The 185,141-nt window shown below is 35.6% G+C and carries 163 protein-coding genes and 1 pseudogene; 89 read left to right on the forward strand and 75 right to left on the reverse strand.

The annotated features are described in order from the left end of the window. Positions 1-307 precede the first annotated feature (307 nt). On the reverse strand, positions 308-1,039 hold the full coding sequence (locus QWY86_RS13340; RefSeq protein ID WP_290242827.1) for a class I SAM-dependent methyltransferase: 732 nt from the start codon (positions 1,037-1,039) through the stop codon (positions 308-310). Positions 1,040-1,179: 140 nt separating this feature from the next. On the opposite strand from QWY86_RS13340, the gene QWY86_RS13345 reads away from it, so the two are divergent. From QWY86_RS13345 to QWY86_RS13365, 5 genes are all read left to right on the forward strand, one after another. Further along, positions 1,180-2,487: an MFS transporter gene (locus QWY86_RS13345; RefSeq protein ID WP_290242828.1), complete on the forward strand. Its 1,308-nt coding sequence runs from the start codon at positions 1,180-1,182 to the stop codon at positions 2,485-2,487. Between the two features lie 103 nt (positions 2,488-2,590). Then, the gene (locus QWY86_RS13350) at positions 2,591-3,871 is read left to right on the forward strand and encodes a replication-associated recombination protein A (RefSeq protein ID WP_290242829.1); all 1,281 of its coding nucleotides are present in this window, start codon (positions 2,591-2,593) and stop codon (positions 3,869-3,871) included. A 65-nt stretch (positions 3,872-3,936) separates the two neighbouring features. Then, entirely contained in the window at positions 3,937-5,409 is a 1,473-nt protein-coding gene (locus QWY86_RS13355) for a DUF5687 family protein (RefSeq protein WP_290242830.1), read from the forward strand. 2 nt (positions 5,410-5,411) lie between these two features. Further along, positions 5,412-6,104 (forward strand): ABC transporter ATP-binding protein, encoded by a 693-nt coding sequence (locus QWY86_RS13360; protein ID WP_290242831.1) that lies wholly within the window; start codon positions 5,412-5,414, stop codon positions 6,102-6,104. Positions 6,105-6,278: 174 nt separating this feature from the next. After that, positions 6,279-6,956: a YiaD family glycine zipper/OmpA-like lipoprotein gene (locus QWY86_RS13365; protein ID WP_290242832.1), complete on the forward strand. Its 678-nt coding sequence runs from the start codon at positions 6,279-6,281 to the stop codon at positions 6,954-6,956. A 794-nt stretch (positions 6,957-7,750) separates the two neighbouring features. On the opposite strand, the gene QWY86_RS13370 is transcribed toward QWY86_RS13365, so the two are convergent. From QWY86_RS13370 to hutU, 3 genes are read right to left on the reverse strand one after another with little or no spacing between them, the layout of a single operon-like run. Then, complete coding sequence (locus QWY86_RS13370) at positions 7,751-8,326, reverse strand: TlpA family protein disulfide reductase (RefSeq protein ID WP_290242833.1); 576 nt, start codon at positions 8,324-8,326, stop codon at positions 7,751-7,753. Then, positions 8,323-8,769: a hypothetical protein gene (locus QWY86_RS13375; protein ID WP_290242834.1), complete on the reverse strand. Its 447-nt coding sequence runs from the start codon at positions 8,767-8,769 to the stop codon at positions 8,323-8,325. Before QWY86_RS13375 ends, QWY86_RS13370 begins: the two co-directional genes overlap by 4 nt. Positions 8,770-8,773: 4 nt before the next feature. Continuing rightward, positions 8,774-10,474, reverse strand: coding sequence for a urocanate hydratase (gene hutU, locus QWY86_RS13380; RefSeq protein ID WP_290242835.1), 1,701 nt, complete (start codon positions 10,472-10,474; stop codon positions 8,774-8,776). 491 nt (positions 10,475-10,965) lie between these two features. Between hutU and QWY86_RS13385 the strand changes: the two genes are divergently transcribed. Beyond that, positions 10,966-13,281, forward strand: coding sequence for a TonB-dependent receptor (locus tag QWY86_RS13385; RefSeq protein WP_290242836.1), 2,316 nt, complete (start codon positions 10,966-10,968; stop codon positions 13,279-13,281). Positions 13,282-13,442: 161 nt separating this feature from the next. Here QWY86_RS13385 and namA read toward each other — a convergent pair whose 3' ends face one another. The 3 genes from namA to QWY86_RS13400 all read right to left on the reverse strand — a co-directional run bounded on the left by namA (position 13,443) and on the right by QWY86_RS13400 (position 16,016). Then, complete coding sequence (gene namA / locus QWY86_RS13390; protein ID WP_290242837.1) at positions 13,443-14,522, reverse strand: NADPH dehydrogenase NamA; 1,080 nt, start codon at positions 14,520-14,522, stop codon at positions 13,443-13,445. A 107-nt stretch (positions 14,523-14,629) separates the two neighbouring features. After that, on the reverse strand, positions 14,630-15,619 hold the full coding sequence (locus tag QWY86_RS13395) for an aldo/keto reductase (protein ID WP_290242838.1): 990 nt from the start codon (positions 15,617-15,619) through the stop codon (positions 14,630-14,632). Position 15,620: 1 nt separating this feature from the next. Beyond that, positions 15,621-16,016, reverse strand: coding sequence for a DoxX family protein (locus QWY86_RS13400; protein ID WP_290242839.1), 396 nt, complete (start codon positions 16,014-16,016; stop codon positions 15,621-15,623). 179 nt (positions 16,017-16,195) lie between these two features. Between QWY86_RS13400 and QWY86_RS13405 the strand changes: the two genes are divergently transcribed. The 4 genes from QWY86_RS13405 to QWY86_RS13420 are packed head-to-tail and all read left to right on the forward strand — an operon-like array spanning position 16,196 to position 19,086. Further along, the gene (locus tag QWY86_RS13405; protein WP_290242840.1) at positions 16,196-17,023 is read left to right on the forward strand and encodes an ABC transporter ATP-binding protein; all 828 of its coding nucleotides are present in this window, start codon (positions 16,196-16,198) and stop codon (positions 17,021-17,023) included. Between the two features lie 57 nt (positions 17,024-17,080). Then, positions 17,081-17,845, forward strand: a complete 765-nt coding sequence (locus QWY86_RS13410) for a hypothetical protein (protein ID WP_290242841.1) — start codon at positions 17,081-17,083, stop codon at positions 17,843-17,845. Between the two features lie 17 nt (positions 17,846-17,862). Further along, a complete protein-coding gene (locus QWY86_RS13415; protein WP_290242842.1) occupies positions 17,863-18,237 on the forward strand; it encodes a GntR family transcriptional regulator in 375 nt (124 codons plus the stop codon). Positions 18,238-18,240: 3 nt separating this feature from the next. Then, positions 18,241-19,086 (forward strand): hypothetical protein, encoded by an 846-nt coding sequence (locus tag QWY86_RS13420; RefSeq protein ID WP_290242843.1) that lies wholly within the window; start codon positions 18,241-18,243, stop codon positions 19,084-19,086. A gap of 21 nt (positions 19,087-19,107) precedes the next feature. Here the strand turns inward: QWY86_RS13420 and hutH are convergent, their stop codons facing one another. Continuing rightward, entirely contained in the window at positions 19,108-20,595 is a 1,488-nt protein-coding gene (gene hutH, locus QWY86_RS13425) for a histidine ammonia-lyase (RefSeq protein WP_290242844.1), read from the reverse strand. Between the two features lie 79 nt (positions 20,596-20,674). On the opposite strand from hutH, the gene QWY86_RS13430 reads away from it, so the two are divergent. Further along, positions 20,675-21,661, forward strand: coding sequence for an alpha/beta fold hydrolase (locus tag QWY86_RS13430; RefSeq protein WP_290242845.1), 987 nt, complete (start codon positions 20,675-20,677; stop codon positions 21,659-21,661). Positions 21,662-21,664: 3 nt separating this feature from the next. Here QWY86_RS13430 and QWY86_RS13435 read toward each other — a convergent pair whose 3' ends face one another. From QWY86_RS13435 to QWY86_RS13445, 3 genes are read right to left on the reverse strand one after another with little or no spacing between them, the layout of a single operon-like run. Then, positions 21,665-22,555, reverse strand: coding sequence for a DUF6263 family protein (locus QWY86_RS13435; protein ID WP_290242846.1), 891 nt, complete (start codon positions 22,553-22,555; stop codon positions 21,665-21,667). Between the two features lie 13 nt (positions 22,556-22,568). Then, complete coding sequence (locus tag QWY86_RS13440; protein WP_290242847.1) at positions 22,569-23,342, reverse strand: M90 family metallopeptidase; 774 nt, start codon at positions 23,340-23,342, stop codon at positions 22,569-22,571. Positions 23,343-23,360: 18 nt separating this feature from the next. Beyond that, positions 23,361-24,386, reverse strand: coding sequence for a Gfo/Idh/MocA family oxidoreductase (locus QWY86_RS13445; protein ID WP_290242848.1), 1,026 nt, complete (start codon positions 24,384-24,386; stop codon positions 23,361-23,363). 140 nt (positions 24,387-24,526) lie between these two features. Here QWY86_RS13445 and QWY86_RS13450 point away from each other — a divergent pair, with 140 nt between their 5' ends. Next, on the forward strand, positions 24,527-24,871 hold the full coding sequence (locus tag QWY86_RS13450; protein WP_290242849.1) for a hypothetical protein: 345 nt from the start codon (positions 24,527-24,529) through the stop codon (positions 24,869-24,871). 66 nt (positions 24,872-24,937) lie between these two features. On the opposite strand, the gene QWY86_RS13455 is transcribed toward QWY86_RS13450, so the two are convergent. Then, positions 24,938-25,681 (reverse strand): LytR/AlgR family response regulator transcription factor, encoded by a 744-nt coding sequence (locus QWY86_RS13455; protein WP_290242850.1) that lies wholly within the window; start codon positions 25,679-25,681, stop codon positions 24,938-24,940. A gap of 1 nt (position 25,682) precedes the next feature. Continuing rightward, positions 25,683-27,290 carry a sensor histidine kinase gene (locus QWY86_RS13460; RefSeq protein ID WP_290242851.1) on the reverse strand — a complete coding sequence of 536 codons (1,608 nt, stop codon included), beginning with the start codon at positions 27,288-27,290 and terminating at the stop codon, positions 25,683-25,685. 620 nt (positions 27,291-27,910) lie between these two features. On the opposite strand from QWY86_RS13460, the gene fumC reads away from it, so the two are divergent. From fumC to QWY86_RS13495, 7 genes are all read left to right on the forward strand, one after another. Beyond that, positions 27,911-29,308, forward strand: coding sequence for a class II fumarate hydratase (gene fumC / locus QWY86_RS13465; protein WP_290242852.1), 1,398 nt, complete (start codon positions 27,911-27,913; stop codon positions 29,306-29,308). A gap of 199 nt (positions 29,309-29,507) precedes the next feature. After that, complete coding sequence (locus QWY86_RS13470) at positions 29,508-29,861, forward strand: hypothetical protein (RefSeq protein ID WP_290242853.1); 354 nt, start codon at positions 29,508-29,510, stop codon at positions 29,859-29,861. Positions 29,862-29,886: 25 nt separating this feature from the next. Then, complete coding sequence (locus QWY86_RS13475) at positions 29,887-30,399, forward strand: fumarate hydratase (protein WP_290242854.1); 513 nt, start codon at positions 29,887-29,889, stop codon at positions 30,397-30,399. Position 30,400: 1 nt separating this feature from the next. Then, on the forward strand, positions 30,401-31,207 hold the full coding sequence (locus QWY86_RS13480) for a S1/P1 nuclease (RefSeq protein WP_290242855.1): 807 nt from the start codon (positions 30,401-30,403) through the stop codon (positions 31,205-31,207). A 96-nt stretch (positions 31,208-31,303) separates the two neighbouring features. After that, entirely contained in the window at positions 31,304-31,726 is a 423-nt protein-coding gene (locus tag QWY86_RS13485) for a hypothetical protein (RefSeq protein WP_290242856.1), read from the forward strand. 2 nt (positions 31,727-31,728) lie between these two features. Further along, positions 31,729-32,163 carry a low molecular weight protein-tyrosine-phosphatase gene (locus tag QWY86_RS13490; RefSeq protein ID WP_290242857.1) on the forward strand — a complete coding sequence of 145 codons (435 nt, stop codon included), beginning with the start codon at positions 31,729-31,731 and terminating at the stop codon, positions 32,161-32,163. A 32-nt stretch (positions 32,164-32,195) separates the two neighbouring features. Further along, on the forward strand, positions 32,196-32,927 hold the full coding sequence (locus tag QWY86_RS13495) for a ThuA domain-containing protein (RefSeq protein ID WP_290242858.1): 732 nt from the start codon (positions 32,196-32,198) through the stop codon (positions 32,925-32,927). 94 nt (positions 32,928-33,021) lie between these two features. On the opposite strand, the gene QWY86_RS13500 is transcribed toward QWY86_RS13495, so the two are convergent. The 5 genes from QWY86_RS13500 to QWY86_RS13520 all read right to left on the reverse strand — a co-directional run bounded on the left by QWY86_RS13500 (position 33,022) and on the right by QWY86_RS13520 (position 38,386). Continuing rightward, on the reverse strand, positions 33,022-33,486 hold the full coding sequence (locus QWY86_RS13500) for a DUF4920 domain-containing protein (RefSeq protein ID WP_290242859.1): 465 nt from the start codon (positions 33,484-33,486) through the stop codon (positions 33,022-33,024). A gap of 352 nt (positions 33,487-33,838) precedes the next feature. Continuing rightward, on the reverse strand, positions 33,839-35,215 hold the full coding sequence (gene radA / locus QWY86_RS13505) for a DNA repair protein RadA (protein ID WP_290242860.1): 1,377 nt from the start codon (positions 35,213-35,215) through the stop codon (positions 33,839-33,841). Between the two features lie 148 nt (positions 35,216-35,363). Continuing rightward, positions 35,364-36,914 (reverse strand): Rne/Rng family ribonuclease, encoded by a 1,551-nt coding sequence (locus tag QWY86_RS13510; RefSeq protein WP_290242861.1) that lies wholly within the window; start codon positions 36,912-36,914, stop codon positions 35,364-35,366. 282 nt (positions 36,915-37,196) lie between these two features. Next, positions 37,197-38,072, reverse strand: a complete 876-nt coding sequence (locus QWY86_RS13515) for a tetratricopeptide repeat protein (protein WP_290242862.1) — start codon at positions 38,070-38,072, stop codon at positions 37,197-37,199. Positions 38,073-38,083: 11 nt separating this feature from the next. Then, the gene (locus QWY86_RS13520; RefSeq protein ID WP_055909222.1) at positions 38,084-38,386 is read right to left on the reverse strand and encodes an HU family DNA-binding protein; all 303 of its coding nucleotides are present in this window, start codon (positions 38,384-38,386) and stop codon (positions 38,084-38,086) included. Between the two features lie 171 nt (positions 38,387-38,557). Here QWY86_RS13520 and mutY point away from each other — a divergent pair, with 171 nt between their 5' ends. Both mutY and QWY86_RS13530 read left to right on the forward strand, forming a co-directional pair. Continuing rightward, positions 38,558-39,619 (forward strand): A/G-specific adenine glycosylase, encoded by a 1,062-nt coding sequence (gene mutY, locus QWY86_RS13525; protein ID WP_290242863.1) that lies wholly within the window; start codon positions 38,558-38,560, stop codon positions 39,617-39,619. Between the two features lie 62 nt (positions 39,620-39,681). Beyond that, positions 39,682-40,119 (forward strand): single-stranded DNA-binding protein, encoded by a 438-nt coding sequence (locus tag QWY86_RS13530; RefSeq protein ID WP_290242864.1) that lies wholly within the window; start codon positions 39,682-39,684, stop codon positions 40,117-40,119. Positions 40,120-40,180: 61 nt separating this feature from the next. On the opposite strand, the gene glmS is transcribed toward QWY86_RS13530, so the two are convergent. The 3 genes from glmS to QWY86_RS13545 form a co-directional block, all read right to left on the reverse strand. Then, the gene (gene glmS, locus QWY86_RS13535) at positions 40,181-42,019 is read right to left on the reverse strand and encodes a glutamine--fructose-6-phosphate transaminase (isomerizing) (protein ID WP_290242865.1); all 1,839 of its coding nucleotides are present in this window, start codon (positions 42,017-42,019) and stop codon (positions 40,181-40,183) included. Between the two features lie 122 nt (positions 42,020-42,141). Then, positions 42,142-43,569, reverse strand: coding sequence for a DUF4270 family protein (locus tag QWY86_RS13540; RefSeq protein ID WP_290242866.1), 1,428 nt, complete (start codon positions 43,567-43,569; stop codon positions 42,142-42,144). A 22-nt stretch (positions 43,570-43,591) separates the two neighbouring features. Beyond that, entirely contained in the window at positions 43,592-44,416 is an 825-nt protein-coding gene (locus QWY86_RS13545; protein ID WP_290242867.1) for a glycogen/starch synthase, read from the reverse strand. A gap of 149 nt (positions 44,417-44,565) precedes the next feature. On the opposite strand from QWY86_RS13545, the gene panC reads away from it, so the two are divergent. The 4 genes from panC (at position 44,566) to QWY86_RS13565 (ending at position 48,143) form a co-directional block, all read left to right on the forward strand. Continuing rightward, on the forward strand, positions 44,566-45,411 hold the full coding sequence (gene panC, locus QWY86_RS13550) for a pantoate--beta-alanine ligase (protein WP_290242869.1): 846 nt from the start codon (positions 44,566-44,568) through the stop codon (positions 45,409-45,411). Positions 45,412-45,580: 169 nt separating this feature from the next. Continuing rightward, complete coding sequence (panD, locus tag QWY86_RS13555; protein ID WP_047800032.1) at positions 45,581-45,931, forward strand: aspartate 1-decarboxylase; 351 nt, start codon at positions 45,581-45,583, stop codon at positions 45,929-45,931. Between the two features lie 5 nt (positions 45,932-45,936). Continuing rightward, positions 45,937-46,932 (forward strand): lysylphosphatidylglycerol synthase transmembrane domain-containing protein, encoded by a 996-nt coding sequence (locus QWY86_RS13560; protein WP_290242870.1) that lies wholly within the window; start codon positions 45,937-45,939, stop codon positions 46,930-46,932. 71 nt (positions 46,933-47,003) lie between these two features. Further along, positions 47,004-48,143 (forward strand): acyl-CoA dehydrogenase, encoded by a 1,140-nt coding sequence (locus QWY86_RS13565; protein WP_290242871.1) that lies wholly within the window; start codon positions 47,004-47,006, stop codon positions 48,141-48,143. A 90-nt stretch (positions 48,144-48,233) separates the two neighbouring features. On the opposite strand, the gene QWY86_RS13570 is transcribed toward QWY86_RS13565, so the two are convergent. After that, a complete protein-coding gene (locus tag QWY86_RS13570) occupies positions 48,234-48,578 on the reverse strand; it encodes a phage holin family protein (RefSeq protein WP_290242872.1) in 345 nt (114 codons plus the stop codon). Between the two features lie 240 nt (positions 48,579-48,818). On the opposite strand from QWY86_RS13570, the gene QWY86_RS13575 reads away from it, so the two are divergent. The 4 genes from QWY86_RS13575 (at position 48,819) to infB (ending at position 53,964) form a co-directional block, all read left to right on the forward strand. After that, positions 48,819-49,019 carry a hypothetical protein gene (locus QWY86_RS13575; protein WP_290242874.1) on the forward strand — a complete coding sequence of 67 codons (201 nt, stop codon included), beginning with the start codon at positions 48,819-48,821 and terminating at the stop codon, positions 49,017-49,019. 121 nt (positions 49,020-49,140) lie between these two features. Beyond that, complete coding sequence (gene rimP, locus QWY86_RS13580) at positions 49,141-49,605, forward strand: ribosome assembly cofactor RimP (protein ID WP_290242875.1); 465 nt, start codon at positions 49,141-49,143, stop codon at positions 49,603-49,605. A 1-nt stretch (position 49,606) separates the two neighbouring features. Beyond that, positions 49,607-50,851: a transcription termination factor NusA gene (gene nusA / locus QWY86_RS13585; RefSeq protein WP_290242877.1), complete on the forward strand. Its 1,245-nt coding sequence runs from the start codon at positions 49,607-49,609 to the stop codon at positions 50,849-50,851. A gap of 59 nt (positions 50,852-50,910) precedes the next feature. Next, positions 50,911-53,964: a translation initiation factor IF-2 gene (gene infB, locus QWY86_RS13590; protein WP_290242878.1), complete on the forward strand. Its 3,054-nt coding sequence runs from the start codon at positions 50,911-50,913 to the stop codon at positions 53,962-53,964. Between the two features lie 69 nt (positions 53,965-54,033). On the opposite strand, the gene cphA is transcribed toward infB, so the two are convergent. Further along, a complete protein-coding gene (gene cphA / locus QWY86_RS13595; RefSeq protein WP_290242879.1) occupies positions 54,034-56,649 on the reverse strand; it encodes a cyanophycin synthetase in 2,616 nt (871 codons plus the stop codon). 250 nt (positions 56,650-56,899) lie between these two features. On the opposite strand from cphA, the gene QWY86_RS13600 reads away from it, so the two are divergent. The 4 genes from QWY86_RS13600 to QWY86_RS13615 all read left to right on the forward strand — a co-directional run bounded on the left by QWY86_RS13600 (position 56,900) and on the right by QWY86_RS13615 (position 61,850). Beyond that, on the forward strand, positions 56,900-57,808 hold the full coding sequence (locus QWY86_RS13600; RefSeq protein WP_290242880.1) for a cyanophycinase: 909 nt from the start codon (positions 56,900-56,902) through the stop codon (positions 57,806-57,808). Positions 57,809-57,851: 43 nt separating this feature from the next. Continuing rightward, the gene (locus QWY86_RS13605; protein WP_290242881.1) at positions 57,852-58,694 is read left to right on the forward strand and encodes an isoaspartyl peptidase/L-asparaginase; all 843 of its coding nucleotides are present in this window, start codon (positions 57,852-57,854) and stop codon (positions 58,692-58,694) included. A 29-nt stretch (positions 58,695-58,723) separates the two neighbouring features. After that, a complete protein-coding gene (locus QWY86_RS13610) occupies positions 58,724-59,407 on the forward strand; it encodes a tetratricopeptide repeat protein (RefSeq protein WP_290242882.1) in 684 nt (227 codons plus the stop codon). 250 nt (positions 59,408-59,657) lie between these two features. Continuing rightward, positions 59,658-61,850 carry a carboxy terminal-processing peptidase gene (locus tag QWY86_RS13615; RefSeq protein ID WP_290242883.1) on the forward strand — a complete coding sequence of 731 codons (2,193 nt, stop codon included), beginning with the start codon at positions 59,658-59,660 and terminating at the stop codon, positions 61,848-61,850. Between the two features lie 217 nt (positions 61,851-62,067). On the opposite strand, the gene QWY86_RS13620 is transcribed toward QWY86_RS13615, so the two are convergent. After that, a complete protein-coding gene (locus QWY86_RS13620; protein WP_290242884.1) occupies positions 62,068-63,000 on the reverse strand; it encodes an SPFH domain-containing protein in 933 nt (310 codons plus the stop codon). Positions 63,001-63,088: 88 nt separating this feature from the next. Between QWY86_RS13620 and QWY86_RS13625 the strand changes: the two genes are divergently transcribed. The 3 genes from QWY86_RS13625 (at position 63,089) to QWY86_RS13635 (ending at position 65,776) form a co-directional block, all read left to right on the forward strand. After that, entirely contained in the window at positions 63,089-65,131 is a 2,043-nt protein-coding gene (locus QWY86_RS13625; RefSeq protein WP_290242885.1) for a M13 family metallopeptidase, read from the forward strand. 155 nt (positions 65,132-65,286) lie between these two features. Further along, positions 65,287-65,472, forward strand: coding sequence for a hypothetical protein (locus tag QWY86_RS13630; RefSeq protein ID WP_290242886.1), 186 nt, complete (start codon positions 65,287-65,289; stop codon positions 65,470-65,472). A gap of 88 nt (positions 65,473-65,560) precedes the next feature. After that, positions 65,561-65,776 carry a helix-turn-helix domain-containing protein gene (locus QWY86_RS13635; RefSeq protein WP_290242887.1) on the forward strand — a complete coding sequence of 72 codons (216 nt, stop codon included), beginning with the start codon at positions 65,561-65,563 and terminating at the stop codon, positions 65,774-65,776. Between the two features lie 231 nt (positions 65,777-66,007). On the opposite strand, the gene QWY86_RS13640 is transcribed toward QWY86_RS13635, so the two are convergent. After that, positions 66,008-67,102, reverse strand: coding sequence for a CapA family protein (locus tag QWY86_RS13640; protein ID WP_290242888.1), 1,095 nt, complete (start codon positions 67,100-67,102; stop codon positions 66,008-66,010). A 154-nt stretch (positions 67,103-67,256) separates the two neighbouring features. Next, positions 67,257-67,814: a C40 family peptidase gene (locus tag QWY86_RS13645; protein ID WP_290242889.1), complete on the reverse strand. Its 558-nt coding sequence runs from the start codon at positions 67,812-67,814 to the stop codon at positions 67,257-67,259. 730 nt (positions 67,815-68,544) lie between these two features. Between QWY86_RS13645 and pdhA the strand changes: the two genes are divergently transcribed. The 6 genes from pdhA (at position 68,545) to QWY86_RS13675 (ending at position 74,940) form a co-directional block, all read left to right on the forward strand. After that, complete coding sequence (gene pdhA, locus QWY86_RS13650; RefSeq protein ID WP_290242890.1) at positions 68,545-69,540, forward strand: pyruvate dehydrogenase (acetyl-transferring) E1 component subunit alpha; 996 nt, start codon at positions 68,545-68,547, stop codon at positions 69,538-69,540. A gap of 33 nt (positions 69,541-69,573) precedes the next feature. Further along, complete coding sequence (locus QWY86_RS13655; RefSeq protein WP_290242891.1) at positions 69,574-71,241, forward strand: dihydrolipoamide acetyltransferase family protein; 1,668 nt, start codon at positions 69,574-69,576, stop codon at positions 71,239-71,241. A 250-nt stretch (positions 71,242-71,491) separates the two neighbouring features. Further along, positions 71,492-72,043, forward strand: coding sequence for a cupin domain-containing protein (locus tag QWY86_RS13660; protein ID WP_290242892.1), 552 nt, complete (start codon positions 71,492-71,494; stop codon positions 72,041-72,043). 68 nt (positions 72,044-72,111) lie between these two features. Beyond that, positions 72,112-73,341: a serine hydrolase domain-containing protein gene (locus tag QWY86_RS13665; RefSeq protein WP_290242893.1), complete on the forward strand. Its 1,230-nt coding sequence runs from the start codon at positions 72,112-72,114 to the stop codon at positions 73,339-73,341. 584 nt (positions 73,342-73,925) lie between these two features. Next, positions 73,926-74,231, forward strand: coding sequence for a YbaB/EbfC family nucleoid-associated protein (locus tag QWY86_RS13670; RefSeq protein ID WP_290242894.1), 306 nt, complete (start codon positions 73,926-73,928; stop codon positions 74,229-74,231). 31 nt (positions 74,232-74,262) lie between these two features. Then, on the forward strand, positions 74,263-74,940 hold the full coding sequence (locus tag QWY86_RS13675; RefSeq protein WP_290242895.1) for a metal-dependent hydrolase: 678 nt from the start codon (positions 74,263-74,265) through the stop codon (positions 74,938-74,940). 55 nt (positions 74,941-74,995) lie between these two features. On the opposite strand, the gene QWY86_RS13680 is transcribed toward QWY86_RS13675, so the two are convergent. The 3 genes from QWY86_RS13680 to polA form a co-directional block, all read right to left on the reverse strand. After that, positions 74,996-75,307, reverse strand: coding sequence for a hypothetical protein (locus QWY86_RS13680; protein ID WP_290242896.1), 312 nt, complete (start codon positions 75,305-75,307; stop codon positions 74,996-74,998). Positions 75,308-75,455: 148 nt separating this feature from the next. Beyond that, complete coding sequence (locus QWY86_RS13685; RefSeq protein WP_290242897.1) at positions 75,456-76,313, reverse strand: energy transducer TonB; 858 nt, start codon at positions 76,311-76,313, stop codon at positions 75,456-75,458. A 2-nt stretch (positions 76,314-76,315) separates the two neighbouring features. Continuing rightward, positions 76,316-79,123, reverse strand: coding sequence for a DNA polymerase I (polA, locus tag QWY86_RS13690; RefSeq protein ID WP_290242899.1), 2,808 nt, complete (start codon positions 79,121-79,123; stop codon positions 76,316-76,318). Between the two features lie 140 nt (positions 79,124-79,263). On the opposite strand from polA, the gene QWY86_RS13695 reads away from it, so the two are divergent. Beyond that, entirely contained in the window at positions 79,264-79,944 is a 681-nt protein-coding gene (locus tag QWY86_RS13695) for a hypothetical protein (protein ID WP_290242900.1), read from the forward strand. Positions 79,945-79,962: 18 nt separating this feature from the next. Here QWY86_RS13695 and QWY86_RS13700 read toward each other — a convergent pair whose 3' ends face one another. The 5 genes from QWY86_RS13700 to trmB form a co-directional block, all read right to left on the reverse strand. Next, positions 79,963-80,511 carry a GNAT family N-acetyltransferase gene (locus tag QWY86_RS13700; RefSeq protein ID WP_290242901.1) on the reverse strand — a complete coding sequence of 183 codons (549 nt, stop codon included), beginning with the start codon at positions 80,509-80,511 and terminating at the stop codon, positions 79,963-79,965. Next, complete coding sequence (locus QWY86_RS13705) at positions 80,508-81,074, reverse strand: DNA-3-methyladenine glycosylase I (RefSeq protein WP_290242902.1); 567 nt, start codon at positions 81,072-81,074, stop codon at positions 80,508-80,510. The genes QWY86_RS13700 and QWY86_RS13705 overlap by 4 nt, the downstream gene beginning before the upstream one ends. An 84-nt stretch (positions 81,075-81,158) precedes the next feature. Beyond that, complete coding sequence (locus QWY86_RS13710; protein WP_290242903.1) at positions 81,159-81,503, reverse strand: carboxymuconolactone decarboxylase family protein; 345 nt, start codon at positions 81,501-81,503, stop codon at positions 81,159-81,161. A 202-nt stretch (positions 81,504-81,705) separates the two neighbouring features. Further along, positions 81,706-81,891 carry an MGMT family protein gene (locus tag QWY86_RS20140; protein WP_353958921.1) on the reverse strand — a complete coding sequence of 62 codons (186 nt, stop codon included), beginning with the start codon at positions 81,889-81,891 and terminating at the stop codon, positions 81,706-81,708. After that, positions 81,891-82,541, reverse strand: coding sequence for a tRNA (guanosine(46)-N7)-methyltransferase TrmB (trmB, locus tag QWY86_RS13720; protein ID WP_290242904.1), 651 nt, complete (start codon positions 82,539-82,541; stop codon positions 81,891-81,893). The genes QWY86_RS20140 and trmB overlap by 1 nt, the downstream gene beginning before the upstream one ends. A 116-nt stretch (positions 82,542-82,657) precedes the next feature. On the opposite strand from trmB, the gene fcl reads away from it, so the two are divergent. After that, complete coding sequence (fcl, locus tag QWY86_RS13725; RefSeq protein WP_290242905.1) at positions 82,658-83,584, forward strand: GDP-L-fucose synthase; 927 nt, start codon at positions 82,658-82,660, stop codon at positions 83,582-83,584. On the opposite strand, the gene QWY86_RS13730 is transcribed toward fcl, so the two are convergent. Genes QWY86_RS13730 through QWY86_RS13740 form a run of 3 tightly spaced genes read right to left on the reverse strand, consistent with a single transcriptional unit; the run spans position 83,585 to position 87,786 of the window. After that, entirely contained in the window at positions 83,585-84,154 is a 570-nt protein-coding gene (locus QWY86_RS13730; protein ID WP_290242906.1) for a Crp/Fnr family transcriptional regulator, read from the reverse strand. It abuts the gene before it with no gap. A 45-nt stretch (positions 84,155-84,199) separates the two neighbouring features. Next, positions 84,200-84,982, reverse strand: coding sequence for a GLPGLI family protein (locus QWY86_RS13735; RefSeq protein ID WP_290242907.1), 783 nt, complete (start codon positions 84,980-84,982; stop codon positions 84,200-84,202). 5 nt (positions 84,983-84,987) lie between these two features. Next, on the reverse strand, positions 84,988-87,786 hold the full coding sequence (locus QWY86_RS13740; RefSeq protein ID WP_290242908.1) for an outer membrane beta-barrel family protein: 2,799 nt from the start codon (positions 87,784-87,786) through the stop codon (positions 84,988-84,990). 302 nt (positions 87,787-88,088) lie between these two features. Between QWY86_RS13740 and QWY86_RS13745 the strand changes: the two genes are divergently transcribed. Then, complete coding sequence (locus QWY86_RS13745) at positions 88,089-88,727, forward strand: GIN domain-containing protein (protein WP_290242909.1); 639 nt, start codon at positions 88,089-88,091, stop codon at positions 88,725-88,727. A gap of 87 nt (positions 88,728-88,814) precedes the next feature. On the opposite strand, the gene amaB is transcribed toward QWY86_RS13745, so the two are convergent. Together amaB and QWY86_RS13755 are read right to left on the reverse strand one after the other, a co-directional pair. Next, the gene (amaB, locus tag QWY86_RS13750) at positions 88,815-90,356 is read right to left on the reverse strand and encodes an L-piperidine-6-carboxylate dehydrogenase (RefSeq protein ID WP_290242910.1); all 1,542 of its coding nucleotides are present in this window, start codon (positions 90,354-90,356) and stop codon (positions 88,815-88,817) included. 29 nt (positions 90,357-90,385) lie between these two features. Next, a complete protein-coding gene (locus tag QWY86_RS13755; RefSeq protein ID WP_290242911.1) occupies positions 90,386-90,931 on the reverse strand; it encodes a hypothetical protein in 546 nt (181 codons plus the stop codon). Between the two features lie 249 nt (positions 90,932-91,180). On the opposite strand from QWY86_RS13755, the gene QWY86_RS13760 reads away from it, so the two are divergent. From QWY86_RS13760 to QWY86_RS13815, 12 genes are all read left to right on the forward strand, one after another. Then, on the forward strand, positions 91,181-92,584 hold the full coding sequence (locus QWY86_RS13760) for a tetratricopeptide repeat protein (RefSeq protein ID WP_290242912.1): 1,404 nt from the start codon (positions 91,181-91,183) through the stop codon (positions 92,582-92,584). A 60-nt stretch (positions 92,585-92,644) separates the two neighbouring features. After that, on the forward strand, positions 92,645-93,412 hold the full coding sequence (locus QWY86_RS13765; RefSeq protein WP_290242913.1) for a phosphosulfolactate synthase: 768 nt from the start codon (positions 92,645-92,647) through the stop codon (positions 93,410-93,412). 126 nt (positions 93,413-93,538) lie between these two features. Continuing rightward, positions 93,539-94,288, forward strand: coding sequence for a shikimate dehydrogenase family protein (locus QWY86_RS13770; RefSeq protein WP_290242914.1), 750 nt, complete (start codon positions 93,539-93,541; stop codon positions 94,286-94,288). A gap of 29 nt (positions 94,289-94,317) precedes the next feature. Continuing rightward, positions 94,318-94,902 (forward strand): gliding motility lipoprotein GldD, encoded by a 585-nt coding sequence (gene gldD, locus QWY86_RS13775; protein ID WP_290242915.1) that lies wholly within the window; start codon positions 94,318-94,320, stop codon positions 94,900-94,902. An 11-nt stretch (positions 94,903-94,913) separates the two neighbouring features. Continuing rightward, positions 94,914-95,552, forward strand: a complete 639-nt coding sequence (locus tag QWY86_RS13780; protein ID WP_290242916.1) for an MBL fold metallo-hydrolase — start codon at positions 94,914-94,916, stop codon at positions 95,550-95,552. Positions 95,553-95,600: 48 nt separating this feature from the next. After that, positions 95,601-96,833, forward strand: coding sequence for an ABC transporter permease (locus QWY86_RS13785; RefSeq protein ID WP_290242917.1), 1,233 nt, complete (start codon positions 95,601-95,603; stop codon positions 96,831-96,833). 2 nt (positions 96,834-96,835) lie between these two features. After that, on the forward strand, positions 96,836-97,213 hold the full coding sequence (locus QWY86_RS13790; RefSeq protein ID WP_290242918.1) for a hypothetical protein: 378 nt from the start codon (positions 96,836-96,838) through the stop codon (positions 97,211-97,213). A 77-nt stretch (positions 97,214-97,290) separates the two neighbouring features. After that, on the forward strand, positions 97,291-97,626 hold the full coding sequence (locus QWY86_RS13795; RefSeq protein ID WP_290242919.1) for a tRNA-binding protein: 336 nt from the start codon (positions 97,291-97,293) through the stop codon (positions 97,624-97,626). 106 nt (positions 97,627-97,732) lie between these two features. Then, positions 97,733-98,200, forward strand: coding sequence for a nucleoside deaminase (locus tag QWY86_RS13800; RefSeq protein ID WP_290242920.1), 468 nt, complete (start codon positions 97,733-97,735; stop codon positions 98,198-98,200). 150 nt (positions 98,201-98,350) lie between these two features. Further along, positions 98,351-98,959 (forward strand): superoxide dismutase, encoded by a 609-nt coding sequence (locus QWY86_RS13805; RefSeq protein ID WP_290242921.1) that lies wholly within the window; start codon positions 98,351-98,353, stop codon positions 98,957-98,959. Positions 98,960-99,051: 92 nt separating this feature from the next. Next, entirely contained in the window at positions 99,052-99,492 is a 441-nt protein-coding gene (locus QWY86_RS13810) for a hypothetical protein (protein WP_290242922.1), read from the forward strand. Positions 99,493-99,503: 11 nt separating this feature from the next. After that, positions 99,504-99,731: a hypothetical protein gene (locus QWY86_RS13815; RefSeq protein WP_290242923.1), complete on the forward strand. Its 228-nt coding sequence runs from the start codon at positions 99,504-99,506 to the stop codon at positions 99,729-99,731. Between the two features lie 9 nt (positions 99,732-99,740). Here QWY86_RS13815 and QWY86_RS13820 read toward each other — a convergent pair whose 3' ends face one another. Further along, on the reverse strand, positions 99,741-100,673 hold the full coding sequence (locus tag QWY86_RS13820; protein WP_290242924.1) for a hydrogen peroxide-inducible genes activator: 933 nt from the start codon (positions 100,671-100,673) through the stop codon (positions 99,741-99,743). Positions 100,674-100,825: 152 nt separating this feature from the next. Here QWY86_RS13820 and QWY86_RS13825 point away from each other — a divergent pair, with 152 nt between their 5' ends. After that, positions 100,826-101,260: a carboxymuconolactone decarboxylase family protein gene (locus QWY86_RS13825; RefSeq protein ID WP_290242925.1), complete on the forward strand. Its 435-nt coding sequence runs from the start codon at positions 100,826-100,828 to the stop codon at positions 101,258-101,260. A 40-nt stretch (positions 101,261-101,300) separates the two neighbouring features. Here the strand turns inward: QWY86_RS13825 and QWY86_RS13830 are convergent, their stop codons facing one another. After that, entirely contained in the window at positions 101,301-102,122 is an 822-nt protein-coding gene (locus QWY86_RS13830; protein ID WP_290242926.1) for a rhamnogalacturonan acetylesterase, read from the reverse strand. After that, the gene (locus tag QWY86_RS13835; RefSeq protein ID WP_290242927.1) at positions 102,094-103,722 is read right to left on the reverse strand and encodes a glycoside hydrolase family 43 protein; all 1,629 of its coding nucleotides are present in this window, start codon (positions 103,720-103,722) and stop codon (positions 102,094-102,096) included. The genes QWY86_RS13830 and QWY86_RS13835 overlap by 29 nt, the downstream gene beginning before the upstream one ends. 240 nt (positions 103,723-103,962) lie before the next feature. Here QWY86_RS13835 and QWY86_RS13840 point away from each other — a divergent pair, with 240 nt between their 5' ends. From QWY86_RS13840 to QWY86_RS13890, 11 genes are all read left to right on the forward strand, one after another. Then, positions 103,963-104,919, forward strand: coding sequence for a pectinesterase family protein (locus QWY86_RS13840; protein WP_290242928.1), 957 nt, complete (start codon positions 103,963-103,965; stop codon positions 104,917-104,919). Positions 104,920-105,075: 156 nt separating this feature from the next. After that, positions 105,076-106,746 (forward strand): glycoside hydrolase family 28 protein, encoded by a 1,671-nt coding sequence (locus QWY86_RS13845; RefSeq protein WP_290242929.1) that lies wholly within the window; start codon positions 105,076-105,078, stop codon positions 106,744-106,746. Positions 106,747-106,753: 7 nt separating this feature from the next. Continuing rightward, positions 106,754-108,682 carry a glycoside hydrolase family 88/105 protein gene (locus QWY86_RS13850; protein WP_290242930.1) on the forward strand — a complete coding sequence of 643 codons (1,929 nt, stop codon included), beginning with the start codon at positions 106,754-106,756 and terminating at the stop codon, positions 108,680-108,682. Next, positions 108,682-109,713, forward strand: a complete 1,032-nt coding sequence (gene pelA / locus QWY86_RS13855; protein WP_290242931.1) for a pectate lyase — start codon at positions 108,682-108,684, stop codon at positions 109,711-109,713. The genes QWY86_RS13850 and pelA overlap by 1 nt, the downstream gene beginning before the upstream one ends. Before the next feature lie 33 nt (positions 109,714-109,746). Continuing rightward, a complete protein-coding gene (locus QWY86_RS13860; protein WP_290242932.1) occupies positions 109,747-111,258 on the forward strand; it encodes a tagaturonate reductase in 1,512 nt (503 codons plus the stop codon). 2 nt (positions 111,259-111,260) lie between these two features. After that, on the forward strand, positions 111,261-112,907 hold the full coding sequence (locus QWY86_RS13865) for a UxaA family hydrolase (RefSeq protein ID WP_290242933.1): 1,647 nt from the start codon (positions 111,261-111,263) through the stop codon (positions 112,905-112,907). A gap of 87 nt (positions 112,908-112,994) precedes the next feature. Further along, positions 112,995-114,395, forward strand: a complete 1,401-nt coding sequence (gene uxaC / locus QWY86_RS13870; RefSeq protein ID WP_290242934.1) for a glucuronate isomerase — start codon at positions 112,995-112,997, stop codon at positions 114,393-114,395. A gap of 114 nt (positions 114,396-114,509) precedes the next feature. Continuing rightward, on the forward strand, positions 114,510-115,577 hold the full coding sequence (locus QWY86_RS13875; RefSeq protein WP_290242935.1) for a sugar kinase: 1,068 nt from the start codon (positions 114,510-114,512) through the stop codon (positions 115,575-115,577). Continuing rightward, complete coding sequence (locus tag QWY86_RS13880; protein ID WP_290242936.1) at positions 115,558-116,220, forward strand: bifunctional 4-hydroxy-2-oxoglutarate aldolase/2-dehydro-3-deoxy-phosphogluconate aldolase; 663 nt, start codon at positions 115,558-115,560, stop codon at positions 116,218-116,220. Before QWY86_RS13875 ends, QWY86_RS13880 begins: the two co-directional genes overlap by 20 nt. A 22-nt stretch (positions 116,221-116,242) precedes the next feature. Next, on the forward strand, positions 116,243-117,685 hold the full coding sequence (locus QWY86_RS13885; protein WP_290242937.1) for an MFS transporter: 1,443 nt from the start codon (positions 116,243-116,245) through the stop codon (positions 117,683-117,685). Positions 117,686-117,808: 123 nt separating this feature from the next. Beyond that, complete coding sequence (locus tag QWY86_RS13890; protein WP_290242938.1) at positions 117,809-119,434, forward strand: NADP-dependent glyceraldehyde-3-phosphate dehydrogenase; 1,626 nt, start codon at positions 117,809-117,811, stop codon at positions 119,432-119,434. An 85-nt stretch (positions 119,435-119,519) separates the two neighbouring features. On the opposite strand, the gene QWY86_RS13895 is transcribed toward QWY86_RS13890, so the two are convergent. From QWY86_RS13895 to QWY86_RS13910, 4 genes are all read right to left on the reverse strand, one after another. Further along, positions 119,520-120,251: a rhamnogalacturonan acetylesterase gene (locus QWY86_RS13895; RefSeq protein ID WP_290242939.1), complete on the reverse strand. Its 732-nt coding sequence runs from the start codon at positions 120,249-120,251 to the stop codon at positions 119,520-119,522. 1 nt (position 120,252) lies between these two features. Next, the gene (locus tag QWY86_RS13900; RefSeq protein ID WP_290242940.1) at positions 120,253-121,263 is read right to left on the reverse strand and encodes a pectinesterase family protein; all 1,011 of its coding nucleotides are present in this window, start codon (positions 121,261-121,263) and stop codon (positions 120,253-120,255) included. Between the two features lie 103 nt (positions 121,264-121,366). Further along, positions 121,367-123,160 carry a RagB/SusD family nutrient uptake outer membrane protein gene (locus tag QWY86_RS13905; protein WP_290242941.1) on the reverse strand — a complete coding sequence of 598 codons (1,794 nt, stop codon included), beginning with the start codon at positions 123,158-123,160 and terminating at the stop codon, positions 121,367-121,369. Between the two features lie 10 nt (positions 123,161-123,170). Further along, the gene (locus QWY86_RS13910; RefSeq protein ID WP_290242942.1) at positions 123,171-126,377 is read right to left on the reverse strand and encodes a SusC/RagA family TonB-linked outer membrane protein; all 3,207 of its coding nucleotides are present in this window, start codon (positions 126,375-126,377) and stop codon (positions 123,171-123,173) included. 258 nt (positions 126,378-126,635) lie between these two features. On the opposite strand from QWY86_RS13910, the gene QWY86_RS13915 reads away from it, so the two are divergent. Both QWY86_RS13915 and QWY86_RS13920 read left to right on the forward strand, forming a co-directional pair. Then, complete coding sequence (locus QWY86_RS13915; protein ID WP_290242943.1) at positions 126,636-127,670, forward strand: LacI family DNA-binding transcriptional regulator; 1,035 nt, start codon at positions 126,636-126,638, stop codon at positions 127,668-127,670. A gap of 46 nt (positions 127,671-127,716) precedes the next feature. Then, the gene (locus QWY86_RS13920) at positions 127,717-128,901 is read left to right on the forward strand and encodes a class I SAM-dependent rRNA methyltransferase (RefSeq protein WP_290242944.1); all 1,185 of its coding nucleotides are present in this window, start codon (positions 127,717-127,719) and stop codon (positions 128,899-128,901) included. Between the two features lie 114 nt (positions 128,902-129,015). On the opposite strand, the gene QWY86_RS13925 is transcribed toward QWY86_RS13920, so the two are convergent. Next, positions 129,016-129,267 (reverse strand): DUF6814 family protein, encoded by a 252-nt coding sequence (locus QWY86_RS13925; protein ID WP_290242945.1) that lies wholly within the window; start codon positions 129,265-129,267, stop codon positions 129,016-129,018. Between the two features lie 11 nt (positions 129,268-129,278). Then, positions 129,279-130,802, reverse strand: coding sequence for an MFS transporter (locus QWY86_RS13930; RefSeq protein WP_290242946.1), 1,524 nt, complete (start codon positions 130,800-130,802; stop codon positions 129,279-129,281). Between the two features lie 132 nt (positions 130,803-130,934). Here QWY86_RS13930 and QWY86_RS13935 point away from each other — a divergent pair, with 132 nt between their 5' ends. After that, positions 130,935-131,825, forward strand: a complete 891-nt coding sequence (locus QWY86_RS13935; RefSeq protein WP_290242948.1) for a bestrophin family protein — start codon at positions 130,935-130,937, stop codon at positions 131,823-131,825. Here QWY86_RS13935 and QWY86_RS13940 read toward each other — a convergent pair. From QWY86_RS13940 to QWY86_RS13965, 6 genes are all read right to left on the reverse strand, one after another. Further along, positions 131,822-132,454, reverse strand: coding sequence for a Pr6Pr family membrane protein (locus tag QWY86_RS13940; protein ID WP_290242949.1), 633 nt, complete (start codon positions 132,452-132,454; stop codon positions 131,822-131,824). The two genes, QWY86_RS13935 and QWY86_RS13940, sit on opposite strands and share 4 nt — an antisense overlap. An 85-nt stretch (positions 132,455-132,539) precedes the next feature. Then, a complete protein-coding gene (locus QWY86_RS13945) occupies positions 132,540-133,319 on the reverse strand; it encodes a TerC family protein (RefSeq protein WP_290242950.1) in 780 nt (259 codons plus the stop codon). An 87-nt stretch (positions 133,320-133,406) separates the two neighbouring features. Then, positions 133,407-134,717, reverse strand: a complete 1,311-nt coding sequence (locus tag QWY86_RS13950; protein WP_290242951.1) for a gliding motility protein GldB-related protein — start codon at positions 134,715-134,717, stop codon at positions 133,407-133,409. Between the two features lie 103 nt (positions 134,718-134,820). Continuing rightward, on the reverse strand, positions 134,821-136,119 hold the full coding sequence (locus QWY86_RS13955; RefSeq protein WP_290242952.1) for a hypothetical protein: 1,299 nt from the start codon (positions 136,117-136,119) through the stop codon (positions 134,821-134,823). An 87-nt stretch (positions 136,120-136,206) separates the two neighbouring features. Further along, positions 136,207-136,743, reverse strand: a complete 537-nt coding sequence (locus tag QWY86_RS13960; RefSeq protein WP_290242953.1) for a hypothetical protein — start codon at positions 136,741-136,743, stop codon at positions 136,207-136,209. Then, the gene (locus QWY86_RS13965; RefSeq protein ID WP_410478163.1) at positions 136,736-137,245 is read right to left on the reverse strand and encodes an RNA polymerase sigma factor; all 510 of its coding nucleotides are present in this window, start codon (positions 137,243-137,245) and stop codon (positions 136,736-136,738) included. Before QWY86_RS13965 ends, QWY86_RS13960 begins: the two co-directional genes overlap by 8 nt. Before the next feature lie 631 nt (positions 137,246-137,876). On the opposite strand from QWY86_RS13965, the gene QWY86_RS13970 reads away from it, so the two are divergent. Then, complete coding sequence (locus QWY86_RS13970; RefSeq protein WP_290242955.1) at positions 137,877-138,281, forward strand: hypothetical protein; 405 nt, start codon at positions 137,877-137,879, stop codon at positions 138,279-138,281. A gap of 136 nt (positions 138,282-138,417) precedes the next feature. Next, a complete protein-coding gene (gene aspS / locus QWY86_RS13975; protein WP_290242956.1) occupies positions 138,418-140,163 on the forward strand; it encodes an aspartate--tRNA ligase in 1,746 nt (581 codons plus the stop codon). Between the two features lie 149 nt (positions 140,164-140,312). On the opposite strand, the gene QWY86_RS13980 is transcribed toward aspS, so the two are convergent. The 7 genes and pseudogenes from QWY86_RS13980 to QWY86_RS14010 all read right to left on the reverse strand — a co-directional run bounded on the left by QWY86_RS13980 (position 140,313) and on the right by QWY86_RS14010 (position 145,341). Continuing rightward, positions 140,313-140,750: a hypothetical protein gene (locus tag QWY86_RS13980; RefSeq protein ID WP_290242957.1), complete on the reverse strand. Its 438-nt coding sequence runs from the start codon at positions 140,748-140,750 to the stop codon at positions 140,313-140,315. Continuing rightward, positions 140,737-141,117, reverse strand: coding sequence for a phage holin family protein (locus QWY86_RS13985; RefSeq protein ID WP_290242958.1), 381 nt, complete (start codon positions 141,115-141,117; stop codon positions 140,737-140,739). Before QWY86_RS13985 ends, QWY86_RS13980 begins: the two co-directional genes overlap by 14 nt. 54 nt (positions 141,118-141,171) lie before the next feature. Next, positions 141,172-141,438: a YtxH domain-containing protein gene (locus QWY86_RS13990; RefSeq protein ID WP_290242959.1), complete on the reverse strand. Its 267-nt coding sequence runs from the start codon at positions 141,436-141,438 to the stop codon at positions 141,172-141,174. Between the two features lie 68 nt (positions 141,439-141,506). After that, positions 141,507-142,556, reverse strand: coding sequence for an AI-2E family transporter (locus QWY86_RS13995; RefSeq protein ID WP_290242960.1), 1,050 nt, complete (start codon positions 142,554-142,556; stop codon positions 141,507-141,509). Between the two features lie 67 nt (positions 142,557-142,623). Next, a pseudogene (locus QWY86_RS14000) lies at positions 142,624-144,044 on the reverse strand (sigma-54-dependent transcriptional regulator). A gap of 97 nt (positions 144,045-144,141) precedes the next feature. After that, complete coding sequence (locus QWY86_RS14005) at positions 144,142-144,918, reverse strand: enoyl-CoA hydratase/isomerase family protein (RefSeq protein WP_290242961.1); 777 nt, start codon at positions 144,916-144,918, stop codon at positions 144,142-144,144. A 3-nt stretch (positions 144,919-144,921) separates the two neighbouring features. Further along, complete coding sequence (locus QWY86_RS14010; RefSeq protein WP_290242962.1) at positions 144,922-145,341, reverse strand: cobalamin B12-binding domain-containing protein; 420 nt, start codon at positions 145,339-145,341, stop codon at positions 144,922-144,924. Between the two features lie 251 nt (positions 145,342-145,592). On the opposite strand from QWY86_RS14010, the gene QWY86_RS14015 reads away from it, so the two are divergent. Further along, positions 145,593-147,248, forward strand: coding sequence for a glutamine--tRNA ligase/YqeY domain fusion protein (locus tag QWY86_RS14015; protein ID WP_290242963.1), 1,656 nt, complete (start codon positions 145,593-145,595; stop codon positions 147,246-147,248). 186 nt (positions 147,249-147,434) lie between these two features. On the opposite strand, the gene QWY86_RS14020 is transcribed toward QWY86_RS14015, so the two are convergent. Next, entirely contained in the window at positions 147,435-148,271 is an 837-nt protein-coding gene (locus QWY86_RS14020; RefSeq protein ID WP_290242964.1) for an N-acetylmuramoyl-L-alanine amidase, read from the reverse strand. 114 nt (positions 148,272-148,385) lie between these two features. Between QWY86_RS14020 and QWY86_RS14025 the strand changes: the two genes are divergently transcribed. Continuing rightward, positions 148,386-150,059 (forward strand): DUF8614 domain-containing protein, encoded by a 1,674-nt coding sequence (locus QWY86_RS14025; protein WP_290242965.1) that lies wholly within the window; start codon positions 148,386-148,388, stop codon positions 150,057-150,059. A 362-nt stretch (positions 150,060-150,421) separates the two neighbouring features. Further along, positions 150,422-152,863: an outer membrane beta-barrel protein gene (locus tag QWY86_RS14030; RefSeq protein WP_290242966.1), complete on the forward strand. Its 2,442-nt coding sequence runs from the start codon at positions 150,422-150,424 to the stop codon at positions 152,861-152,863. A gap of 293 nt (positions 152,864-153,156) precedes the next feature. On the opposite strand, the gene carB is transcribed toward QWY86_RS14030, so the two are convergent. Together carB and QWY86_RS14040 are read right to left on the reverse strand one after the other, a co-directional pair. Further along, positions 153,157-155,994: a carbamoyl-phosphate synthase large subunit gene (gene carB, locus QWY86_RS14035; protein ID WP_290242968.1), complete on the reverse strand. Its 2,838-nt coding sequence runs from the start codon at positions 155,992-155,994 to the stop codon at positions 153,157-153,159. 211 nt (positions 155,995-156,205) lie between these two features. Further along, the gene (locus tag QWY86_RS14040; RefSeq protein ID WP_290242969.1) at positions 156,206-156,523 is read right to left on the reverse strand and encodes a carboxypeptidase regulatory-like domain-containing protein; all 318 of its coding nucleotides are present in this window, start codon (positions 156,521-156,523) and stop codon (positions 156,206-156,208) included. Between the two features lie 610 nt (positions 156,524-157,133). On the opposite strand from QWY86_RS14040, the gene QWY86_RS14045 reads away from it, so the two are divergent. The 5 genes from QWY86_RS14045 (at position 157,134) to QWY86_RS14065 (ending at position 162,534) form a co-directional block, all read left to right on the forward strand. After that, the gene (locus QWY86_RS14045) at positions 157,134-157,664 is read left to right on the forward strand and encodes an AAA family ATPase (protein ID WP_290242970.1); all 531 of its coding nucleotides are present in this window, start codon (positions 157,134-157,136) and stop codon (positions 157,662-157,664) included. A 562-nt stretch (positions 157,665-158,226) separates the two neighbouring features. Further along, entirely contained in the window at positions 158,227-160,668 is a 2,442-nt protein-coding gene (locus QWY86_RS14050; RefSeq protein ID WP_353958922.1) for a TonB-dependent receptor, read from the forward strand. Positions 160,669-160,737: 69 nt separating this feature from the next. Continuing rightward, entirely contained in the window at positions 160,738-161,370 is a 633-nt protein-coding gene (locus QWY86_RS14055) for a thiamine phosphate synthase (RefSeq protein WP_290242972.1), read from the forward strand. A gap of 112 nt (positions 161,371-161,482) precedes the next feature. Next, on the forward strand, positions 161,483-162,043 hold the full coding sequence (locus tag QWY86_RS14060; RefSeq protein ID WP_290242973.1) for a thiamine pyrophosphokinase: 561 nt from the start codon (positions 161,483-161,485) through the stop codon (positions 162,041-162,043). Next, the gene (locus tag QWY86_RS14065) at positions 162,040-162,534 is read left to right on the forward strand and encodes a GNAT family N-acetyltransferase (protein WP_290242974.1); all 495 of its coding nucleotides are present in this window, start codon (positions 162,040-162,042) and stop codon (positions 162,532-162,534) included. The genes QWY86_RS14060 and QWY86_RS14065 overlap by 4 nt, the downstream gene beginning before the upstream one ends. A gap of 86 nt (positions 162,535-162,620) precedes the next feature. Here the strand turns inward: QWY86_RS14065 and QWY86_RS14070 are convergent, their stop codons facing one another. The 3 genes from QWY86_RS14070 to QWY86_RS14080 all read right to left on the reverse strand — a co-directional run bounded on the left by QWY86_RS14070 (position 162,621) and on the right by QWY86_RS14080 (position 167,104). Beyond that, positions 162,621-163,925, reverse strand: coding sequence for a M20/M25/M40 family metallo-hydrolase (locus QWY86_RS14070; RefSeq protein ID WP_290242975.1), 1,305 nt, complete (start codon positions 163,923-163,925; stop codon positions 162,621-162,623). Positions 163,926-163,946: 21 nt separating this feature from the next. Then, positions 163,947-165,779: a M61 family metallopeptidase gene (locus tag QWY86_RS14075; RefSeq protein WP_290242976.1), complete on the reverse strand. Its 1,833-nt coding sequence runs from the start codon at positions 165,777-165,779 to the stop codon at positions 163,947-163,949. Positions 165,780-165,979: 200 nt separating this feature from the next. Next, positions 165,980-167,104 carry a DUF4407 domain-containing protein gene (locus tag QWY86_RS14080; RefSeq protein ID WP_290242977.1) on the reverse strand — a complete coding sequence of 375 codons (1,125 nt, stop codon included), beginning with the start codon at positions 167,102-167,104 and terminating at the stop codon, positions 165,980-165,982. Positions 167,105-167,254: 150 nt separating this feature from the next. Here QWY86_RS14080 and QWY86_RS14085 point away from each other — a divergent pair, with 150 nt between their 5' ends. Together QWY86_RS14085 and QWY86_RS14090 are read left to right on the forward strand one after the other, a co-directional pair. Continuing rightward, positions 167,255-167,572 (forward strand): rhodanese-like domain-containing protein, encoded by a 318-nt coding sequence (locus QWY86_RS14085; RefSeq protein ID WP_290242978.1) that lies wholly within the window; start codon positions 167,255-167,257, stop codon positions 167,570-167,572. Positions 167,573-167,691: 119 nt separating this feature from the next. Next, entirely contained in the window at positions 167,692-167,889 is a 198-nt protein-coding gene (locus QWY86_RS14090; protein WP_290242979.1) for a DUF6358 family protein, read from the forward strand. On the opposite strand, the gene QWY86_RS14095 is transcribed toward QWY86_RS14090, so the two are convergent. Next, a complete protein-coding gene (locus tag QWY86_RS14095; RefSeq protein WP_290242993.1) occupies positions 167,855-168,898 on the reverse strand; it encodes a dipeptide epimerase in 1,044 nt (347 codons plus the stop codon). The genes QWY86_RS14090 and QWY86_RS14095 overlap by 35 nt on opposite strands. A gap of 79 nt (positions 168,899-168,977) precedes the next feature. Between QWY86_RS14095 and QWY86_RS14100 the strand changes: the two genes are divergently transcribed. Then, positions 168,978-170,114 (forward strand): hypothetical protein, encoded by a 1,137-nt coding sequence (locus tag QWY86_RS14100; protein ID WP_290242980.1) that lies wholly within the window; start codon positions 168,978-168,980, stop codon positions 170,112-170,114. A 272-nt stretch (positions 170,115-170,386) separates the two neighbouring features. Beyond that, positions 170,387-171,370, forward strand: a complete 984-nt coding sequence (locus QWY86_RS14105) for a hypothetical protein (RefSeq protein WP_290242981.1) — start codon at positions 170,387-170,389, stop codon at positions 171,368-171,370. On the opposite strand, the gene QWY86_RS14110 is transcribed toward QWY86_RS14105, so the two are convergent. The 3 genes from QWY86_RS14110 to QWY86_RS14120 are packed head-to-tail and all read right to left on the reverse strand — an operon-like array spanning position 171,353 to position 174,467. Then, positions 171,353-171,952 carry a rhomboid family intramembrane serine protease gene (locus QWY86_RS14110; protein ID WP_290242982.1) on the reverse strand — a complete coding sequence of 200 codons (600 nt, stop codon included), beginning with the start codon at positions 171,950-171,952 and terminating at the stop codon, positions 171,353-171,355. The genes QWY86_RS14105 and QWY86_RS14110 overlap by 18 nt on opposite strands. Before the next feature lie 19 nt (positions 171,953-171,971). Continuing rightward, positions 171,972-173,711 (reverse strand): M14 family zinc carboxypeptidase, encoded by a 1,740-nt coding sequence (locus tag QWY86_RS14115; RefSeq protein ID WP_290242983.1) that lies wholly within the window; start codon positions 173,709-173,711, stop codon positions 171,972-171,974. A 24-nt stretch (positions 173,712-173,735) separates the two neighbouring features. Further along, positions 173,736-174,467, reverse strand: a complete 732-nt coding sequence (locus tag QWY86_RS14120) for a hypothetical protein (RefSeq protein WP_290242984.1) — start codon at positions 174,465-174,467, stop codon at positions 173,736-173,738. 59 nt (positions 174,468-174,526) lie between these two features. On the opposite strand from QWY86_RS14120, the gene pepT reads away from it, so the two are divergent. Both pepT and QWY86_RS14130 read left to right on the forward strand, forming a co-directional pair. Further along, the gene (gene pepT, locus QWY86_RS14125) at positions 174,527-175,780 is read left to right on the forward strand and encodes a peptidase T (protein ID WP_290242985.1); all 1,254 of its coding nucleotides are present in this window, start codon (positions 174,527-174,529) and stop codon (positions 175,778-175,780) included. A 54-nt stretch (positions 175,781-175,834) separates the two neighbouring features. Next, entirely contained in the window at positions 175,835-176,701 is an 867-nt protein-coding gene (locus tag QWY86_RS14130) for an aldose 1-epimerase family protein (RefSeq protein ID WP_290242986.1), read from the forward strand. A 276-nt stretch (positions 176,702-176,977) separates the two neighbouring features. Here QWY86_RS14130 and QWY86_RS14135 read toward each other — a convergent pair whose 3' ends face one another. From QWY86_RS14135 to QWY86_RS14150, 4 genes are read right to left on the reverse strand one after another with little or no spacing between them, the layout of a single operon-like run. Beyond that, entirely contained in the window at positions 176,978-179,350 is a 2,373-nt protein-coding gene (locus QWY86_RS14135; RefSeq protein ID WP_290242987.1) for a hypothetical protein, read from the reverse strand. 10 nt (positions 179,351-179,360) lie between these two features. Beyond that, on the reverse strand, positions 179,361-180,524 hold the full coding sequence (locus tag QWY86_RS14140) for a DUF4249 domain-containing protein (protein WP_290242988.1): 1,164 nt from the start codon (positions 180,522-180,524) through the stop codon (positions 179,361-179,363). 4 nt (positions 180,525-180,528) lie between these two features. Continuing rightward, positions 180,529-183,297, reverse strand: a complete 2,769-nt coding sequence (locus tag QWY86_RS14145) for a TonB-dependent receptor (RefSeq protein WP_290242989.1) — start codon at positions 183,295-183,297, stop codon at positions 180,529-180,531. Between the two features lie 2 nt (positions 183,298-183,299). Continuing rightward, entirely contained in the window at positions 183,300-184,043 is a 744-nt protein-coding gene (locus QWY86_RS14150; RefSeq protein ID WP_290242990.1) for a hypothetical protein, read from the reverse strand. A 179-nt stretch (positions 184,044-184,222) separates the two neighbouring features. Between QWY86_RS14150 and QWY86_RS14155 the strand changes: the two genes are divergently transcribed. After that, positions 184,223-184,645, forward strand: a complete 423-nt coding sequence (locus QWY86_RS14155) for a VOC family protein (RefSeq protein ID WP_290242991.1) — start codon at positions 184,223-184,225, stop codon at positions 184,643-184,645. Positions 184,646-185,141: the final 496 nt, after the last annotated feature.

Consider the following 185,141-nt stretch of genomic DNA (forward strand, 5'->3'; position numbering starts at 1 on the left):
AAAGCAGGGGTCTGTTACAGGGCTTAGACCTTTATAAGTCTGGATTGCAGTATAGTTCACCCCTGCTTTTAAGGTTTCCGAATCAAAATTATCTCTTTTAAATAATATTGAACAAACCTAAGGGATTGCAGTGAAAAGCCCGTAGGCGAGGTACGAGTGCGGACTTGCAACGTAAAGCGGTACTGAACTAATCGAAGAATTACTACACTAACGTTTTCTAAAAATTTTTGAATGGTTAGTGAGGACATAGGCCAAAACTAAAATTTTTAATTTAGATTGCTTCGTACCTCGCAATGACGGTGTAAAATTACTTCCCAACCCTTAACAAAATCGGAAACCGAACTTCTTTTTCTGCATCGCTGCCCCAAGCCTCCTTAAGTTCGGTAAACATATACTCTAAGGGATTCCTTTCGTTGGCTTTTTTATAATGCTGCAATGCAGACCAGGTATTTAAATATCCTATCAATTGGTTAAAATTCCAGCGGGTTTTAATTTGAAAATGCGGCGCAATAATTTCTTCGAAGGGGAAAGGAATGGTTTTATAACTTTCTTCAATATATCTTCTTTCGGGGTCCCAATATTTGCCTAAAAAATCTTCATAAAGTTTATGTACGGCCTTATCTACCTTTTTATCGATATTCATAATTCCATAGCCAATTACCGCTAAAATGCCGTCGGGCTTTAAAGTGCGTTTTACTTCATGGTAAAAAGCATCAAAATTAAACCAATGTATTGCCTGTGCAACGGTTATCAAATCGAAACTTTCATCATCAACATTTGCCTTATCTGATGATTCTACCTGATAAACAATATTTGGCAGTTTTAAGGCTTGCTCAATTTGCTTTTTGCTGATATCTGTTGCGTAAACACCATCAAAATGCAAAGCCAATTCTCTGGCAACCTGTCCGTTTCCAGTTGCACAATCCCATGCCGCTTTTTTGTTTTTTACTAAAGATAAAATATAATCGTACAATTCTTTTGGGTAAGTTGGGCGATAAATTGCATATTCTGCAGCTTGGGTGGAGAAATTATCTTTCATAACAAAATGATTAATTTTGAATAACAGAATTGGTGATGTTGACGGCAGTATTTGCAAATATATTATTCTACTACTATCTTACCATAAACACGTAATTAATGTATTTGTGTTTAAGACTTACAATTCTAAACCCAAACGAGATGAGCAAAACTTTAAACGATTTTAGCATGGGAGAAATGGATGAAGTGAAATTTAGACTGAAATCTATTTTTGGTGGCTCGGTTGGTAATTTGGTAGAATGGTACGATTGGTATACTTATTCTGCTTTTGCGCTCTATTTTTCGCCTGCGTTTTTTCCAAATAGCAACCCAACCGCACAACTTTTAAATAGCGCAGGCATTTTTGCCGTAGGCTTTTTAATGCGCCCCATTGGTGGTTGGCTTTTTGGAAGCATTGCCGATAAATATGGCAGGAAGAAATCGATGGCAATTTCCGTTTTAATTATGGCTATTGGCTCGCTGATTATCGGATTAACGCCAGGCTATAAACAAATCGGAATTGCGGCACCGTTATTATTAGTCTTTGCCCGGCTGATTCAAGGACTGAGTACAGGTGGAGAATACGGAACATCTGCAACTTATCTAAGCGAAATGGCAGCGAAGAAACATCGTGGGTTTTACTCTAGCTTTCAGTATGTAACTTTAATTGGCGGACAATTACTGGCTTTGGGTATTCAGTTGATTTTACAAAACTGGTTGCTTAGTCCGGCAGAATTACAAGCCTGGGGTTGGCGCATTCCATTCTTTATTGGCGCTATACTTTCTTTCATCGCACTATATTTAAGGCGACACATTGCCGAAACATCAGCTTTTAAAAGTAAATCTGCCGAGGATAAAAAGGGCGGATTAGCGGTTCTAATGAAATATCCGAAAGAAGTTTTAACTGTTGTTGGTTTAACTTTAGGTGGTACAATTGCATTTTACACCTTTAGTACATACATGCAAAAATTTCTCGTGAATACGGTTCACTTAAGTAAAGAAACCTCAACATCATTATCATTTTTATCGTTATTGGTTTTTGCTATAATTCAACCGTTGTTCGGATTATTGTCTGATAAAATCGGGCGAAAACCATTATTAATTAGCTTCGGGATTTTGGGTACTTTGTTAACCTATCCAATTTTAACAGCAATAACAAAAGAGAACAACACAACAGTTATTTTTCTATTAATGATTGCGGCTTTAATCATCGTTAGTGGCTATACAAGCATCAATGCCGTGGTTAAGGCAGAATTGTTTCCAGCAGAAATCCGAGCCTTAGGAGTTGGTTTACCTTACGCTTTAACCGTTGCAATTTTTGGTGGAACGGCGGAGTATTTTGCCCTTTGGTTTAAAAACATCGGACACGAAAATTATTTTTTTGGGTACGTAACGGGCTGCATTTTAATCTCTTTAATTCTGTACACGACGATGAAAGATACCAAGCATCACTCAAAAATTGAAGATTAACAAGTTTTATAAATCAATCAAATTATAGGATTGTTACAGTTTTTTAGCTAAAATTTATAGCAAAATATCCGCAAGCAAAAATCATTTTCATATATTTACCAATATGCAAAATTTGCCACCTTTAGCCGAACGTATGCGCCCTCAAAACCTTAACGAATATGTTGGGCAGCAACATCTGGTTGGAGAAAATGCAGTTTTACGCAAAGCGATAGAAAGCAATCAGCTCCCCTCAATGATTTTCTGGGGACCTCCAGGCGTAGGTAAAACCACACTTGCATACATTATCTCTCAAGCTTTAGACAGGCCATTTTTTAACCTTAGTGCCATAAATAGTGGCGTTAAAGATATCCGAGAAGTTATTGATAGGGCAGCTCAACTAAAGGATAGCTTTTTAGGTCTACCAATTTTATTTATTGACGAGATTCATCGTTTCAGTAAGTCACAACAAGATAGTTTGCTTGGCGCAGTTGAACGAGGTTTAGTTACGCTTATTGGCGCTACTACCGAAAATCCGTCATTCGAAGTAATTTCAGCTTTACTTTCGCGATGCCAGGTTTACATCTTAAAGTCATTAACAGAGGAAGAATTAGCCGGTTTATTACAAACAGCCATTGAAAAAGATACTCTTCTCGCTCAAAAAAAAATAACGATAAAAGAGCATGAAGCCTTAATTCGCTTATCCGGTGGTGATGCCAGAAAACTTCTAAACGTTTTAGAAATTGCCATAAACGGGATTGGCGGTGATGAAATTACCCTAACAAACGAAAATGTACTTGCCCACGCCCAACAAAATTTAGCTTTATACGATAAGGCAGGCGAACAGCATTACGATATTATTTCAGCTTTTATAAAATCAATCCGCGGCAGCGACCCGAATGCAGCCGTTTATTGGTTAGCCAGGATGATTGAAGGCGGCGAAGACCCATTATTTATTGCAAGGCGATTACTTATTTTATCTTCTGAAGATATAGGCAATGCAAACCCGAATGCTTTATTGCTCGCTAATAATTGTTTTACTGCTGTAAATGTGATTGGCTATCCAGAAGCTCGGATAATTTTATCACAATGTGTAACCTATCTTGCAAGTTCTGTGAAAAGTAATGCATCGTATATGGCTATAAACCATGCACAAACATTAGTTAAGCAAACCGGAAATCTCCCGGTTCCATTACACATTCGTAACGCACCAACCAAGTTGATGAAAAACATCGGGTACGGAAAGGATTACAAATATTCGCACAGCTATGATGGAAATTTCGAAACACAGGAATATTTCCCCGATGAATTAAGTGGCACTAAACTTTATGACCCGGGTAAAAATCCGGCAGAAGAAAAACTTAGAGAAAAATTAAAGCAAAACTGGAAAGATAAATACAATTATTAGCTGTAACATTTAACGGTTATTGCGTACTAATATATAGAACTATTGCAAACTAATATCTAAACTATATGCTGAATACTTTTTTAAGCCATCAATGGAAATCATTTTGGCGTTCGCGGAACCGAGGCAGCAGTATTGCAGGTCAAATTGTTTTGGGCTTTTTTATGCTGTATTTTTTAGCTGTCGCAGTTGGCGTTGGCTTTGGAATGACTATTTTTTTACCAAAAATTTTTAAGGGTGTAAATGTTTTTACCAGCTTCAACGGCTTAATTCTTTATTATTTTGCTTTTGATTTTATAATGCGTTTGCAGTTACAAGAATTGCCAACATTAAGTATAATCCCCTATTTACATTTAAGAATTTCCAGAAGCAAAATCATCAGTTTTCTAAACTTAAAGGCGCTGTTTTCTGCTTTTAATTTGTGGCCGCTTTTTATATTTCTTCCGTTCGTATTTTTAAAGGTTGGCACAACTTACGGTGTTTTCGTTACTTTAATGTATGTGATTAGCATCTTTTCAATAACAGTATTTAATAACTACCTGGCACTTTACATTAAACGCAAATCGATAAGCAATGTGCTATATACACTTGTTGGCCTAGTTATTTTTGCCACTTTTGCCGCCTTGGAATACTACAAAGTGATTTCTGTGATGGCTGCATCTGATTATGTTTTTAAAGCAGTTGCAGCAAAACCATTTATCGGCTTTGCCTTTACCTTAGCTGCTGTTGCTATATTCTACATCAATTCAAATTTTCTTCGCAAAAACTTGTACACTGAAGAATTAAGCAGTAAACAAGAGAAAAAAGCAAGTACAGATTATGCTTTCTTAAACAGGTTTGGTCGTGTTGGTGAATTGGCCGCTTTAGAATTGAAATTAATTCTCCGACATAAAAGACCTCGTTCATCGGTTATTATGGGCTTCTTTTTTCTTTTTTACGGATTTATCTTTTACAAAGAAAAAGCCATTGATAGAGATGCTTTCGGTCAGATGATGTTTGGTGCCATTTTTATGACGGGCATATCCATCATCATTTACGGCCAATTCATGTTTGCATGGCAAAGTGCCCATTTTGATGGAATATTGGCTAATAAAATTAATTTTAAAGATTACATCAGAGCAAAGTTTTTACTTTTCACCATTGGCTGTACAATTATTACTTTATTGGCAAGCTTTTATGGTTTCTTAAGTCCGAAGCTATTGTTGCTACACGTAGCAGCCTATTTATACAATATTGGATTTGGCACCGTGGTAGTTTTATATTTGGCAACTTTAAACTATAAACGCCTGGATATTACAAAAGCAGCAAGCTTTAATTATCAAGGTACAGGCGCAACGCAATGGCTACTGATGTTTCCTTACGCATTAACTCCAATTTTAATTTATGTTCCTTTCGGGATGTTGGATAAACCTTATTGGGGTTTAATTGCAGTTTCTGTTTTCGGACTTGCCATGTTATTAATGCGTGGTTTTTGGGTAAACTACATTGCTAAAAGATTAGAATTACAACGTTATAAAATAGCCGAAGGCTTTAGAGAATAATTATGATACTAGAAGTTAAGAATTTACAAAAAGTTTATGGCGATAAAACCGTTGTAAACATTCAGGATTTAAATATCGAAGCCGGCGAAACCGTAGGTTTAGTAGGAAATAACGGTGCCGGTAAAACAACCTTTTTCCGTATGCTTTTAGATTTAATTCGACCAACTAGCGGCGAAGTATTATCTAAAGGAGCAAACGTAATGCAAAATGATAATTGGAAAAATTATACCGCTTCATTTTTAGATGAAGGTTTTCTAATAGATTACCTCACGCCTGAAGAATATTTCATTTTTATTGGCAGTCTACACAATTTAAGCGTTGCTGATGTTTCTGCATACCTTACACAATACGGGGAATTTTTTAATGGTGAGATTTTAAATAGTGGCAAATATATCCGCGATTTTAGTAAAGGAAACCAGGTTAAAGTTGGCATTGCAGCAGCATTGATGCAAAAACCAGAAATATTAATTTTGGATGAGCCTTTTGCAAACCTCGACCCAACAACTCAAATCCGTTTAAAAAATTTGCTTAAACTACAAGCTGGAAGCATGACGACATTTATTTCAAGTCACGATTTAAATCACGTAACAGATGTCTGCAATCGCATAATTCTTGTGGAAAAAGGCATTGTTATCAAAGATTTTAAAACAGATGAAAACACTTTGAAAGAGCTAGAAAGTTATTTCTCTGCTTAAATTTGTACTAATAATGATACATAAGGGAGTGTTCAACAGTTGAACACTCCTTTTTTTGCATAGTTAATTATTCTTAAAAGCTCTATAACGGTAAAAACGAAATAAATATCTGCTTAGATTTTTTTTGGCATTGTGTTTGAATAATGCAATTCAGAATTATAAATCAACATTATTATGAATATTTCAAAAGTAAGAATAGCAACATTAAGTATAGGGTTAGCAGTGGGTTCAATGGCATTGCAAAGTTGTGATAGTTTAACTAAAACACAAAAAGGTGCAGGTATTGGTGCAGCAGCTGGTGGCGTAGTTGGGGCTTTAATTGGTAAAAAAGCTGGTAATACTGCTGTGGGTGCTTTAATTGGTGGTGCTATTGGTGGTACAGCAGGTGCCTTTATCGGTCGTCGAATGGATAGACAAGCAGCTGAAATTCAAAAGGCAATTCCTAATGCAGAAGTTATTCGTGAGGGAGAAGGTATTATTGTAAAATTTGATAGTGGTATTTTATTCGATTTTGATAAAACTGCTTTAAAAGATGCAGCAAAAACAAACGTTCAAAGTTTAGCCGCTTCATTAAATCAATATCCTGATACAGATATTAAAGTAATCGGCCATACAGATAGTCGTGGAACGGAGCAGTATAACCAAGGTTTATCTGAGAGAAGAGCAGCAGCTGTAAAAGCTTATGCAGTTTCTCAAGGTGTGCCTTCATCAAGATTGGTAACTATTGGTAAAGGTTTTGCAGAGCCAATTGCAGATAACGAAACTGATGCTGGCCGTGCGGCTAACCGTCGTGTAGAGATTGTTATTGTTGCAAATGATGCATTAAAAAGCACAGCACAAAAACAAGGATAATAAAAAATTCCCTCTACCTATGAGGTCATTATATATCCAATCCCGATGCTAAAACATCGGGATTTTTTTTTGTTTACTAATTTAGTAGTAGACACTTACCCTTGAAAGGCGGCACACTACGTGTAACTATTTTGGTATGAAATCCGTTATTACGAGGCACAAAGAAATCTCTTAACAATTCTAAAAGGATCTTGCAAAGATTGCTTGATATTTAGCAATGACGAAAAGTGATATTTGTAGCGCAGAAATTGTAATGCTTAGCTTAGATTCTCACCCGCCAATGCTACAATCTTTTGGCTCGGTAAACTTACGAAGTCTATTAATCATCAATATACAGAAACTTCGTAAGTTTCCGCACGAAAGATTTGCCAAAAGTATTTCCGCGAATGTCGGGGCTATTTAACTCATTGCATTCATTATCGGTGGGTTTTCCTTGCACAAACCCCGTTAATTAAATAAAAACAACCCCCAACCTCCCGAATGATTGGGGCAAAGACTCCTTGAAAATAAAGAGGGAAGCTATACAATTGCAAATATAAAGTAGCCAATAAATTTGAAATGGGTTGAAGGCATAACTTTAAAACATCAAATACAGTATATACTAACAAGCACAACTCCCCCCTAATTTAGGAGGAGCAAGGGTGGGTATCTTCCCTTACTAAGAATTACGAAAGAAGTTGTTTAAACCCGATAGAAGCAAATAGCCCGGAGTTGAGGAACGAAACGAGGACTATAGGTGATAGCGGGACTGAAAGCCGAGAGACGCAGAAACGCTGCTTTTCGAAAAAATAAAACTATTTAGATTGCTGTTTTAATTCATTCAAAAATGAGACAAACTTTTTATCACCGTAATTTGCAATACCTTCATGCCTAAAAGATAACCGACCTTGTTTATCAAAAATTACAGTGGTTGGCAACGAACCTGAAAAAATTTGCTGTGGTATTTCACTTTCCGATTTGTAAAGTGGCAATTCATATTTTCTATCAGTCATAAATTTCTGCGATTTGGGCAAATCACTATCTGCATCTACAAATAGAAAAACCAATTCTTTATCATTTTTAAACTGATTGTATAGTTTATTAATTGAAGGCATTTCTGCCCGACAAGGAGGACACCAGGTTGCCCAAAAGTTTATAAAAATCACTTTGCCTTTTAAATCATTTAAATCAACTTTTTCACCTTTGACATTACTGAAATTTATTCCGGAAAGATCCATTTCTACAGGAGCAGTATTTTCAATTTTTGGCGAATAAAGTCCAATTTCCATCAAGCCTTTTATCAAAAAAGCTTTAGCATCAGGCACAAAAATTACAAGTAAAAGGAAAGCAATTAGTAAGATGTTTACTATATTTTTCTTAATGAATATCATGAGTTTCGATCTATATTATTTTTCTCATTTTTAAAAGCAATAAATACAAACCAAAGATTTACAATTGGTATGGCTAAAATTTTTCCCGGCAATAAAAGAACTTGACTATATATTAAAAATCGGTTAATATCATCGGTATAGCGAAACGGATTATCTATAAAACCTAAAAAACCCATATTATCTAAGTTGGGTTTTGGATAAATGTAATATGATAAGGATAAATAAATAATTATTAAGCCTGTAATGAGCATTGCATTAGATAATTCATAATCGTGAAACCGATTAAACGGGCCAAGGTAAATAACAAACCCAACGAAAAGAAGTGAAGTTAAACCAGCAACGAGAATCCAAATTCGTGGCCAGTTTAACCTGTGATGACCAGTTTCAAAATCGCCGGTTGGTCCAGGATTATTTACTTCGAATAACCATTCAAATACCGACATATAACTATTTTTTTAATCCTAACCTAAAGTTTCTGGCGGTGTCTTTTGCAATATCATAACCTGCATCTGCATGGCGAATAACGCCCATTGCGGGGTCGTTATGTAAAACACGTTTAAGTCTTTTTTCGGCCTCCTGAGTACCATCAGCAACAATTACCATACCGGCATGTATCGAATAACCGATGCCGACACCTCCACCATGATGTAAGGAAACCCAACTTGCACCGCCTGCTGTATTGATTAATGCATTCAAAATTGGCCAATCTGCAACTGCATCAGAGCCATCTAGCATGGCTTCAGTTTCTCTATTCGGTGAAGCAACCGAACCGGTATCTAAATGGTCTCTTCCAATAACAATGGGTGCTTTAACTTTCCCATCGGCTACAAGTTTGTTAAAAGCCAAACCTGCTTTTTCTCTTTCGCCCTGACCCAGCCAGCAAATGCGTGCTGGTAAGCCTTGAAAAGCAATGCGTTCTTGTGCCATTTTTATCCATCTGTACAAACTTTCGTTTTCAGGGAAAAGCTCCAATATTAATTTATCAGTTTCATAAATATCTTGTGGGTCGCCACTTAATGCCGCCCACCGAAATGGTCCCTTTCCCTCGCAAAAAAGCGGACGAATATAAGCCGGTACAAAACCTGGAAAGTCAAAGGCATTTTCTATACCAACTTCTAAAGCACGACCGCGTAAATTGTTTCCATAATCGAAAGTTATAGCGCCTCTTTTTTGCAACTCCAGCATTTGCTTTACATGCTTTGCCATTGTTGCGTAAGATTTTTTTACATATTCATCAGGATTGGTTTTACGTAATTCAGCTGCTTCGCTAACTGTTAAACCATCAGGGAAATAACCAATTAAAGGATCATGAGCAGAAGTTTGATCCGTTAGCGTATCTGGAGTAATGTTTCTATCAATTAGCCTTTGCAAAAGTTCAACTGCGTTACAAACCACACCAATTGAAATCGCTTTTCCGTCTTCCTTATATTTGATTGCTTTATCAATCGCTTCATCAATATCAAAAATAATTTCATCTATGTACCGTGTTTCTAAACGTTTTCTGATTCTCCATTCTTCTACTTCTGCAGCTAAACAAACGCCTTCATTCATTGTAATTGCTAAAGGTTGTGCACCCCCCATTCCGCCCAAACCTGCAGTAACATTTAATTTTCCTTTTAAGCTAGAGTTAAAATGTTTTTTAGCCAGAGCGGCATAGGTTTCATAAGTTCCTTGTACAATACCTTGCGAACCAATGTAAATCCATGAACCGGCCGTCATTTGCCCATACATCATTAAACCTTTATCCTCCAATTCATCAAAATGTTTTTGGGTTGCCCATTTAGGAACCAATTGCGAATTTGAGATTAAAACTCTTGGTGCATCACTATGTGTAGGTAATATGGCTACAGGTTTACCAGATTGGATAAGCAGGGTTTCATCATTCTCCAAATCTTTTAATGCTTTTACAATAAGGCTTAGCGATTCTTTATTTCTGGCCGCCTTACCTCTACCCCCATAAACAATTAAATCTTCTGGGCGTTCGGCAACATCTGGGTCTAAATTATTTAAGAGCATGCGCAATGCAGCTTCTTGTATCCAACCTTTGCAGGTTAATTCTGAACCGTTAGGAGTTTGTTTTTGGCTTAAATTTAAACCGTTGGTTAGGTTAGCAGTCATAATTACTATAAAGGCAATGTTACTTTCCAAAGATATATATTTGCATATGAATTGCTAATTTTGGGGCGTTGAAAAAGCACAGGCAAAATATTAACCATTCGCTATCAGTAATTATGCTGGTGGTTTTTGCTATTGCTTTAACACCGTGGAATATTATTCACCATCACCAACAAATTCCAATTACGGTTAAAGAAGTTAACTGTAAACATGTTAGCCACGTACAGGCACATGCAGATAACTGCTTAATATGTAATGCCAGCTTTGAAAAGAATTATGTGCACACTGCCCATCTTTATAAAATTTATCTTTCAGTTAAAATATTCGGACAAACAGAGCGAACTCTAAAAAGCTTTTATACCGAAATAAAACGGAGTTCTTTACGCGGGCCTCCCACGGCTTAATTTTTTCTGCTGAGGCATTTTTATGCCACCATATTATTTATTTTTTTATTCGGAGATAGAAAGGCACGTCTGTTTTGGTGCTTTATATTTTTCTATCTCTATCATTTTAAAACAACAGACATGAAAAAATTACAGCTTCTTGGCTTCGTAATTCTATATACATTATTTAGCATTAATGCCTTTGCAAATACGCTTGCAGAAATTAAGGGAAAGGTTTCCGATGCAGAAACCAATCAAACATTACCGGGCGCAACTATTTTTATTCCTGATTTAAAAGTTACTGCAGTTACCAATGCAAATGGAGAATTTACTTTAAAAAATCTTCCATCAAGAGGAATTTATCTGGTTGAAGTACATTATTTAGGATACAAAGAACAGGCAAAAACCGTAAATTTTAGCACAACAACTTCTTTAGAATTTGCTTTAAAACCTACAGCAATTGAAACCAGAGAAGTGGTGATTACCGGAACATTGATTAGCAGTACAAGTAAGAGAAATAGTGCTTCATCTGCCGTTGTTGGTAAAGATCAGCTTTTAGCACCTTCAACAAATTTAATTGATGCGTTGGCAAAAGTTCCGGGTGTTTCGCAAATTACTACAGGTCCATCAATCTCTAAACCCGTTATCAGAGGTTTGGGTTACAATAGAATTGTAACCTTAGATGATGGAATTAAACAACAAGGGCAGCAATGGGGCGATGAACACGGAATTGAAATTGACCAGTTTAAGTCGGATAGGGTAGAAATTTTACGTGGTGCAGCATCTTTAATGTATGGTTCTGATGCACTTGGTGGTGTCATCAACTTATTAGAGCCAAGTGCCGCTCCACAAGGACAGGTAAAGGGAGAGTTTGTAACCAATTACTCCACCAATAATGGTTTAACGGCTAATTCATTAATGTTAAACGGCAACCAGAATGGTTTTGTATGGAGAGCAAGGGGAACCTATAAAAATGCGCATTCTTTTAATACGCCAACAGGTTATTTTCCAAATTCTGGTTTTAACGAAACGGATTTAAGCGGAATGATTGGCTTAAATAAAAGCTGGGGTTATACACATTTAAATGTTTCGAGTTTCCGAAATAATATTGGTTTTTTTGAAGGAGAAACAGATGGGAACGGAAATTTTGTAAAGGAAGGTGGTGCTCCATTTTTAGATAGTGATTTTAAAAACAGAACGCTGGATTTCCCCCGACAAGACATCAGACATTTTAAAATTGCGTTGAATAACAACTTCGTTTTAGGCAATGGTAATTTAAAGGCTGATTTCGGTTATCAGCAAAATCAGCGTAGAGAATTGGAAGACGGCCCTGATCCATCCTTATTCTTCGACTTAAAAACTTATAATGCAGATTTAAAATACTATATCCACGAAACAAATGGATGGCAGCCTGTTTTCGGTTTAAGTGCCGATGCCGGTAAAAGTTTAAATAAAGGTGAAGAGTTTTTAGTGCCAGATTATAATACTTACGGAATCGGTGCTTTTGCTTATGCTAAAAGGAACTGGGAAAATAACACATTCAGTATCGGCGCACGTTACGATTTCCGTAAAAATAACGGCAAACAATTAATTGCCGATGGGGAGGAAGTTTTTGCACCTTTTGAAAATAAATTTTCGAATGTTAGCGGTGCCTTAGGTTTTACACACCAGTTTAATGATGAATTAAACTTCAAAGCGAATGCTGGTTCTGCATTTAGAGCGCCAAACCCTGCAGAGCTAGGTTCAAACGGTGTGCATGAAGGAACTTTCAGATATGAAATTGGAAATGCAAACTTAAGGCCGGAGCGTAGTTACCAAGTCGATGCAGCTTTAGAATATGAAGGCAAGATTGTAAGCGCAAGTGCAAGTATTTACAATAATTACGTCCACAATTTTATTTATGCCTCAAATAATGGCGAAACCATTATTGCTGAAGGCGATAATTATCCGGTTTACCGTTACGGACAAGTAAATGCAAATCTTTATGGTGCGGAGGCAACTGTAACCATTCATCCGGTATCTTTCATCCACTTCGAAAATACCGTTGGTTACGTACATGCTCAAAACATATCGCTTAATCGTCCATTAGCATTTATCCCTGCCGGAACACTGAGAAATGAGTTGCGTTTTGAACCAAAAATTAAAGGTACAAATGATGCTTATTTATCGGTGGGCATTAATTCTGCTTTCAGACAAAATCGTGTTGACGAAGTTTTTGAAACCCCAACAAGTGGATACACGTTATTAAATGCCGGAATTGGTGCAACCTTTAACTTAGGTAAACAGCCGCTACGTTTTTCAGTTTCTGCAAACAATTTGCTAAATCAAAGGTATTATGATGCGTTAAGCAGATACAAACCTGGCCGTTTTGATTACGAAAACCCAAATCTTGGTGTTTATAATCCTGGTAGAAATATCACTTTTGGATTGTATGTGCCGTTTACATTGGCAAAATAACGAGGAAGATCATCCCGATTTAACTCAATGAAAACGCTCCCCGACTATTCGGGGAGCGTTTTTGCTTTAAGATTTTAACAATTATTTGCCACGGAAGACACGGAATAAGGAGAATAGCTTGTTCTGTTTCCATTTTTTTGTAGCAATATTTACTTTTAGGTCTACTTCTTAAACGTTTCCCTTTTAGCACGTACATATTGGTTTGGCCACTCAACATCATCGCCCAAAATCTGCGCTGCATGTGTTGGGAAATAGGCATCTCTTAAAGATTCACGGGCGATAAAGATTAAATCTGCCTTTTCTTCTTGCAATATTTCTTCTGCCTGATGCGCATCTACAATAACACCAACTGCACCCGTATAAATACCAATCTCGTTACGGATTTTATCAGCAAAAGGCACCTGATAATTTGGTCCTGCCGGGATAAAGGCATCTGGCACATTGCCGCCCGATGATGTATCAATTAAATCGACACCCCTATCTTTTAAAACCGCAGCAAGTTGCAAGGAATCATTTTCATTCCAGCCGCCCTCTGTCCAGTCTGTAGCAGAAATACGCACAAATATTGGCAAGTCTTCTGGCCACACGGATTGTACCGCTTCTACAACATCAATTACCAAACGGATTCTGTTTTCAAAACTACCGCCATAAACATCGGTACGTTTATTACTTATCGGACTAAAAAATTCGTGCAGCAGATAACCATGCGCCGCATGAACTTCTACAACTTTATAGCCTGCTTCTAATGCTCGTTTTGCTGCAGCTCTAAATGCAAGAACAATATCCTGAATTTCCTTAATATTCAATTCGTGTGGTGGCAATTGACCTGCTTTAAAAGGAATCGGAGATGGGCCAACCGTTTGCCAAGTATTTTCGCCTTCGGCGATTTGTTCTCCCCCATTCCAAGGTAAATCGCAACTTGCTTTTCTTCCGGCATGAGCCAATTGAATACCAGCGATTGCTCCATTTTCGTGTATAAATGAAACAATTTGTTTTAATTTATTGATGTGTTCATCTTTCCAAATGCCTAAATCGGCATGGGTAATTCTACCTTCGGGTACAACAGCCGTAGCTTCCTGGATAATTAATCCAGCACCGCCCACGGCCCTGCTTCCAAGATGTACCAGATGCCAATCATTGGCAAAACCATCAATTGCCGAATATTGGCACATCGGTGAGATTACAATTCTATTTTTTAAGGTGATATCCTTTAACTTTAAAGGAGAAAATAATTTAGACATAATTGTTTAAAGTTTACCGCAAAGAACGCAAAGTTTTACGCAAAGCAAAAGAAGCATTTTGCTTCTGTCTTTTTTCTGTTCGCTTCAATTCTTTGTGATTAATTATTTTAAAATCCTGCGTTTTTAAGTTCTGTATTAATAAACTGAATTTCTTCAGCACTTAATTTTACATTTATTGCTTCTGCATTTTGCTTTGATTGTTGAGCATTTCTTGCACCGGCCAATGCAATGGTTATGCCTGGGCGCTCAACTGTCCAACGTAAAACCAACTGAGACAAAGTAGCATTTTTTTCATCAGCCAAAGGCTTAATTTTTGCAAGAAATGCATTTGTTTTTTCGATACTTTCTGGAGTAAAAAACGGATTCCCCTGGCGATGGTCGCCTGCTTCAAATTTATGGTTTGCAGATAATTTTCCGGTTAGCAAACCTCGTTCCATCGGGCTATAGGCTAAAACGGCCTTATTATTCTCGATACAAAATGGAACGGTTTCATCTTCGACCCCACGATTTACCATGCTGAACGGAATCTGATTTGAGACAATTTCTAAAGTTTTATCAGCCTCTTTTAATTGCTCCACGTTGTAATTACAAACCCCTGCATAACGTACTTTTCCTTGTTCGATTAATCGGCTAACGGCCTCGAAAGTTTCGTTAATTGGAGTTGTTTTATCCGGCCAATGGATTTGATACAAATCGATATAATCAGTTCCTAATCTTTTTAGAGATTGCTCACATTCATAAATGATGCTTTCCTTGCCTGCATATTTATAAATATCGATTTCTTGACCAGAATTATCTTTACTCTTGAAACCAAAATCGCCCTTGGCTAAATCCCAACGCATACCAAATTTGGTCACAATTTGCAATTTATCTCTTGAAATTCCCTTGATCGCATCACCAACAATTTCTTCACTGTCTCCCTGACCGTAAATCGGAGCGGTATCAATTGAGGTTACACCTAAATCATATGAAGCTTTAATGGCTTCAATTGCATCATTTCTGTCTGTACTTCCCCACATCCAACCACCGGCTGCCCAAGCACCGAATGTAATTACCGAAAGTTCTAAATCCGAATTTCCAATTCTTCTGTATTCCATATTATTTCTTTAAAATTTTATCAACCGCATAGCTATTATGCGGAAGGTATGTTAGTAACACTGATAAAAATGCGACATGAATAAGTTGAGATGGCAAAGCATCCCAGTTTTCTATCATAGTTGTACCAAATATTAGAGCCAGAGAAATAGCTCCAGCAAGTAATAATCCCTGACGCGTCCACAATCCAACTAAAATCATTAAGCCCGCAGCAAATTCTAAAATTGGTAGCGCATAACTAAAAGGGAGAACTATGGTATCTGGTAGAAATGACTTTGAGAACTGCTCCATCATCCACTTGCTAAATACTTCGAGCTTTGGTAAGCGAATTAAACCGTGTCCGAAAAAACTTAAACCAATTGCCAATCTGCTAATCAGATATGCCCATTTTGTATCCATAGAAACATATTATCATATAAACATACAATTGGCAATCCCTAGATGTTTGATTGAAACAAAGATTAAACCCATATTTTACACAAACTTTATAAAGCTCAATTTTAAAAAAGATTAAAAATAATTTGGTGATTTAAAACTAACACCATACATTAGTGTATTATTTAACTAATACAGTAGATATGATTAAAATTAACAATCTAAATTTTGGTTACAGCAAGCATAAACCATTATTTAAAAATATGAGCATGCAATTAAGTAATGGCCATATTTACGGTTTGCTTGGAAAAAATGGTGCAGGTAAATCAACTTTGTTAAAAAACCTGGCTGGTTTGGTTTATGCACAAAGTGGAACACTAGATGTTATGGGATTTAACCCGGCAAAGCGTGAGCCACAACTTTTGGAGCAAATATGTTTTATTCCAGAAGAACTATACTTACCAGGTGTTAAAATTGATGCCTATTTAAAGGCTAATGCGCCCTTTTACAAAAACTTCAATTACAATTATTTCGATTCGCTGATTAAAGAGTTTGATATCCCGGCAGGAAACAAGCTGATTAACATGAGTTACGGGCAAAAAAAGAAATTCATTATTGCATTTGGTTTGGCAACACAAGCAAAGCTGATTATAATGGATGAACCCACAAACGGACTAGATATTCCATCGAAAGCACAATTCAGGAAAATAATGGCTTCCGCTTTAACAGATGACAAATGCATCATCATTTCAACACATCAGGTAAGGGATTTGGATAATCTTATTGATACGGTAATTATGTTAGACGACAACGATGTAGCATTAATGGCATCTGTAGAAGAAATTACCGAGAAATTAACCTTTAAAAAAGTTAAGGAAGTTGATGATAGCATTTTTTATGCAGAACCATCATTATCAGGCTTTAATGCCGTAATGCCAAATTATCATAATGAGGACAGCAGACTAGATATGGAGCTGCTGTTTAATGCAATCCTTGCAGAAAAAACAAAATTTAAACCATTATTTAACTAAGCGATGAACAATACATTTAACATAACCCGATTCGGGCTTTTACTGAAAAGACAATGGTTGGATTTTGGTAAAATATATTTGATAGGTCTGGTGGTAATTGTTGGAGTAATTATAGGCTTTTACGCATGGTATGCTCCTTCACCTTTAAGATTTAATAATTATGATAATGATGGTAATCTTGATATGAGATTTAGATATGGCTTATTCTTAATATTAGGCTTTCTTTTTATAAGTGTAGTTGCGAGCAGCTATTTTGCTTTGTTTGGACAAAAAGCGAGAGCAATTCTGGAGCTCATGAATCCAGCATCTTTATTTGAAAAATTTTTAGGGGGTGTTTTTTACACGGCAATCCTTAGTCTTGCAACTTATTTAATTTTATTTTTCTTAGTTGACTTATCTTTTGTAAAATATATTAATGCAAATCTTAGTGATTTTAAAATTGACCAAGGAAAAATCTCGTCACTAAAACCTGTCGAAAGCATTGCTACACAATTATTTACTGATGCAAACTACAGAAAGTTTTTATTTAGTTTTATATCTGTTCCGTTTCTTGTTACCAGTGTGTTTTTACTTGGTTCAATCTATTTTAACAGATTTCATTACATAAAAACAGCCATCTCAGTTATGATTTTTATTGGCGCAGCAAGTTATGTTATCTCCGAATCAGCACACTTTCTAAAACGTAATATGATAAGTATAAATCATAGTGTTCATCAGAATAAAGAAGACTCAGCATTTTTGTTAATTTTCTTGATAACAACAGCCTTAACATTAATCATTTGGGCAATTGTTTATATCCGCCTTAAAGAAAAAGAAGTTTAATTTTTAATTGCTACAACATGGAATTTAGAGATAATAAGGCAATATACCTTCAAATAGCAGATTATGTTTGCGAACACATTTTGCTAGAGAAATGGAAAGCCGATGAAAAAGTACCTTCGGTAAGGGAGTTGGCTGTAGAAATGGAAGTAAACCCAAATACAGTTATGAGAACTTACGAACTACTTCAAAATAAAGGCATAATTAACAATAAAAGAGGCATTGGTTTTTTTATTGATGAACATGCAATTGATAATGTAAAAAGTTACAGAAAAATACAGTTTATAGATGATGAACTACCAGTAGTTTTTAGAAATATCTATTTACTAAATATTGGTTTTGATGAATTGCAAGCCAAATATGAATCATTTGTTAAGGAAAATTTTAACGCTTAAAACATGAAAACAAGTAATAAATTATTAATCGCTTTAGCCGTATCGCTTATTATAATACCAATTATTGTAATTGCAGTAAATGTTAAAATAAATTATAGAGATACTAAGGCTTTTTACAGGAATTTAAAAGAAAATACAGACTTTAAATCGGAACTGGATGGGTACACAATTAAGGAATTACCGCAATTTTCAGCAGTAAATTTAAATGATGGAAATGATAGCTACATTAATTTTGTAGTAGTCAAAAGCGATAAATCTGGCATCAAAATTCCAAGTGATTTAATTGAAATATACAACATAAAAGTTGATGAGAACAATACGCTGCAAATTACTTTAAAAAATGCGGAGAAGAAACTTAGATATTCTTTAACCGCTTATATTTACTCAAATAAGGTAAAAGCATTTAACATTTCAAAAGCTGGAGGTTTTACTTTAGATATAAAATCTGACTCAGTACAACTAAATGCGATAGATGTAAATAGAATATCTTTTCAAGATTTAACGGAAATAGGTTTCCTAAACATCAAGGCAAATAAAGTTGGAGATTTAAGATTTGATAACGCAAAAAACAGCAATGTTAATATCGAGTTGAATAATTCAAATTTTAGCACTTTGAAATCGCCATTTCAATCTTTAAGTATTAATTCTTTTGGCAATTCTAACATCGAAATATATGGAGACACAGGCGATAAAACAAAATATAAAATTGAAAGCCTTAGCATTAAAACAGCGGGTAAAACCGAGTTAAATATTGATGATATCAAAGTACTTAAATCTTCTGGCAGTTTATCTGATTCGACAAAAGTGAATGCATCTGCGTCTATTATAAAATCTATGCTTAACAAATAATCAAAATGCTCTCAGTAAGTTTTATGCACTAAAATTCCGCATAAAACTTACTGAGTTTTTTATATCATCAGCCAAAATTCTATCCGCATCGTTAAAAGTAACTGTCTTTCTGTAAGCACTTAAAATTTCTTCAATTTTCGGCGAGGATTTTAAAGGTCTTCTTAAATCTAAAGCCTGACAAGCAGTTAAAAGTTCAATAGCTAAAATATTTTCTAAATTATTAACTACGCGAAGGCATTTTGTTGCACCATTTGCACCCATGCTTACATGATCTTCTTGCCCGTTGCTACTTACAATACTATCAACCGATGATGGTGTACAAAGCTGCTTATTTTCGCTAACGATTGAAGCTGCCGTATATTGAGCTATCATTAAACCAGAATTCAACCCTGCATTTTTAACCAAAAAAGGTGGTAATCCCCGCTGACCAGAAATTAACTGAAAAACCCGCCTTTCTGAAATTGAGCCAAGCTCTGCCAATGCGATGCATAAAAAATCAAGAGTTAAAGCCAGTGGTTGTCCGTGGAAATTTCCTGCAGAAATAATTTTATCATCATCAGGAAAAACATTTGGATTATCCGTAACAGAATTAATTTCGGTTTCAAAAACAGAATTGATGTAATTGATACTGTCTTTACTTGCGCCATGCACTTGTGGTACACATCTAAAAGAATATGGATCTTGAGTTTGCTTAACAGCTTGCTTGATAATCTCACTTCCACTTAAATAATTATTAATGCATTCTGCTGTTTGCATCTGCCCTTTGTGTGGTCTAATTTGATGACTTAATGCATCAAAAGGATCAATTCTACAATCAAAAGCATCGATAGAAATAGCAGCAATTCTATCTGCCCACCGCACCAGCTTATTGGTATTGACTAAAATATGAATTCCATAAGCGCTCATAAACTGAGTACCATTTATTAAAGCTAAACCTTCTTTAGATTGCAGAGCCAATGGTTGCCAGTTTAGTATTTTGTAAAGTTCAGCCGTTTTAACTTTTTCCCCTTGGTAAATAACCTCGCCTTCGCCAATAAGCGGTAAAGCCAAGTGTGCAAGAGGCGCTAAATCTCCGGATGCACCTAACGAGCCTTGTGTGTAAACAACCGGGAATATATTATGTGTATAAAAATCTACTAAGCGTTGTACAGTTTCTATCGAAATAGCCGAAAAGCCATAACTAAGCGACTGAATTTTTAAAAGCAACATTAACTTTACAATTTCCTGTGGCACTTCTACACCCGTACCACATGCGTGAGAAAGCAGTAAATTATGTTGCAAACTGGTTAAATGTTCTTGCTCTATTTTAACATTTTGCAAATAACCAAAGCCTGTGTTAATGCCATAAACCGGCTCATTATTAAGCTGTAATTTGTTATCCAGGTAACTTCTGCATTTATTAATTCTATCCTTGGCAGCATCACCTAATGCTATAGAATAGTAACCAGTAATTATCTCTGAAATGGATTTTATGCTTAATGGTTGCTCACCTATGTGGAAAACGGGCATGGTTTTTAGTCTATTTGGTTGGCTCAAAAGTATAAATTAAGTCGCTTTGCAAATTACATTGCACCAAAATATTTTACACATGAAAAAACTTTTCCTTTTAATATCAATTTCTATTCTTTCATTATCAATAACTTACGCTCAAAAGATAGATACATTATCCATTAATCTTGAAAATGTAAAATATCCTTATGCATTAAAATATTTGCCATTAAGTATTGATGGACAAGATGTTAAAATGGCATACATGGATGTTGCACCAACCATTACCCCAAATGGCAGAACAATAATGCTTTTCCACGGGAAGAACTTTGGTGGGTATTATTGGGGAAATGTAATTAGAGCACTTACAGGTGTAGGTTTTAGGGTTATCGCTCCAGATCAAATTGGTTTCGGGAGATCATCTAAACCGATAATAAATTACACATTTGAACAACTTGTAAACTGGAACAAGAAATTATTAGATACGCTGAGCATTCAAAAAACATCAATATTAGGGCATAGTATGGGCGGAATGCTTGCTACAAGATTTGCGTTAATGTATCCTGATAGAATGGATAAATTGCTTTTGGAAAACCCTATAGGGCTGGAAGATTATAAGACTTTTGTTCCGGCATCAACAGTAGAAGAGCAATATCAGCGAGAATTAAAGAACACAGCAGAAAGCATTCGACAGTATTACAGAAGCTCTTATTTTACAGTGTGGAAACCAGATTACGAATACCTGGTAAATATTGGCGCTGGCGTAACATTTAGTGCCGATTTTCCGAAATATGCAAAAGTTGCTGCACTTACTTATAACATGATATATAACCAACCTGTTGCTGATGAATTTCGAAACCTGAAAGTCCCGACAATTTTATTTATTGGTAAAGATGATAAAACCATTGTTGGTAAAGGCTTACTCAGTGCAGATCAACAAGCAATACATGGTTTATACAGATTTTTGGGTAAAAACACAGCTCTGAAAATTCCAGGTTCAAAAATTGTTGAATTTGATGCTTGCGGACATATTCCGCACATCGAAATTACAACAGAATTTTTGATTGCCTTAACCGGAAGTTTATAAAATTTAGTTTATTTCTTTCCCTGTAATTTTAGTGATGCCTTCGAGCTCAAAATCAGATACAGAACCTGCGGCATTCATTTTACCGTAAAGTTCTAATCTGGTGTGGCTGTTTAAAATCATTCCGGTGGTTAAATCAACTTGTGCATCTCCCATATTTAAACCTTTTAAATCTGTTTGCATTTTTGTGCCTAAGCTTTCAAAACCACCTTTGGAAAGCAGATTTCCTTTAATGCTTAAAACCGCAACATTGCCTTTAACTTCTTTCAAAGTATAAGTAACAATAGATTCAATTGGCATTGTAATGTTTACTTTTGATGAAATTGTCCAGCTATCGCCGATTTTAACTGATTTTTGAGGAAAAATTTTTAATGCAGACTCCATCGTTTGTTTAATAACATCTGCATTAAATTGTTTAGCAAGCGATGCTTTTACAGCTCTAATTTGGGCGGTATCTGTCGTGATTTTAGTTACCATATCGTTAACCATTTTATCTACTCCAGAAACAGATTTTATACTTCCATCCGAACTAATTAACATATTAAAACTGGCATTTTTTAAACCCGCAAATGGATTTGGTTTGCCGGCTTCTTCCGTATCTGAATCTAAAATCAACTCATTACCCATACCTGCAGATTTTATCTTAACACGGTTATAAACAACCTTTATGTTTTTATCTAAGGCTTTAACTTCTGCAATTTCAAAAGTGTAATCTGTACCAATATTTTGAATGTAGTTAGACTCCTTTCCATCAGCCTTCTGACTAATAATCTGATCTGAATTTATACTGTAAGCATATTTTTTCCCTACCGGAAAAGCTTGTTTTAGCAAATATGTTTTTTGAGCAAATGTACTTGCAGTAATTAGAAAACAGGTTATTGTTGTTATGAGTTTCATAGATGATTTAATGTTATTTTGCCGGATGTTGAGCAAAAATTTTACTCAGTTGAAGATACAATTCTGGGTGTTTATCCTTAAACAAATCCGGTTTTTCGAAGAAATATTCAGACACTACAGCAAAAAATTCTGCTTCGTTAGTAATTGCATAAGGATTAATGTCTGATTTATTGTCCTCAATTTTTTCGATTTCTTCACGCATCATTTTTACCCAAGGTAAAGTATATTCATGAGCCATCAAATTTTCAGGTACGCCATCAGTAGCACCGTCTGATTTATCTAACAAATGTACAAATTCGTGTATAGCTGTATTTTCCTTACCCGCACTTTTAGAAAACCCATGTCTGAGCGCTGAGCGAGACAGAATCATTTGCCCGTTCATATAGCCACTTCCAACCATTCCCATTATATTTCTTTCGCCACCTTCAAACTGAAAATCCTTGTTAAAAGTATCAGGATATAACAAAACGCTGCTCAGGTTTTTATATTGCCAATCTTCAAAACCAAAAATTGGGATAACCGCACTTGAAGCAATGAGTAATTCATCAAGAGTAGTTAATTCCAGCTCAATACCTTCAATTCTAATTGAGGCAAAAAACTCTGCCACCTTTTGCTCAAACCGAAGTTTTTTTGTCTTGTCTAACTTTCGATAATAAGAAACGTAGTCATTCAAAATTTGCCTATCAACTTCCGTTAACGGCTCAATTTTTTGTTTTTTCTTCCGGAGGATAAAATAAAGAGCTAATAAAAAAATTGGTATTAAGTATGCGTATGGTAACGAATTCATATAATCTTTAATAAAAACTTAGCTTTCTAAAATTTCTAATTGGATTAAAACATCTTCACGTTTAACAGGATAAGCCTTATCCGAAGTTATAGATTGGTAAACGGCTTCAAAAAGTGGTAAATAACTTCCAATCTCAGAAGGGATAATTTCTTCAGTTTTATTTCCTTCACTATCTATCGTAGTTAATAAGCCATCTTTACCTTTCGCTTCAATTCCATAACCTTCATCGGTTAATTTCATACCTGAAAGCAACTGTTCTTCTTGAATATCTGTACGGTCTTTTATAAAACTACCATTTACACCATGCAAAACAAATGCAGCTTGCGGGTTTACCACCAACATACTGGAAGTTACAAAAACATTAATGCTATCTGCGTAATTTAACTGAATAGTGAAATAATCATCAACCAAGGTATCTTTTCTGTTTTTACCTAAGGTTTTATGGAAAGAAAGCGGCTTACCGAAAAGACTAATTACCTGGTCTAAAAGGTGTGGGCCTAAATCATACAATAAACCACTGGCTTCAATTGCTTGTTCTTTAAAAGCCTTCGGGCCGATAACATTTCTATATCTATCGTAACGCAAATGGAATTCGTTTAGCTTACCCAATTTACCACTTGCCAAAACTTTTTTTACAGATGCAAAGTCACTATCCCAGCGGCGGTTTTGGTAAAAGAAAATTTGTTTCCCAACCGAATCTGCCAAGTCAAATAATATTTTAGCTTGGGCAGATGTTGCCGTAAAAGGTTTCTCTACCAGAATATGCTTGCCGCTTTTTAATGCCGCTTCAGCATGTTCATAATGCAGATTATTAGGCGTGTTGATAACAACCAATTCAATTTCCGAATCATTTAATAGCTCATCAACACTATTATAACTTAAAATTTCAGGATAATCTACAGCTGCTTTTTTGGTATTACGCTCTACAACAGCTTTTAATTTAAAGCCATTATGGGCATTTAAAAAAGGGGCATGAAATACTTTACCAGACATGCCGTAAGCTAATAAACCAGCTGTAATTGTTTTATTTGAATTTGTACTCATAGGCTATAAATGTAACTAAAATTAGTTTTTGGGTGATGCTGAAATGCTTCCATATTAAAAGTTTTACCTTTTAAAGTCAAACTTTCAGCTTTCCGTATTCAGCTTATAGCTTATTTAGGTTAAACACTATCTTTGCCGTCATGAAGCCATCAGAGATTAATGCCAAGTGGAAAGTTTTGCAAGAAAGAATTTCAAAGGAATTTGATTCGGACTTCCCAGACTTGAAAGTAATGCTTTTTTTAATTGGCGTTCAGGAGCTAGGAAAGGGACCAAAAAAATATAGCAAACGCCAAAAGGAAGAATTAATGCATATTGCAACCTGCAGATTGTTGAGTGAGATGGATTTCTACGAGCTGGAAGGTGTAGATCAGGATGGTTGGCCACATTGGAAATTGATAAAGCCTATTCCTCCTTATACAATGTTGGAGCAAGAACTCTTGATGAAATCCTTAGTCGTACGCTATTTCGAAGATATTTATTCTTAAATGTTTTACTTGCCGTTGGCTAAAGCCGAACGGCAAGTAAGTTTATAATGAAAGGAATTTAAACTACTATTTTTCCAAAACTGCTTTAACCATTTCCCGGTTTGGCTTCGATACTGGAATTTTATCACCATTGTTCATTAATAAAGTTCCGCCATCTTCTTTAAGCCAGCTCTTCACAAATTTTGGATTAACCAAATGACTTTGGTGTACCCGAACAAATCCATGTGGTTTTAACAAATCAGAATATTCTTTTAAAGGTTTTGAGATTAAAATTTTCTCATCTGTTGATAAATAGATAAAAGTGTAGGTATTATCTGCAACGCAACGTACAATATCATCAACCGAAACATAACGGATTTCGTGTTGTTGTGGCAGTGCAATTTTTGGAACGGCAGGTTCGGTGCGTTTAATTTGATTGAGCAAAAAGTTCAACTGTTCGCCATTAGTTTTACTTGCGATTCTACTGTGAGCTTTTGAAACCGCCGAAATTAATTCATCAGGATCGACCGGCTTAAGCAGGTAATCCAGAGCAGCAAATTTTATCGCTTGGATTCCATAATTATCGTACGCCGTTACAAAAATCACTTCAAAAGGTTTTTCAGCAAGTTTGTTAAGCAAATCAAAACCTGTGGTTTTTCCCATTTGGATATCAAGAAAAAGTAAATCGGGGCGATGCAGAATTACTTTCTCAAAGGCATCATCAATATCCCTGGCAGTGGCAACAACCTTAATTTCGGGGCAATTCTTAGCAAGCAAAGCCTGTAGGTTTTCTAAGTTTGCCTGCTCGTCATCTACTAAAACCGTCCTCATTTTATAGCCATTGTGTTAAGGTAATTCTTACTTTTGTTCCATTTATATCTGATTGAATTTCCAGAATAAAAGGTGTTTCCTTATAAATCGAGTTTAGTAAAGATATTCGATTTTTACTGAGTGCCAAGCCTAAACCTTCATATGTTTCGGTGGCATTGAAACCTTTGCCATTGTCGGTTATTTTTAGTACTAAGTTAGAAACTTGCTTTTCAAAATTCACTGTAATTTCACCATCTTTTCCTTTTTCTGCAATGCCATGCTTAACAGCGTTTTCTACAAATGGCTGTAGAAGCATTGCTGGTATTTCAATATTTTCGGTGTCTAAATCTGCTGATGCATTGATGGTATATTGAAAGCCAAATCGCAACGCTTCCATTTGAAAGTAATCATCTAATAAAGTCTTTTCTTCAGTTAAACTGATGAGTTCTTTACTATCTAAAACATTTCGTGTTAAGCGAGCGAACTTGCTTAGGTAACGATTGGCTTTATCAATTTCGTTTTTATTCATTAAGTTTTGGATGCCCGCCAATGCGTTAAATAAAAAGTGCGGGTTAAGTTGTGAACGAACGGAGTTAAGTTGAAGTTGAGCGATTTCTTTTTGTTTGGATTGAGCAGCGAGTTTTTTGGCTGCTTTCTTTTTTATGTATGCTAGCGTTGCGCCTAAGATTGCACCAAACACAATGGAAATTACAACACCAAATATTAGCATTTGCCTTTGAGTATAGCTTTCTTGATCTAAAATTATAGAAAGTGTGTATCTGCTTGTATATTTTTCCATCTCTTTAGCTGGCATTTTAAAACGCCTAAATGCTGATGGCTGGATAATAATTTCATAGTCACCCGATTTTTTAAAAATGCTTTTATCAAATTTTAAATAAGGTGAAAACTGATGTGTTTCATCAACATATCCACCATATTGCCAGGCGGTTGATTCATAAATAATTTTATTTGTTTGCTTGTCTTTAATCAATACCTGATAGATATAATCAATTTCTGTTCTATCTTTTACAATTGTTAGTTCATCATCTTTTTTATTAAGATTAAGGCTTGTTTTTTCTTTTGGATTAGCAATGTAACTATAGTCAACTCCCTTTTCAACTGCAAACCTTTTTCCAAAGGCGGCAATTTTGGCTTTAGGGATAGACTTCCCGTAAAAAACAGATTTATCAATATCTTGAGGTTTTTCGATGCTGTAACTTAATATCGTAATTACTTTATCTTTTATAGCAAAGGTTCCAAGTGTTGTAGAGCTAAATACTTCTTCATCTCCACCTGCATGAGTATCTATCAGTTGCGCTTTGTTGATAGACTTGTTTACCACTATCGGTTTATCATTCACTAAAATGCTGTATCGATAATGTTCAACATTAATATTCTTTCTGAAGTTAATTTGAAAACTTATATATTTTACTTCGGGTAAATAACTAAAAGATGTATTAGGTTGGTTTGGGAATACATTCGAATAATAGACTTTTTTGGCTGAACTATCTACAGCCATGAGCAGTTTTCCTCCACCAGGGTACTTTTTATTAAAGTTGATTTCGTTTTGGGCTTTTACATCCGAAAAGACAATAATTAAATTAAACAGGACGAAGACTATATTTTTCATAATTTGAGTTTTACATTTTTCATAAACATCTGCTTAAAACCCGGCCTGTAAAATACCAAAATAGTAATTGAAACCATTGACTTAGTATTTGAATGGTTTTGGACAGGATTTAGATTCCGTTGCCTAAAGCCGAACGGCCATGAATAGCAACAGAATGCTTGTTATTTCGAGGTACGGAGCAATCTTAATACTATACATATATCGCTTTGAGATTGCTTCCGTGCCTCGATGACGGAACTTTCCATAAAATGATAGCAAAATTTACAATATATTCCTTGCCGTTGGTTTCAACCAACGGAAAATAGGATAAATATTATCGGCTTTAGCCAAAATTAGCTACATACAAACTTTGTTTACAGCACTAAATTGATTTCCTAAACCCGATGGCAGCGTAAATACTTTTTGTTTGCACAAACTCCGAAAATCCTGTCATGTTCAACAAAAAGATTTAAGCGAATGAGCGGGACCGGAGCCAGCCCAAAAACCACTTCAGCACCTTTCCAAAATAAAAATCTGTGCAATCCTAAAATCTGTGTAATCAACCCGAAGGAAATAACGAAGATAATACCTTGCTTTATAGGCAAAAAACTTAAATTTGCCACAACAAAAATCAAATTATAATGAGTTTCAGAATAGAACACGATACCATGGGCGAGGTTCAAGTGCCTGCTGATAAATACTGGGGTGCACAAACCGAACGCTCACGCAATAACTTTAAAATTGGGCCAGAAGGTTCAATGCCGAAAGAAATTATTCATGCTTTTGGTTACTTAAAAAAAGCAGCTGCTTTAGCAAATACCGAACTTGGCGTTCTTGCAGTAGATAAAGCAGAATTAATTGCCAAAGCTTGCGATGAGATTATTGCTGGTCAGTTAGATGACCAATTTCCTTTGGTAATTTGGCAAACTGGTTCTGGTACGCAAAGTAACATGAACGGAAACGAAGTGATTGCAAACCGTGCTCACGTAATTAACGGTGGCGCATTGGCTGATGATAAAAAAGTGCTTCACCCGAATGATGATGTGAATAAATCGCAATCATCAAACGATACCTATCCAACTGCAATGCACATTGCAGCCTATAAATTAACGGTAGAAAACACTATTCCAGGTTTAGAAACTTTGCGTAACGCACTGGCTAAAAAAGTTGAAGAATTTTCTGGAATCACCAAAACTGGTCGTACTCACTTTATGGATGCTACGCCTTTAACGCTTGGACAAGAATTTTCAGGTTATGTACAGCAAATTGATAACAGCATCAGAGCAATTAAGAACGCTTTGGTTATGGTTGCTGAACTAGCTTTAGGTGGTACAGCTGTTGGTACTGGCTTAAATACACCAAAAGGTTACGATGTTTTGGTTGCTAAAAAAATCGCCGATTTAACCGGTTTACCTTTTGTAACTGCTCCGAATAAATTTGAGGCTTTAGCGGCTCACGATGCAATGGTTGAGCTTTCTGGCGCTTTAAAACGTACAGCTGTAGCGCTTATGAAAGTTGCAAACGATGTTCGTATGTTAAGCTCTGGTCCTCGTTGCGGTATTGGCGAAATCGTAATTCCTGATAACGAACCAGGTTCTTCGATTATGCCGGGTAAGGTAAATCCTACTCAACCAGAGGCTTTAACTATGGTTTGCGCACAGGTTATCGGTAACGATGTTGCGGTTTCAGTTGGCGGTATGTCTGGTCATTTCGAGCTAAACGTTTTCAAACCTTTAATCGCGGCAAACGTATTGCAATCAGCTCGCTTAATTGGCGATGCTTGCGTTTCTTTCACGGTAAAATGTGCTGAAGGCATTACAGCAAACTTGCCAGAAATTGAGAAACATTTACAAAACTCGTTAATGTTGGTTACAGCTTTAAACCCACATGTAGGTTACGAAAACGCAGCTAAAATTGCTAAAAAAGCACATAAAGAAAATAAAACATTAAAAGCAGCAGCTGTAGAATTAGGCTTATTAACCAACGAACAATTCGATGAGTGGGTTCGTCCGGAAGATATGGTTGGTAGTTTAAAATAAAGCTTGCTTAAGCTTTTGAAAAGCAGGGCTATTCGTGCTTCGGTTCCGATAGTCCCGCTTTTCGCTATATTTTAAAACTGTTCTTCGACTACGCTCAGAATGACAGTTTTAAAATGCCGCTTCAATCGGGTTTAATTAACTAAGGCCTCAAAGTAGAATTTAAGTTGCAAATCGTAGAATTAAAATTAAAACTAAGAAAATGGATAGCTCAATAACTTCAATATTTTTCAGTTTAGTTTCTTTAATCTCACCACTTTTTGTGTTTATAGCTTCTTGCTATTACATTTCCAAAAACACTAAGGTTGACGCCATTCTACTTTTTATAGGCTCAGGTGTTGCCTTAATCTTAAATATTTTTTACAGTGTTGTCATGCCTTATCTGGTGCAAAACAGTGGCATGCCTGTTTCAGAAGTAACTCAATACTATACAGCTTTAGGCGTAGTAAGCTTCATCGCCGGACTTTGTTTTGCAACAGGACTGTTCTTGCTAATTTATAACACGGTTAAAAGCAATAAAACTGCCGACAACCAATTTCCCACTAATCAGCATTAAGAGCTGTTTATCAATAAAATCTGCAATGCAAAAAAAAGTAGGCTTAAGGTTTATCTATATTATGTTTTTTACTTTTTCCACCATCCTGATTGCCTGTTCCCCACGCCCTAACATACAAGGTAAAGGAGAAGAATTTATGCAAGGTGTTTGGAATGAAGATTCTGTTGCCTTTAGCGATAAGTTAAACAATTACACACAGCACCATTTTAAAATTACCTGCGATTCTATTTACATCGATTTCGTTACCAAAAGCAAATTAAATTTATACGAAGATTCTTGCTTTAATAATGGTATTTGGAAAGAATATGCAAAGGGCGTTTATGCCATTAAAGGTGATACTTTATTTGTTGGCGCTACTTTTACCCATGCCAACTACAAGCAAAAAATATCGGGCTGTTATCGCATCGGCCGTTATGATAAAAACTTTTTAATCAAGAAAAAAACTACAGATAGCTTAATTTTAGAAAACCTAAGCGACCAGCGTGAGGTAGTGCTTTCGCTAAAACAAAAATTAACCTGCGTACAAAAAGAATTATAAAATGATATTCAAATCAATCAAAACTAAAATTGCAGCAATTGCAGTTATTGGCTCATTAACCTATTTGCCGATGCAGGCAAGTGCTTGGGGAATGACTGGCCACCGTGTTGTGGGGGAAATTGCCGATAGTTATCTAAAGGCAAAAACACGTAAAGCCATTCAGGCAATATTAGGTTCTGAAAGCCTGGCAATGTCTGCAAACTGGGGCGATTTTATAAAATCAGACTCCGCTTACAATTATCTTTACAACTGGCATTTTGTTAATCTCCCTGCTAATTTGGATAAACAGAGTATATATAATTATCTGGAAACTGAAAAAGACCCAAATCTTTACAACAAAATAATTGATTTAACTGCAGTTTTAAAAAAGCCAGGCAGCACCTTAACAGAGAAAAAATTAGCTTTAAGAATGCTGATTCACATGGCTGGCGATTTATGTCAACCCATGCACGTTGGCCACAAAGAAGATTTAGGTGGCAACAGAGTTTCCGTTTTATGGTTTAACGAAAAATCCAACCTTCATAGAGTTTGGGATGAACAATTAATCGAATACCAACAATTAAGCTATACGGAATATACCAAGGCGATTAATCATCCTTCAGCAGTTCAGCTTTACAATTGGCAAAACACCACTTTAAAAGATTGTATTTACGAATCTTATTTGGTTGCCGCTAAAATTTATGATAAAACTAAGCCAGATTCTAAATTAAGTTACCGCTATAATTTCGACTGGGTTGATACTTTAAACGAACAACTGCTTAAAGGTGGTGTTCGCTTGGCAAAAATGCTTAACGATATTTACAGTTAATTGTAGCCATAATAAAGCCTCACATTTGAGGCTTTTATTATTTCCAGCTGTAGCAAAACTTAATGTATTTTCGTTTGAACTACAAAACCAACCATCATGAAAAAACTTCTCTTATTATTATTTGTATGCACTGCATTTGCATGTAAAAAAGATGCTGATAAAACGCTTACCAGCAACACATGGGTTATAGAATCTATAAGTGTTAGCCCAGCTATGACAATTGGCACAAAAACCAGTAGTAATTACATCGAATTAATGGGTCAAGCAAGTTGCGCCGCAACTATGATGATTTCATTCTCGAATGATGGAACATACACTATGGGCTCAAATGGAGCGCTCTGCGACATGGCTACTGTTACTGGTATCAGAACCTGGGAAAGATCCGGAAATCAGATAATTTTATCCGCAACCAAAAAATTTCCAATGACATTAAGTGGAAAAACATTGAGCCAAACCGTTACAACAGATGCAACAGGTGGAACTGTTTATACTTTTAACTACGTTTATAAAGCAAAATAAATTTGAAAATTTTAATGGTTTGCCTGGGCAATATTTGTCGTTCGCCATTGGCTGAAGGCATTATGCGTCATTTATCGAATGATGAAAACTTAAACTGGGAAATTGCTTCAGCAGGAACGGGCAATTGGCACATTGGCAAAGCTCCGGATCATAGAAGTGTAGCGGCAGCCAAATCCTTTGGTTATGACATTAGCGCACAGAGGGCACAACAATTTCATCATGCCATGTTTGCTGCATACGATTTGATTTTTGTAATGGATAGAAATAATTTGAAGGATGTACAAAATCTGGCCAGAACAGATGAAGAGTATAACAAGGTTAAATTATTTTTGGATGATGATGAAGTTACTGATCCATATTGGGACAATAACTTATTTACTCCGGTTTGTAAACAAGTTGAAGAAAGATGTAAACAAATTATCAAACAACTTTCTTAAATTTAACAATCTTCTATCTAACCAATTTCATTATGAAAAAAATTCTGGCTTTGAGCATTGTTATCTGTTCAATTATTTTATTGCAAAGTTTTACGAGGCAAACTAAAAAATCAAGAATTTTGGTTTTCTCTAAAACAAAGGGTTTTAGACATAACTCAATAGAAACGGGAAAATTGGCCATTATGCAACTTGGTTTAAAAAACAATTTTGATGTTGATACAACGGAAAATGCAGATGCTTTTTCAGAAGAAAATTTAAAGAGGTATGCATCGGTAATTTTCTTAAGCACAACAGGCGATGTTTTAAACGATAATCAACAGACAGCATTTGAGAAATATATTGAAGCAGGTGGAGGTTATGTTGGCGTACATGCTGCTACAGATACTGAATATGACTGGCCTTGGTATGGCAAACTTGTTGGGGCATACTTCATCAGCCATCCAGAAGTACAGATAGCTCGTTTTGTAATAAAAGATAAGAAACATAAATCCACCAAATTCTTTACAGATTCTGTTTGGATGCACAAAGATGAGCTTTATAATTTTAAAGATATTAATCCAGATATAAAAGTTTTAATCACAATTGATGAAGCTTCATACAAAGGCGGGAAAAATGGTAATTTCCATCCATTTAGCTGGTATCATAGTTATGATGGAGGTAGAGCATTCTACACTTCGATGGGGCACACCAAAGAAAGTTGGGGCGAAGAGAAATTCCTTAATCATCTGCTTGGCGGAATAAAATATGCTATTGGTAAGTTGTGATAATTTAAATTACTAAATGCAGTTAAAAAATCTTAAAAGCAAAAGGGCTAACTTGTAAAAAGTTAGCCCTTTTGCTTTTATTTAATATATATGCTTATTTGTCTAAAATAACAACTCCCTTAGCTTCAAAAGCAAGTTCTTTTTTAGGATCTGTAATTTTTGCAATTTCCTCTGGAGATTTCTTAGCATCTTCAGCATAATGTTTCAAGGTCTCAACCGATATTGTTTGTTTTTTTGCAATACCATCTAAAACAACTTCTTTACCTACAATATCCATTGGCATAAAAAAAGCATAATCTTTAAACGTTACACGCATTGGTTCTCCGTTTGGTGTTTCCAATGTCATCCAGCATCCTTTCTTTTTACAAACCTCTACAACTTTGCCCTTAATTTTCATATCAGCAACATTCTTTTCGCCCATTGATCCCTCAATTTTAGCTACAGATTTAATATCGCCTGGCGTTACAGCAGTTCCAAATTTCTGACCTTTGAAATCAGCTTGGGAGAAGGCTACTGCAGCAAATAGGCAAAAACTTAAACTTAGGATAATCTTTCTCATAATAATATTTTTTCAATAGTTAGTTTTATAATTTGTTCAGTTAATTATCTGCAACAAAGTTATTTAATTTTTTTCTAAATAATATAAAGCAAAAAAAATCCTCGCTAGCTCTCACTAACGAGGAAAATCATCCCTATTGTTATAGATCACATCCCATGATGTACAACACTATCTATTAGACAAATGTTAATCCAAACTCTAAAATGAGTAGCATTTATTCGTAACGTATTAAAAATGAGCTTTTTGTATTAAAAACAATATTGTGCCAAAAAAATTCAAACTGTGGAAGTGAGGAAAACATTCTCTTTTATGTGGAATTATGTAGAAAGAGTTCCTCTTTAAGCGCAAGCAATTAGCCAAAAATTAAGGTAAAAACTTCCTCAATCTTGCTAACCGCTTTAATTTCTAAATTATATTTTTTGGCATCGATACCTTTAAGGTTATACTTTGAGATATAAATGATTTCAAAACCGAGTTTATCTGCTTCTGCTATCCTTTGTTCAATTCTGTTAACAGCTCTAATTTCCCCAGACAAACCAACTTCTGCTGCAAAGCAATTTTTTGTAGATACAGGGATATCCTGATGAGATGAAATAATGGCAATTAGAACGGCAAGATCTATAGCTGGATCTTCTACTCTAATTCCACCAGCAATATTCAAAAATACATCCTGAGCACTTAATCTAAAACCACAACGTTTTTCTAATACAGCCAATAACATGTTCATTCTCTTCGTATCAAAACCAGTAGCAGAACGTTGTGGCGTTCCGTACGCAGCCTGACTCACCAAAGCCTGTGTTTCTATTAACATTGGTCTGGCGCCTTCTAACATTGCAGCTATTGCAATCCCACTTAATTCTTCATCGCGTTGCGAGAGCAAAATTTCTGAAGGATTTGAAACCTCTCTTAACCCGCTACCTTGCATTTCATAAATACCAAGCTCTGCAGCTGCACCAAAACGATTTTTAATCGACCGTAAAATTCGATAAACATGATGTCTATCGCCTTCAAACTGCAAAACGGTATCAACCATATGTTCGAGGATTTTAGGCCCTGCAATTGCCCCATCTTTTGTAATGTGCCCAATTAAAAAAACTGGCGTTCCGGTTTCTTTGGCAAAGCGCAGTAACTCTGCAGTACACTCCCTCACCTGCGAAACACTTCCAGGCGTAGAATCTATATGAGCAGAATGTAAAGTTTGAATAGAATCAACAACAACTATTTCCGGTTGAAGAATTTCTATTTGCTTAAAAATATTTTGGGTTGAGGTTTCAGTTAGGATATAACAATTAGATGATGGGCTTTCTGTTATTCTCTCTGCCCGCATTTTGATTTGTTGTTCGCTTTCTTCGCCAGAAACATACAATAGTTTTTTCCCATTAAGATTTAAAGCGAGCTGCAGCATTAATGTCGATTTTCCAATTCCTGGTTCGCCACCAATTAAGATTAACGATCCTTCTACCAATCCGCCACCTAAAACTCTATCAAGTTCTTTATCATTTGTAGAAATTCTACGTTCTGCCGATTGCTCTATTTCATCTACCTTACTTGGTTTATTAACCTTTCTACCAGTCGCTTCGTTTTTCCAGGTTGGTACAGAGGCAGGCGTTTTTTCAACAATTTCCTCAACAAAAGTATTCCATTGATTACAAGATGGGCATTTGCCCAGCCATTTTGCCGATTCATAGCCACAGCTTTGACAGAAATAAGCAGTTTTCGATTTTGCCAATTGATTTAAGATTTTAGATTTACGAATTTAGATGTTAACTACTTAAAATGCTTTAATTTTTTTAAACAAGTTGAGGAATTACCTAAATCTATAAAAAGCAAAAAGCCTGATTTTGATAAACCAGGCTTTTTGTAAAATGTATTTTGTGTTAAAGTTTTATCTCTTCATCCTTCGAAGAAATAAAATGAAATTCTGTTAAGTAATAGGCAGATTGTGCCTTAACTTTAATCCATTGACCATATTTAAAGAACCAACGGCGTTGAAGATTGAAAATTCCTTTAGTTATGTATGCCTCGATGTAAGGATGAACACAAAGTGTTATACCTTTTTCGTTTTGCTCACGTAAAATATAATTAAGGTTGTTTTCAATATCATCCATTAAAACAATGCTTGCTTTAATTTCTCCAGTCCCATCGCAGGCCGGACATTTTTCTACCGTAACAATATTCATTTCCGGACGAACACGTTGTCTGGTAATTTGAACCAAACCAAATTTACTCGGTGGCAAAATGGTGTGTTTCGCTCTATCCAATAACATCAGCTCACGCAAATAATCGAATAGTATTTTACGGTTTGTTGGTTTGTGCATATCGATAAAATCGATTACCACAATACCACCCATATCACGCAAGCGCAATTGTCGGGCAATTTCTTTAGCCGCTTCTTTGTTAACCTGTAAAGCATTTTCCTCTTGGTTTTCTTTACTGGCTGTGCGGTTGCCACTATTCACATCTATAACGTGAAGTGCTTCGGTGTGTTCTACAACTAAGTAGGCGCCACCTGGTAAGTTTACAGTTTTTCCAAAAGCATTTTTTATCTGCTTTTCTACTCCAAAATGGTCGTAAATTGGTTCTTTCTGTTTGTACAACTTTACAATTTTTTCCATTTCTGGAGAAATATCGTGTACGTAAGACCGAATATCATCGTACAATTCTGGTGTACTAACGTAAACGTTTGTAAAATCAGGGTTCAGAATATCACGAATTAACGTAGATGATCTGTCCATTTCACCCCAAACCCGTTTAGCAGGCTCGGCTGTGGGAAGTTTTTTAATAAATGTTTCCCATTTTGCAATTAGATCTAATAGGTCCTTTTGCATTTCAGTAACACCTCTTCCTTCGGAAACGGTTCTGATAATTACCCCAAAATTTTGAGGCTTAATACTTTCAATAATCTTTTTTAGTCGATTACGTTCGGTATTACTTTTTATTTTTTTTGATATGGAAATGGTATTGGAGAATGGCACCAGTACCACATATCTGCCGGCAATTGATAAATCGGAACTTAATCGCGGTCCTTTAGTAGAAATAGGTTCTTTTGCAATTTGTACAGGCAAAAGCATATTTTTACTAAGCACATCAGATATCTTACCCGCCTTATTAATATCGGCCTCGAGTTTTAAATTATCTAATAATGTGCCTGTAACCGAGCCATTTCGCTTGATCTTAGTTAGCTTAATTAAAGATTGTACCTGTGGGCCTAAATCAAAATAATGCAAAAATGCATCTTTTTCATAACCAACATCCACGAAAGCAGCATTCAGGCCGGGCATTATTTTTTTAATGCGACCTAAATAAATATCGCCTACGGCGTAGTTATTATTGATTTGTTCTTTATGAAGCTCAACAAGTTGTTTGTCTTCAATCAAAGCTATGGTAACTCCGGCAGGAGTCGAATTGATAATTAATTCTTTTACCAACAGCTATAGATTTAAGGCTTACGCCTATTAACAAATGGATAGTAAATAAGAACACAGAGATATAGCCCTAGCGTTATACGAAAGAAAAAATCATATACAAGTGTTTAAACCTCACAGTAGAACTATGAGGTTTAATCAGGCTAAATCAATAAGAAATTATTTTTTCTTATGTCTGTTTTTTCTTAAACGTTTTTTACGTTTGTGAGTAGCCATTTTATGTCTTTTTCTTTTTTTACCGCTTGGCATAATTTTAAGTTTTAAATGTTTTTATTAATCCGTTAATTAATTTTTATTCTTTAGTTCAGCAACCTTTTTATCAATAAAAGATGATAAAGTTGGGTTAGCCGCTAATTTTTTGCTTTTTAAATAAGCTTCAACAGCTTCTTTGTTTTTATTTAAATTTTCTAAAGCCGTACCTAAATAAAAATAGGCCTCAGGGGTTGGTGCAGTTGCAATCACCGTATTAAAACGAGGAATTGCTTTATCAAACTGACCAGATTTAATCGAGAATAAACCAAGATTCATATTTGCTTTGACATTTTTAGGCTCCTTAGCAACAACCTCAAGCAACATTGCAATACCTTGCATTGGCGCTCCTAAACCGTTTACTATTGTTACACCCAAACCTGTTTTAGCATCAATATTCTCTTTATCTAATTCTAGTGCTTTTGTAAATGATACATTAGCTTTTTGCAATAAAGCAGGCTGAGCTAAGCTATCTTGTGTACTTTCAAAAGCCTTTAAAAATTTATTACCAGATGCTAACCAACTTGATGCGGATGGTTTTGCCTCGGCAACAACTTCCAAATAAAGTGCCGATGGTGTAATTTGTTCAACATCATCCCATTTCTGGGCAAGTTGTTGCGCAAGTTCTACCTTTTCTGCACCTGTAGCACCTTTGTAACTGTTTTCCAAATTTGTAATATCCTTAGCAAGGCTTTGGTTTATTACATTTTTAGCAGCAACAGATGTTTGTTCGATTGTTAAGCCAGAAGTAGATGGTGCACCTTGTGCTGCCATTTCACCAGCAGCAGGCATTTTTCCATTTTCTTCTGTTGGTTTAACTAAACCTTTAATATCTCGTGTAAATAAGAAAGCAACAAGCAATAAAATCGCTCCGATAATGATGGTTTGTTTTAATCTGATGCTACTATTCACAATAATATGGTTTAGGCTTCTACTTTAATTTTTTTAGAGTTACTTTTTACTTTATCAACAAATACTTTTGCTGGTTTAAAGCTTGGAACGAAATGTTCAGGGATAATTATTGCAGTGTTTTTAGAGATGTTTCTAGCAGTTTTTTGTGCTCTCTTTTTAACAACAAAGCTTCCGAAGCCTCTAACATAAACATTTTCACCGCCAATCATGCTGGTTTTGATAACCTTGAAGAATGCCTCAACTGTTTCCTGCACATCAACCTTCTCAATTCCGGTTTTTGTTGATATTTCTGAAATAATATCTGCCTTAGTCATATTTTATTATTTATTATGTATTGTGTATTTTAATATTATCACTGATTTGGGGTTGCAAAAGTATTGCTTTTTAATGAGATAGGGAAATAAAAGATGATTTTTTTGTCTGCCTTATCATCAGACTAATGCAACTTTTTCTTAAAACCGATTTTTAGACCGTAATTTGCAGTAATGACATTCCAAAATGAAATCATAAACTGGTATTCAGCCAACAAGAGAGATTTGCCGTGGAGACACACGAATGATGCTTATACCATCTGGCTATCTGAAATCATTTTACAGCAAACCCGTGTTGAGCAAGGTTTGCCATATTTCAATAAATTCTTATCGAATTTCCCCACAGTTAATGATTTTGCGAATGCTACCGAAGCGAAAGTTTTACAACTTTGGCAAGGTTTAGGCTATTATTCTCGGGGGAGAAATATGCATGCTACCGCTAGAATCATAGTAAATGATTACCACGCAATCTTCCCGACAAATTATAATGAACTTATCACACTTAAGGGAATTGGAGAATATACCGCAGCTGCGATTTCTTCCTTTTCATCTGGCGAAGCCAAAGCCGTAGTTGATGGAAATGTATTTAGAGTTTTAGCAAGATATTATGGTAATGATACACCAATAAATTCTCCCAAAGGCAAAAAAGACTTTTTTAAGCTTGCAAATAATTTGCTCTACACAGCTGACCCTGCTTTGTATAATCAGGCAATCATGGAGTTTGGCGCCATTCAATGCAAACCTAAATCGCCAAATTGCGCCATTTGCCCTTTAAATTTAAGTTGTTATGCCCTAAATAAAAACTTGGTCAATCAATTACCGGTTAAATTGCAAAAGGCCGAAAAAAAAAATCGGTTTTTAAATTATTTCATTTGTATTGAGGAAGGAAAAATTTTGGTTCGAGAACGGCAAAAAGGAGATGTTTGGCAACATTTGTATGATTTTCCATCAATAGAAACTTCGTTTATTTCAAGGGTTGATGAGGACAATTTCACATCAATAGTTAAAGAAACATTTGGTAAGGCTGCCACTTTAGACTTTTTAAGTTACCAAAAACATGTTTTAACACATCAAATAATCCATGTGCAATTTTTTGCATTAAATAATTATATATTTAACTTTAGTAAACAAAAGGAACTTAATTGGGTTTCTTTTAATACGTTAGATGAATTACCTAAACCCAATGTTATCAGAAATTTTATTCACGAATTTTCTGACAGCATTTTTAAGGAGTAACTAACCTTTTTTAAGTGGCTAAAAATTTATCTAAATTGAAAAACTAACCAAAAAAATATTTTATGTCTGGGATTAACAAAGTTATTTTAGTGGGACATTTAGGCAAAGATCCTGAAGTTCGCCACTTAGACGGAGGTGTTACGGTAGCAAGCTTTCCGTTAGCCACATCTGAAACGTACAACAAAGATGGTAAACGAGTAGAGCAAACAGAATGGCATAATATTGTTTTGTGGAGAGGTTTAGCCGAAGTTGCATCTAAATATCTTCAAAAAGGGAAGTTGGTTTACATCGAAGGCAAGTTAAGAACCCGATCTTTCGAGGATAAGGAAAAAGTAAAAAAATATGTTACCGAAATAGTTGCCGAGAATTTTACAATGTTAGGCAGAAAAAGCGATTTTGAACCCGGACAAACTGTAAACCACACGCAACCTACAGAATCAAAAATAGAGGATGAATTTACGATAAGGCCAGGTGATGAAAATGGTGATTTGCCTTTTTAACTCAATCTTAAAAGCAAAAAAGCTTCTTGATGATTTCAAGAAGCTTTTTTTTATAACATAATTACTCTACAGTAACAGATTTTGCAAGGTTTCTTGGTTGATCTACGTTGCAACCCCGCATTACAGCAATGTGATAAGACAGCAACTGAAGCGGAATAGTAGCCAACAAAGGCAAGAACGCTTCATCTGTATCAGGAATTTCTATACAATAATCTGCCATTTTCTTAACCTCTGTATCGCCTTGCGTTACAATCGCAATTACTTTTCCTTTACGTGCTTTTACTTCCTGAATGTTACTGATAACTTTTTCGTAAGATGAATTTTGAGTTGCAATAAATACAACTGGCATTTCTTCATCAATTAAAGCGATAGGCCCGTGTTTCATCTCTGCGGCAGGATAACCTTCGGCATGAATATAAGAAATCTCCTTAAGCTTTAAAGCACCCTCTAAAGCAACAGGGAAACCACTTCCTCTACCTAAAAACAAGCAGTTTCTCGAATCCTTAATTTTCTCTGCAACTTCTTTAATCAGTTCGTTAGATTCCAAAGCAACCTGAATTTTCTCCGGAACAGTATCTAATTCAGTTAATAAACTGATCATTTTAGATTGTGTAATGGTACCTTTTTGCTGAGCCATATAGAAAGCCATCAGTGTAAGCGCAGTAACTTGTGCTGTAAATGCTTTAGTAGAAGCCACACCGATTTCAGGCCCCGCATGTGTGTAAACACCAGCGTGAGATAACCTCGGAATTGAAGCTCCGGCTACGTTACAAATGCCGAAAATTGTTGCTCCTTTTTCTTTAGCCATTTCAATCGCAGCCATGGTATCAGCTGTTTCACCTGATTGCGAAATTGCAATTACCACATCTTTTTCTGAAATAATTGGATTTCTATATCTAAATTCCGAAGCATATTCAACCTCAACAGGGATACGAGCATATTCCTCAATTAAATATTCACCAACTAAGCCAGCATGCCAAGATGTTCCGCAGGCTACAATAACAATCCTATCAACATTTTTTAGCTTCTCAACAAACTCTTTAATGCCGCCCAGTTGTACTTTTCCTTCTTCGGGATAAATACGACCACGCATACAATCTTTAATAGAACGAGGTTGTTCGTAAATTTCTTTTAACATAAAATGATCAAAACCCCCTTTTTCAAGCATTTCAAGCTTCAACTCAAGCTCTTGTATTAAAGGTGTTTGAACAACATTATCCAAGTGTTTTACCAATAAATCATCTTTAGTAACTAAAGCGATTTCATTATCGTTTAAGTAAATAACGTTTTTAGTATATTCAATAATAGGTGTTGCATCTGAAGCGATGAAATATTCACCTTTCCCAACCCCAATTACCATTGGACTACCTTTTCTCGCTGCAATTAAGCGATCTGGGTTTTCCTTATCCATGATAACGATAGCATAAGCTCCGCTTACTTCATGTAAAGCTAATCTAACTGCTTCAAATAAATCTATCTGCTCGATCTTTTGAATTTCTTCAATAAGGTGAATTAAAACCTCAGTATCTGTATCACTGTTAAATTCGTGACCGCGACCGATAAGTTCTTCTTTTATAGTTGCATAATTCTCAATAATACCATTGTGAATGATCGATAACTGACCGTTGTTTGATGTGTGGGGATGTGAATTACGGTCAGATGGTACACCGTGTGTGGCCCACCTAGTGTGGCCCATAGCAATATTACCAGATCTGTCTTTATTTTCGGCAAATTCTTCTAAAGCGGCAACTTTACCAACTTTTTTATAAATATGCTCGCCACTGTTATTCATTAACGCAATACCAGCACTATCATAACCTCTGTATTCTAATCTTTTCAGACCTTTTAAAACGATTGGCCAAGCATCTCTATAACCAATGTAACCTACTATTCCACACATGTTTTTATAAATATATGCGGCAAATATAATAAACAAACGTTTGTTTTAATACCTGGTTATTTTTTTGATAAAAAAAAGCCCCGTATGTATTCATACGAGGCTTAAAATATGTTTCAGTTTGCTTAATTTATCTTTGTATAATAAATATTAAGCTTCAAACGATTTGTAGTATTGCCGAACGAACCTATTACAGCTCTTGATGCAGTCGATAAAGTCCTACTCGTTCCTACATTGAAAGAAGTCCCAGCCAAAGCTTCCGGAGCGATAAATGTACCATAATCAATCTTTGTACCATCAATTAAATCTTGTACATAAGCTGTAACGTTAAATATGTATCGATTTTTTAAAGAGTCATAATATCCTCCAAAAATAGCATCCGGTTTTGCTCTCGGGTCTCCAGAGTAAGTTGCTCCATTTGCTGAAGTTCCAGACTGATCATGATCAGGAACATTCACTTCTTGCTCTGCAATATCCCAACGATATAGTGATAACCTTTGAGACGGCACAAAAGGAAGGGCAAAGGTTCCTGCACTTAAATCTATCACAAGTTCGGCCTTATTAACTACAGCCTTACCATAAACGCTAGTAAAGTTTTTAAGTGTTGGAAATGAAATTTTGGTTCTAACACCAGCTAATCCCTGCAGATAGGTTACGCCATATTGAACTGTAGGATTATCCAACTGTGTTTTTATTGCAGTTCCGGTGTAATCATGCTTAATATTTGCCGTAACAATACTTGAAAGTTTAGTAGGACTAATTGCAAAATTCTTAGATAATGTATCAACACCATTAGTGGTATTCGGCTTTCTGTAAACCAGCTGTAAATATGAATTAGTACCTGCAAAATCTAAAAATGCAATACCACCAGTTCCAGTAGAAGATGATTTATTAATTTCTGCGTATAAACCCTTAAAGTAATCAACAAATTTAGCATTAGTTGAAGTACCTGTTGTTGGCAAACTCAGAATTGTACTCTGAATAAAGGCTTTATTCAATGGAATCCTGATTTGAGGAGTCATTGTTCTAATAGTATCTTTTCCTGCTGCAACTACCTCTGTAACCTTAATTTTAGTATTTGGGAATATTCTATTATTAAAATTCCCAAGCAAAGTACTGTTATGCGCTATCGCATCAGATGATTTGTATTTTGTTATCGCAGTACTTAACTGATATACATCTATACTATATTTAGATGTTGCAGTATCGCCATAAAATTGAGTACCTAAATTGAGAACAAGTACAGCAGAATCTAATGTTGCAGATGTAAAATCTAAACTATTTTCTGAAGGTACTACTACCATTCCAACACTCGATTCCGTTTTTCCAAAGATTGGATCAACCATGTACCCAAGCGGGTGAGAAGATAGCTGAGATGTTGTTAAATCTGGCTCTCTAACCGTTTGAGAAGTAACTAATTGATCGTTAACCAATGTGCCTTGCAGCGCCGAATTTGGATCAACATCTAAACCAACTCCGTTAGGATTTTTACACGATGCAAAAAGAAAAAGACCTATCAACAGGGTTAATAAGTCTTGTTTTGTAAATTTCATATTTAAAAATAATAATGCCTAATTAAGCTACAGAAACCAATTCTTCATTTGAAACTTCTTCGTAAAAAGTGTAGAAGTTTTCAAAATTTTCGGTTAAGTTATAAGCTAAAGTTGGCTTATTTGAATCTTTAACAAATTTTAACAAAGAAGCGTCAAGATTTTCATCAGCTAAAACTACAGCATCAGAGTGTGTTATTGCTCCAACATGCAAGCTGTTAACATCAGCACCTTCATAAGCTTTAGTATCATCTTCAGTCATGTTTGCCATTACAGCTTTTTTAGAAAAATTAGCATGTAATTTTTCAGTAAAGCCATCTTCATAAACAGAATAAACAACTCTAGAATTTTTGAAAGTCGGGTCGTTTTTATAAGTTGTTTTGATATAAGCCGGCACCAAAGCGCTCATCCACCCATGGCAGTGAACAATATCCGGAGCCCATCCTAATTTTTTAACCGTTTCTAATGCACCTTTGCAGAAGAAAATTGTTCGCTCATCGTTATCATCAAAGAATTTACCGCTAGCATCTCTAAATACTTGCTTGCGCTGAAAATACTCTTCATTATCTAAGAAGTAAACCTGCATACGGGCCGCAGGAATAGAAGCTACCTTAATAATTAAAGGGTTATCATTGTCATCAATAATGATGTTCATTCCTGATAAGCGTATTACTTCGTGTAAACGATTTCTTCTTTCATTGATGTTACCAAATTTTGGCATTAGAATACGGATTTCGAATCCTTTTTCTTGCATTGCCTGTGGTAATTGACGGGTGATTTCAGAAATTTTAGTAAGCTCGAGGAAAGGCGACATCTCGTGTGTAACAATCAGCAGCTTCGTTTTTGCCATCTCCATATTTTAAGAAAATATTAAGTTAAATAAAAGATAATGAGCTGCAAAGATAAGAATAATAATACTATTTATCAATATAGCAAGTATTTGTTTGCTTAGGTTTAGATTAATTTACACCTTTACGCCTTTAATTTAGATTGTCCGAATTGGAAATATTTAAAACAAAAGACGCACTTAAAGCATACTTAAAACCTTTAAAGGCAGCAGGTAAAAAAATTGCACTCGTACCTACCATGGGTGCGTTGCATAATGGCCATATTTCGTTAATCGAACTTGCACAAAGAAATGCGGATATTATTGTATGCAGCATTTTTGTAAACCCAACTCAATTTACCGACCCGAAGGATTTAGAAAAATACCCGAGGCCAATTGAACACGATTTAGCGATGTTAGATAATGCTGGCTGCAATGGTGTTTTTATGCCTGATGTAACTGAAATGTACCCATCTTCTGAAAATGAAAACTGGCACATCGATTTAGGAAAAGCTGAGTTTTTGTTAGAAGGCGAGTTTAGAAAAGGGCATTATCAAGGCGTAACTCAAATTGTAAAAAAACTTTTTGATGCTGTAGAGCCTAATGTTGCCATGTTTGGGCAAAAAGATTTTCAGCAGGTGCTGATGATAAAAAACATGCTGGCTCATTTTAACTTACCAATTACAATTATTACCTGCCCCATTATTCGGGAAGATGATGGCTTAGCGATGAGTAGTAGAAATATACATTTATCATCCGCTGATAGAATCCATGCTTTAGTGCTTAATAAATCACTTCAATTTGTTGTTGTTAATTATGATAACTACCCACTAACTGAACTACAGGAGAAAGCAAAAGATTTTTATAAAGGAATTGATGGTGTGGAGTTAGATTACTTTGTAATTGCCAATGGTGATACTCTGGAACCTGTCGCATCAAAAGATGAAAAAAATCAAGTTGCATTGGTTGCTGCAAAAGTTGGCAATACCAGGTTAATCGACAATATGATTATCAGATAATGAATGAGTTTTGATTGATTGAATTATTGAATGGTATATTGCAATTGGCTAATTAAATCATCCAAATATTTAATCATTTTCGTTCGACATACCATTTACTAATTCAATCAGTTTCTCATTCATAATTCTATCCTTCTTAAATTCAATCCAACTTTACTAACTTTGCCAAATGGTAATCACAATATTAAAATCAAAAATACACCGTGTTAGAGTTACACAGGCCGAATTAAATTATGTAGGCAGTATTACGATTGATGAGGATTTAATGGATGCAGCTAACATTATTGCGAATGAAAAGGTGCAAATTGTTAATAATAATAATGGTGCTCGTTTCGAAACCTATGTAATTAAAGGCGAACGTGGAACTGGAACTATTTGCTTAAATGGTGCAACAGCCAGATTGGCGCAACTTGGAGATGTACTAATTATCATGTCTTACGGTTCATTACCTATAGATGAAGCCAAAAAATATAATCCGATTCTTGTTTTCCCTGATGATAATAACCATTTATTAAAATAAAGCCTTTGAATTTCAGCTTTAAGTTGGCTACAAAATACCTAATCCTTCTAGCTATTGGATTTGGCATTCTGTATTTAGCTTTTAAGGATCAAGATTTAGAAAAAATCTGGGCTGAAATTATACAAGCAAATCTTTACTGGGTCTGTTTATCTGCCAGCTGTGTTCTTATTGCCAATGTTTTGAGAGCACTTAGGTGGCGCATGCTCTATAAATCAATAAATTATAATATTGGTTTTGAGGCAACATTCCATGCATTAATTATAGGCTACCTTGCAAATCTGGCATTACCACGTTTTGGGGAAATCGGGCGATGTTCTGTCTTATTAAGAACGGAGAAAATCCCACTTAGTTCTTCAATTGGAACCGTTGTAACCGAAAGATTAATCGATGTAGCTATTTTATTTTTTATGGGGCTGCTCATTTTGATATTTCAATACCATTTAATATTCGATTTTCTATATCAAACCATATATCTGAATTTGATTAATAAATTTCAAAACATTAATTATTACGTTCTTATAGTTATAGTTCTTGTATTGATAATTGGTGGATTTTTCATTATCCGCTTGCTCAAAAGCAAAATAAATAAGAAATTTTTAAGAATTTTCGTCGGATTAAAACAAGGGTTCAACTCAGTTACCCAAGTTAAAAGCAAAACTCTTTTTACAATTTACACAATCGGGATTTGGGTTTTCTACTTCCTATCTATGTATACCTGTTTCTTCTCAATACATTCAACTCAAAATCTAGGTTTTTCAGCCGCATTTACTGCACTTGTTTTCTCCAGTTTTGCTATGGTTGCACCGGTTCAAGGTGGTATAGGTATTTTTCATTGGATGGTTGCAAAAGCACTCGTTTTATACTCCATTCCTTTTTATGAAGGTTTAACTTACGCAACAATCATTCATTCTGCTCAGGTATTAATTACACTTATACTCGGTACTGTAAGTTTAATAATTGTGCTAACTAAAAGAAATGATAATGTAAATATTTCAAAATAATACTATGCAGCCATAGTATTATAATCTAATAATGTTACATTTGATACACTAACCTTTTATACATAAATGTTATGCATTTCGAATTAAGTGAAGAACAATTAATGATACAACAGGCTGCCCGCGATTTTGCGCAGCAAGAATTAAAGCCTGACGTTATTGAACGAGATGAACACCAGAAATTTCCTACAGCGCAAGTTAAGCAACTTGGAGAATTGGGCTTTTTAGGAATGATGGTTGACCCAAAATATAATGGAAGCGGACTTGATGCGATTTCATATGTACTCGTTATGGAAGAGCTTTCTAAAATTGACGCTTCTGCATCTGTTGTGGTTTCAGTGAACAATTCTTTAGTTTGTTACGGATTGGAAGCTTACGGCAGCGAAGCACAGAAGGAAAAATACCTTAAACCTTTGGCATCTGGTGAGAAAATAGGCGCCTTTTGTTTATCAGAACCTGAAGCTGGCTCGGATGCAACTTCGCAAAGAACTACAGCCGAAGATAAAGGCGATTACTATTTGCTAAATGGCACTAAAAACTGGATAACCAATGGAAGCACGGCATCAACTTATTTAGTAATTGCACAAACACATCCAGAACTTAAACATAAGGGCATTAATGCTTTTATCGTAGAAAAAGGCACGGAAGGTTTTACAATTGGTCCGAAAGAGAATAAATTAGGCATCCGTGGCTCTGATACGCACTCATTAATGTTTAATGACGTTAAAGTACCAAAAGAAAACAGAATCGGTGAAGATGGATTTGGTTTTAAGTTTGCCATGAAAACGCTTGAAGGTGGTAGAATTGGAATTGCGGCTCAAGCTTTAGGAATTGCTCAAGGCGCTTTTGAGTTGGCAACAAAATACGCTAAAGAGCGAAAATCTTTTGGTAAACCAATTTCAGAACATCAGTCGATTGCCTTTAAATTAGCTGATATGGCGACCCAAATTGAGGCGGCAAGATTATTAGTTTACAAAGCCGCATGGTTAAAAGACCAGGGATTACCTTACACGCAAGCAGGTTCGATGGCTAAACTTTATGCTTCAAAAGTTGCAATGGATGTTACGGTAGAAGCCGTTCAAGTACATGGCGGGTATGGTTTTGTTAAAGAATACCATGTAGAACGCTTAATGCGTGATGCCAAAATCACACAGATTTACGAAGGAACTTCAGAAATTCAAAAAATGGTGATTTCTAGAGAAGTGATAAGATAATTTAAATGATTGAGAAATCATGAAGATGTAAGATGGAGAATGGAATCCATCTTATATCTTCTCTTAAACATTTTCTAGCTTGCATCCCAGCTATTCCTTCTCTCCGGCAATTGCGCCAAATATTGCTTTAATTAAAGCAACAACAATTGCTAAAAATGCTGCGGCTAAAAAACCACTTGTATTAAAGGTTGTCATCATATTATCTACCAGTAAAATCATCAATACTGTAATAATAAACGACATTAATCCCAATGTTATAAAATTTACAGGAAAAGTTAAAAGCCTTAAAATAAAACCAATAGTTGCGTTGGCTAGGGCAATTAAAATTGCGGCAATAATTGCGTTTCCGAAGCCATCGATAGTAACACCGGGCACCAATTTTGCACCAATAAAAAAGGCAAGCCCCATTAAAAGTACTTCGATAATTAATCTCATAATGTTTAATTTAGTAAAATGTTTAAACCTGTTAATTTTTTGTTTTTATTGTTTTTGCTAATAAATATAGCTTCTTGCTCTAACACAAACAATAATCCTATTATTAAGTTTTCGGCTGACAGCAATTTAATTATCATTAAAAATATTGATAAAACAAGCTTATATCAGACAAAAAATAATTTCAACTTAAACTCATCTAATCTTATTTCAGTTATTTCAATTCCCAATATAACGGATAGCTTGCAAGATGAAGAAAAGGTTGCTGGAAAATTAAACCTGGCTGGCGATTCCATTATTTTTACACCTGAAAAGAATTTCACGAAGGGCAAAATATACATCGTTGAAACTTATTTAGGTACATCTTTTGCCGATAAAGAAAAAATATTTAAAGGCACGATTAAACATAACTTGAAACCTTTTACACGACCATTAAAAAGATAATACTGAATGTAAATAACTGTCTAAGAGTTTGATTATTTACAAAATATTTGTACATTTGCATCGTAATCGAAGAAAAGAGAAGGGGACAATGTCCCCTTTTTCTATGAAATCAGGTTAAAATATGCAGGTAGAAAAGAGAGTTACAACACTCGTAGAGGAAAAAATTGCAGACAGGCCAGAGTTATTCTTGGTTGAAGTGAAAATGTTGCCAAACAACAAATTAATTATCCATGTTGATGGCGATGAAGGTATAAGCATTCAAGATTGTGTGGCAATCAGCAGGCATGTTGGTTTTCATCTAGAAGAGGAAAATACAATAGAGCAGGCTTATAATTTAGAAGTTTCTTCTCCTGGCGTTGGCGAACCTTTAAAACTTATCCGCCAGTACAATAAAAACATTGGCCGTACGGTTAGTATAAAACTAAAAGACGGGCAAAAGAAAGAAGGTAAACTTTTATCGGTTACCGAAAATGATTTGCTGATTGAAGAATCAGTTAAACAAAAAGGAAAAAAAGCGGTTTCAGTAGAAACAACTGTTCCGTTTAATGATATAATAGAAACAAGTGTGTTAATTTCATTTAAGTAAAATGAGTACTACAACAATTAATTTAATTGACTCTTTTCAGGAGTTTAAAGATTTCAAAAATATAGATCGCCCTACGGTGATTAGTGTGTTGGAAGAAGTTTTTCGTAGCATGTTGCGTAAAAAATACGGAACAGACGAAAACTGTGATGTAATTGTGAATCCTGATAATGGAGATTTGGAAATCTGGAGAACGAGAAAAGTGATGGAGGATGGATTTTCTGAAGATGATGATTTAGAAATTGAGCTTGCTGAGGTTTCTAAATTAGATAGTACTTTAGAAGTTGGCGATGATTACATCGAGCAAATTACTTTAGAAAGTTTTGGCCGTAGAGCAATTTTAGCTGCACGCCAAACATTAGTTTCTAAAGTTTTAGAATTAGAGAAAGATGAAATTTTCAAAAAGTATAAGGACCGCGTAGGCGAAATCGTAACTGGTGAAGTTTATCAGGTCTGGAAGAAAGAAACTTTGGTTTTAGATGATGAAGGCAATGAGCTTTTAATGCCTAAAACAGAGCAAATTCCTGCTGATTATTTCAAAAAAGGAGATTCTGTTAGAGCAGTAATTTCTAAAGTTGAAATGATTAATGCAAACCCAAAAATTATTATTTCGAGAACAGCGCCAGAATTTTTGCAACGTTTATTTGAGCAAGAAGTTCCGGAAATTTTTGATGGTTTAATTACCATTAAGAAAATTGTTCGTGAGCCAGGAGAACGTGCTAAAGTTGCAGTAGAATCTTACGATGATCGTATCGATCCGGTAGGTGCATGTGTGGGTATGAAAGGTTCTCGTATTCATGGTATTGTTCGCGAATTGAAAAACGAAAATATTGATGTGATTAACTTCACAAATAATGTTTCATTATACATTACACGTGCTTTAAGCCCGGCAAAAATTACCTCTATTAAATTAGATGATGAAACTAAACATGCATCGGTTTATTTAAAACCAGATCAGGTTTCATTGGCAATTGGCCGTGGTGGACATAACATCAAATTAGCCGGAAAATTAAGCGGTTACGAAATTGATGTTTATCGCGAGGCAGGTGAAGAAAATGATGAAGACGTTGATTTAGAAGAATTCTCAGACGAGATTGATAGCTGGATCATCGATGAATTAAAGGCTATCGGTTGCGATACTGCTAAGAGTGTATTAGCACTTACAGTAGAAGATTTGGTAAAACGCACCGACTTAGAAGAAGAAACCATTAAGGAAGTGGTTCAGATTTTACAGTCAGAATTTGAATAAGTGGTGTAATTACCAAATAAACACTACTTTTGTATTAAATAAAAAATAACAGGAGCTAAATGTCAGACGACAAACCAATCATTTTAATTAAAGCTATTAAAGAACTTAATATAGGCATGGGTACGGCCGTTGAGTTTTTAAACAAAAAGGGATTCTCGGCAGAGAAAAGCCCTATGTTTAAACTTACGGGCGATATGTATAATGCCTTATTAAAAGAGTATCAGGGAGATAAGATCGTAAGAGAAGAAGCCAAACAAATAGTGATTGGTAAAATACGTCGTGACGAGCCTGAGACTGAAAAGCCAGCTGAAGCACCTAAAAAGAATACCGATTTCGAGAAAAATGAGGAGATTTTGATAAAAAATGCTCAATCATTTGTACCTCCGGTAGAAAAGCCAAAAGCTGAACCTGAGAAGGTTGAAACACCGAAAGTAGAGCAACCAGCTGCCACTGCGAAAGAACCTATAAAGGTAACTAAACAGGAAGAAAAAGTAGAAGAAGGAAACTTACCAGGTGTAAAAATTGTAGGAAAAATCAATTTAAATGATTTAAACTCAAAAACTCGTCCTGCTAAAAAGGATGAGGCGCCAGTTGAAACGCCTAAAGCAGAAACAGCTTCAAAACCTGTTGTAGAAACACCAAAGGTTGATGAAAAACCAGTTGAGGTAAAGAAAGAAGAAGCACCAACTCCTGTTGCTGCTAAAGCTGAAGAAAAACCTGCACCTGTTGTTGAACAACCAAAGGTAGAGCAAAAACCAACTGAGCAAAAGCCTGCACCTGCTGCTACAAATGCCGAGCCTGAAGTTATAAAGGCACGTACTGTTAAACTTTCTGGACCGAATATTATTGGTAAAATTGAATTACCGACAACACCAGACAGAAGAAACGGTCCTGTGGCATCATCTAGCGATAGTGAAGCCGCTAAACGTAAGCGTAAACGTAAAAAAACTCCGGGAGCACCAGGACAGCAGGGTCAACACGGTGGTAACCAAGGACAGCAGGGTCAGAACCCAGCAGGTCAAGGTGGTGCACCAGGTCAACCTCGTCAACCTTATCAAGGTAATAGACCGGGCGGTACTCCATACCAAGGTAACAGACCAGCCGGACAAGGCGGAACTCCTTATCAAGGAAATAGAAACAACAACAGACCAGGTTTCCAAAATAGAAATGCTACACCAAGCGGACCTAAAGAAGAACCTACTGAGAAAGAAATTCAAGATCAAATCAAGGCAACTCTTGCTCGTTTAAGTGGAGCAGGTAAGTCTGGTAAATTTGCTCAACGTGCTAAATTACGTCGTCAGAAACGTGATGATGTTGCTACATCTGCAGAAGAAGCAGCAAATGAACTTGAATCTCAATCGAAAATATTAAAAGTAACAGAATTTGTTACAGCCAATGAATTGGCAAGTATGATGGATGTACAGGTTACCAAAATTATTGGTACATGTATGAGTCTGGGCATGTTTGTTTCAATTAACCAGCGTTTAGATGCTGAAACCTTAACTATTGTTGCAGATGAATTTGGTTACGAAATTCAATTCGTTAAACCAGATGAGGATGAAGAAAATGTAATTGAGGAAGAAGATAACGAGGCAGATTTAATCGAAAGAGCTCCGGTTGTTACGATTATGGGTCACGTAGATCATGGTAAAACATCATTGCTGGATTATATCCGTAAAGCCAATGTTGTTGCTGGTGAGGCGGGTGGTATTACACAGCACATTGGTGCTTACATGGTAACTACTCCAAATGGTAAAAAGGTAACGTTTTTAGATACACCTGGTCACGAAGCCTTTACTGCGATGCGTGCCCGTGGTGCTAAAGCTGCCGATATTGCAATTATTGTTATTGCAGCAGATGATGCGGTAATGCCTCAAACTAAAGAAGCGATAAACCATGCGCAAGCTGCCGGTGTACCATTGGTATTTGCATTTACAAAAGTAGATAAGCCTGGTGCTAACGCGGATAAAGTACGCGAGCAATTGTCAGTAATGAACATTTTAGTTGAGGATTGGGGTGGTAAATACCAGTCTCAGGAAATATCAAGCAAAAGTGGTTTAAATGTTGATTTACTTTTAGATAAGGTATTATTAGAAGCTGAATTATTAGAACTTAAAGCTAACCCAAGCAAAAGAGCAACTGGTACGGTAATCGAATCAGCCTTAGATAAAGGACGTGGTATTGTAACTACAGTATTGGTTCAGGCTGGTACTTTAAAAGTTGGAGACCCGATTTTAGCAGGTAGCTATAGTGGACGTGTTAAAGCGTTAACGAATGAGCGTGGTGCTAAAGTAGATTCTGCAGGTCCATCGCAACCGGTTCAAGTATTGGGTATGCAAGGAGCACCAACAGCTGGAGATAGATTTAATGCATTAGAAAGTGAAAGTGAAGCTCGTGATATTGCAAACAAACGTATGCAGTTACAACGTGAGCAAGGTTTACGTACACAGAAACACATTACACTCGATGAGATTGGACGTCGTTTAGCGATTGGTAACTTCAAAGAACTTAACATCATTGTTAAAGGTGATGTGGATGGTTCAATTGAGGCATTAGCCGATTCATTATTGAAACTTTCTACTGAACAGATTCAAATCAATATCATCAGTAAAGGTGTTGGACAGATTTCTGAATCTGATGTATTATTAGCTTCAGCTTCTGATGCGATTATTATAGGTTTCCAGGTTCGTCCATCAACAGGTGCACGTAAATTAGCAGAAGCTGAACAAATCGATATCCGTTTATATTCTATCATTTACGATGCAATCAACGAGATTAAATCAGCAATGGAAGGTATGTTAGACCCAGAATTTGAAGAGAAAATTGTGGCTAACGTTGAGATACGTGAAACGTTCAAAATTACTAAAGTTGGTACCATTGCAGGTTGTATGGTCTTGGATGGTAAGATTACCCGTAACAGCAAAATCAGAATTGTTAGAGATGGTGTTGTAATTTACACTGGTGAACTTGCATCATTAAAACGCTTCAAAGATGATGTTAAAGAAGTTTCTAAAGGTTATGAGTGTGGTTTAAACATTCAAAACTTTAACAATATCGAAGTTGGTGATATTGTAGAAGCTTACGAACAAGTTGAAGTAGCAAGAAAATTATAATTAGAGTTTCTTATATAACAAGAAAGCCCCGAAAATTTCGGGGCTTTCTTGTTATATAGCTTTTGACGATTAGCCTTCCAATTCTTTATCCAGGTGTTCTGTAACTCTTTGAATCGTATTATCAATCGTGTTACTTAAAATTGTAATGTAAGAGCCTTTTTCAGCGGTATCAATTGCATTTTGAAGGCAGGCTGTGCTTTTATTATTAATTACAATTTCTTTGTTAGGATCAACTTCCTTAATGCCTTTCACTAATAAATCAACCAATTCCTGCTGGTCGCGGCCACGTAGGTATTTCTCTTGACAAACATAAATCTTATCAAACATCTGAGCGGAAATTCTAGCCGTTTCGATAATATCTTCATCTCTTCTATCACCGGTTCCAGAAATTATACCAACATGCTTAGTAGCTTCAACAGATTGTAAGAAAGCTTTCACACCATTAAAGCCATCGGGATTGTGAGCGAAATCAACCAAAACTTTAAAATCTTTAAAGTTGAAAACATTCATTCGACCTGGCGTGTGCGCAGCTGACGGAATAAAGGTTTCTAGCGATAAACGGATATCCTCTGGCTTATAACCCCATAAATATGCAGCAAGTGTTGCTGCAAGTACGTTTTGAATCATGAAATTCACAGAACCCCCAAAAGTTAATGGAATATGAGTTGCTTTATCAACTCTTAACTTCCAATCTCCTGTTTTAATGGTAATAAAACCATTCTCGTAAATTGCTGCAACACCACCCTTACGGCAATGTTCTTTAATAACCGGATTGTTCTCATCCATACTAAAATAAGCTACATTACAACGGGCATCCTTGGCAATACGAACACAATAGCCATTATCCGCATTTAAAACCGCCCAACCTTTTCTTCTTACTGCACCAATAACCACAGCCTTAACTCTGGTTAAATCGTCGAGTGTATGAATATCAGAAAGGCCCAAATGATCTTCCTGGATATTTGTAACAACACCAATATCGCATGCATTAAAGCCTAAACCAGCACGCAAAATTCCACCACGAGCTGTTTCAAGCACTGCAAATTCTACAGTTGGATCTTTTAAAATAAACTCCGCACTAACCGGACCAGTAGTATCGCCTTTCATGAGCATGGTGTTGTGAACATAAACACCATCCGAAGTTGTGAAACCTACACGCTTACCATTGCTTCTTACAATGTGCGCAATAAGTCTGGTTGTAGTTGTTTTACCATTTGTTCCGGTAACTGCTATGATTGGAATTTGAGATAATCTGCCTTGCGGATAAAGCATATCTACAACAGAAGCTGCTACGTTTCGTGGTAAGCCTTCGCTTGGCGCAAGATGCATTCTAAAACCTGGCGCAGCATTAACTTCTAAAACAACACCGCCATTTTCAGTAAGTGGCTGTGTTAAGTTTTGCGCCATAATATCAATTCCGCAAATATCCAATCCAATTACTCTTGATATCCTTTCACAAATAAAAATATTCTGCGGATGCACAATATCGGTTACATCGATAGATGTACCACCCGTGCTTAAATTTGCTGTAGATTTCAGGTAAACGATTTCGCCCTTTTCAGGAATCGTTTCTAAGGTATATTCCTTTTTGGCTAACAAATCTAAGGTATCTCTATCAACAGAAATTTCTGTTAACACATTTTCATGGCCATAGCCACGGCGTGGGTCTTCATTTTCTTTATCAATTAATTCCTGAATAGTATGAATTCCGTTTCCTTTAACATGGGCTGGATCTCTTTGAGCAGCAGCAACAACCTTATTATCTATAACAAGTACTCTAAAATCATAACCTGTAATAAACTTTTCGATGATAACCCTTCTTGAATATGATTTAGCATATTCAAAGGCAGCTTTTGCATCCTCAAGGGTTTTAACATTTATAGTAGCGCCTTTACCATGGTTACCATCCAAAGGTTTAAAAACTAATGGAAAACCCACTTTTTCTACTGATGCTTCTACATCATCTGGATTTGAAATGGTAACACCTTTAGCCACAGGAATTGCAGCTTCTGTTAATAATCTTTTGGTTTCTTCCTTATTACTGGCAATATCGACGGCAATGCTGCTCGTTTTTTCAGTCATTGTTGCACGAAAGCGTACCTGATTTTTACCATAACCTAATTGTACAAGAGAACTTTTGTTTAATCGAATCCAAGGAATACTTCTGCTTACCGCTTCCTGTACAATCGAACCTGTACTCGGACCTAAAGCTTCTAGTTCTCGAATCTCCTTCATCCGGCGGATGTCGTGTTCTAAATCGTATTCTTGATCATCTATTAAAGCTTGTGCAATATTGACAGCTGCTTCGGCAGCATAAACGCCTACTTTTTCTTCTAAATATGTAAAAACAACATTGTAAATGCCTTCAGTTTTGGTTTGACGCGTGCGACCAAAACCTGTTTCCATACCTGCAATGGTTTGAATTTCGAGCGCAATGTGTTCTATAACATGCCCCATCCATGTTCCCTCCTTCACACGGGTAAAGAAACCACCTTCCACACCTTTAGAACAGCGGTGCGTGAACATACTTGGCAAAAGTTTTTCAATTCGCTCACTAAATCCTTCAATCGTGTTGGTTGGTCTCTGTTCCAAATCTTCCAAATCCAAACGCATCTGAATTAGTTTTTTGCGGCTTATCGACCATATATTTGGCCCTCTTAGTACTTGTATATTTAATATCTTCATTTAATGTTTTGTAGTTCGTTTAAAAAAGTAGAGATAGCCTTTTTAATTATTATTTGAGCAAATTTGGTGATTGTAAATTATGCATTTATTTTTAATTAGTTGCGATCAATTACCTAAATCAATTTAAACTGTATTTGTTTTATTTTCAACATAAAAAAGGTGTTCAACGAATAAAATTCTATCAACCTATGTTAATAAAGTAAATATTATTGACAAAAAATGTCGTGTTTTTTATCATAAGCTGATATATTTGAGTTTTTCGTTTAATAATAATACACAAAGAATGGTTCCGAAAGGTAAACTCATCATAATAGGTGGTGCTATAAACACAGGAAGCTTTGCAGAAACGCAATTTGGACTACCTGAAAATATGAATTTTTTTGAGCGTGGGATTTTGAAAAGAATCACTACAGAATCTGTAAAAGATGCAGAATCTCGCTTTGAAATTATCACTACAGCATCCTTAATGCCTGAAAAAGTTGGTGAAGAGTACATAAAAGCTTACGCACAGTTAGACGTTCACAATCTTGGTGTACTAAATATTGCAAACCGTGAAGATGCAAATGCAGAAGAAAATTGCGAAAGAATCAAAGCTGCTGATGTTATCATTTTTACAGGTGGAGACCAATTAAGATTGTCTTCGATTTTTGGTGGCACCAAAATTCATCAAATCCTTTTAGAAAAATACAAGAACGAGGCTGTAGTAATTGCAGGTACTTCTGCGGGTGCTGCGGCAAGCTCAAAAAATATGATTTATCAGGGAAGCAGTAAAGATGCTTTACTAAAAGGTGAAGTAAAAATTACTGGCGGCTTAGGTTTTATTGATGATGTTATTGTTGATACCCATTTTGTTCAACGTGGTAGAATCGGTCGTTTATTATATGCAGCTGCAAGTAATCCAGGCATTTTAGGCATTGGTTTAGGAGAAGATACGGGCTTATTCATATCAGACGGGCATACTATGGAGGCAATCGGCTCTGGAATGGTAATTTTGGTTGACGGAAGAAACATGGCAGATACCAACTTAACTGATGTTGAAATGGGACAACCGGTTTCAATTAAGAACATGGTTGTACACGTAATGTGCGATGGCGATGTTTATGATTTAAATGATCACAGTCTTATTATTCACCATCCAAAAGTTATTCCGGTAGGGTAAATTGAGCAACCCTTATTGCCACTTATATTTTGAAACTAACAAAATGAAGCTAATTATTCATGGTGGCTTTTTTAGCGAGTCATCTACCAATCAAGAAACGAAAAAAGCCAAACAAGATGCTTTAGCTGAAATCGTAACACTTGGGCATCAATATCTGGAAAATCATAGTGCCCTAGAAACAGTCGTTTACACCGTTTCACTTCTCGAAAACAATGAACTATTTAATGCGGGGATTGGTTCGCAAATACAAAGTGATGGAAAAGTTCGTTTAAGTTCGGCTTTAATGGATGGTAAAACTGAAAAATTTAGTGGTGTTATTAATGTAGAAGATATCAAAAATCCTATCGAGGTCTCCTTAAAATTAATGGATTATGATGACAGGGTTTTAAGTGGTGAAGGCGCTCAGAATTTTGCCAGAAAGAATGGATTTGAGTTCTTCAATCCAATCATCCCTCAAAGACAAACAGAATACGAAGCAAAATTAAATCAACAAAATAATAAGGGAACAGTTGGCTGTGTTGCTTTGGATAAGGATGGAAATTTAGCAGCTGCAACTTCAACTGGCGGCAAAGGCTTTGAAATTCCCTGTCGTGTAAGCGATTCTGCTACCGTTGCCGGCAACTATGCTAACCAATTTGCAGGCATTTCTTGTACAGGCGTTGGCGAAGATATTGTAAGTGGCGCATTAGCAGCCAAAATTGTAACCCGCGTAACCGACGGATTTTCTTTGAAAAATGCTGCCGATAAAAGTTTTAATGAACTTAAGGCTTTTGACGGATTTGCCGGTATTATAGGCATAACCTCAGAGGGAGAAATTTACCATTGCGATTCACATCCATACATGGTTTGGGCATCTTTCGATGTTAATTTAGAGGTATTTAGCTAAAATATCATTTAAAGTATTATTTTTGTTGCATGACTAAAATAGTTGTGGCTTTTTTAAGCCTTTTTGCCTCCTTACAACTTAATGCTCAAAACATTGATAAATCTGATTTCCAGGAACCTGGTGTTGGTGGTAGCGCAATAAATATTGCGGTTTCCAAATATGATTTAGCTGAAGGCAACAACTATTTTGAAGATGCGCAAGACCTAGAGCGAAAAGGCGATTTTAACGAAGCTTTAACCTTATTTGGTAAGGCTGCATTTGAATTTAATGCTGTAAGAAATCTAAATCTTTATGTACAGGCGTTAACAAAAATGAGCAATATGCATTATCAGCTTGGCCGTTTCGGTGATGCTGAACAAATCCTTTTAAACGTTGTTTTAAAAAACTATTCAAAAATGGGTAGCCGAAGTGGACAGATGAGCACCTATAACTTATTAGGTAAAGTTTATTTGGCAAGCAACAAATACACTCAATCGATGTGGTTTTACACACAACAGGGTATTTTGGCTAAACAATTAGGCAATAACAATTCTTATATAGAATCGGTACTTGGATTGGCACAGGTAAAAATTAAGAAAAAAGACTTCACATTGGCCAGCCGCGATTTAAATCAGGCAGAACTCCTTTCACGTTCGCTAAAAAGCACGGTATACAAGTCGCAAATAAAAGATGCCAGAGAAGTTATTGCAAGCAAAATATCTCCCAAAAAATAATCTTCCCTTTTACTTGAAAACATTTTAACACTATTTAACATAGTGTTAATCTTGATGTAAATTTCATTCCTCAAAACAGCCTAAGACATTCATTTCAAAACAAAAGGCGTACATTATCGTTCTTTTAGAAGATTGACAAATAAAAAGCTTTTAGTTAGATTTGATACGTTTTGAATAGAGACGGAAATAATACTGTCTCTTTTTTGTTTATTTGATAAAATGGTATCATATTGGCTATATAATATTTGAAATGGATTTTAAATTATTTAAAGAGATGTTGAAGAGAATATTTTTTGTACTTTTTACCGCAGCTGTTCTTGCCTGTCAGGCAGCTCCGAAATCACAGCCTATTGTCGATGGGGTAACTAATGTTAAGCCAGATGAGCAACAGCAGCTCGTAATTCGGGAAGTTGTTAACTTAATTGAAAGCTACAATTATAAAAAGTTAGAGATTAATGATTCGATATCATCAATCATTTTAGATAAATATATCAAAGCTTTAGACCAGGGTAAAAACTACTTCATCGCTTCTGATATTAAAGAATTTGAAAAATACAGATATACGCTAGATGATGATTTCAAAAACGGCGATTTAAGCGGCCCTTTCTACATTTACAATGTTTATGCAAAACGTTTAAACGAATATTTTGCGTACTCATTGGGTCAAATCAAGAATAAATTCGACTTTAATCAAACTGATTCATACGTGTATGATAGAGAAAAAATGCCATGGGCAACCTCAATCACTGCGTTGAATGATACCTGGAAAAAGCGTGTTAAATATGAACTCATCAATCTAAATCTGGCTGGCACGACTGGCCCGAAAGGGATTGAAACTTTAACAAAGCGTTACCAAAATCTTCAATCTCAAACGTCAAAAACCAATAATCAGGATGTGTTTCAAATATTGATGGATGCTTTTACAGAATCAATTGATCCACATACTAATTATTTCAATCCGGTGAATGCAATAGCCTTTAACGAAGACATGTCTCGTTCATTTGAAGGTATTGGCGCTCGTTTACAATTAGAAAACGAAGTTGTAAAAATTTCTGAAATTATTGCCGGCGGACCAGCTTTTAAAGATAAGCAGTTAAGTCCTGGCGATAAAATTATTGCAGTTGCTCAAGGCGATGGTGAATTTGTTGATGTTGTGGGATGGAGATTAGATGCTACAGTTGCCAAAATCAAAGGTGCTAAAGGAACAAAAGTTCGTTTAAAAGTGATTCCATCTGGTAAAGAAATGTCTTCGAAACCGGTTATTATATCTTTAGTTCGCGATAAAATTGTTTTAGAGGAAACATCTGCTAAGAAAAAGGTTAAAACCATTAATCAAAATGGCAAAGAATACAAAATGGGTATTATCACTCTACCCGCCTTCTATGCCGATTTTAAAGCTGCAAATGCAGGCGATAAAAACTACAAAAGCACAACTCGGGATGTTAAGAAACTGATTGATTCTTTAAAAAATGTCGATAAAGTTGATGCAATTGTGATGGATTTACGCGGAAATGGTGGTGGTTCCTTAGTTGAAGCCATTTCATTAACCGGATTATTCATTGATAAAGGCCCAGTTGTACAGGTTAAAGATCTACGTGGTAAAATTGAGGTTGATGAAGACGATACTATGGGTGTAGCGTGGGATGGTCCGTTGGGTGTAATGGTTGACCGCTTAAGTGCTTCTGCATCTGAAATTTTTGCAGGTGCAATTCAGGATTATGGTCGTGGAATTATAATGGGAAGCCAAACTTATGGTAAAGGAACAGTGCAATCCTCAATTGATTTAAATAAATTGGTTAACCCAAGTATGTTGCAGCGAATTGCAGGCATCATAACTAAAAACAAAACTACTGGTACAGCGCCTTCGAGCACTACTGCTGCAGATGTTAATTTAGGACAAATCAACCTTACAATGGCAAAGTTCTATCGTGTGGCTGGTAGCAGTACACAGCATAAAGGTGTTGTTCCCGATGTTGTTTTCCCTTCTCTTTACCCAATGGATAAAATTGGAGAAGATACAGAACCATCAGCTTTGCCGTGGGATGTTATTCCTAGTTCAAACTTTAAATCGGTTGCAAATTTAACTGCAGTTAAACCTAATTTGATTAAAAATAGCGAGCAACGCGTTGCAAACTCCTTAGATTTTAAATACTTGAAAGAAGATATTGCTGAAATGAAAAAACGCGATGCAGAGACTTCTGTAACTTTAAATGAAGCGAAACTTAAATCAGAACGTGACGCTCAAGAAGTTAAAACATTATCTCGAGCTAATGAGTTAAGAACGGCAAGAGGTTTACCAGCATTAAAGAAAGGCGAAAAAGTTACCAAGCAAGATGCTTATGATTTTATTGAGGATGAATCTTTGCATGTAATGGGAGATTTTATGCAACAAGCTGGAAGTTATGTTATGAATTTAGGCTTAGGTTCTACACCAAAGTTTTAAGAATTAATCGCTATAAAAAAAACCGATAGCAAAATATGCTATCGGTTTTATGCAATTTGGCTTTGGTGCAGCAATTTTTGTTAATAAACAGGATGGTAGTGGGATCCTTTTGTTAGACTTCCTTTACCTCACGCCTCCATCGTTAACAAAAGATTTAGCGAACAGCCTGACGAATTTCTCAGAAGGATTACTGTCTCATTACCTTTTCAAAATATTATTATTTCTTTGCGTTATTTGCCTGGCTCTGCTGCATCGCCATCATTTGTTTCATCGTGTTATTCATTCCTTCTGTGCTTCCATCAAGGAAAATTACATTGCCCTCGCTGTATTCTGCAAATTGTTTAATGGCTTCGGTCCACATCGTGAATAAGATTACCGATGTATCTAAATTAGCTTGTTGCATCTCGTGTGCGGCATTTGTCATCCCTTTTGCTACCTCTTCTCTAAACAAAGCAATACCCTGACCGCGAAGTTGTGCTGCTTCACGCTCAGCAGTGGCTGCAATTTTAATAGCATTACCATCCGCTTCAGCTCCTTTGGTTTTAGTAATTAGCAAAGCCTGACCTTCGTTTTCTGCCGCGGCCTTTAAATTGTTTGAAGCAACTACACGGCTCATTGAACGCATAATTTCTTCGTCGAATGTGATATCGTTCAGTTGTAAATCTTGCAAGTGATAACCCCAACCATCTAAAACCTGATCGATTTGCTCTTTAACATGTAAAACAATTTCATTCCTTTGCGCTAATACGTTGGCTTGTTTTTGGGTAGCAACATAAGCACGAATTGAACCTTCAATCGTTCTAATTAAAGCTTGCATTAAATTGGTGGCGTCTACAAATTTAAAGGCTACGTTTTTTATGGTTTCTTCATCTTGGTTAATAACCGAATAAAGCAGCATTGCCTTAAAATATACATTTGCCTGATCTTGAGTTACCGCCTGGAAAGAAAGTTCTACCGAACGGTTTTGAATAGATATACGAGAATAAATTTGCTCGATTAATGGAATTTTAAAATTTAACCCAGGTCTGAGCAAGCGCTGATATTTACCAAAAACGGTAACAACAGCTATTGTACCTTGCTTCACCGTTACAAAAGAGCTTAACAAAATAATGACTCCGAGAAAGATAAGAATGTAGATTGTATATTGCATAATTAGATTTTTTTATGAAGTTAGAAAAAAATTCATATAAACTACCTGCTGCATTTTGTAGCTTTACTTTACTAACTTTTAAAACCGTATGAAAAAAAAATTAATTTTACCTGCGGCCGCTTTGTTAATTTTAGCAGCTTGCCAAAATGATAAAAGCCACCAGGCTAACGAAGGCGACCAAAGAACGGTATTTTTTGATACCGCTGGCATGGATACAACAGTAAAACCAGGCGATAATTTCTTCCTATACGCAAACGGTAAATGGATTAAAGATACTGAAATTCCGAAAACAGAAACTGGTTGGGGTTCCTTTTATACCTTATATAATGATAACATAAAAAATTTAAAAGGAATTTTAGAGCAAGCTGCAAAAGGAAATGCAGCAAAAGGTACAGCCGAACAAAAAGTTGGCGATTTTTATGCCAGTGGCATGGATTCGGTAACTATCGAAAAACTAGGTGTTGAACCAATAAAGCCACTACTTTCAAAAATTGATGGTATTAAAAATGCTAAAGATTTAATCAATTTTATTGCTGATGGTTATAAAAATGCAGAGGGCGATTTGTTAGGTTTTGGTGTTGAACCTGATGATAAGAATAGCACCAAAAATGCTTTGGTTTTTTCTCAAACCGGCTTAAATCTACCTGAAAGAAGTTACTATTTAGATCAGGATGAAAAAGCTAAAAAAATAAGAACTCAGTATTTAGCTTACATTTCTAAAGTTTTTGCGCTTGCAGGAGATTCTGTAAACAGTAAAAAATATGCTGACGATATTCTGAAACTGGAAACTGCCATTGCTCAATCTCATTCTACGCCAGTTGAATTAAGAGATCCTGTTAAAAATTACAATAAGTTTGCAGTTGCTGATTTTCAAAAACAAGTACCCGATATTGATTTTAAAACAGTTTTGAGCAAATTGGGTACAAATACAGATACCATAATTGTTCGCCAGCCAAAATATTATAAAGCACTGGCTTCGTTAATCAAAACTCAACCAATAGAGGTTTGGAAAGAAAAGCTAAAATTTGATGCATTAAATAACAAAGCTTATGCGTTAACCCAAAAATTTAGGGATGCAAGATTTGAGTTTTTTGATAAAACTTTAGCCGGCCGTCAATCGCAAAAAGAGCGTTGGAAATCGATGGTTAATAATACTGACAATAATTTAGGCGATTTATTAGGTCAATTATATGCAGAGCAATATTTTAAACCAGAAGCTAAAAAAAGAATGCTAGAACTGGTTAATAATTTGCAAAAAGTTTACGAGGATAGAATTAAAAAACTTGACTGGATGAGCGCTGAAACTAAGAAAAAAGCACTCGAAAAACTAAACGCATTCGTTAAGAAAATTGGTTATACCGATAAATGGAAGAAATATGATGATGTAGAAATTTCTAAAAATACATTCTTTGCAAATCTTCAATCGGCTGAGAAAAATCAGTACAAAGAAATGATAGATAAGCTCGGAAAACCTGTAGACAAAAGCGAGTGGTTTATGACACCACCAACCGTAAATGCTTATTATAATCCTGCATACAACGAAATTGTTTTTCCTGCCGGAATTTTACAATTTCCGTTTTTTGCCTTCAATGCGGATGATGCAATTAATTATGGTGCGATTGGTGCTGTAATTGGCCATGAAATGACGCATGGATTTGATGATCAAGGTCGCCAGTACGATGCGACAGGTAATTTAAAAGAATGGTGGACCAAAGAAGATGCTGCCAAATTTAAAACCAAAGCGGATAAAGTTGGTGCATTCTACAGCAATTTTGCTTTGTTAGATAATCAACATGTTAATGGCTCATTAACTATGGGCGAAAATCTTGCAGATTTAGGTGGTTTAAATATTGCCTATGATGCCTTTAAATTAACTAAACAAGGAAAAGAAAACGATAAAATTGATGGCTTTACACCAGACCAACGTTTCTTTTTAAGTTTTGCGCAGGTTTGGAGAATCAAAAACAGAGACGAAACCATGCGTGTACGTTTAAAAACAGATCCGCATAGCCCTGAAATGTTTCGCGTAAATGGTCCTGTTTACAATATGGAAGCGTTTTACAAAGCCTTTAATGTGCCTGCGACTGCTAAGATGTACATTGCTCCAGAAAATAGATTGGGTGTTTGGTAATAGAGTTGTAATATAACTAGACCTTACATCCCAAGCCACAGATTAACAGATTCAAAATCTGCGAATCTGTGGCTTTTGATTTAAATAACTAATTTTAATTAAAGTAAAAACAAAATTAGAATATGTTTGTCTTCATTCATATTAAATTCTAAAATATGAATGTAAAACGCACTTTCGGAACTGTCCTAACCATCTTAGGCATTATTGGACTAGTATATGCAGGATATGGCTTTGTAAACCATAATCAAGATACCAGAGGACTTATGGTTTACGGTGTGATAGGATTAATCTTTTTTGTTTCTGGTATTGGATTGGTTAAAAATACCAAAGATGAAAGCTAATTGCTCACATAAATAATTTTTATAGTGCAATCATATTCGTATTATTGCACTATAAAATCATCCCAAAATTTATTTTATACCTTAAATTATGGGACAAGATATGCGCTATCAAATCATTGGCGATAAAATTCGATCAAGAAGAATTGAATTACACATTACTCAAAATAAAATGGCAGCTATGTTAAACATCGCTACCGGGACTTATTCTAAGAATGAAAAGCAGGTAAAAGATATTCCACTAGAAAGACTTTTTCATATCGCTTTAATCCTAAACATGACAGCCGAAGAAATAATTGTTCCTTAAACTACTTACTTTTTTTCTTGCTTTTGATAATCAGGTATTGGCTGTAAGCCACTAGAGAACCGGCAAGAATTATTATTCCAGCAGATAAAAGATTTTTAGGATTTTGGTTAATATAGAATGCTGCCGCAAAAACTAAAATTACTGCACTTATGCAAATAATATAGTGTACGTAAATCAAATTTTTCATTAAGCAAATATTCTTATTTTCAATGATATTGATGTAAGCGCAATTTAATCTTTTAAGCTAATCCTATTATTTTCAAATTTTAACTGGTGCCCAACAAAGTCGATATCTGTTAAGGTTTTAATTTTCTTAAAAGCAGTAACGTTATCATCAATTGTTAAACCGTTAATTTTATCTTGCTTAACAGAAATCAAATCTGCAAATAAGAAATCGCCTTTGCTATTAATTTTTAATTGCAAAAGCGGTGCATAACCATTTGAACCCTTTAGGCTAAACATTCCATAAGTGCAGAAGTTACCTAAGCTGTAGGCAATAAATTTATTTTTGTAAACTTCAACAGCACGACTAACGTGCGGTCCGTGGCCAAGAACAACATCCGCACCGGCATCAATTACAGCATGTGCAAAGGCATAAACATTACCACGATTTTCATTGTAAAATATTTCATTTCTGCGTGTTACATGCTCAAATCTTGCGCCCTCTCCTCCACCATGAAATGAAACAATGACGATATCAGCCATCGTTTTTAGCCTTGCAACCAGCGCTTTTGCACTATCAATCTTATTAATTGAAACTGTATTTTCATTCGGGGCAAAAGCACAAAATGCATATTTAACACTATCCTTTTCAAAAATTTCAAAGGGTTTGTTTAACTGGCCAGCGTAATGAATTTGTAATGAATCTAAAATTCTAGCGGTATTTTTACGCCCTTTGGAATCGAAATCTCCAACATGGTTATTGGCGATGCTTAAAACATTGAAGCCAGCCTTTTTGTAAATATCTGCATAACGTTCGGGCATTCTAAATGCATAGCAATTATTTGGGTTTATACCGTTGCATTTGGTAGAATTTCCTGAGTTTAAAAAACAACCTTCCAAATTGCCGAAAACAATATCACCCTTTAGAAGGCTATCAACAGCTTTAAAACTGCCAACTGCATCATCTGGTGGTAGGTTTGATTTTGAAGGAAAAGCAGAACCCAGCATAATATCGCCAACTGCTGTAATAGAAATTGTATCCTTTATTTTTCTAACAATGGAATCCCTTTTTTCAGTAGATGTAACCTGAGCGCTGTTACTGGTACAACTGATGATTACTATTAAAAGGAGGAATGATAGAATTATGCTAGCAGTTAATTTCATTAAGTAGTTAATTAAGGTTATGTGCATCCAATAAATACCTTTCGCATTAAGATTCTGAAATAAATTCAGAATGACGATAGTTGAGATGCATATGTATAAAAAAATCCTCCAAAATTACTTCTGGAGGATTATATATTTTCAAATTATAATTATCTTATTCTACTGTAAAATCTTTCTTAAACGATTCTAAAATACGACCGCCCTTGTAAAAATAACGGCTGTAATACGGCTCATTTAAATTACTGATAACTACACCACGAGAACTAGATGCGTGAGCAAATCTATTATCGCCTAAGTAAATACCAATGTGAGAAATGCTTCTGCTTTTTATTTTGAAGAAAACCAAATCGCCTTCTCTTAAATCCTCCTTTGATAAAGGATCTACCATGCTGAAAATGTCCCTGGAATTTCTTCTGATGGTTGTGTTGAAAACTTTATCGTAAATCGCCTTAGTAAAAGCAGAACAATCGATGCCTTTTTTTGTATTTCCACCAAAACTGTAGGGAGTTCCAATCCACTCGTAAACAAATTTGTATAGTTTTAAGTTAGATGTTGCATCAACCGCTACACCCATAACCTGAGAAAAATACTGTGAAGCAAGGTTGTCTGGGTCAGTTAATTCTTTGCCGGTTTCTTTTGTTTTTGTTTGCGCAAATGCGGCGGAGAGCGTGCAGATAGCGATTAAGGATGAAAACAAAAATTTTTTAATCATGTTATACAGTTATGTTTGGGTACTTCACTTACACATTAACGTACACCACCTTGGGCTTATTGTTTGAGCTTCAAAATTATTAATTATACAAATGTTATCCAAATGTTTATTGTTAAAAACCCAAAGTTATTAACATTTCCCAAATTATTACAGGTTTTTTGTGGGTTTATTGATTAAAAATTTGGAAATCAATGTCAGAGCTTCTTCGGTTCCGAAAGCCCCGCCATCCGCTTTATCCCGAGAAAATCGGGATGCCCGCTTCTGTCTGGTTTAAATTACTTAGGTTATTTGTTCTTGGTTATGGTTTAAACCACTAATACATTTACAAGCTTAATTTAACTAAGCCCGACAGCAGCAATTATACTTTTTTGATGCTATTCATAAAATTTAGCAAAAACTTTAACAAAAAAGATAATTCAAATGGCGGGACTGTTTTAACCCAAGCACTTCGACAATTGCCTTTCTAAAAATATTTATAATTAGGAGTATTTTGTCTTTTACAGAATTAAATTTTACTATGATTTAGAATGTATATTATGAAAAATTGCGAAGTTTAACTTATATAAAATCGGCTATTTATTGAGAATGCATTAGATTTAACTTATTTAATTGTAAAACAACTGTTAAGTGATATTTTAGCACTATTATTATGATGTTTTTACAATAGAAAGTGACAAAAATTACAATAAAAAAATTAGATTTGCTGTCGCAAAAAACAAATAACCTTAAAATGAGTGCAGTAGAAATAAATAAAGATACCTGGTTGAAGTGGTTCGAGTCGATGTTGCTTATGCGCAAATTCGAAGAAAAAACTGGCCAGTTATACGGACAACAAAAAATTCGTGGCTTTTGTCATTTATACATTGGACAAGAAGCTGTAGTTGCAGGCGCAATATCTGCAATGCAAAAAGGCGATTCAATGATTACTACTTACCGTGATCATGCACATGCTTTAGCTTTAGGTGTAACTGCCGACAGCATTATGGCAGAAATGTATGGTAAAGCTACTGGTTGCTCTAAAGGTAAAGGTGGCTCTATGCACATGTTTAGTAAAGAACATAACTTTTATGGTGGTCATGCAATTGTTGGAGGTCAAATTCCATTAGGTGCTGGCGTTGCTTTTGCAGAAAAATACAAAGGAACAGATAATGTTAATATTTGTTACATGGGCGATGGTGCGGTGCGCCAAGGTGCATTAAACGAAACTTTTAACATGGCTATGCTTTGGAAATTGCCTGTTGTTTTTGTTTGCGAAAACAATGGTTATGCAATGGGTACTTCGGTACAACGTACTACAAACATGACTGATATTTATAAAATTGGTTTAGGATTTGATATGCCTTGTGCGCCTGTTGATGGTATGGACCCTGTTGCAGTTCACAATGCAATGGATGAAGCTATTCAGCGTGCTCGTAAAGGTGAAGGACCAACTTTCTTAGAAATGAGAACTTACCGTTACCGTGGTCATTCAATGTCTGACCCTGCTAAGTACCGTTCGAAAGAAGAGTTAGAAGATTATAAAGCAAAAGATCCGGTTGAGTTAGCAAGAGAAACTATTCTTAAAGAAAAGTATGCTGATGAGAAATGGATTGAAGAGGTAGAAGCTAAAGTTAAAGCTACGGTAGACCAGGCTGTGAAATTTGCAGAAGAATCTCCTTGGCCAGATGCATCTGAATTGTACAAAGATGTATATATGACTGAGAACTACCCTTACGTAATGGACTAATATTTTTTAAAAGATTTCAATTAATTAGATACAATGGCTGATGTAATTAAAATGCCCAAAATGAGCGACACCATGACCGAAGGGGTTTTGGCTAAGTGGCACAAAAAAGTAGGCGATAAAGTGAAAAGCGGCGATGTTTTGGCAGAAGTAGAAACTGACAAAGCAACAATGGATATGGAATCTTATTGGGATGGCGTTCTTTTATACGTAGGTGTAGAAGAAGGAACTGCTGTACCAGTTGATGCTATTATGGCCGTTATTGGTAAAGAAGGCGAAGATTACAAGGCAGCATTAGAGGCTGAAAAAGGTGGTGATGCTCCAAAAGCAGCAAGCGCTGATGCTCCTAAAGCTGAAGATAAGAAAGAAGAAGCTGCTCCTGCACAAGGTGGTGGTTTAAGCGAAGAAGAATTAGCAGAAAAAGGTGTTACAGTAATTCGTATGCCTTTGTTAAGCGATACCATGACTGAAGGCGTTATTGCTGAATGGCATAAAAAAGTTGGCGATAAAGTTAAGGATGATGATGTTTTGGCTGATGTAGAAACCGATAAGGCAACTATGGAAGTTATGGGTTACGCAACTGGTACTCTATTACATATTGGTGTAGAAAAAGGTTCTGCTGCAAAAGTAAATGGCATTATTGCTATCGTTGGTCCGGAAGGAACTGATGTTAGTGGTATTTTGGCTGGAGGAGCGTCGGGAAGTCCGAAGTCCGAAAGTCCGAAGTCTGAAGCGCCTAGTGAAGAAAAACAAATCGAAAGTAAAGATGCAAGTTCATCTGCTCCTGTATCAGAAAGTTCTTCATCAGATAGCCGTGTTAAAGCATCGCCTTTAGCTAAGAAAATTGCTAAAGATAAAGGAATCGATTTATCGCAAGTTGCAGGTAGTGCAGAAGGTGGTCGTATTATTAAAAAAGATATCGAAAACTTTAAACCAGCTGCTGCACAACAGTCTGAAAGTCAGAAGTCCGAAAGTCCGAAATCTACTGCTGCTGCTCCAGTTATCCCAACCTTTGTTGGTGAAGTTAAATACACGGAACAACCAGTTTCGCAAATGCGTAAAGTAATTGCAAAACGTTTGGCAGAAAGTTTATTTACAGCGCCACATTTCTACTTAACCGTAAGTATCGATATGGATAACGCAATGGCTGCTCGTACAGCAATTAATGCTGTTGCGCCTGTTAAGGTTTCTTTCAACGATTTAGTAATTAAAGCAGTTGCTGTTGCATTGAAAAAACACCCGGCTGTTAACTCATCATGGGGTGGCGATAAAATCCGTTTCAATGAGCATACTAACATTGGTGTTGCTATGGCTGTTGAAGATGGCTTATTAGTACCAGTAGTTCGTTTTGCTGATGGTAAATCTTTATCTCACATTTCTGCTGAGGTTAAAGATTTTGGCGGTAAGGCAAAAGCTAAAAAATTACAACCTGCAGATTGGGAAGGTTCTACTTTCACGGTTTCTAACTTAGGTATGTTTGGTATTGATGAGTTTACATCAATTATTAATTCTCCTGATGGTGCAATTTTATCAGTTGGTGCTATACAAGCTGTACCAGTTGTTAAAAATGGTGCTGTTGTTCCTGGTAACGTAATGAAGTTGACTTTAGGTTGCGATCACCGTGTGGTTGATGGTGCAACAGGAGCACAATTCTTACAAACATTAAAAGGTTTATTAGAAGAGCCGATTAGATTATTAGCGTAAGTTTTTAATTGGATAATAAAGTATAAAGCCATTCCTGAAAAGGGGTGGCTTTTTTGGTTTTTAGTGCCGGTATGACGTTATGGATATATCTTTAATTATAAGCCATGACTCTAAAATTCTACAGCCACAGATTATCAGATTATCTCTAATTACATATTGAAGTCTTCGAAAACTGTTTCGCTATAATCAGTTAATCTGTGGCAAACCTAAAGTGCTTTACTTTGTTAATAACATAAAACAACCCTAAATCATGGATAAAGAAAAGTTGATACAAGAAGCCTATTTAGTTTCGCACAAGATAGAAGAAAATGGAAACTTCCCTAATAACCCTTTGTATCCTTTAATGATTTACAAAGGCGCATTTCTTATTCATCCTGATGATGAAATTGATGTAATTAAAACGGTTTTTGCAAAAAACGGATATACGAATGCCTGGGTTGATGGAATCTTTGATTATCATCATTACCATAGCAATACACATGAAGTTATGGGTGTTTACTGTGGCAAAGCCGATGTACAGTTTGGCGGTGAACATGGTGTTTGCATCGAGCTTGACAAAGGTGATGTTGTACTTATTCCTGCAGGTGTTGCCCATAAAAAATTAAAATCGAGCGATGATTTTAAAGTTGTAGGTGCATACCCAAAAGGTGCTGACTATAATATAAAATATGGCGAAGCAGATGAACGTTTACAAGCAGATGAAGATATTTCCAAAGTAGAAAAACCAGACAGCGACCCGGTTTATGGTAGCAAAGGACATTTATTTGAATGCTGGTATAACCAAAATTGCGAAAATGTGTAAAACTCTTTGCCTTTAACCACTCAAAATTCTTTAATTTTCGGGTTTTAAATAACACACTACCTGAATAAATGAATTTTAAGCATATAATCTCTGCAATTGCAATCTCTGTTACTATATTTACCGCTTGTAATCCAAAAAAAGCCGAAGAAAAAAAAGCTGCTGAAAAGAAAATCAGGGTTAAAGAAGATGATAAGGCAGACAGTCTTTTACTAGCCTACAACCCTGAAAAAGGCGACAAGTGGATTGCTGACTTTGTAACCAATTTACACAAAAAATACGGTTTTAATGGAAATATGCTCGTTGCGAAAGACGGTAAGATTCTTTACGAGAAAGCAATTGGTTGGGCAGATTATTTACATCGCGATAGCCTGAAAATAAACTCAGAATTTGAACTCGCATCTATCACCAAAACCTTTACCGGTGTTGCCATAATGCAATTGGTAGAAGCCGGTAAACTTTCGTTAAATGATGATGTGAAGAAATTCTATCCAAACTTTCCTTATGATGGCATTACCGTTAAACTGCTTTTGAGTCATCGCAGCGGGATGATGAACTACGTTTATTTTATTGATGACATTTGGCGCAAAGAAAAACGACCAATGAAAAAAGGCGTTACCAATCAAGATGTGATGAACGTAATTGCTGAGCGCAAACCTAACCCTTACACAAAACCAGATAACCGCTTTCATTACAACAACTCTAACTTTATGGTGTTGGGTGCTATAATAGAAAAAGTAACCGGACAACGCTATTCGCAATATATGATGGAACATGTTTTTAAACCGGCAGGATTGAAAAACACGCATGTTTACAGCACATCTGAATACGAAAAAATTCCTGTTGATGTTGTTGGTCATGATAGAACATGGCGTTATTCTGTTGCACAAAATTTTCTGGATGGACCAGTTGGCGACAAAGGCATTTACAGTACCGTACACGATTTGGTTTTGTTCGATAAGTACCTTAAAAATGAGCGTTTACTCACCAAGAAAAGTTTAGATTCATCTTATGTTGGTAGAAATAAGCCTGTAAATGGACATTTTAACTACGGCTACGGCTGGAGAATGTTTGATGGCGAAAAAATGGACAAAGTTGTTTACCATACAGGTTGGTGGCACGGTTTCCGCCATATTTACGTCCGCGATTTAGATAAAAACATTGTAATTATCTTCTTGGGCAATTTAACAAATGGCAGTTTAATGCATCTTGATGATTTATATAAACACTTCAACATGCCCGTAATTCGAAAAGGGGCTTATCATGGTAATGGAAGTTTGCCTGGTAGTGACGAGGATTAAATCAGTTAAATTTATTTTTTGAAAATGAATGCTTGGCGTTGATGGCGGCCGGTAGTCCTGCTATCACTTCAAGTCCGCTCCCGATGAAGAATCTGGATTGCGGGTTTTCCGTTTTATCAGGTTTATTTAACAATGTCAGGGGATTTTGGCAAAGAACTTATCGGCAAAACATTCGGTGTTACCTAAACGTGAGTTCGTAATTAGGGCGCTTTAAAATTACCGCCTACGCGGGAATGACGTACTTTTAAATAAATATTTCCGTGTATTCTGTGTTTCCGTGGCAAAAATAATATTTAGCCCTGAAATCAACTTCAAAAGATTTTCCGCTAAGGTTGAAATGACGGTGCAAATTATGAAGCCATGAGCATAGTTTTAAGTTAATTAGCCCCGACAAACGCGGAAATACTTTTGGTTTACAGAAACCAAAAGATTGCAGCATTGGCGGGACTGTATTTGCCATGAAAAGCAGAAACATGCGCTTCTAAAAAATATAATTCTAAACTGGAGGATTTTAATTACCGCGATAAAATTAAATACTTAAAACAATTTACCGATTTTAGCTTTTTAATTAAAACGATAAAATTATGTTCGATAAATTATTCGCAGCACAGCAAAAAGCCGAAGAAATAAAGAAACGTTTAGATACAATTTCGGTATTTGGCGAAGTAGAAAACGGTGCAATTAAAGTTACTGCAACGGCTAATAAAGCCATTACCGGCATTGCAATTGATGAAGAATTTTTCAAAAATGCAGATAAAGAAGAGCTGGAAGAGCTTTTGCAAATTGCCGTAAATAAAGCCCTTGCAAATGCAGAAGAAGTTAGCAACACGGAAATGCAGGCTTCGGCAAAAGATATGCTTGGTGGTTTGGGCGGCATGTTCGGTGGATAGTATTTGCACATTAATCTCAAAAGAAAAAACTATGAAATTTACATATTACGGTCAATCTTGTTTTGCAATAGAGGCAGACGGAAAAAAGTTTCTATTTGATCCTTTTATAAAACATAATCCTTTAGCTAAGGATATAGATACTACAAAAATCGAAGCGGATTATATTTTGATAAGTCATGGACATGGCGATCATGTTGCCGATTTGGTTGAACTGGCTAAACAAACCAATGCACAAGTAATTGCAATGGTAGAAGTTGCAAACTGGATTAAGGAACAGGGTGTAGAAAATGTTATCGACATTAACTTTGGCACACAAAAATTACCTTTTGGTAGTTTAAGAACAGTTTGGGCGGTTCATAGCAGTTCAAATCCTGACGGCAGTTATGGTGGCAATCCGGCAGGTTTTGTATTAACCCTAGAAGGTAAACAAATTTATTTTGCTGGGGATACTGCTTTAACACTAGAAATGAAACTGCTTGCGGAATTACACAATTTAGAATATGCTATTTTGCCAATTGGCGGCCATTACACAATGGGTGTTGATGATGCGGTAATTGCGGCCAAATACATAGATTGTGATGATATTATTGGTGTTCATTACAATACTTTTCCACCTATTAGCATAGATATGGAAGATGCTGTAGCTAAATTCAAGAGAGAAAATAAAAATCTTTTGCTACCTGCTATTGGCGAAACAATAACCTTATAAAAAGCAGAAAGCTCCGATTTCACAATCGGAGCCTTCTAAAATTAAAAATCTAAACCTAATTCTTTTTAGCGGCAGCTTTATTTGCTTTATAGCGCATATCTGCTGTACCATCTTTTTTTACAGGCCCTGCAACTTTAGTTACAACCTTTGTTTTATTTTCTTTAAAACGCATATCTGGCGTTCCATCTGCCTTTAATTTTGCCGCTGTTGTAGTTGTTTTTGTTTCAACTTTTTTAGCACCGGCTTTACCTGCTGCCGCAGTAGTTTTAACAGTTTTTTTTGTTTGTGTTGCAGTAGCTGGTGTTTGTGCAAATGCTGTAGATAAACCAAATGCTGCGATTGCGATTAAACTTAATAACTTTTTCATGCCTTTAATTTTTTTAGTTAAGATAAAACTCCTTGTTCTGATTGGAGTTTAATACCTTTCGATTTTTTTAACTCGTTAATTTGTTGATATAAAATTGATAAATCGGGATGAAGTTTTTATGAAGATAAGAAAAATTAGAATTAGGATGTCAATTTAGTGAAAAGCTGATATTAAGATTTTGTTTCATATCGACAGGTTTGCCATTTTCAGTTGCAGGAATCCATTTTGGGGACATCATAACAACTCTTTTTGCTTCTGCAGTAAGGATATCTCCAGGAGAAGAAATAACTTTGAAATCTTTTGGATATCCTTCCTTATCAATAGTTAAAAGAAAATAAACTTTCCCTGTTAATCTTGCGCTTAGCGCTTCTGCCGGGTATCTTATGTTTCTTGAGAGGTATTGATAAAACATTTTAATGCCGCCAGGAAACTGCGGAGGTGTCAAATCCAATAATTTAACATTGACAATATCTGGATGCGATAAAATTCCATCTCTAAAAACTTTTACTGAAACTAATTGCCCTTCTTCGCTAAATAATTTCCAATCACCAGTCATTTTTCCATCGGCATAATTTCCCTGTTCCATTATTTTTCCACTGGGAAAGTACGAAGTAAATGGACCATTTAGAATATTTTTACTATAAGTTTCAGATTCCATTATTTGTCCTTCGGGATAATTCCTAACCCACAATCCCGTTTTATTGCCCAAAATATATGAACCTGCAAGCATAATCTTTTCCTGTTGATATTCTATATAAGAACCGTTTAAAATGCTCAATTTGGAGTCTGAAAAGGTTTCCTTTTTAAGTACTTTGAGGTCCTTATCAGATGTTACCTTAATCCAGGCAGCGCTGTCACCTTTATATATTTTATAAATATTACTAGCTTTTTCCAGCTTCTTTACCCCTTTCCCATTGATATTTGTATAGCTATATAATGTATCGCTTTGCTGTGCAAAGGCTGATAATGAAATAAAACTGAATAATAAGAGTAAAATCCTTTTCATAATTAATGAGCGGCAAGCCAGTTATCTCCTTCTCCTATTTCTACAACAATTGGCACTGATAATTTGATGGCATTTGCCATTTTGTCCTGAATGATTGCTTTCATCACATTCTTTTCAGATTTTAGCACATCAAAAACCAACTCATCATGTACTTGCATAGTCATTGTAGATTTTAAGTTTTGTAGCTTCATTTCTTTATGGATGTTTATCATAGCAATCTTAATCATATCTGCTGCAGAGCCTTGAATTGGCGCATTTATTGCATTTCGCTCGGCAAAGCCTCTTACCGTTTGGTTAGCGGAATTGATGTCTCTCAGATAGCGTCTTCTGCCCATTATTGTTTCCACAAAACCATTTTCTCTTGCGAAATTCATGGTATCACTCATGTAACGTTTTATACCCGGATATTGAGCGAAATACTGTTCGATAATTTCAGCAGCTTCTTTGCGTGGAATACCCAAATTTTGAGATAAACCAAAGGCAGACTGTCCGTAAATGATACCAAAGTTTACCGCCTTGGCGTTTCTTCTTTGAGTACCATCAACCTCCTCAATAGTTATTCCGTAAACTTTTGCAGCCGTTGCTGTATGGATATCGATGCCTTTTGTAAAAGCATCGAGCATATTTTCTTCTTTGCTGATTTCTGCAATAATCCTTAATTCAATTTGCGAATAATCGGCCGATAATAAAATGTGATTTTCATCTCTGGCGATAAAAGCTTTTCTAACCTCTCGCCCACGCTCAGTTCTTATCGGAATATTTTGAAGATTAGGATTGTTAGAACTCAATCGCCCTGTTGCGGCTACAGCTTGATTATATGAAGTATGTACACGGCCGGTTTTTGGATTTACCATAAGCGGCAAAGCATCAACATACGTTGATTTTAATTTTTGCAGCTGGCGGAAATCCAAAATATCCTGAACAATATCGCTTTTACTCGCTAATGCCAAAAGCACATCTTCACCAGTTTGGTACTGACCGGTTTTTGTTTTCTTTGCTTTTGGATCTAGCTGTAGTTTATCAAATAAAACCTCGCCAAGTTGTTTTGGCGAAGCCAGATTAAATTTAACCCCAGCTTTATCATAAACATTTTGTTCAAACTTAACAATCTCAGTTTCCAGCTCTTTTGAATAAGCTTTAAGAGTTTGAATATCTATTCTAACGCCTTCCTTCTCTATATCTGCTAGTACATAAACCAAAGGATTTTCTACTTCTTCGGCAAGTTTTGCAGCATTTAATTCTTTTAGTTTTGGTTCAAAAACATGCGCCAACTGAAGGGTAATGTCTGCATCTTCGGCGGCGTAATCTACAACCTGTTCCACAGGGACATCACGCATATTACCTTGGCTTTTACCTTTGGGGCCGATCAATTTTGTAATTGAAATTGGCGAATAGCCAAGGTAATTTTCTGATAACACATCCATACCATGACGGGTATCTGGATCGATTAAATAATGCGCAAGCATTGTATCAAAAAGTTTTCCTTTAACTTCAATACCATACCATTTTAGCACTAAAATATCGTACTTTGTATTTTGCCCAATTTTTTCTATCTGCTCATTCTCAAGTACAACTTTAAATTCATCAAGAATTACGATTACTTCATCGCGGTTTGCAGAAAGCGGAATGTAATAACCTTCGCCTGGTTTTGTTGAAAAAGAAAGCCCTACTAACTCTGCCATATTTGCATCTGTTCCAGTAGTTTCGGTATCAAAAGAAATTCTTTTTTGCTGAAGCAAAATGGCAATCAATTCTGCTCTTTCTTCAGCGGTGGCAATTAATTTATAATTATGTTCGGTATTTTCAATATTTTTAGCCGGAAGTTTCTCAGTTGGTTCCTCTTCTATGGTGTTTGTGTACTGAATCGTTTCACCCGTTTGATTACCAAATAAATCTGTTTGTGTTCCCTCACCAAATTTTGCCGTGGTAACTGAAAACTCATCACCAAAAACTCTTCTACCCAAGGTTCTAAATTCAAGTTCTGTAAACAAGGGCTCTAATAAATCCTTGCTTGGGTCGCAAAGTTCCAAATTAGCCTCATCTAATTCGACAGGTACATCTAACAAAATGGTTGCAAGTTTTTTAGATAGCAAACCCTGTTCTGCAAAATTTTCTACATTTTCACGTTGCTTTCCTTTTAACTCGTGTGAATTTGCAATAATATTTTCCATCGAGCCATAGGTTTTAATCAAAGCTTTTGCTGTTTTTTCGCCAATGCCTGGAATGCCCGGAATATTATCTACTGCATCTCCCCATAAGCCTAAAATATCGATAACCTGTAATACATTGTCGATTTCCCATTTGGCTAAAACTTCTTTCACGCCCAAAATCTCCATCTCATTGCCCATTCTGGCTGGTTTGTAAATAAAAATATTTTCAGAAACGAGTTGAGCAAAATCCTTATCGGGCGTCATACAATAAACCTGATAGCCTTTTAATTCTGCTTTTTTGGCCAAGGTTCCAATAATATCATCGGCTTCATAACCATCAGATGTAATCACTGGAATATTAAAACCTGTAATTAGTTTAATAACATAAGGCATTGCCGCAGCCAAATCTTCTGGCATTGCCTGGCGTTGTGCTTTATAAGCTTCAAAAGTAGTATGTCGCTCTGTTGGCGCTTCTGTATCAAAAACAACTGCAATGTGTGTCGGCTTTTCTTTCTTTAAAACATCAAGCAAAGTATTCGTAAAGCCCATTACTGCCGATGTATTAATTCCTGTTGATGTAAAACGTGGATTTTTGCTAAGGGCAAAATGTGCTCTGTACATTAGCGCCATGCCATCTAAAAGAAAGAGTTTTTTATTCATGTGATTCCACTTATTTAAAGATTCTGCTGATTTAGCATCAGCATATAAAAGTAACCAAAGTTAATGATATCAATAAAATTTAAGTATAATGGATAAGATTATAAATTTAGTTGCGTTATTTTGAGCAAGCAATCTTTATTATGAAATTTTTCCTTTTTTCGATTCTACTTTCAGTATTTGTATACAGTGCCAATGCTCAGGATTTCGTTATTAAAAATAATGATGATGTAATTCGTGGTACGATTAAAGGCACAGATTATTTCTCTGTTTTTATAAGTGCAAATGATGAGGCTGATGTTATTTTACTAGCAAAGGATGTAAAGAACTTCTTTTGGAATGGTAACAGCTACATTAGCAAAGGTTTTGCCAACAAGAAAAACTTTGAGTATCGATTTGTAAAAGTTATAGAAACCGGAACGGTAAATTTATATTCTTTTGGAGGCGGAACTTTAGTTCCCGCTAAAAAGGAAAAGAATGTTAGGTTCAGACCATCAGTGGGTATTGGCACCGGAACTGGTGGCTTTGGCGGAATGGGCATGGGTGGCGGCATTAGCATTGGCGGTGGTAGAAACAGCGCACCCGAACCTCCAATTGGTGCTCCGGTTGTACGTTATTTTATTGAAAAACCAGGAACAGGGCCACTTCAGGAAATTCCGATTAAAGCCATAACAGAAGATGAAAGAAAAATTGAGGTGCGAAGTATATTACTCCAAAAATTGGGCGACCAAACAGCATTAAGGGCTAAAATTGAGACAAATACTTCTTTAAATAGCAAAGATGTTGTTGAGTTTATTAAGGAATATAATGAGGTAAAAAAATAAGAACTGGATTATCGGGATTTAAGGATTGTAAGATACAGGTGTTAACTTTGCAAAAATTGATAGGCTAATTGTCTTGCCATTTTTAATTTCACAGTTTTTCATTGTTCCTTCGTATTCAAAAGCTAATTTTAACAATGCTTTTTTACTGTTTTCATTCTCAGATTCTACAAATGCTTCTATTCTGTTAACATGTAAACTATAAAATGCGTAGTTACAAATTAAAGTTGCTGATTCATTTATAATTCCTCTTTTCCAATATTTAGGCAGCAGCCAAAATCCTATTTCTATCTTCTTGTGAGATTTATTGAAATTATTAAATCCAACAGCACCAATAAATTCTTCATCTGCTTTATTACAAATTGCCCACCACAATCCTGTACCATCATCTTGGAGTGCTTTAAACCAATTCAATTGGTCTTGAGTTTCCGCCAATGAATGATAATGAACGCCGTAGTGCTTAATTACATCAGGATTAGATAAACCTTGATAAACATTTTCTAAATCGAAGTCTTCAAATTGCCTTAATCGCAGTCGACTAGTTAACAATTCAGGAAAAACATTTATCATCGTGCGCAGCAATTTAAAAGGTGATCATTAACCATACCTGTTGCCTGCATGTGTGCATAACAAATTGTTGTACCGAAGAATTTGAAGCCACGTTTTTTCATGTCTTTACTTATTTTATCTGATAATTCTGTTCTTGCAGGTACATCACTCATTTTTTTAATATGATTAAGCAAAGGTTTTCCATCAGGTAGGAATCCCCAAATATATTTTGAAAAACTTTCAAACTCCTGTTGAATCTCTATGAAAAGTTTCGCATTCGTAATGGCGCCATTTACTTTTAGCTTGTTGCGAATAATTCCGGCATCATTCATCAAACGCTCAACATCTTTCTCATTAAAAGCGGCCACTTTTTTTACATCGAAATTGGCAAAGGCTTGTCTGTAGTTTTCTCTTCTTTTAAGAATAGTTATCCAGCTTAAGCCAGCCTGTGCGCCTTCCAAAATTAAGAATTCGAAAAGCGTTTCATCATCATAAACTGGTTTTCCCCATTCTTCATCATGATATTTTATGTAAAGTGGATCGGTACCTGCCCATGCGCAACGGGTTAAGTTTGGAGTTTGCATAATGGAAATTTAAAAAATTTTAAGCTATCGTCATCCTGAATTTATTTCAGGATCTTACAGGTTCAGCATGACGAACATATTTAATTAACCAGCTTGTAAATCATCCCAATATTCAACAGCTCTCCTATAATGCGGTATAACAATACTTCCGCCAACGAGATTTGCAATCATGAAAATTTCGTTCATTTCATCGCTATTTACGCCTGCATCATAACACTTCCCTAAATGATATTTAATGCAATCATCGCAACGCAAAACCATCGAAGCAACTAAACCCAACATCTCTTTAGTTTTAACATCTAAAGCGCCATCGGCATAACTTGTTGTATCTAAAGCAAAAAACCTTTTAATGTTCGTATTTGCGGTCTCCATAATCCTATCGTTCATTTTTTCCCGATAGCCGTTAAATTCTTCTACTAATTTGCCCATATTTAATTATTGAATGAATGATTTTTGAATGGTTAATGCCTTATTATCGCTCTTCAGACTAAAGACTTTCAGACTTACAACTCTTGCAAAGGATTCCAGAAAACCTTTTTGAAATTAATTACTTTATTATTTTTTACCTCAACTCCTTCTTTTGCAAGTAATTCTTCCATCAATTCTGGCGGGCTAAAATGAAATTTACCAGTTAACAAACCACCCGATGCGCTGGAACCTTTGGATGCGCAATATGTGAATAAGCCATAGCGTGCCCAACCATTCTTGATGATTTGGCCGCACCCAAGCTTTTTGCAATCGCACCATAGGAGGTAACCCTGCCTTTTGGAATTAGCCTTGCTACTTCATAAACCTGCTCATAAAAGTTAGTATCCATTATTGGAACGAAAACTGAATGTAGTTAATGTTTTTCTCGTGTAATAAATATTTTTTCTCGTAATAAGTTTTAATCGAAAGCACTTCATCAGCAAATTCCGATGTGTATAAATGATCGGTGTTCTTATGAATTGGAAAATTCAACTCCTGTACCTTTTCATTTGTGTAAAGGTATAATTGATCGTTATCGGTTTTTAAATTTACTTTGCCACCATCTTTTAAAATAATCTTATACTTGTTTAAAAAACCTGGAAAAGTTAATCGCTTCTTTTCACGACTAATTTGCGGCTGAGGATCAGGAAAGGTTATCCATATCTCATCGATTTCACCAGCCTCAAAATAATCCAATAAATTTTCAATCTGAATTCTTAAAAACGAAACATTGTTTATCCCTTCTTCAATTGCAGTTTTAGCACCTCGCCAAATTCTATTGCCCTTATAATCAACACCTATAAAATTTTTATCTGGAAATAATTTAGCAAGGTTCACCGAATACTCACCTTTTCCACAGGCTAATTCCAACACAATAGGATTATCGTTTTTGAAATGTTTATTAGCCCAATTTCCTTTTAAGGGCTTACCTTCATCTAATTGTAATACGTTTGCGAATGTCTCAATCTCAGCAAATCGTCTAAGTTTATCTTTACCCAAGAGTTTTTTTCGTCAAAAATACAATTAAATCATTTAAAGGGATTTTTTTTCCAAATAATCTTATCATGTATTTGCACAATCTATTGTACTTTTGCGAGTATTTTTAAATTTCGACATTGAAAAAATCAGCTAAAATTTACATAGCAGGACACCGTGGAATGGTGGGCTCGGCAATTTACCGCAAATTAGAAAAAGAAGGTTACACAAACTTGCTTTCCAGAACTTCAGAGGAATTAGATCTTCGAAATCAGCAAGCGGTTTTAGACTTTTTCGCGGCTGAAAAGCCTGAATATGTATTTTTAGCTGCTGCTAAAGTTGGTGGCATTGTTGCCAATAATACCTACCGGGCTGATTTCCTGTTCGAAAATTTAGCCATTCAAAATAATGTTATACACAGTGCTTACCTAAATCAAGTTAAAAAATTAATGTTTTTAGGTTCAAGCTGTATTTATCCAAAAATGGCACCGCAGCCTTTAAAAGAGGAATATCTATTAATGGGCACTTTAGAAGAAACCAATGAGCCTTATGCAATAGCCAAAATTGCCGGAATAAAAATGTGTGATGCCTACCGCGACCAATATGGGTGTAATTTTGTTTCGGTTATGCCTACAAACCTATATGGCTATAACGATAATTACCACCCTCAAAATTCGCATGTTTTACCTGCGTTAATTCGTAAAGTGCATGAAGCTAAAATTAATAACGAAAAGCAAATAACAGTTTGGGGTTCTGGTTCGCCAATGCGTGAGTTTTTATTTGCCGATGACTTGGCCGATGCTTGTTACTTCTTAATGGAAAATTACAATGAACCAAACCTTATCAACATTGGAGTTGGACATGATTTGACCATAAAAGATTTAGCATTGCTGATTAAAGATGTGTTGCAATACGATGGCGAATTGGTTTTTGATGCAAGTAAACCTGATGGAACACCTCGTAAATTAATGGATGTAAATAAGTTACATGCATTAGGCTGGAAACATAAAATTGAACTTCGTGAGGGAATTGCTTTAGCTTACCAGGATTTTTTAAGCAGGTATTAATTATTTCTTCGCCCTTATTTTACTTAGAAATTCTGGTGTAAAGCCCAAATACGAAGCGAGCATATATTGTGGTACACGCTGAACAAAGTCTGGAAATAGCCTGTTAAAATGATGGTATCTTTCTTCGGCGGTTTGGCTGTACAAAAACTTAATACGCATTTGCGATGCCTGATGATTTTTTTGTAAAATAAGCCTGAAGTATCTTTCGATTTTTGGCAATTGATTAAATAACAAATCGTAGTTATGATGCTCAATCGCAATTACCTCTGTATTTTCTGCCGCCTGAATATAAAACTCTGAAGGTTTCTGAAACAAAAAACTCGTCAAATCTGTAATCCACCAATTTTCAATTGCAAACTGTGTGGTTTGCTCTGCTCCTTTTATATCGATAAAATATAAGCGCAAGCAACCTTTTACAACAAAATAATTTGCTTTGCAAATTTGCCCTTCTGCTAATAAGAAAGCTTTCTTTTTAATGGCAATAGATTTGAATAATGGGCTCAGGTTTTCCTGTTCGCCATAATTCAAATCTATAAATCTATTTATGTGGCTAAAAAGTGGGCTGTACATTTATGGCTTATAAAACCATGCTAATTTAGCATTATTTTACAACCCTTACAGCGAAAAGGCTTTCAAATCAGGCTGTGCCCATTCTCCCCAATCTTTCATAGCCGCCATTAAAACCTTTTTCAAGCCTGCATTATCTACAGGCTTACCTTTAGTTGGTGGTAATAATTCTTTTTCAGGAACGGTTACTTCTGTAACTTTTGTTGCAAACCAGGTTATATTTTCGTGGGGTAATGCTAAACCTAAAATCATACCCGGCAAACCTGCGAATGATTCAGGGCCACCAGAAACAGCAATTTGATTGGCATAATACGCTACAACATACACTGAATCCATTATAATTGCATTTGCTCTTCGACATTCGTATCCTGCAATTTCGCGTGTTTCATCCGTAATTTTCCAATTTATTTTACGAATAGTATCCTTTACAAGGTACGTTGCTTCGTAAACACTTTTTTGAATCGTGTTGGTTTCAGTTTTAAAATCAGTACCAATTATATTCTTTAAATCAGCAATCGGATTATTATTTAACCAATTATTAGAAGCTGGTGCAGCTTCATCATTAAACTTATATAAGCTTTTATCACTATCAAATTTTAATGTGCTTTTTGCCGATTTAAATTGAGGAAAATTCTTCTTATAATTATCAAAAGACTGGTTCATGTAGCTCTCATTTCTTGAGTTTATACGCTTTTTTATAAGCGCATACATATTTGAGCGTTTCTCGTACTCGATAACACCGTTTTTAACGAAATGAACATTTTGTGCGATACAATTATTACTGATAAAAATTACCGCTAAAATTATTGTGAGTTTTAATATTGTTTTCATGGCTATTAGTTTTGAGGAGCTGGAGTAGCTGCGCCACCACCCATTTTAGTAAAATCCCAGCTTACGGTAAACATAAAATATCTTCTGATGGTCCTGTAACTGCTTTGTGTTATATTACCATTTGATGCTGAACGGCTAAATCCTTGGTTCTGATTCAATAAATCGAATCCCTGAATTGATGTTCTCAAATTCTGTGCTTTGAAAAACTTTTTAGTAATAGTTGCATTCCATAAAAACTGCTTAAACGATTCGTTAAAGGCCTGCGTTTTGCCACGGTAAGTATATTCACCATCTGATGTAATTTCAAACTTACCAGGCAATTGAACAGAACCTGAGAAATAACCTTGAGCACCCCATCCATTACTGTTAAATGCTTGCTGAACTGAAGCCACAGTCGTAGTATACTGAGGACCGAAATAAGCATAAAAATTATATTTACCGTCTTTGTATCTGTTAAGATTAATTTGAGGTGAATAGGTCATATTTTGAGTTTGGTTCAATACACTATTAATAAAATTGTAAGATGTATTGCCGTTCATATTAAACCCAACGCCCATATTTGTTCCAAAGATTTTTCTGCCGATACTTGAGTAAACACTAAAATTAGATGGCATTTTATCGGAAATATTTACTGCCTGAAAAGTACTTTTACCAGCTGCATCTGTAATTACATTACTCACAATCGGATTGTTAGTGAAACTATAATAACCACTAATGTAAATCGATTGACTGCTCAAAACCTTATAAGAATTGTAACTAGCATTTAAGTTACTTCTAAAAGATGGCCTTAAATCAGGATTTCCTAAGGTAATATTTAGAGGGTCTGTATTTACTCTAATTGGTTGGATTTGCTCTAAGTTAGGCTGTTGTGTATTACCATTATAATTTATACGAAAGTTCTCTTGCTGTGAAAAATTATACTGATACATCGCCTGTGGCATATAATTCACAAATTTCCTATCGTAACGCACTTTATTATATAAATCTTCTTGTTTAAAGTTTACACCGCTAAATTTAGAGCCAATGTTTAGAACACTCTTGCCTTTTTTATAATTAAAAATGGCCCCACCTTGATTGATAATCTGATCTAACTGATAATCATTACTAAATTCTGTATCCAAAACATCGTATCTCCCAGGAAGCGATTGATTAAAGGATTTCCTATCAGAGCGACCATTAGATAAAGTCAGGCCGTAATTTAACACAACCGTTAATGTTTTTGAAAGTGGTTCGGTGTAAGCTAAGTTTGATTTGAATACATTGTTTTTAATGCTATTAACCTTGTACTGATTAACATTTGTAATGCTATCTAACGCACCATTTAAGTTGTAGAAATTATTAGCAGAATTTAAATAGCCATCAGTTTTATTATCTGTAACCGATTGACTTAAATTAAGTGAAAGTGTCCTGCCTTTCTTTTTTAATCTCTTAGTCAGGAATGCGTTGACATTAAATATCTGGTCTTTTGCATCATTAGTTAAAACCCTCGAACTTGTATTTAACAAACTATTATCGCCTCTAGTACTTAAAGTAGAATAATCCTGAAAAGTATCGCTATTTTTCAGTGTACCATCAACATTAATTTTTAAGGTTAAGGTTGTATCCAACTTAATTTCATACATCGCATCAAGCTTCTGTCTGAAAACATCATTATCATAATTTTGTGTAGATGTGTTGTTAATTATACCTGTAGATAAGTTATTCTGACTAATTGTATTTCTATCGCCAAAAACCCTTAAAGAACCAATTTTGTAGTTTGTATTTAAAGTTTCTTTATCGCTGTTCCATTTGTTATCAAAGTGCAAACCTCCTGTACGTGCAACTGGTATACCTTGCCCATTGTACTGTCCGCCCCAACCTTCAAATTCGTCGCCACTACCGGTAAAGTATATTCCTCCATCATCGCTAACGGTACCAGCACTTTGAGTTCCAAGTTTCTGGCTATCTTCCCAACCTAAACCAACCCTGCCATTGTTGCCCAATATTCCGTAAGCTGAGAACTTCTTTTTACCAGCAAACTTATTAAACATTAATTGACCCTGATAAAAATCATCGGTACCAACACCAGCTATAGCTTTTCCGAAATAACCATTCTTTGCATTTTCTTTAAGCTTAATGTTTAGCGTTTTGGTTTTTTCACCATCATCAACGCCGGTAAAAGTTGCCTGGTCACTTTTTTTATCATATAGCTGCACCTTATCAACCATATCTGCACGGATGTTTTTGGTTACCAAAGTTGGGTCATCTCCAAAGAACTCCTCACCATCTACTAAAACCTTAACATTTTTTTGGCCTTGAGCAGTAATTTTTCCGTCTTTATCCACTTCTATTCCAGGAAATTGTTTAATTAAATCTTCAACTTTAGAATTTGGCTCAATATTATAAGCCTGTGGATCAAATTCAGTTGTATCTCCCTTAATTTTAATAGCCGATCGGTTTCCTTTAATAATTACATCAGCCAAGAGTTGTGCTTTGCCTGTCAGGTTAATTCTTCCGTAATCAATATCTTTTTTTGTAGAATCGAGTATAAAGTGATCGACAAAATCAGCATATTTAGGATAAGATACTAAAAGGATGTATTTTCCATTTCTGATGTTTGGAAGTTCGAAGGAGCCATTATCTACAGCTCTGGTAAATTTTACCATAGTAGAGTCTTTGGCATTTAGAATTGAAACTGAGGTTCCGCCCAGTATTGAAGTTGAGGCCGTATCAATAACACGGCCCTTAATAGTATGCAGGTTTTGAGCTTTTGCAGTACAAAATATCAGAACCATAAAGCATACAACGAGTAGCATTCTTTTCATAGATGAGATTTGGTTTTCCTGACTAATATAGAACTAATATTTTAGTTTTAAATACGCATTAACACTATTTAACAATAATGTTATAGATAAATTACTTTAGCTTAATCGATTTAGTCTAATAAGTAGTGCGGCTGATAATTTTTTAGTATAGATATAATGCCTGTTCGTCTATAAATTACATGCAATGGTATATTACTTCTGTATTCCTTGAAACGTTTCTGAAATGTTGACGTCTTATATTCAAAACCTCCAGAAAGTTAGGAGATTAAAAACAGATTTATAAAACTTAAAATATTCAGGTCATGAAAAATTCTATTAAAAACTTATTCGCAACAGCTTTAGTAATGGTTACTCTAAGTAGTGCAACAGTGGTAGCAAATGCTGCAGAAATCAACGGAAGTTATACTACAATAAGCCAGGTTAAAAACATAAATAAAATTTATGTAAGCGGAAATGTAAAATTAATCTTGATTCAGGATAGCAAAGAAAGCATTGAAGTTTTTGATAAATACTATGCAAACAATGCAATGGTACAACAACAAGGTGCAGAACTTAGAATCAGTTCGTTTTCTAAAGAACCATTAACTGTAATCGCTCATGTTAACAACATTAGCTCAGTTGAAGCATCGAACACCTCGAGTGTTGCAACCTCAGGAAAATTTAATTTATTGAATTTAGAAGTTACGCTTAAAGATAAAGCATCGGCATCTATTAATGCAAATACGGTGAATTTATACACAACAGTTAACGATGGAACAAGCCTGAACTTAGAAGGCACTACAGAAATGCACACCGCAGTTTTAGGTAACGAAGCGAAATTAAAAATGAACGAATTTGCATCAACAAATACAAATATCAGTATAGCGCCAAAAGCGTTTTATGCTAGTAACCTAAACCGTTACGAAGACTTAAAAATCGACTTATTAGAAAAACTTTTCTAATAATCTACATACATAGTTTAGTTTTAGTTAATGATACATCGGCAGGAGCGATTCCTGCCGATGTTTTTTTTAAAGGAGTTTTTATTCTTACAAATCAAATTTAATTCCCTGCGCTAATGGAAGTGTGTTCGAATAATTTATGGTATTGGTTTGCCTACGCATATATGCTCTCCATGCATCAGAGCCACTTTCTCTACCTCCGCCAGTTTCTTTTTCTCCGCCGAAAGCACCACCAATTTCAGCACCAGAAGTACCTATGTTTACATTCGCAATTCCACAATCAGAACCTTGATAAGAAAGAAACTGTTCGGCTTCTCTCAAATTAAGCGTCATTATTGCTGAAGATAAACCCTGCGGAACACCATTTTGTAAAGCGATGGCTTCATCAAGCGATCTGTATTTAATCAAATATAAAATGGGCGCAAAAGTTTCATGCTGAACAATTTTGTAATCATTTTTAACTTCTGCAATACAAGGTTTTACATAACAACCACTAGCATATTTATCTCCTTCTAAAACACCGCCTTCCACAACGAAATCTCCACCTTCAGCTTTACATTTTTCTATTGAAGAAAGGTAGGCATTTACGGCTTCTTTATCTATCAGCGGACCAACATGGTTGTTTTGATCCAACGGATCGCCAATTCTTAGCTGGCCATAAGCTTTTACAAGTTTTGCAGTGAAAGCATCATAAACACTTTCGTGAATAATTAATCTTCTTGTTGATGTACATCTTTGTCCGGCAGTACCTACAGCACCAAAAACGGCACCAATTAAGCTCATATCTAAATCAGCATGTTCAGAAATAATAATGGCATTGTTGCCACCAAGTTCTAATAAACTTTTGCCTAATCGAGCACCAACGGCTGCACCAACTTCTTTTCCCATTCTGGTAGAACCAGTTGCAGAAATTAATGGCACACGTCCGTCTTTGGTCATTAATTCGCCAATAACCTTATCGCCAATAATTAAACTCGATACACCTTCTGGAATATCATTCGCTCTTAAAATTTCAGCGATAATTTTTTGACATGCAATTCCCGTAAGCGGGGTCTTTTCTGATGGTTTCCAAACACAAACATTACCGCAAACCCATGCAAGCGCCGCATTCCAGCTCCAAACGGCAACCGGAAAATTAAAGGCTGAGATAATACCAACAATTCCAAGCGGATGCCATTGCTCGTACATTCTGTGGTTTGGGCGTTCGCTGTGCATGGTTAATCCATAAAGCTGACGCGATAAGCCAACAGCGAAATCGCAGATATCTATCATTTCCTGCACTTCACCCAAGCCTTCTTGTAAGCTTTTACCCATTTCGTAAGATACCAAGGTTCCTAAAGCCTCTTTATTTTGACGCAAAGCATCGCCAAACTGGCGAACAATTTCACCTCTTCTTGGCGATGGAACTGTTCTCCAAAATACAAACGCTTCTTGTGCTTTATTAATAATTACCTCATAATCATTTTCTGTAGCAATTTTAACAGCAGCTATTTTTGCACCATCAACAGGAGAGAAACTTTCGATGCTTTCATTGTTATTTACTCCACCCCAATTGCTACCAGTACTAAATGCAGGGTTTGTATTTTCTATTCCAAGTTTATTTAGAATGGATTGAATATTTGCGCTCATATATTTGTTGTTAATTATTATTTCAAAATCTAAGGTTTACAGTTTTCTTTTCTTCTGGTATCAATAAGATAAGCAATTTGCCAACCATTATCTCCTTTAACCAATTGAAAAGAGTTTACGCCGCAATGGCTGAATTTCCATTGGATTTCTGTTTGTCTTTTATCTGTAATGGAGCTATCAATAGCATTTTTTTTGTTTTTATTAATGGATTGCTCTTGATGGTTTTCACCAATATAGAATTTATAATCCGTCCAAACAGAAGCCAAAGGGCCATCGATTAAAATTTTTGAGAACACAATTCGTTCATCATATTTTTGATTTCTGGGCGTTGCAATCATTTTTAAAAACGCAGAAACTGATTCTGTTTTAACAATGGTTTTACCCTCTTTATTAACAATGGTTTGCAATATGCTCCCTTTAGCAAAAGCTGATGAAGCTAAAGTGCTATCGCAGGTCTTCATTCCAGTAAATAGATTGTTAACACGCTGCTTAATTGCGGTTTCTTCATCACTTTGTGCAAACGAAATGTTAGCAAAAAACATACACATTATTGCTAAAAAGGCTCCTTTTTTCATGACTTATACATTACCGTTAATTAAATAAATTTATACTATTTTTGTGAAAGAAGGGAAAAGGAACTGCGATGCAGAAAAAAGTTATTGATAATACACACACATCAAAACAATCAATATCATTTATTTTCAATGATTTACGAGTGTTAATCTTAACAATGTTGATAATTATTTTTATTGTTAATAGGTAAATATTGTAAACTTATAATGTGTTTATCTGCTTATTGGCACGATTCTTTAATTGTTTAATATATGGAAGAAGAATTCTTTTTTGAATCCAACGAAGATGCACAACGTTCGGTTGAACGTTACGAAGAAATGATCCGGAACAAGGATCAGTATTTCTTTGATGCAGGCGCATTTGAATACATTGTAGATTTTTATATCGAGAAAAACGATCCGGTTAAGGCATTGCAAGTAGTGGATTATGCTATTAGCCAGCATCCTTACGCAACTGTTTTTTTAATTAAACAAGCACATTTATACATCCTTACTAACAATTACAACAATGCTTTTGAAGCTTTGCAAAAAGCAGAACTTTTAGAATCTTCAGAACCGGATATTTATTTGCTTCGCGGAAATATCTATCAAAATACCGAAAGATATACAGAGGCTTTGGAGAACTACGAAAAAGCTTTGGGCTTAGCCGAAAGCACTGATGAAATACTTTTGCAGATGGCTTATGTTTATCAAAGCATGTCTGATTATGAAAATGCAATTGTTTACATCAAGCTTAGTTTGGAGCAAAACATGGAAAATCAGGATGGCTTGTATGAACTTGCTTTTTGTTATGATGTTTTAGATAAACAGGAAGAAAGCATAAAGTTTTATCAACAATATATTGATACTGATCCATATTCTTATGCTGCATGGTATAATTTAGGCAACAGTTTTCATAAGTTAAATCTATTTGAAAAGGCAATTGATGCTTATGATTATGCGATTTTAATCAAAGAAGATTTCAGCTCTGCTTATTTTAACAAGGGTAATGCATTAGTTCAGCTTGATAAATATGATGAAGCGATTGATGTTTACAAGCAAACTTTTGAGTATGAGCAACCAAATGCAGATACTTATTGTGCAATTGGCGAATGCTACGAAAAGCTTGAAAAAATGGATGAAGCCCGTTCTTACTATAAAAAATCGGTAAAAATGGACCCAAAAATGGCAGATGCCTGGTTTGGGATTGGCGTTACACTAAATCACGAAGAACGCTATTTTGAATCGCTACATTTTTACAAGAAAGCGATTGACTTAGAGGCAGAAAATTCTGATTTCTGGTTTGCAATGGCTGATGCTTACTATAAACTAAATCAAATTGATGAATCGATAGAAGCCTACGAGAAGGTTTTAGAGTACAATCCATTGGATATTGAAGCCTGGTTAGATTTTAGTACAGTTTTATACGAGCAAGGAAAACTTTTAGAAGCTTCGGAAACAATGGCAGAAGCCATTAAGAACAACCCGGAAGCAGCAGAGTTATATTACAGGATGGTTGCATATTTATTTGCCCTTGGCCATTATGCCGATGCTTTGGGTTATTTAGAAACGGCTTTAAGCACCGACCCAGAAAAGCATTATATTTTGTTTGAGTATTTACCACAACTGCAAGATAATAGTGCAATTATAAATGTTATTAACCGTTACATCAGGTAAAAAGAGTGTGAGAAAATTTTGACATATAATTCTCAATTTTTTTTCCACTTTTGTACACATATGAATTACCCATTATTAAACGTTCCCGAACGTCCGGAAAAACCACGCCAAAAAGGCATAACAATGGTTATGGATAAGGGACTTAGCCTACGCCAGGTAGAAGATTTTCTAGATGTAGCGGGCGTACATACAGATATCGTAAAATTAGGCTGGGCAACCTCTCATGTTACTCCGAAGCTTAAAGAAAAATTAGCATTATATAAAAGTGCAGGTATTCCTACTTATTTCGGGGGTACACTATTCGAAGCTTTTATCATTAGAAATCAGTTTGCAGATTATCAACGTGTTTTAGACCAATACGGAATGGAATATGCAGAAGTTTCTGATGGTTCTATCGAAATTGAACATGACTTAAAATGCGGTTACATTAGCGAACTTGCAAAACAGGTTACCGTAATTTCTGAAGTTGGTAGTAAAGATGCTGCCAAAATATTTGCGCCATATAAGTGGATAAAGTTAATGAAAGCAGAAATTGAGGCGGGTTCCTGGAAAGTAATCGCCGAGGCTCGCGAAGGTGGAAATGTAGGTATTTATCGCGGTAGTGGGGAAGTAAGAGAAGGGTTAGTTGATGAAATTTTAACGCAAATACCAGAAGAAACCATTATTTGGGAAGCTCCTCAAAAAGAGCAGCAGGTTTGGTTTATTAAACTAATCGGCACAAATGTAAATCTTGGAAACATTGCACCAGCAGAGGTTATTCCATTAGAAACCATCAGATTAGGATTACGAGGTGATACTTTTGATCATTTCCTTAACCTGAATAAATAAAATATAAACCATTTTATTCGAATGGTTTTTAACGATAAATGGCTTTAGCTTAACCTGGCTAAAGCCATTATTTTGTTAGCTACACGCAACTCTGTACGTTAAATTGTTGCGCAAACTTAATTAAAAATGAAAACCTACGGCTTAATCGGTTACCCACTTTCACACTCCTTTTCGAAAAAATATTTTACAGAAAAATTTTTGAATGAGCATATTGAAAATCATCAATACGAGCTATTTCCGATAGAAAATGTTTCCTTAATCACAACGTTATTAAATGAGGATAAAAGCATTTGCGGTTTAAATGTAACCATACCTCATAAAGTTTCGGTATTGCCATTATTAAACGAAATTGATGAAGCCGCAGATAAAATTGGTGCTGTAAATTGCATTTCAGTAAAAAATATAAGTGGCCAAAAACACTTAAAAGGATACAACACAGATGCATTTGGTTTCGAAGAATCATTAAAACCACTGCTAAAGTTTCATCATACAAATGCTTTAGTTTTTGGTGATGGTGGTGCAGCAAAGGCGGTTAAATATGTGCTCGAAAAACTCAACATCAGTTATAAAACTGTTGTAAGAAAGCCTGTGTCAGGTGCAATTTTATATAATGAAATTACGCCTGAATTGTTAAAATCGCATGCGCTATTAATTAACACAACGCCTTTGGGTATGTCTCCAAATTTAGAAGGTTGTCCGGAAATTGATTACAGTTTATTAACCCCTCAGCATTTAGCTTACGATTTAGTATATAATCCATTAGAAACAACTTTTTTAACCAAAGCAGCTCAGCAAGGAGCAGCAATAAAAAATGGATTGGAAATGTTGTATAAACAAGCCGAACAAGCTTGGTATATTTGGAATAACCTAGGTTAATAGCGTTTGATAAAATTTAAAAGCCGAATATGAAAATCAGAAACCTAATACTTTTACCTTTTGTTCTGTTTTTATTTATTGCTGGCTGTCAGAACAACGATTACAGCCCTAAACCACGTGGTTATTTTCGTATTGTTTATCCAGAAAAAAAATATCAGCTTTTTGGTAGTAATGCACCTTTCAGTTTTGAATACCCTGTTTATGCCAAAATGGAAAATGATGATAAGAAAGGGAAGAAATTTTGGTACAATTTACATTTCAATCAATTTAATGGCTACTTGCATTTAACTTATTACGACATTGCAAATAAAACCATATACGATGAAATGGTTGAAGATGCTAGAAAACTTGCTTTTAAGCACACCATAAAAGCAAGCGCAATCGACCAAAAACTTATACACTATCCTGAAAGAAAAGTTTACGGAATTTATTACGCAATTGAGGGTAACACCGCTTCTTCAGTACAATTTTTTTTAACCGATAGTGCTAAACACTATTTTAGAGGTGCGCTTTATTTTAACGAGCGGCCGCAATACGACTCCATTGAGCCGGTTGTTAAGTTTATCAAAAAGGATATTGATAAAATGATTTCAACCTTTAAATGGAAAAACTAGAAAGATAAATCATGATTAAAATAAAAATTTTTACGTTTAACGCTTACGGAGAAAATACATACGTTTTATTCGATGAAACGAATGAATGTGTAATTATCGACTCTGGAATGTATGAGGGCTTTGAGCAAAACGAATTGGTTGCTTTTATTAAGGAAAATGATTTGAAACCTGTTTTGTTATTGAACACACATTGCCACCTAGACCATGTATTCGGCAACAAGTTTGTTTTTGATAATTGGGGATTAAAACCTCAATTTAATAAAGGCGAATTACAGGTTTTACAAGCCGTTCCCAGTTATGCGCCACAGATGGGTTTTTCAAATTATGAGCTATCTCCAGAACCTGAAACATTTTTAGGCGAAAGTGGCACAGTAACTTTTGGCAACAGCAGCTTGGATTTAATTTTTGCACCCGGCCACTCTCCGGCACATTTATGCTTTTACAGCAAAGCTGATGGCTTTTTAATTGGTGGCGATGTTTTATTTTACCAAAGTATTGGCAGAACAGATTTACCAGGTGGCAATCATCAGCAGTTAATTAATAATATTAAAACAAAAATATTCACATTGCCAGATGAATGCAAAGTTTACCCCGGCCACGGCCCTTCAACTACAATTGGTTTTGAAAAACAAAACAATCCATTTTTCTAAGTGTCTTTCTTTAACAAACAATTTCACTTTAAATAAAAATTATAATCCGTGAATACGCCCTTATATATCGCCAAAAGATATTTATTTGCCAAAAAGTCTACCAATGCAATCAATTTGATTTCAGGCATATCTATGGTTGGCGTTATGGTTGGGAGCGCTGCTTTAATCATCATACTTTCTGTTTTTAATGGTTTAGAAGTTACCATTTTAAACATGTTTAATACGCTTACTCCAGAAATTGCAATTACACCATCAAAAGGCAAAACATTTAATCCTGATACCGAATATTTTAATCAGCTTAAAAAAGATAAAAATATTTACTCCTTTACTGAAGTTTTGCAAGAAAACGCATTGCTAAAATATAATAATAAGCAGGCTGTTGGCATGGTTAAAGGTGTTGGAGCAGATTTCCTTAAAAACAATAAACTAGACAGCACCATTAAAGAAGGTCGGTTTGTGTTGAGCAACAGAAGCGGATATAGTTCTGTTATCGGTTCGGCATTGCAAAGTTACCTTGCTGTAAACACGGTAGATCCATTTACGGAGTTAGAAATTTTTTCTCCTAAAAAGGATATAAAAGTGAATAGCATTAATCCAACAGAAGATTTTACCACTAAAAGCATACGTGTTAGCGGCGTTTTCGAAGTACAGCAAGAATTTGACAACGGAATAATTGTGCCTTTAAATTTTGCCCGTGAACTGTTGGGTGAGGAGCAAAATGTTTCATCAATTGAGATTAATCTAAAACCTGGTGTCGACGTAGAAAAATTTAAAAATGATATTGTTGATAAAACTTCAGGTGCCTTTGAAGTTCGTAACCAAGCAGAACAAAACCGCTCAGTTTACCACATTTTAAATACCGAAAAATGGGCGGTTTACATTATTTTAACATTCATACTTATTATTGCTATATTTAATATTATCGGCTCTCTAACCATGTTGGTAATTGATAAGGTTAAAGATATTGCAATATTGAGTAGCCTTGGCGCAAGTAAAAAGTTAATAAAAAGAATTTTTCTTTTTGAGGGAATGATGATTACAATGTCTGGTTGCGTTTTGGGACTTTTAATTGGGGTAATTTTTTACCTTTTACAACATAATTTTGGTTTAATAAAGATGGGTGAAGGAAGCGATACACTTTTAAGTTCTTATCCTATAGGCCTTAAGTGGAAAGATTTTATTTTAGTTTTTGTAACTGTTGGGATTTTCTCATTTTTGGCATCTGCTTTGTCATCTAATTTAAGCGTTAAGAAGATAGATCAAATTAATCAAACAATATAAAAATGAAGTTATTTAAACAAGCAATTGTATTTGTTATGCTTTTAGGTGTGGCCATTACCGCTTGTAACCGAGCTGAAAAACCAGAGGAAAGCAATATTAAGAATGTTAAGGGTTTGTACAGCTTTGGACCTGAAATGAAATCATTTACATTATGTGAAGATAACCGAGAGTACTGGGTTTTAGATAGTGTTAAAAACCTCGAACTTTCTTACAGCAACCTTAACTTCGAAAAACCTTACGAACCAGTTTATGTAGAACTTGAGGGTTATTTCACTAAATCTGATACAGCATCAGTTGCGGCAGATTTTGATTCTACCCTGGTGGTTACCAAAGTGATTAAAATTAGCAAAGAAATTCCTGATGGGCCTTGTGCTCAATAAGTATATTCAAATTTATTGCAGGCCTTAAAAAAGGCCTTTTTTATTACATTTGATTTCATTATAATTTAAAAAACACAATGGAAGAGATTAGCTGGAACGATTTCGAAAAAGTAGAATTAAGAGCAGGAACTATAATCGAGGTTTTCGATTTCCCTGAGGCTAAAAAACCAGCTTATAAACTTACGGTTGATTTTGGCCCCTTTGGTGTTAAAATGAGTAGCGCTCAAATCACTAAACTTTACAATAAAGAAGATTTGCCGGGCAAGCAAATAATTGGGGTTATAAACTTCCCTAAAAAACAAATTGGTAAATTTATGTCTGAGTTTTTGGTTACTGGTTTTGCAAATGAACAAGGAGAAATTGTTTTAAGCACAACACAACAAACCGTTCCGAACGGAAGTAAATTAATTTAATTTAGAGCAAAGACGAAATAGCAAGGATTAAAGATAAAATATAAAATAGCGCAATTAGGTCATTGCTCCTTTTTCTTTGCTCCTTTATCATTATTCAATACAGAACATGAGTTTCTATAATTTTGAGGATAATAATCCAGAAGAAGAAGATATACATTACATGAAACTTGCATTAGTTGAGGCTCAAAAAGCTTTGGCAGAAAATGAAATTCCAATTGGCGCAATTGTAGTAAGTAAGAATAGAGTTATTGGAAGAGGTTATAATTTAACAGAACGGTTTAACGATGTTACCGCACATGCAGAAATGCAGGCTTTTACATCAGCATCACAAACCATCGGAGGCAAATACTTAACTGATTGCACATTATATGTTACAATAGAGCCTTGCGTAATGTGTGCCGGCGCAAGCTATTGGACGCAAATTAGTCGAATAGTGTATGGTGCTCGCGAAGAAAAAAGGGGTTTTTTATCAAAAGCAGTAAATCTCTTACATCCTAAAACCAAATTGAAGGGTGGCATTTTAGCCGAAGAATGCGGCCAACTGATGATCGATTTTTTCAAAAAGAAAAGGTAAACTCGTTTATTGAAATACAATAAGATTAACAACTTTAAAACCATTTAACGTTCAAACAATAGCATTTGATGATAATAACATGAACAAAACTTAATGTTCGAATGTTATATTTGCTTCAAGAAACATTTTTAAACTTAAACATATAATATTATGGCTTTTGAATTACCTGCGTTACATTACGCAACCGATGCACTAGAACCGCATATTGATAAAACTACCATGGAAATCCACCATGATAAACACCACCAAGCTTACGTTACCAATTTAAACAAAGCTTTGGAAGGTAAACCAGAAGCGAATTCTAGCATCGAAGATATTATCAAAAACATTTCAAAATATCCTGCTGCAGTTAGAAATAACGGTGGTGGTCATTACAATCACTCATTATTTTGGAACGTTTTAGGCCCAAATAAAGGTGGTGAGCCAACTGGCGAATTAGCGAAAGCAATTACTGATGCTTTTGGTTCATTTGCTGAATTAAAAACTAAAATGCAAGAAGCTGGTGCAACCCGTTTCGGTTCTGGTTGGGCTTGGTTATCAGTTGGTGCTGATAAAAAACTTCAGGTTTCATCTACTCCAAATCAAGATAATCCATTAATGGATGTTGCTGAAGTAAAAGGCACGCCAATTTTTGGTATCGATGTATGGGAGCACGCTTATTACTTAAAATATCAAAACAAGCGCCCTGATTATTTAGCGGCCATTTGGAATGCGGTTAACTGGGATGCCGTTGCAGAACTTTACAAAAAAGCAATCTAATCCATCATTCTTGATATAATTTACGAAAGCCTGCAAACACAAATTTGCAGGCTTTCTTATTAATTGATAACTTTGCATATATTTTAGCAAACATGAAAAAGATTATATTTTTATTTTTAATGGTTATAGGCATCAGCACGTTAGCTAATGCACAACAAAATAAAATGCCTACTCCAACAGAAATTGCGAAGAAAAATGTGGAGGATTTAGATAAAAAGCTAAAATTGAACGACACCCAAAAAAGTATCATTCACAGCTTAACTTATGCACAGGCAAAAGAACAAGCAGATTTGATAAAACGTCAGCAAGCGGGAACATCCAGAGAGGAAGATGCAGATAGATACTATAAGCTTCAAAACGAAACCACGAAAAACATTCGTAATGTTTTAAAGGCCGACCAACAAAAACAATATGATAAAATTATTGAAGAGCGCTTAAGTGGAAAATCAAATAAGAAAAAGAAAAAAGGCGAAGAAGAAGTTGAAGGCGATATTAACGGCCTTCTATTAGCTAAACCAGAAAAAATTAATTAGGCACTAAATAAATGCCTGAGATTTTAGTTGGGGCCGTTGTGCTCGGCCTTTTGCTATCACCACAATTATTGGCAGGTTTTCTAGCTAAAAGAACCGGAAGAGATTTTTGGTTTTGGTTTTTTATTTCTTTCCTTATTCCAATAATTTCACTGGTTATTTTAATTTTTTTGGAGGATAAAAATCCAAACCCAGAAGGCTATAAATTAGCAAGCCATGTAAACAATAAAGACAAAAAATAGAAGAATAATTTATATTCCAACCACATCTTTTTTCTTTTTTTGCTTCATCGCTTTAGGGATAATCTCCAAAATCTCATCTTTTAATGCATTAAGCATCCGTTTTTTAATAAAGTTTTTGTGTGTTACCAAACTAATCTCCCGCACAGGTTCTGGTGTTTTAAAATATCTAATTTTCCCTGCTTGCTTTGCATTTAGTTCAGCAATTGCCAACTCGGGTAGTAAAGTTGCTCCTCCATTCAAATCAACCATTCTTATTAGCGTTTCTACACTTCCTGTATTGTATTCTAAACCTTGCAAGCGGTTATTTTTAGTAGAGCGACAAATATTCAAAACCTGGTTACGCATGCAATGACCTTCGTTGAGCAACCAGATATTTTCATCGTTTAAATCTTCAGAGTCTACAGCCTTTTTCTTATACAGCTTACTGCTTTTACTAATATAGCTTACAAACGTTTCGTAGTACAGTGGCATTTCGGTAATGTTCGCATCAGTAAGTGGCGTTGCCAAAATACCACAATCCAAAACACCAGTTTTAAGATGATGAATTATATCTTCGGTTGTATACTCCCAAATTAAAAGTTTTAATTCTGGATATTTTTCAAGCATGGCTGATATAACCTCAGGCAGCAAATATGGCGCTACAGTAGGTATAACACCAATTCTTAGCTCACCTAAAACATCTTGTTGCTGGCTGCTTATCAACTCTTTCACCTTTCCGCTTTCTTGCAAAATTATTCTAGCCTGTGCAATAATTTGTGCTCCGATTTCTGTCGGACTTACAGGTTGTTTGCTTCTATCAAAAATTTTAACACTTAATAATTCTTCCAATTTTTGAACCTGCATACTCAAGGTTGGCTGTGTAACAAAACACTTTTCTGCTGCTGTAACAAAACTTCTGTAAGTATCTACTGCAACAATGTATTCTAGCTGAACTAAAGTCATATAGTTAAAAACGATTTATTTTACCAAATATATAAATTTAAACTATTACTACTTTATTATATTCATAATCTTAAAAGTGATTTTCTTAAACTACATTAAGTTTTTTAATACTTGAGATGTGCAACTTTACATCATTATAAAAAAAAAAAATAATGGAAAGTAGAATCGACATTCAAAAAACAGAACCAGCTGCATATCAAGCAATGTATGCTTTAGAGAAATATTTAGCTGGAAGTCAATTAACATCAACGCATAAAAAATTAATTAAGCTACGTGCATCGCAAATTAATGGCTGCGCATTTTGTATAAACATGCACAGCATAGATGCAAGAAAATTAGGCGAAACAGAACAACGCATCTATCTTTTAAATGCCTGGAAGGAAACAAATTTATATACCGAGGAAGAGCAAGCAATTTTAGCTTTAACAGAAGAAGTAACCTTAATTAGCAATCATGTTTCTGATGCAACTTTTGATAGAGCTGCTAAACTGTTTGATGAGAATTATTTATCGCAAATTATCATAGCTATAGCGACCATCAACGCATGGAATAGAATTGCGATTACATCAAGAACTATGGTAGGTTAATCAAAATAAATTCTGACTGGATGGCGCCTCTAGCAGAATTTTATTTTTTATTAATTTTTAGAAGTTCCTCAAAAACCAATCTTGCTATTTCTTTTGCTCCTTGAGGTTGAAAATGAGTATTATCTTTTTGACCATTAGGATAGGCTTCATATTTAGCAGAATCAAGGTTCATAAAATAGTTTTTCGAAACATAATCTTTTCCTTTTTCTGTGAAGAAATTGGCTGATAAGGTTGTTAAATCAATTAAAGGAATGTTTTGCTCACGAGCAACCTGCTTAACCGCTTCAGGATAATCACCATGGGCGCTTTTTAGCTTATTATTTATCCATGGATAGTTTCGAGTAACAGGCGTAATTAATATCGGTTTTGCCTTTTTAGAACGAGCATCCTTAACATACATTCTCAATAATCTTTTATATCCAGCCGTGTCAATGTATCGTTCGGGTTTATCCTTAGCAGCATCGTTATGCCCAAATTGAATTAGAACTAAATCATCTTTTCTAAGCACATTCATAATTTCAGTCCATCTCCCTTCACTAAAAAAAGTTCTTGTACTTCGACCACCTTTAGCCTTATCCATTACTAAAACTGAATCATTATCGATAATATTTTTTAATTCTTTTAAACTGTTACGATTGAAAAAGGATTGAAATACTTGACCCCAGCCAGTTATTGGATATTTCTTTTGAAGATAGTCTGGCTCCAATGAATAATCTGCCACTGTAGAATCGCCAATTAGATAAATATTTATAGGCTTTTTAAATGATACAAATGCTATAGAAATAAATACACTTAACAAAATGCACAATACAGTTAATTTCTTATTCATTACTCTATAATTTATCAAACCTAAACCAATCATATTCGGCAACACCAGAATCATTTGTTTGCAAATCACGACTTGCGAAAAGTCCAACTTTTGCACCAATCCATTGTCCAGCTACTGCTTGAAAGTCTTTATCAATCTCAATAAAATTGATTCCATCTTCGCTGTAGCTAAATTTACATTTGGCTCCGATATAAACTTTTACTCTTAAATAAATACTCGATGTTTTTAACTTAGCTATCTCAGTTTCTTGCTCTTGCTTGCCTTTATCAGCATTTTGGCAAATACCGAAATTTAAGAATAGCTCACCTTTTTTATTTTTAACGGACAAGTTCGCATAACTCCTACCCATAATAACTAAACCTGTTCTCTCGTTTTCCAATTTAGGATTAAGTTTAAAAGTTAGTTTTGTTGTAACCTGAAATTCATCAGCAGGGAATTTCTGCATCAAAACATTTGGAACATCCCATAAATTTTTGGCTTCCTCAGGGATTTGTGCAGTATATAATTTTAGTACGCCTTTTATAGCATCAGTAAATAACCATGTTGGTTTCGGATTTGCCTGCCATTGCCATTGTAAACCTAATTTTTGAGTCGAGAATTCATCACCTTCAGCAGGCGTTTCAATCGGATAAACCTTATTAACATTCGGCTTTTTATAAGTTAAAACAGGCTCACCGATTCCATCACCATCATTATCTAAGCCAATTACCGGCCAATTATTTACCCATTTCATCGGTTGTAAGTGCATTACCCTTCCATACGCGTCTTTATCTTGAAAATGCAAAAACCAGTCTTCGCCAGAAATTGTATTTACCCAAGCGCCTTGATGCGGACCATTTACAGCCGATTTGCCCTGATGCATTACAACTTTTCTTTCATACGGGCCATAAATGTTCTTACTTCTTAGCACAACTTGCCAACCCGTAGAAACTCCGCCGGCGGGGGCAAAGAGGTAATAAAATCCATTACGTTTATAGGCTTTTGGCCCTTCAATAGTAGGGTCGAGTTCGTGGCCATCATAAACAATTTGACCATTTCCTATTGCTTTATCCCCATCAGCATTTAAAGGCATAACGGCCAGTACACTTTTTATACCTGCACGACTGCCAGCATAGGCATAAGCAAGATAGATTTTGTTGTCATCATCCCAAAGCGGACATGGATCTATTAAACCTTTTCCACTAACCACTAATTTTGGCTCAGACCATACTCCAGGTATACTTTTAGCTTTTGTTAAATAAATTCCAAAATCTGGGTCAGGATAATAGATATAAAATTCGCCATTCCTGTATCTTATCGCGGGTGCCCAAACGCCATTGCCATGTTGCGTTTTTTCAAAATGCTCAAATGGAGGTTGTTTTAAAAGAGCATGAGCGATAATTTTCCAATTTACCAAATCCTTTGAATGTATAATTGGCAAACCAGGAACAGCATCAAAGCTGGAGGCGACCATATAATAATCTTCACCTACTCTAATTGCATCGGGATCTGAATAATCGGCATTTAGAACAGGATTTTTGTACATTCCATTCCCTAAATCTGACACCCAAACTTTAGAAACATATTGGTTTTTTTGAGCAAAGCCAAATAGACTGAGCATTACCAGAAAGAAAGAATTTAACAGGTACTTCATTGGCAAGATGGAAAAATTATATAAATATTTGGTTAAACAAGGTAGATAGAATTTTAATTTGATATCGACTGAATTTGTGCAAACGTTCCCGACATCGATTGCGTTTTTAAATTTCGAGAAATCTTTTTTAGCTTTAAGTTTATTGACTAAAATTGCTCATCATATTTTAGTTTTAGAATTCGGCTGCTTTTTAGGATAACAAAAAATGCAGCCGATTTTAATTTTGCCTAACCAAATTACATGAAACTAGCCCTTTTAATTTTCCTTTCGATATTTTGTTTGAATGTAAAAGCTGTTGAAATCAAAGCAGATTTTATAGTTGCTCAGGATGGCTCAGGTAACTTTAAGACTGTTCAAGAAGCGATAAATGCAGTGCCCGATTTTAGAAATAAAACAACCACAATTTTTATAAAAAAAGGGATCTATAAAGAGAAACTAATTTTAGCTGGTTCGAAGAAAAACGTAAAATTTATTGGAGAAGATTTGCACAAAACCATTCTCACTTATGATGATTTTGCACAAAAGAAGAATGCCTTTGGCGAAGATAAAGGCACCTCAGGCTCATCAAGTTTTTATATTTATGCTGAAGGTTTTTCTGCTGAAAATTTGACTTTTGAAAATTCCTCAGGTCCGGTCGGACAAGCTGTTGCAGTCTGGGTTGGCGGTGATAAATCAACTTTTTTAAATTGCCGATTTTTAGGTTTTCAAGATACTTTATATACTTATGGCGCTAATAATCGTCAGTATTATAAAAACTGCTACATAGAAGGTACAGTTGATTATATTTTTGGTGCAGCTACGGCCTGGTTCGAAAACTGCACGTTATTCTGCAAAAAATCTGGCTACATTTCCGCCGCCTCTACTGCTGATACCACAAAATTTGGTTACGTATTCAACAATTGTAAAGTAGATGGCGATGCACCAAATAACAGTTTTTACCTGGGAAGACCTTGGCGTCCATATGCTAAAGTTGCCTTCTTGAATTGCGAATTATCGGCAATCATCAAACCAGAAGGCTGGAATAATTGGGGCAAGGAAAGTAATGAGCAAACAGCCTATTATGCAGAGTACAATAATAAGGGAACAGGAGCCAAAGCTACTTCCAGAGTAAATTGGGCGCATCAGCTAACCAGACAGGAATTTGAGCAATATACTTTGGAAAACGTTTTCCGTGGCTGGTTACCAATGCTTAAATAAAACAATAAAGCGTTAATAATCAATAACTTAAAACCAAAGACACACTTGTTTTTGCCGCATTCTTTGGCAACGATTGCATAGATTTCTCTTCGATTTTAGCTGTAAAGACCGTACACTTGTTTATTAACAACCAAGTATATTTTAACTGAGCAACTAATGAAACATAATTCTGGTCGTCTGAACCAATTTAAAGGGCTATTACTTTCAGCCATTTTGTTTTCTGCAAGCATCGCAGGAGCTCAAAATCAAAAGTTACCGAGCATCCAGCAGGTTAAATTCAAAAAAGATACAATAAGCATTGCAAATTTTGGCGCCAAAGGCGATGGTGTAACCTTAAATACGCAAAGTATTAATACGGCTATATCTGCAATGAACCAAAAAGGAGGAGGCGTAGTTTTAATTCCTTCAGGTTTATGGCTAACAGGCCCAATTGAGTTAAAAAGCAATGTTAATTTACACATAAAACGTGATGCAATTTTGCAATTTACAGCAGATTTTAACCAATATAAATTAGTTCAGGGAAATTGGGAAGGACAGCCAGCTTGGAGAAACCAGAGTCCTATTTCTGGTACTAACCTTGAAAACATTGCAATTACAGGAACCGGAATAATTGATGGGAACGGCGGCGCCTGGAGAATGGTTAAAAAAGACAAGTTAACTGAATCTCAATGGAAAAATCTCACTGCATCTGGCGGTTCGGTAAGCGAGGATGGAAAATTATGGTATCCTTCGGAGAAAACAGTTAAAGGTTCTAAAACCAAAAATGCTGGTGTAATTGTTCCGGGAAAAACGGCAGCAGATTACGAAGACATTAAAGATTTTCTTCGTCCTAACTTATTGGTATTAACAAATTGCAAAAAAATCCTTTTAGAAGGTGTTACCTTCCAAAATTCACCTGCATGGAATCTTCATCCATTGCTTTGTGAGGATTTAACTTTAAGAAACCTTCAAGTTAAAAACCCTTGGTTTGCACAAAACGGCGATGGTGTTGATGTAGAATCTTGCAAAAATGTATTAATAGAAGGCAGCACGTTTGATGTTGGCGACGATGGAATTTGTATTAAATCTGGTCGTGATGAAGCTGGCCGTAAACGTGGTGTACCAACTGAAAATGTAATCATTAGAAATAATGTAGTTTATCATGCACACGGAGGTTTTGTAATTGGTAGCGAAATGAGTGGTGGCGCAAAAAATATTTGGGTTTACGATTGCTCTTTCATCGGAACGGATATTGGTTTGCGTTTTAAAACCACCCGGGGAAGAGGTGGCGTTGTAGAAAATATTTATGTTGATAGAATTAACATGATTGACATTCCGGGCGAAGCCATTCTTTTCGATATGTATTATGCCGCACAAGACCCAATTGTACTTGCCGGAGAAAAACGCGAAGCGATTAAAACCGTAACCGTTCCAGTTACAGAGGCAACCCCACAATTTAAAAATATGTACATCAAAAATGTGGTGGCAAATGGCGCAGAAAAAGCAATATTTTTTAGAGGATTACCAGAGATGAACATCAAAGATATTCACCTGGAAAATGTGACCATTCAATCTAAAAAAGGCATTGAGATTATAGAAGCTTCGGGTATTTTCTTAAAAAACGTGAATGTAATTACTGATGATACCAATCCGGTTGTATTTGTTCAGAATGGAAGCAACATAAATATTAATGGTTTGCAATATAAAAATGGCTCTGAACTTTTATTTAACATCAACGGCGAAAAAACTAAAGGTGTTAAAGTAAGCGGAACGGATGTTTCAAAAGCCAAGAAAGCATCCGCCTTTGGCGAAGAAGTAAATAAATCGGTTTTGGAAATTTCTAAATAATTTAAAGATGAGATTATCTATTTTATATGCTGCTGTTGCAACAATCGGATTAAGCATATTATCGGTTGGTGGTTTTGCACAAAAGAAACTATCTGAGCAACTCACATTAACGGCGATGGAAAAGCTTTTTCAAGACACAACTGTTTTGAAAACTGCTAAAGGACCAAGGTGGAGCTACGATATGGGTGTTGTTTTAGAAGGAGCTGCTGCAGTTTGGAGAAACACCGGAAATGGCGATTATTTTAAATACATCCAGTATTCCATGGATGCTTATTTAGATAAAGATGGCAACATAACAACATACAAAGCCGAAGATTTTAACATTGATAACGTCAAGAACGGCCGTGCTTTGTTGTTGCTTTATAAAGTTACCGGGCAACAGAAATATTTATTAGCTGCAACAAAACTTTACAACCAGTTACAACAGCAACCACGCACAAAAGAAGGTGGTTTTTGGCATAAAAAAATCTATCCAAACCAAATGTGGCTCGATGGATTATACATGGCAGAACCTTTTTACGCGGAGTATGCAACGCTGATGAAAAAAGATGCAGCCTTTGATGACATTGCCAACCAATTTATTTGGATGGAAAAAAATGCAAGAGATTCGAAAACCGGATTACTTTATCATGGATATGATGAAAGTCGTGAAGAAAAATGGGCCGATAAAACCACTGGAAAATCGCCTAACTTTTGGGGCAGAGCAATGGGCTGGTACATTATGGCACTTGTAGATGTTTTAGATTATTTCCCGAAAAATCACCCTAAATACAATGAATTAGTCGCGATTTTAAACCGTACAGCTACCGTAACTGTAAAATATCAGGATGCAAAATCAGGCGTTTGGTTTGATATTTTAGACATGCCAAAACGCGAAGGAAATTATTTGGAATCTTCTGCATCGAGCATGTTTGTTTATGGCTTAGCTAAGGGCGTAAGAAAAGGCTGGTTACCAAAATCATTTACAGCAGCTGCAAATAAAGGTTATGCAGGTTTAAAAAAAGAATTTATTGAACAAGCAGGTGCTGAAAGAGTTAATTTAACTAAAACGGTTTCCGTTTCTGGTTTGGGTGGAAAACCTAAATATCGCGATGGAAGTTTTGAATATTACATTAGTGAAAAGGTAATTACAAACGATCCCAAAGGTGTTGGTGCATTTATTTGTGCATCGGCAGAGATGGAAATTGCTGCATTGCCTAGACCAGGAAAGGGCTTAAAAGTTACAGTTGACAATTTCTTTAACAACGAGTACATGACTGGCCCTACGGGCGATAAAATTCCTTTCCATTATTTGTGGAATGAAGACGATAACAATGGCTTTTCACTATTCGGAAAGATATTTAATGATGCAGGCGTTGAAACCTCTACATTAAAAACCGCCCCTACTACTTCAAATTTAAAAGGCACAAATATTTACATTATTGTTGATCCGGATACGGAAAAAGAAACTGCATCACCTAATTACATGAATGCAGAACATGCCAAGCAAATTAGCGAATGGGTAAAAGCTGGTGGTGTTTTAGTATTGCTTTTAAATGATGTTGGAAATTGCGAAATAGCAAAGTTTAATGTTTTGCCAGAAACTTTCGGAATAAAATTTAATGAGGATAGCCGCAATAAAGTTCAGGGTGCAAACTTTGAGCAAGGCGCTATAAAAATCCCGGAAGGAAATACAATTTTTAAAACCGCTAAGAAGGTTTACATCAAAGAAATTTCTACAATTAAAGTTAGTAATCCTGCTGTTTCTGCCTTGACAGATAATGGCGATGTAATCATCGCGACAGCAAAATATGGCAAAGGTACTGTATTTGCAGTCGGCGACCCTTGGTTTTACAATGAATATATCGATGGCAGAAAACTTCCAAAAGATCTAGAAAACTTTAAAGCAACAAACGATTTAGTAAACTGGTTAATTAAACAAGCTCAGGTTAAATAATGATAAATAGATTCAAAATATTTTCATTCCTAATATGCAGTTTTATGCTAATGTCTTGTTATGCACAGAAACAAACAGATTCTGTTGCCGATAAAATGTTAGTTTACCAACTTGAAAATGGTGGTTGGCCTAAGCAACTCGAAGATAAAAGCGTTGTAAATTATAGTCTGCCGTTAACCGGCGATTTAATGTCAAAAATCAAAGCGACTACTATTTTGCATGCTACTTTCGATAATAAAGCAACTAGCAGAGAAATTGTTCATCTCGTAAAAGCATATAACACAACCAAAAACGAAGCTTATTTAAAAGCAGCAGAAAAAGGCTTGGATTATGCTTTATCTGCACAAAATGCAAATGGCGGATGGCCACAATATTATCCTGATAAGGCATTGTATCGTGCCCAGATAACTTATAATGATGATGCAATGATTAATGTTCTGAACATCCTTCAAGATATTGTGACAAAATCAAATGGTTTTGAAGTAATAAATCCAAAATACATTTCAAAAGCGGAATTGGCTGTAAAAAATGGCTTGGCCTGCATATTAAAAACACAGGTAAAGCAAAATGGCAACTTAACCATTTGGGCTGCCCAATATGATAAAGATTCGATGTTACCGGCAAAAGCCAGAAATTTTGAACCAGCATCTTTAAGTACAGGAGAATCTGTGGGTATTGTTAGGTTTTTGATGCGCTTTGCAAATCCTTCAGCAGAAATCAAAACATCTATTTCATCAGCAGTTAAATGGTTCGAAAAATATAAAATTTCGGGTTATCGGTTTGAGCGAAATGATACAAAAACTGGTAAAATAACTTCACTTGTGGCCGATAGCAGCAGTATGGTTTGGGCTCGTTTTTACGATTTAGATAAGAACACTCCAATTTTTGGCGATAGAGATAATACCATCAAACTTAAGTTGGAAGATTTATCTCCGGAACGTAGAAATGGTTATGCCTGGTACGGAAATTTCGCCCAAAAGTTATTAGAAAAAGAATATCCAAAATGGCTAAATGCCAACGCAATAAATTAATGTAAACTCGTCGCTGACGGCAAAATGAAAACAATGATTTTAAACAAAGAAAATTTAAAAAACATAAGCGCAGAAAACGTTAATATTCCTGCTGCAGAACTTTTAGAATTGCCAGAAAGAGTAATTCAATTTGGCACAGGCGTTTTATTACGTGGTTTACCAGATTATTTTATTGATAAAGCAAATAGAAACGGAATTTTTAATGGCCGTGTTTTGGTTGTAAAATCTACAGCTAAAGGCGGTGCTGATGCTTTTTCTAAACAAGATAACCTTTACACGCTTTGTGTAAAAGGAATTGAAGATGGAAAAAATGTTGAAGAAAATACCATCAATTCATCAATTAGCAGGGTTTTATCTGCTTCGCAGGACTGGGCTGAAATCTTAAAGGCAGCACACAATCCGGAAATGCAAATCGTAATTTCGAACACAACTGAAGTTGGTATAGTGGCGAGTGAAGATAAAATTACCGAAACACCTCCCCAATCTTTCCCTGGTAAGTTACTGGCTTTTTTACATGAGAGATTTCAGGCATTTAATGGCGCTGCCGATAGCGGAATGGTTATAGTGCCAACTGAATTAATTAGTGATAATGCCGATAAATTAAAAGACATTTTATTGAACTTGGCTATCCATAATAAACTGAGCTGGGATTTTCAACAATGGTTAAAAACAGCTAACCATTTCTGTAAAACTTTAGTGGATAGAATTGTACCAGGAAAACTTCCTGCCGAAGCACAAGAATCTATCGAAAAGCAATTAGGTTACAGCGATGAATTGATGATAATGGCAGAGCCTTTTCGCTTATGGGCAATTGAATCATCAAATGAAAAGGTTAAAGAAATTTTATCTTTCGCAAAAGCGGATAAAGGAATTTTCATTGTTCCATCAATCAATAAATTTAAAGAACTTAAACTTCGTTTATTAAACGGAACACATACATTTAGCTGTGGTTTAGCCATACTTTCAGGTTTCAACACAGTTAAAGAAGCAATGGCTGATGAAACTTTTGCCAACTACGTTTCTAATTTAATGCAAGATGAAATTGCACATTCTTTGGAGAATGATGACATCACTTATGCTGATGCAGTTGATTTCGCAAAAAGCGTAATCGATAGATTTAGCAATCCATTTTTAGAGCATAAATGGCAGGCAATTACTTTGAATTTCACCTCGAAAATGCAAATGCGTAATATGCCATTGATTAGAAAATATTATAGTCAGAAAAACGAAGTGCCGCCTTTCATGGCAATTGGTTTGGCGGCTTATATTATTTTTATGAATACGGTAAAAGATGGCAAAACATTTACTGCGAATCTAAATGGGCAGCAATTTCCAATAGATGATGAATTTGCGCAGATTTTATTCGATTACTGGAAAAATCCTGAAACTGCAATTGACAATATCCTTGGCGACAGACGTTTGTGGGATAAAAATTTAAACAATTACCCTGGTTTTAACGCAGCCATTAAAAACTACGTTAGCCTATTACAAAATAAGGGTGCAAAGGAAACATTAAGTAATTTGCATTCAGAAAGAACACTTTAAAAATGGTAACAAGAATTTTAAAAATTCATCCGAATGATAACGTATTAGTAGCCTTGCAAAATCTTGCAAAAGGCGAAACGATTATTCACGACGGGCACGAATATGTTTTACAAGACGACATTCAGGCAAAGCATAAATTTTTTATGCAGGATATGAATGAGGGCGACCACATTATTATGTATGGCGTTTTGGTTGGGAAGGCTCAACATTTTATTTTAAAAGGTGGCTTGATGGATACCGAAAATACCAAACATGCATCCGATCCTTACGAATTTAGACCTTACCATTATGAGTGGCATGCGCCTGATGTTTCCAAATTTGAGAACAGAACTTTTAATGGCTACATACGTAACGATGGTAGAGTTGGTACAGCAAATTACTGGCTTTTTATACCAACCGTATTCTGCGAAAACCGTAATCTTGATGTGATTAGAGAGGCTCTGCACAACGAATTGGGTTATGCAGTTACTGATAAATACAAAACCTATACACATCATCTTGTCGAAGCCTATAAAAATGGCGAAGCCTTAACTGAGGCAGATAATAATTCAATCGCTCAGGCAAACCATGTTTCAAATCGAATTTTTAAAAACGTTGATGGAATTAAATTTTTAAATCATCAGGGCGGCTGTGGCGGTACTCGTCAGGATGCTGCAGTATTAAGTAAGCTTTTGGCTGCTTATGCAGACCATCCAAACGTTGCCGGTGTAACGGTTTTAAGTTTAGGTTGCCAGAATTTACAAGTTCAGGATTTTGTAAACGATTTAAAATTACGCAGTCCGAATTTTGATAAACCACTATTTATTTTTGAGCAACAACAATCACAAAGCGAAGAACAATTAGTTAAAGAAGCCATTCGTAAAACCTTTATCGGCTTAACTGAAATCAACAAATTCGAGCGTGAACCTGCACCTTTAAGCAAATTGGTTCTTGGTGTAAAATGCGGTGGAAGCGATGGTTTCAGCGGCATTAGTGCAAACCCGGCAGTTGGTTATACTTCTGATTTATTAGTGGCGCTTGGTGGTAAAGTTTTGTTGGCCGAGTTCCCTGAATTGTGTGGTGCAGAGCAACAGCTTATCGACAGAACCAAAGATGAAACTGCAGCTAGAAAGTTCATCCAATTGATGACGAATTACAATCAGGCTGCAGAAAATGTTGGCTCTGGATTTTTCATGAACCCATCTCCAGGAAACATTAAAGATGGATTAATTACAGATGCAATTAAAAGTACCGGCGCAGCAAAAAAAGGTGGTACTTCTCCAGTTGAAGATGTTTTAGATTACACCGAACCTGCGACTAAACCAGGCTTAAATTTAGTTTGTACGCCAGGAAACGATGTAGAAGCAACAACAGGAAAGGCTGCATCTGGCGCAACGCTAATTTTATTTACAACGGGACTAGGCACCCCAACCGGAAATCCAGTTTGCCCAACGATTAAAGTGGCTACAAATAATGCGCTAACGAAACGAATGAGTGACATTATCGATATTAATTGCGGTCCGGTTATAGAAGGCGAAAAAACGATTGAACAAATGGGTGAAGACATTTTAGAATATTGTATTAAAGCTGCAAGTGGTGAAGTAATTCCGAAAGCAGTTTTGCTAAATCAAGATGATTTTATTCCTTGGAAAAGAGGCGTAAGCTTATAACTTATAGACGAAACAAATATTTAATTACAAAATAATAGATTTTAGCAATACAGATTCCATTGTTAAAATCTCTTAAACATATCGAGCATGAAACCTTTTTTAGATGAAGATTTTCTTTTAGAAACACAGACAGCAAAAACGCTGTTTCATGAGTATTCTAAAGCATTACCTATAATTGATTACCACAACCATTTGATACCTGAACAAATTGCAAACGATGTTCAATTTGAGAATATGAGCCAGGTTTGGCTTGCCGGCGACCACTACAAATGGCGGGCTATGCGAGCTAACGGTGTGGATGAAAAGTTTATTACAGGTACAGCTTCTGATTTCGAAAAATTTGAAAAATGGGCAGAAACTGTTCCTTATACATTAAGAAATCCATTATACCATTGGACGCATTTAGAGCTTCAACGCTATTTTGGAGTAAATGATTTGCTAACTGGAAAAACTGCTCAAAAGATTTATGATGAATGTTCGACTAAATTACAAACACCAGAATATTCTGTTCGTGGTTTACTAGCCAAAATGAATGTAGAAGCCGTTTGTACAACTGACGACCCTTTGGACAGCTTAAATTTTCATCAGCAATTGGCAAATGAAGGCGCTAAACTTAAAATGTTGCCTGCATTTCGTCCGGATAAAGCAATGAACAGCGATGATGTTTCAAGCTTAAATGAGTACATTGATAAACTGGAAAAAGTTGTTGATAAAAGCATCAGCACTTTCCAGAATTATATCGATGCTTTAAAAAGCCGTCACGATTATTTCAATGAAAATGGCTGTTCAGTTTCTGATCATGGTCTAGAACAAATTTATGCAGAAGATTACACGGATGCAGAAATTTCATCAATTTTTGAAAAAATAAGAAGTAAGCAAAACATTTCTCACCAGGAAAATCTGAAATTCAAATCAGCTATGCTGGTTTATTTTGCCGAGTGGGATCATGAAAAAGGTTGGGTTCAGCAATATCATTTGGGCGCTTTAAGAAATAACAATGCCAGAATGTTAAGCAAACTTGGCCCAGATACAGGTTGGGATTCGATTGGCGATTTTAGTCAGGCGAGAATGCTTTCTAAGTTTTTAAACCGATTAGATACGCAAGATAAATTGGCCAAAACCATTATCTACAACTTAAATCCTGCTGATAATGAACTAATCGCAACGATGATTGGCAATTTTAACGATGGTTCTGTTGCCGGTAAGGTTCAATTTGGTTCTGCATGGTGGTTTTTAGATCAAAAAGATGGCATGATTAAACAACTTAACGCATTATCAAACATGGGGCTTTTAAGTCGCCTGGTTGGTATGTTAACCGATTCAAGAAGTTTCCTCTCCTTCCCTCGCCACGAATATTTTAGAAGAATAGTTTGTAACCTTTTCGGAACTGATGTAGAGAACGGAGAATTACCAAACGACATTGAGTGGATTGGCAAGATAGTGCAGGATATTTCGTATTTTAACGCAAAAAATTACTTTAAATTTTAACCAAAAACCGGTTTTTTTAAGGAAAATTAACCGAATCAAATCGTTTCAATCGTTTTCCTTAAATTTTCAACATCACCATTCAAATTGCGTGATTTACGCCGATTAAATACAAAAATGAGTAACCCGATATCATCTTCAATAAAAAAAGGAGAAAAAGTTTTAAGTTTTGGTGAATTGCTTTTACGCATTTGCCCCGATATGGATGGACAATGGCTTCAAGAAAATAAGCTACCTTTTTATATTGGCGGCGCCGAGCTTAATGTTGCTACTGCGCTAGCCTTATGGGATGTTCCTTCTGCCTATTTATCGGCTGTGCCTAAAAATTCGGTTACTGAAGAAATTATCGATTACCTGAATACTAAAAATATAGATACCACGCCAATGGTTTATCATGGCGAAAGATTGGGTTTATATTATTTGCCAAAAGGTAAAGATTTAAAAAACGCAGGCGTAATTTACGACAGAGCAAATTCTGCTTATGCAACATTAAAACCTGGTCAAATTAATTGGGATGAAGTTTTTGAAAACGTAACCTGGTTTCACTTTAGTGCAATTTGCCCGGCTGTAAACCAAGATGTTGCTGATGTTTGTCTTGAAGCTTTAAAGTTTGCACAATCAAAAAACATTACCATTTCTTTAGATTTAAATTATCGTGCAAAACTTTGGAAATACGGTAAAGAACCAATTCAAATTTTACCAGAACTAGCCAAATATTGCACACTAATTATGGGCAATGTTTGGGCGGCAAATAAGATGTTGGGTACAAACTTACATGAAGATTTAAAACCTACTGATGGTTATCAAAAAGAAACACTCTTACAGCAAGCAATCGATACATCAAAGCAAATTCTGCAGGATTTTCCGGCATGTAAGGCGGTTGCTAATACCTTCCGTTTTGATAATGGGAAAGGCATAAAATATTATACCGCGATTTATACAGATAACGAACTAACAGTTTCAGCAGAATACATTTCTGACGAAATTTTAGATAAAGTTGGTAGCGGAGATTGTTTTATGGGTGGTTTGATATATGGTTTTTATAATAACCTGAGCACACAAGAAACACTGGATTTTGCAACCGCAGCGGCATACGATAAATTATACATTCCAAGCGATGCTACAACAAGTACGGTAACCGATATAGAAAAAAGAATTATACGAAATGATAAGCAACAAGCATAAAATTTTAGATGCCATTTTAGAACAAGGCATGCTACCACTTTTTTATCAAGACAGCGAAGCTGGAAGCGTAGAAATTCTGCGTACGTTATATAAAGCTGGTGTTCGTGTTTTTGAATATACAAACCGAGGTAAATCGGCTTTGCCAAATTTTAAAAAGCTAAAAGAAATCCGCGATGCGGAAATGCCTGATTTATATTTAGGCATTGGCACAATTAAAACGCCTGCTGATGCAAACGCATTCATTGAAGCCGGAACAGATTTTATTGTAGCACCAATTGTAAATCCTGCTGTTGCAGAAATTGCAAATAAGATTGGTATGCTTTGGATTCCCGGCTGTATGACGCCAACTGAAATCAGCGTTGCGCAAGAACATAAAGCCATGTTGATTAAAATTTTCCCTGCTAACATACTCGGCCCTGATTTTGTTTCATCAATTAAAGATCTATTTGCCGGACAACTTTTTATGCCTACAGGTGGCGTAGAAATTAATTTGGAGAACCTGAAAACATGGTTTAAATCTGGAGTTTGTGCTGTCGGAATGGGTAGCAAATTAATTAGTAAGGATGTGATGAGCAAAGGTCTTTATGATGATTTACATGAGAATACTAAACTAGCGCTTGATTTGATTAAGCAGAGTAAATAACCAAAAAACACACCTAACCAAAATGAACCAAGCAACCAAAGGAAATTATAGATGGACAATTTGTGCCTTACTATTTGTCGCCACTACCATAAATTATTTAGACAGACAAGTACTGTCGTTAACATGGAAAGATTATTTTGTTCCGGAATTTCACTGGACAGATAGCGATTACGGTACAATCACCGCTCTTTTCTCTCTTTTTTATGCTATCTCAATGTTAATCGCAGGGCGATTTGTAGATTGGATGGATACAAAAAAAGGCTTTCTTTGGGCAATTGGAATTTGGTCAGTTGGGGCTTGTATTCATGCATTTTGTGGTATTGCAACCTCCGGAATGATAACTGGCGATTGGGCGTTGAGTTTCTCAGGTGCTAAAGAATCACTTTCTACCGTTGGGAACACCAGTTTAATATTATCTACAAGTCTTTCTTTATTCATTTTTGCAAGATTTGTACTTGCATTGGGTGAGGCAGGAAATTTCCCGGCGGCGATTAAAGCAACTGCAGAATATTTTCCTAAAAAAGACAGAGCATTTGCTACAAGTATTTTTAACGCCGGTGCCACAGTTGGTGCTTTAGCTGCTCCGGTTACTATTCCTTACATTGCCGAGGCTTACGGATGGGAAATGTCTTTCATTATTATTGGTGCCTTAGGTTTTGTCTGGATGTTTTTCTGGATATTACTTTATGGCAAACCTGAAACGCACAAACGTGTAAGTAAAGAAGAACTGGCTTACATTCAACAAGATATTGTAGTAAACGAACAACTTACAGAAACCGTAACAGCGGCATCTCCTGTTAAAAAATTATCTTTTTCCGATTGTCTTAAATTTAAACAAACCTGGGCTTTTGCATTTGGTAAATTCATGACTGATGGTGTTTGGTGGTTTTATTTATTCTGGTCGCCTGCTTATTTAAAAGATATTTACAAAATGAGTGGAACTGACAGTGCGTTTCCCCTGTTCATTTTGTACGTCATCACCTTATTATCAATCATTGGCGGTTGGTTGCCATCGTATTTTGTTAGCAAGAAAAACATGAATCCTTACGATGGAAGAATGAAAGCAATGCTGATTTTTGCATTCTTTCCTTTGTTGGCTTTGCTTGCTCAACCTTTAGGACAATATGGGTATTGGTTGCCGGTAATTATTATTGGTATTGCGGGTGCAGCGCATCAGGCTTGGTCGGCTAATATTTTTTCTACCGTTGGCGATATGTTTCCTAAACAAGCCATTGCAACTGTAACCGGAATTGGCGGAATGGCAGGCGGTTTAGGCTCATTTTTCATAAACAAAGGTTCAGGTGTGTTATTCACCTTCGCTGGCGATACCCAAATGAAATTTATGGGTTTTCAAGGTAAAGAAGCCGGATATTTCATTGTTTTTTCATTTTGTGCGGTTGCCTACCTAATTGGCTGGGTTGTAATGAAAAGCCTTGTTCCAAAATACAAATTAGTAGAACTATAAATCTAACGTTCAAGTAACTCATCTTTTTAAAAAGATGTAAAAATTATAAACAAGAGAACTAAATAACGAATCTATACTTAAACTATAGATTTACAGAATTATAAACCTAACAATTAAACCAAATTGAGCACAAACTTAAACCTCGAAAGTATTTTCGTTGATGAAAGCCAGATTCCGGAGGAATTTAGGCTTCATGAAGAAATAGAACAGAAAGAGTTTCTCTCTAATGGAGAAATGAAACCTTGGAACGGGCCAGTAAACGAAGTTTTTTCGCCGGTATGCGTTAAAACACCTGATGGCTTGAAGCGTAAACGTATTGGCAGTTTTCCGGTTTGTACGGAAAAAGAATCTACCGAAGCGCTTGATGCAGCAGTTGCGGCTTATGATAATGGCCGTGGGCAGTGGCCAACCATGAGTGTAGCAGATCGCATTAGCTGTGTAGAAAACTTCACCCATAAAATGATTGAGCAAAAAGAAATCGTTGCGAAATTAATTATGTGGGAAATTGGCAAATCATACGCCGATTCTATTAAAGAATTTGACCGTACTGTAGAATATATTTATGCAACAATTGATGCCTTAAAAGATATCGACCGCCAATCTTCTCGCTTCGAACAAGAACAAGGAATTATTGCTCAGGTTCGCCGTTCGCCATTGGGTGTTGTGTTATGTATGGGACCATTTAATTATCCATTGAATGAAACCTTTACAACCTTGATTCCGGCTTTGATAATGGGCAACACGCTCCTTTTCAAACCACCTAAACATGGTACTTTATTGCATTATCCATTGCTTGAGGCGTTCCGTTCGAGTTTCCCCAAAGGTGTTGTAAATACAATTTACGGGCGTGGAAATACAATTGTTCCTGGTTTAATGAAATCGGGAAAAGTGAATGTGTTAACGCTCATTGGTTCGAGCAAGGTTGCTAACGAGTTGAAAAAACTTCATCCAAAAGTAAATAGATTAAGAGCAATTTTAGGCTTAGATGCTAAAAATGCAGCCGTAATTACTAAAGATGCAGATTTAGATTTAGCAGTTTCTGAAACGGTTTTAGGCTCGCTATCTTTCAACGGACAACGTTGTACGGCAATTAAAATCGTTTACGTGCACCGCAGCTTAGCGCAAGAGTTTTTAAAACGTCTATCATCAGAAGTTGAAAAATTAAAATTTGGCATGCCATGGGAAAAAGGCGTTGCTTTAACACCACTTCCGGAGTTGAACAAGCCTGAATACTTGAAAGAATGTATAGATGATGCAGTTACACATGGCGCAAAAGTGGTTAATAAAAACGGCGGACAAACATTGGAAACTTTTGTATATCCGGCAATTGTTTACCCGGTAAACAGCAACATGAAATTGTATCGCGAAGAGCAATTTGGACCGGTAATTCCTGTTGTTCCTTTTGATGATTTAGAAGAGCCAATTGAATATTTAATCGGTTCGCCACATGGACAGCAAGTGAGTATTTTTAGCAATAATGCAGCTGTAATTTCTTCACTTATAGATCCACTGGTAAATCAGGTAAGTCGTGTAAACGTAAATTGCCAATGCCAACGCGGACCAGATGTTTTTCCTTTTACAGGAAGAAAAGATAGTGCAGAAGGAACACTTTCAGTTGTTGATGCGCTGCGTTCATTCTCCATTCGTTCGTTAGTTGCAACCAAGCTTACTGATAATAACAAGAAGTTACTGAATGAAATTGTTAGTGGTGATGATTCTAACTTTTTAAGTACGAAGTATATTTTTTAAATTTTTAAGCCACAGATTAGCGGAATAAAATCTGTAAATCTGTGGCTTTTTATATCCAATTCGTCATTGCGAGGCACGAATTAAGCTACTTCAGCTTCTTAACTAAATTCAACCTCAATTCTTTAATCCCTTCAGCCACTAAACCAGCAATTTCTTTTGCTCCATTTGGGCTTAAATGTGTATTATCTTTTTTTCCTGCCGGATAATTTACATGGCCAGAATCAACGTAGTTAAATAATTTGATTGATGGTTTATCACCAAGTTTTGTAAGCAAATTTTCAGTTTTAGCCAACATATCAATTAATGGAACTTTAAGCGAATCCGCAACCTTTCGAGTAACATCAGGATATTTTCCATGCGTATCAAACAGTTTTCCATCTTTAAAACTTCGCCTTGATATTGGTGTTAAAAGAACCGGAACCGCTTTTTTACTTCTCGTTTCTATAACGTAATTAATTAGATTTGCCTTAAACTCAGCAAGTGATGTTCCTATGGCTGGTTTATCTACCTTTTCATCGTTATGCCCAAATTCTATAAACACATAATCGCCAGGCTGAAGTTTTTCGACAATTGGCTGCCATTGTTTCTCATTCAAGAAAGATTTGGTACTTCTACCGTTTAAAGCTCTATTATCTACAATAACCGTTTCCTTAAAAAATGATTGAAGTTCCATTCCCCATCCGGTTTCAGGAAAAGCTTTTGGCTGTTTATTCGCCGCAGTAGAATCACCAATTATATAAATTGTAGTTTGTTTCTGAACTGTGAATGACATCAGTACCATCAAACCAATAAAGCCAAAGCTTAAAAATTTAAGCATTCTATTTTGTTGGATTCCAGCCATCATTTCCTTTTAAAATATTTTGAACTGTATAATTTTTTGCGTCTTTTTTGCTTAATTGTTTAGACCAGCTTACTCTTTGCACTGTTGCTGAACCTTCACCAACATTTTCATATTCTGCATAGAAAGTGGTTTTTTCTTTATCAGGAAACATTGCATCGCCTTTCCAGGGATTCCAACCATCAACCGCAATATGTTTTCCCAAATCACAAAATAAAAAAACAGTTTTAGCGTGTGGGCGCCATGGTCTGCCGAGATAAGCCTTATTCACATTTGGTTCAGCAATCAATTTACAATGCAAAAATACAAACCCAAATGGTTGAGTTTTTAAGGTTGATGCTGCAGTTATAAATGAATTGGTTAAATTTTTAATTGTACAGCTTTCGAACACTACAGTTGCCGAACCAAAAATGAAATCGGTTGTACCCTCAATGTAGCAATTAGAATAGTATTGTCTGCTATTATCCGTCGCTAAATAAAGCGTATCCTGATTACCTAAAAAACTGCAATTAATTGCCGAAAACCTATCGCCTTCTACATGCAATGCAACAGCTTGCCCTACTCTGCCAGCAGTATTCACAATGGTTAAATTTTGAAAGGTAACATCATTAGCCAATACCTGTACGGTGTAAGATGTGAACGTAGAAAACTTACTATTTCCAAATTCATCTTTACCAGACGCCACTTCTTTACCAGAATAATCGTTATTGCTTATGATGGTATTTTCCTTGCTTTCTCCAATTAAAAGAATTTTTGTTTTCCAAGATGGAATTACCAGCTTTTCATTATAAGTTCCGTTTTTAACAAAAATTTCAACCACTTGTTCACCTAAATCACGGATAGAATTTACAGCTTCCTGAATGGTTTTGTAATTACCATTTCCGCTCATATCTACAGTAATTTTCGAAGGATATGTTTTTTGCGCTAATAAATTGCTTCCAGTAATCAGAAGAAAAAACAATACTAAAAATTTTATTGAAATCAATTTCATGTTAATAAATAATAGCTTTTGAAAATACGCAATACAAATCTATTTAACAGAGAAAGGGCTAATAAATAGCCCTTTCATTGATTAATTGTTTGGTTGTAATTTTTTAGTAGCCATATAATTGTCCGCCCAATTTTGGGTTAGCATCAATTACAGATTGAGGCAATGGCAACAATTCGCTTTTATTGGGTGTAAATGCAACGGCATAATAAGCCAATAAGGTGCTGTTAATTGTTGCAGGATTAACCCATGCAATACTTGCCGAGCCTGCCGGAGCTGCTGGAGATGGCGAATAAAATGAGTTAAGCCATACTACAGTTGCTTGATTTGGTGTGTAATACATGGTTGCAGGCAAATTTGCGTAAGGCGCAGATCTAGCTGCCATCAACGCTAAATTTGCTTTAGCTTCTGCAATTTTTGAAGCCAGCATATTCCATCTGATTAAATCATATTTACGAATGCCTTCGCCACCAAATTCAAACTGACGCTCTTTAACAATAGCATTAAAGAAACCTGTATAGTCAGTTGGTGTTGTTCCGATTAATGATGCCGTACCGCCAAAACCACGAACCCTAACTTGTTCAAAAGCAGCTTTTGCAGCAGCACTTGGGCCAGCATTTAACTCGTTATCAGCTTCTGCAAACATTAATAAAACATCAGAAAAACGAATAACAGGCCAGTTCACACCAAAGTATTGCGAAGCACTTGTTAGTACCGAGGGTGTTTGCCAATCTCTTCTAAATTTGCCGTCAAGCATGGTCACCATCGAACGCGGACGTAATGTTAACTCTAAGTTGTTATCGTACGGAGCACAAGTAACATCTCTACGTTTGTCATTTGCATCAAAAGCATAAAAATAAGTTGGTAAAATGGTTAGAGCTGCGTTTCCAAAAGCAGTTGTACCTGGTGTTGCCACTGTAAACTGGCGAGGACCATTATAGTAACCTAACTTGCTATCGCCAACGCCTGAACTTCCACCAGTCATACCAACTTCCCACAAAATTTCTCCATTTGGTTCAAATCTATGCGCATTAAGTCCATCCTTAAAAACAGATTGAAAACTAGCATTTAACTTATGATCGGGTCTAGCCATGATAATTGCACACTCATCTTTTGCAATTTGATAGAAAGTCTTGTAATCAGCATTACGTTTCATAGTTCTATCACTACGAAGTGAATAACCACCTCTAAACAAGGCATATCTGGCCCTTAGCGCTCTAATTGCGCCTTGATTTAATCTATCACTCGTTACCGATGATTCTGTACGCCAAGGCACTAAAGGTGCTGCAATAGCTAAATCTCTTATAATTCTATTGTAAATCGTGTCTCTATCCGTTCTTCCGTTATATGGATCGCTAACATTAATAGATGAAGTAAACTGAGCCGGAACATCACCCCAATTTCTAACAACCTCAAAATAAAATTGAGCTCTTAATGCCAAGGCTTCACCATAAAGTCTCTTTAATTCCTTTTGATCTGCTGAACTACCGTTGTTGTAAGCATCCATTTTTGGGATATTATCAATACAAATATTAGCACGTTCTATACCTGTGTATAATTGGTTAAATGGCCCGGCAAGTTGTGTGTTTGCCGGCTGGACGTTAAAATGCGCAATATCTCTACGCTCATTGTCAGGATAAGGTGTTCCACCTTGCCCCATCATTTCATCGTTATCGTAAGGATAATACATACTCAAACGTATGCCATATCCTTGATCGCCTCCTAAAGCAGAGTATGCACCCAATACAGCCTTTTGAGCGTTAGTTACACTGCTAAATACATAATCGTTTCCGAAAGAAGAGATAGGCTCTACCTCTAAAAATTTTTTACAAGAAGAAACTGTAAAAAGTGTTGTGGTGATAAATAATCCACCTATCATTAGTTTTAAATTCGTTTTCATTTTGCTCAGTTTAAAGCGTAAAGTTTATACCAAAAATAAATGCTCTGCTACGAGGGTATGCGGAGTAATCTACACCAGGCGTTGTACCAGTTGAACGGCGGGTATTTACCTCAGGATCGTAACCAGAATAGTTTGTAATTACTGCGAGGTTATTCACCGTTGCGTAAAAACGCATTCTGTTAATTTTTATTTTTTTAAGTAATTCACTTGGCATTGTATAACCTAAAGTGATGTTGTTAATCCTTAAAAAAGAACCATCTTCTACAGCGTAAGAATTTACAAAAAAGGAACTGTTACTGGTTAAAGGACTCCAAAGTGTAGCATTAGCATTAAGTGCAGCCAATTCAGTTGGGTCGGTAACTACAACGCCTTGGTCGTTTACATTTCTCCATCTGCCATTCATGGTGGCCAAAAGGTTACCGTTAGCAGTATAACCACTTGTAAACTCAAGCTTATTCGCGTTTAAAATATCGTTCCCAACCTGGAAGTTTACAAATACATTTAAATCCCAGTTTTTATAGGTAAATGATTGATTAAAACCACCTGTGTATTTCGGATTTGCATCACCAATAATGGTTCTGTCGTTTGTAATGTCAACAATTCCATCGCCATTTAAATCCTTAAATTTGATTACGCCCGGTTTTGGTGTTAATGAAGTTACGCTCGAGTTATTTGGTACGCCAGGTTTTAGAGTATAAACGCCATTTGCGTAGTTAAAATCTTCTATTTTGTAGAAACCATCATTTACTAAACCGTACATTTTACCCACGGCTTGTCCAACTGCCACCTGGTAATCTGCGGGTACATTTGTTCCTGCCCAACCAGAATTTATCAAGAAAGATTTTTGGAACTCGCCAAGACTTTCAACTCTGTTTTTGTTGAAGGAGATATTAAAGTTAGTAGACCAAGAGAAATTTTTAGTTTGAATTGGTGTTCCATTTATTTGAAACTCTATCCCTTTATTACTTGTAGAGCCGATGTTTTGAAGTTGAAAAGCATAACCGCTTGTTGATGGGAACGGATTATTAACTAGTAAACCTTTTGTTTTGTTGCTATAAAGATCCAAAGAGAATTGCAATCTGTTATTCAAAAACCCTGCGTCTAAACCAATATTTCTAGATATAGTAGTTTCCCATTTCAAATTTGGATTAGCCAGTTCAGGCGCAACCAATGCCGTAACCAAAGTATTATTGATATCGTAAAAAGCTGTTGGTCTGAATTGAGTGGTGTACAAGAAATCGGCAATTCTGTTATTACCAGCTTCACCATAACTTACCCTCAATTTCAAATCATTCATACGGATTGCAGTTTTGAAGTTTTCCATAAATTTCTCATCAGAAATTCTCCAGGCCAATGAACCTGACGGGAAATAACCCCACTTATTGCCTTCAGCAAATTTTGAAGAACCATCGGCCCTCATACTTAAGGTTAACAAATATTTTTTATCGAATGAATAATTTAATCTACTAAAAACAGAAAATAATCTTGCAGTCAAATCGCTAGATGTTGCCGCACCGGCAGGTGTTGTACCCAAAGCCATATTAGATAAAGCTCGTTCAGCAGTTATCCCGATAGGAAATAACCTGTTTTCTGTAAAATACGCTTGTAATTTATCTTGGTAAAGCTCCTGACCGATTAATGCATCGATGCTGTGGTGTTTGCTAAATTCGGTTTTTGAGCCAGAGTTTGTATATGAAATTACGTTTGAATTGTTAATGGTTTGCCTATTTGATGTACCAATGGAAGCAATTGGTTGCGAAGAACCAACAAGTCTGGATTCGTTGGTAATAATATCATTAAAAATATTAGTGCGGTTATTGCTAAAATCTAATCCCAATGTACTTTTGAATGATAACCCTTTATAAATTGTGTAGTTAAAGTACCCGTTAAAATTGGTTACGTTGGTAAGTACTTTCTTATATTCTGCATCATTTAATAATAGTGGATTTACCAAGGAAAGACTATTTCCATTCGTTTCGCTGGCATAATCCGGGTCGTAAGCGTAAACATCCTGACCTTTAACCAACAGCGGTCTGTACTTTACAGCTTGGCGTAATCTATTAAGCGATGAAGAACCTTCGCTACTTGTACCAGCGCCATTTACAACCGTGTTGTTATACCTTACATTAAAACCAACTTTTAGCTTATTGTTAAACTTATGGTCGAACTTAAAGTTGATTAACTTTCTGTCGAAATCTGAGGCAAGCATTACACCATCTTCAGTATTTGATGTTACACTCAAGTTAAAGGTAGATTTTGCATCGCCACCAGTTACCGCAACATTATGTGTTTGCATTAACGCATTTCTGCCGAATAGTTCTTCCTGCCAATCTACAAACTGTGAATTTCTGAAACTTTCCAAATCGCTAAAAGCACCATAATAACCTGCATACAAACTTTCTGCGGTTGCATTACCACGACTGGCTTCATATTGATATTTAACAAAATCGTAAGGATTCATCACTTCTAATTTGTTTGCCAATTGCCTAAATCCAACCAAACCATTGTAGTTAATCTGAGTTTTCATTTCTCTACCGCCCTTAGTGGTAATTAAAACCACACCATTTGCACCACGAGAACCATAGATAGCCGTTGCAGAAGCATCTTTTAAAACATCAATACTTTCAATATCCTGTGGAGATAGTACAGATAATGCATTTTCTACCTGAATACCATCAACAACGTATAGTGGTGTATTATCTTGAGTAATTGAGCCGCCACCACGAACTCTAATTTGAGCGCTTGCATTCGGCGTACCTTCAGAAACTGTTATCTGAACACCTGCTAATCGACCAGCAATTGATTCTGCAAGGGAGTTATTCGGAATATCCTTTAATTGTTTTGCCCCAACTGATGAAACTGATCCGGTTAAATCTCTTCGATTTACGGTAGCGTAACCAATTGCCACAACTTCATCTAATTCTGTAGAATTTGATTCGAGATTAACTTTTAAAGTATTTTGGCTACCAACGGTAACCTCCTTGCTTTTGTAACCAATGTAATTAAACACCAATATAGCGCCTTGATTTACTGAAATTGTAAATTTTCCGCTGTTATCGGTCTGTGTGCCCGTTTTAGTTCCTTTAATTAAAACGCTTACACCGGGAATGGTTTCACCGCCTACTTCTGTTACTGTGCCCGAAACCACTTTGGTTTGCCCTAATGCCGTACTGAAGTAAAAAGCGAATACACTAAAAAAGAGTAAAATTCTGCTCATAACTGTTAGTTGTTTGATATTGGTTTTATTGAATGCGCAATTGCTTGCTAATAGAATATTATTTCTAGTTACAGGGATATTCTTTATTAATATTTGGTTTTTTGTTGTAACAATTGTACAAACTAAAAATGGCTTGAAATCAGATTTAACTAAAAAAGTGTGCAAACGTTCCCAAAAACGTACTTTTGACGTTTATTAAAAATCGCCAGTAAAATCCTAAAAGAGATATTTTTTGTAACTTGTGTGCAAGTACAAGAAATGAGATTTGAAACTTCAACGATAAAAGATATTGCCAAAGCCTTAGGACTTTCTACGTCTACAGTTTCCAGAGCTTTGAGAGACCGCTACGAGATTAGTGAAGAAACCAAAAAAGTAGTTCTAGCTTACGCCGAAAAAGTAAATTACAGGGCCAACCCTATTGCCCGGAGTTTAAAAGAAAGAAGAAGTTATTCCATTGGAATTATCGTTAGTGAAATCGCAAATAATTTTTTCTCTCAGGTGATAAACGGCATGGAATCAATCGCTTACGCAAAGGATTACCATGTTATCATTTCTCAAAGTCACGAATCTTCTAAGCAAGAAAAACTGAATGTTGAACATCTTGCATCTCGTTCAATTGATGGTTTGCTTATAGCGCTTTCATCAGAAACGCAGGATGTTAGTTACCTTAAAGATTTGTATCAAAAAGGTTTGCCGATTGTTTTTTTTGATAGAGTACCTGATAATTTTGAAACCCATAAAGTTATTGCCAACAACTTTAAAGGTGCCTTTGATGCCACTGAACATTTAATTTTATCAGGAAAACGAACGATTGCGCATCTTACCAACTCAGAAACGCTGTCAATTACCAAAGAAAGATTAGCGGGCTACAAGGCTGCATTGGCAAAATATCATATCAATTTTAACCCTGATTTGGTAAAATATTGCCAACATGGCGGTATGCATAGTGCCGAATTAGAAGATGCAGTAAAAGAATTATTGCCCTTTAAACCAGACGGAATTTTTATTTCAAGCGATAGATTAACCACTGGCTGCATCATGGCCTTAAAGAAAAGCAGCCCGGAAATCGCACATAAAATTGCAATAGCAGGCTTTACAAACTCAAATCTGGTTGATTTATTTAGCCCTTCACTCACTTCAGTAAAACAACCCGCTTTTGAAATGGGACAAGTTGCAACCGAATTATTAATCTCAATGATTGAAGCCAAAAGACCGATTACTGAATTTGAAACAAAGGTTTTAGATACTGAATTAGTTCGAATGCAAAAAAACGTAGGCAATCCTTTCTTATAAACCAATTAAATTCAAAGCCTAAAGCTCTTTTACTTACCTTTGCAAAATGGTAGAAATCATTTTAAAAAGAGGCAAAGAGAAAGCGGCAATTCAAAGACACCCTTGGATATTTTCTGGAGCGTTAGAAAAAGTAAAGGGAAAGCCAGAAAATGGCGATGTTGTTAAAGTTTTTGCCTTTGATAATGAATTTCTAGGCTATGGTTATTTTAATAGCAATTCTCGTGTTGCCGTTCGCCTTTTAGAATGGGATGAAAACCAAATCATTGATAAAGCCTGGTATCAGAATAGATTGAAACAAGCCATTGCATCACGCCAATTTATTTTAAATAAAAAAACGAATACATGCCGTTTAGTTTTCAGCGAAGCTGATTTTTTACCTGGCCTTATTGTAGATAAATATGCCGATTTTCTTTCTTTACAGATATTGAGTTCGGGTATTGAAAATGTAAAAAACGATATTGTTGAGATTTTAAAAGCAGAACTTAATCCAAAAGGAATTTTTGATAAAAGTGATGCTACCGCTCGCGGACACGAAGGTTTGCCAATTGAAAATGGTTTGCTTTGGGGAGAAAATCCACCAGAATTTTTAGAAGTTAAAGAGAATGGAATTTATTATCACATTAACATCGCCGAAGGACAAAAATCTGGATTTTACTGCGACCAAAGAGACAATAGAAGTATTTTAGCGAGTTATACTTACGATAAAAAAGTTTTAGATTGCTTTAGTTACAGCGGTGGTTTTACGTTAAATAGCTTGGCTAATAACGCGAAAAGCGTAACCAGTGTTGATAGTTCTGCTTTGGCTATTGAAACTTTAAAACAGAACATCGCATTAAATAAGTTTGATGAAAGCAAAGTCACCGCAATCCAATCTGATGTAAACAAACAATTAAGAGCATTTAAAGAAAGCGGAGAACTGTTCGATGTGATTGTTTTAGACCCACCAAAATATGCACCATCTCGTTCAGCATTAGATAGAGCAGCCAGAGCTTATAAAGATTTAAATCGATTAGGTATGTTGCTTTTGGAAAAAGGTGGTTTATTGGCAACTTTTTCTTGTTCAGGGGCAGTTGATATCGAAACATTTAAACAAATTATTGCCTGGGCAGCGCTTGATGCAGGCAAGGAAGTTCAAATTATTAAACAGTTTTGCCAGCCTGAAGACCATCCGGTTCGTATCTCCTTTTCAGAAGGGGAGTATTTGAAAGGTTTGTTGGTGAGGGTTTTGTAATACAATTCGTTTTTTAGGATAAATTTAAAAGGGAAATCTTTGCACAAAACCCTAGTTTCAAAGATTTCTCGACTACGCTCGAAATGACGGAACTATCAAATACTCATTTCAATTCTATATTTCAACCGAGTTTTCTGGCAATTTATCGTATTCTCCTTTCCAGGCGTAGAAACCAAAAATCATCAATCCAAGGCTAATCGGGAAAAAGATAAAAAGTATAATTCCCCATTGCAAAATTGTATTTGTTCTTTCGATATCTGTGTGCGTCAAACCGACTTTATCAATAGCCTGAATGAACAAAAAAATCATGGCAATTGGTCCTAAAATCATCCAAACTAAACCTAAAAATTTCTTCAATGTATTCATATAAAATATTGTTAATCGTTAATGTTTTCGTCTGCTTTGTTTGATAAATAAATTGTTCCGATAATTAAGCTTAAACTTGCAATTCCAATAGGATACCATAAACCGGAAAGTGGTGTAGAACCTGCAAAACTTGCAATTAATGTTGCTATAAAAGGAACCAAACCTCCAAATACGCCATTGCCAATATGGTATGGAAGCGACATTGATGTATAGCGAATTTTCGTTGGAAAAAGCTCTACCAAAAATGCGGCAATTGGTCCATAAACCATTGTAACAAGCAGTATTTGAAAGAAAATCAATCCAACAAATTTCCAAAATATTGGTGTGGATAAAACCTTGTCCTTTGTAATTTCTACACCTCCAATTATGCCGTTTGTATAAGAAATAGTATCTATTTTTAAGCTTGTGTAACCAGAACCATCACTGTATGATACCTTAGTTTCTACCGCAATTAAACTATCTTTAGTATTTACAATTGGGGTTATTTTAGCATCACCCTGAACAGCCAAAACCAACTTCGCTTTATCAAAATTTTCGATACTGGTATCATTTAGAAAAGTTTTATAAATCGGGCGATAGAAAATAATGCCAAGCAACATGCCACTAAGCATAATCCATTTGCGCCCAACTTTATCGCTCCATGCGCCAAACACTACAAAAAACGGTGTTGCAAAAGCTATCCCCCATAGTAAAATATACCTCGAATCATTAAAATCGAGCTTGCAAGTATTTTCTAAAAAAGATTGGGCATAAAATTGTCCGGTGTACCAAATTACACCTTGTCCCATCGTTGCGCCAAATAATGCAAGCAATACCATTTTAAAGTTTGCCTTATTATTAAAACTTTCTTTCAATGGATTTTTTGAAACCTTGCCTTCCGATTTGAGTTTAGAAAACATTGGCGATTCGTGCATTTTAAGCCTAATGTAAATCGACACCACAACCAAAAGAATTGAAAGCAAAAATGGAATGCGCCATCCCCAATCGCCAAAAACATCAGCGCCTAAAATATTTTTGGTAATTACAATTACGCCAAGCGATAAAAACAAACCCAATGTTGCCGTTGTCTGAATCCAACTGGTGAAAAAACCACGCTTATTTTTTGGAGCATGTTCTGCCACATAAGTGGCTGCACCTCCGTATTCGCCGCCCAATGCTAAGCCTTGAATAAGTCTCAAAATTAAAACCAAAATTGGTGCAGCATATCCAATGGTTTTATATGATGGTATTAATCCTATTAAAAAAGTAGAACCACCCATTAATACAAGTGTCAGCAGAAAAGTATATTTCCGGCCAATCAAATCGCCCAATCTGCCAAAAACCAAAGCGCCAAAGGGGCGTACGATAAAACCTGCAGCAAAAATTGCAAGTGTATTGATTAACGCCGAAGCACCGGCATCTTCAGGAAAAAGTTGATGACCGATAATAACTGCCAGGCTACCAAAAATGTAAAAATCATACCATTCGATTAGTGTACCTAAAGAAGAGGCACCAATAACTTTAAAAATATTATTCTTTGGGATTACTTCACTCATACAACGAATATTTGGTTTTCTAAGATAAACATTTGTGCTTCAAAACAATATATGGCTTATTGATAGATTTAAATTGTTACAAACAAAACATTTCTGCCTTACTTTTGTATTTTCATACGGAAAATTACATTTATGCTTTTAATACAAAACATTAGATTAACTAGAATATTAAGAAATACTTGGCAGGTAGATTTGATAATGATTGCCTCTTGCAGTGTTGCCTACCTAGTTAGGGAATACTTAATTGCACATCATTTTGAAATCCCATCTATAATACCGACTGTTTTAGGAACGGCAATTGCCTTTTTTATTGGTTTTAACAATAATCAAGCTTACGATAGGTGGTGGGAAGCGAGAAAAGTTTGGGGCGCTTTGGTGAACGATTCTCGCTCTTTTGCCAGAAATTTAATTAATTATGCCGAAGAGGATCAGATAATTGTAAAACGAATGGTTTATAGGCACATCGCATTTCTTTATGCTTTGAAAGCTAACCTTCGTGATACAGTAGATGAAATTTACATCAAATATTTAGATGAGGCCGACATCGCTGAGATGGCCAATCACAAGAATACCCACAATGCCCTTTTGAACATTCAATCAAGAGATTTACAAAAATTATCTAAAGCTAATGTGATAGATGGTTTCAGGTTTATAGAAATTAATGAAATGCTTGTGCGTTTTTCTGACTCGATGGGCATGAGCGAACGCATTAAAAACACGATATTCCCAACCACTTATAACTATTTAACTAAGGTTTTTATTTGGCTATTTGTAATGACCTTTACTTTAGTTATCAGTCAATCGGCAGGTGTATATTCTATATTTTTGGGCTGGATGATTGGATTTGTATTTGTATCAACGCAAATTAACGGGATGAGCCTGGTTAATCCCTTCGAAAATAATTCGGCTGGTGTTCCATTAAACTCTATAACCAGAACAATTGAAATTAACCTATTGCAAATGCTCGAAGAAGAAAATATTCCTGAACCCATAAAGCCGATTAACGATGAATATATCCTTTAATTTCTGTGATCTAATCTCTTGCCAATAAAGATAAATATCAGCGATAGCAGCCAAAATACCAACATAATTATTGCCGTATTTAAGATGGCTTTCGGATAACCCAACTTTACAACATTTATAAAAGGGTAAGGATATTCTTGAATTATTGCGCCGCGAATAACTGTCATGAATACATAGCACAATGGATAAATAAGCCAAGGAAATGCTTGCTTGTAATTCAATGTGGATTTATCTACAAAAAACAACCAAAAGCCTAAAAACAGCAACGGATTTACAACATGCAAAAGTTCGTTAGCAACTGCATCCCAGCCATGTATTTCTATCAATCCACGGAGTGCAAAATTATATATAATTCCAACAACCATTATGTAAATTGTTATTGCCGTTAGCGTTGAAGGTTTTGTGAAAAATTTCCCTAATAATTGATTCTTGAAAAGCAATATTGACGATAAACAGAGTGCACAAAGTATGTTGGTAAGCACCGTGAAATACGACAAAAATATGGCGAGAGTTGATAGTACATCACCTGATTTTAGTGCTAAACTCAATTTAAATTGTAACCCTAATGCAAACCAAATTATTACCGTAGAAATTATAGTGTAAACCTTTTCAACTGATTGAGATTTCATAACAAGAATGAGGGGATAATTTAATACAAGGCAAAAAAAATGCTTACCAAGAACAAGGTAAGCATTTTTTCAGAAGATAGCTCTTTTACTTTTTAGGTGTATTTCGAAGCTTAACCGGTCTTTTGCGACTATTTTTTTTCATTTTTAAGTTTAACATTTCCACCAAAACAGAAAACGCCATTGCAAAGTAAACATAACCTTTCGGGATGTGTTGGTCTAATCCCTCAGCCAATAATGAAACGCCGATTAATAATAAAAATGAAAGCGCAAGCATTTTAACAGTTGGATGATTATTAACGAATTCGCTGATTGCTCCTGCCGAAAACATCATAATGATTACAGCAATAACAACCGCAGCAATCATAATTTCTATATGTTCTGCCATGCCTACGGCAGTAATTACCGAATCAAGTGAGAACACAATATCCAATATTAAAATCTGAACAATTGTTGCCCAAAAAGAATGTCTTTTAGCATTGCCCTCTTCATCTTCTTCGCCTTCTAATTTATTATGGATTTCGTGTGTGCTTTTATAAATCAAAAACAAACCGCCAATAATCAGAATTAAATCTCTGCCAGAAATTGCCAGTTTCTCAAACCAATCTCCATTGGTAATGCCAATCCAGCTTCCTATGTTAAATAAAGGAGAAGTTAAGGTCATTATCCAACTTAAAGAAAGCAGCAATAAAACTCTCGTTATCATTGCCAAACCTAAACCAAGTTGCCTGGCTTTTTTTTGTTGATTAACGGGCAATTTACCCGAAAGAATTGAGATGAAAACGATATTATCTATCCCTAAAACAATTTCCAGAACGGTTAAGGTTAATAATGAAATCCACGCTTCCGGTGTACTTAAAAAATCCATAGTTTGTTAAAATGAAAGAGCGAAGATATTAAAAAGAAGATGCTTTTAAGCAGTTACATCTTAATATGTATTCAACCCTAAATTAAACTATTTTGTTTTGAAGTTTACTGGATATTCTACTAATGGATAACCATCAGTTGATTTAAAACCTCTACCAGTAATTAACATTTCATAAGTCTGGTTTGGTTTAAGCTCTATTCTAAATTTTAAACTTTTGTTATCATCAGCAAAACCTAAAGATTTTTTAAGAGGAAAAGTTTGTTCTCCACCGGCGCCAAAACTAATCGACATCCTATTTTTATCCATCGGTTTAGAGAAAAATATTGTCATTTCTGTAATATTTGCTTCAACATTATTATCGCCATTTTTAAAGGGGCCAATATGTGTAACTACAGGTTTTTGCTTTTCATATGCCTTTACTATTGCTGCTTTGTTAAATCCCTCGGCAAAGTAATTTGTCTTCTTTAAAAAGTCTTCAACTACTTCATTATTTCCGTAATCCAACTCAATTAATTCTTTAATTACGGCTTTTTTATTTTCAGCTTTATCGTAATAATTTTTACAAATAGAGTATCCAATGTAATAGCCTAAATCGCCCACTCCAAACTCACTAGAAGTACCATTATAAAGCCATCCACTAAATTCATTTACAAACATTTCAGTTTTAAATTTATTCTTTAACATTTCATGGTTGGTTTTCCCATAAGTCATGTAAGGCATCGAGGGAACTTTCCCGGTGATTAATTCGGCAACAAAATCTGCCGTTCCTTCAAAAATACACTGAGCAAGCAAAGTATTTCCATTGCTTTTTTCTTGCGTATGAACATATTCATGCATATTTAAAAGCACAATATCTTTAAAAGGGTTAGAGCCAAAATACGTTTTAAGCCAGTTTTTAGTATTTTGTGGTAATTCCGAAATATCAACATCCAAATCACCTGTCGCGAGTTCTGCACCTATCAAAACCTTATCGCCTTGAGTTGTTCCGCCAGAACGCATTGCACCAATGCAGAAATAAATACTTGCTGGTTTTAATTCGGGATAAAGCTTCTTAAATTTTTTTAAATACGGATTAAACTGTGTACTTAAACTTTTTACTTTATAAGTTTTAGGTCGAATAGATGCCCAATACTTTGGATATTTTCGAATACAGTTTAGCCAGGCAGCAGTTGTATAATCTTTTGCTTCCATAAAAGCTTTCAATCCAGGTGTTCCCTTATCTACATATTGTTTTTGTAAAATATCAAGCTGCTTTAAACTGTCGGTTGTGCTTTTAATTTCATCAAAAGCGAACCAAAAATTATCAATATCTGTGGTAACTATGGTTTGTTTAGATTGTTGCGCTATGGCCTGTATTGTCAATAAACAAGAAATTAATAGTGTAAATAAATGCCTCATAGTTTGATTATAAAAAATTGAGATTTAGTACTAAAGAATGAAGATTACTAAAAAAGTCTTGCCCTAATTAAGAAGCAAGACTTTATATTTTTTTTTTAAAAACCTATTTAAATACTACGGATCCGTATTCAGATTTAATCGTGATGTTGGCATTTCCGCCATTTCCTACTTTCCCAGTATATCTTTTGGTTTGGTCATAGTCTCCGCTGGTTTTACTTGCCGATACATTCGAGCCATATTTAAAACCTGCATAGGTTGTGGTAACGTTAAAATTTGCGGCGTATCTTTCATCAAAACCAACGCCTATACCAACATATTCACCATCAAAAGTTAAGGTTTTACAAGCAGGTGTAAGTTCGGCTATGTTTAATTTATTGTAGCTCATGTTAATATTGGCATCACCGTTTAATGTGCCTAAAGAAACATTGGTATATTCACTTTTCAAAGATAGTTTGCCAACATTAGCTAATGTTAAGCTACCATACCCTTGTTTAATTACAGTGTTACCTTTTATATTATTGATGTTTACTTTTGCGTATTCAGCATTTAGCAGTAAATTTCCACCAATATTGCCTACCGTTAAGCCAGAGCCATATTGCACTTTCAAATCTGCCGATTTACGTATGGTATTTATGTTAACGCCAACATATTGAGCATCTAAGTCAATCGTATTTACGGCTCCAATACTTACGCCGCCACCATACTGATGTTTTACAATTGCGGTATTTAATTCCTCAATTGTTGCCTTACCATACTGAACGTTAACATAATTATTACTGTTTGATAAATTTCCGGCGGTTAAGTTCCCATATTGCACTTTCAATGATGTTGGACCAGAAAAATCACCCAAATCTACATTTCCATACTGTTGTAAAACTGTTAATGCATTTACAGATGGCATATAAACCGTATAATTTACTTTAACTTCTCTCCTCCAGGTAGTCATTCCATTTTTTACATTTCTGCCATATCTTCCACTTCTATCACCAACATTAGTTTTATAAGAAACCACATCACCAGATTTTGAAGCATCGATGCTTACATCATCAATTAGTTTCTGGGCATCACTATCAGAAGTACTATATGCTTTAATTTCTACATCAACCTTTACCTCTTTCTTATCCCAAGTCTTAATTACCATAGCGCCATATTGGTTGTTGAGGTTAACCTTATCGCCATTATCAACACTAAAGCTTTTACTAAAAGATTTAGAACGTTCGCTATCTCCTCCCCTTTCTTGCGGGTCATTGGTGTTAATATTTACAACCGTAGAAACGTTTGCTGTTGTTTTTGTATTTACAACGGCATAATTAGTATTTGCTGTTGTGATTGATATGTTCTGCTGAGCGTAAGTTTTTACGGCGATTGAAGCTACGAAGGCTAAAAATATTGCTTTTTTCATGTTATTGTTTGTTTAAAACACCATTACCTAAACCTGCCGGCTGGCTTAAGCTTTAATGTTATTGAGCGCATGTTTTTTATTTGATAATTAAATTTGGTTAACCCTTTTATAATCGTCAACCTGATTTATAATCGACAACTGTTGTTTCAGTAAGTTTAGCTGAAGCTCACGGTTTTTGACCATTGCCTTAACTACAAAAAGCTGATTTGGGGTTGTTGGCAATTCTGCTTTTAAACGTTCGTAATCTTCATCAAGTTTCTTTAAATCGGCTGTAAACTTTTTATACAAATCCGGATTTGCTGAGGCAAAAATTGCCAAACTGTCTCTTTTCTCCGTAATTAAACTCGTAAACTGAATCTCTTTTTTAGCTGCTGCCGCATTTACATCAGCAATTTCCACATCAAGATTTTGTGTTTTACCTTTATACAACCAAACTAAACCGAAAACAACTACAATTGCTGCCGCTGTGCTCATCCACAAATACAACCTTTTCGATTTTACAGGCTTTGCAGGCTTTTGTTCATCCAGTTGTTTTTCAATCTTTGCCCAAAGTGCCGCCGATGGTTCCATCACATCGAACGATTTTCGGTTATCCTTAACAAATGTTTCTAATCTATTATTCATCTCTCATCCCTTTCATTTCTAAAATACTTTTCAATTTCTTTTTCGCCCTCATATACTGCGTACGACTTGTATTTTCACTAATTTTTAAAATATGCGATATTTCTTCATGGTCGTAACCTTCCAGCAAATACAAACTCAACACCACTCTGTAACCATCTGGCAATTGCGTAATGGCTTTTCTAATTTCATCTGCCTGTAATAAGGTTTCGTGTTCATCAAAACTTACTTCATCAGGTACTTCGCTAATTTCATCGGTACTAACAAATTCCATTTTACGCTTACGCAAATAATTAATGGATTTGTTAATTACAATTTGCTTCAACCACAAACCAAAAGTGGTTTCTTGCCTAAAATCAACAATTCGGGTAAAGGCATCTAAAAACGATTCCTGCAGAACATCTTCAGCTTCTTCTTCGTAATTTAGAATGCGCAAGGCTACGTTATACATTGCTTTGGCATACAGTTTATACAATTCAAACTGCGCTGCCCGGCTGCCCTGCATGCACTCTTTTACTAATTCAAGATTTTTATCGATGTATACCGTCTCCAAAATTTTGATGATTCTGATTATAAGACATATGAGATTTTAAAACGTTGCATCAAGGTAGAAAAAAAATTAAATAAACTTCCAAAGGCAAATCATGATTCAATATTCTTAATTTTTAGAAAAGCAATTGCAGTAGCTTTTGGGTTATTCCAGTCCCGTTTTTCGTTTCAATCTTTTTTAAACTCCTGCCAATGCTCGCCGTTTCAGTCATTGCGAGGAGGAGCGACGAAGCTATCTTTTTCGGAATCCTCAAAAAAAGTATTTCCACTTCAACCGGGTTTAAATTGGCTGGTTCTGTTCTTTAACCAAAAAACCACCCCCATCTTCCTTGAAAAAGGGAGGGGAGTTCCACTCAATCGTAAAAACAAATTGAAAATTAATTAGGCACGTAAATAATACCATTATGGAAAGATACTGCACTACCAATTCCCCTCCTAATTTAGGAAGGGAAAGGGATGGTTAAACAATAAAAAAAATGCTCCGTTCTATTAATAAATCATCTTTAACATTTAAACACATTGTGGAAATATAAATGTCAATTCATCATAAATTTGAAATCACTAAAACAAAGAATTAACTTCATGCTATGGAAACAGATTTGATAATTTCGGAAATAGACGCAATACATACGAAAATTGACCAGGCATTGGAACAGAAAGATAGTAATGCTTATCTTTTTAATTTTGATGAAGAAATCGCTTACAAAAAAGCAGACGGAACCATAATTACCAAAGCCGATTTAACTGACGAAACCAAAAGATATTTTAAAAACCTAAAATCCGTAAGCACATCTCACTATCGAATTAAATCATCATTAGAAGATGAAAAATTCATCGAAAAAATTGCCAGGAAATCGGTTGTACATCAAAGCAATCTGTTAATATTCTCTAAAAAGAAAACTACTCAAACAGAAGAAATTTATCAATGGAAAAAATTTGGCAACGAATGGAAAGTCATATCTGTTGAAATTACTCTGGAAGAGAATTATTAATGTAGATTCTGCACTCCATAATTTCAATTAATTCCGTGTATTCTGTGCTTCCGTGGCAAATAAAACACCAACATAATTTTCCTCAAAACTTTAAAACAAAATCGGTATTTTTGCCGCTCAATTTAGATTACAATATATGTTAAGAACAGTAACTTGTGGTGCATTAAACCTTAATAACTTAGGCGAAAGTGTAACCCTATGTGGATGGGTACAAAAATCAAGAGATTTAGGCGGCATGACTTTTATAGACATTCGCGATCGTTATGGCATTACACAGTTGGTTTTTAATATGGATGATAACCGTACGCTTTGCGAAACCGCACGTACGCTTGGCAGAGAGTTTGTAATTAAAGCAACCGGAACTGTTGTAGAACGTAGCAACAAAAATCCAAAAATGTCAACTGGTGATGTGGAGATTAAAATTTCTGCTTTAGAAATACTTAATGCTGCAAAATTACCTCCATTCTTAATTGATGATGAAACCGATGGTGGTGATGAGTTGCGTATGAAATATCGCTATTTAGATTTACGTCGTAATCCTGTTCGTAATAATTTAATTCTACGCCATAAAATGGCACAATCGGTTCGGCGCTATTTGGACGCATTGGATTTTATAGAAGTTGAAACACCGGTTTTAATTAAATCTACACCAGAAGGTGCAAGAGATTTCGTTGTGCCAAGCCGTATGAACGAGGGTGAGTTTTATGCTTTGCCTCAATCGCCTCAAACCTTTAAGCAATTGCTTATGGTTTCGGGCTTCGACAGGTATTTTCAAATTGTAAAATGTTTTAGAGATGAAGATTTAAGAGCCGACCGCCAACCAGAATTTACACAAATCGATTGTGAGATGTCTTTCATCGAACAAGAAGATATATTAAAAACTTTTGAAGGTTTAATCCGCACTTTATTTAAAGAAGTTCGCAATTACGATTTACCTGAAGTACCACGTATGCAATACGCAGATGCGATGCGTTTATATGGCTCTGATAAGCCAGATACTCGTTTTGATATGCAATTTGTAGAGCTAAACGATTTGGTAAAAGGCAACGGTTTCCCTGTTTTTGATAACGCAGAATTAGTAGTAGGTATTAATGCAAAAGGTGCTGCAAGTTATACACGTAAACAATTAGACGAGTTAACAGATTTTATTAAGCGTCCGCAAATTGGTGCTACAGGTTTAATTTATGCCCGCCACAATGATGATGGTTCGATTAAATCATCAGTAGATAAGTTCTTTAATGAAGAAGATTTAAAACAGTGGAGCGAGGCTTTTTCGACAGAAAAAGGTGATTTAATTTTAATTCTTGCTGGCTCAACAGATAAAGTGCGTAAGCAATTAAATGAATTGCGTTTAGAAATGGGTAACCGTTTAGGCTTACGCGATAAAAATAAATTTTCGGCACTTTGGGTATTGGATTTCCCGCTTTTAGAATGGGATGAAGAAACTGAACGTTATCACGCAATGCACCATCCATTTACTTCGCCAAAACCAGAAGATATTGCTTTATTAGATAGCGACCCTAAAAATGTTAGGGCAAATGCCTACGATATGGTAATCAACGGAACAGAAGTTGGTGGTGGTTCTATCCGTATTCATGATAGAGCATTACAAGCCTTAATGTTTAAGCATTTAGGTTTTAGTGCAGACGAAGCTCAAAAGCAATTCGGTTTCTTAATGGATGCTTTCGAATTTGGTGCACCTCCACATGGTGGTATCGCGTTCGGCTTCGATCGCCTAACTTCAATTTTTGCAGGCTTAGACACAATTCGTGATGTTATTGCATTTCCTAAAAATAATTCGGGTAGAGATGTGATGATTGATAGCCCAAGTACGATTGACGAAAAGCAATTAAAAGAACTTAAAATCAAGACAGATTTGTAAATAGTTCAATAGTCATTAGTAGCATTGCGCTATATAACTAAGGAAGGCGCTTCAAAATTGAAGCGCCTTTTCTGTATAATAATATAAAAAAATTATGTAGAGATTCAGCTTTGGTAAACTAATTAACCAATAACTAATGAACTATCGAACTAATAAGTTTCACTATCTGGCGGAATGCCATAATCAATAAATTTTTTGTCTTTTTTATCTTTCCTCTTACCAAACCAACCCTTAACAGAGTTAAAAATTGCTGAGATATGTTCTGCATCAAGCGATTTACCAACTTTGCCCGAAACCAAACCCACAGCTGCCTTAGTTAAGAAACCTGCACCTCTAAAAAGAGTTTTGTTCATAAACATTGGCAAAAGCAAAGACATTGCAGTTCCGCTAAGGTTTAGCTTATCATCAACCTTAAAAAGATTGCTTGGCGTAGCATATTTTTTTATTAAAGCACCGAGAGTAAACTGCTTCAAATAAACCTTTACATCAGATTTTAGCAAATTCTCTTTTAAAGTAAAATCTACTTTAAGTTCGAGTTTTTTTGCCTGCAGATCTTCAAGAGTGCGAATGTTTTTATAGCTTCTCATCTTCGTCCTCCTTATCTGCTAACTTATCAAAATACTTGCGTATAGCTACATTTATAATCGCCTTTTCTATATACTTATCTTTAGTTGCATAAACAATTACAGCTAACAATATGTAAATTAACGATACACAGCCAAAGCCACGTGTAAAGCTTCCAAGCACATCAGACAAAAATAGTGCAAGCGTAACCGAGCCAAATAAAAATGCCAATATAAAGCAAACAATAACAGCGGTATTTGTAACCAGATCGGCAAAAATTTTGGATACTTTTTCTACCAGATAAAGCCTGGTATATTCTATTCTAGCCTCCAAATAGCCTTTGGCATCGTCAACAATATCTTCGATACTTTTTTCTTTATTTTCTTGCATAGTTTAGATGGGTAAATGAAGCCGGATGTTTTAACATCCGGCTTTAAAAATTTATTACGCGTGTTCTACGTCGTCACTATATTCTTCTTCAACAGTTCTCAACTTAGTTTTAATCGAGTCTACAACTTTATCTTTTAAGCTAGAAAGGTTATTAATTTCGTCGGCAGCTTTATCGCGTATAGAATCACCTAAATCTTTTAAAGATTGGCTTAATTTATCACGGGTTTCTTCGCCTTTTTCTGGTGCAAATAAAATTCCTAAGGCGGCTCCTGCAGCTAATCCTGCTAAAAGGGCAACTACAACTTTTGAGTTATCATTCATAATTATCTATTTAAGGGTTTAACAATACAATATAACTGATCTATATTATTTTACTGTTAAGCTATAAATTATAACTCATTTTGCTCATTATTTGTTTTAATTCTTTCTAATCTTTCTGATGCCAGCGTGCTGGTTTCATAAATTTTAACGAGCAGTATAAAATAAGATAGCAATAGCGGGCCAAATACAAGCCCAAGTATTCCAAATAAAGGAATACCAATAATTACGCCAATTACTGTTATTATGGGGTGTATATTTCCAACTTTTTTTGCAATGATAAATCGAAGCACATTATCTATATTAATGATAACCACAAATCCAAAGATTAGCATAGCCCAACCTGCGAAATTATTACCATTTGCAATTTGAAATATGGCGGCAGGCACAAACACAACAGGTGGTCCTAAAACCGGAACGAAGGATATAAATGTAGTAATAACACCCCAAAAAACTGGATCCTTATATCCTAGAACAAAAAATGATAAACTTACTAAAGAACCCTGAACTAAGCATATTAAGCCCTGCCCAATAACATTTGCATAAGTTGTATTACGCATTTCATCGCCAAAACGTAAAGCATTTTGTTCGCGGAGTGGGGCATATTTTATTAAAGAAAGCTCGAATTTTTCTCTTTCGATAAGCATAAAGTACAGTAAAAAGTACATCACCAGCAAACTCAGTATAATATTTATTGCACTCGAAATTAATGAAGGAAAAAGTTGCGTAGCCCAGTTGCCCAACCTATTCATACCATCTTGAATTAAACTTTCGTTTACCTTAAAAGGAATTAAATGCTGAATTTTAACCAGTAAATTTCTAAAGAAGATTTCGTTATTTTTTAATTCGGATATTTTACTAATTACCATACTGCTTAATGCATAAAATGGTAAGATAATTAGTACAACACTTACGGCAATTATTAATATGGCTACCAATCTTTTATTCCATCCTTTTACTTCGGCAAAATAAATATAACCCGGGCGCATTATGGTGTACAGTACAAGTGTACTTAAAATAGCACTGAAAATCCCTTGTAAAGAATATGCAATTAATAAACCAAGTGCTATTATAATTACAAGGTTTATATTGTTGCGTTGCTTATAAGAAAATACTGACATAGAATTCTAGTTGCTTGGTACTTTCTAAATGCAAAAACCATCTTATTTGTTTTCGCAGATTTAGGATTTAATCTGGTTCATCAATCTTAATTGCTTTGATTTTATTATAAAGCGTTTTTCTATCGATATTTAAAATTTTTGCCGCCTTGGTTTTGTTAAAGTTTACTTCTTTCAAAACCCTTAAAATGGTATCGTACTCGGCTTCCAAAGCTGCATTTTTCAAATCCTTGGGCTTATCACTAAGTTTAAGTTTTACCTGAGTTAAAACTTCGTCTCTATCATAATCTTTAACATGATTTGATAATTCTAAAGGCAGAACATCTACCTGAATTTCATTACCCTCTGTTAATAAGGCAACACGCCTGATAACATTTTTTAGCTCACGAACGTTTCCTGGCCAGTTGTAATTTAAAAAGCATTCTTTAACCCCATCAGAAAAACCTTTAATGTTTTTACCTAACTCATTATTGGCTACGGTTAGAAAATTATTAGCGAAAACTAAAATATCTTTACCTCGTTTTTTTAGTGAAGGGATATGAATTGAAAATTCATTAAAACGATGATATAAATCCTCTCTAAAGGTACCTTTTGATATATTTTCTACTAAATTTTCATTGGTTGCAACAATAATCCGCACATCTAAATCAATTTCTTTTGTACTACCAATGCGTTTAACTTTGCGTTCTTGTACAGTTCTTAAAAGCGTTGCTTGAATTTCATATGATAAATTCCCGATTTCGTCCAAGAATAAAGTACCACCATTAGCTTGCTCAAAATGCCCAATTTTTGTGTACAAAGCTCCGGTAAAGGAGCCTTTTTCGTGCCCAAAAAATTCACTCCCGGCAAGTTCTTTTGTTAAAGAACCACAATCCATAGCAACAAACGGTTTATCCTTTCTTAAACTATTTAGATGGATTGTTTTAGCAACGTATTCTTTTCCTGTGCCACTTTTACCGGTTAAAATTATGCTATATGAAGTTGGGGCGATAAGATGGATTTGCTTTAGCAGTGTTTTAGAAACATCGCTCATCCCATCAATATAATCGCTATGGTTGAGTATTCTTGCTCAGCATTTTTACCACTATTTTTAGTACTGCTATTGGCTACATTCTCATTTAAGGCTCGCTGTGTTTCTAAAGCTTTATTGATGGTATTTAAAATTTCATCAGGATATAAAGGTTTCGTAATGTAATCGTAAGCACCTAATTTAATTAATTCTACAGCTAATTTAATGTCAGAATAACCAGTAATAATGATAACACCTGTAGAAGGATAATTTTCTTTAATTTTAATAAGAATTTCTCTACCGTCGGTGTCATCTAACCTATAATCGCATAATACCAAATCAAAGGTTTCTGTAGTCATAATATCCATCGCTGAATTCCCAGTAATAGCATTTGCTACATCGAAACCATTTCTAGTTAAGAATTTAGAGAGTAAAAGGCCTATATTAACCTCATCATCAATTATTAGTATCTTCTTTTTCATACGCGAGAATCGTACTGCATAATTGGATAAAAAAAACGAATTCGGGAAATTTTTTCTACACTATTAACCAATTTGGATAGAATTAATAATACAAACGCTACTTTCCTTTAAATTTGCTCGCCCTCTTATCGATAAATGCTGTTACCCCTTCCTTAAAATCCTCTGTTTCAAAGCACTCACCAAATGATTTGATTTCAACTTCGTACCCTGTATGGTTAAGTGAAGCCACCACAGCCTTTATTGCTCCAGCAACTGCAAGTGGTGCCCTAAGTTTAACAAAAGCTAAAATTTCCTCGGCCTTACTTATTAAATCACCTTGTGGCACAACATAATTTACCAATCCAATTTGTTCAGCTTCTTCAGCCTTAATCATATTGGCAGTAATTATCATTTCGATAGCTTTTCCCTTGCCAACCAGCTGCGCTAATCTTTGTGTACCACCGTAACCTGGTATTAAACCCAATGTAACCTCTGGCAAACCTAATTTGGCATTATCGGATGCAATTCTGATGTGGCAAGCCATAGCCAGTTCCAATCCTCCACCTAATGCAAAACCATTAATTGCAGCAATAAATGGTTTAGACGAATTCTCTATTGCGTTAAAAACTTTTTCCTGGCCTTGCCTTGCCAATTCCTCACCTTGCTTTCCGTTGTAATCAGAAAACTCTTTAATATCAGCACCAGCTACAAAAGCTTTTTCGCCTGCACCGGTAATAATTACACCCCTAACTTCATCACTCTTGGTAGCAAAATCAATAACATCTGCCAGCTCGGCAAGCGTATCTTTATTAAGTGCATTTAAAGCTTTCTCACGATTTATCGTTACGTATAAAATATGCTCTCTTACTTCTGATATTAAAATTTGATATGCCATCTTTTAAAAATTTCTGTTTGCTGAAACCCAATTTTGAATATATTCTACAATGCTTGCCATGGTTGTTCCCGGCGGAAATAATTCTCCAACACCTAAATCTGCCAACTTCTTTCTGTCGGCCTCCGGAATAATACCACCACCAGTTAATAACACATCATCAAGCTGTTTTTCTTTCATAAATTGGATGATTTTTGGAAAGACGGTCATATGTGCGCCCGATAAAATCGAAACGCCAATAGCATCAACATCTTCCTGCAAAGCGGTATTAACCACCATCTCAGGCGTTTGCCGAAGTCCGGTGTAAATTACCTCCATACCAGCATCGCGAAGCGATGTAGCAATTACCTTAGCGCCTCTATCGTGCCCATCGAGCCCGACTTTAGCCACCAAAACACGTATTGGCCTGTTTAATACTTTGCTCATAATGAATATTAAGTTGATGTAAATGTATCGAATTTTCTTTTTAAGGTAATAGAGAATTGAAAATAGAGGTTACATAGATTTAGGAATTGGAAATGGGAAATAGATTGAAGGTCTAAGTCATAGAAATTGTGCAATTTGCTTTTTTCTTTATTCTCTATTCCCCATTTCCAACCTCTAATTATTCTATTCACTATTCCTTATATAATTACGCTCAATCTTTTTACATTTGCATTCCTAATTTACAGGTTTTTATGAGTGAAGAAAAGTCATTGAACTTTATTGAAGAGATTGTTGAGAACGACTTAAATAGTGGCAAGTATGAAACTTTGGTTACGCGTTTCCCGCCAGAACCTAATGGTTACCTACACATTGGCCACGCCAAAGCAATTTGCTTAAACTTCGGACTAACACAAAAATATGGCGGTTATACCAATCTGCGTTTTGATGATACCAATCCGGTTACGGAAAAAACAGAATATGTAAACAGCCAGCAAGAGGATATTAAATGGTTGGGTTTTAACTGGAAAAATGAATTATATGCATCAGATTACTTTGATGAATTATATTCGTTTGCGGTAAAATTAATCGAAAAAGGCTTGGCTTATGTTGATGAAAGTTCTGCCGATGAAATTGCTGCTTTAAAAGGTACACCAACCGAACCAGGAAAAGATAGTCCATATCGTAATCGCTCTGCCGAAGAAAACCTTGATATTTTCACCAGAATGAAAAATGGTGAGTTTGCTGATGGCGCTTATATTTTACGAGCAAAAATCGATATGGCAAGCCCAAATATGTTGATGCGTGATCCAATTATATATCGTATTAAACATGCTGAGCATCATCGTACAGGAAACAAATGGTGCATTTACCCAATGTACGATTTTGCACACGGACAAAGCGATAGCATTGAAAACATTACGCATTCTATTTGTACCTTGGAATATGTTTCGCACCGCGAATTGTACGATTGGTTTATCGAGAAATTAGAAATTTTTCCTTCAAAACAATATGAGTTTGCTCGCTTGAACCTTACTTCTACTGTAATGAGTAAGCGTAAGCTGCTACAATTGGTTAATGAAAATTTAGTGAGTGGCTGGGACGACCCACGTATGCCTACAATCTCCGGTTTACGTAGAAGAGGATTTACACCAAAAAGTGTTCGTGAATTTTGCGAGCGTATTGGTATTGCAAAACGCGAAAACTTAATCGAATTAAGTTTATTGGAATTTTGCATCCGAGAAGATTTAAACAAAACGGCTAACCGCGTGATGGCTGTTTTAGATCCAATTAAATTAATCATTACCAATTACGATAAAGGGACGGAAGATTTAAAGGGCGAAAACAATCCGGAAGCAGAAGATGGCGGTGGCACGCGTGTGATCCCTTTCAGCAAAGAACTTTGGATTGAGCGTGAGGATTTTATGGAAGTGCCTGCAAAAAAATGGTTCCGTTTAGCGCCTGGTGCAATGGTTCGATTAAAGTTTGCATACATTGTTAAATGCGAAGATTTTGTTAAAGATGAAAACGGAAACGTAACCGAAATTCATTGCACTTACATTCCAGAATCGAAAAGCGGAAACGATACAAGTGGTATTAATGTTAAAGGTACCATACACTGGGTTAGCGTACAACATGCTAAAACTGCTGAAATTCGTTTATATGATAGGTTATTCAGTTCTGAAACACCAGATGCTGAAGAAGGCGATTTTAAAGATTATTTAAATCCAGACAGTTTAACAGTTCTTCCGAATGTATATATTGAACCATCTTTGGCTGATGCAGATTTGCAGAGTCGCTATCAGTTTATTAGAAAAGGATATTTCTGTCTAGATAAAGATTCTACAGCTGAAAAACTGGTTTTTAATAGGACTGTAACGTTGAAAGATACCTTTAAGAAGCCAAACTAAAGGATTTTTTAACCACAGATAGACACGGATGAACACAGATTTATCCGTGTTTTTTTATGGATTTTGCCACTGAAACACTGAAATCACGGAAGAAGGTTTGATAACTAACATCCCAAGAACCTTCATCATTCCCGCGTACGCGGGAATTATTAAGATGTCTAGTCAGAGAAAATGAAGAATAGTCTTCTAATACTTCAAATAAAGATTATAAAGCACCAAAACATCAACAGGTGTTAGATTTTTGCTAATATCTGACTGAATAAAATGTATTTTAAAAGCTTCGATAGCAGCAGGTAAGTTTGTGGTATTATATCCAATATATCTTAATGCCTTTTCCGTATCGAAATCAGCCGGCGGATTTTTTAGAACCTGATCGTACCAAAAACCAAAACCTTTATCTGCTAATTTTTTCCATGGGAAATTCTTTGGATCGTTTTTACGTCCAGGTGCAATGTCTGCATGACCAATAAAGTTTGCTGCAGGGATATTGTACGTTTTCTTTAAAGTGGCCAGAAGTTTTATCAAGCTATTAATTTGGGCGTCCTGCCAAATATCGCCCACTCCATTGTTATCTAACTCAATACCAATTGATGATGAATTCAAATCTGTATCCTTACCCCATTTGCTTATTCCTGCATGGTTTGCCCGTAAATAGTCGTTAACCATGTGTACCACTTTCCCATCGCGACTTATTACATAATGCGCACTTGTTCCGGCTTTGGTAGAATGAAAAGTTTTAATGGTTTGCGCCAAACTATCTTGTGCGGTGTGGTGAATAACCACAAAATTTGGCTTCCTGATACCGAAATTTACCGAGCCAACCCATTGCTGATTTGTAGCACTTAAAGAATCATATAGCTGACCAACAGGTGGAGTAGCATTAATTATTTCTGAAAAATCTTTAGCTTTCTGCTTGTAAATTTTTTCTGTAGCAGCATATTTATTGGTTGTACAAGACGCCAAAAGCATCGTTGAGATGACAATAAATGAAGAAGAAAATTTTGATATTTTAAACGAAAACATATTTGCTTTTGTTAATGTAGTAAAACAACAAAGTTATGCTAAACTTCAGGCAATTCATCAATATTATTTAAAGCTTTTAAATTTTACTAATTTAGCACCCTTATCCAGTTTGAAATGAAGAAATTATACAAATCGAATATACTATTATTAACACTTACAGCCAGCATATTTGCGGCATGTACCGGAAATAACACAACTGAAAGCAATAAACAAGTTACCGTACAGAAAGATAGTTTAACAAGTTATGTTGCACAACGCTTACCAATTTACGAGCGTGTAAAACTTACAACTAATATTAACAGCTTAAGCATCAGCGAACGAAAAATTTTGCCCTTACTTATCCAGGCGGCAGAAATTATGGATGGACTTTATTGGAAACAAACTTACCCACAAAAAGATAGTTTACTTGCTACGATTAGGGATGAAAAAACTCGCGATTTCTTCAATATAAATTACGGCCCGTGGGATAGATTAAATAATGATAAGCCTTTTGTAAATGGTATTGGCAGCAAACCCGATGGCGCATCTTTTTATCCGTATGGAATAACGAAGGCAGAAATTGAAAGATCGGATTTAGCAGATAAATTTGGTGCTTACTCTGTAGTTAGAAGAGATACCACAGGAAAACTTACAACAATTCCGTACCATGTACTATTTGCATCAGAATTACAAAAAGCTTCTTCATTGCTTAAGCAAGCTGCGTTAATTACAGACGATGCCGGCTTAAAGAAATACCTAAACCTAAGGGCAGATGCTTTAGTAACTGATAATTTTACAGCGAGCGATTATGCTTGGTTGGATATGAAAACGAACGGATTGGATTTAATTATTGGTCCGATTGAAAATTATGAAGACAAACTGTTTAACGCAAGAACCAGTTACGAGGCTTACGTTTTAGTTAAGGATAAAGAATGGAGCAAGCGTTTAGCAAAGTACGTTAAAATGCTACCCGAATTACAGAAAAATTTACCTGTGGCCGCAAAATATAAAGCAGAAAAACCCGGAACGGATTCTGAATTAAATGCTTACGATGTTGTTTATTATGCAGGAGATTGCAATTCAGGATCGAAGACCATTGCGGTGAATTTGCCTAATGATGAAAAAATTCAGCAAGAGAAAGGTACGCGTCGCTCACAGTTAAAAAATGCAATGCAGGCAAAGTTTGATAAAATTTTAATGCCGATTTCAAAAGAGCTTATTAGTGCAGACCAGCAAAAATACATCAAGTTTGATGCATTTTTTGCAAACGTAATGTTCCATGAAGTAGCACATGGTTTAGGCATTAAAAAAACAGTAACCGGAAAGGGATTTGTGCGTGAAGCATTGAAAGAACAGTATAGTTGGTTAGAAGAAGGCAAAGCCGATATTTTAGGTTTATATATGGTAACGGGCTTACTTAAAAAAGGAGAATTACAAGGCGATATTAAAGACTACTACACCACATTTATGGCTGGCATTTTACGCTCAGTTCGTTTTGGGGCTGCAAGTGCTCATGGAAAAGCAAATATGCAGTGTTTTAATTACTTTAAAGAAAAAGGTGCTTTCGAGCGTTCAGCAAAAGGAACTTACAGTGTAAATTATGGAAAATTTGCATTAGCCATGAATGATTTAAGCGCATTCATTATAACCTTACAAGGCAATGGAGATAAGGTTGCAGTTGAAAAAGCGCAGAAAGATAAAGCAAATATTTCAACCGAACTTCAAAATGATTTGGATAGATTGATGCAGAAAAACATCCCTGTTGATGTGATTTTTGAACAAGGCGTTGATGTTCTTGGCGTAAAATAATTTAACAATAAATTTATAGCCGCAGAGTTACAGATTCAGAACTGTATACCTGCGGTTTTTTTATGCAGTAAATTTAGTTCAATAAGCCTGACAGCAGCGAAAATATCCCGATATTTCATCGGGAATTGTAGCGAATGGCAGGGCTGAATTTGCCATTAATCATTGGCTTTAACTTTCTAATATTCCTAATAAATATAAAAATCCTGTAACCTTTTAAAAAAACGGTCGTCTTACTTATAACTAAGCAAAAGAAACGATTCGTTTCTAACTAAACTTTAAACATTAAGCTTGCAATTGAAGCCCAAAAACTTGGTGCTATTAAAATTGTTTTGCCATTTTTTAACTAAACAAAGTATAAAATAATGAAAAACTTATACAAAATAGCCATAATATTAAGTACCATTTTTACTTCAGGAGCCGCATTTGCACAAACCACATCGAAGGCCAATGTTACAGGTATTATTATAGATGAAAATAAAAAACCAGCGGATTATGTTACGGTTGTACTTTACAGAACCGCAGATTCTAGCATTGTAAAAACTGCGTTTACAGACCCAAACGGAGTTTTTGGCTTTGTAGTTAATATAAAGGGTAGCTATTTTTACAAAGCAAGCAGCATGGGTTACGCTGCAATAAAAAGTAAAACTTTAATGCTTGGCGATGATTTAAAAATAGATTTTGGAACAGCTCAACTCTCTTCCAGCAGTCAGAATTTAAAAGAAGTTACCGTTGCGGCAACAGTTCCATTAATCGAAAGAAAAATGGATAGAACAGTTATGAATGTTTCTAATAGTTCTACTGCAATTGGTTCGACAGCTTTAGAGTTGCTCCAAAAAGCACCTGGTGTAAACGTAGATCAGAATGATAACATTTCGATGCTTGGTAAACAAGGTGTAATGATTCAAATTGATGGAAAACAAACTTATATAAGTAATGCAGATGTTGCAACACTACTTAGAAGTATGCAAAGTTCTGAAATTGAAACCATAGAATTGATTACCAACCCTTCGGCAAAATATGATGCAGCAGGCAACTCTGGTATTATCAACATCAAGACTAAGAAAAACAAAGGCGGCGGTACAAATGGCAGTGTAAATGCAGCTTTTGGTCGTGGCCAAAGATTTAGAAAGAGCGCAGGAGGGAACATTAATCACCGTACAAAATCTGTAAACTTATTTGGTAATTACAGCTACTATAACAATACAAGAGAAACAGATTTAACCATCGACAGGATAGCCAATGCAACTGCGGGCGACAGGTATTTTTCGCAGCTTAGCGAGTTTGAAAGGAAAAATGATGGTCATAATTATAAAGCCGGTGCAGATTTTTTCTTGAATAAAAACAACACCATTGGCGTATTAATAACGGGTTACGATGGAACTAGTGATGAAGGCTCAGTAAACAGAACAAATATTGGAGGTTCATTTTCTCAAAGAGATTCTTCAGTTTTGGCTAATAACATTATCAGAAATAAGTACAATAATATTTCTTATAATTTAAATTACAAGTCTGTTTTAGACACCGCAGGACAAGAACTATCAATTGATTTAGATTATGGAAGATATAAAGGGGATGATAATGCTGATTATGTAAGCGACTATTTTTTTAACAACGGAGGTTTAATAAGACCAACTGTTATCACCAGAAATATTACCCCATCAATCATAAACATTAAAGCTTTTAAAGTAGATTATGCTTTGCCGCTAAAAAAACAAATGAAGTTAGAAGCAGGATTGAAAAGTAGCTGGGTTAAAACAGATAATAACTTAATCGCAGAACGATTTATAAATAATAATTGGCAAAATAATCAGCTATTAAGCAACCAATTTGTATACGATGAAAATGTAAATGCGGCTTATGTAAACTTCAATAAGCAATTCAAAACCACCAGCATTCAGTTAGGTTTAAGAGCCGAGCAAACCAATTCTAAAGGCAATTCTATAACGACTAACAAAGTAATTGACAGAACATATTTGGATTTCTTTCCTAGCGTATTCATCAATCAGGTTTTGGATAAAAATAATGATATTAATATTTCATACAGTCGCCGTATTGATAGGCCAAGCTATGATGCCTTGAACCCTTTTGTTTATTTTCTCGACCAATACACCTACAATCAAGGCAATCCGTTTTTAAATCCTCAATACACCAATAATTTTGAATTTACCTATCTATTGAAAAAGAAATATTCTGCCACTTTAAATTACAGCCGTACAACCGATGTAATTACTGAAGTATTACTTCCAGACAATGAAAAACAGGCTTTATATCAAACTAACGAAAATATCGCTACGCAAAATGCTTACTCTTTGGTATTAAATACACCTGTTAAATTCGTAAAATGGTGGAACAGTAATAACAGCTTAAACATTTTCCATATTGGTTTTAAAGCGCCAAACCTTGCCGGACAAAGTTTGGATAATAAAAGCACATCTTTTCAATTTAAGTCGCAGCATACTTTCAATATTAAGCCTGGTTTATCAGCAGAGCTGATGTTTAGATACGATAGTCCGGTAACTTTTGGCGTAATGGAAATTGGAACAAGGTATGGCTTGGATGCAGGCATCAGCAAATCTCTATTTAATAAAAAAGCGAGTTTAAAAGTAGCCGCAACTGATATTTTCAACACGCAAATTAATAAAATCAACAGTGCTTTCCCTGGCTTATATTATACGCTGTATGGCAATAATGATAGGCAATATGTAAGTTTAAGTTTCACCTATCGTTTCGGTAAAAATGAAATTAAACCAGCCAGAAATAGAAGTACAGGTTTAGAAGCTGAACAAGGTAGGATGAAGAACTAAATTATAAATCCTTTGAAAAGCAAAAGCCCGGCTACGATTATCGTTAGCCGGGCTTTTTGCTAAATCTTTTAAATTATTTCTTTCATGCCGAGGCACGAAGCATCTGTTTCATCGGTTGCAGATTCTTCGTGCCTCAAAATGACAAAATTAACGAAGCTGCTTCTAATTTAAAAGGATATCGCTTCAATCCCGTTTATAAAGAAAGTTTGCTGCTACAATTAAAAATTGCAAATTGGAAATAGTGGTTTACAAGATGAAACAAAAAGGCCGATGTTCAACATCGGCCTTTGCTATTATTTACTCAAATACATTGATTTATCTTTGTAAAGCTTGCGGAAATACGGGTCTTCCAAATCTTTAATAAAACGAATCGCTTCACCAGTAGATTTCATTTCCGGACCTAACTCCTTCGTCACTTCAGGGAATTTCTCATAAGAGAAAACTGGTTCTTTAATTGCATATCCTTGTAATTTACGTTCGATGGTGAAATCTTTCAATTTAGCAACACCCAACATAATTTTAGCCGCGATATTAATGTAAGGAACATCATAAGCTTTTGCGATGAAAGGAACTGTACGAGATGCTCTTGGATTAGCTTCAATTACATAAACCTTCTCATCTTTAATTGCAAACTGAATGTTTAACAAACCTCTAACATCTAAAGCTTTTGCAATTTTAATCGAATATTCTTCCATTGCTTTAGTTACCGTTTCAGATAAACTGAAAGTTGGCAATACTGCGAATGAATCTCCTGAGTGGATACCAGCTGGCTCAATGTGCTCCATCATACCAACAATGTGAACATCATCACCGTCCGAAATCGAATCAGATTCTGCCTCTTCTGCTCTATCTAAAAAGTGGTCAATCAAAACCCTGTTTCCAGGTAAATCGCCCAATAATTTTACAACTGCTTTTTCAAGGTCTTCATCATTAATTACAATGCTCATCCCTTGTCCACCTAATACATAACTCGGGCGTACCAAAACCGGATAACCCACTTCATTTGCAACTACAATTGCCTCTTCGGCATTTTCTGCAACTCCGTAACGTGGATAAGGAATATCTAATTCTTTCAATAAATCAGAGAAACGACCGCGGTCTTCGGCAATATCCATATTCTCGAAAGATGTTCCGATAATTTTGATACCATGTTCCGTTAGCTTTTCAGCCATTTTCAAAGCGGTTTGTCCGCCTAACTGAACAATAACACCCTCAGGTTTCTCTAAATCAATAATTTCACGTACGTGCTCCCAGAAAACAGGCTCGAAATAAAGTTTATCAGCCATGTTAAAATCTGTAGAAACCGTTTCAGGATTACAGTTAACCATAATCGCCTCAAAACCAGTTTCTTTAGCAGCCAGCAAACCGTGTACGCAAGAGTAATCGAACTCGATACCTTGGCCAATACGATTCGGACCAGAACCTAAAACGATAACTTTTTTTCTATCTGATGGTTTTGATTCATTCTCCTGGTCGAAAGAAGAATAGTAGTATGGTGTTTGCGCAGGGAATTCCGCAGCACAAGTATCAACCATTTTATAAACTCTTTTTATGCCGAGTTCTTTTCTGCGGTCGTAAACCTCATCTTCTGTTACATTACCCAATAACCATGCAATTTGCACATCAGAGAAACCTTTTTGTTTCAACGTGATGAAGAAATCCTGAGGGATGTTGTTTAACGAATATCTTTTAAGCTCTACTTCTAAAGCAACAAGTTCCTGAATTTGATTTAAGAACCATTTATCAATTTTGGTAACCTTACGGATAGATTCTAAAGGAACACCCATCGCCATAGCATCTTTTATCAAAAATAAACGGTTCCATGAAGCATGCTCCAAGCCGTCCATAATTTCTTCGATGTTACGAACTTGTCTGCCATCAGCTCCTAAACCTGCACGACCAATTTCTAAACTCTGACAAGCCTTTTGTAAAGCTTCGATGAAGGTACGGCCAATTGCCATTACCTCACCTACAGATTTCATTTGTAAACCAAGCTCTTTATTAGCGCCTTTAAATTTATCGAAATTCCAGCGTGGAACTTTAACGATAACATAATCTAACGTTGGTTCAAAATATGCTGAAGTTGTTTTTGTAATTTGATTTTCGATTTCATCCAAGTTATAACCAATAGCCAACTTAGCCGCAATTTTAGCAATTGGATAACCCGTTGCTTTACTTGCCAAGGCTGATGAACGCGAAACACGTGGATTAATTTCGATGGCGATAATATCATCATTTGCAGGGTTAACCGAGAACTGAACGTTACAACCACCAGCAAATGTACCGATGGCACGCATCATTTTAATCGCCTGATTACGCATTTCCTGGTAACAACGGTCAGATAAAGTCATTGCCGGTGCAACTGTAATCGAATCTCCGGTATGAATCCCCATTGGGTCGAAGTTTTCGATTGAACAAATAATAATTACGTTGTCATTGCTATCTCTCAATAACTCTAACTCATATTCTTTCCAGCCCAAAACAGCCTGTTCTACTAAAACTTCGTGAGTTGGCGAAGCCTCTAAACCACGTTTAAGTGCTGCATCGAAATCTTCTTTCTTGTGTACGAAACCACCTCCAGAACCACCTAATGTATATGATGGACGAATTACCAATGGAAAACCGATGTCTTGAGCGGCTTCTTTACCTTCCAAAAAAGAGTTGGCAATTTTAGAAGGTGCAACACCTACACCGATGTCAACCATTAACTGGCGGAAAGATTCACGGTTTTCAGTTTTCTCAATTGCATCAACATCAACACCTATTACTTTAACACCGTATTTTTCCCAAACACCGCGTTCAGAAGCTTCAACACAAAGGTTTAATGCAGTCTGACCGCCCATAGTTGGCAAAACAGCATCAATTTGAGGTAAGTCAGCAGAATTAATGTGATCTTGTAAGATAGTTTCAATCGAATCTACAGTTAGCGGACGCAGATAAACATGGTCCCCGATAACCTTATCCGTCATGATCGTAGCCGGATTAGAGTTGATAATAGAAACGGTAATTCCTTCATCTTTTAAAGATAAGGCCGCTTGCGAACCCGCATAATCAAATTCACAGGCTTGGCCAATGATAATTGGACCTGAACCGATAATTAATACTGAGCGTATGGAAGTGTCTTTAGGCATGATAAGCTTAATACAATAATTAAAATTCTAAAGTTTTTATCCTTTTTGAGGATGAAGAAGCAAGGAGGTTTTTTGCTTTTTGGAAGAAAATCCCAACTGTTCTGTCGGGATGCAAAGATACACCTTTAGATATTATTTTAAGCCTATTATTTGAAAATAAAAAAGAGGATTTTATAAATCCTCTTTTAAAACTATTCTTCTGCGAAAACAGCTATTGCTGTAATTTTATTTCGCCTAAATCAGTTGTAGAACTATCTTTTACGGCTACATTTTCAATAGCGGCATCTTTATAAGGTGCGTTACCTTTAATCCAAACTTTATAAACACCTTCTTTCAGATTAGTAAATGAAAAAACTCCCTGATTCAAATCCGCTTTCAAAGTATCAGTTCCAGCTACCAGCGCTACAGTTGCAACACCGTCAGCTGGTGTAATTTTTCCGGTTATGCCACCGAGTTTAATATTGGTAAAGGCAAAAATTGTAAAAGTTAACATCAATAATGCTACAAGAAATATATTTTGCTTTTTCATAATTCTATAATTTTTAAATTAACCATTTATAAAAGTTAAATAGTGTTAAATAGTGTTAAATATAAACGAGCTAAAACCTAAAAAGTTTTAAAAATGAAGTGTAATTTAAACACTGTATCAATTCTTGTACATCATTAAAATCATCGTTTAATCGCAATATGAGAAAGATTTTACATCTGTAATTAGGATTTTAATCTGATTTTAACGCTCAAGTCATGTTTAAGTCACGAATGAATGAATTGAATAATATTGGCAACAATGTTGTAATAAGCCTATCGTATTTGCGTTTTGTAAATACTTTAGTTCAATCTAAAGCTTCCTCAGCGGCTTAGTTACCCGCACAGAGGATTTCTTCATAAATAGTTTGTTTGGTTTATTATCCGGTCAGAGGAGCCCTCCTCGACCGGATTTTTTCTTTGGTGCGATTTTTTCTTTTGTGTAGCACAAATTTTGCTTACCAGAAAGTATTAAAACATAGAGGTGTATGTATTTGCAAAACATTTATTAATTTCCTCTTTTATTTACAAAGCACTTAATTATGGTGCATATTGTATTTTGATTAAATAATTTACCGCCTATTAAGGCTATCTAATCTGGAGAAAAACATATCGTGAACAAGCATATTAAAAAGATAGCTATAGTTGGACCGGAAAGTACCGGAAAATCGACCATGTCAAAATTTCTGGCGAATAACTACAATGTTTCTTGGGTACCCGAATATGCCCGATATTATTGTGCCAACCTAGAAGCCCCTTATACATTGCAAGATGAATTAAATATGTATTACGGGCAAATTGCACTGGAAGATGCCATTTTAAACATCACCACAAATGACTTTATAATTTGCGATACTACTTTTATTACCGTTAAAATTTGGAGTGATGAGATGCTTGGCAAAACGCCGCAGATTGTTTTAGATGCTTTGCCTGAACGACCATACGATTTGTACCTGTTAATGGATATTGATTTGCCTTGGCAAGATGATCCATTGCGGGATTTCCCCAACCAACGCGAATATTTTATGGAAATTTGGCATAAGGAATTAAAAGCTTTAAACACCAAATACAAAGTAATTAACGGCTTAGGCGAACAACGCGAACAAAACGCTATTGCTGCTGTAAATCAATTTTTGAGTTTATAGAATTTGGAAAGCAATTGTAGTATAAGTAGTTAAATTTGTTCCCGCCCCCGCTTCTGCCCCAAAAACCTGTGCAACTACAAAGCATTTGTAAAACATAAATATTGATGTTTATTGTGGCATCTCGCTAAGGTCGGGTTTATGTGGCTAAAGTAGTAGCAATATTTAAGTAAAAAACCTGATTGCCGCAAATCCCCATTTTTCATCAGGAGCAACCAAAAGCAGGACTTTTAGAACCGAAAACGCACTACAATTGATTTTCTTAAAAAAGATAAGCGTATTTTGGAAAATCATTAACATATTTTTCTACATTTGCCCCATCATTAGGGGTGCCTTGTTTTAAATAACACAAAAACGGGCTGAGATCATACCCATTTTATGGTGAAAGGTAAAAGGTGAAAGGTAAAAGGTCTGCTGTTAGCAAACCCTATGCCCTAAACCCTCAAACCCTAAGCCTTAAATGCACCTGATCCGGGTAATGCCGGCGTAGGGATTGGAGTTATGGAAGTTTAACTGAAATCGGGAGTACCCCTATTTCCGATGGGTTTAACTAAAAACAAAAACATTGAAAAAACTAATTTTTGCAGTTTTAACTGCAATGTTGCCTTTCTTTGCATGGGCACAATTTTCTGTTACCGGAAAAGTAACAGATAACAATCAAAAAGCCTTACCTGGCGCTACAATCAAAGTTAAAAACACAAAGATCGTCGTTTCTAGCGATGAAAACGGAAACTTCACAATCGGCAATTTGTCGAGTGGAAAACAAGTAATCATAGCAAGTTATTTAGGTTTTAAATCTGCAGAAAACGCTATTGATTTAAACCAAAATGTGAATATAAGTTTTGCTTTAACGGCGCAAAATTTCTTAGCCGATGAGGTGGTGGTTAGGGCTACTCGTGCAAATGAGAAATCGGCAACTACTTACAAAAACGTAAGCAAAGCTGAAATTCAAGAGAATAACTTCGGACAAGATTTGCCATTTATTTTACAAAACACACCCGGTGTTGTTGTAAATTCTGATGCAGGCGCAGGTGTTGGCTATACCGGAATCCGAATCCGCGGCAGCGATAACAGCCGAATAAATGTTACCGTGAATGGCATTCCAATTAATGATAGCGAAAGCCAGGGGACATTTTATGTAAACATGCCCGATTTTGCTTCTTCAGTTGATAACATCCAGATTCAACGTGGCGTGGGAACATCTACTAATGGAGCCGGTGCTTTTGGCGCAAGTTTAAATATCCAAACCACAGCAAGCGAACCGGAACCTTATGCAGAAGTAAACAACACTTACGGCAGTTTCAATACCTGGAAAAACACTGTTAAAGTGGGAACTGGTTTAATTAATAATCGTTTCAGCTTTGATGGACGTTTATCCAGAATAAGCTCTGACGGTTATGTAGACAGAGGTTCATCTTTACTTAAATCCTATTTTTTATCAGGTGCTTACCATGGCAATAAAGATTTACTTCGAATAAATGTTTTTGCAGGTGCAGAAAAAACCTATCAATCCTGGAATGGTATTCCAGAATCGAGGTTAAATAATGATCTTGCCGGAATGCAAGCCTATATTGCAAGAAATGAATTAAATGCAGAAGATGCGGCCAACCTTTTAAACTCAGGACGAACCTACAACAGCTTCACTTACAATAACCAAACGGATAATTACTGGCAAAATCATTACCAGTTAATTTATGCAAGGCAGTTTACTGATAAGTTTTCTTTTAACGGAGCTTTGCATTATACACAAGGCGAAGGTTATTATGAAGAATACAGGGCAAATAACCGATTAAGCGATTATGGTTTAAATCCGGTTGTTGCTGGTAGCACAACCATTTCTCGTACTGATTTAATTCGCCGCCGTTGGTTAGATAACGATTTTTATGGTTTTACCTACGCCTTTAATTATGTACCTGAAAAGAATTTAAACTTTACAGTTGGCGGTGCGTATAACGAATATAAAGGTGCCCACTTCGGACAAATTATTTGGGCGCAATATGCATCAAACGGAAATATTGATAGACATTATTATGATAACGAGGGTTTTAAAACAGATTTCAATATCTACGGAAAAATGAATTACAGTCCGGTTGAGGCCTTAAGCTTATTTGCCGATTTGCAATATCGCCGCGTATATTATGATATTTTAGGAACTGAAAATAAATTAAATGCATTAGACATTAATGATAAACTAAGCTTCTTTAATCCTAAAGTTGGGGCTACCTATTTCATAAATACAGAAAGTAATTTGTATGCTTCATTTAGCGTTGCCAATAAAGAGCCAAACCGTAATGATTACACGGATGCCGCAATTGGCACCTTCCCTAAATCAGAAAGGCTTAACGATTTAGAATTAGGCTACCGTTTTAAAAACAACAAATTTAATTTAGGTGCAAATGCCTACGGTATGTTCTATAAAAATCAGTTAGTAGTTACCGGAAAAATCAATGATACCGGAGGAAATTTCCGTCAGAACGTTGATAAAAGTTACCGTTTAGGTATTGAGTTAGATGGATCTTATATTATTAATAAATTCTTCGCATTAAATGCAAATGCGGCTTTTAGCAGAAATAAGATTAAAAATTTTACAGAATTTTATGATGATTATGACAACGGCGGACAAGTTGTAAACAACTACGAATTGACTGACATTTCATATTCTCCGGCTGCTGTGCTTTTTGGTGAACTTGTTTATAAACCAATTAAAGGTTTCGCCATCGCCTTGCAAAGCAAATATGTAAGCAAGCAATATTTAGATAATACCCAAAATAACGACAGAACAATTAATGGTTATTGGGTTAACAACGCTCGTTTAGGATACGATTTTAAGTTTGCCGGCGTTAAAAATATTAATTTAGGTTTGTTGGTTAATAATCTGTTGGATAAAAAATACGAAAGCAACGGCTACACTTATGGTTATCTTTTGGGTGGCAGCCGAACAACCGAAAACTTTTATTATCCGCAAGCTGGCACTAATTTCTTACTAAATTTGAACGTTAAGTTTTAATAAAGTTTTAAGTAGTAGGTTTTAAGTATTTATAACCTACTACTTAAAACTTACTACGTATCACCTAAAATGAAATATATCGAAAAGCTACATTACATCACACACGATATTCCAGATTTTTCTCACATAGAGCAAGCGCAACTGGCCTGCGAAGCTGGTGCAAAATGGATTCAATATCGCTGCTTAAGCAAAGCTGATGATGAACTTTTAAAGGATATAAATTCAATAGCTGAAATCTGTGATGATTGGGGAACTACACTAATCGTAACTAATCACGTTCACGTGAATGGCAAAGCCGATATACAGGGTTTTCACATAGAAGATATGAATGCAGATTTCATCGCTTTGCGAAAGATTGTTGGTAATGATATTACTTTAGGAGGCTCTGCAAATACAATTGAAAATCTAGTCCGATTGGCAGAAGAAGGTGCAGATTATGCAGGTTTTGGCCCTTACGCCGCAAGCGAAACAAAGCCCAACGATTATTCAAACATCACATTAGAAGATTACAGAAAAGCAATTACAGAACTAAATAAGCAAGACTTAAATTTAGCAATTGTAGCCGTTGGTGGAGTCACTTTGTATGATGTTGAAGCTTTAATTCAAACTGGCATTCACGGTATTGCAGTAGCTGGTGCTATAAATTTTGCCGATGATTTTATTGAAGCTTATCAAGATTTTTACGATGCAGTAAAGGGCTGAGCTTTAGACTAGCAATTATTAAAATATTGAGGCAGTAGATCGTTTTAAAATTTCTAACTAAACTTGGTACTTGATTCTCGCTACTTGATACTAAAACATTTATCTTCGCAATATGTCGTCACACCATATTGTAAAAGAAAAGCAAGAACCTGCGCTATATATCGATGAACTTGGTAATTTTAATGAAGAACTCCTTGGTCAGCTATTAGAATGGAGCCCAACGCTAGTTGTTAATTATTCATCCTACGAAAAGATTTTTTCTTTAGGCTTAAAAGTAGATGTAATTGTGAATGCTCCTGAAATGGAAACTCAGGAAAACACAAAAGTAATTCAAGGTCCGGCTGATGATTTAATGGTTGCTATAAATTATCTCGTTGGAGAAAAATATCCCGCAGTAAATGTAATCACTACGAAATTTGATTTAGAAAAGTTTGCTGGTTTTGAAGAGGACATTAATATTGTTGTGTTTACAGAAAAGGCTAAACATTATCCAATAAAATCTGGCTTCTCAGTTTGGAAACCTGCCGGAAGTGAGTTTTTAATTCACGGAGACCGATATCTAGAAGTAACAAATCTTACCCAAAATGATGATGAGGTTTTTGAAGTCGTTAACGATGGTTTTGTAGAATTCACTTTCTCAGGAACTCCAATTTTTATTAGCGAACCACTATGATTACCATAAGAAAAGCAAAAGAAGAGGATATTGAAATCATCAGAAAGATTGCGGAAAATACATGGCCGACCGCATACCTCGAAATAATAGGACAAGCACAAATCGATTATATGTTGGAGAAAATGTATAATCGTGGCGAGCTGATAAAGCAACTTATGGAAGGGCACACTTTTTTAATTGCTGAAGATGGTGAAGAACAATATGGCTTTGCAGGTTTTTCGATAATTAACCACGAAGAGCGCATCTACAAACTACACAAACTTTACGTTTTGCCATCTGCACATGGCAAAGGAATAGGTAAAATCTTAATAAATGAAGTATTTAATCAGGTTAAAAACTTAGGTGCATCAGCCTTGCAGCTTAATGTAAATAAAAACAATAAGGCGAAAGATTTTTACCTAAAAGGAGGCTTTAAAATTAAAGAATCTGTAAAGCTTGATATCGGTGATGGATATTTTATGGATGATTATGTAATGGAATATAAGTTTTAAATTCTAAAATATTTGTCACAATAAAAAAGCCACAGATTGTATTTTTCTAATCTGTAAATCTGTGGCTTCTTAATAAACCGAAATAATTATTTCAGCTTCGGAATTCTGGTTGGCGCATCCGTGCCGTTTACAATTGAAGTTGCACTTTTCGCAATTGCTTTAATTGTTGATAAAATATTTTCTACATCCAAAGTGCTGTACTCATCTTTCACAGTGTGATAAAATTTATCTACATCAATTTGATCTGTACTGATAGTATGTGCCGGAACGCCTAAAGCAGCTAATGTTGCATTATCACTTCTGTAAAACAAATTTTGTTCAGTGTATGGATCTGGATGAAAAGTAAACTCCGTTCCGGCTAAGTTCTTTTGCAAAATTTTGCCAAAATCAGATTTATCGTAACCAGTAATAAAGGCAGAATTTTTACCAAACTTAGAATCCTTACCAATCATTTCAATATTAAACATAGCCACAACATCATCAGGATTTAATTTCTCTGAGAAATATTTAGCGCCAAAACCACCAATTTCTTCGGCTGTAAATGCCACGAAAATTAAAGTACGCTCATTGTTTTTCTGTGCTTTATAATATTTTGCCAAAGCAATCATGGCAGTAGTTCCCGATGCATCATCATCAGCACCATTTGCAATGCTATCACCTTCAACAGATTTTGTTATGCCCAAATGATCATAATGCCCTGAAAACACAACCAGTTCTTTCTCCTTTGATTTACCAGGAATCATTCCGGCAACATTAAATAAAGGAAGCTTTTCTACCTTGTTTTTTACTTCAGCATTAAATTCCTGTGCTTCATTTAAGCCCAAAACAAAAATTGTTGCATCTGGTGTTGGCGATTGAGCATCTTTTTCATCTATAATAGCGCCACGATTTAAAAAGGATTTATAACGCTTGAAATCAGCTGCAAATTTTGCATCAACCAAAACAACTTGCTTTTTACCTGGGCGACTAAGTAAGCGATATTGAGCTGCAAAAGTTTTTGTAGTATCTAATTTAATTATACCGTCAGCGTTAGTCTGATTAAATATTATTGATGGAGATTTTGCCCAAACCAAAATATTCTCCTGTGGAATAGTTTTACCATCAATAACCAATTTTGTTGGCTCTGGCGTTAATCTAATCTTATAAAAAGTCTGACGGAAAGAGCTTTCTCCGTTAAGCGGCTTTAACCCGATTTTTTTAAATTCAGATTCGATAAATGTTGCTGCCTTATCTATTCCAGGCGTAAAAGTACCACGGCCTTCCATTGCATCGCTGCTTAAAGTTTTAATTAAATGGTCGGTGTATTCGCGAGTTATAATTTTATCAATATTTTGAGCGCTTAACTGTAAAGTTGCCATTCCGGCTAGCGCAACAAGAAAAATTTTCTTCATTACTATTTGTTTAAGTCTATTTTATTTCGATTTTATCTGCGAGTTTAACCAATTATCTCTGAAACTCTGCATTTCCTTAGTTAAACTACCGCCAGTTTTTTCAATTGATACAATTTCCAAAATCGGGTTTTCTGTAAAAGTAAGTTTTGTTGTTTTGTTCTCGCCATAATAGCTGTATGTAACTTCTACAACATCACCGGGTTTGTGTGCATCGGTAACTTTATTTAAAGCAGCCTGATCTTTAATTTCAACACTATCAATGGTTAAAAGTGTTGCCCCAAAATCTAAGCCCGCAGCATAAGCCGGAGTTCCTGTTAAAGTTTGAGGAACGATCGCTTTACCATCCTCAAAAGTTACTCTACCAATACCAGTATAAGCTTTGCCGGCATTCACTTTCCGCAATACATAACCAGCGTTTAACAATAATTTTGCGTAATCAATCTTTTCAGTTCCGTAAATATATCTTTTAAAGAAATCGGTTGCAAAAGCTTGATTTTTAGTCAAAGCGCCTAGAGTTTTTTCTAAATCTGGAATGGTATAGGCAATTTCGGGCTTGCCATAAGCTTTCCAAAGGGCACGCATATAATCATCTAGCGTAAGCTTAAATTCGGTACGCAACTTTAAATCTAGTGCCAAGGCTGTTGCAGCTCCGTAAGTGTAATAAGAAAGGAAAATGTTTCCTTTGTTTGTTTGATCGATTGCAACACCTGCATCAGCAAATACAGCATATCTACTCGCTTCTATTGGCGAGTAATTTTTAGCACCAGGCGAATTTAAAACCGCATTCACCAAGCCATTGAATGTTTGTGCTGCGTTATCTACAGATTTAAATCCGGCTCTTGTTAAAAGCAAATTGCCATAATATTGCGTAAAACCTTCTGCAAGCCACAATTCGTTACTGATATCCGAATGGGTAAAATCAAAAGGCTCTAAAGTTTTCGGTCTTAATCGCTCGACATTCCAGCTATGGAAAAATTCATGAGAAAATGAACCCAATAAATTATTTTCATAACCTTCTATTTTTGGCGTTCGCTGAACAATAACAGTTGAGTTTCTGTGTTCCATTCCATCGCCAGCATAATCTGGATAAACATCATGTAGGAAATAATAATTGCCATAATCATAAACCGGAAATTCTCCCCAAACAGCGTAATGTTCATCAACCATTTTTTTAAGCATTTCTGCATAATTATCAATCGTTTTCTGATCATCTTTAGAGTGCGAAACCAGATGAATCGTTTGCAACTTTCCATCCTTGTTTTTAACCTGCCAGCTTGCCGTTTTATAGTTGGCAATTTCGGTTGGGCTATCCATAAAATACTGCAAATTCACTGCGTAAAAGGTATTATTACCAATTGGCTTTAATTGAGTAGCAACCTTCCAATTTTGCTTTTTGGTATAATTAAACTTCACTAAACGTGGTCTTGCATCCATGCCTACCGGAAAAGCAAATGTTGCCGGAATATTCATGTGCGCATGGGTTTCATCGAAACCTGCATAGGTTCCATCAATCCAATTACCAAACAACGTGTATGTAATTTTTACATTTTTACCATGCTCTGCTATTTCATATTCATCGCCTGCCGGCTGATTAATTTTAAGCAACTTTCCACTTTCATCAAAAGCCTTTAAATTATATACATTCTTCCCAAACTCATGCGTAGCATATCTACCCGGTGAAGATCGGCTCATTCTAACCTTTAATTTTCCTGCCGGAACATTAGGAATTTGCATTTCTATTTGCGCCTCGTGGTGGATTGCATTTGGAAATGAAATGGTATAATTTATTTCATTTTGCGCAGAAGCCGCAATGGATAAGAACGATATTGAAATCGCCCCAAATATTTTTTTCATCTGTATGTATATTTTTTTACGGAGATGAAGCTATCAGATTTTTCATACCACTGGTGCGGTTCGAAAAATCATGATGGTTTCATATGAATAATTTAATGGTCTTAAAATACAAAAAATGGAAGAAGAAGATGTAAAAATGGTAGGTGGGAAATTCCAAATCCCACATTTTCCCTTTTCCATCTAACACCTTCCCTCTAACCTCACTCCTTATCCCAATCGTATTTCTCCAAATCACGGTAAGCTCTACCTTTTAAAATCTCTTTTTGTTTCGATGATTCTGAATCGACTTTGGTTTCGTGAATATTATCGGCAACCTCCATTCTAAAATCTTTATGTTTTTTGGATTCATAAATGTCGGCTTCATCGCCATCAGCAGTAACATAATCGTAAGGACCGCGAGCGCTCATTAGTTTCACAAATACCGGCAAACACTCAAAGAAGATGAATAGCAAGCCAATAAAGGTAACGGCAAGCGCTGTGTTGTTATCTTTTGTTCCGTCGGCGTTAAAAGAAAGCTGACCAAGCGCCCAGTTTCGATCTGCAAAACCAGCGATGTTTGAAAGACTGTCTAATTGCTTTGCGGTATATAATTTCTCAGTGAATAAACCATCGAAATCTTTTCGCTTATCAATAAATGATTCTGACCTATTAATGTTTGCCTTTAAACTATCAAGCTCGGCTGTTCGCTGTTTAATTTCAGTTTCCTTTCTTTTGGCGTACGGACCATAACCCATCACACCAGAAGTTTCATTGGTTTTATTTCCGAAGATTTCGAAATTGAGCTTTTGTCTGTCGGCTTTTATACCTTTTTCTAAACTATCTCTGGTCGCTTTTTGCTGATTTAAACGACCAAATTCAACCTGATATTTCTTTTCAAAAGCTTTATTTAAAGTATCTATCTTTTTCCGCTGACCATTAAGGTAGCTTACTTTTAATCGTTCCTTAATTTCTTTATCAAAAATCTTTAATTCGATTGGTCTGGAAATTACAATACCAATCATTATTGCTAATAAAATTCGAGGTGTTGCTTGTAAAATTTGTTTGTTAGTAGATGCACTTTTATTTATGCTCGATACAATGTATCTATCCATATTAAAAATGGCTGCACCCCACAGAAAGCCAAAAATTAAGGCGAAAATTACGGCTAAATCATCGCCCTTAAAAACAAAATACATAGCGTAACCGCCAGAAAGGGCAGCAAATATGCCTGTGAAAAAGATAGTGGCGCCAATGCCGGTATATTTATTTTGTTCAGTAGAATACTTCTCCAGTGTTGGAATGTGCGCACCAGAACAAAACCAAAAGAATCGGTTAAGCTTGTTCATAAGAATATTTTATAATTAAACGCCCAAGGGTTTAAGTTGTTACAGTTTAAAATTAAATAAATATCTGCGAATCGTAATTAAAGTGTTATAAGCGAAAGCATTATTGTAGCCATGAACTAATTTATATAAGTTTGTAAAAATAATTTTCACATGAAAGAAGTATCAGTACAGGAACTAAAACAGAAAATCGATAATAAAGAAGATTTCCAATTAATTGATGTTCGCGAAACATTCGAATATGAGGTTTCTAACCTTGATGGAGAAAACATCCCTTTGGGTGGCATTTTAATTGAGGCTGATAAAATCTCCAAAGATAAACCAGTTATTATTCAATGCCGTAGTGGTAAAAGAAGTGCTGCCGCGGTTATGCAATTAGAATCACAGTATGGTTTCGAAAATTTATATAATTTAAAAGGTGGTATTTTGGCTTGGCAAGAAGCTTATGACCCGAATATGCCAGTATATTAGAAATGATTGAAGGATGGAATGAAAGAATGATTGAATATAAATAGTATGTTTTCTCATTCTTTCATCCACTCAATCTATCAATCCCTCATTCAAAATTCACTCATTCAATCATTTCCATTGTGGGTAAAAAAATTGCTTTAAATATATTTTACAACCTTGCGATCATCCTTTCGGTTATTGGTGTAGTTTGGTGCTACAATAATCACAAATATTTGCCTGGTGCTTTTCTTGTGGGTACAGCAGCTTGTTTTCTTTATTTCAAAATTCAGTTAATGAAACAGATTAGGAAAACCTATCAGGAAAAAGATCAGGAGTAACGCCTTCTAAACCTAAACCTGGTAAATCCTTTAAAATATACTTTCCGTTCTCAAAATATGGGTCATTAAAAGGGTTATTCTTGGTTAACCATGGTCCATCTAAATCTGCCCAATTACATAATGGAGCAAGTGCGGCAGCCGCTAGTGTAGCACAACTGGTTTCGCTCATACATCCAATCAAAACTTTCATACCAAACGAGCGGGCTTTCAAAATCATTTGATGACCTTCGTACATGCCACAGCTTTTCATCAACTTTATATTAATGCCATGATAAGCACCCTTCAGTTTATCCATACCAACCAAACGCTGCATTGCCTCATCAGCCAATAATGGAATCGGACTGCGTTCGGTTAACCATGCATTACCATCAATGTTATTTTTATCCATCGGTTGTTCAATTAAAACAACACCCTGGCTATGCAACCAGTAAATTAAATCGATGGCCTTTATTTTATCCGTCCAGCCTTGATTTGCATCAACATATAAAGGCACATCAGTAATGCTGCGAATGGTTTCAATAATTTCCTTATCATTATCCCGACCAAGCTTAACCTTAATTACCTTAAAGGCTTCCGCATCCTTGAGTTTTTCTCTGATAACTTCGGGTGTATCAATTCCGATGGTATAAGAAGTAACGGGCATTTTCTCCGGATCGGCACCGTAAATTTCATAGCAAGGTTTATTTAAAATTTTACCGTTGATGTCGTTCAAGGCAATATCTATAGCAGCTTTAATTGCAGGCTGGCCTGCAGCAAGGCTATCCAGATAAGCTATGATTTCCTGAAAGTTGAATGGAAATTTAATGCTGTTCCAATCAACCAGGTTCAAAAATGCGTTTGCACTCTCGTAACTTTCGCCCATATAAGGCACCATCGATGCTTCTCCATAACCAACAACGCCATCAAAATCAACTTTTAAGAGCATTAAGGGCGTACTGGTACGGGTAAATTTCGAAATTGAGAAGGGATGTTTTAATTCTAATTCAAATTGCTTGCAACTTATTTTCATCATCAATCGTCTATAATATTATTAGAGATACTAGCTCTACAAAAGTATATTTGTTTTATTAACGCAAACCATTCCTGCCATGAAAAACATTTCAAGATTACGGTATTTTATTTATTTATCCTTAACAATTATTGGAGGATGTACCACAGGAAAAAAAGCCTTACAAAAAGGCGATTATGATGCCTCTGTTTTAAAATCGGTTAGCCGATTGCAGAACTCGCCAAAAAACAGTGAAGCTTTAAATGTATTACAAACCGCTTACAACTATGCTTTGCAAGACCATTTAAGAAAAATCGAAGAAAGCAAATTGACCAACGATTTGTACAAATGGGAAACGGTGATGTATAATTATCAGAAAATAAACCAACTTTCAGAAGAGATTAGCAGTTGCCCGGCTTGCTTAACTGTTGTGCCAAATCCATCGAAATATATTAAAGAGCTCGATGAAAGCAAATATAATGCAGCAACAGCAAGGTATAATTCTGGTATCACTTATTTAAACGCCAACAATCGCCAATCGGCGAAAAAGGCTTACTACGAATTTGAAAAAGTGCAGAATTTACAGGCAAACTATAAGGATGTTAAAGCCAAAATGGATGATGCTTATTGGATGGCAGTTACCCGTGTTGTGGTTCAGCCAATTTTTGTCAACAGTAGATTGTACAAATTAAGTGGCGACTATTTTCAACAGCAAATTGATGAATTTATGGGCAGCTATGCGAGAAATAAGTTTGTAATTTTTTACTCTGAACAACAAGCTGCCAAGCAAAAAATTATTCCAGACCAAGTATTAAGCTTAAATTTTGATGATTTTATTGTCGGCCAAACTTATGTTAAGGAGCGGGTAGAAAAATTGAAACGCGACAGTGTGGTTGTTGGTGAAACCCGTGACAGAAAACCTGTTTATGGAACGGTAAAAGCTACGCTCAGTATCTTCGAAAAAAATATATCTTCATCAGGCTTATTGGATATGACCATTAGCGACTGGCAAAGCAAGAAAATTGTTCGTCAGCAAAAATTTCCAGGCACTTACATTTGGAGCGATAGCTGGGCAAGTTATAAAGGTGACGACAGAGCTTTAAGCAAACAGCAACTGGCCATGACGAGGAGAAGGGAAATTGTTCCACCTCCACCAGAAGCGTTGTTCCTCGAATTTACAAAACCTATTTATAGTGATTTGGTTAATTCAATCAGTTATTTTTATAATAATTATTAGGTATAAAATAGAGCCTCAGATTCGCAGATTTAATTTTATCGTCAATTACGTGTGCTCTAAGCATAATGCTTAAAAAGCAGCCACAGATTCGCAGATTTTAATTTATTTAATCTGTAAATCTGTGGCTCTATATCTCCCAATCGCAATGACGACTTTTAAAGTAAAAAATCATTTTAAATCTGCGGTTCTTACCAGCGAACATCTGCGGGAAAACCTCTACTTAGTAATCCAAACGTTAAAATAAAACATCGTTGTAAGGCTATAAAAATATAATGGCTAATATTGTAACGATGAATACCGGCTTATACAATCCATTCCAAAAATTCGATTTTCTTTATAAAAACTGCTTTCTTAGCGGTAATACTTTTAACTCACCTATAATTCAGGTTCCTTTAATCCCTAAATGGTTATTGGAGCAAGCCGGATTAAGTGGAGAAGAGCAAATACAGTTTCTGGATGAAAGCATTCGTTCTTATAACAGCATCGCCATTCCGGTAAATGCAGAGCTTAACGAGCAGTTCATAAATCAATTGGAAAATAAGATTGAAAAGGCTTTTGAAAGTGGTTTTGAAGCAGTTTCGGCGCTACCTCAGCTAGATTTATTCAACTGGATTGGAAAGTTTCTGTACGGTTTTGTTTATACCGAAATGCATGGTGCTTTGCGTAAAGAAATGACCGCCGATGGACTTAATATGTCGCAATCTTTAATGATGAAATTTGGCAACCTGAATTTCATGATGCAAAACTTGTACGCCAGCATCGAGTTTGAAGATTTTACGCCTTGGTCTATAAATGTGGTTAAACTAGAAAACACAGAAACACCTTTTAGCTTTCGCGACGAGATTAATACCCTTACGTTTTCCTTAAAATTTAAAGACTTTGGCATTATTGCCTGTCTGCAAGATAACGGCACAAACAATCGTTACCATCAGGAAATCTTAAATGAAATTAAAGGCAAGGCTTTATCAGCAGAGCAGTTTGAGGAATTAACCGCAAGATTTTATTATTCGGCATACCTTTTTAACCGTTTGCCTGAATATACTTTTATGCCAGTTGAAGGCACTACATACATAGAAGCTATGCCTTTGCGTGGCAATATGAGTAAACCTTTATTCGATGTTTGGCAGCATAAAGTATATGCACAAGTGCTCGAAAATTTCTGGAAGCCTTGGGGCTATGTGAAATTTGAAATCATCAAAAATCCTGATGCGCCAATGAGTTTCTTTGAAAATCCTTGTCTACCTATTGCCGGTTAAAATACCGATAAAGTTCTGCAAAATACCAGGCACAAAAATTATGGTAAATATTAATCCGGTTAAAGCACCGTAAAAGTGAGCATCGTGGTTAATGCCATCTCTGGAATTTTTAGAGGCGTAAGCGCAATAGATTAAATACAAAAATCCAAAAACTACAGCCGGTATCCCGATAGGAATAAACATGATGTAAATTTTAGACATTGGGTTATACAATATATAACTAAATAATACTGCGCTAATCGCTCCAGAAGCTCCTAAACTATTGTAATTGAAACTATCTTTATATCTAAAAACTGTAGGAATATCACTTAAAATCAAAGCTAAAAAGTAGAGCATACCAAATCTCCAACTGCCCATTAAAGTTTCAAGCGTAAAGGCAAAGGCAAAAAAGGTAAACATATTAAAAGCCAGGTGCATCCAATCTGCATGAATTAAACCACTTGTAATCAGCGTAAATATATTTTTGCCTTTCGATACACTATACGGATGCAGCATAAACTTTCCGTAAACGCTGTTATCATAAAACGCGTACAAACTGGTTATGATGGTAAAAACAAAAATTAATGAGGCTACGGGAGCCATGTTAAAATACTCCATAATACTATTTCAAATCGAGTTTTACATCTTTAATTAACCGTGCTATCGGGTATCTGTTATGCGTTTTCTCGTAATAATCCGAATTTTTATAAATAAAATCTAATTGGGCCGAACCACTCTTGGCAAATGTTGTATCGTTTAACTTTTTTTCGATAAGCTTTGTTTTTAAAGCTGTGTCATTTTTCAAAATTTCTGTTGCCGTATCTTCAAAAATATAGGCCGAATAGTGCTCCTTCATATCTAAAATAGAATCGAAGAAATTCCAGTTAAAAAATGAATCGGTTGCTTGCGGCTCGAGCGTTTCTACAATGTAACGGTTTTCAGGCTGATTTACATAAACCACAAAATCACCAGCATAATATTGCAGCTGTTGATTTACGGCATTCAGCTTTACAGCGTTGTGTACATAATGTCCTTCATATGGGCGAGTTCCGGTCTTTAAGTCAGCAATATAATAACTCTCCACATTAAGCTTAACATCATTTTTCAACTCCTTTAAGGTTACATTATTAAGTTTAAGCAAAGCGATTACTTTATCCCAGGCTTTGGGTATGATATAGGCAATTGGCTTCTCAACACGAATTGAAGGTTCGTAATTATTCCACTGTTTTATTGTTTTAGTGTAGGGCTTTGCTCTATCATAATATAGTCTCTCGATTCCACTTACAGCGCTTGGTTTTTTCCCTGCTTCATAACCCTCGAAAGAAATACTATCAAACTTATCGTGGTTTACTTTCCATTCTAAAGGAAAAGTTTTTTGGTTTGCTGCAAAATCATCCGCTTTGCGTTTATTTTCACCAATAACTTTTGCATCGCGTTGCACAATATCAACATAATTTTTAAGTAATTTATAGGTGGCATCAACACGTAAGTCGAAAGATTTTAGCATGTGTGTTTCGGGCATGAAACCAATTGAGTTGTGAAGATTAGCATAACCTGTAGAGTAACGTGGCGACTCAATAAAACCTGTTATTCCACGCTCTGGTGTTTCGCCAATTGAATTTACATACGGAACCATCGGGTAACCAAGCTTTTCCATTCCTTTATATAAATCGGGGACTAAAGTTTTGGTTAAGTAACCTGATAAAATGGAATTTAGCTTATCCTTTTGTGTAGGAATTAAAGTCATTACATACTGATAATCAGAGCCATTGCTGGTATGTGTATCTACAAAAATCTCCGGCTTCCAGGTATTAAAAATCAGCTGAAAAGCAGCAGAATTTTTCGAATCGGTTTTAATAAAATCTCTATTTAAATCGAGGTTTTTGCTATTTCCTCTAAAACCATAAGCTGTTGGCCCATTTTGATTTGCCCTTGATGTACCTGTTCGGTTAAAACTGCCATCAATATTATAAACCGGAATGATACAAATGACCACATCTTTAGGCAATTGATTATTTTTCAATAAATCGCGGGCAAGCATCATCGAAGCATCAATGCCTTCTGGTTCTCCAGGATGAATGCCATTATTAATCAGCAAAACACGTTTGTTTGCCTTTCTAATTAAAACCGGGTCGAAAACCTTATCTTTTGATAAAATCAACAAATGTAAGGGATAGCCAAAATCAGTTTTACCGTAAGTTTCTAGTCTAGCCTGGGAATAATTTTTGACTAAACTTTTGTAATATGAAATTGCTGCCTTGTAAGTTGTTGTTTCTTTTTTGCCACTATTTTCGTAGGGTGTTGTTTGCCCAAAAGCTTGCAAACCAAACAGCAATAACCAAAACACGAAAACATTTCTCATGTTGCAATGAATAATTAGGTACAGTTAAAGTGTCTTTCTGTAAACTTTAATATTTCCGAAGTAGTATTTTAAGCCTACACTATAAACATTATAGGTATCAGGGTCGTAGTTTTTAAACTTTGTTGATGGATCATTATATCCATCTAAGCCTTCGCCAAATGTGAAATTGCCTTGTGCATTTACATTTATAACATAGCGTACATAACCATAACCATCATTAATGTAAAAGTTCATCCCAAAGTTTATCGGCACCCATAAATCTACACCTTTATCCTTACCTGGGAAAGGTCCGTAACCCGGATCGTAAGCGGCCCAACTTGGTTTATACCGAACAATATCAGTGATTTTATTTTTAATAGCCCCAATACCAATTCCTGCGTATAAGCCCCTAACACTATATAAAAAATTGGTTTTATTATAATCGATTAGCTCGCCAAGCATTAACTTAACGTTAGCATTTACACCATTATATTTGTTTACAAATTGTCTGTTATGCAAATCTGTTTCAATATCACCGCCTTGTACCATACCATACTGAACCTCCAAACCACCTGTTAAAAATGGCGTAAAATGGTGGTCGATATTACCGTAAATTGTGTAACCCCAATTTCCTTCTATTACATCTGTTTTGGAATAGTTAGGCCCTGCTCCAAAACCGTATGACCACTTAAAATAATTGGATTGCGCAGACGAAGAATTGGCTATAGCTAATAAAAAAATAGAAAAGTATATAATCCTTAGATACTTGTAAATCATATTGTTTTTTTACAAAAATAATATGATTATTGAATATCCATAACATTTAACTTTGAAAAATGAATACATATCAAAACTTTAACAAATCTTTAGAAAACAGATTTATTAAATATGCAAAAATTGACACTCAATCTGATCCGGAATCGCCAACTTGCCCATCAACCATGAAACAAAAAAACCTGGCAGCGGAATTAGTGGAAGAATTGCTGGAACTTGGTATTGAAGATGCACATATGGATGAAAATGGTTATGTGTATGCAACCATTCCATCAACTACTGATAAAAACGTTCCGGTAATTTGTTTTTGCTCGCATATGGATACATCACCAGATTGCAGTGGTGAAGGGGTTAAGCCAATTATTCATAAAAACTATAACGGAAACGATATTATCTTACCTGATGATGAATCGATAATTATAAAATTATCTGAACACAAAGATTTACAACATCAGTTAGGAAACGATATTATTACGGCAAGTGGTACAACGCTTCTTGGCGCAGATAATAAAGCCGGTGTTGCTGAAATTATGGAAGCCGCTGTATTTTTTGCACAAGATAAAGATGTTAAACACGGTACGATTAAAATTTTATTTACACCCGATGAAGAGATAGGAAGAGGCGTAGATAAGGCTGACCTCAAAAAATTAGCTGCTGATTTTGGTTATACCATAGATGGAGAAACCTTAGGTTCGATTGAAGATGAAACATTTTCTGCCGATGGCGCAACATTAAGCATTAATGGCGTGAGCAGTCACCCGGGGTTTGCAAAAGGGAAAATGGAAAGTGCAATAAAAATACTTGCAGAAATTTTAGATAAGCTTCCGAAAGATAATTTAACACCAGAAACAACTGAATTAAAACAAGGCTTTATTCACCCTGTTAATATCAAAGGCCAGGTAGAACATGCTGAAGCACAGTTCATCATCCGCGATTTTACAGATGAAAAGCTTGAATCGCATGCCAATATTATAACAGAAATTTCAGAATCAGTATTGAAAAATTACCCCAATTCTAGTTATAATTTACAGTTGAAACCACAGTACAGAAACATGAAACAGGTACTTGATAAATACCCTAAAGTTGTAGAATATGGCATAATCGCCATAGAAAGAGCCGGAATAAAAGCAAAAAAACAAAGTATTCGTGGCGGAACGGACGGTTCGCGTCTATCTTATATGGGTTTGCCTTGTCCAAATATTTTTGCCGGAGAACATGCCTTTCACAGTAAGCAAGAATGGGTAAGCGTTCAGGATATGGAAAAAGCCGTGCAAACCATCATCAATATTGCCTGTATTTGGGAAGAAAATAGCTAAATTGATTTTATAAATTCTACACAATTTAATTCAATTGTTTATTTTTAATGATAAATGATAACACTAGAGAACGATTTTTTAAAAGCTGAAATTGCTTTAAAAGGTGCTGAACTACAGCGCCTGTTTAGTAAGGAAACAGACATAGAATATATGTGGAACGGCGATGCAAATTATTGGGCGAAACATAGTCCGGTTTTGTTCCCGATTGTTGGCTCTTTAAAAAACAATATATATAGTTACAAGGATAAAGAATATGAGCTCCCTCGTCATGGTTTTGCCAGAGATTATGATTTCAACGCCAAACAAGTAAGCAAAACTGAAGCTTTTTTTATACTAACATTTACCGAAGAAACACTAAAAAATTTCCCCTTTAAATTTGAATTAAAGCTTAGCTATCAGTTAGTTGATAGAAAACTTGTTCTAAATTATAATGTAAAGAACATCGATACTAAAAAAATGTATTTTTCAATCGGTGCGCACCCCGCCTTCGCCGTTCCAAATACACCGGACACAAAATATGAGGACTATTACCTGGCATTTAATGAAGATGAAAAACTAACCTATTGGAAGCTTGAGGATGGGCTGGTTTCCGATGATACTGAAGTGATTGAACTGAGCAGACATCGTTTAAATTTGAAACACGACCTTTTTTATAATGATGCACTCGTTTTTAAATCACTGCAAAGTAATTGCATAAGCCTGCTGAATACCAAAAACGATTATGGTTTACATTTTCATTTTGACGACTTCCCTTATTTCGGGATTTGGGCAGCTAAAGATGCCCCATTTATTTGTTTAGAACCGTGGTGCGGCGTTGCTGATGGTGTTAACCACAATCAAAAAATCAGCCATAAAGAAGGCATTATTAAACTGGAAGCCGGTAAAAACTGGAAAAGATTTTGGGAAGTTGAATGTTTTTAATCTGACTTAAACAGCTATAAACCAAGAAAAGAGCATTAATTTTTGGAAATGAAAGCGCTTCTTTAATCGCAATATTTCATCCCGCTATCCGCTTTACTTGCCCTTTGAAACCTGTGAAACAAGCATTACACAATTAAAAAATAAACTACAGTGCTTAAAATCGGGCTTCGTGTTCGCTATTATCGGGTTTAAGTACCGTGGTTTGTGCATGCAAAAACCATTTGCGCTACAAATCCTTACATTCCATAAGAAATAACCCTTCTAAAAGTTTTTAAGCTATTTCTTAACTTCAAAACTAAAGGTTCCACTACCTGGTAAGCCTAATGTAGTTATGCCTTGAATAACACCGATATATAGCCCGGTTTGATCTGAAGTGTAAAAGTTTATTTTGCCTTTACCGTTCTTATCAAGATTTATTTCCGGCGACCAATATAATGTATTTCTAAAATCAGGCATTCTGCTCGCTTTTAGTTGAGCTGAATCGTATTTTGGCGAATAAAATTCTCTTTGTAGTTGCATGCCTTCATAATCTAAAACAACTGCATGTGGGTCAATTTCGGTTCCACCTAGGTCTCCTTTGGGAGTTTTAAAACTCAGGACACCCTCAATGCTTAAAGGCCCGAAATAATATCTTTCCCTTACAACTTCAAGTTTTTCAATCTTCAAAGGGTCTATATTCATCACTCTATCTATATTAAAGTATGGTACCCCATCCACCAACACTAAAGGATCGATATCTTGGTCAAGCATGGCCTCTTCGCCCAAAATATGAAGATGAAATCTTTTCTGCTTTTTGTACACAAACACTTGAGCAATGTATTCCCTCAAAACTTCTTCCATCGTTCTAAAACGAGTGTAATCATCTAAATTATAGGTTTTGTAAGGTTTAAGGTAAAAAGACGAACTGTCAATATCAGGCGTGTAAAATTGCCTTAATTTATTCCCGGCATAGATATTTTGCAGCTGCATATTTAGGCTTCTGGTATTTAAATCTTTTAATTGATTTGCGCCAATTTTTAGGGATGCGTGATTAAAAGGCAGATAATTTTCAAAAAATGGATTATTTAAAGATACCTGCAACGTACTATCCAATTCATAATTTGGCTGTAAAACAATTTCATTTTGGCCATAAAAATCTCTCGTGTTAAACAGGAAATGTCCTGTACTATCGCTACTAGCACCATAAAATTGAATACGTTTGCCCGGAACGCCCATGTATGTAAATATATTTTTTACAGGCTTACCGTTTTTATCGTTTATCTTACCAGAAATTAAATGACCGTTATACTCTGGCAAATATTTAAAATTTGGTTTTGTATCCGATAATATTTTATCCCAATTAAATCGTCGCCAACCTTGTGTTATCATCAAATTATCCAATGCTTCTTTAACGTTTGCATCATTGCTTTGAAAGTAAAAACCTGGCGATTCTACATTACCTTTCAAATTAGAAAACAACATTAAATAATTCTCGATGTTTATTTCATTCTTAACATCAAGCGAATCTATCCGGTAAACACTTACCGAAACACTTGCTGTTTCATTTAATTTTCCATTAATTCCTGCAGATACATCGACATTTACAGCTTGCCTAATGTTATAATTATTTAAATCGGTTGTGGTAGTTATATTTAATCGCTTTTCAGGTTTCTTAAAAAATAATCTTTCAGCAACGGCTTTTCCTTCGCCATTAAATATTGTTATGTAACTTGTACCCGCTGTTAACCTGTTTAAATTGAAGTTAAAGGTGGCTTTGCCAGTAGATAGATTACCAGTTTCTGAGTATAAGATTTTACTGCCATCATGAGCAATTATGTAAAGTCTGCCTTCGTTTAAATTACTGCTTACAGTAGCGGTTAAATTACCGGCCGATTCGGCAACTTTTAAAACGTAGCCATTTTTTCTGGCAAGCGGTAGCTCTTGAAAAATAATGTCTTTTGAGCCAGATTTTGCAACAGCTTTATAAGTTGTGTTTGGTGCTGGGGTTAAATTAAAAGATCCAATACCAAACTTCAGAGATTGAAAACGAGCCGCTGTATCGCCCTTGCTGCTAACAATTACGCCGCTAGCATCCAAACCCTTACCATCAAGCCCCAATATTTTAAATCCAATCTTTGATTGAACACCTTCAACCAAATCTCCACCCTCTGGAAAAAACTGAAAATCGTATTTTTTATCTTCTGCTTTTACTATCTGTGGTGTATTTAGGGTATTTACTATCGTTATTTTCTTTTCGAAGAAAGTTTCTGCACCAAAATTTTTCATCCAGTTTGTGTAAGAACGTATTTTGTAATTACCATTACTTAAATTAACCGGAATAAATATCGAGCCATTTCCAATACCTTCTTTTAGAGCAATTTTTGTCTGCAAAACAGGGTTGTTTTTCTCATCTAAAACCTCTAAATAAGCGAGTTTACTTATCGTTGCTGGCTTATTATTCTGTGCATCTACACAATAAATTTTAAACCATAGTATTTCCCCTGTCAGGTAGAAATCATTATCTGATTGAACATATATCTTTTCTTTAAAATTGTTATCGGTGTAATTATTAAAAGCCTTTTCTATAGCTGGCAATACTTGTGCATTACCGTTTACACACAATATGAGCAATAAAAGAAAGGATATATAAAATTTAAAAAAGCGCATCATTATATTAAGTTTATTGCCAAAAAGCTGGTTTTTTGTTTGTGCCTCTAATGGTACAATCTGAACATCCCGAACCTGCACCGGTATGACCTATAACCGCACTGCCAGATTCATTCATAACTTCTCCAATAGGTATAAGTATTTTAGTTTGAAAAAGTAAGTCTTCATCCCTGCTCCCGGTTTTCGGATTAACAGTGTAAACGGTATCTGGCTCACTACAAGAAAAAGGGTAGGTAACCCGCCAATTTGGTAATTTATCTTTAGTTACATATATCCTTTTCTGACTAAAAGTACCTGCACTAATGTAGCCGATAACAGGCTCGGCAGCATTCGAAATGTTATGGATATTACCAGTAAGCTGCGATGGCTGTGCATCAAATATCGAACCCAGGTTTTCTGTGTTTTTTTTAAGTAACTCCCAAAATTCGAAAGCTTCTTTTGTTAAGGCATACTGTTTAACCAATATGCTGTATTTTATACCTAATTTCTCCGAATCGGAAGGAATTGATGTAATAGGATTCAAATAAATAACATCGTTTACCAGCTTTGAAGATGAACCTAGTACAACAGAACTGGAAATACTATTGCCCCAACAGTTGTAAATATTTTCTGTATTCATATCACGCGAAACTATCGCTTTGCCATCAGCTTTAAAACCAGAGAAATACTTTGCATTAAATTGCCATGTTTCATTATACTCCCATCTGTAATAGCGGGTTTTATTGGTTACATCATGCGTGTTTGAATAGATTTGCAAGCCAGTTTCCGCAACTTTATAATTAAGACTATCAATTTGTGGCGAAACTTTTGCCTCAACAAAATCTGATAAATATGTTGCGCCTTTCGCCCTGATTCTAACTCTGTATTTTCTGGTGTTATCCAAATTAAGTGGTGCGGAAGCATAAGTTCCTAATGGTTTCTCTACCAGATTAAAGACCTGATTTGCATCGCTTTCTACCGTCACTGTTGCACCGGTTTCTGGTTTTAAAGTTGTTTTGCTATCCAATAAAACCGTACGACTTAACCGAATAAAAGTAGAATCTGCTCCGGTGTTTATGAGGCCTTCTACAACTAAAAAGTTATAATTTGTTGCCGTAATATCTGGCTTATATGCCTTTTTGCAACATAACAAAACCAGCAGCACAATTACGATATATAATTTCTTAAATATTTTCATTTTCTTAAAATCTTATATTATAGTTAACAAAAGGGATTGCCGTTGCAAATATTGATAATTGAAAGCCTTTAATTACACCAGCTTCTTGCGTAAAGTATGCAGAATATGCGTTTTGTCTTCCTGTTAGGTTGTACACGCCAATTGTCCACGAGTTGTGTGTACGTTGATGAACTTTATGATTACCCTCTATATTCATAGAAAGATCCGTCCGGAAATAATCTGGTATCCGGTAAGCATTTCTATCCGAGTAGAAAACCCTTTCGCTGCCAGCATAATAATATTTAGCAATTGGTAACGTAATCGGTCTACCAGTACTGTAAGTCGCATTTAATGAGATGCTAAAACGATGAGAAAAACGATAATTTCCGGTAAAGTTAAACGCATGTGGCTTATCATAATTTGCCGGGTAATAATCGCCCCCATTTATCGGCACCGCAACTGTTGGGTCGTTCATTTTTAGCAAAGTTCTGGAGTAGGCATAACTCATCCAGCCGTTCAAATTTCCGGCAGTTTTGCGCACAAAAAGCTCTACACCATAAGCCTTACCTTCGGTATTTAAAACATCTGTTTCTATGTGGCGGTTAAGTACAAGATTAGCACCACTACGATAATCGAGATAATCTTTTAATTTTTTGTAGTAGAATTCAACTGAAGTTTCAATAGTTTGAGATTTGAAGTTTTTATAGAGGCCTAAAGAAACCTGACTACCAAATTGCGGTTTTATATTTGGGTCACTCAGTTTCCAAACATCTGTTGGTGCAATGGCCGTTGTGTTAGATAATAAGTGAATGTATTGCCTTAATGTATTATAAGCGCCTTTAATAGAGAAATTATCATTCACATTATATCTGGCAGAAAGCCTGATTTCTGGTCCTGAATAAGTTTTAATAAGTTTATTGCTTCCGTAAATTGTACTATCAATCTGGTTTACAGATGTGCGTGGCAAACCTGGCGCATAATTGTTAATGGTTTGTGGCCCTAAATAATTGTAAAGCGAATAACGCAAACCAGCACTTATGGAAAGATTGTTTCCAATATCATATTTATCTCCGATATAAAGAGCGCTTTCTAATGCCTGCTCTGCGGGTACAACATCCGGACGAGTAATAGATTCATCACCTAATGGCTGGTAACTGCCTGGATTTAGTTTGTAATGGATGCTTGACAAACCAAAGTTTACAGTATGGTTGTTACTTAAGTAGTAAGTAAAATCCGATTTTAAATTAAGCTGATTAATATTAAAATCAAGGCTGTAAGCATTAAGTGGGTTAACCTCGCTATTGATATTATATTCATATCTATCTGCACCTGCAGAGAAAACACCATAAATTTTATTGTTAAAAATGTGTTTCCACTTTAGTGATATATTCTTGTTGCTGTAACTATAAGTGGTATCGCTGTTTAGCTTAAACTTATCTGTACTAAAATAGCCAGAAAAGTAAAGGTTATTTTTCTCGTTAAACTGATGGCTTATGCCCAAATTAATATCTGTGAAGGATGCCTTACTATTCTTATAATCATCAGGCAGAAGCTTTAATAACCAATTTGAGTAAGTTGTTCTTCCACCTAAAATAAAAGATGTTTTATTGCTGTCAATTGGTCCTTCTATATTAAAACGGCTCGTAATTAAGCCTATACCAGCTGTACCTGTAAATTTCTTTTTATTTCCTTCTCGATTATTAACCTCCAAAACCGATGATAATCTACCTCCAAAACGTTCGGGAATGGTACTTTTATAAAGTTGCACATCCTTTACTATATCAGGGTTAAATGCAGAGAAGAATCCAAAAAAGTGCGATGGATTGTAAATCGTTGCATCGTTTAACAAAATTAAATTTTGATCCTGGGAACCACCGCGAACGCTAAAACCTGTACTTGCCTCACCAACCGACTGCACACCAGGTAAGGTTAGTACAACCCTTAAAATATCTGGTTCGCCAAATACAGAAGGCACTTGTTTAATATCCTTAATATTTAGGCGGTTCACGCCCATCTCCACACTCTTGATATTTGCTATTTTATCAGCAGAAATTTTCACTTCTTTAAGCGACATAACTTGTTCCTGGAGCTCGATATTTAATTTGCCATCATTGTATAGCATAATTTGTCTTCTGGCATCTTTGGAAACAACAGATTTTATTGATAGGGTATGTTTTCCTGTTGGCAGGGTTATCGAATAAAAGCCGAACTGATCAGACATGGCGCCTACTTTGGCATCAACAGAATAAATACTTGCACCAACAATAGGTTCGCCTGATTTAACATCTCGCAGGTAGCCCGCCATGGTTACTTTACCTGGTTTTAAATTATTGGTTCTAACACCAACTGCATATATCTTATTTTCTATCGTTGCATCTGCAACTTTCTCTGCCTGATTATCATTAAAATAATCTCTTTCCTGAACCGTAACCGCTTTATCACCACCAACTTTGTTAGGATAATAACCATCAGCCAGTAAAGTTTTTATTTGTTTACCCTTTGTTAGAAAAATGGATGTACCGCTTATTGCGAAATGAAAATCTGAACCTTTAAAGGCTTGCTCCAGTATAAATGAAACTATTTTATTTTCTGCCTTAACAGATATCCTCAAGCTATCTATTGTGGATAAATCATAGTAAAACTTATAGCTGGTTTTCGCTTCGATATCCTGTACAACTTCCTCAACTCTCGCCTGATTGAAATCTACAGAAATAAGTTTTGAGTTATCTTGAGCAATTGATTGTAAAGCAATTAACGATAATAATAAAGTTAAAATTTTTGTGAGATTACGCATGTTTAGTTAGGAGTATTATCGATATGTGCGGCTAAAAGTTTTAAGGCAGAAATCTGGTCTTTATTAAATTTTATCGAATTTGACCTCAGTAATTTCTTAAGTTCGGCCTTTTGCTCTTTATATAGTTTTAAGAAAGAACCTTCGTTAGTAATTTTATAGTACTTGTTATCTTTCTTAAAAAAACACTGAACCCTTAATAAGAAATATTTACGTAAATCACGCGTTCCGGAAGCTTGTTGCAAGCTTGTACTTCGCTTCACCAAAACTTCAGTTTTCCCTTTGTATACTTCTTCAAAAAATCCAGATTTGAATGGAATACTTGTGCTATCACTTCCTGTATTAATATAAACATGCTTGTGATCTAGAATTGTAAACGCACTTACACGCTCAGAAACCAAACTAAGCTGCAAAAAACCATCTACTGTTGTAGTTATAAGTAAGTCCTTGTAGATATCGTACAAAAGGGGCACATTTCCGAACCGATAACCATCATACACAACCGTTCCTTTGCGCAATAACTTATCTTCAGGAAAATATGCAGAGCCATCAATAGTTGCCCGATAACCGTTGTAAGATTGGCCATTTGCCAGCCTGGATTGTGTACCAATTGCCTTATTAAAATAATCAATTGTATTATGTGCTGCAGCGGTAGTTTGTAACAGACTATCCTTATCTAAACCCTGCCCATAAGTTACTTTTATACAAAGGAACAGAGTTAGAATACTACAGGTAAAAAATTTGGTCATAGCTTTTGGAGCGAAATAATTTTTTAAGTTATAAACAAAGATTATATTCTTTGCATGAGTATCGAAAAAGTTATTTAAACCATGTTTTTTATGGTAAATAACCCCCTATTATTTGTCTTTTATACACCCATGTTGTAGCAACAATATTTCTTAGGTTAGCTTAATAAAATAATCAGAAGATGAATACAATGCACCCTTACTTAAACTTCGACGGCCAGGCCGAAGAAGCTTTTAACCTCTATAAATCAATTTTTGGTGGCGAATTTATATTTCTAAAAAAGATGGGCGATGCACCAGGAGCTGAGCAATTGGCTGATGATGAACGCAACAGAATTATGCACATCGCCTTGCCAATTAATGAACATACAATTCTAATGGCATCAGATTGTGTTCCTTCTGCGGGGCATGTGCTTAACCAAGGTAACAATATGTACATCAATGTAATGGCGAAAAGCCGTGAAGAGGCTGATAGATTATTTAACGGCTTATCTGTCGGCGGCACTATCGAAATGCCCATGGAAGACCAATTTTGGGGTGATTATTTTGGTAGTTTCAAAGATAAATTTGGCATTCAGTGGATGATTAACTTCGGAAGTTATTAAAGCAAGAATCAGTTAAATTTTCTGAGCAGTTTTTAGCTGGTGGTTATTAATTTATTTGAATATTGTAGCGAAACGTTCACCGCTTTTCAGCAACAACAATTCCCGCAACTGAAATCTTTTGGCTCAAAACTTACGAAGCGTAATAACAACATCAAAGGAAAATCGTAAGTTTCGCCAAAAGTATTTCCGCGGATGGGGGCTAATAATAGTAAGTAAAACAAACCCAATTACCCATAGTGTTTTTCTACATAAATATTATTCGATTCCAAAACAGGGCCATACTTTGAGCGGAGAATAAAACAAGTAACCTGTAATGGCAGTCAACCTTTTCGACACTCAAAACATCCATTTTCAAATAAATACATATTAAGGCTTCAAAAGAATTTTTAATTTGAAAACCATTGCCAGCATTCCATGGCAGCTGTAGCCCTGCTGTAGTTTCAATCTTTTCGGTGATTGGAAGCAAACATATTGAAAGTTAGTTAAACCAAAAAGG

This window comes from Pedobacter aquatilis (genome assembly GCF_030409415.1).
Lineage (GTDB): Bacteria > Bacteroidota > Bacteroidia > Sphingobacteriales > Sphingobacteriaceae > Pedobacter > Pedobacter aquatilis.

Bases quoted from the DNA above. Each gene is read 5' to 3' on its own strand.
- QWY86_RS13340 (WP_290242827.1), bottom strand. From the start codon at position 1,039: ATGAAAGATAATTTCTCCACCCAAGCTGCAGAATATGCAATTTATCGC.
- QWY86_RS13345 (WP_290242828.1), top strand. From the start codon at position 1,180: ATGAGCAAAACTTTAAACGATTTTAGCATGGGAGAAATGGATGAAGTG.
- QWY86_RS13350 (WP_290242829.1), top strand. From the start codon at position 2,591: ATGCAAAATTTGCCACCTTTAGCCGAACGTATGCGCCCTCAAAACCTT.
- QWY86_RS13355 (WP_290242830.1), top strand. From the start codon at position 3,937: ATGCTGAATACTTTTTTAAGCCATCAATGGAAATCATTTTGGCGTTCG.
- QWY86_RS13360 (WP_290242831.1), top strand. From the start codon at position 5,412: ATGATACTAGAAGTTAAGAATTTACAAAAAGTTTATGGCGATAAAACC.
- QWY86_RS13365 (WP_290242832.1), top strand. From the start codon at position 6,279: ATGAATATTTCAAAAGTAAGAATAGCAACATTAAGTATAGGGTTAGCA.
- QWY86_RS13370 (WP_290242833.1), bottom strand. From the start codon at position 8,326: ATGATATTCATTAAGAAAAATATAGTAAACATCTTACTAATTGCTTTC.
- QWY86_RS13375 (WP_290242834.1), bottom strand. From the start codon at position 8,769: ATGTCGGTATTTGAATGGTTATTCGAAGTAAATAATCCTGGACCAACC.
- QWY86_RS13385 (WP_290242836.1), top strand. From the start codon at position 10,966: ATGAAAAAATTACAGCTTCTTGGCTTCGTAATTCTATATACATTATTT.
- namA (WP_290242837.1), bottom strand. From the start codon at position 14,522: ATGTCTAAATTATTTTCTCCTTTAAAGTTAAAGGATATCACCTTAAAA.
- QWY86_RS13395 (WP_290242838.1), bottom strand. From the start codon at position 15,619: ATGGAATACAGAAGAATTGGAAATTCGGATTTAGAACTTTCGGTAATT.
- QWY86_RS13400 (WP_290242839.1), bottom strand. From the start codon at position 16,016: ATGGATACAAAATGGGCATATCTGATTAGCAGATTGGCAATTGGTTTA.
- QWY86_RS13405 (WP_290242840.1), top strand. From the start codon at position 16,196: ATGATTAAAATTAACAATCTAAATTTTGGTTACAGCAAGCATAAACCA.
- QWY86_RS13415 (WP_290242842.1), top strand. From the start codon at position 17,863: ATGGAATTTAGAGATAATAAGGCAATATACCTTCAAATAGCAGATTAT.
- QWY86_RS13420 (WP_290242843.1), top strand. From the start codon at position 18,241: ATGAAAACAAGTAATAAATTATTAATCGCTTTAGCCGTATCGCTTATT.
- hutH (WP_290242844.1), bottom strand. From the start codon at position 20,595: ATGCCCGTTTTCCACATAGGTGAGCAACCATTAAGCATAAAATCCATT.
- QWY86_RS13430 (WP_290242845.1), top strand. From the start codon at position 20,675: ATGAAAAAACTTTTCCTTTTAATATCAATTTCTATTCTTTCATTATCA.
- QWY86_RS13435 (WP_290242846.1), bottom strand. From the start codon at position 22,555: ATGAAACTCATAACAACAATAACCTGTTTTCTAATTACTGCAAGTACA.
- QWY86_RS13440 (WP_290242847.1), bottom strand. From the start codon at position 23,342: ATGAATTCGTTACCATACGCATACTTAATACCAATTTTTTTATTAGCT.
- QWY86_RS13445 (WP_290242848.1), bottom strand. From the start codon at position 24,386: ATGAGTACAAATTCAAATAAAACAATTACAGCTGGTTTATTAGCTTAC.
- QWY86_RS13450 (WP_290242849.1), top strand. From the start codon at position 24,527: ATGAAGCCATCAGAGATTAATGCCAAGTGGAAAGTTTTGCAAGAAAGA.
- QWY86_RS13455 (WP_290242850.1), bottom strand. From the start codon at position 25,681: ATGAGGACGGTTTTAGTAGATGACGAGCAGGCAAACTTAGAAAACCTA.
- QWY86_RS13460 (WP_290242851.1), bottom strand. From the start codon at position 27,290: ATGAAAAATATAGTCTTCGTCCTGTTTAATTTAATTATTGTCTTTTCG.
- fumC (WP_290242852.1), top strand. From the start codon at position 27,911: ATGAGTTTCAGAATAGAACACGATACCATGGGCGAGGTTCAAGTGCCT.
- QWY86_RS13470 (WP_290242853.1), top strand. From the start codon at position 29,508: ATGGATAGCTCAATAACTTCAATATTTTTCAGTTTAGTTTCTTTAATC.
- QWY86_RS13475 (WP_290242854.1), top strand. From the start codon at position 29,887: ATGCAAAAAAAAGTAGGCTTAAGGTTTATCTATATTATGTTTTTTACT.
- QWY86_RS13480 (WP_290242855.1), top strand. From the start codon at position 30,401: ATGATATTCAAATCAATCAAAACTAAAATTGCAGCAATTGCAGTTATT.
- QWY86_RS13485 (WP_290242856.1), top strand. From the start codon at position 31,304: ATGAAAAAACTTCTCTTATTATTATTTGTATGCACTGCATTTGCATGT.
- QWY86_RS13495 (WP_290242858.1), top strand. From the start codon at position 32,196: ATGAAAAAAATTCTGGCTTTGAGCATTGTTATCTGTTCAATTATTTTA.
- QWY86_RS13500 (WP_290242859.1), bottom strand. From the start codon at position 33,486: ATGAGAAAGATTATCCTAAGTTTAAGTTTTTGCCTATTTGCTGCAGTA.
- QWY86_RS13520 (WP_055909222.1), bottom strand. From the start codon at position 38,386: ATGACTAAGGCAGATATTATTTCAGAAATATCAACAAAAACCGGAATT.
- mutY (WP_290242863.1), top strand. From the start codon at position 38,558: ATGACATTCCAAAATGAAATCATAAACTGGTATTCAGCCAACAAGAGA.
- QWY86_RS13530 (WP_290242864.1), top strand. From the start codon at position 39,682: ATGTCTGGGATTAACAAAGTTATTTTAGTGGGACATTTAGGCAAAGAT.
- glmS (WP_290242865.1), bottom strand. From the start codon at position 42,019: ATGTGTGGAATAGTAGGTTACATTGGTTATAGAGATGCTTGGCCAATC.
- QWY86_RS13540 (WP_290242866.1), bottom strand. From the start codon at position 43,569: ATGAAATTTACAAAACAAGACTTATTAACCCTGTTGATAGGTCTTTTT.
- QWY86_RS13545 (WP_290242867.1), bottom strand. From the start codon at position 44,416: ATGGCAAAAACGAAGCTGCTGATTGTTACACACGAGATGTCGCCTTTC.
- panD (WP_047800032.1), top strand. From the start codon at position 45,581: ATGGTAATCACAATATTAAAATCAAAAATACACCGTGTTAGAGTTACA.
- QWY86_RS13565 (WP_290242871.1), top strand. From the start codon at position 47,004: ATGCATTTCGAATTAAGTGAAGAACAATTAATGATACAACAGGCTGCC.
- QWY86_RS13570 (WP_290242872.1), bottom strand. From the start codon at position 48,578: ATGAGATTAATTATCGAAGTACTTTTAATGGGGCTTGCCTTTTTTATT.
- rimP (WP_290242875.1), top strand. From the start codon at position 49,141: ATGCAGGTAGAAAAGAGAGTTACAACACTCGTAGAGGAAAAAATTGCA.
- nusA (WP_290242877.1), top strand. From the start codon at position 49,607: ATGAGTACTACAACAATTAATTTAATTGACTCTTTTCAGGAGTTTAAA.
- infB (WP_290242878.1), top strand. From the start codon at position 50,911: ATGTCAGACGACAAACCAATCATTTTAATTAAAGCTATTAAAGAACTT.
- cphA (WP_290242879.1), bottom strand. From the start codon at position 56,649: ATGAAGATATTAAATATACAAGTACTAAGAGGGCCAAATATATGGTCG.
- QWY86_RS13605 (WP_290242881.1), top strand. From the start codon at position 57,852: ATGAAGCTAATTATTCATGGTGGCTTTTTTAGCGAGTCATCTACCAAT.
- QWY86_RS13610 (WP_290242882.1), top strand. From the start codon at position 58,724: ATGACTAAAATAGTTGTGGCTTTTTTAAGCCTTTTTGCCTCCTTACAA.
- QWY86_RS13615 (WP_290242883.1), top strand. From the start codon at position 59,658: ATGGATTTTAAATTATTTAAAGAGATGTTGAAGAGAATATTTTTTGTA.
- QWY86_RS13620 (WP_290242884.1), bottom strand. From the start codon at position 63,000: ATGCAATATACAATCTACATTCTTATCTTTCTCGGAGTCATTATTTTG.
- QWY86_RS13625 (WP_290242885.1), top strand. From the start codon at position 63,089: ATGAAAAAAAAATTAATTTTACCTGCGGCCGCTTTGTTAATTTTAGCA.
- QWY86_RS13630 (WP_290242886.1), top strand. From the start codon at position 65,287: ATGAATGTAAAACGCACTTTCGGAACTGTCCTAACCATCTTAGGCATT.
- QWY86_RS13635 (WP_290242887.1), top strand. From the start codon at position 65,561: ATGGGACAAGATATGCGCTATCAAATCATTGGCGATAAAATTCGATCA.
- QWY86_RS13640 (WP_290242888.1), bottom strand. From the start codon at position 67,102: ATGAAATTAACTGCTAGCATAATTCTATCATTCCTCCTTTTAATAGTA.
- QWY86_RS13645 (WP_290242889.1), bottom strand. From the start codon at position 67,814: ATGATTAAAAAATTTTTGTTTTCATCCTTAATCGCTATCTGCACGCTC.
- pdhA (WP_290242890.1), top strand. From the start codon at position 68,545: ATGAGTGCAGTAGAAATAAATAAAGATACCTGGTTGAAGTGGTTCGAG.
- QWY86_RS13655 (WP_290242891.1), top strand. From the start codon at position 69,574: ATGGCTGATGTAATTAAAATGCCCAAAATGAGCGACACCATGACCGAA.
- QWY86_RS13660 (WP_290242892.1), top strand. From the start codon at position 71,492: ATGGATAAAGAAAAGTTGATACAAGAAGCCTATTTAGTTTCGCACAAG.
- QWY86_RS13665 (WP_290242893.1), top strand. From the start codon at position 72,112: ATGAATTTTAAGCATATAATCTCTGCAATTGCAATCTCTGTTACTATA.
- QWY86_RS13670 (WP_290242894.1), top strand. From the start codon at position 73,926: ATGTTCGATAAATTATTCGCAGCACAGCAAAAAGCCGAAGAAATAAAG.
- QWY86_RS13675 (WP_290242895.1), top strand. From the start codon at position 74,263: ATGAAATTTACATATTACGGTCAATCTTGTTTTGCAATAGAGGCAGAC.
- QWY86_RS13680 (WP_290242896.1), bottom strand. From the start codon at position 75,307: ATGAAAAAGTTATTAAGTTTAATCGCAATCGCAGCATTTGGTTTATCT.
- QWY86_RS13685 (WP_290242897.1), bottom strand. From the start codon at position 76,313: ATGAAAAGGATTTTACTCTTATTATTCAGTTTTATTTCATTATCAGCC.
- polA (WP_290242899.1), bottom strand. From the start codon at position 79,123: ATGAATAAAAAACTCTTTCTTTTAGATGGCATGGCGCTAATGTACAGA.
- QWY86_RS13695 (WP_290242900.1), top strand. From the start codon at position 79,264: ATGAAATTTTTCCTTTTTTCGATTCTACTTTCAGTATTTGTATACAGT.
- QWY86_RS13700 (WP_290242901.1), bottom strand. From the start codon at position 80,511: ATGATAAATGTTTTTCCTGAATTGTTAACTAGTCGACTGCGATTAAGG.
- QWY86_RS13705 (WP_290242902.1), bottom strand. From the start codon at position 81,074: ATGCAAACTCCAAACTTAACCCGTTGCGCATGGGCAGGTACCGATCCA.
- QWY86_RS13710 (WP_290242903.1), bottom strand. From the start codon at position 81,503: ATGGGCAAATTAGTAGAAGAATTTAACGGCTATCGGGAAAAAATGAAC.
- QWY86_RS20140 (WP_353958921.1), bottom strand. From the start codon at position 81,891: ATGGATACTAACTTTTATGAGCAGGTTTATGAAGTAGCAAGGCTAATT.
- QWY86_RS13730 (WP_290242906.1), bottom strand. From the start codon at position 84,154: ATGTACAGCCCACTTTTTAGCCACATAAATAGATTTATAGATTTGAAT.
- QWY86_RS13735 (WP_290242907.1), bottom strand. From the start codon at position 84,982: ATGAAAACAATATTAAAACTCACAATAATTTTAGCGGTAATTTTTATC.
- QWY86_RS13740 (WP_290242908.1), bottom strand. From the start codon at position 87,786: ATGAAAAGAATGCTACTCGTTGTATGCTTTATGGTTCTGATATTTTGT.
- QWY86_RS13745 (WP_290242909.1), top strand. From the start codon at position 88,089: ATGAAAAATTCTATTAAAAACTTATTCGCAACAGCTTTAGTAATGGTT.
- amaB (WP_290242910.1), bottom strand. From the start codon at position 90,356: ATGAGCGCAAATATTCAATCCATTCTAAATAAACTTGGAATAGAAAAT.
- QWY86_RS13755 (WP_290242911.1), bottom strand. From the start codon at position 90,931: ATGAAAAAAGGAGCCTTTTTAGCAATAATGTGTATGTTTTTTGCTAAC.
- QWY86_RS13760 (WP_290242912.1), top strand. From the start codon at position 91,181: ATGGAAGAAGAATTCTTTTTTGAATCCAACGAAGATGCACAACGTTCG.
- QWY86_RS13765 (WP_290242913.1), top strand. From the start codon at position 92,645: ATGAATTACCCATTATTAAACGTTCCCGAACGTCCGGAAAAACCACGC.
- QWY86_RS13770 (WP_290242914.1), top strand. From the start codon at position 93,539: ATGAAAACCTACGGCTTAATCGGTTACCCACTTTCACACTCCTTTTCG.
- gldD (WP_290242915.1), top strand. From the start codon at position 94,318: ATGAAAATCAGAAACCTAATACTTTTACCTTTTGTTCTGTTTTTATTT.
- QWY86_RS13780 (WP_290242916.1), top strand. From the start codon at position 94,914: ATGATTAAAATAAAAATTTTTACGTTTAACGCTTACGGAGAAAATACA.
- QWY86_RS13790 (WP_290242918.1), top strand. From the start codon at position 96,836: ATGAAGTTATTTAAACAAGCAATTGTATTTGTTATGCTTTTAGGTGTG.
- QWY86_RS13795 (WP_290242919.1), top strand. From the start codon at position 97,291: ATGGAAGAGATTAGCTGGAACGATTTCGAAAAAGTAGAATTAAGAGCA.
- QWY86_RS13800 (WP_290242920.1), top strand. From the start codon at position 97,733: ATGAGTTTCTATAATTTTGAGGATAATAATCCAGAAGAAGAAGATATA.
- QWY86_RS13805 (WP_290242921.1), top strand. From the start codon at position 98,351: ATGGCTTTTGAATTACCTGCGTTACATTACGCAACCGATGCACTAGAA.
- QWY86_RS13810 (WP_290242922.1), top strand. From the start codon at position 99,052: ATGAAAAAGATTATATTTTTATTTTTAATGGTTATAGGCATCAGCACG.
- QWY86_RS13815 (WP_290242923.1), top strand. From the start codon at position 99,504: ATGCCTGAGATTTTAGTTGGGGCCGTTGTGCTCGGCCTTTTGCTATCA.
- QWY86_RS13820 (WP_290242924.1), bottom strand. From the start codon at position 100,673: ATGACTTTAGTTCAGCTAGAATACATTGTTGCAGTAGATACTTACAGA.
- QWY86_RS13825 (WP_290242925.1), top strand. From the start codon at position 100,826: ATGGAAAGTAGAATCGACATTCAAAAAACAGAACCAGCTGCATATCAA.
- QWY86_RS13830 (WP_290242926.1), bottom strand. From the start codon at position 102,122: ATGATTGGTTTAGGTTTGATAAATTATAGAGTAATGAATAAGAAATTA.
- QWY86_RS13835 (WP_290242927.1), bottom strand. From the start codon at position 103,722: ATGAAGTACCTGTTAAATTCTTTCTTTCTGGTAATGCTCAGTCTATTT.
- QWY86_RS13840 (WP_290242928.1), top strand. From the start codon at position 103,963: ATGAAACTAGCCCTTTTAATTTTCCTTTCGATATTTTGTTTGAATGTA.
- QWY86_RS13845 (WP_290242929.1), top strand. From the start codon at position 105,076: ATGAAACATAATTCTGGTCGTCTGAACCAATTTAAAGGGCTATTACTT.
- QWY86_RS13850 (WP_290242930.1), top strand. From the start codon at position 106,754: ATGAGATTATCTATTTTATATGCTGCTGTTGCAACAATCGGATTAAGC.
- pelA (WP_290242931.1), top strand. From the start codon at position 108,682: ATGATAAATAGATTCAAAATATTTTCATTCCTAATATGCAGTTTTATG.
- QWY86_RS13860 (WP_290242932.1), top strand. From the start codon at position 109,747: ATGATTTTAAACAAAGAAAATTTAAAAAACATAAGCGCAGAAAACGTT.
- QWY86_RS13865 (WP_290242933.1), top strand. From the start codon at position 111,261: ATGGTAACAAGAATTTTAAAAATTCATCCGAATGATAACGTATTAGTA.
- uxaC (WP_290242934.1), top strand. From the start codon at position 112,995: ATGAAACCTTTTTTAGATGAAGATTTTCTTTTAGAAACACAGACAGCA.
- QWY86_RS13875 (WP_290242935.1), top strand. From the start codon at position 114,510: ATGAGTAACCCGATATCATCTTCAATAAAAAAAGGAGAAAAAGTTTTA.
- QWY86_RS13880 (WP_290242936.1), top strand. From the start codon at position 115,558: ATGATAAGCAACAAGCATAAAATTTTAGATGCCATTTTAGAACAAGGC.
- QWY86_RS13885 (WP_290242937.1), top strand. From the start codon at position 116,243: ATGAACCAAGCAACCAAAGGAAATTATAGATGGACAATTTGTGCCTTA.
- QWY86_RS13895 (WP_290242939.1), bottom strand. From the start codon at position 120,251: ATGCTTAAATTTTTAAGCTTTGGCTTTATTGGTTTGATGGTACTGATG.
- QWY86_RS13900 (WP_290242940.1), bottom strand. From the start codon at position 121,263: ATGAAATTGATTTCAATAAAATTTTTAGTATTGTTTTTTCTTCTGATT.
- QWY86_RS13905 (WP_290242941.1), bottom strand. From the start codon at position 123,160: ATGAAAACGAATTTAAAACTAATGATAGGTGGATTATTTATCACCACA.
- QWY86_RS13910 (WP_290242942.1), bottom strand. From the start codon at position 126,377: ATGAGCAGAATTTTACTCTTTTTTAGTGTATTCGCTTTTTACTTCAGT.
- QWY86_RS13915 (WP_290242943.1), top strand. From the start codon at position 126,636: ATGAGATTTGAAACTTCAACGATAAAAGATATTGCCAAAGCCTTAGGA.
- QWY86_RS13920 (WP_290242944.1), top strand. From the start codon at position 127,717: ATGGTAGAAATCATTTTAAAAAGAGGCAAAGAGAAAGCGGCAATTCAA.
- QWY86_RS13925 (WP_290242945.1), bottom strand. From the start codon at position 129,267: ATGAATACATTGAAGAAATTTTTAGGTTTAGTTTGGATGATTTTAGGA.
- QWY86_RS13930 (WP_290242946.1), bottom strand. From the start codon at position 130,802: ATGAGTGAAGTAATCCCAAAGAATAATATTTTTAAAGTTATTGGTGCC.
- QWY86_RS13935 (WP_290242948.1), top strand. From the start codon at position 130,935: ATGCTTTTAATACAAAACATTAGATTAACTAGAATATTAAGAAATACT.
- QWY86_RS13940 (WP_290242949.1), bottom strand. From the start codon at position 132,454: ATGAAATCTCAATCAGTTGAAAAGGTTTACACTATAATTTCTACGGTA.
- QWY86_RS13945 (WP_290242950.1), bottom strand. From the start codon at position 133,319: ATGGATTTTTTAAGTACACCGGAAGCGTGGATTTCATTATTAACCTTA.
- QWY86_RS13950 (WP_290242951.1), bottom strand. From the start codon at position 134,717: ATGAGGCATTTATTTACACTATTAATTTCTTGTTTATTGACAATACAG.
- QWY86_RS13955 (WP_290242952.1), bottom strand. From the start codon at position 136,119: ATGAAAAAAGCAATATTTTTAGCCTTCGTAGCTTCAATCGCCGTAAAA.
- QWY86_RS13960 (WP_290242953.1), bottom strand. From the start codon at position 136,743: ATGAATAATAGATTAGAAACATTTGTTAAGGATAACCGAAAATCGTTC.
- QWY86_RS13965 (WP_410478163.1), bottom strand. From the start codon at position 137,245: ATGCAGGGCAGCCGGGCAGCGCAGTTTGAATTGTATAAACTGTATGCC.
- QWY86_RS13970 (WP_290242955.1), top strand. From the start codon at position 137,877: ATGGAAACAGATTTGATAATTTCGGAAATAGACGCAATACATACGAAA.
- aspS (WP_290242956.1), top strand. From the start codon at position 138,418: ATGTTAAGAACAGTAACTTGTGGTGCATTAAACCTTAATAACTTAGGC.
- QWY86_RS13980 (WP_290242957.1), bottom strand. From the start codon at position 140,750: ATGAGAAGCTATAAAAACATTCGCACTCTTGAAGATCTGCAGGCAAAA.
- QWY86_RS13985 (WP_290242958.1), bottom strand. From the start codon at position 141,117: ATGCAAGAAAATAAAGAAAAAAGTATCGAAGATATTGTTGACGATGCC.
- QWY86_RS13990 (WP_290242959.1), bottom strand. From the start codon at position 141,438: ATGAATGATAACTCAAAAGTTGTAGTTGCCCTTTTAGCAGGATTAGCT.
- QWY86_RS13995 (WP_290242960.1), bottom strand. From the start codon at position 142,556: ATGTCAGTATTTTCTTATAAGCAACGCAACAATATAAACCTTGTAATT.
- QWY86_RS14005 (WP_290242961.1), bottom strand. From the start codon at position 144,918: ATGGCATATCAAATTTTAATATCAGAAGTAAGAGAGCATATTTTATAC.
- QWY86_RS14010 (WP_290242962.1), bottom strand. From the start codon at position 145,341: ATGAGCAAAGTATTAAACAGGCCAATACGTGTTTTGGTGGCTAAAGTC.
- QWY86_RS14015 (WP_290242963.1), top strand. From the start codon at position 145,593: ATGAGTGAAGAAAAGTCATTGAACTTTATTGAAGAGATTGTTGAGAAC.
- QWY86_RS14020 (WP_290242964.1), bottom strand. From the start codon at position 148,271: ATGTTTTCGTTTAAAATATCAAAATTTTCTTCTTCATTTATTGTCATC.
- QWY86_RS14025 (WP_290242965.1), top strand. From the start codon at position 148,386: ATGAAGAAATTATACAAATCGAATATACTATTATTAACACTTACAGCC.
- QWY86_RS14030 (WP_290242966.1), top strand. From the start codon at position 150,422: ATGAAAAACTTATACAAAATAGCCATAATATTAAGTACCATTTTTACT.
- carB (WP_290242968.1), bottom strand. From the start codon at position 155,994: ATGCCTAAAGACACTTCCATACGCTCAGTATTAATTATCGGTTCAGGT.
- QWY86_RS14040 (WP_290242969.1), bottom strand. From the start codon at position 156,523: ATGAAAAAGCAAAATATATTTCTTGTAGCATTATTGATGTTAACTTTT.
- QWY86_RS14055 (WP_290242972.1), top strand. From the start codon at position 160,738: ATGAAATATATCGAAAAGCTACATTACATCACACACGATATTCCAGAT.
- QWY86_RS14060 (WP_290242973.1), top strand. From the start codon at position 161,483: ATGTCGTCACACCATATTGTAAAAGAAAAGCAAGAACCTGCGCTATAT.
- QWY86_RS14065 (WP_290242974.1), top strand. From the start codon at position 162,040: ATGATTACCATAAGAAAAGCAAAAGAAGAGGATATTGAAATCATCAGA.
- QWY86_RS14070 (WP_290242975.1), bottom strand. From the start codon at position 163,925: ATGAAGAAAATTTTTCTTGTTGCGCTAGCCGGAATGGCAACTTTACAG.
- QWY86_RS14075 (WP_290242976.1), bottom strand. From the start codon at position 165,779: ATGAAAAAAATATTTGGGGCGATTTCAATATCGTTCTTATCCATTGCG.
- QWY86_RS14080 (WP_290242977.1), bottom strand. From the start codon at position 167,104: ATGAACAAGCTTAACCGATTCTTTTGGTTTTGTTCTGGTGCGCACATT.
- QWY86_RS14085 (WP_290242978.1), top strand. From the start codon at position 167,255: ATGAAAGAAGTATCAGTACAGGAACTAAAACAGAAAATCGATAATAAA.
- QWY86_RS14095 (WP_290242993.1), bottom strand. From the start codon at position 168,898: ATGAAAATAAGTTGCAAGCAATTTGAATTAGAATTAAAACATCCCTTC.
- QWY86_RS14100 (WP_290242980.1), top strand. From the start codon at position 168,978: ATGAAAAACATTTCAAGATTACGGTATTTTATTTATTTATCCTTAACA.
- QWY86_RS14105 (WP_290242981.1), top strand. From the start codon at position 170,387: ATGGCTAATATTGTAACGATGAATACCGGCTTATACAATCCATTCCAA.
- QWY86_RS14110 (WP_290242982.1), bottom strand. From the start codon at position 171,952: ATGGCTCCCGTAGCCTCATTAATTTTTGTTTTTACCATCATAACCAGT.
- QWY86_RS14115 (WP_290242983.1), bottom strand. From the start codon at position 173,711: ATGAGAAATGTTTTCGTGTTTTGGTTATTGCTGTTTGGTTTGCAAGCT.
- QWY86_RS14120 (WP_290242984.1), bottom strand. From the start codon at position 174,467: ATGATTTACAAGTATCTAAGGATTATATACTTTTCTATTTTTTTATTA.
- pepT (WP_290242985.1), top strand. From the start codon at position 174,527: ATGAATACATATCAAAACTTTAACAAATCTTTAGAAAACAGATTTATT.
- QWY86_RS14130 (WP_290242986.1), top strand. From the start codon at position 175,835: ATGATAACACTAGAGAACGATTTTTTAAAAGCTGAAATTGCTTTAAAA.
- QWY86_RS14135 (WP_290242987.1), bottom strand. From the start codon at position 179,350: ATGATGCGCTTTTTTAAATTTTATATATCCTTTCTTTTATTGCTCATA.
- QWY86_RS14140 (WP_290242988.1), bottom strand. From the start codon at position 180,524: ATGAAAATATTTAAGAAATTATATATCGTAATTGTGCTGCTGGTTTTG.
- QWY86_RS14145 (WP_290242989.1), bottom strand. From the start codon at position 183,297: ATGCGTAATCTCACAAAAATTTTAACTTTATTATTATCGTTAATTGCT.
- QWY86_RS14150 (WP_290242990.1), bottom strand. From the start codon at position 184,043: ATGACCAAATTTTTTACCTGTAGTATTCTAACTCTGTTCCTTTGTATA.
- QWY86_RS14155 (WP_290242991.1), top strand. From the start codon at position 184,223: ATGAATACAATGCACCCTTACTTAAACTTCGACGGCCAGGCCGAAGAA.